This is a genomic window from Gelatiniphilus marinus, assembly GCF_042684345.1.
GTDB classification, from domain to species: Bacteria; Bacteroidota; Bacteroidia; order Flavobacteriales; family Flavobacteriaceae; genus Gelatiniphilus; species Gelatiniphilus marinus.
On sequence record NZ_JBHULK010000002.1, the window covers coordinates 633,977 to 810,031 of the forward strand.

A 176,055-nucleotide genomic window follows, 5' to 3' on the forward strand; every position below is an offset into this window, starting at 1 on the left:
TCAATCCGCAGACTACCATCCAGAAGGTTGCTCCAGGCCCACCAATGGCAATGGCCACGGCAACACCAGCAATATTTCCTAAGCCAACGGTACCGGAAACTGCAGTTGCCAAAGCTTGAAAATGGCTTACTTCGCCTTCTTTACTTTCGTCGCGTATGGTATCTGGCAAATCGCCATCAACAATGTTTACGGCCACTTTTTCTTCTGCATGGTGACCGCCCTCAACATCGTCATACTTGCCGCGAACCGTATTGATGGCCAATGGGAATCTTCTAATATTGGGAAAACCAAAGTATATTGTGAAGAAGGTAGCTCCTAAAACCAATAAAATAACCACAACAGGCACATTGTATTCGCCTATGCTTATTGGTGATAATACAAAGCCTTCCCACCAGTCTGCAACTGGCTGAAAGGCTTTGTCTATGCGTTGCCCAAAGCTTAGTTTGGTGGTTTCTTGTGCGTATGTTATAATGGGTATTAATAATGTGGTAATAGAAAGAAGATATTTCTTCATAATTATTTTTTGTTAGTTAATTTTAGTTAAAAAAATAGCTGCTTTTAAGGTTTTGCTTCTGGAACAATCACAGTAAAATTCACTTTTAAGGTTTAATTTTCAGAAAAAACATACCGAGGACAAGGCTTTGGTTGTTTTTTTGGTATTTATGAAAAACCCATTAATTTATTTTACGGTAATTTCAAACAATAAATGGTGTTAAAGCTAGCAAGATGCTAAAAATATTTGGTTTTTTAAAACAAATGCTTGTTAAAATACCAATGCTTTAGCTTATATTGTATATTGTGTTAAGGGCTTGTATTTGCTCTGGGCGGCCTAAAACAATGATTTTGGAATTTGGTGCCAATTTTAAATCGGCTTCGGGGTTTACCAGATATTCGCCGTTTTCGTCTTTGTAGCCAATAACGTTGCACCCTGTTTTTTTTCTGAGATCCAAATCTTTTATGGTTTTAATTTCTTTGGTAAGTTTGTCTATGGCTATCTCTTCAATATTAATGTTGGATTTGCCAACAATAGAAAGGTTGTCAACAAATTCCATTAGGCCAGGAACCACTACTAAAGACGCCATATGGTCGCCACCAATTTTATCGGGTAATATAACATTGTTGGCACCGGCAAGTTTAAGTTTTTTATAAGAAGTGTCTTGCGATGCACGGCTTATAATGTTAATGTTTTTGTTTATTTGTCTAGCAGAAAGTACGATAAATAAATTATCGGCATCGCTTGGTAATGCCGATATTAGGCAAGATGCTCTTTCTATACCGGCTTTTAGCAGGGTTTCGTCGTCGCTTGCATTGCCTAAAACAAAAGGCATTTGCTCGCTTTCGATTTTATTAACAAGGTCTTGGTTTTTTTCGATAATAACAAAGGGTTTGTTGTAAGCTAATAATTTGTTTGCGGCCTGTCTGCCATTTCTTCCGTAGCCGCAAATAATAATGTGGTTTTTTAGGCTATCGATTTGTTTTTGCATCTTTTTTCGTTTTAATTCTTCAAAATTATTCTTGCTCAAAATATATTCGGTAATTACAGACAGTGCATATCCCAGAATAAAAACACTGGTTAATATTAATGAGATGGTAAAAATTTTAGTGGCATCGTCTAACGGATGCACTTCTTTAAAACCAACCGTGGTAATGGTTATTACGGTCATGTAAAGGGCGTCAATCCAGGTATAGTTAGACATCGATTTAAAACCGACAACACCAATAAACAATAAAAGAACCAGCAGTATAATTGCCGTGTATATTTTGGTTCTAAAGATTTTTATCAAAGAATTCATAAATCGAAAACCGATGAGCGTTTGGTATAAATTAAGTCTTTAATACGCATCCAAAAGGCCAAAAACAAGTAGAGCGCAAAGCCAAAGCCCACAGTTACAAAAGTAAGGTACATAAAGGTGGTGCGCACTATTTTTGCCCTTATACCAAATCTGTCTGCAATGCGTTGGCACACATAATATCCGTGCTTTTGAAAAAACAGTAGTGGTTTGTAGATTTTGTTCATGCTGCAATTTAACACATACTTTTATAGTTTAAAAGTTTATTTTTTTAATAACGTATTGCCTATGGCACATTGCAAGCATTTGTTTTTGTTGCAATATGCGCTTTTTAGTTCTAGTAAACCTTGGGATTGTAAGGCCGAAGTTGTTGTTTGTTTTAGCGTATTGAATTTTTCGATAATGCTGTTTTTTTCTGATGCTATGCACTGCATCAAAGCTACAACATGGTCTTCAATGGGTTTGCCTTGGTACTTGGCGTAAGCGAATTTTATGGGGATTATGGTATTTATCATCAATAAATCCACAAAGGCTTTTGTTAGTTGTTTTTTCGATTTTTTCGAAGCTTTGCCAAAGCTGTAATGTGTTGCCCAATACGGAGATGTTTCTACCGTAAAAAGCTCGTAAAATTCTTCAATGTTATTGGTTTGGTTTAGTTTTGAAAACAAATTATGCTCTTTGCTGTATAGGCTTGCCAACTGTGATAAGCGAATGGTAGGGAAGTTTGGGGGGCGCAATCTAAAGAACAGAACTGGTGTATTGGTATTACTGTTTAGTGCAAATTTTTGTTTTAAAAATTGGTAGGTTTTAACCAAACTTTGGAAATGTGCATCTTGGGTGTCTGAATTCAATAAATTGGCCTGCCCAAAAAATAAAGCCTCTAAATGGGTTTGGTTGTTTTGCAGTTTTCTAACAATTGAAAAATCCATAGAGTTTGCAACGCTTAAAAAAGCATCGCCGTTTACTTTAAGCCCAAAATTTTTAGCTAGCATTTTAAACAAAGCCGCTTCCCAATTGTTTTTTGATGTTTTTAATAGTTGGTTAATGTCTTTGGCTTTACGCTCTAAACGTTCAAAATACAGGCGTTCTAACCAGTTTTGTATTGTAAAATCATCAATAGTTTTAAAATCATGTTCGCAATTAATCCACTTTGTGCTTCTGTAAAATAACTTATGATAGTTTTTTAATGCTGTTTTTTCTACAAAGTGTTTTATTTCTAAAGTGGGTATAGCAGTTTGGTCTTTACGGTAAATGTTGGTGTCGTGTTCCCAGACTACGTGTAGTATAACATTATCGTATGCCATATCTTGTTCGTGATTGTGCAAAAACCAATCTGAAGATTTTATATGAATCTCTACATTTCCCGCCCAAAGTTGGTTGTTAATTTTTAGCTGCGCATTAAAAAAATCGGGACCAGAATTTGTATTGTGTTGCCCTACAGAAACTATTGTAATTGTTTCTCCAGCTGTTGTTTTTAAATTTGCTGTATTGAATTTTTGGTGTTGCCAGATGTAATGTAGAAAATCTTCTTTCATGTTGAAAGATAAAATTACAATGTAAAATAACCAAATTAAGATATGGAATTTATAATTTAGTTTTTTTTAAACCACCCATTATGGAGCAACTTACCTTAACCACGCCTGCACTTTTATTCTCTGCTATTTCGCTTATTATGTTGGCTTATACCAACAGGTTTTTGGCTTATGCAGCTATTATAAGGGATTTGCACGATAAGTACATGCAAAAAAAAGACTCTGTTTTAATCGCCCAAATAAAAAACATTAAACAGCGTTTGTACTTAACGCGCGCTATGCAAATTTTTGGCATTAGCAGCTTGTTGCTTTGTGTTTTAACCATGTTTTTAATTTACATACAGCAGTATAGAATAGCAGTTTGGGTTTTTGGTTTAGCGCTTTTGTTGCTCATTATCTCACTTGGGCTATTAATTGTAGAAATTCAAATTTCTGTAAAAGCTCTAGAACATCATATAAGCGATATCGAGAAAAGCAAATCTTAAAGGGCAGGACTTTTAATAAAATGCCAATACATGAATACCAAAGCATTTTTTTTAACATTTGTAATTTACCAAAGCAGTATGACTATTTTCAATTTTTCCCCTAAAAGCAACCTAAGCAATTGGCGCATTGTAAACGATGTGGTTATGGGTGGCCGCTCAAATGGTGATTTTTCAATCAATAGCAACGGAAATGGCTTGTTTAAAGGTCTTGTTTCTTTAGAAAACAATGGTGGGTTTTCTATGCTGCAATACCGTTTTAAAGCAATAGATGTGTTGCTTTTTTCCAAAGTCCTGATTAAATTGAAAGGCGACCAAAAAACCTATCAGTTTAGAATAAAAACCAATTCCAGCGATTACTATTCTTATGTACAATCTTTTGATGCCAATGGAAAATGGCAAACTATTGAAATTCCATTCAACACCATGCAGCCGGCTTACAGAGGCCAAAAATTAGATGTTGAAAATTACCCAGGGAAACAAGCAGAAATGATTGGTTTTTTAATAGGAAATAAAAAAAATGAAGCCTTTCAATTAGAGATTGATTGCATTTTTTTAAAATGAATAACAATAAGCATTTAAAGATCTATCCCATATAAATTTAATGTGTTAAATAGCTGGTTTTAAGCTGGTTTTTGTGTTTCGGTATTCTTTTTTTTAAAAATAAAAAACCAACTGAAAGAAGTGAAATTTAATAAAAAACCAACGTGTTTTTTTTGCCAAGGCAGATAGACTTATTTACCTTGCAAGATATCGAATAATATAATATTGCTAAGAGATTTTTCGTACTTTAGAGTTGTAAATTATCATTCAAAATGGGTACAACCAATTCAAAAGCAAAAATCATATTCAAAGGGCTTGCTTTTTCTGAGGAAGAAGAAGTGTTAATTAATGCTTTGTTTCATAAAGAAACACATAAAAAAGGTACCATACTGTTAAAAGCCGGAGAAACTGTTGATGCCCAATATTATATTGAAACAGGGTGCCTGCGCTCATTTCATACAGATGCCCAAGGAAAAGAATACACCGTACAGTTTGGTTTTAAAGATTGGTGGATTAGTGATTTTACGGCTTTCTTTTCTAAATCTAAAGCTATACTTACTATTGAAGTGCTTCAAGATGCTACCTTGTACAGGATATCAAAAGATGATAAAGCACTTTTATTTACTAAAATACCTAAGGTTGAAACTTTTTTTAGAATAAAGTTAGAACGTGCGTTTGCAGCTTTTCAAAAACGTATTCTGGCAAGTTTATCGCAGTCTGCAACAGAGCGTTACATTCGCTTTGTTAAGACTTTTCATGATATTCAACAATGTTTAAAAAACTATCATATCGCCTCGTATTTAGGTATTACCACAGAAAGTTTAAGCAGAATTAGAAAAGAAATATCAAACAGCTAGATTAATTACCATACATCAATTTTTTTATTGATTTATCATTATACTTTTGTGTTATAGCTGAGATTAACAAAAATATAATTTGTAAATCCCTTCGGTTAATAGCAAAGTAAAAGCGCATATATTTTATGCGCTTTTTTATTACTTGATAAATTATAGTTTACTTACCTCGAATAATTAGGAGATTCGTTAGTAATCGTTACATCGTGCGGATGGCTTTCGTTAATGCCACTTGCTGTTATTTTTACAAATTGTCCGGTTTCTTTTAGTGTTTCAATATCTTTTGCACCACAATAGCCCATACCTGCTCTTAAGCCTCCAATAAATTGATGAATACTTTCGTATAAATAGCCTTTATAAGGTACACGTCCCACAATGCCCTCGGGCACTAATTTTTTAATATCATCTTCAACATCTTGAAAATAGCGGTCTTTACTACCTTGTTTCATAGCTTCAACAGAGCCCATACCACGATAAGACTTAAATTTCCTTCCTTCGTAAATAATGGTTTCACCAGGAGATTCTTTTGTTCCGGCCAAAAGCGAGCCTAACATTACGGTATCTGCTCCAGCGGCAATAGCTTTAGGAATATCGCCTGTATAGCGAATGCCGCCATCTGCGATTACCGGAACACCGCTACCTTTTATGGCCTGGGCAACCTCTAAAACCGCAGAGAATTGAGGGAAACCAACACCTGCAACTACTCGTGTTGTGCAAATAGAACCTGGTCCTATGCCTACTTTTACAGCATCAGCACCGGCTTCAACCAAATATTTGGCTGCTTCGGCAGTTGCAATGTTGCCCACAATAACTTCAAGCTCTGGAAATTTAGACTTTATTTCTTTTAAAACCGTTACTACGCCTTTGGTGTGCCCGTGTGCGGTATCTATAACCACAGCATCTACACCAGCATTTACCAAGGCTTTTGCTCTAATTGTGGCATCGCTGGTAACGCCTATGGCAGCAGCAACGCGCAAACGCCCGTATTGGTCTTTGTTTGCATTTGGCTTTTGGGTAACTTTTGTAATGTCCCTAAAAGTAATTAAGCCCGATAGCTTAAACATGTCATCAACAATAAGTAGTTTTTCTATTTTATGTTTTTGAAGAATTTTCTCTGCATCCAGTAACGATGTGCCAATAGAGGCCGTAACTAGGTTATCGCTGGTCATAACCTCGCTAATGGGGCGCGTGTTATCGTGTTCGAATCTTAAATCTCGATTAGTTACAATGCCTTTTAGAGTGCGGTCTTCACTAACAATAGGAATGCCCCCAATACCATATTCTGCCATATATTGTTTGGCATCGCTAACCTTTGCGCTAACTGGCAGGGTTACAGGATCGATAATCATACCGCTTTCTGCACGCTTTACTTTTCTTACTTTAGCGGCTTGGGCATCAATGGTCATGTTTTTGTGTAAAACCCCAATGCCACCTTCTTGCGCCATGGCTATGGCCATTTTGCTTTCGGTAACGGTATCCATGGCTGCCGAAATAATAGGTACATTAATGCTAATGTTGCGTGTAAATTTTGTTTTAATGTTTACTTCGCGAGGAAGTACTTCTGAAAATGCTGGAACCAAAAGAACGTCGTCGTATGTTAAACCTTCTCCTAATATTTTGTTTTGTTGTGAAGTCATTTTGCAATTACGTTAAATTGCGTGCAAATATACAATTTATATTGAAGAATTATTGTTAATTATTTGTAACTGTTTATAAAAAAACTGTTTTAAAAAACCAGCTAAGATGGATGCGGATTTTTAAAACAGCTTTTATGTTGTTTAATTTTTTTGTTTGATTATGCAATTTCAACAAACAAGGCTTCATCTGCTTTTTTAACATTTGCAAGCTTGTTTTTGGTTAATTCCTTAATTGCTTTGTCCCATTTTTTATTTGAAAGACCAGACTGTGTTTTTAAGTCGCTTAGTTCTAGTTTTTCGGTTTTTTTTAGTATTGTTAGTACTGCTTTGGCCTCATCGCTTAAAGCTATGGCTTTTTTTTCAGGCCTCATTTGCGGGAAAAACAATACTTCTTGTATGGATTGGTTATTGGTTAAAAACATAATTAACCTATCCATGCCTATGCCCATGCCCGATGTTGGAGGCATACCATATTCTAGGGCACGTAAAAAATCGTGATCTATAAATTCTGTAGCTTCATCGTCGCCTTTGGCGGCTAGTTTAAGTTGGTGCTCAAAACGCTCGCGTTGGTCAATAGGGTCATTCAATTCCGAGTAGGCATTTGCAATTTCCTTGCCGCAAACCATCAGCTCAAAACGCTCTGTTAATTCTGGGTTATCGCGGTGTTCTTTGCACAGTGGGCTCATTTCTTTCGGATAATCCGTTATAAAGGTAGGTTGTATGTAGTTGCCTTCGCATTTTTCGCCAAAAATCTCGTCAATAAGCTTGCCTTTGCCCATGGTTTCGTCAACTTCAATACCTAAATCTTTAGCCGCTTGCCTTATTTCGTCTTCGCTTTTTCCAGTAATATCAAAACCTGTAAAATGCTTTATAGAATCTGCCATAGTTACTCTGGCATAAGGTGCTTTAAAGTCTATTTCGTGGTCGCCAAATTTAGCTTTTGTGTTGCCGTTTACAGCCAATGCACAGTGTTCTAAAAGGCGCTCGCAAAATTCCATCATCCAGTTATAGTCTTTATAGGCAACATAAATTTCCATAGCGGTAAATTCGGGATTGTGGGTTCTGTCCATGCCTTCGTTTCTAAAATTTTTAGAAAACTCGTAAACACCATCAAAGCCTCCAACAATTAAGCGTTTTAGGTATAGTTCGTTGGCAATTCTTAAATATAAAGGTACATCCAGAGCATTATGGTGGGTTATAAACGGTCGTGCTGCTGCGCCTCCGGGAATGGGTTGCAAAACAGGAGTTTCAACTTCAAAATATCCAGCGTTGTTAAAAAAGTTACGCATGGCATTAAATAATTTTGTGCGTTTAATAAAAACTTCTTTTACATGCGGATTTACTACCAAATCTGCGTAACGTTGCCTGTATCGTTGTTCTGGGTCGGTAAAGGCATCGTAAACCTTTCCGTCTTTTTCTTTCGGTAAAGGCAAGGGTTTTAATGCTTTGCTTAAAAGTGTAAAATCTTTAACTTTTACTGTTTTTTCACCAACTTGTGTGGTAAACAATTCGCCTTCAACGCCAATAAAGTCGCCAAAATCCAATAGTTTTTTAAAAACATCGTTGTATTTTGTTTTGTCTTCGCTTGGGCAAATTTCATCACGATTAAAATATACTTGTATGCTGCCTTCTGCATCTTGTAGCTGTGCAAAACTTGCTTTTCCTTGCACTTTTACTTGCATTAACCTACCAGCAATAATTACTTTTTTATCTTCTTCAAACAACTCTTTTATTTGTTTGGATGTGTGGTTTACTGGGTATAAATCTGCCGGATATGGATTAATACCTAATTCACGTAATTTTGTTAACTTTTCTCTGCGTACAAGCTCTTGCTCTGATAATTGCGACATATTATAAATCCTGTATAAAAATTTTGATGCGCAAAGATAGTCATTTGATTTACGTTTTTTGATTATTGATTTACGATTTTTTTTCTGAAACTACTGCCAAGTTAGAGCTTTTATAGGCTGCTAATTATTTTTTTTGTAAAGTTTGTAATGGTTAGCCAAATAAAAGCACCCAAAACACAATGTTTTGGGTGCTTTAGCTATTAACCACCATTAATTTGTATAAATAATACAAACTAGTAATAAGACGATAAAAAGTGATGTTTATTGTGTTTTTTAACAAGTTTAACATAAAAAAACTCGGAAGTAAAATTCCGAGTTTCTAAATCATACGAATCATTGATTGAAGTAATATTATTAAATGAAGGTGACTAACTCTTATAAATAATTATTTTTTCGTGTGATTGTATATTATAATAACGAACAGGTTTGGTTTTTGTTGCATTAAATATTGGTTTTTTAACATTTTTAACGTTTTATTTTAAAAATATTAACATTTGCATAATCAAAAACCCAAAAGACAGGGTCTTTTGGGTTTTTATTTAATAACCTAGAATTGTACTAACCATCAACTATTATGCAGGTTATTAAATGTTAAGGTTTACAGGAAGCCACCGCCGCCGGATTTTGTGTTGTCGTCGCGTTGTTTTCTTGATTTTGCACGGTATTTCCCGCCACCAAAACGGTACGATAAACTGGCTTGTACGGTATGGCTTTCCCAGTTAAACTGACCGTTTTGTACAAATGGTTTGGTGCCTTCAAAAGCAAATTTCATGGTATTTAAAATGTCGTTGAAATTTAAACTGAATGAGCCTTTTCCTTTTGCAAAACTTATACGAGAACCCAGATTTACAAAATACATGGGTTTCATATCAAACTGTAGCGTTTTGTTTTTTCCTCTGTAAAATCCAAAGGCCGTTAAACTTAGTATTTTGCTCACTCTAAAATTATTGAACATTCTAAAGTTCCAAGCAACGTTATCTATTTCATCAATATTAGTTTCAATATCGTTTATAGTTGCAGTTTCTATTGGTGCAGTTAAATTTTCAGCTATTCCTTTTTGGGTCTGGGAGTACAAATCGAAGCTTCCGTTTATGCTCCACCATTTTGTTGGTCGGTAATTGGTTGATAATTCTATGCCAAAAGCCGAAGTATCATCAAAATTATCGTGGGTTAATATTATACGACCAGAATTTACATCGGTTCTATCTATAAATAGTGCTCGGTTAATTTCATCTGAAATAATTCTATAAAAAACACCTCCGGTTACGCTTCCTTTTCTATTGTTTAACGTTCTGGTGTAATTGGCTTCAATCGAGTTTGTAAACTGTGGGCGTAAATCGATATTTCCGAAAGAAGAAATTAATGGTGTGCTCCATTCTTTAATGGGGTTTACTTGTCCTATTCCGGGGCGGTCCACACGTCGGCTATAACTAAATTGATACGAATTTTTTTCACTTGCTGTGTACGTTATAAAAGCCGAAGGATATACCTCGAAATAATCGTTTTTAAACGTTTGGGTGCTTGCCGCTTCAGATGAAAGCGCCAATGCATCTTCTGTTACATTTTCTGCACGCACGCCTATTTGGTAGGTCCATTTTTCAAATTTTTTGCTAAAGGTGGCGTAAGCCGAATAAATGTCTCTGGTGTAATCGAAATTGGTACTTGGGGTTGGCCTTAAAACACCTTGGTCGTTCAAGGTTAAACCTGTTGATGCATAAGCAATATCGGAGTTAAACAAACGCGCCTGCAAGCCCAATTCCAGTTTTGAGGTTTTAGAAACTGGGTTTACGTAATCTAAGTTTACTGTGGTGCTTTTTCTATCGGTATTGTTAAAGTCTTTATAATCATCGTTTGAGCCTAAAAGGAATTTAAAATCTGCCGGTGTGTCGTCTTCAAAAGTATTGTAATCTACTTCTAATTCGATGTTATGGCCATCTTCTGAAAAATCGTGTACATAGTTAAAGTTGTATTGCGATGACATGTTGTCGCTTTCAGCAAAAAAAACTTGATGTTGGTTAAACGACGCATTGCTGTAAAACAAGGCTTCGGTTTCGCCATCGTTACTACTATCGGAGGTGTTTTGTGTGGTGAAAAACGACATGGTGTTCTTGTCGTCTAAATAAAAATCAAGTCCTACTTTATATAAATGCGATTGCCTTTTATCTAAAAATTTAAAGAACTGCTCCGAGTTGTTTTCCGGTCTTACCACATTACCGCGGTTTTTGTTTTTAGAGATATTATTGCTGTAACTGCCGTATAAATTTAGTTTGCCGGTACGGTAATTCATGTTTAGGGCGCTATTAAATTTGGCTTCTTTTTCGTGAGACAAACCCAAGCTTAAACTGCCGTTAAAGCCTTGCATGGTGTTTTTATGAAGCACAATATTTATAATGCCGCTCATGCCTTCGGGATTGTATTTAGCAGACGGGTTGGTAATCAATTCGATTTGTTTTATGGCGGTTGACGGAATTTGTTTAAGCAACTGCGCCGTAGGAATGTTTGATAATTTGCCATCTACCATTACACGAACGTTTTGGTTGCCACGCAAGCTAATATCGCCCGTTTGTGCATCGACACTTACCGATGGGATGCCAACCATAAGCTCTGATGCGCTACCAGTTGCAGCCAGATCTTTGCCAATGGTAATTACTTTTCGGTCAACTTTTTGCTGTATGGTTGAGGTTTCGGCAATAACGGTAACGGCATCTAAACCTTCGGCTTCTTCTTCTAAAAGAATGTTTCCAAGGTTTACTTTGTAGTTGCCCTTGCCAATGGTAATGTTTTTTGTAATGGTTTTGTACCCTATATATTGGATACTTACTTTTATTTTGCCTTCTGCTACTTTATCGATTTCAAAAGAGCCGTCTTCTAAGGTAATGCTGCCGGTTAGGGTTTCGCCCGCAGTATTTTTTATTATAACATTTACATAGGGTAAGGGTTGTTTAAGTTTTGCATCTAAGACCTTGCCCGAGATGGTGCCTGTTTTGTTGTCTTTTTTTTCGGGGTCTGCGGTATCTGCTTGTGCAGTTATTGAGAACAGTAATAAACACACGAAGAATAAGTTTTTCATTTTGGTTGGTTTTTTGATTGATTGATTAAAAGTAATACAGTATTGACGTGTAGATTTAAAATCTGTTACTATATTTAACAAAGCTTAACATCTTTTTAACATTATGAGTAAGAAAACACTAGTAATTGGCGCTTCGGTAAAACCAGATAGGTATTCAAACCATGCTATTCTAAGCCTTGTAAATAAAGGGTATAGCGTTGTGGCTTTTGGGTTGAAAAAAGGTGAAGTTGCTGGCGTAAATATTGATACCCAATTAAAACCATACAAAAATATAGATACCATTACGCTATATTTAAGCCCTAACCGGCAAGAAGCGTATTATGATTATGTGGTGTCTTTACAGCCCGAGCGCGTGATTTTTAATCCGGGAACCGAAAATCATGAGTTTTGTGAGATTTTAAAGAAAAACAATATTGGCTATGAAACAGCTTGCACCTTAGTGCTTCTTTCTACTAATCAATATTAAACCTAAATAGGTAATAATGCCGTTAAGTGGCAATATTTCCCAATGAAATTTATATGCTCCTATAATACTTTCTGGTAAAGATGTAATTATAAGGCTTAATGTTATTGATAACAAAGCAACAATCCACGCATTTTTATCTTTTATTTCACGTTTGGTTAAAATGCCAAAAGCAAATAAACCTAAAAGTGGGCCATAAGTATAGGTGGCAAATTTAAATAAGTTGCTTACCACGTTTCCTTCAAGATTATTAAATATAATAACAACCATTATTAGTAATAATGAAACCCCAATATGCACTTTTTTGCGCAGCGGTTTTTGTTCGGCCTCGGGTCTTTTTTCAATGTTTAAAAAATCTACCGAAAACGATGTGGTTAACGATGTTAATGCACTATCGGCACTACTGTAAGCCGCGGCAATTAAACCGATGAGAAAGGTTATGGATAAGGCACCGCCCAAACCTTGGTTCATGGCAATTTCGGGGAACAGCAAATCGGTTCGGGTTATGTTGTTAACAACTGGTATCTGTAAATTGAATTTATCGGCATAAATAAACAATAAGGCGCCAAGCGAAAGAAAGGCGAAATTTACCACAATAACCAAAGTAGCCATGGTAAACATGTTTTTCTGGGCGTCTTTTTTGTTTTTACAAGTTAGGTTTTTTTGCATCATATCTTGGTCTAAACCCGTCATGGCAATAGCAATAAATATGCCTCCAATAAAATATTTCCAGAAATAGGTGGTCGTATTGGGGTCGTCAAAAAAGAAGATTTGGCTTTTTGCTGAAAACGCTTCCGATTTTAACATGCTAATTACCGTAAAATCCAATTTTTGGTTTATTAAATAAATACCAACGCCTACAGAAACCAGCATCGCCAACGTTTGCAGGGTATCGGTCCAGATAATCGTTTTTATGCCGCCTCTGTTGGTGTACAGCCAAATTAATAAAATAGATATTACAACAGTTAGCCAAAACGGTACTCCAAGTTTTTCAAAAACAATATATTGCATCGATAATGCTACTAGGTAAAGCCTAAACGAAGCCCCGGTTACTCTAGAAAGCAAGAAGAAAAAAGCACCGGTTTTATAACTTACAATACCAAAACGCTGCTCTAGGTATTGGTAAATCGAGGTTACATTGAGTTTGTAATACAGCGGCAGCAAAATAAAAATAATAAACAAATAGCCTACAAAAAAACCAAAAACACCTTGCATGTAAGCAAATTGCTGGCCGCCAATCATTCCAGGGACCGATATAAAGGTTACGCCAGAGAGCGATGCACCTATCATTCCAAAGGCCACCAAGTACCAGGGCGATTGTTTTTTGGCCTTAAAAAAAACGTCGTTACTATCGTCTTTTCCTGTTAAGTACGATATTATAATAAGCAAGCCAAAATAGCCGGAAATAAGTAAAAGGATTTGCGTTGCAGTCATAAAAAATTATTTTCAATCGCCAAATTACGTAAAAGTTGATAAGATTTTGAAACAAGTTCAGAATAAATAGTAAATTCGCAACCTATGGAGTTTTCTTCTAAATTGCTAGAACGCGCTGTTAACGAAATGTCTCAATTACCCGGAGTGGGTAAACGAACCGCATTGCGTTTGGTTTTGCACTTGTTAAGGCAGCCTAAAGAGCAAACTACCGCACTATCACAAGCCTTGCAGAATATGCGCAACACCATAAAGTTTTGCGAGTCTTGCCATAATATTAGCGATGTTAAACTATGCGATATATGCGCCAACCCAAATAGAAACGAAACCATTATTTGCGTTGTAGAAGATGTTAGGGACGTTATGGCCATAGAAAATACCAGTTCGTTTAAAGGTTTGTACCATGTTTTGGGCGGTAAAATATCGCCCATGGATGGCATTGGCCCGCACGATTTGAATATTGAAACTCTGGTTGCAAAAGTTAAAAAAGGAGTTGTAAAAGAGCTTATTTTTGCCCTAAGCTCTACCATGGAGGGCGATACCACAAATTTTTATATTTACAAACAAATTCAAGATTGCGAGGTTTTAACATCAACCATTGCACGCGGTATTTCGGTTGGCGATGAGTTGGAATATGCCGATGAGATCACCCTAGGAAGAAGTATTGTAAATAGAATTCCGTTTGAAACGGCTTTAAAATTATAATTTCATTTGAAACTCTCAGTTGTAATTTTAAACTATAATGTGCGCTATTTTTTAGAGCTCTGCTTAAAAAGCGTGCAAGCTGCTATTGTAAATATTGATGCAGAAATCATTGTGGTCGATAATAATTCTGAAGACGGTAGTTGTAACATGGTAAAGGCATTATTTCCTGATATTAAGCTTATAGAAAATAAAGAGAATTTAGGTTTTTCAAAAGGAAATAACATAGGCGTTTCTCAAGCAAAAGGCGATTTTGTTTGTGTTTTAAACCCAGATACGGTCGTTGCAGAAGATACGTTTGTTAAGATTCTGGGCTTTGCACAAACAAAACAAAAATTAGGCATTGTTGGGTGTAAATTAATAAACGGTGCAGGTCAATTTTTACCAGAAAGCAAACGAAATATTCCGTATGTAAATGCCGCTTTCAAAAAAATGTTGGGCAATTCTAAAGACTATTACGCGAATCGTTTAAATGAAAACCAAAAGGGAAAAGTAGATGTGCTGGTTGGTGCATTTATGTTTTTTAAACGCGAGGTATATCATAAAGTAAACGGTTTTGACGAAGATTATTTTATGTACGGCGAAGACATCGACCTATCCTATAAAATGATAAAGTCCGGCTACCAAAACTACTATTTTGGCGATACAACGGTTATCCATTTTAAAGGTGAAAGCACTTTAAGAGATAAATTTTATGCACGTCGGTTTTATGGTGCCATGCAAATATTCTACAAAAAGCATTTTAAGAAAAACCTACTGTTCGATATGCTCGTCTGGCTTGGTATAAGCTTGGTTTATATATTCAGGAAAACTCCGGTAAAAAAGGTGGTGCCAATTGAAAAATACGTATTAATTTCCAATCAAATCAACGAAAAGCTTAAATTTGCATTGCAGAAAGAAATAACTTTAAAAACAGATTTAAAAAATATCCAAAGATTTACAGAAGTTATTTTTGATGCCAAAACACTGGGTTACAAAACGATTATCAGGATGATTGAAGATGCTGAAAAAAACATACCTATAACCTATAAAATTTTACCCGAAAAATCTAATTTTATATTAGGAAGCAACGACGCTGTAAGTAAAGGTGAAGTGATTGTTTTTGAATAATGATTATATAAATAATTAAAAAAAACTAATCATTTTTTATTAATTTTGCAGCTTTATATTAAAAAACAACGATTATATTATTTATATGGCAAAGTTTGAGCTTAAATTACCGAAAATGGGCGAAAGTGTTGCAGAGGCAACAATAACAGCTTGGTTAAAAGAAGTTGGCGATACCATTGAGTTGGATGAAGCGGTTTTGGAAATCGCGACCGATAAAGTAGATAGCGAAGTGCCAAGTGAAGTAGATGGTATTTTATTAGAAAAGCGTTTTAATGTTGACGATGTAGTACAAGTTGGGCAGGTTTTAGCGGTAATTGAAACCAAAGGCGAAGGTGTAGTAGAGCCCCAAGCAGAAGCCACTGAAACCAATAAACCAAAACCCGAAGCCCTAGAGCAAGTAGCGCAAACAGTAACAGTTGCCAAAGAAACAGTAGCCCCAATTAGTTCGAACGATGAACGTTTTTACTCGCCATTGGTAAAAAATATAGCCAAACAAGAGGGCATTTCTCAAAACGAATTGGATGCGATTGCAGGTTCCGGTAAAGACGGACGCGTAACCAAAAACGATATTTTAAATTATATAGAAAATAGGGGGGCTGCTAAAAAAGAAGAAGCACCAGTAGAAACCCCAAAACCGGTTGCAAAAGCTGAAACACAACAAAAAACAGTTCCAACACCTGTTGTTGCAAGTGGCGAAGATGAAATTATTGAAATGACCAGAATGGGCAAGCTTATTGCACACCACATGGTAGAATCTGTGCAGACTTCGGCACACGTACAAAGTTTTATTGAAGCCGATGTTACCAAAATATGGAATTGGAGAAAAAAAGTTAAAGATGGCTTTATGAAGCGCGAAGGCGAAAACCTAACCTTTACACCAATTTTTATGGAAGCCATTGCCAAAGCATTGCGCGATTATCCGATGATGAATATCTCCCTTCAAGGCGATACCATCATAAAAAAGAAAAATATTAACCTGGGTATGGCAGCGGCTTTACCCGATGGCAATTTAATTGTACCGGTTATAAAAAACGCCGATCAGCTTAATTTGGTTGGCATGACCAAACAAGTTAACGATTTAGCAAACAGAGCGCGCTTAAACCAACTAAAACCAGACGATATTCAAGGCGGTACTTACACCGTTACCAACGTGGGATCATTTGGCAGTATTATGGGTACACCAATTATTAACCAGCCACAAGTGGGTATTTTAGCTTTGGGTGCCATACGTAAAGTACCCGCGGTTATCGAAACCCCAGAAGGCGATTTTATTGGTATTCGTTACAAAATGTTTTTGTCGCACTCCTACGACCACCGTGTGGTAAATGGTGCATTGGGTGGCATGTTTGTAAAAGCTGTAAAAGATTATTTGGAGGCTTGGGATAGTCAAAGGGAGATTTAATTTTATTTTGAGCAAAGCGAACGTCTCATAGAAAAATAAGTGTTTTTTTTCGCTTTCGCGGAAATCAATAAAAACTAAAACCAACCCATAAAACGGTTGGTTGTTTTGTTTTATACACTTTGGTAATTTAGTACCTTTGCACTTGATAAAAAGTAGCCATGCAATTAAACCTAACAAAACCCATCTGTTTTTTCGATTTAGAAACCACAGGAATAAACATTACTAAAGACCGTATCGTAGAAATAGCCATACTTAAAGTACACCCCAACGGCAAAGAAGAAAGCAAAACCTGGTTGGTAAACCCGGAGATGCCCATACCAAAAGAAGTAACCGAAATCCATGGCATTTCTGATGCCGATGTGGCCGATAAGCCCACATTTAAGGAACTGGCAAAAGAAATTTACAACCTTATTAAAGACTCCGATTTGGGAGGCTTTAATTCCAATAGATTCGATATCCCGCTTTTAGCCGAAGAAATGCTTCGTGCCGAGGTTGATTTCGATATGAAAAACCGTTTGTCCGTCGATGTGCAAACCATCTTCCATAAAATGGAACAGCGCACATTAAGCGCCGCCTACAAATTTTATTGCGATAAAAATTTAGATGATGCGCACAGTGCCGAAGCCGATACCAATGCGACTTTTGAAGTGTTAAAAGCGCAAATAGCTAAATACGACGACCTAGAAAACGACACCAAGTTTTTAGCCGAATTTAGCTCCCGAAAAAAGTTTGCAGATTTTGCCGGTTTTATCATTTATAACAAAAAAGGGGAAGAATGTTTTTCTTTCGGAAAGCACAAAGGCAAATTAGTTACCGAAGTTTTAGAAAAAGAACCCGGGTATTTTGGCTGGTTGTTAAATGCCGATTTTCCGCTATATACCAAAAAAGTATTAACAGCTATTAAGTTGAAGAGCTTTAATAATAAACTATAAAATAGAAAAAAGAAAATAGAGGCCAGAAAATAGACTGCTTTAAGTTATTTAAATGAGTAAGAGTCTATTATCTAAAAGCGAAGCGGTCTAATATCTAAATTCTAAAAATAAATGAAACTAATCTGCATCGGTAGAAATTACACCGAACATATTAAAGAACTGGAAAACGAAAAACCGCTAGATCCTGTCGTTTTTCTAAAACCAGACACGGCAATTCTTCTTAAAAAACAACCCTTTTTTATTCCCGATTTTTCGGATGATGTGCACCACGAAGTTGAAGTTTTGGTAAAAATTAATAGAGTAGGGAAGCATATTGATAAAAAGTTTGCCCATAAATATTATAATGAAATCGGACTTGGAATCGACTTTACAGCACGCGATTTACAAAGCCAGTTAAAAGCAAAAGGGCTGCCATGGGAAAAAGCAAAAGCCTTTGATGGTGCTGCGGTTGTTGGCAAATGGCTTTCGGTGGATGGATTTGAAAATTTAAACAACATAAATTTCTCGTTGCAAAAAAACGACACTATTGTACAGCAAGGAAATACGAGCCACATGTTGTGGAAAATTGACGAATTAATAGAATATGTGTCAAAATATTTTACTTTAAAGATAGGAGATATTATATTTACAGGCACGCCAGCGGGAGTTGGCAAAGTCTTTGCCAACGACAAGTTAAAAGGATTTATAGAAAATACCGAAATGTTTTCAATTACAGTAAAATAAATGGAACAGCATTATAAATTATTCAGAGTACGCGAATTAGCCGATAACGACGACGATTTCGTTAAAACCCTGGCCGAAACATTTTTAGAAGAAGTGTCTGAAGATGCAGAACGACTAAAAAAAGCGGTGGCCGAAAATAACTACCAAGAAGCTTATCAGGCGGCTCATAAAATGAAGCCAACTGTAGATTTGTTCGAGCTGGGTATTCTCCAAGATTTAATTGAAGTACAAGATTGGGGCAAATTTGCCAAAACAGATATCGATATTACCGAAAAACTAAATATTGTTATTACGGCGGTAAACAAGGCTTTGGTTGAAATAAAATCAGATTTCAAACTCTAATGCAAGCCGAAATAATTACCATTGGTGACGAGTTGCTTATTGGGCAGGTTATAGATACCAATTCTGCATATATTTCTAAACGGCTTAACGCCATAGGGGTTTCGGTGTATCAAAAAACCGCTGTTCAAGATGATAAAACGCATATTCTTAAAGCCTTAAAAGAGGCCGAAGAAAATGCCGAAATTGTTATTTTAACTGGCGGATTAGGCCCCACAAAAGACGATATTACCAAAAAAACCATTGCCCATTATTTTAAAGATAGATTGGTTAGAGATGCTTCCGTGCTAAAAAATATCCAGCAACTTTGGGAAAAACACATCAAGCAACCTCTAAAACAGGTTAATATAGATCAAGCCTTGGTGCCATCAAAAGCCACGGTTTTAATGAACTTGTATGGTAGCTCACCAGGGATGTGGATTGCAAAAAACAACAAGGTTTTTATATCGCTACCCGGTGTACCTTTTGAAATGAAGGCCATCATGGAGCAAGAGGTTATTCCAAAATTAAAAACCACATTTAGTTGCCCAAGTATAATTCATAAAACCTTATTGGTTTATGGAGTTGGTGAAAGTACGCTTGCCGAACGGATAGAACACTGGGAAGAAGCCCTACCAAAGCACATAAAACTAGCCTACTTACCAAACTTAGGTAAAGTAAGATTGCGCTTATCGGCAAAAGGATTTGATAAAGAACAAATTATAAATGAGGTAGAAGAACAAGTTAAAAAACTGCTACCATTAATTAAAGAAGAATTTGTTGGTTTTGAAGACGAAGAAGCATCCCTCGAAGTGGTATTGGGCAAGCAATTGGTAAAATCTGGAAAAACACTAGCTTTGGCCGAAAGTTGCACCGGCGGCAAAATTGCCCAACAAATAACCGCCAATCCTGGAGCTTCAAAATATTTTAAAGGCGGATTGGTAACCTACGCCACCCAATCTAAAATCGATGTTTTGGGCGTTTCAAAAACCATTATTGATGCGCATTCTGTTGTAAGTGCACAAGTAGCCGAGGCCATGGCGCAAAATGCACTGCAATTATTCAACACAGATTATGCCCTAGCAACCACAGGACATGCAGGCCCCGAAAAAGGCGACTCCAATGCCGAGGTTGGTACCGTTTTTATTGCTCTGGCCACAAAAAACAAGGTGTTTTCAGAAAAGTATAACATGGGCAACCATCGCGAAAAAGTCATTAATAAAGCGGTAAACAAAGCCTTTGAAATGCTTCAAAAAGAAATTTTAAAAAATAGATAAAAATTAAATTGTCATAATATAAAGAATTTGTATATTTGCACCTCGATTTTAAGCAACAAAAAATTTAAAGTTATAAATAATGTCAAGAGTTTGTGAACTTACAGGAAAGAAGGCAATGGTTGGAAACAACGTGTCTCATGCATTAAATAGAACTAAACGCAAATTTAACGCGAATTTAGTAAAAAAACGTTTTTACATTCCAGAAGAAGATAAATGGATAACTTTAAAAGTTTCTACATCTGCTTTAAAAACAATTAACAAAATTGGAATTGCTGCAGCAATTAAGGAAGCAAAATCTAAAGGGTTCTATAAATAATAGCTGTACAATTAGGAAGCGATTTCTTAGCGCAAGCTCCCGAAAACTATAGGCGGGGAATTAGCAGCAATTACAAAAAAATATTATATCATGGCAAAAAAAGGTAACAGAATACAAGTAATATTAGAGTGTACAGAGCATAAAGAGTCTGGGCAACCAGGAACTTCTCGTTACATTACCACAAAAAACAAAAAAAATACGCCAGATAGAATGGAGATTAAAAAATTTAATCCAATTCTGAAGCGTATGACAGTTCATAAGGAAATTAAATAATTAGAAAATTTTCAAAGCGAAAAATTTCAAATAAATTAAATTAGAAGTTTTAAGAAAATTTCAAATAACGCATAAGTCATGGCAAAAAAAGCAGTCGCATCATTACAAACAGGATCAAAACGATTAACAAAAGCTATAAAAATGGTAAAGTCCCCAAAAAGCGGAGCTTACATGTTTGTTGAATCTATTATGGCACCAGAATTAGTAAACGACTTTTTAAACAAAAAGTAAAACTAATCATACAACATATTAAAAACTGCTTTCATTTTCTGGAAGCAGTTTTTTTATGCTTATATTTTAGTAAATTTACTGCCATAATTACACTATAAAAAACGTAGTGCGAAAATTGGCGATAATTATTTGGGCGTTACAACTCCCGATAGCTATCGGGAGGGCGGGCTTTCGGCAGTCGCTTTTTTGTGTTGCATAGGTGCAACAACACAAAAAGAGCTTCAACAATACCTCAATCCCTAACGCAAAAAGGAACTACAACTGATAAACAAATTAACAACAAACGAATAAACAGTATAAATGAGTTTTTTTAAAAAAATATTTTCATCAGAAAAAAAGGAAACCTTAGATAAAGGATTGGAAAAATCTAAGTCCAGTTTTTTAGGTAAACTAACCAAGGCCGTAGCCGGAAAATCTAAAGTTGACGATGAGGTGCTGGATAATCTTGAAGAGGTTTTAGTGTCTTCAGATGTTGGCGTAAACACTACTCTTAAAGTTATCGAGCGTATTGAAGCACGTGTTGCAAAAGACAAATATTTAGGTACCGACGAACTCAACAAAATACTCCGCGAAGAAATAGCAGGTTTGTTAAGCGAAACCAATTCTGGCGAAGACACTGAATTTACAATTCCAGAAAACAAAAAACCTTTTGTAATTATGGTGGTTGGAGTTAATGGCGTTGGCAAAACCACCACCATTGGCAAACTTGCGCATCAATTTAAAAAGCAAGGTTTAAAAGTAGTTTTAGGTGCTGCCGATACCTTTCGGGCCGCGGCCATAGACCAGTTGCAGGTTTGGGCAGACCGTGTAGATGTGCCAATTGTAAAACAATCTATGGGCAGCGACCCCGCATCGGTGGCTTTTGATACTTTGCAAAGTGCCGTAACCCAAGATGCCGATGTAGTTATTATTGATACGGCAGGACGATTGCACAACAAAGTAAATTTAATGAACGAGCTTACCAAAGTAAAACGCGTAATGCAAAAAGTAGTTGATGATACCCCAAACGAGGTCTTGTTGGTTTTAGATGGCTCGACAGGGCAAAATGCCTTCGAGCAAGCCAAACAATTTACTGCGGCAACTGAGGTAACAAGTTTAGCAGTAACCAAATTAGACGGTACTGCAAAAGGCGGTGTTGTTATTGGAATTTCGGACCAATTTAAAATTCCTGTAAAATATATTGGTGTTGGCGAAGGTATTGACGATTTACAGGTTTTTAACAAGTTTGAGTTTGTAGATTCGTTTTTCAAGTAAGGGCTTTTTTATCGTTCCCGCGAATCCCGATAGTTATCGGGAGGGAATCTATTTAATAGACAATTTATAAGTTATTCTATCTTTCATAATTAGTAATTAAAACATCTCCCAAAGAAGTCTTTGATGTTTTATGAAAGCCCAAACACCTCAATAATTGGTGGACTTTAAAATCTTTAGGCAAGCCAGAATTAAATTCAGAATACAACTTAAATTTTACTGCTGATTATAATTGGTTTTTTAAAGTTTCAAAAGTAAAAAGCAATGCATCATTTCATTTAAAAATAACTAAATCTGACGATTATTGGAACCCAACCACTTTCGGTTTCGATTTAAAAACAAATGATGAAGGTGCTTCAGTTAAATTTAGTCATATAAATTGGCAAAAGGACAATCATAATTTTAAGCATTCATAATTTTGTTGGGCAATCCGTTTAAACGGATTAAAGAATTATTTAGAAAAAGGAATCAATATTTCTTTTAAAATAGAAAATAAACAGCAAACAACTGCTTTATTCAGTAATAAACGCATTTAGTTTTGCCCATAATTCATTGTCAAAATCAGAGCGCGCAAAATTTATATCACTAGCTGAATTTCCCATGCGTACAATAACTAATTTTTTACTAGGGGCAATATATATTTTTTGGTCATTTTTACCCAGAGCGGCATACATATCATTAGGTGCATTCGATATTAAATCACCCTGAAATTCAATTTGCGAAGCAGGTAAACGAAAGCTGCTTTTACCATTTAACCACCACATGTAGCCATAGGCTTTATTAATGTCCTGAGACGTATTTGTTGCTTCACTTAAAAAAGCCTCAGGAACTATTTGGGTGTTTTCCCATTTGCCGTTAGCAGAAATCATGAGTCCAAAACGAGCCATACTTCTTGTGTTGCTCCAATACACATTAAAATCATTATTTTTAATCCATGCACCATTCATTCCTATTTTATCTTTCAATTTAGAATTAAAATAAGTGCTCCAAGGTATATTTGTAGCCTGAGAAATTACATCTTGCATTTTCACATAAACGTTATGATATGCCCATCTAGAGCCTGCATCTGCTTTGTATTTAAGATTTTCTTTCGAAACATTATCTCCTAAACTGTCATCTAAACCAGAATCCATTGATAACAAGTTTTTGCAGGTAATTAAATTTTCTTTTTGTAAAGTAGCACTGGTCCATCCGGTTCCTAAATAGTCTGATACTTTGTTGTTTATATTAATAAAGCCTTCATTTTGAGCGATACCAGAAATGGCGGTAGTTAATGTTTTTCCGGCACTTGCCCAATACCATAGTTTTTCAGAGTCGTGTTGGTTCATATAACGCTCTACAACAATCTTTCCGTTATAAAGAATTATAAAACCTTTGGTGTTTTTTTCTTCAAGATAATTTAGTAATGGTTTAAATTCGTTTTCGTTCCAACCTAAACTGGAAATTGATATGGTTTCCCAGGTGTTGGAGTTTAAAGGTGGAAAATAAAGTTTATCGTCTAGTTGAATTTCATCAATTGGGTTATCATTTGATGTGCAATTAAAAAACAAAATAACTATAAATAGAACAGGGTAAAGTAATTTTTTCATTGCAGTAGGTTTTCATTTTAAGACCTGTAAATATAAGAAAGGTTTAATTAGTCTGTAAAATACTTAAACGTAATTAGTTAATCGGATATCTTAAATCGTTAAGTAATGTGTATCTTTGCGCCCAGATTTATAGAACGTATGCGCACAAAAACTCTAAAAAAAAATAAGATAAATGTAGTTACTTTAGGCTGTAGTAAAAATGTTTACGATAGCGAAGTGCTAATGGGGCAACTTAAAGCCAACAATAAAGATGTTGTACACGAAGAAGAAGGCAATATTGTGGTAATTAATACTTGTGGGTTTATTAATAATGCCAAAGAAGAAAGTGTGAATACTATTTTGGAGTTCATGCAGAAAAAAGAAGCGGGCGAGGTCGATAAAGTTTTTGTAACCGGCTGTTTAAGCGAGCGTTATAAACCAGATTTGCAGAAAGAAATCCCTAATGTTGATGCTTATTTTGGCACTACCGAATTACCAAGTTTATTAAAAGCTTTGGGTGCCGATTATAAACACGAACTTATTGGCGAGCGTTTAACAACAACACCTAAAAATTATGCTTATTTAAAAATAGCTGAAGGTTGCGACCGCCCATGCAGTTTTTGTGCAATTCCAATAATGCGCGGAAAACATAAAAGCACACCTATTGAGGAGATAGTTGTTGAAGCCGAAAAACTAGCAGCAAATGGTGTAAAAGAACTCATTTTAATTGCACAAGATTTAACCTATTACGGACTGGATTTATATAAAAAACGAAATTTAGCCGAATTACTCGAAGCTTTAGTAAAAGTTGAAGGTGTTGAATGGATAAGGTTGCATTACGCATTCCCAACAGGATTCCCGATGGATGTTTTGGAAGTGATGAATCGCGAACCAAAAGTTTGTAACTATTTGGATATTCCGTTACAGCATATATCAGATTCCATCTTAAAAAGTATGCGCCGCGGAACAACTAAAGAAAAAACCACGAAATTACTTCAAGAATTTAGGGCAAAAGTGCCTAATATGACGGTTAGAACAACACTTATTGTAGGATATCCTGGAGAAACCGAAGCACATTTCCAAGAGTTAAAACAATGGGTTGCCGCTATGCGTTTTGAGCGTTTGGGATGTTTTACCTATTCGCACGAAGAAAACACACATGCTTATAATTTAGAAGATGATGTGCCCGAAGACGTAAAAATTGACCGCGCCAACCAGATTATGGAAATCCAATCGCAGATTTCTTGGGAATTGAACCAACAAAAAATAGGGCAAGAGTTTAAAGTGGTTATTGATAGAAAAGAAGGTAATTATTTTATTGGGCGTACCGAGTTTGACTCGCCCGATGTTGATAACGAAGTGCTTATTGATGCCACTAAAACCTATTTAAAAACGGGTGAGTTTACTACCGTTAAAATTATTGAAGCTGAGGATTTTGATCTTTATGCAGAGGTTGTTTAGCATTGGGAAAAACCATAAGCGGATTTTAATACCGAGGTTTTTTGGGTTTATTTAAGGTTTGTTTAACGGGTTTTTGTTTTTGAGAAATATCAGTCTAAAATAATTTTAATTCCATTTATCAATCTTGGCTTTTAATTTGTTAGATTCTGTTAGTCGGCCATTAATTGAATCTTCCATATATTTGTCAATACGAGAATTAAATCCCTTAATTGTCATTGGTGTTAAGTCGCCTTGTAAGTTTCCCTTAATTAGAACTGCTTAGTTTTCCAAAATTACATTTTTGTTTTCTTTTTTAAGGATTTTTTCAAGTCGTTAAATTGCATCTTCACTTTGAATCTTTAAAAACTCAAGGATAAGTTTTGGTTTTCTTGTCTGTAAATCCATTTTATCGGATTTTTTATCAAATTAATTTAAGCTATAAGTAAAAACATTTATAATTCTGTTGGTTATCGGAGCCTTGAATAAAACAGCATCGCAGCCTAAACTCAAAAATCACAACCTAAAAACCTCATAACTTTGATGCACTTGTTTTACAGCATTTTCTGTACGTTCGGCATGTGTGTCGCTTATAAATAGTTGCCCAAAGTTTTCATCATCAACTAATTTAATAATTTGTGAGACGCGCTGTTCGTCCAATTTATCAAAAATATCATCCAAGAGCAAAATGGGGTTTACCCCACTTTGTGCTTTTATAAAATCGAACTGCGCCAACTTTAAAGCAATTAAAAAAGATTTTTGCTGGCCTTGGCTCCCAAATTTTTTTATGGGATGCCCATCAATATTAAACAACAAATCGTCTTTATGCACACCAATACTGGTGTATTGCAACGCTTTATCTTTATTTAAGGCGTTTTGTAAAAGCGTGTTTAAATTATTTTTAAACAAATCGCTGTGGTAAACTAAATCTACGGTTTCATTGCCATTGCTTATGGCTTGGTAACGCGCCTTAAAAATGGGGATAAATGTTTTTAAAAAGGCGTTTCGTTTTTCAAAAATCGCAGTGCCGTAATCTGTTAATTGGCCGTTGTAAACCTCAAGGGTATCGGCATTAAAGGTGTGGTTAAGTGCAAAATATTTCAACAATGCATTGCGCTGCGCCAATATCTTGTTGTAGCTAATCACAAGGGCCAAATAACTTTTGTCGCTTTGCGATATTACGCTGTCTATAAATTTTCGGCGTGTTGTACTGCCTTCAATAATTAAATCCCTATCGGCTGGCGATATAATAACCAAGGGCAAAAAACCAATGTGCTCGCTAAATTTTTCGTAAGCTTTACCGTTGCGTTTTATTACTTTTTTTTGGCCACGTTTTAAACTAATAACAACCTTTTCGGTTTTGCCGTCTTTTTCGTAATCGCCATTAATCACAAAAAAGGCTTCGTTGTGTTTAATGTTTTGTGTAGCTACCGGATTAAAGTAGCTTTTTCCGAAAGATAAATGGTAAATAGCATCTAAAACATTGGTTTTTCCTATGCCGTTATTGCCAACAATACAGTTTATTTTAGTGTTGAAAGTGAAAGACTTACTCTCAAAATTTTTGTAATTAAGTAAAGAAAGCGATTTTAAAACCATATAAAAAATAACCTATAACATGTTGAGAAGCTGTGGTGCTTTAAAAGGAAGTGCAAATTATTGAAAAATATCAAATAAATAGGCTTTTAAATATGAAGAATTATTATATTTTTGCGGCGCATTAATATAGAACGAATTCATGGCGACTTACAAAAAAAAATATAAAGCAAACAATAAAGCAGAAAAAGAGCAAAACATAGAAGAAGGCTCAACTACAGCCGAGGTGTTTAACACGCTAGACGAAACGGCATCTAAAACCGAGGCGTTTGTTGCAAAAAACCAAAAATATATATTTATAATCGTTGGGCTTGTGGCCGCAGTGGTTTTAGGTTCATTAGCCTATAAAGAATATGTTGCAAAACCAAAGCAATTAAATGCGATGAACGATATGTTTCAGGCGCAAAAATATTTTGATCAAGCCGTAAATGGCGTAGCTAAAGACTCGTTGTTCAATTTGGCATTAAACGGTGGTGAGGGCAAATATGGCCTGTTGGATATTATTTCAGAATACAGCGGAACACCAGCTGCTAATTTGGCCAGCTATTATGCCGGTACGGCCTACTTAAAATTGAAGGATTACAAAAATGCCGTAGAGCACTTAAGTAATTTTAAAAGCGATGACGAAATTTTAGCGGCTTTGGCCAAAGGAAATATTGGCGATGCCTTTGTGCAGTTAAACCAAAAAGAAGATGCTTTAAGCTATTACGAACAAGCTGCTAAATTGCGAGATAACAACTACACTACACCCATGTATTTGCACAAAGCAGGTATTATTGCTTTAGATTTGGGGCAAGCAGATAAGGCTTTGGCGCATTTTAAAAGCATTAAAGAAAAGTACGCAACATCTACCGAAGCGGCAAATGTTGATGTGTTTATAGGCAAAGCGCAAGTATTGGCCAATAAATAATTATTAGTTTAATAACACTATGGCAACGGAAAACAAAAATCTATCCGATTACGATAAAAGCACAATCCCAAACGCGAGCAAATTTCGGTTTGGGATTGTGGTTTCAGAGTGGAACGATACCATTACCCAAGGCCTTTACAAAGGTGCCCACGATACGCTAATTGAAAATGGCGTATTGCCAAACAATATTGTACGTTGGAATGTTCCCGGAAGTTTCGAGCTTGTTTATGGCGCCAAAAAAATGCAAGAGCAAATGGTAAATGCCGTAATAGCCATAGGTAGTGTTATTAAAGGCGAGACCAAACATTTCGATTTTGTTTGCGAAGCTGTTTCCCAAGGTATAAAAGACTTAAATGTAAGACGCGAAACACCCGTAATTTTTTGTGTTCTAACCGATAATAACATGCAACAAGCCCTAGAACGCTCTGGCGGAAAACACGGTAATAAAGGCACCGAAGCTGCTGTTGCTGCTATTAAAATGGCAGTATTGCGTAAAAATAGTTAGGCTCTTTTTAAAATTCCAATTTCTAAAAACGCAAACTCCAGAGCTTCTCCGCTTAAACTTAATTATTAAATTTTTATTTTTTTTTAGCATTTCAACTTCTGTTTTCTGTCGGTTTTTAAGTATTTTTGATTAATAAGCAACTTTATTTTGTTTAAGCAGCGAAAACATAAAACCTTTAATTATAAACCGCGGTTTTCTGAAGAAAGCAAAGCCGATTCTAAATTAGAGGATAACACTGCAAAAGATTTTGTTTCAAAATGGAAACGAGAGCGAAGTACTAAAACAAAGAGGGGTTTAAGCATTTCTATCCGAACGCTCATCCTAATTTTGGTATTGTTATTGATTTGTATGTATATATTGGATTCTAAATTCATTTGATTTCAAAACTTTGGAAATTATGGGACTTTTAAAATTGAGAAAAAACAAAAAATTCAGTTATACACCTCGGTATTTTGATGATAAGGGAGAAGGTAACCCGTTTGAAATTAAACACAAATTTGATGAGCACAGAAAAACCATCGGCAACAACGGTTTTAAAACAAAGTTAAATAATGCCCTTGAAGATTATAAGAACCCCGATAAAAAAGCCAATAAACGAGTTTTAATTATTGTAGCTATTCTTATTTTGGTATTCCTTTTTATCATCGATTTCGATTTATCTATTTTCTTTTCTTAACATAACTATGTCAGACATCATTCAGCTTTTACCAGACCATGTTGCTAACCAAATAGCTGCTGGAGAAGTTGTGCAACGGCCAGCATCAGTAGTTAAAGAGCTATTGGAAAACGCTATCGACGCAGGCGCAGCAACCATTAAACTTATTGTAAAAGACGCTGGTAAAACCCTTATTCAAGTTATTGATAACGGTAAAGGCATGAGTACTACCGATGCCCGTTTGAGTTTCGAGCGGCACGCTACATCTAAAATAAGAACAGCCGACGATTTGTTTCAGCTGCACACCAAAGGCTTTCGTGGCGAAGCTTTAGCAAGTATTGCCGCCATTGCCCATGTAGAGCTTAAAACCAAACAAGAGCAAGACGATGTGGGCAATGCCATTGTTATTGAAGGTAGCAATGTTGTATCGCAAGAGGTTGTGGTTACGCCAAAAGGCACTTCAATTTCTGTAAAAAATCTGTTTTTTAACATTCCGGCACGACGCAATTTTTTAAAGTCCAATACCGTAGAATTACGCCATATTGTCGATGAGTTCCATCGGGTGGCATTGGCACATCCCAAAATAAGTTTTGCCATGTACAACAACGGCAGCGAAACCTTTAATTTGCCCATTAGTAATTACAGGCAGCGCATTGTAAATATTTTTGGAACTAAAACCAACGAGAAATTAGTGCCCGTTGAAGAAGATACCGAGGTGCTAAAAATTTCGGGATTTGTGGGCAAGCCCGAGTACGCCAAAAAAACCAGGGGCGAACAGTATTTTTTTGTAAACGAACGCTTTATAAAAAGTGCCTATTTAAACCACGCAATTGCCTCAGCCTTTGATGGTTTGCTTAAAAATGGTACTCACCCCAGCTATTTTTTAAACTTAACGGTCGATCCGCAAACTATCGATATTAATATTCATCCCACAAAAACAGAAATAAAGTTTGATGACGAGCACACGCTTTACGCCTTATTGCGGTCGGCGGTAAAACACAGTTTGGGGCAGTTTAACATAGCACCTGTTTTAGATTTTGATAGGGACTCCAACCTCGACACGCCCTATAATTACATCAAAAAAAACACAAGCACTCCAACCATTGAGGTCGATAGAAGCTTTAACCCGTTTCAAGAGGAAACACAATCTAAAGCAAGAACGGTGGCCTATAAAAAAGAACCCGTTGCCAGTTGGGAGAGTTTGTATGTGGGATTAGAATCGAAAGGCACAAAAACACATCAGGATTTTAGTGAGGTTCATTTTGAAAGTGAAGAATCTACGGGCAATATATTTAGTGAAGATAAGCAAGTCGATAAAATTCAAACCACCTATCAGCTTCATAATAAATACATAGTGAGTACCATTAAATCTGGCATGTTGGTTATCGATCAACATCGGGCGCATCAGCGTATTTTATATGAAGATTTCCTAAAAAACATAACAGTAAAAGAAGCTGTAAGCCAGCAATTGTTATTTCCGCTTCAGCTTCATTTTTCGGTTCAAGACATTGCAATTATTAATCAGTTAAAAGAAGATTTAGAACATACAGGTTTTATATTTTCCAACGTTAGTAAAGAATTGGTAGAAATTATTGGTGTGCCCGTTAGTGTGCCCGAAAGCGAGGTGTCTATTATTTTAGAGCAGCTTGTTAGCGATGTGGAAAACGAGGTGCCCGATACCCATTTTAGTGCCACCGATTTACTGGCAAAATCGATGGCGAAAAGTTTAGCCATAAAAACTGGGCAATCATTACAAAAAGACGAGCAGGAACATTTGGTAAACCGCTTGTTTGCCTGTAAAGAACCCAATGTGTCGCCTACCAACAGAACAACATTTGTAACCATGAGTGTTGACGAGTTGGATAAAAAATTTATATAGATTAAGATTGAAGTCTGAAGACTGAAGGCCGAAGTGCAGTAATTATGTAACCTTGAGCATTACTGAAATGGAATTATATTTTCATTGTAAGTAGCTTGTAAAACAAGTCGAAAGGTCTTAATAAGAAAAAGAAAGAATAAAGATATGATGAGAATTTCAAATACCGTTAAGCATTTGCTAATCATTAATGTATTGATGTTTATTGGTACTTTGTTTGTTGGAAAAGGCGTATTGTTTTACGACTTGTTCGCGATGCATTTCCCAGCCAACGAAGCCTTCCAGCCTTGGCAAATTATAACGCACATGTTTATGCACGGTGGAGCTGATTTGAATAATTTAAGCCTTATGCATATTTTGTTCAATATGTTTGCATTGTGGATGTTTGGCACACCGGTAGAGCAGGTTCTGGGAAGTAAAAGGTTTTTATTTATCTATTTCTCTGCTGGCTTAGGTGCTGTGGCTTTGCAAGTTGGCTATTATTATTTCGATTATTACGCGGCGCTAAGTGGTATTGCGGATTTGAATATGAATAGCGATATGATTAGTAAAATAGTTTCTATTGATGCCAGCGAAGGGCAGTACATTAAAGGCGAAATATTGAGCAGGCAAATGATGCCAATTTTGGCCGAATATAATTTTGATCCCAGCTTAATAAAACAAGATGAATTTAAAGCTATGTTCGATATGAATGTTATTGCACGAAACACCATGGTTGGCGCCTCTGGTTGTATTATGGGCATACTCGCCGCATTTGGAATGATGAATCCCAATGCCGAACTCATGCTTATCTTTTTGCCCATCCCAATAAAAGCCAAATACTTTATCCCGGGTATTATTATTCTGGATTTAATTTCTGGTATTACAGGGCAATCGTTTTTTAGCCCCAGCAATACCGCCCATTTCGCCCACGTAGGTGGCGCATTAACAGGCTTTTTAATTATGTGGTATTGGAAAAAAACACAGTTTAACAGAAACCGTTGGTATTAAAATGAACACATTCTCTCAAGACATAAAAAAGAAACTTTCCAATCTTAATGTATTAGAAAAAATAATAGCCATTAATGTTGTTGTTTTTGTTGTCGGTTTAATTTTTAAAAATAGTTTTTCTTGGTTAGAGTTACCAAGCGATTTTTTAGAATTTATTGTAAAACCTTGGGCCATTATTACCTATGCTTTTTTGCATGCCGATTTTTGGCATATCCTATTTAACATGTTTTGGCTCTATTTTATAGGGCGTATGTTTTTAAATATGTTTAGTACAAAAATGGCCATTAATATTTATTTTCTCGGGGTTATTTCGGGCGGCTTATTATTTATGCTTGGTTATGCTTTATTACCCAATTTTTTTGGTACTACTTCCAGTTTAGTTGGTGCATCGGGTGCTGTTAGAGCTTTGTTGATATTTATTTGTGCCTATATGCCCAATCAAGAAGTGCGCTTTTTTACCTTTAATTTAAAGCTATGGTATATTGGTGCTGCTATAGTTGTTTTAGATGTTTTGGGTTTGTTTGGCCTTAACGCAGGCGGTAGTTTAGCGCATTTAGGTGGCGCATTATTAGGCTATTATTACGCTAAGCAATTATTAAAAGGAAAAGATATTGGCAAAGGTTTCGAGAAGTTTATTGCTGCTTTTGTTAAGATGTTTAAACCCTCAAAAAAATCGCCTTTAAAAACGGTTCATAAAAATAAATCTAAAGTTGGTGGTTATACTAAAGGCGAATTTAATAAGTTTAATAATCAAAAAAAAATAGATGTTATTTTAGATAAAATCAGTAAAAGTGGTTACGATAGTTTAACGGCCGAAGAGAAGGAGTTTCTTTTCAAGGCAGGAAAATAGGTTTTTGAGTGATGGCCGATGACCGTTAACGGAAGATTAAAGACGGTAACGACAAAACTATAAAAAATTAAAAATGAGCAAATTTAAGTTTAAAAAACTATTGATATGGGAAAAAGCATTGGACTTGGGTGAAGATGTAAATTTGCTTATTGAAAATTTTACTAAAAAAGAAATATGTAATTTATCATCTCAATTATTAAGAGCTATAGATTCTGTTGCTTTAAATGTTTCTGAAGGTTCTATTGGCCAATCTAATACTGGGCAAAATAAGTTTATTGGATACCCTATTCGCTCATTGGCTGAAGTAGTTACTTGTTTGCATAAAGCAAATAGAAGAAATTATATAACTCAAAATCAGTTTGAAAAGTATTATGACGAATCTTTTTATCTAATGAATATGAAGTTAGCTTTTAGAAAGAATTTAAAATAACATCTGTCATCTCTCACCAACCATAAACTATGAAAAAACTAAGTTTTATAAATAAAATCATTTACTTTATAAATGCGGTTTTTGCTATATTACTTTTGCTGTCGTACCTTTTACCATTTACACCACCCAAAAGCTTTTCGGTGCTATCTGTGCTTAGTTTGGGCGTTGCCTTTCTTATTTTGTGTAATACTTTATTCTTTTTATACTGGCTTATTAAGCTTAAAAAGCAATTTATTCTATCGTTTGTTGTGCTTTTAATAGGCTATTTGTTTTTTGGCTCGTTATATAAGTTTTCGTCTTCAAAGCAAATTGAGAGCCCGAATAATTTTAAGGTAATGAATTATAACGTGAGGTTATTTAATTTATATAAATGGATTCCTGAGGATAGTGTGGAAACTGATATTATAGATTTTATTAAAACCGAATCACCTGAAATTTTAAGTATTCAAGAATATCATCCGCATAAAAACATTGATTGGTCTTTTTTTAAGTACAAGTTTGAAAAGCTTTCGGGAAAAAAAAACAAGTACGGGCAAGCCATTTTTTCGCAGTATCCCATTGTAAATTCTGGTTCCATCGAGTTTCCAGATACGGGCAACAACGCCATATTTGTCGATGTTGTAAAGGGCGTGGATACCATGAGGATTTACAATGTTCACTTAGAATCTTTGCGCATTAATACCAAAGCCGAAAGTCTTAAAAAAGAAAATTCAGAAAAGCTTTTTAAGCGCGTTGGCAACACCTTTAAAATGCAGCAATTTCAAACCGAACTGTTTTTAATGCATAAAAAGCAATGCCAATATAAAATGATTATTTGCGGCGATTTTAACAATACTGCATTTTCGTATGTTTACCGAAAAATTAAAGGAGATTTAAACGATGCCTTTATTGAAGCTGGAAATGGTTTTGGTCGCACTTACCATTTTAAATTTTTTCCCGTTAGAATCGATTTTATTTTAACTGATGATGCTTTTAATGTAAACGGGTTTAAGGCTTATAACGCACATTACTCCGATCATTACCCTATTATGGCGACATTGAGTTTAGAATAGTTATGCCATTGCAAAGGAGGGACGACTGTGGCAATCTGCTTATTGGAAAACTATTACATAAAACTACAATCCACCACATCGGCAAAAATATGGATTACCAAACCCAAAGCCACCAATCTTGATTTTTTAGGAATTAAAAGAAATAGATAAAACAAAATGGCAAAATAGGAGTGCAACGGATGAAACCCAATGCTGCATCTATTCGGGTCGAAAATTGGGGTTGCCAATAAATGGTCCAAATCTATAAGCATACCGGCAATCATAACTAAAAAAGCATATTTCCAGCGGGATTTATAAAATAGCAAAGCCACAAAAAGTGGAATTAAAAAATGACTGCCGTAATGCGCAAAGGTTTGTAACATTATTGTGAAGCTAAAGTTTGGGATTCTAAATAATTTAAGGCATTCGGGCCCTCGTTAAACAGTAAATCCAAAATACTTAAATTAGGAATAAAACCGTGCTTGTTGCTAAACACTTGCGTGTAGGTTTCAAAGGGTTTGGGCTGTTCTTTTTTTGCGTTTACTAAGTGTCTAAAATCTGTTTTATCTTCAACTGTTTTTTGGTAAGTTTCGGTTTTCAAGATGTTTAGTTCCAATTGCAAACAATTGCAAATTACCTCAAAACATGTCAAATTAAAATCTAAAATATAATCTGCTTTTAATTCAAATAAAGGCCGAAGCTCATCTTCGTAATATTCAAAAAAAGGCGACGTTCTGTACGCTGAAAGTAACGATTTCCAATGGAGGCTTTGCCAATTTTCATCATTAAAAATTTTAACATCTCTATATTTCTGACGGTTTTTTTGCGAATGGATTACGGGTATATTCAACGTTAGTTTACCATTGGCGCCATAAATATAAGTACGGTTTCTGTAGGTTTGTTTTACAAAATTATCGTCAACTTCAAATGTAATATCTTCAGCTTTCACCATGGCAACAAAATGCGCAATGTTAGGGAAATATGTGGGGTGGATTAAAATGTTCATTTGTTGCTGTCATTCCTGCGCAGGCAGGAATCCACTTTATAAAATAACGTTTCAATTTATAAGATTCCTGCCTGCGCAGGAATGGCAAAGCATTAAAAAATTAAACAAATTAACTATTTGCTTTCTTGCGTTTCCTCCACTTATTAAAACCAATGTATCCAAAAAGAAGCACTAAAAACGGAATAAAGTAAGAGGTCGCTTTTCCGGTGCCGTGAACGGTTGTAAAAAAGCGTTCCCAACGCGGGTTTTTAAGTCCGTCCCAACTCATCCAAATAAATACGGGTTTGCCCAAAACATGGTCGAATGGCACAAAGCCCCAGCGTCTGGCATCGATGGAGTTATGGCGGTTATCGCCCATCATCCAATAATAGTTTTGTTTAAATGTGTAGCTGTTAGCAACTTCGCCATTAATTAAAATCTGGTTGCCTTTTACTTGCAAGGTGTTGCCTTCGTATTCGGTAATAACCCGTTTGTAAAGCGGTAAAACATCTAAATTAATATCAATGGTTTTTCCCGCTTCGGGGATATAAATTGGGCCAAAAAAATCGATATTCCAATTATAGTTGGGATTGTGCGGAAACACATTGGGGTCTCGTTTACCTTTTTCTGCTTTAATTGGTGTTATGCTCGTTACATTAGGATGGTTTTTAAATTTTGCCAAAGCCTCATTAGAAATTGCAGGGAAATAATAGGTGTTTTGCTGGTTTACAATGCCAAACCTATCGGTAATATCGTAACGCTCTTTTAAAAAATTGGGGTTGAACTGATTGGTTTTTGGCTGCACATAGTAACTAAACTGTAAATGCGCTCTATCTGGTAATTCGTTTTTCTTTCCGTTTATGTAAATGAAGCCATCACGAATTTCTAAAGAATCTCCAGGAATACCAACACAGCGTTTTACCAAATTGGTTTTTTTATCTATGGGTTTGTAGTAGTTTCTGTCTGGTGTGAAATTATTCATATCTTTCAGCGTGTCTGCTGGCTGGTTGAATACAACGATTTCATTTCTATCAATTTTTTCAAATCCGGGTAATCGCAAATACGGTAGTTGTAATTTGTTTATCCACGAAGTTTTTCTTTCTTCAAAACGATCGTTAAACAAATACGATTTTTTGTTTAAAACAGGAATGGTATCGTGTACCATGGGTGCGCCAACCGTGGTCATTGGTATTCTGGCGCCATAATGAAACTTGCTAACAAACAGGAAATCGCCCACTAATAATGATTTTTCTAAAGATGAGGACGGAATGGTAAAGGGTTGGATAAAATAGGTGTGCACAATGGTTGCCGCAACAATGGCAAATAAAATGGAACTGGTCCATTCGCCAGAACCCGATTTTGGTTGTAAACTACGGTCTTTTACATAATCTACATTAGCAACATAATTTAAATAATAGTTGTAAAACCCGAGCGTTACAATGGCCAAAAAGGTATCGAGGTATGTGTTTTTACCAAAGCTTCGTGCCGTTTCTACCCAAACCACCATAAGCATTATAAGGTTTACAATGGGTAAGAATAGCAGAATAATCCACCACCAAGGACGATTGATTATTTTCATTAAAACCACACCGTTGTAAACAGGTACAAAAGCTTCCCAGGCTTGTCTGCCCGCTTTAATGTATAGTTTCCATGTGCCTAAACCATGAATAACTTGAATAATTAAAATGAATATAAACCATTGCATTAGCGTCATAATCGTAATTTTTTAATTGCCACCTCGACCTCGGTCGAGAGGTTATTTGTATTTAGTTTAGTTAGTTGCAAAGTATAATAAGCTGTTACACTTCGGGAAAAGATTAACCTATATTTAACACGTGGTTCATGGTGAAAACACCTGTTTTGCCCACAATCCATTCTGCAGCAATTACCGCACCTAAAGCAAAACCTTGGCGGTTGTGCGCTATGTGTTCTATGGAAATGGTATCAACCTCACTTTGATAGTTTACAGTATGTGTTCCCGGTACGTTTTCAATACGTTTTGCCGTTATGGGAATGGTGTTTTCTCCACCTTCGTCTAACTTCCAATTATTAAATCTATCGTGTTTTTCAATAACACCTTCAGCTAAAGTAATGGCTGTACCACTTGGAGCATCTAGTTTTTGGGTGTGATGAATTTCTTCCATGCTAACATTGTATTGCTTCAAATTGCTCATCATTTTAGCGAGTGTTTTATTCAACTCAAAAAAAATATTAACACCTAAACTGTAGTTTGAAGCGTAAATAAAAGCACCATCTTTTTCTTTGCATAAATTAACGGCATCGTTGTATTTATGTAACCAACCCGTTGTACCGGAAATAACGGGCACATTGTTGTTTATGCAATTGGAAATATTGTTGAAAGCCACAGTGGGGATGCTAAAATCTATAGCCACATCGGCTTTGGTTATATCGTAGTCTTTATCGTCTTTATCAATTTTTAAAACAATATTATGCCCACGTTTAATGGCCAATTGTTCTATGGTTTTTCCCATTTTACCATATCCAAGTAAAGCTATATCCATTTGTTACATGCTGTTTTTTAATGCCCGTTAAGGGGCTAAAATTTAAAATTTAAGGTTAAACCAAGATTGCTTGAGGCATCCCTTTCGTTTATTTTATAATGCGGTGCCAAGCTTAAGTTTTTATCTATATTGTATTGCAGTAAATGCGCATCTACATTGGCATCTATAATGTTTAAAGCGTAAATGCCTACGGTAACCAAAAGCGATATTTCTTTATTGCGTCTAAATAGTTTTTGCGCGCGCCTTAGGCCATCATCGGTAACTCTTGGTGTAGTTAGTTCTACACCATTGGCATCTAAATAAAACTCATCGTTTGTAAAACCTGCCAGCCTGCTTTTGTAGGCATCGCGGTATCGGTTGTATTCGTTGTTGTTGTTTATGTAAAAATAAATTCCGGTTCCTAAAGCCGCATAAACAATGGGTATTTTCCAGTATTTTTTGTTATAGGCTTGCCCTAAACCCGGTAAGATTGCCGAGTAAAATGCTGCTTTTGCAGGCGATAACGGGTTTATGGTTTTTTTTATTTTTATAATGGAATCTACTACGACTTCATCTGGAATCGCTTCGGGTTTTTCCGTATTTTCTTTATTTTGAGCCCATATTGAAAAGCAACTTAAAAATAAAAATATCCCTGTTGTTAGAAGCTTATTTAGCACCTTGAACCAATTTTTTAATGCGATTAAAATCTTCTTCAGAATGAAAAGGAATGGTTATTTTTCCTTTTCCGTTTTTAGAGACTTTAACGTCAATTTTGTGTCCAAAGTATTCAGAAAACGCGGTAATTCCTTTTTTTATGAATTTTGGTACCTCTTCAATATCTTCTTTTTTTGAGGGTTCTTTTTCACTTTCATTGCTATTATAATTACGTACTAAACCTTCAGTTTCTCTTACCGATAATTTATTAGAAAGTATTTTTTCGTAAATATCGAGTTGAATCGATTGGTCTTCAATAGTAATTAAAGCACGCCCGTGTCCCATAGAGATAAAACCATCGCGCATACCGGTTTGGATGATGGGGTCTAGTTTTAACAAACGCAAGTAGTTGGCAATTGTAGAGCGTTTTTTGCCCACGCGCTCGCTCATTTGCTCTTGGGTTAAACTAATCTCGTCGATTAACCGTTGGTAGGATAGTGCGATTTCAATTGGGTCTAGGTCTTGGCGCTGAATGTTTTCAACCAATGCCATTTCTAGCGATTCTTGGTCGTTCGCAATCCTAACGTAAGCAGGAATGGTTTCCAGTCCTAATAATTTTGAAGCTCTAAAACGACGCTCACCAGAAACTAATTGGTATTTGTTTAAGCCTAATTTTCTGACGGTTATAGGTTGAATAATGCCTAATTCTTTAACCGAAGAGGCTAATTCTTGTAAAGATTCTTCGCTAAAATTGGTACGTGGTTGAAACGGATTGACTTCAATAAAATCTAAATCCAGCTCAACAATGTTGCCAATAACCTTGTCGGCATTTTTATCTTGAACAGATTGTATATCGTTGCTCGGGTCGTTTAAAAGTGCCGATAAACCTCTACCTAAAGCCTGTTTTTTAGTTGCCTTAGCCATAATTTAGGAGTTTTTATTGATAATTTCTTTTGCCAAACTTAAATAATTTGTTGCGCCTTTGCTGCTGGCATCGTAATTAATTATGCTTTCGCCATAGCTTGGTGCTTCGCTTAAACGCACGTTGCGCTGTATAATGGTTTGAAACACCATATTGTTAAAGTGTTTCTGTACCTCTTCGACTACTTGGTTTGATAAGCGTAAACGCGAATCGTACATGGTTAGCAACAAGCCTTCAATATCTAATTCGGGGTTGTGTATTTTCTGCACGCTTTTAATGGTGTTTAAAAGTTTGCCCAAGCCCTCTAAAGCAAAATATTCGCACTGAATTGGGATTATTACTGCATCGGCGGCAGTAAGGGCGTTTAATGTTAACAAACCCAAAGAAGGCGCACAATCAATCAATATATAATCGTAATCGTTTTTAATGGTTTCAAGTGCGTTTTTAAGCATGTATTCTCGGGCATCTTTATCTACAAGTTCTATTTCAATAGCCACTAAATCGATATGCGCCGGAATAATATCCAGATTTGGTGTCTCGGTTTTTACAATAGCTTCCTTTGCGCTATTAGAATGCTCTAAAAGTTGGTAGGTTCCAATTTCTACGGTTTCTACATCTATGCCAATTCCAGATGTCGCATTTGCTTGTGGATCGGCATCTATGAGTAGTACTTTTTTTTCAAGTACGCCTAAAGAAGCCGCTAAGTTTATTGAGGTTGTTGTTTTGCCAACACCTCCTTTTTGGTTAGCAATTGCAATGATTTTACCCATTTGTTGATTTGGTTTTATTGAGCGTAAAAATACGATTATTTATGAGTATTGGAAATTCAAGTTGTTAACATTACATAACAGGCACTTTTTTTGTATTGTTTTTTTTAAATATTAGGATTGCAAATATGTGTTTAAAGCAACAATGCTGTTAAAAGTTGTTGTTTCTTGTAGTGAAATATATTACTTTTCCGCTTTTGGGATATATTATTTGCTTGTATTGATTAACGATGTTTTTGGTTGAATTTTAGAGCGTATATTTTAATTTATGAATTTATGGCTACAAACAAAACGCATCGTTATTTTATAATTTATAAGCCTTATGGAGTTTTAAGTCAGTTTATTAGCAATTCTAGCAAACAGCAGTCTAAAAAGTTTTTGGGAAGCCTTTTCGATTTTCCTGAAAATGCCATGGCTATTGGCAGATTGGACGAAAAATCTGAAGGTTTGCTGTTAATAACTACCAATGGTAAAACAAGTGCATCTGTAAATAGCCAAAACGTGGAAAAGGAATATTACGCGCAGGTTGATGGCAACATTTCTGCAGAAGCGGTTAATAAATTAATACAAGGTGTACAAATTGGTTTTGATGGTAAAAAATACCAAACCAAACCTTGTAAGGCTTTTAAATTAAATGAAACTCCAGATTTGCCAAAACGCTCGAAAAAAATTAGGGACGCTAGGCACGGGCCAACTTCTTGGGTATCGATTACCTTGAACGAGGGCAAGTTTAGGCAGGTTAGAAAAATGACTTCGGCGGTTGGTTTTCCCACCTTGCGGTTGGTGCGCGTTCGGGTTGGGGGTATTGAGCTTGGTAAAATGCAGGTTGGCGATGTTGTTGAGGTTGATGGGTTTGAGGTTTTTTAGGTTGTAACAGGCTTTTTAGCCACGAATTGAGAAATATTTTACTTAAGTATGACCTTACTTAATCAGAAATAATGTCGAACTTTGTTTAACGATCGAATATCGATAATTTATAACAATCGATATTCAAATTCAATTGGCTACAATTTAAGAATTAATAACCTATAAAATTTTGGTAGTAAAAAAATTAGAGAACATAGAATTTGATATAATTGCTGCTTGCTTTTTTAAATCTTATGAGAATTATTATCTTAATGTACCCACAGACAAAAATTATTATAAAAATAGATGGGAAATGGCAAAGGTTGATTATGCTCTTTCCTATGGAATGTTTGATGGAGAAAATTTGGTTGGATTTATAATAAATGCAATTGATAATCGAAATGGAAAAAAAATAGCATTTAATACTGGGACAGGTGTACTTCCAGAATATAGAGGAAAAAGAATTGTTAAATCAATCTACGATTTTGCCATACCAGATTTAAAAAATAGTGGGGTTACAAAATGTTCCTTAGAAGTAATCGTTGAAAATATTAAAGCAATAAAATCTTACCAGAGCATTGGGTTTGATATTTGTAAAAAATTTAATTGTTTCAGCGGAGAAATTAAATTAAATTCAAATGAAAAAATTGAGTTGAATAAAGTTGACCATAATACTTTTGATTGGAAAAAAATGCCAAATCAAGATTTATATTCTTGGGATTTTAATTCAGAAGTTCTTAAAAATGGAGATTATAAATACTATCAATTAATAAAAGGCAATTTGGTCGAATCTTATTTTATTGTAAATCCCAAGAATGAATATTTAGCACAATTTGAGATTTTAAAAAAGAGTGATGGATGTTGGAATAGATTATTTAGAGGAATTAAGGAAGTTTCAAACTCTATAAAAATAATAAATGTTGATACAAGATTGAACCAGAAAATAGATTTCATCAATTCAATTGGATTATCGAATACTGTTAATCAATATGAAATGGAAATGAATATATGAACTGTAGCCAACAAACACTATTCGCCATGCCTCCTAAGGCCTGTACGAGCGTATAGTTTCGCCGTTAAACAAACCTCTCCAAAAACAAAACAACTTTTAATTTAAAAACATAAGTTAGCAAATATGCGCGTTAGGGATTGAGCGTCCCGATAGCTATCGGGGTGTTTGAGCTCGCCGATCCCGACGCTTCGGGAGAGGAAGCGAGTAGTGAAAGCCCGACCACTTGCCCTGAGCGAAGTGGAAGGCTTGTGGTAACGCCCAAAAGAATTAAACCTCCAATTTTTTAAGTTCTTTGTAATTGCTGTTTAAGCGTTTTAAAAGTAGCCCGTAAATAAGTTTGTAAAACAGCCATATTAAAACCAAAAACACACCAATAATTACAGTAGATAATATGGCGAAAGTTACTAGTTGCTTATCGCTAAAATGAGAAAAATTGCTGGCTATTTTTGGGTCGTGGTTAATGCTGTAAATTGTACCTGCTACGGCCATTGCAAATACCATAACCAAATTATAGATAACGTAATATTTAATAACCTTGCGTGTTCTTAAAATATTTTCCATTAGTTTTTTTGCACTGTCTGTAACTGATATGGCTTTGTGGGATTTGTAAAGTAAATAGATGAAAAACAAGATAATTACATAGCTAAAAATATTTAGTGCGGTATATATTTGCTCGTTAAATATAGTGCTTAAACGGTCTTTGTATGCTTCGGAAGAAAAATAGGGTAAGTTGTTTATTGCTATCCAAAATACAAGTTCGGCAACGCTAATGTAAAATAGCGTCTTTACTATGGAAGACGATTTTTTGTGCAGCATTGGGTATAGCTCTTTAACCGATAGTTTTTTTTGGGCAGATGGCTTGTTCCAATCTTTTTTTAATAATTCTAGTTCATCCATAGCGTTACGGATTTAGTATGGCTTTAAGTTTTGTTTTAATCCGGTTCATTTTCACACGTGCATTAACTTCACTAATACCTAGGGTTTCACTAATTTCTCTGTAATCCTTGTCTTCTAAGTACAAGAAAACGAGAGCTTTTTCAATGTCGTTTAATTGATGCACCGCTTTGTAAAGTGTTTTTAATTGTTGCTCTTCGGTATCGTCGTAATCTTCTGCTTTTATTTTAAAGGCAACACCTTCAAAATCCTGCGTGCTTATCCTGCGCTTAGATTTTCGGTACAGTGTAATGGCGGTGTTCAATCCCACGCGGTACATCCAGGTGCTAAATTTGGCATCGCCACGAAACTTGGGGTAAGCTTTCCAGAGTTGTATGGTTATCTCTTGAAATAAATCGTTGTGGGCATCATAGTTATTAGTATATAATCGACATACTTTGTGTACAATATTCTGATGCTTTTCCAGCAATTCAACAAAACTATGTTCAAGTTCTTTATTCAATTTGATGGTTTAGTTACAAGATAAGTAGCTTAAATATTTGATTTGTTACAATAAGCATAAAATAATATTTTATTGATGGTAAATGAAAATAATTTTTCGTTTTTAGTTCACTTATTATCAAATCTATTCAATTCATCATTAAAAAATTACAATTCGGTTAGTATTAGTTTTTTCAATTCGGGTTTTGTTTCAAATTTGGCTTATCAACAAAAAACGAACAAATTATTAATCAATCTGAAAAATGAAAAAGCTATTATTAATTTTAAGTGTTATTATTACAAGTCAGTTATCAGCTCAAACCATTATTAACGGAAAAGTTACCGATACCAAAGGCTTGCCCATTGTTGGGGCAAACGTTTATTTGGATGCTACTTACGATGGCAGTACCACCAACGATAACGGTTCGTTCTCCTTTAAAACCGAAGAAACCGGCACGAAAACCTTAATTGTATCTTTTTTGTCTTTTGAAACCTTTACCATGGTTGGCGATGTTTTATACATGAAAGATTTAAGCATTAAACTTCGCGAAGATGTAAACACTTTAGATGCCGTGGTGCTATCTGCTGGCACCTTTGCAGCTGGCGATAACAGTAAAGTTAACGTACTAAAACCTTTAGATGTTGTAACAACAGCGAGCGCTTTAGGCGATTTTGTTGGCGCCTTGCAAACTTTACCCGGAACCACAACGGTAGCCGAAGACGGCCGTTTGTTTGTGCGCGGTGGCGAAGCCGAAGAAACCCAGATTTTTATTGATGGTATTCGTGTGTTTACACCCTATTCGCCAACTACAAACAATACACCAACGCGCGGTCGCTATTCGCCTTTTTTGTTCGATGGCATTACGTTTTCAACGGGTGGTTATTCAGCCGAATTTGGGCAAGCGCTATCCAGTGTATTATTGTTAAATACCATTGACGAACCCGACCAAGAAAAGACCGATATTGGCATTATGAGCGTTGGCGCCACTTTGGGCAATACCCAAAAATGGGATAAAACCTCGCTTAGTGTTAATGCATCGTATATTAATTTAGCACCTTATATCGAGCTGTTTCCCGATAGAAACGATTGGAAAAAACCTTTTGAAACCCTTTCGGGCGAAGCGGTGTTTCGTAAAAAAACAGATTCTGGGTTGTTTAAACTTTACGGTGCTTTTGATACTACAAATTTTGAACTCACCCAAGAAGATATTAATTATAGCGAAGGATTGGATTTTAAATTGAAGAACAAAAATTTGTATTTTAATGGCTCGTATCAAGGGGTTTTAAATGATAATTGGACGCTATTTGGAGGTGTAAGTTATACCCATGGGAACAACAAAATCGATATTATGGATCGTGATATTGAGGATTTTGAAAACTCGATACACGCCAAACTTAAATTTAAAAACCGAATAAGCAACCGCTTTAAACTGTACTTTGGCGCGGAATATTTTGCAACGGATTTTGATGAAACCTATGCTGATGATTCGGTTAGTGCTGTAACTTATGGTTACAACGATAACATAGCGGCAGCCTTTGCCGAAGCCGATATTTTTATATCGAAAAAATTAGCCTTTAAAACGGGTTTGCGTTTAGAATACACCGAGATTTTCAAAGATTTTACAGTGGCGCCAAGGTTGTCGTTGGCCTATAAAACCTCGGGGAAAAGCCAATTGTCTTTGGCTTACGGTAATTTTTATCAAAACCCATCGAGTTATATTTTAAAGTTTAATCAAAATTTAAAACCTCAAAATACATCACATTATATTTTTAACTATCAGTACAATGCCGATAGGCAACTTTTTAGGGCCGAAGCCTATTATAAAAAATATGACGATTTGGTTAAGTTTAATGCTCAGTTTCCAGATTTCAATAGCACCTATAACAGTAAAGGCAACGGTTTTGCAAAAGGTATCGATTTCTTTTGGAGAGATAGTAAAAGCATAAATAATTTCGATTATTGGTTAAGCTATTCGTTTTTAGATACTAAACGCAATTACAGAAATTATACAGTAAAAGCACAGCCAAATTTTGCGAACAAACACAACCTATCGGTAATTGGTAAATACTGGATTAACAATTGGCGCAGTCAAGTTGGGTTTAGCTATGGTTTTGCTTCTGGAAGAACATACACCAACCCTAACGAACCAGGTTTTTTAAACAATAAAACCAAAGCCTACAACAGTTTAAGTATTAATTGGGCCTATTTAATAAGTCCGCAAAAAATACTGTACGCCTCGGTAAACAATGTGTTGGGGTTTAAAAACATTAACGGCTACCAATATGCCAACACGCCAAATGTAAACGGTAATTTTGAACGAAGGGCGTTACAACCTGCGGCCGATCAATTCTTTTTTGTGGGTTTCTTTTGGACGATTAGCGAAGATAAAAAGAGCAACCAGTTGGATAATTTGTAAGAAAGGCTAGTTTAGCGAGTTTTAAGTACTAAAATTAGCAAATAATTACTAAGCTGGAAAATACATGAGTCTCCACACATTGGTATTCGTAAATGTGCTAAAATCTAGCAATTAAGTTTGTAGGTTGTTGGCAGTAGTTTTTTAATTAAAATTTGAATTTTCAATGCTAATGTTAAAGTTTGCAGATTCCGTTGTGTTTGATGCAGGAACTACCACATAATAATTCTCTTTAAGAGAAGTAGATATAACCCTTATAAAATCAATAGACGTATCAGGATTTTTATTGGTATAAAGTGTTCTTGTTACTTCGCCATTGGCAATTTTTAGCTTTAAGTTAACGAATGGAATGTTATTCGGGATGTCATAAATATTTCCGAAAACTTTAGTTTCTTTACCTGCATCTAAAGTGTCATCTTTATTTCAACAATAAAGCAAAAAAGGGATAATTAATAATAAAATATTTTTTTCATATATTATACTTAATACATATAATTTTTCTTAATTTATTTGTGTTAATTGCTGTTAATTTTTTTTCCGAAATATAAATCTGTTCTAAGAACTTGTGTTGAACGTTAAACGACTAGCTGTTTTTTAAAATCTAATAAAATAAAATATAAAACCTACAACTTTACAGCATTGTTATTAACAAAAAAAATGGCATTGGTTAAAAAGAGCTTGCCGTTTTCCCAAAAGCTTCTAAACATTACATTGTCTGCCATGTAAATCATACTGCCTTTTCCAATACGTGCTTCACCAAAAATTAACGAGTTGTTTAATTTTTTTAAAGTATGGCTTCCCACAAAACCAGAAACTTGTGTTGTATTATCGCTTAAATAGGCCACATTAAAATTATTATCGCCTAATAATTTATAAGAGTTGCTGCCTAATTTAAGCGAGTAGTAACTCTTGTTGTAACCAAATGCCAAAGGGTGTGTGTTATCTACTTTGGTTTTAAACACAGCGCCGGAAATAAGGTTTTTTATAGCCTCTCGTTCTCTGTTGGCGTATGGTATTAAATTAATGCTGTCTTTGTCTTTGGGGTTGGTTTGCTTGTTTTTTAGCTTAAAACCTTTTTTGTCTGCAAAAGTTTTTAGGGCATTGCCAATGGCAATTACTTTTCCGCCTTGGGCAACCCAAGATTTTAATTTTTCTAGTCCGCTTTGGTTTAAAATAGAGCCGTAATTACCGCTGGGAATTATTAGCACATTAAATGGATTAAGGTTTAAACCAGCAAAATTTTCTGTGTTTATTGAGGTTACTGGGTAATGCAATTGCTGCTCGAAAAAGTGCCAAAGTGCACCATAATCTAAAGATGATGTGCCTTTGCCAGAGAGAATTGCAATGTTTTGTTTGTTAACCAATTTAATATCTGGCGATCCAAAATCTGGGCCGCTTGCAGAAAATCCGGTTTGTGCTGGGGTTAGTTCTCGGTTAAATTGGTTGGCAGATGTTATAACAATGTTATCAAAATCGCTTACCTTTTTATTATCGCCCTTAACAATAATTAAAGAGCCGCTGTTAAAAGATTTACCCTCGGTTTTAAGTGGTTTTTCGGTAAATCTTACTTTAATGTTTTGCTTTAATAAATCGGTTAAAAACTCGGCATCTTTTAAATGGTTCCATTTTGCAATATATCCTGTAGCGGTTTTGTTAGGGGTATTGTTTTTTGTAATTTTTTTTACAGGATTTGATTGTACCAAGTTTTTACTGGCTATGGCATTTAAGCCGTAGGCATAAGGTAAGCCCCAAGCTGTAATGTCGTAGGTTAGCGAATCGCTTAGTTTGGTGTGGGGCTCAAAAAGCACTTTTACCATTTTGCCTTTGGGTTGGTTGGTGCTTACCACTAAATCTGTTGGCGAAGTGCTTATTTGCTTTTGCGAAGACGAGGCATAATGGTAACCGCTAACTTTTCCGCCTTGAGCGAAACCATATTTAATCTCGTGTTTGTCAAGCAGATTTGTTAGCGACTCAATTTTATCGGTATGGCCCTGAAGTACATAGCTTTTGTATTTTAAGTTAGAATTATTGAAGAATTTTTTAAACTCAGTATTTAGTTTTTCGGCATGTTTTGATGCTATTTCAACAGTCGATAAACCCGCGGTTGTGTGGTGGGCAACCCGGTCTGCAAGGGTTAAAACATTACCTTCATCATTTAAAATACCCAATCCGGCACGCCCGTGGCCTGCTTGCTCGTAGGTCATTCCTATGGCGCCCAAATAAGTTGGGTAGGTATCGCCATAGCTGGGGTATAGTAAATCGAAACGTTCTTTTGTAAAATAAAGCCATCCTTGGGCATCAAAATATTTTGCGTTGTTTTTACCAATTAGTGTTTGGAAATCGCGCTGCCAATTGGTAATTATCTCGTGAAAAGGTTCGGCTGCCGGTGCAAAATAATAGGGTTCGTTAATACCTTGCTCATGAAAATCGACATGAATATGAGGCAGCCATTTGTTGTAAATTTTAAGCCTTGTTGTGGTTTCTGTTTGTGTTGCCCAAGCCCAATCCCGGTTTAAATCGAACAGGTAGTGGTTTGGTCTGCCACTGGGCCAGGGCTCGTGGTGTTCGCTGGCTTGCTGGTTAATGTTATAGGGCGTGCTAGCGGTAGTGTTGTACCAATTAACATAGCGGTCGCGGCCATCTGGATTTAAGCAAGGGTCTATAATAACCACCGTGTTTTGCAACCAGTCTTGTTTTTCGGTTAAAAGTTTGTAAAGTGTTTCCATGGCTGCCTCGGTGCTTGAAGCTTCGTTACCGTGCACGTTATAGCTTAACCATACAATGGCGATATCTGGGTTTGTTGGCTCACCATCAATTACCCCCGTGTTTTTTAGGTTGTTTTTACGAATGGTTTCAAGATTTTGCAGGTTTTCTTCTGAAGAGACATAAGCAACCATAAGAGATCTGCGCTCGTAAGTTTCTCCATAATTTTCGAGTTTTACCTGTTTTGGAAGTTGCTTGGAAACCTGTTTAAAATAATCGACTACTTGGTGGTGTCTTGAAAATTGAGATCCCAAAGGGTATCCTAAAAATTCTGAAGGCGATTGAAGGTCTTGCGCGTTAAATGGTAAGCTACATGCTAATAAGGCAAAAAAGAATAAACGGCTTAAATACTGTTTCATGGAAAAAGGTAAATTAATTCGAGGGCTAATTTACTTAATTTATGCATCTGAGCCTAACATAAAGCCTTTGGCCATTTAAGAATATTATACCGTTAAATAGGCCTGTGCTTTTATTACATTTGGTTTTTTTTGCAATAAAAGATCAATTAAAAAACTGTAATTTAAGCAATTGCTGTTTGGTATAAGATGTTTTTTTATTGAAAATATGCTTGGTTTTTATCGGACAAAGCATGGACATAAGCAGATTTATTTTGTTTTATGTGCATTAGTAAATAGCTTAGCTAATGGACAGCAATGGCCAATATTCAACATGTTCATAAGTATTTTAGATGTGTTTTTTTAAAACTTTCAATTTAAAAGCAATTGTGTTTTTTATGGACAAGCCTGTTTTTAATTGATGAACTTATAATTATAATAGGTGCTTTAAATGATTAAAATATAGATGTTTGTATTATTAAAGCCGAAATAGATTACGTGTCTATGTCAAAAAAAAAAATAATAATTAATATGAAAAAACAATTACTAGCATACCTTGTTTTTTTTACTGGTTTATCTTTATATAGCCAACAGTTGTACATGGAATATGGCTCGACAATTTCTGCTTTCGATTACAAGAATTCTCAAGGACAACCGCTAGATAATTTATTGTCTAAGTCAAAATCTTATTTTGGCATGGGGTATAGACAGGTTGTTAATAAGCAAAAAACCATGTTTATTTCTGCCGGTGTGTCTTACAACAATTATGGAGCCATAGGCAGCGAAAGCAGTGTGGACAATTTTTTTGCGTGGGACGTAAGCTATTTGGGTATTAAAGCAGGTTTGGACATCCGTTTGTTTCAATTGCAGGACTTGTTGTTTTTCGCTAATGCTTCGGTGGCTTCAGAATTTTTAATACGGGGCAATCAAACCATAAACAACGATGTGTTTAATTTGGTAGGCGAAAAGGAGTTTAACAACAGCATTTTGTTTTTGCGAGCCGGTGTTGGGCTGCAATATCCCATTTCAAACAGTACGGCCATTTATGCGGGATATACCTACGGAAAATCCGTATTGATTAGTAGTGGCGAAAATGCCGAAAAATTAAAACTAAGCGCCCATCAATTCGGTATTGGTTTTATTATAAACCTACCAAACTGTTTTTGCGATTTTTAGCACAAGTGTTGCTAGCCAGTCGCTTAAATTGTAACGTTTTAGGGCTAGACAAATGATGGACAGGCTACTTAAAACCTAATTTTTGTTTTAAATTGCTAGTTAAATGTTACCCACAAAATATAATGTATTAAAGATTGAACCAAATGAAATTATATGTTTTATTAGCTATTGTATTAAGTTTTGCTTTTTCTTTGGATGCGCAAAATTCTGCTAAATCGAGTTCTTATAATATTATACGAACTAACTTGGGTGTTAGTGGTTCGTCGCACGCCGTGGTTACTAAAAAGGGAACATATTCAATAAGCCAAAGTGTTGGTCAGGCTAGTGTTATTGGTACATATTCTAACAACGGGTACTCTTTAAGGCAAGGGTATCAGCAACCTTTAAGTAAGATTAAAGTTAGGCTATTAGCTCAAAACAACGATTTAGCGGCAAATGTTTATCCAAACCCATTCGAGCAATCGGTTTCAATCGCATTTGCCAAAAATACTGAAAAAGACATTTTGGTAAACGTTTTTAATCTTAACGGAAAGCTTATTTACTCAAAAACGTTTGCGCCTTCACAAAGAATTGATATACATTTTGATAATTTATCCAGCGGAACTTATTTGCTTAAAGCGCAATCAAACAACAAGTTGTTTCATTCTAAACTCATAAAAAAATAATTAGTAACAAAAAATAACCAACCATGAAAAAGATAATTAGCTTAGTTTTATTTCTTGTTTTGTCCTTTAACAATTTTGCACAGACCGATGGTATTAGTTACCAAGCTATTATAATTGGTCCAGACGCTTTGGAGTTGCCCGGTGTAGATTCGCAAGGCAATTATTTACCAACCACAACGGTAGATATCAGGTTTACCATTTTCGATTCTGGAAACCAAATTGAATTTCAAGAAGTACAAACCACAACAACCGATGAATTTGGAAGGATAAACCTAATAATAGGAGCTGTTAAGCATGACGATTTCGAAAAGATAAGTTGGGACGGCACCCCCAAGGATTTAAAAGTGGACATCGATTTTAAAAACGGAAACAGTTTTGTTGATATGAGCAGGGAAGTGCTCACATTTGTGCCCTACGCATACCACAGAAATATAACCGCAACAGGTACTTTAACGGTTGATCAAGACTCGTTTTTAAACCGAGAGCTTACCGTTAACGGGCCAACAAACTTAAATAGTACCCTTACGGTGCACGATGGTAATGAAACTTATTTATCAGGAAGGCTAGTGGTTGATAGTTTAGCAAATTTTAATAACGGATTAAATGTTAATAATAAGAGTATAACAAATTTATCGGGCGCTTTAATTGTTGGCGATTCTTTAACAGGACCACCTAATTGGGATGTAGATGCACCAACCATACTTAACGGAAGTTTAGAGGTTAAAGGCACATCAACTTTTGGAGCATTAGAATCCAGAACTTTAAAAGTTACCGATAGTACAGAATTAAAAGGCGCTGTACAAATACACTCTGAAAATAATCAAGTTAAAATTACTTCTACTTTAACAGGACCAGATTTAAATATAAATAGTTATCCTTTACTAGTAGAAGGTGGTAACCAAGGTATAGCTATACGAGTCAATGCAAATGGAGCTAGGAATGCTAATAATTTTGTGTCGTTTTGGGATGAAACTTCTGTAGACCAAGACCCATACCAACCAACACTTTTAAATGCAGCGATACGAGAAATGTTTGATTTATTTGGTATAGACGATACGGGAATATTTGATGGATTTAGTAAAAATGCTGAACCTGGTGCAAATACAATATCTGGTGTAAGATTACCAGATACTCAAGGTCCAATGCTTTGGGGAAGAATTGAAGGTGAAACAAATCCAAATGAATTTGTCAATAATGCCGATTATAACTTAGATCAATTAGGCTCTGTTTATGATTTTGCAGATGGAACTTTAGATTTAGCTTGGGAAATAACGGATCTTTCTAAGGCCACTTTTAGAGTAACTGCCGCATCTACTAGTAGTACGTTTTGTGCAGGTATTGGAGGCTGCTTTACGGCTCCAATACCATCATTAATTATTTCAGAGTCATCTTCGTTGGCTTTACAAATATTAAAAGTTACAGCTGCCACACTTAATCAAGTTTTTGCATCTTACACGCTAAATACGTTTTATGATAATAAAAATAGATATCGTGGTGTGTCATATGCTTCAGGAGCTGGAGATTATGCAGAATACTTACTTAGAGAAGATATTAGCGAAAAAATGAGTTATGGTGATATTGTAGGTGTTAGAGGAGGTAAGATATCAAAAAACACTTCTGGTGCAGAACGCATGATGGTAATCTCTTATAAACCAGCAGTTTTAGGGGCTTTGCCTCAAAAAAATCAAGAACAATTTTTTGAAAAAGTAGCCTTTATGGGGCAAGTGCCTGTTAAAATTATAGGTGTTGTAAACGTTGGAGATTATATAGTTCCTTCTGGAGGTAATAATGGAGTAGGCATAGCAATATCACCTAAGAATTTAACTGCAAAAGATGTTAAAAACATTGTTGGTGTAGCTTGGGAAGCATCAGACAACAAATTTGGCTATAACCTAATTAATACTGCCGTTGGTATAAACAATAATGATAATAACCCCATTGTTGAAAAATTGGAAGAACAAGTTACAGAACAACAAAAACAAATAAAAAACCTTAACGATTTATTGCTAAAAACAATTGCAAGAATAGATGCAATTGAAAATGGAGAAACTTTAACAAGTTATGATAACCATACCGCTAAAAATTATGAAAACTCTAAAGGAAATGTAGATTATTATGGGCGTAAGTATGAAATAAAAGAAGGATTTATTTACTATGAATTGTCAGATAATGATGTAGATGAAGCTTTAAAACTTGCAGAAAAAACTCTAAAAAATCTGGGGGCAACTAAAATGCAAAATTATGTCTTAAAAAAAATAAAAGAAGATCCAGAATTTAAGCAAAAGTTTGTTGCTAAGCTAAAAGACGCATTTAAAACACAGATACATTTCCATAAAGAAGTTAACGAAAAAGCAGGACACTAATAGTTCTCTAGAGTTAATTAATAACAGTGTTATGAAGAATAATATTCTAGTATTAATTTTACTGTTTGCGTACTCATTTTTAGAGGCTCAAACAACAGCCGTACCAGACGCTAACTTTGAAGATTACCTTGAAACTCACAATGCCAATGGAGGTTTAGTTAATATAGGTGATGATGATAGTATGGGCGACGGTATAGCTAATAATGGTAGTGTTTTTACTGATAGGATTACTAGTGTTAGATCGCTTATTATAAACGATATGGCTATTAGTGATTTAACTGGTATTGAGGCTTTTAATAGTTTAGAAACATTAATTTGTAGTAATAATAAATTAACTTCTTTAAATGTTTCGAATAATAATAATCTGCAAACATTATTGTGTGGTGCTAATCAATTAACTGCTTTAGATGTATCATCAAATTTAAATTTAGAAGATATAGATTGTTCTAGCAATCAAATTTTAACACTAGAAGTAACTAATAATTCATTGTTAAAAAAATTAAACACTTCTAATAATAGAATAACTGTTATTGATGTGAGTCAAAATGCAAGTTTAACTTCTTTATCAATTTCAAATAATAGGATAAATAGTTTAGATGTAAGTAATAATACCAATTTAGAAAGTCTTTTTTGCGCATCAAACCAACTAACAAATTTAGATTTAGTTTCAAATACCAATTTAAAAATATTAGATGCTTCAAATAATCAAATAACTACTTTGGACTTAACTACAATTAACACAGTTGTTTGTCCAGACCCACAAACCAATCCTGTAACGGTTTGTCAAGGTGCGTCTTCAATAAATGTATCCAACAATCAACTTTCATCTTTAATTGTAGCTAACGGTTTTAATGATTTGGTTGCAACTTTTAAATCAGAAAACAACCCCGATTTATTTTGTGTTCAAGTAGATTCGGGCTTTACCCCAAATGTAAATTGGGCAAAAGATGATTGGACCTATTATGCCGAAACTACATGTGCAGATATTTATACTTATGTACCCGATGACAATTTTGAAACTTACCTTGAAGCCAACGGGTTGGGAGATGGCATTAATAACAATAATTTAGTGCTAACATCGGTAATTAGCAGTGAATTGATACTAAATATTTCAAATCAGAATATAGATAATTTAACAGGAATTGAAGATTTTACCGCATTACAAATCCTTAATTGCAGTACTAATAATTTAGATGAAATCGATCTTTCCAATAACACGGAGTTAATAAATTTAAATGCTTCAAATAATAACTTAACAAGTATCGATTTAAGTAATAATGCTAATATATCTATGCTTGATGTGTCTAATAACACACTGTTTAATTTAGATGTAAACAATAACCTTGCCATCGCCAGTTTAAACTGCTCGAATAACAATATTCAATCATTAAACCTAAGTAATCATTCAGCTTTAACAGATTTTAATTGCGATTTCAATGTCTTAGAGGTTTTAAATTTACGAAACGGCCAAAACGCAAACCTTGCTAATTTTACTGCTATAAACAATGCAAGCCTATCTTGTATCGAAACAGATACCGGTACTGTACCCGCTGGTGTAACTTGGAATGTTGATGCAACAGCGTCTTATGCTGTAAATTGCGGTACTTATGTGCCAGATGATGCTTTTGAGAACTACCTTGAAACCAATGGGTTAGGTGATGGTGTTGCAAATAATAATTATGTCTCTACAGCAAGTGCCACGGCTTTTACAGGTACCCTTAATATTGCTGGTTTAGGAATTACCGATTTAACGGGTATTCAAGACTTTGTGGCTTTTACGGTTTTAAACTGCGCTAATAACAATATTACAACATTAAATCTTAGTTCAAATATGGCATTAACAAGCATTACTTGCAACAATAATGCTCTGGAATTTGTAGATATTAGAAACGGAAATAACACAAATACAACCGTATTTAACGCAACAAATAACCCCAATTTGTATTGTATAAATGCAGATGCTGCTGTAATAGGAAATATTCCTGCGGGTTGGACCATAGACCCCGTGGCCAGTTATAATGCCGATTGTGAAAACAATAGGTTTACACCCATTCCCGATGCTAATTTTGAACAGGCCTTAGTTGATTTGGGCATAGATTCTGGCGCATTGGATGGTCAAGTACTAACAGCAAACATAGAGTACGTAAGAACGTTAAACGTAAGTGGGAAAAATATTGAAAACCTTGAGGGCATTAAAGCATTTTTATCGTTAATAGAGCTGGATTGTAGCAGTAATTACTTAAACGAATTAGATGTAAGCGGTATGCTAAACTTACAAAACCTGTTCTGCGGCTCAAATTATTTTTTAACCAATAATCCCGCCAACACAAATGGCCTGCTAAATACTTCTGGAACTGTTAGTTTAACAAAACTATTTTGTTCAAACAATAATTTAGCTGATTTAAATATTGCATTAAACTCCAATTTGGAAGAACTTGATTGTTCAAACAATGATTTAACGGTTTTAGATATTAGCAATACCAATAATTTGATAGAAGTTAATTGTAACAGTAACCAAATAACTAATTTGATTACCGCTACAGTTAACAACAATTCATTAATTAAAATGAGTTGTTCTAGTAACAATTTGAATTCGCTATTAGTAACAAATTATTTAGCATTAACCACTTTAAATTGCAGATCTAATACCTTAACACAACTTGATATTACTTCAAATGGTGCTTTGGAAGTTTTAGATTTTTCTAATAACGAATTGTCCAATATCAATTTATCTGCCAATACCAATTTAATCGCGCTCTCGGGTTCGCAAAACCAGTTAACAGGCATAAACAATTTGTCTTCGGCCGCTTTGGAAACTTTAATTTTAGACAACAATCAAATCAATCAGCTTTCAACCGTTTTAAGTAATTTGCCAGCCCTTAAGTATGTGTCTGTTGGCAGCAATAAACTTACAGAATTAGACCTAAATACCAACACGGATTTAATCGAAATTAACTTAAGCAACAACCAATTAACGACTGTTCAATTGTCTTCCAATCTAAATCAGCTTAAAACCTTTAATTGCAGCGATAATGAAATTGCGGGCAATATCGATTTAACAACAATGGGCACCGGGGCTTGTCCAGCGCAAAACCAAAATAACCCTTTAGATTTTTGTCCAAATGAAATCACCATTAATGTATCCGGTAATCAATTAGAATTCGTCAACATCCAAAACGGAATAAATAGTGATATTACTAGTTTTAACGCTTCCAACAATCCGCAGCTTACCTGTGTGCAAGTCGATGATGTAAATACTATTGGGGCAAATTGGTTTAAAGATGCAACAACCACTTACAGTATAGATTGCCATTTTGGTGAGACCTACGTGCCCGACGATAATTTTGAGCAGGCTTTAATTGCTTTAGGTTTCGATTCTGGTGCTTTAGACGATTATGTGTTAACAGCAACTATAGAAGTTTTAACCAATTTAAATATTAACGGACAAAATATATCAGATTTAACAGGAATTGAAGATTTTACAGCATTGCAGAATCTGGATTTTTCAAACAATGCAATCAGTTCGGTTGATTTAAGCCAAAACACTAATTTAATTCAAATTAACTGTTCTAATAACTCAATAACTAGTTTAGATTTAACCAATAATACTAATGTTATTGATGTAAATATCGCTAATAATGCTTTTACAGGATTTGATACGAGTTTAATTGCTATGCTTCAAATTTTCAATTGCGATTTCAATCAAATTATAGAATTAAATTTTCAGCAAAATACGGCACTTTCAAGTTTAAGTTGTCGGTCTAATCTTTTGGAAAGTTTAAATCTTAAAAACGGCCAAAACCCAAATCTTGTTAACTTAAATGCTCAAAATAACCCTAATTTAACTTGTATAGAAACAGAGACGGGAGCTGCTCCAAACGGTGTAACTTGGTTAAAAGATACTACCGCAAATTATGCTGTAGATTGCTTTTACGGGCAAACCTTTGTGCCCGACGATAATTTCGAGCAAGCCTTAATCGATCTGGGTTACGACGATGTTTTAAACGATTATGTGTTAACGGCCAATATAGAAAACGTTACTGTTTTAAATGTTGGCAATCAAAATATTTTGGATTTAACAGGAATTGAGGGGTTTACCAATATTACCAACCTAAATTTTGAAGGCAACGCTGTAGCACAGATCGATTTAAGTGCAAACACTTCTTTGCAAAATATAAATGCAGCGGGCAATGCGCTAAGTGCTATAGATGTGTCTATGCTTCCCAATGTAATTGCCTTAAACGTATCAAACAATAGTTTGGCTCAAATTAGTTTGAATGCAAACACAAGCTTGCTTAATTTGGATGTTTCGGCAAATATGCTCACCCAACTAAATGTTGATGCTTTGCTAAATTTAAGAACTTTAAACTGCTCGAATAACCAGTTGGACGCGCTCCAGGTGGTTTTAAACCCCAATTTAGAAAATTTGTTCTGTCAATCCAATCTTTTTGTAAGCGATCAATTAAATATTAAAAACGGAAACAACCAAAACCTTAAACAATTTAACGCTACAAACAATCCGCTTTTAATCTGTATTTTGGTAGATAATCCGGTTGAGGTAATTACAAACGCCAACGGCACGTACAATAACTGGTTTAAAGATAGCACAGCAAATTACCAAACTATTTGCACCGATGCCGACAACGATGGTGTTGCAAATGCAGACGACCAATGCCCAAACACACCCTTTGGCGATGCCGTAGATTTGTTTGGCTGCAGTATTTTAAACCTGCCCAACAACAATTTTACCATACTAATTACCAGCGAAACCTGTTTAAATAATAACGACGGAAAGATTAATATTAAAACCCTGGAGTATTATACTTATACCGCTACCTTAACTAAAGAAGATTTCTCGAAAACCTACAATTTTACCAACGAAATAGATATTTTAAACCTGTTGGCAGGAACTTACACGCTTTGCATTACTATAGAACAATACCCTAATTTCGAAACCTGTTACAACCTTGTAATTAACCAACCCGAACCTTTACAGGTCTCAACAGGAAAAAGTACCGATGGTAAAAAAGTTACAATTAATCTCTCTGGAAGCACCAGTTATAATATTGATTTAAACGGATTGCAGTTTACCACTAATAACCCTAAAGTTTCGTTAGGTTTAAAAAACGGCGTAAATAGTTTAAAGGTTAGCACCGATGAAGATTGCCAAGGTGTTTACCAAGAAAATATTTTGGTGTCCGATGCTGTTTTTGCTCACCCAAATCCATTTCAAAATAAAGTTAACATACATTTAGGAAACCTTGACAAAGCGAATTTATTGTTGAAAATTTACTCTTATTTGGGGCAAAACGTATATTCCAAAACATGGGTCAATCATAAAAATAACACTTTGGATATTGATACAAGCAATTTATCGGTTGGCGTTTACACGGTTTTTGTAAAAGACAAATCATCGGTATCAACATTTAAAATCGTAAAAAAATGAAACATTTTATATACATACTCTGTTTAGGTTTTTTGGTCTTTGGATGCAGTAAATCTACTGTCGATGATGCCAATCCAGACGGTGAAAATCCAGACGGCTCGGGTAATGAAGGAACAAAAGGAAGCGTTGCCCTGTACTTTCCGCAAGAAAATATGCTTTGCAACCAAGGCACTAACTTAACACCAACCGAAAGCACTGTGTATTTTGAATGGCGGGCCAATGCCTCCGATAATTATAAAATAACCATAGAAAACCTATCAACAGGCAATATTATTGAAAGAGAAACCAACAAAGATATTATACCCATTGTAATACAGCGGGCAACCGCTTACAAATGGTTTGTAGAATCTACCAAAGCTGGGGTAACGCTAAAGAGTGAAACTTGGCAATTTTACAATGCCGGACCGGGGGTGCAATCATACGCGCCATTTCCGGCAACCATTGTTGCGCCAAATATGGCAGAATCAATTCCAACTACAAGTTCTGTTACTTTACAATGGGCCGGTAGCGATGTGGATGATGATATTGTTGGCTACGATGTGTATTTTGGCACAAACCCAGAACCTGCATTGTTTTCAAGTGATTTAAGTGTTACCGAATTAAATGTAACCGTGGCTTCGGGCAATTATTATTGGAAAATAATAACAAAAGACGGTCTGGAGAACACCTCAGATTCTGGCGTGCAGCAGTTTAAAGTGCTGTAAAATTCAGTCCAATTCCAAATATATTAACCTGTTATCTACCAAATCATGTAAATAATAAGTATATTTAATGACCGGGTACAATTAAAAATATCTGGAACTAAAATATCGATAAATGGTAAAAATTTGGGCTATAGCAATATCACTTTTTTTAATCATCACTTTTCTTGTTTGGAAGTTTTTTAACGGCTTGTACAAAAACACATATAACAAAAAGATGCGCAGAACCTGGGGAGCAAGAATGTACTATTGGCACTTTATATTTATGATTAGTGGAGCAGTTACAGTGTTATTGATATTCGTTTTAAAATGGGGAAATATTTTAACCTTTTAAAAACCCAAAAGAAAAAACGTTAAGCTACCATTCAATTTTTTTTTTTTTTTGCTTAGTATTTTGCATAAACCAATCTTGAAATGCAAATGCTTTAACGTATTTTTTAGAACGATAAAAATGGAATAGCTGTATATTTACATAATTTTTTTAATTGATTATGCAGCAAAATTATATTCCGTTTCGAGATACTGGTTACTTTTCATCGTTAATTAGTGATTATTTAGATGAAAAAAAAGAATTGAATCCGTTTTACAATCGTTTTCCAAAGCTTGAGAACTTTAAAGCGCAAGTAGAGGAAAAACAACAATCGTTTTCAGCCAATTCTCGAGCTGTTTTGGCGGCACGCTTAGAACATCAATACAAAAATATAGAGGCATCAAAATCCACCTTAAAGAACATAGAATTATTAAAAGCCGATAATACGTTTACGATTACCACAGGGCATCAGCTTAATTTATTTACAGGGCCTTTGTATTTTCTGTATAAAATCATTTCAACCATAAACCTTTCAAATCAATTAAAAAAAGCTTACCCAGAATATAATTTCGTACCCGTGTATTGGATGGCGACGGAGGATCACGATTTTGAAGAAATTAATTACTTTAATTTTAAAGGCAAAAAAATACAGTGGAATACAACATCACAAGGTGCGGTTGGTGAATTATATACCAACGGATTAGATAGGGTTTTAGACTTGTTTTCTAAAGACCTTGGTCATGGTCAAAATGCCGATTGTTTAAAAACAATCTTTGAAAACGCCTATGTAAAACATGATAACTTAAGCGCTGCAACACATTATTTGGCCAACCAATTGTTTAAAGCTTATGGTTTGGTCATTATAGATGCCAATGATGCGCCTTTAAAAGAACAATTTACACCATTTATTGAAAATGAGTTGTTAAATAGTACATCGTATAAAACGGTTGCTGCTACTAATACACAACTTGAAAAAACCTATAATATTCAGGTTAACCCAAGAGAAATTAATCTGTTTTATTTAAAAGAAAATTTACGCGAACGTCTTGTTTTTGAAAACGGACTTTATAAAGTGAATAATACGGCTATTACGTTCACAAAAGACGCTATTTTAGATGAAGTAAAACAGCATCCCGAACGGTTTTCGCCAAATGTGATTATGCGGCCCTTATACCAAGAAGTTATCTTGCCAAACCTGTGTTATATTGGTGGCGGTGGCGAATTGGCGTACTGGTTGCAGTTAAAACCGTTTTTTGATGCGGTTAAAGTGCCGTTTCCTATTTTGTTATTGCGTAACTCGGTTTTAATTCAAACCGAAAAGCAGCAAGAAAAGCTCAAGAAATTAAACATATCGAAAGCAGACTTGTTTTTAAAACCCGATGCCTTTATCAATAAAAAGGTAAGACAGATTTCGGATATTGACATCGATTTTTCGCCTCAAAAAGAACAGCTTAACAAGCAATTTCTGGCATTATACGAATTGGCAGCACAAACCGATAAAAGTTTTTTAGGTGCCGTAAAAGCACAGGAAGTTAAACAATTAAAAGGTTTAGATCACCTTGAAAAACGTTTGCTTAAAGCCCAAAAACGAAAATTGGCAGATCAAGTTTCTAGAATGCGCGACCTCCAAAGGGACTTATTCCCTAATGGCAGTTTGCAAGAACGAAACAGTAATTTCTCGGAGTTTTATTTGGAATATGGAGAGGCTTTAATTCCTAATTTAATTGAAAGTTTAAACCCTTTAAAAAGCGAGTTCTCTATATTGACCATATAAAAAAAACTGTGTTTTTCGCACAGTCTTTTTCTAACCAACTCAAAAATAAACACAAAATTTAATCCCATTGTTTTTGGGTGGTGCTTAGCCCTTGGTATCTTATAACTGCTTTTAATGTTTTTCCTTTAGTATTGAGTTGACTGGCATCAGCAAATTCGTAATAGTAGTTTGTTGGCTCATCAATAATCTCATAATGAAATGAGGACTTAGAGTAAATTGAAAGATAACCTGTGGTAGAAATGGGCGTATTATTGCCTTTTAAAACAAAATAATTATGCCCTGTGTCATGGGTAGGGAGTGTAGAGCCTAAATCTTGATAGCCTGATGTTGCACTGGTAGTTGATACTTTTACTTTTGTAGTAGCCGTATTATCTGCACTCACCCTATATCTAAATGCAAAACAAAAACTGTTTGCCGGTATGGTAGCGCCATTATTGTTTGCCATTGTAATACCTGTACTAGTAGGATCTACATTACCATAAACACCAAAATTATAGTGTCCGTCAGTTGCACCGCTTTTAGTTACTTCATTTAAAGAATTAGCCAACAGAACAAACTCATCTACTGTAACTTTTATCCATTCACCACTTGTTGCAGCATTATAGTCTGCTTTAGAGCTTGTTAAAAAGGCTGCAATGTCATCTACATTGTTTAAAGTAATATTTACTTGAGAATTGGCAGTTTCCGTTGAGTTTGTAACCATTACATTAGCTGTTAAAACTGGGCTTGTTTCATAATCAATTTTAAGATAATCTAAAACAAACACTTCGCCGGTATTGCTGTTAATGCTCAATGCATTTGGCACAGACTGAGTTGTAATGCTAAAGTTTAAGTTTCCTGTTATGTTTGTTGTTACCGTGCCTACGGAAGTGCCATTTTGAGAGTGCTCATCAATGGTATTATTAATATCTGATGCTGTTGGAGTTGGTGCCGTATTATCGTCGTTATTGCTACAAGAAATAAATAACAGAGCTATAATAAATAAGAAAATTGGAGTGTTTTTAATAGTTTTCATAATACATTGCTTTGTGGTTTGTAATACTGTTTTGTGTGATCTTACGCCTTAAAGGTCTGCAGCCCAAATAGCGCAAGAACCACAAAACGGTTGTTGTCAAACTAATGACAGTCTAAATGTAGTATCTACTTGGTCTTTAATGAAATATGCTGTGCGGACAAAAGGGGGACAGGTCGAAAAAATGTATAAACCAAACAGGAGAGCAGCTTTTAGTTAAACCACTTGTTTATATGGATAAAATAAGGTTTTCCAGAGATTCTTTGGCATTGAGCCCTAATTTTTTGCGTATTCGGTATCTGGCTTTTTTAATGCCTTCGTTCGAGATGTTTAAAATTGAAGCGATCTCTTTCGAAGATAAATTCATTTTTAGCAACGACATTAAACGGAGCTCGTTTGGGGTAACTTCAGGAAATTTTTGTTTTACGTTACGGTTAAAATCTTTGTGGACTTGCTGAAAGTATTTACTGAAATTCTCCCAGTTGTTATCGTCTTTCAAATCAAAATCTATGGTCCGAATCAGGTGTTGGTATCCATCTTGGTTTTGTTGTGTTTTTAACTCTTGAGCTTTTTGTTTTAATCCTTCAAGGACTTCATTTTTTCTAGCTAAGTTAAGTGCATAAGTTGTAAGCTCCTTTTTTTTGAAAGCTAACTCATTATCCAATTTCTCTTTTTCAACGCTATGGCGTTTTAGTTTTTGCCTGAAACCATAAGAACCAAAGGCTACCAATGCTAAACTTAGTAGCAGGCCACCGCCAAGTAAAAGATTTTGAAGATTACTCACCTTGGCTTTTTGTTCAAGGAGGTCTATTTCATTTTTTTGAAGTGTGATTTCCTGTTCTTTTTTCTCTGTCTCATAAATGGTTCTTAACTCTTCTATTTGTTGTGCTTTGGCTACATTGAAGAGCGAATCGTTTAAAGTTATGTGCGTTTTGTAATCTTGTACCGCATTTTTATAGTTGCCACTTTTTCCGTAGGCTTCAGCGCGTTCTTTATAGTTATCGGATAAATTATCCATAGAAGCTATAGAATCTGCTAATTTAATGGCTTTTGTATAGTGGGTTATTGCTTTTTGGTATTCTTTTTTTCCTAAATAAGCTGAAGCCACATCGTTTAAGTAAATAATTTTGTTGTTTACGGGTTCTTGTTTGGATGAAATTTTATTGGAATTAAAAAAGTATTGCAAAGCTTTGTCGTACTCTTCGGTGTCCAAATAAATGGCGCCAATGTTCGATAAATAGGGTGAGATAAAATTATCCCATTTTTTCGCTTTGCTTATTTTTAAACCTTTATTGTAGTTTAAAAGGGCTTTATCGTACTGTTTTAAATGGTATTGGGTGTTTCCTAGTTCCATGTACGATATGGCCAACCATTTTTCGTGGTTTAAATCTTCAAATATGGCTACGCCTTCTTCTATATACGGAATGGCAGCTAAGTAATTGTTTCTTAGGGTTTCTGTACGGCCAATACCAACTTTAATAATGGCTTCTTTTAATGGGTTTTTGTTTGTAAGCGTGTCCAATGCCTTAGCAGCCAGTATTAATTGCTCTAATGCACTTTTATAATTACCGCTATCCAAATGGATTGTAGATTGCTGTTGGTGTGCCTCGCTAAGCAGTAAACCGCTTTTAAGTTGTGTTGCAATTGCTATAGATTTGTTGGATAGTTCTAAGGCCGTTTTAAAATGGCCTTCAAGATTTTCAGTCCGGTTTAATAGAATTAGTATTTTAAAAACCGAATTTTTATCGTTTATCGATTCAAACAGATGCTCAGATTTTTTAAAGTAAAACCTCAAGGAATCTAGATTGTAATAGTTAACATAATAATGCCCTAGGTTTTTATAGGCTTTTGCTTCACCTTCAGAGAAATTAATGCGCTTTGCTACAAATAGGCCTTTGTGCAAATAATTAAGAGCTAATTCTGGGTTCGATTGTCTGGTTTCTATAAAAATATTTTCGGCTGTATTAACTTTTTCAATACTACCGGTTTGGTTTTTATATGCATTTAAAAGACTGTCTAATTTGTTTTCATTTTGAGAATAAACCAGAAAGGAGACGCACATTAACACGAAAGCACAAAAAACCTTTATCATAAACAGAGTGGTTGGTTCTTGTTAAAATTAATTAATTAATAATTGTAAATCAAGCAGATAGGATTAAATTTAGATTAAGATATTATTAGATTGATTTATCCTGAAATATAATTTTAACTTTGAATGCTATAAATTAATACTGTAAAATGCACAAAATAGATATAGATTTAGTCGAAATGACTATGGATGTTATGAAATATACCATCGATAGAATTTCTTCAACCCAACATAAAATAGGACAGCCCCAAAAAGCCGAAGAACTTAAAGCGCTAGTAGGTGAAACCATAACAAAAAAGGGAGTTGGCGGCGAATATGCTTTTAACCTTTGGAAAAAACATTTAGCAAAAGCCAATGTGCCAATCGATCACCCTAGGCATTTAGCTTTTGTGCCAGCGGCTCCAACGCGTGCAGCCATTATGTTCGATTTGGTTACCTCGGCCTCCAGTATTCATGGAGCCTATTGGATGGAAGGCGCAGGTGGTATTTTTTGCGAAAACGAAGCCATGAAATGGATGGTGTCGTTAACCGGATTACCTAAAGGTGCATTTGGCGTTTTTACTAGTGGCGGTACAGCTGCAAATCTTTCGGCTATTGTCACTGCTCGAGAGCATTGGAGAGAAAATGAAGCTTTTAAAGGCGAAAAAGGCTTAATCATCACTTCAATTGGTGCCCATTCTTCAATTAAAGCCATGGCAAAAGTGGCCGATGTGGATATTTTGTTAGTCGATACCGAAGATGTTATGCACGGTAAGGACTTACAAGACACCATCGATAATTTAACAACACATCAACGTAGGCGTTTATTTGCAATTGTAGCAACTGGAGGCACTACCAATGCTGGTATTATTGACGATTTAGAGGGTATTGCTACTATTTGCGAAAAAGAAAACCTATGGTTTCATATCGATGCTGCCTATGGTGGTGGCGCATTAATGGCCGATTCTGTAAGGCCTTTGTTTAAAGGTATAGAGCGTGCCGATAGCATTACCATCGACCCACATAAATGGATGTTCTCGCCTTACGATTGTGGTGCGGTAATTTACAAAAACCCAGAATTGGCAAAACAAGCCCATTCGCAACAAGGCTCTTATTTAGATATTTTTAAAGATGAAGGTGCGCACGGTTTCAATCCAACCGATTATCAAATACAGTTAACGCGTCGTGTTCGCGGGTTGCCGTTGTGGTTTTCGTTGGCAACTCACGGCACAGATCGTTATAAAGAAGCGGTTGAGCGCGGAATTGAACTCGCGCAGATAGCTGGTAAAATGATAGCAGAAAACCCAAACGTAGAATTGGTGCGAACACCCAGTTTATCTTGTGTGTTATTTAGAAGAATAGGGTGGAAGCCTGAAGATTATACGCATTGGACTTACCAAAACCACAAAAAAGGATTCGCTTTGGTAACCCCAACAAAATGGAAAACGGGCAATACGTTTGAAACCGTTTCAAGATTCTGTTTTATAAATCCCGATACTACTGAAAATGATATAAAGATGATTTTAGATTCCATGGTTTAAAAAAGTCGAAAAAAATATTGAACCTAAATTCGTCAATATAAAATCAATTCCTATTTTTGCGCATGCAACACGACAAGGTATTAATTTTAGACTTCGGATCGCAATACACACAACTTATTGCGCGTAGAGTTAGAGAGCTTAACATCTATTCCGAAATACATCCATTTAACAAAATTCCATCAAACATTAAAGATTACAAGGCTGTAATCCTTTCAGGTAGCCCGTTTTCGGTACGTGGCGAATCTGCCTTACATCCCGATTTATCTGAGATTCGAGCAAAAAAACCGCTGCTCGCCGTATGTTATGGTGCACAATATCTAGCCCATTTTTCGGGAGGCGAGGTGGCACCGTCCAACACCAGGGAATATGGGCGCGCAAATTTGTCGTTCATTAAAAACAACGAGCCGTTTTTTGCAAGTATTTCTGAAGGCAGTCAAGTTTGGATGAGCCATAGCGATACCATTAAGCAACTGCCAACAAATGCAGTTTTATTGGCAAGTACAAACGATGTTAAAAATGCAGCCTATAAAATTGAAGGTGAGCAAACCTATGCCATTCAATTTCACCCAGAAGTGTATCATTCAACCGATGGCAAACAGCTTTTAGAAAACTTTTTAGTGGGTATTGCTGGCCTTTATCAAGATTGGACACCCGATTCTTTTGTAGAAGAAACCGTTGAAGCCATTCAAGAAAAAGTAGGTAACGATAAGGTGGTTTTAGGACTTTCCGGTGGAGTAGATTCTACCGTAGCAGCAGTTTTGCTTAACAAAGCTATTGGTAAAAACCTGTACTGTATTTTTGTAAACAACGGTTTGCTTAGAAAAAATGAATTCCAAAATGTATTAAAGCAATACGAAGGCATGGGCTTAAACGTAAAAGGCGTTGATGCCTCAAAGCGTTTTTTAGAGGCGCTAAAAGGAATTGAAGACCCTGAGTTAAAACGTAAAGCCATTGGCAACGCGTTTATTGAAGTTTTTGACGACGAAGCCCATAAATTAGAAGACGTAAAATGGTTGGCACAGGGTACTATTTATCCCGATGTTATTGAAAGTGTTTCGGCTACTGGCGGGCCATCGGCAACCATAAAATCGCATCATAACGTTGGTGGTTTACCCGATTTTATGAAACTTAAAATCGTGGAGCCACTTCGTGCTATTTTTAAAGATGAAGTACGGCGCGTTGGGGCGACTTTAGGCATAGATCCAGAATTGTTGGGGCGCCACCCCTTTCCAGGACCAGGACTAGGCATTCGTATTTTAGGCGACATCACAGCCGAAAAAGTACGTATGCTTCAAGAGGTTGATGCTATTTTTATTGAAGGATTAAAATCTTGGGGACTTTACGATAAAGTTTGGCAAGCCGGCGCGATGTTATTGCCCGTAAACAGTGTTGGCGTTATGGGCGACGAGCGTACTTACGAAAAATGCGTGGCGCTTAGAGCGGTTGAAAGTACCGATGGAATGACTGCCGATTGGGTGAATTTACCTTACGAATTCCTTCAAAAAACATCCAACGATATAATAAATAAAGTAAAAGGCGTTAATAGAGTAGTGTACGATATTAGCAGTAAACCACCGGCAACTATTGAGTGGGAGTGATTAAGTAGGCAGTAGCCAGTATTCAGTTTGCAGTAATAAGTATGTGGAAAATAGTATTATGACTGCAAACTGAATACTGGCTACTGCGGACTGTTTTGCGTTAGGGATTGCAGTGGAAAGCCCACAGCGACGCAGGAGCGAGGACTTGTAACGTAAAGCCCGACCATTTGCACTGAGCGCAGTCGAAGTGTTGTGGTAACGCCCAAATAAAAAATTTGAAAACGTAAATAGTTAGTTTTGGCATGTTATATGCTAATAATTTAGAAGAAATGGATGTTACATCCTTAATTTGAAAAAACATCGTATATAATTAAATTACCAGTGTTTTATTATATTTATATCGATTAGACAGCAACAGCATGAATAGATTTTTTTTAGTATTGGTTTTGGTATTCGCATTAGGCTTTACTTCGGTTAATGCCCAAAACTTTAGCACACATCAAGTTAAAAAAGGCGAAACTATTGAAGCGATAGCGAAACGGTATTTTGTAACGCCATCTGAGATTTATGCCTTAAATCCGGATGCCAAAAAAGAATTGAAACCCAATACGGTTTTGATTATTCCGTTGTCGAAAGCCAAAAAGCCTAAAACGGTTGTTGTTAAAGAGTTGCAGGGGTTTAAAAAGCATAAAACGAGACGTAAAGAAACCTTGTACAGTTTGGCTAAAAAGTATGATATTGCTGAAGAGGACATAAAAAAGTACAATAAATTTTTATATGCCGATCCGCTTAGAAAAGGCGATAAACTTCAAATCCCCATATTTAAAATTACAGAAGAAATTGAAGAAGAACCTACAAAAACTTACGTAGTACAACCCAAAGAAGGGAAGTGGCGTATTGCTTATAAATTTGGGATTTCGGTTAAAGAGTTGGAAGAACTTAACCCAGAAATGGGCGAGGTTTTAAAAGACGGACAGGAAATTATTGTGCCCAATATTGAAGATGAAGATGAAAAAGAAGTTGACGAAAAATACAGCTATTACAAAGTATTGCCAAAAGAAGGTTTTTATCGATTAAAACTTAAATTAGGATTGGAAAAAGAAGCCTTGGAAGCTTTAAATCCGGGTTTAGCTGAAAGTGGTTTAAAAGTAGGCATGATTTTAAAAGTGCCATTTAACGAAGCTATTTCAATTGAAACATCAAACAGCATTAATTTAGCCGATAGTATTGTAGATTTTAACTCGAAACGCATTGCTATTATGTTGCCTTTTAGGTTGAACAGAGTGGATTTTCAGTCTAAAGCAGATACTAAAAACAGCATTGTAAAAGATCGTTATTTAGATACTTCGCTCGATTTTTACTCGGGTGTTTTATTGGCCATTGATTCTTTAAAGACATTGGGCGTTTCGCTAAAAGTAGATGTTTACGATACTAAAAATGAAGTTGGAGAAGTTTCAAAAATAATAGATGATAAAGATTTTGAAACGGTTGATGCCGTAATAGGGCCTTTAACCTCAAATACCTTTGATAAAGCGGCTTCTAAGTTAAGGCCATACAATGTGCCCGTGGTTTCGCCAATTGGGTTGAACTTAAAATTATACGACAATGTATTCCAATCCAGAGCGCCAAACGATAAATTGAAAAGCACTTTGGTAAATTATATTAAAGCAGATACTTTAGCGGATAACATTATGGTTATTTCTGATTCTAAGCACACTGCAATTTCAAATAGTTTAAAGCGCGATTTTAATTATGCCAAACAAGTCCATTCCAGAAAAAACAAAGAAAGTGGGGAAGATGAGTTTTTCGTTATTAAAGAAGATATTGAAGGCGCTTTAAAACCCGGTAAAAACATAGTTTTCTTAGAAACTAAAAATGAAGGATTTGTATCTAACGTTACCAGTATTTTAGCTTCGTTAATTAAGGCTGAAGATAAAAGTACCAATACCGAGGCAATAGAAATTACTTTGGCAACTACCAACATGAATAGGGCATTTACCGGCGATGGCGTTTCTAACGAGCATCTGTCAAAATTACAATTTCTTTATGCAACGACTTCTAAATCGTACAAAGAAACCGATAATAATCCTTTTGTAAAACGTTACGAAAAATTATATAACACAACACCAAATAGTGCTGCTGTAAAAGGTTTCGATTTAACCATGGACGTGGTATTGCGTTTGGTAACTTCAGAAGATTTATATATGTCGGTTAACAATGCACCATTAACTGAATATGTAGAAAATAAGTTTGCGTACAAAAAGAAACTTTTTGGGGGCTATTACAACAATACGGTGTATTTGGTTAATTACCAAGACTTAACCATTGTTGAGGTTAAACAATAAGCTTTAAAACAAAACGTTTTAATATCACGTCATTGCGAAGAAGTCTCGATAGTTATCGGGACGACTGTGGCAATCTCATAAAAAGAAATATTACAAGCACCCAAATCCTCTAATTGTTTTTTAATCTTTATTTTCTGTGGCAAAAATACTCCTTGTTTTATGTTGTTTTGTTTATGTTCAAGACGAACCAACACGATCTTGGAACGCATCTTACAAGCTATCTTGGGCAGATTTTAAAGGGCAACCAAACCACAACGTAAGCGCAGTTGCTATTACGGCTTCTGGTATTTCGTTTGGGTTTTCGGTACGCGAAACAGACTCTAAAGTTGTTGGCTTTACAACCGAAGTGTTTTGTTATTTTTACCCAGAACAATCCTGGTATAAACCCAATCTTGCAGACAATCATGTTTTAGGGCACGAGCAATTACATTTTGATATTACCGAATTGCACGTACGTAAATTTAGGCAACGTATAAGTGGGCTTAAAGTATCGAATACTATTAAAAGTGAATTGCGCCAGCTTAACAAAACCATTAATAAAGAATTGGCCGAAATGCAAGATAAATATGATGCCGAAACCAATTATTCAAGACATCTAGAAAATCAAGAAACATGGAAAAATTATATTGCGGACCAACTTAATAAGCTATCAAAATACAAATCGGTAGATTAATATTTCCGTCATTGCGAAGGAGGAACGACTGTGGCAATCTGTTAAATTATTATCAGTCTGCCACGTTTTAAGAAAAAATAAAACTCGCAGTGACGATAATTTTAAAGTAAAATCAATTTATGACTCCAGATAAAGATTTCCTAATAAAACTAGCACATACCAAAATGCCTTTTGGAAAATATAAAGACCGCTATTTAATTGATTTACCAGAATATTATGTGGTTTGGTACAACAATAAAGGCTTCCCAAAAGGAAAATTAGGCGATATGCTTAAACAGGTTTACGAGCTTAAATTAAATGGATTGGAAGATTTAATTAGGAATATTCAAAGGAAGTATCCTAGGTAGTTTTTTGAAAGGGACGTTCGGCGGTATGTGCCCGATAGGGCTAAATGCCGCCGAACGGTCGTGTATATGGCTCGTAGCGTGCAAATTAGTGATATATTTTCGGTCAAGCACGAGCCGAATTTTTTAATTTTCTTATTATCTTTCTTTTCAATAAGCCAAATTAAAAAATTTGGCGGACTTCGCAAATATTCCTGAACTTTGTATTAAGCAACTAACTAGCTATGAGCTATATGCGTTGTTGTAAAACGTACTTTTCGCTACACTTCAATTGATATATTAACTTTTCCGCCAAGTCCTTTTTCCACAATATCAAACAATGTTTTTAAAGTCAGATTACTGCCATTATTTTCCACACGAGAGATATAAGTTCGTTTTTTGTCAATCAGTTCGCCAAGTTGTTCTTGAGTGAGATTTTTTTCTTCACGGGCGTTGCGTAAAAGCAAACCAATTTTAAACGATTCAAAGTCTCTGTCAAGTTCGTCTCTGCGTTCAGTTCCTTTTTTTCCGTAAACTGTGTCCTTTATGTCTTTCCAACTTTTAGTTTCCATTTCCTTTGTTTTTTTCTTCGTAATACTCTTTCATTAATCGGACAGCTTTATCAATTTCCTTTTTCGGTGTTTTCTGCGTCTTTTTTGTAAATCCGTTTAAGAGTATAACTAACTTACCTTTGTCGAAGAAGCAAAAAACTCGCCAAATATTCGAACCTAATTTTATTCGGGCTTCAAAAAGTCCCTTGTGAGTTTTCATTGGCGCCAAATATGTTTTCGGCACGTGCTGATAGGTTTCGATTATTTCAATGACCTTAAATATTTTGTCCTGAACCTTTTTCGGTTGAGCAAGCAAAAACTCCTCGAAATAATTTTTATACTGTATTACTTGCCTAACTTTTTCCATTCAGACAAATGTAACTTAAAAGTTACTATTTTCAAAAAATTCAGATGTTTATTTTTAATTCTGGATGTTTTTTGGGTATGTTTTACAATTGAATTTGGATATCGATTGTTATAAATTATCGATATCCAATCGTTAAACGAAGTTATCGTTTTTTTCTCACAAAGTCAAGTGCTTTGCTTATAACAACTCCTCATAATAAATACCTTTGGATTTAACTTAATCAATATCAATTATATCTTCTTTACTGATGTTTTTCCGGATTTCACTCTAAGTACTTTATCAATATCTTCAAGATCTAAAGACCATTTTATAATACCGGGGTGTGTAATAAAAAAGCAACTTTATTGTATTAACTGCTCGTTTAGTTTCAAGATACTATTACATCTATGTATTTTAAAGGAATTTATAGATTATAATGCTCACGTATTTTAAATGACATTTTTTGTTAATAAGAATAACTAAATAACCAAAAACTAATTCTGAAATAACTATTTTAATTTTGTAAATTTGCCTGCGTTTATAAGCGCAACATGACAACTACAACAAAATACATATTTGTAACCGGTGGTGTTACATCATCTTTAGGAAAAGGCATTATCGCTGCATCTTTGGCTAAACTGTTACAGGCTCAAGGGTACAGGGTAACCATTCAAAAATTAGATCCGTACATTAATGTAGATCCTGGAACCTTAAACCCTTACGAGCACGGAGAATGTTACGTTACCGAAGATGGCGCAGAAACCGATCTAGATTTAGGCCATTACGAGCGTTTTTTAAACGTACCAACCAGTCAAGCCAACAATGTAACAACGGGCAGAATTTACCAAAGTGTTATCCAAAAAGAGCGCAGAGGCGAGTTTTTAGGTAAAACCGTACAAGTTGTGCCTCATATTACAGACGAGATAAAACACCGTGTGCAACTGTTAGGAAAATCTGGCGATTACGATATTGTAATTACCGAAATTGGCGGAACGGTAGGCGATATTGAATCTTTACCATACATTGAAGCGGTACGCCAGTTACGCTGGGATTTGGGCGAGAATAACGGTATTGTAATTCATTTAACCTTAGTGCCTTATTTGTCTGCCGCGGGCGAATTAAAAACCAAACCCACCCAACATAGTGTAAAAACCTTAATGGAAAGTGGTGTGCAAGCCGATATTTTAGTGTGCAGAACAGAGCACGATTTACCCAAAGATTTACGCCGTAAACTAGCATTATTCTGTAACGTTCGCGAAGAAGCCGTTATTCAATCTATTGATGCATCAACCATTTACGACGTGCCTAACTTAATGCTTGAAGAGGGGCTAGATAAAGTTGTGTTAAATAAATTAGCTTTAAAAAGTTCAACTCCAAATATCACAAAATGGAATCAGTTTTTAACACGCCACAAAAACCCCAAATCTGAAATTACAATAGGATTAATAGGTAAATATGTCGAGTTGCAAGACTCGTATAAATCTATTTTAGAGTCCTTTATTCACGCTGGAGCGGAAAATGAAGTGAAAGTAAATATAGAGTCTGTTCATTCAGAATACATAAACAGCGACAATGCCAAGTTAAAACTATCGCATTTAGATGGTATTTTGGTGGCGCCCGGTTTTGGTGAGCGCGCTATTGAAGGTAAAATTAATACGGTTAAATACGTACGCGAAAACAACATACCGTTTTTCGGAATTTGTTTAGGCATGCAAATGGCGGTTATAGAGTTTGCCAGAAATGTTTTAAAATTAACAGATGCCGATTCTACAGAAATGAATGCAAATACCCAGCACCCTGTTATCAATTTAATGGAAGACCAAAAAAACATTACCGATAAAGGTGGAACTATGCGTTTGGGCGCTTGGGACTGTAATTTGAAAATGGGCAGCAAGGTTAAAGATATTTATAAAACCGAAACCATTAGCGAGCGCCACAGGCACCGTTACGAATTTAACAGCAAGTATAAAACACAAATTGAAGCTGCCGGCATGCTTGCAACGGGTACAAATCCAGAAACCGGTTTGGTTGAAATTGTTGAAATTTCAGAACACCCCTGGTTTGTTGGCGTACAATATCACCCAGAATATAAAAGCACCGTGGCAAATCCGCACCCACTTTTTGTGGCATTTGTTAAAGCGGCGCTAGGCCATCATAAAAGAAAAAAAGGTGTCAGTATGGCACAAAAATAAAATTGGATAGTTTATTGAATAGATAAATTTATAAAGACCTGATAGGTATCTAAAACCTGTCAGGTCTAAAATTTAATTACATGGAAGAAAAAAAATTAGACATTAATTCGATTATAGGTTTCGTACTTATTTTTGTAATAATGATGTATTGGCTTTGGCAAAACCAACCAACACCAGAAGAGCTAGAAGCCCAAGAAAAGGCAAAACAAGAGCAAGTTGAAGCCCAAAACAAAGCCAAAGAGCAAGAAGAGCAAACCAAAATAACAACCGCTGAAGATTATGGAGCTGTAACCACTTCAGACTCTTTAAAGTTAATCAATCTAAAAAGCAAACTGGGGGCTTTTGCCTATTCTGCAGTTAAAGCCTCAGATAAAGAAACCCATGTAGAAAGCGATTTGTTAGACTTAAAATTTAGCAACAAAGGCGGTTATCTATCCGAAGTAAAATTAAAAAAGTTTGTCGATTTCGATTCATTGCCCATCTATCTAATAAAAGACAACAATGCGGCATTCAATATAAATTTCGGAACAACAGATAGCAGGATTCTAAACACAAAAGATCTTTATTTTGAGCCATCGGTAACCAAAAATGGTGATGTTACCGTAGTTTCAATGAAACTTAAAGCCTCTGAGTCTAAATTTTTAGAATACCGTTACGAGATAAAAGAAGGTGATTACATGATGGATTTCACCATTCGATCTCAAGGCTTAAGCGATGTTTTTAACAGTTCGCAAGCCGTTAATTTAAACTGGGATTTAAAAGGTTACAGGCACGCCAAAAGTATTTCTTACGAAAACAGATACACCGATATACACTACGAATATGAAGACGGAAAAGATGATTACACAGGTATGGGCGATTCTGAAGAAACCATTAATGATGTAACGTGGATAGGCTATAAGCAACACTTCTTTTCATCGGTATTACTAACAGATACACCTTTTATAACGGCTACCGTTATATCTAAAGACTTGGTTGAAGACGAAGCCATAGATACGGTTTTTACCAAAAGTTTTGCCTCAAAAATGCCTTTAGAGTTTCAAGGCGGCGAGCTTAATACCAACATGAATTGGTATTACGGCCCAAGTGATTTTAAGATATTAAACAGTTACGGTAGAAATCTAGACGAACTCGTGCCACTGGGTTGGGGCATTTTTGGTTGGATTAACCGTTACCTGTTTATGCCACTCTTTAGCTTTTTGGGCAGTTATATGTCTTACGGAATTGCTATTGTGGTAATGACTATTTTAGTGAAACTGTTATTATCGTTCGTACAATATAAGCAGTTCTTGTCGCAGGCCAAACTTAAAGTGTTAAAGCCAGAATTAGATGCCATACGCGAGAAGCACAAAAACAATAAAATGAAAGCGCAACAAGAAACCTTGGCCTTGCAAAACAAAGCAGGAGCAAGCCCTATGGCGGGTTGTTTGCCGGCACTGGTGCAGCTGCCCGTGTTTTATGCCTTGTTTCAGTTTTTTCCATCGGCTTTCGATTTGCGCCAAAAAAGTTTCCTTTGGGCAGACGACTTATCATCGTACGATACCATAGCTAATCTACCTTTCAACATACCCTTTTATGGCGACCATGTTAGCTTGTTCCCCATATTGGCATCTATTGCTATTTTCTTTTACATGCGCTTAACCACAGGGCAACAAATGGCATCGCAACCAACTCAAGAAGGCATGCCGGATATGGCTAAAATGATGAAGTATATGATGTACTTTTCGCCTATTATGATGCTGTTTTTCTTTAACAACTATGCATCGGGTTTAAGTTTGTATTATTTTATTTCTAACTTGATTAGCATCGGAATTATTTTGGTAATTAAGAATTATATTCTTGACGAAGAGAAAATCCATGCGCAGATTCAAGTGAATAAAAAGAAACCCAAAAAAGAAAGCAAGTTCCAAAGAAAAATGAAAGAAATGATGGAGCAGGCCGAAAAACAAAAACAAGCGCAACAAAAGCGAAAGTAACTTAATTAACACCTTCCCGTAAAAAAGGGAAGGTGGATTTCAATTTCACAAAAAATTGAAAGACGGAAGGGTTAAAAAATATAAGCTGTCAAATTTAATTTTGGCAGCTTTTTTGTAAAGTACAATTTGCGATTATTTTTATCGTTTTACTTTTGTCATTCCTGAGAAGGCAGGAATCCACTTTTAAACATATTATATGAAATTTGTATACCTCAACATCATCCTATTTATAACCCCACTAACCTTTGCACAAAACATCAACCAATTTGATGCCAACGGGAAACGCCATGGCATTTGGAAAAAAACTTTTGAAGGCACTAATGTTTTAAGGTACCAAGGCGAGTTTTATCACGGTAAGGAAATTGGGCTATTCAAATTTTATAAAAACATAAGAAAGAAACCAGTTTTAACGGCAACCAAACAATTTAATAAAACCGATAATATAGCCTATGTTACATTTTTATCGTCTAAAGGAAAAATAATTAGCGAAGGTGAAATGAACGGTAAAACCTATATTGGCCTCTGGAAATATTACCAAAACCGTAATGATAATTTGCTCATTTTAGAGCATTATAACAATGCGGGCCAATTGGATGGGGAGCGTTTTGTGTATTATGAAAACGGACAAATAGCCGAAAAACAGGTTTATAAAAATGGTAAGCTACATGGTAAATCTGTTTGGTATTCAGAAAAGCATGTGGTTTTAAAGGAATTTATTTACGAGAACGGAGAACTCCATGGGGCATCAAAATATTATAACCCCAAAGGCGAATTGATTGCTGAGGGGCAATACAAAAACGGAAAGAAAAACGGCATCTGGAGATACTACGAAAACGGTAAATTGATTAACGAAAAAGATTTTACTTACAAACCTAAGTATATTAAAAACACGCCATAAAAAAAAGACTGCCTTTACAGGCAGTCCCTTCTTTTTCATAGACAAGTTTTTTCTTGGCTACAAAAACTATCAATCAAACTAACCAAACAAAATCTGTTTAATTTATGGTGGAATGCAACTTTAAAGATAGTTTTTGGTAATACAATTATTTAATGTTACATCAACAGCGGTAATGTTTAAATTGTATGTATCTGTTAAAGTTGCGTTTAAGCCACCATGTATCGCTGTTACTTTGTACGGTTTATTATAAATTAGGTAGTAAAACTTTGTTTACAACGTGTATTACACCGTTTCCAGCTTGTACATCAACTGCTACAATTCCTATATCAGAATTTCCGGCGCCATCAGTAACATCTGCAATGTTATTACCTGTTCCTGGCAAGGTAACAGTTATATTGTTTCCTTGAAGACTGGCCGCTACCGTATCGCCATCGGTTGTTAAATCTCCAGATCTAACATTGTTATCGCCTATAACGTGGTGTAACAATACTTGTGTTAAAACAGCTTCTTCAGGAATACTTGCAAGATTATCAAAAGCGGCGTTAGTTGGAGCAAATACTGTAAAGTTAGGGTTGTATCCGTCACCGTTCATCCCTTCTGTTCTCGATAAAACAGCTGGGAAATCTGTCGCAGGTGTTAATGTGGTTAAAGCGCTAACCAAAGTTGAAAAACTAGGGTCTGCTACTGCAAAAGTAACCACGGTTGGAATATCTATTACAGCATCAACGGCATGTATAATACCATTGCTTGCAACAACATCGGCTTTCGCAACGGTAGATACACCGTTAAACACAACGCCGCTTTCTGTATTAAAATAAAGGCTTAAGCTGCTGTCTTCTGGCCCTTTGCCATTGGTGTTAGTGTATCCAGCTCCGGCTGTTGTTAAATCTGTTGACATGGTAACACCTGTTAATACATGGTTTAATAATATGTTAGATAATGCGTCTGTTGGTACGTTAGCAAGAGGTGTTCCATTTAAAAAAGTTGTAAAGGCAGCATCGTCTGGAGCTAATACCGTAAACGGTCCGGCTCCGCTTAATACGTTTACTAAATCGCCATCGGCAGCGCCCAATGCAGCAACTAAATTGCTAAAGCTTGGGTTAGCAAGTGCATGATCTACAACTGTTGGTAAACCTATAACTTTATCAACGATATGAACCACTCCATTTGTAGCTTCAACATTTGCGGTTGTTACTGTAGAGATTCCATTAAATTGAACTCCACTGGTAGTATTATAAAAAATACTCATTTTATTGTCGCCAGCACCTGTTGCGTTAGTTGAAGTATAACCAGAACCAGCAGCAATCAAATCTGTTGACATTACGCTACCGTCAATTACGTGGTTTAATAGTACCTGAGCTAGCACATCTGTCGGTACATCTGCTAAAGTTGAAAAATTGTTATCTGTTAAGAATGCAGCAAATGCATCATTGGTAGGTGCCAATACGGTAAAAGGCCCCTCTCCGGATAATATGCTAGGTAAGTCGCCATCCGCGGCTTGTAAGGCATCAAATAAAATACTTAATTCTGGCGTATTATAAGCTTTGCTAACTAAATTTTCGGGCAATTTTGGTAATACTACTTTATCGATTACGTGAATAACACCATTTGCAGCTTGCACATTGGTAACCACAATATTACTTACTCTTCCGTTAGAATCGGTTAAAGTAGCGCCACCTGTAACATTTGCGGTTATATCTCCACCAAGGGTAGTAACGGTCATATCATCGCTTAAAGCAGATGCAAGAACATTTGCTCCAGCTACCGCATGTAAATCAAGTGTGGCTTTTAATGTTGGCTCATCAATATCGCCTAATCCGCTAGCTCCTAACTCCGCAAGTAAATTTGCAAAGGCATCGTTTGTAGGTGCGAATACTGTAAAAGGAGCCGGTGCTGTACCGTTTGGGGTTGATAGTGTGGTAACGTAATCGAAGGTTAAATCGCTTCTTGTTAATGCTGCTACTAATGTAGAGAATGTATTGTCTGCTAAAGCAAAGTCAACCACATTTGGTAAGCCAATTACAGCATCTACTATATGGATAACACCATTAGTGGCATCAATATCTGCTCTTATAACATCAGCCACACCATTTAAGTTAACACCCGATTCGGTATTAATGTAAATACTTAAATTGTTTTGAGAAGATGCTTCTGTGGCTAAAGTTTGTCCGTAACCTGTTGATAAACCAGATGATTTTAAATCTCCAGAGATAACATGGTTTAGTAAAATTTGTTTTAAAACATTGTCTGGAACATCGTCTAAACTAGCGAAACCATTATCCGATAGAAATTTAGAAAAGGCTTCGTTTGTTGGTGCAAAAACAGTATAGTTTTGGTCGCCACTTAATGTTTCAACCAAATTGGCACGTTGTAATGCAGCAACAAGATTACTTAAATCTGGAGTTTCTATTGCTATTCCTACAATATTTTCTTGCTCTTTAATAAGAACAGGATTGTCATCATCGTCGCAAGCGAACGAAAAAACTGCAACTAGAGTGAGCAGTACTACTTTTTTTAATGCTGTTAATGTTTTCATTTTGTTATGATTTTAATTTTGTTTATCAAATATATTAAAAAGTTAAACAAAAATGCAAATTTTGTTCATCTTTTTTTTAAAAAAAATAAACAAATCTTGTTTCAGCGATCAATTGAAAAAGTTTTAAAAGCAGCTGAATTCTATATTAATACTTATCTTTGTAGCCAATTTTTAATTATGAAACGAGTAATAATAGGACTTTCAGGTGGTGTGGACTCTAGTGTTGCAGCCTATTTATTAAAACAGCAAGGTTATGAGGTTATTGGCTTGTTTATGAAAAACTGGCATGATGACTCTGTAACCATATCTAACGAATGCCCATGGTTAGACGATAGTAACGATGCCATGTTGGTTGCTGAAAAATTAGGAATCCCTTTTCAAACGGTAGATCTAAGCGAACAATACAAAGAACGTATAGTAGATTATATGTTTAATGAATACGAAAAGGGGAGAACACCAAACCCCGATGTGCTTTGCAATAGAGAAATTAAGTTTGATGTATTTATGGATATAGCTTTAGAACTTGGAGCAGATTATGTAGCCACAGGACACTATTGCAGAAAAGGAGCTATTGATAAAGGGGGTAAAAAAATATATCAATTACTAGCAGGCGTTGATGCTAACAAAGACCAGTCGTATTTTTTATGTCAATTGTCGCAAGCGCAACTGGCAAAATCCTTATTTCCTATTGGCGAATTAACTAAACCACAAGTTAGGTATATTGCCACTAAATTAGACTTGGTAACCGCCGAAAAGAAAGATTCCCAAGGCTTGTGTTTTATAGGTAAAGTAAAGTTGCCAGATTTTTTGCAACAGCAGTTAAAACCCAAAGAAGGTGTTATTGTTGAGGTTTCTAAAGCCGATAAAATATATAATCAAGCCCTTCCAGAATTTCAATCTGAAGAAGAGAAATTAAAATATTTATCCAGAAAAATTGATTACAATATACATAATGGCAAAATTGTTGGTAAACATCAAGGCGCACATTATTTCACTAAAGGGCAGCGTAAAGGGCTTGCTGTTGGCGGAACGGTTGAGCCTTTATTTGTAATAGATACCGATGTAAACGAAAATGTAATTTATACCGGACAAGGAAAGGATCATCCTGGGTTATTAAAAAAAGCATTGTTTGTTTCTAATGAAGAATTACATTGGATTCGCAAAGATTTGGCTTTAAAAGTTGATGAAACGATGCAAGTAAAAGCTAGAATACGCTATCGCCAACCTTTACAAAAAGCGACTTTATATAAAGTGGATAGCGGTTTATATGTTGATTTTGAAGCATTTCAATCTGCCATTACCGAAGGGCAATTTGTGGCTTGGTATATAAATGATGAGTTGATTGGTTCGGGTGTAATTTCGTAACTTGCCAATAAAACTCTTATTATGGTAAAGAAATTATTCGTTTTTTGTTTCTTAAGTTTTCAGTGCTTTTTATTTTCACAACAAGATGCTTGGGTATATTTAGCAGACAAACAAGATGTTGCCAATCGAATTGACAACCCCACATTAATTCTATCCCAAAAAGCCATTGATAGAAAAGCAAAACATAATGTAAAAATTGATTCTAGGGATGTTCCTGTAAACGAATCTTATATTACAGCACTTAAAAATACCACGGGAATTACGGTTATGGCAAAATCTAAATGGCTTAATGCCGTACACGTTAGAGGTAATCAATCAGATATTCAAGCTTTAACAAACCTATCTTTTATAAGCAGTATTGATTTTGCCAATAAAAGCTTAAACACCACAAAAATTGCTAAAGAAAAAACGGCATTTAAAATTAAGGACAAGTTTGAAGTGGAGAAAACCTTAGTCGATTTTACTTATGGTAATACCCAAAACCAAGTAAAAATGATTAATGCCGATGCTTTACATACCGCCGATTACACAGGTGAAGGCGTTACCATTGCAGTATTGGATGCCGGATTTGTAAACGTAAACAATATGGGTGCTTTTCAGCGCTTAAAAGATGCTGGGAATTTAAAAGACGGCTACGATTTTGTAAACCGAAACTCAGATGTATATGCAAATACCTCAAGTGCACATGGTACTTTGGTTTTAAGTACCATGGCTGGTTATGTTGCCAACGAATATGTTGGTACAGCACCCAATGCCACTTACTATTTATTTATAACTGAAGATGTTGCCGATGAAAACCCGGTTGAAGAAAGCTATTGGGTTGAAGCTGTTGAACGTGCAGATAGTTTGGGTGTAGATTTAATAAACACCTCTTTAGGATACAAAGATTACCCAACTTACCCAAATTATAGTTATACGGCGGCCCAAATGGATGGTAACACCGCTTTTATTACAAAAGGAGCAAATATCGCTTTTCAAAAAGGTTTGGTACTTGTAACTTCTGCTGGTAACGAGGGGAATAATACCTATCCAGGTGTTGGCGCACCTGCCGACTCTCAATATACATTATCTATTGGTGCTGTAAATGCCACAGGAAATCGTGCTCCATTTAGTTCGGTTGGTAGTGATTTTCAGCCTTCGAAAAAACCAGATGTTGTGGCACAAGGGCAGTTGGCAGCTGTAATATACCCAGATAACAGAATTGGTGCAAACAATGGTACCTCATTTAGTTCGCCTATTTTGGCAGGTGGTATTGCCTGTTTAATGCAAGCGTTACCCAATAAAACCAATGCAGAAATTATGCAATTGGTGCGCGAATCGGGTTCTCAATTTACTATGCCAAATTACCAATTGGGCTACGGCATTCCCGATTTATTAAGTGCGCTTAACGCAGCTCTTTCTGTAGATGATGTTGAAAATATTACCAATATTTCAATATACCCTAATCCTGCAAAAGATTATATTTATGTAAAAATACCTTCAACCTATAATACATTAACAATTTCTTTATTCAATATTTTGGGCAAGCGGGTTTTACAACGTTTAATCAGCAATACCAATAACCAAATCGATGTGTCTTCATTGTCAAAAGGCATGTATATTATTCATGCTAAATCTAAAACCGAAACCAAGTCTTTCAAACTAATAAAACATTAGATGACAAATAGAATTACTGAACTATTCAACATTAAACACCCTATTATTCAAGCAGGAATGGTTTGGAATAGTGGTTGGAAACTAGCTTCAGCTTCAAGTAATGCTGGTATTTTAGGGCTTATTGGGGCTGGAAGTATGTATCCTGATGTGCTGCGCGAACATATCCAAAAATGTAAAAAAGCGACCCAAAAACCCTTTGGTGTGAATGTACCCATGTTGTATCCTAACATTAAAGACATCATGGATATTATTGTTGAAGAAGATGTAAAAATTGTATTTACTTCCGCAGGAAACCCAAAAACGTGGACGGCGTGGTTACAAGGCAAAGGCATTAAAGTTGCACATGTAGTAAGCAGTGTAAAGTTCGCTTTAAAGGCCCAAGATGCTGGTGTTGATGCCATTGTTGCCGAAGGTTTTGAAGCTGGCGGACATAACGGCAGAGACGAAACCACAACGTTAACCCTTATCCCAATGGTAAAAGAACAAATAAAAATTCCGTTAATTGCCGCTGGCGGAATTGCCACAGGAAATGCCATGTTAGCAACCATGATTTTAGGGGCCGATGGTGTGCAAATTGGTAGCCGATTTGTTGCAAGCGAAGAAAGTTCGGCACACATTAATTTTAAACAAATGGTTGTTGATGCCAAAGAAGGCGATACCCAATTAACCTTAAAAGAATTGGCTCCTGTAAGGTTGATTAAAAATAAATTTTACAATGATGTGCAAGAGCTATACAAAACCGCTCCAACAGCAGACGAGTTAAAAAAACTTTTAGGTCGAGCTAGAGCAAAACGCGGTATGTTTGAAGGCGATTTAGAAGAAGGCGAACTAGAAATTGGACAAATAGCAGGATTAATTCACGACATTAAACCGGTGGCTCAAATTGTTGAAGATATAATGAATGAATTTGAAATAGCTAAGCGTAATGTTTCAAACTTATAGTTTTAGTATTTAAAATAGTAACAGATGAAAATAAAAATGTTTTTATCAATTATAGCATTATGCATCGTTTCGTGTACTTCAAATGAGAATGATGAACTCCCAATTTATCCTTCATTTGGTTCAGAAATAGAAGTTACTATAAATGGTTTAACGTTTGATGCCATGGAACCATTTATATCCTCAGATGGTAATTATTTGTTTTTCAACAATCTAAACGATGGTATTAACACCAAACTTTATTATGCAACTAAAATTAACGATTCTACATTTAATTATGTTGGAGAATTAACGGGAGCTAATCAAACCACAACGCCTCATTTAGATGCTGTTGCAGATATGGATTCTAATGGTAATTTTTATTGGACATCAACAAGAAACTACCCAACTGAATTGGAAAACCTCTTTCATGGCACTTTTAATGCTGGGAATGTTAATGGAATTGGAAGGGTAAAGGGCGATTTTTAATATGAATATTCCAGGATGGCTTGTTATGGATCATGGCATTAGTTTAGATGGCCAATTTTTATATTTCTGTAATGCCAGATTAGACAAAACAAATTGTACCGGCCCATGCGAAACTGTTTTTGGTGTGGCACAAAAAAGTAATACTTCAACCTTTAATACACTTTCAAATTCTGCATCTATTTTAAAAAACATTAATAATGCCGATTATATTTATTATGCGCCATGTGTAAGTAGCGATAATTTAGAATTGTATTATACGCGATATTTAAAAGGACAAATTACTGCGAATACCGTTTTCGAGATATGTGTAGCCGTTAGAAGCGATGCCACAAGTGAGTTTTCAATTCCTAAAGTTTTGTTTTCAGATACTATCTCAGATTTAATAGAAGCACCAACGTTAAAAACAGATAAAAGCATTATTTACTATTATAGAAAAACTATTAATTCCCATAAACTAGTGATGCGTTATCGTAATATTTTTTAACCTACAGCAAAGACCCGATAATTTATAATATTAGTTGTTCTAAATTTGTTTCAGAATCCCATAATGCTATAATCATTATAAGAATGTGAGACCTAAATTAAATTTAGGAAACGAATTATACAATTTGACTAAAAAACGATATACTTTTCATTTTTTTAACATGTTAAAAATAAAAAAGAGGCTAGCTCAATTTTGAGACAGCCTCTTTTAAAAAATTAGAAACCAAAAGCTTCAATCTTTTTTTAAATCCCTATTAAACTAAAGCTAAATTTGTTTCCAATTTGGAATAGTATAAACGTTTAACTAAGTTGAGGGATTATAAATATACAAATAAATATTTAATAATCAGTTGTTTAGGTTTTATTTTTTTTATAAGAGATTTAATATTTAAAAATCTACCCCTAAAGTTTAAAAAGCAGATACTAAAGTTTACTTTTGCCAAATGCAATTAAAAGATTACACCAAAGAATTTAAATACAATTGGCAATTGGCAGCTCCGGTTATGCTAGGCATGTTAGGGCATACTTTTGTTAGTTTTGTTGATAATATTATGGTAGGGCAATTAGGAACAGCCGAACTTGCAGCAGTGTCTTTGGGTAATAGTTTTATGTTTATTGCTATGTCTTTGGGCATCGGGTTTTCTACGGCTATAACACCGTTAATTGCAGAAGCTGATGCTGAAAAAGATTTTGTAAAAGGAAAATCGTCATTTAAGAATGGCTTGTTTTTATGTACCGTTTTAGGAGTTTTATTGTTTGTATTAGTGTTTTTTGCAAAACCTCTTATGTATTTTATGAAACAACCTACTGAGGTTGTTGAGTTAGCCATTCCGTATCTGGATTTAGTTGCGTTTTCTTTAATTCCATTAATTATTTTTCAGGGGTTTAAACAGTTTAGCGATGGATTGTCTATGACTAAATACCCCATGTATGCTACTGTTTTAGCAAATATTATAAATGTGGTTTTAAACTATATTTTGATTTTTGGAAAATTCGGATTTCCAGAATTAGGTATAGTTGGGGCAGCTTATGGCACATTAATATCGCGTTTTGTTATGGTGGGATATTTATGGTTTTTGTTGAAAGGAAAAGAAAAATCGAAAGCTTTTGTTACCAACATTAAGTTTTTTGTGCTCGATAAATTAATGATTAAAAAAATTATAAACCTTGGCGCACCAAGTGCTATGCAAATGTTTTTCGAAGTCGCCATTTTTACAGCAGCCATTTGGCTAAGTGGCTTGTTGGGCAAAAATCCGCAAGCGGCAAATCAAATTGCGCTAAATCTATCTTCTATGGCCTTTATGGTGGCTATGGGTTTAAGTGTGGCATCCATGATTAGGGTGGGCAACCAGAAAGGGCTTAAAAGTTATTTCGAGCTGCGCCGTATTGCATTCTCACTGTTTTTAATGGGTACTGTTTTAGCCGTTGGTTTTGCTATTGTTTTCTTTGTGTTTCATAACCAGTTACCCAAAATATATGTCGATTTTAACGATGCCAAAAACCTAATTGATAATACCGAAGTGGTTAAAATTGCTTCAAAATTATTAATAGCCGCAGCCATTTTTCAAATAAGCGATAGTATTCAAGTTGTGGTTTTGGGCGCTTTACGTGGATTGCAAGATGTTAAAATACCAACTATTATTACCTTTATTTCGTATTGGTTAATTGGTTTTCCTGTAAGCTGGTTTTTAGGAAAAGAAACGGCTTATGGTAGCTTTGGCATTTGGTTAGGATTACTTGCAGGGTTAACAACCGCAGCTATTTTATTATATATTAGATTTGATTATTTAACTAAAAAATTAATTAAAGTTGAAAGTATTTAAAGTGCGCTTGAGTACTTAAAGTTAAGTGAATAAATGATAACTTTGTCTCGAATAACTTAAGCGCACTTTAGACACTTATAACTTAAAACTTAAGAAATGACACTTCCAAAATTTATACTTGGTGATAATACAGAATTTCCAAATGCTATTTTTGTGATTCATACCGAATTTCCTAGATTTATTATTAATCTTGAAGATGATGAAGTAGAATGGTTTGAAGATTTTGATGCCGAAGACCAAAAAGAATTACAAACCGAAACCGAAACGGCCATTAAATTGGCTACCGAGTTTTATGATAGTGAAGTTGCTAAATACGATGCGTAATTGCGTTAGGGATTGAACGGTTCGACTGCGCTCACCGCAGGCTAAATGTTTGAGATCGCCCATCCCGACGCATCGGGAGAGGAAGCGAGTAGTGATAGCCCGACCTCTTGCCCTGAGCGCAGTCGAAGGGCTGGGTAACGCCAAAATTAATTATAATGATTGATACACTTTTAGAATACGACACCCAACTGTTTTTATACTTAAACAATTTGGGCTCTGAACCTTTGGATAATTTATGGTTGGTAATAACCAATAAGCTTACCTTTATCCCATTATATGCTTTATTGCTATTTTTGTTATACAAGAAATTTGGAGCCAAACCGCTGTTGGTTTTTGTAGTTGTAGTAGCTTTGTTGATAACCTTTACAGACCAAATTACCAATGTTTTTAAACGTGGTTTTCAGCGCCCGCGACCTTGTGGAGAAGCCGATTTAATAGACCAGATGCGTTTTATAGCAGTGCGTTGTGGCAAATACGGTTTCTTTTCCGGACATTCATCAAATTCTATGGCGGCTGCAGTTTTTGCAGGTTTGTTATTAAGGCCTTATTATAAAAACCTGATTTTTATTTTGCTTTTTTGGAGTGCCGTTGTGGCCTACAGCCGTATTTACGTGGGCGTACATTACCCGTTGGATCTTTTATGCGGATTAACTTTTGGAGCTATTTCTGGTTTTTTGTTTTATAAATTAAGCTTATATCTTTTAAAGCGTTTTGGGCTAAGTTGAAATTATTACAGTTTTTTTAGTGAAAATTAATGCCTTGTCTGGAGTGCACTTGCAACCTTTTTATTCCGTGTAAACTTACATTAAAAACTTGTCTTGGTTTAAAATAGTTGCTTTTTAAGCACTTAAAACTTAGTGTTTTGTTGAGTTTTAATGCCTGAGATTTAACAAATAATGCGCAGCAGCAAAGGGTGTGGTTTTGTTTTGTTCTATTAAATGCAATTGTGTTGCCAATTCTTTTTTAATATCGAGCCTGTTAAAAAAATCAGATTTTAACTGTTCTTCTATGGATTGGATCAGCCAAAATTTATTCTGTTCGTTCCTTTTTTTGTCGAAATAATTATTTTGGGTTGTGGTTTCAATATATTCTAAAATAATATTCCAGATATCGCTAATGCCCTCATTTTTTAATGCGCTGCAAAGCATAACTTTGGGCTGCCAATCCGATGCTTTTTTTGGGTATAGCTTCAGGGCACTGTTAAATTCGGCCTTGGCAATTTTGGCTGGGTTTAAATTATCGCCATCGGCTTTGTTAATTGCAATTGCATCAGCCATTTCTATAATGCCGCGCTTAATACCTTGTAGCTCGTCGCCGGCACCAGCTAATTTTAAAAGTAAAAAGAAATCGACCATACTGTGTACAGTGGTTTCGCTTTGCCCAACGCCAACGGTTTCAATAATAATAACATCAAAACCAGCGGCTTCGCACAAAATAATGCTTTCGCGTGTTTTTCTGGCTACCCCTCCAAGCGATTTCCCAGAAGCCGACGGACGGATATAAGCATTCACGTCTTTAACCAATTTTTCCATTCGGGTTTTATCGCCCAAAATACTGCCTTTTGTTAGCGAACTACTGGGGTCTATGGCTAAAACGGCAACGCGTTTGCCCAAAGCGGTTAAGTGTTTGCCAAAGGTTTCAATAAAGGTGCTTTTTCCTACGCCTGGAACTCCGGTAACACCTATTCTTATTGCGTTGTTGGCATGTGGCAAACATTGTTTTATAATATTGTTGGCAAGATGGAAGTGGTCTGTGTTTGTGCTTTCAACCAAAGTAATGGCTCTGCTTAATGCAGTAATATCTTTTTTTAAAATGGATGAAACTAAAGCATTTGGGTTTATTTTGGCGTTGCGTTTCTTTTTTATGTTTTTAATAGACGTGCTGTTGGTGATTTCAGACTCTGAAACACCTTCATTTTCTTTTAAAGCTGATTTTTTTTCTTTTGCCACTAATACACAAATGTTTGACTAATTTACGATATTAATTTTGTTATTTATGACCGATGACTGCCAACTGAAAACTATGACTGTTGACTGCCAACTTATTTAAGCGGCACCGCAACTTTGGTATCATCCCAAGCCATGGTTAAAAACAGTTTATCCGTAGAATTATCGAAAGCAATGGTAAATTGCTCGACGGTTGTGTTTAGTTTTTCAACTGGAATATCAACATTCAGCACATCGAAATTCGGATCCCAATACGGTTTCATTTCATCGGTAACGCCCCAAGGGTATTGCTTAGAATTAAATATTATGGTCCAAACGCTATCTTTTGGTACGGTCCAAAGGGTGTATTTTCCTTTAGGCAAGGGCATGCCGTTTATATCGAGTGTTTTGTTGGTCTCGAAAGTGGTGGCTTCGTTTGCACCAGTTCGCCACACTTGGTTAAAAGGTACTAAAGCGCCAAAAACCTCGCGGTCTTTTTTTGATGGCCTGTTGTAAAACACTTCAAGTTTTAAATCGTTCAGTTTAAATTCTACGGTGTCTTTGGGGCTTAAGCGGCTCGAAAAAATGTTTTCAACAAAATGAGAGTATAAAAATAAACCTAAAGCTACGAATAACAAAAGGAATAAAACGCGTTTTAAAAAGGTGTTCATAAAGAGAAATTTATTTAGTGATAAAGATACTTTAAAAAGTAATAATCAGTAAAACAGAAACGCACATTTATTTGCTTTTGTTGTGCAGAGGTTTATTGGTGTTAAATTGAAATGAACGCTTTGGTTAAATCTTTAAATTCATCTGTAAAGCTGGTCTTCTATTTTGCAATTAATCAATTTTTTAAGTTGTTGGCTGTCTTTGGCTTAAATACTATATGGTTAAGTTTTTTTCCTGTAAAGCCAAATGCATTTATAATTTTAAATCCAGAATAACCAATATAAAGAAATTCTGTACTTTTACAGTATCAATGCCCCGTTTTTTACAGATGAATTATTTAAAATACATTGTTATATTTTTTCCTTTATTTGCTCTTGCCCAAACGCCTGTAGTAGAACAGGATTCCACTGTTGTACAGTTTATAATTGTTGAAGGCGATTCTGTGCCCAGAACGGCTATAGATTTGGACGAGGTAATGCTTCTGCACGATCTGGAATTTGCCAGTAAACAAGACCGCATACGCTATTTGATTTTACGCCGCAAAACCTTAAAAGTGTATCCGTATGCAAAAATGGCCGCCGAACGTTTGGACTCTATGAACAAGCGATTGGAGAGCATAAAAAAAAGACGCCATAAAAAAAAATATGCAAAACGGGTGCAAAAATATATTGAAGGCGAATTTTCAGCAGAATTAAAAAAACTAACCCGTACCGAAGGCCAGATCTTGGTAAAATTAATACACCGGCAAACCGGCGAAACGGCCTTTAATTTGGTTAAGGAACTGCGCAACGGTTGGCGTGCGTTTTGGTACAATACAACGGCAAGCATGTTCGATATTTCGTTAAAGCGCGAGTTCGATCCGGTTAACGAAAAAGAAGATTATTTAATTGAAGATATTTTACAGCGCAACTTTCAAAGCGGGCGTTTAGAACGGCAAAAATCGGCAACCAAATACGATTTTTACGATTTAACCGACAAATGGATAAAGCCAACACCAAAAAAGCAATAAATTATGCGCCTACAAACCCCTTTTGAAGAAAAACTAAATGCTGCTACACATGCCATTGGTGCTTTACTAGGTATTGCTGCATTAGTGTTGCTTATTGTTTTTAATACCGAAAAAACAGCTTGGAGTTTGTTTAGCGTCGTGGTTTACGGCATTTCTATAATCGTTTTATTTATGGCATCCACATTTTATCATGCCGTAAAAGGAGAGAGGCGCAAGCACTATTTTAGAATTATAGACCACATAAGCATTTACATTTTAATTGCAGGAACATACACACCGGTTTGTTTAATTGCTTTAGAGCAAACTTTAGGGTGGCCTCTTTTTTGGGTGGTTTGGGGAATTGCAGCTTTTGGTATGGTTTTAAAACTCTTTTTTACAGGTAGGTTCGAGGTGTTTTCTACGTTGCTTTATTTGGTAATGGGCTGGCTTATTGTGTTCGATTTTGCAAACCTATCCAACGTTATTGGTAGTTATGGTATTTTGTTTCTATTTGCGGGCGGTTTATCTTATACTGTTGGCATTGTTTTTTATGCCATTCAAAAAATACCGTACAATCATGTTATTTGGCACCTCTTTGTTTTGGCCGGTGCCATTTGCCACTTTTTTATGATTTTTCTTTATGTGATTTAAGGGGTGCATTTTAATTGAAAGAAGAAGGGTTTGCCTATATTTTTAATAGATTGCAATTGTTAGGCCTAATTGGGTTAATGAGTTATTGCTTATTTAGTTTGTAGCCTAAATAATAAATAACCAAATAACTGTTTTAGCTAAAATATTGTAAGATTGGTTTTGATTATAAAAATGAAAATAAGTCCAAAAAACTATTCTCTCTTGATCAATTTAAAAGAACGCTCTTTTTCGTTTTGTGTAATCTTTAATATATATATTCCTATTGAAAGTGTATTTCCATGAAGTGGCAACTCATAAGTGTCAATACCTTCTGACATATTAAAAGCATTACTAATAATGTTTCTGCCCAAAATATCGTATAGCGCATAGTTTACCGGTGCGTTTTCATCTAAAGAAACCATTCTTAACGATACATTGTTTACAAAAGGATTAGGAAAAGCCGAAGCATTAAACCCGTCTTCTTCTTCAACCACTAAAAAGGGGTCGGTAATAGAAATTTTCAGCTCGCTAAAGCCGTAACAATCGCCGCCAAAATTTGAGGTTGGTGTAATTAAAACAAAGCGAGCTTTGGTGGCGTTAAAATCGGGTCCTTCGTTACCTTCGTAAGTCGATAGGCCAGAAGCTTGTTCTAAATTGAATGCGCCTAAGTTGGTCCACGTTATGCCATCTAAAGAATAATCGATACTAAAATCGTTAATGCCGTAATTTAGATTTTTAGGTTCGTTGGCATTCCAAAACTTTGTTTCATTCAAAACATAATCATAGCCCAGATCGTACATAATCCAATGCGTTTCGCCGTAAGATGCAATGGGGTTTGGCGATTTTTTGCAAGATACCCAGCCATCAAACCAATTGGTGCTATGGCGGTCTGGGTAGCATTGTGCGCTAATAAATGGCGTGCTAAAAAACGAAATAATCAATATGTATAAGTGGCTTTTTTTCATCATGTCATATTCATAAAACCTAAAGGAGGAACACCGGAATTTGTATCGTAAAAATTTGAAATGTTAGGGAGAATGGTACTCAATTCAGATGCGGGAACACCAAACCAAAGAGCCAATTCTGCCATATATAAATCGGCTGCCGTTGTTGGAATCATTACTCCATCTTGAAAATCGGCATCGCTATTTAAAGCTAAAATGGGATAGTTGCCATAGATTTCCTTGCCGTTTACTGCACCACCCATCATAAAAGCATTGCCGCCCCAAGCGTGGTCGGTACCGTTACCGTTGGATGTTAGTGTTCGTGCAAAATCTGATACGCTAAATGTTGTAACACAATCATTTGTATTCAATTCGGCCATCAAATCGTTAAAATATTTTAGAGCCTCATTCACTTGTGCTAATTTACTAGCTTGGTTAATAAGGAGTTCGTCATGATGATCCCAACCACCAAGTTGCACAAAAAATATCTGTCTGGAAAATCCTAAAGTATCTCTGGAAGCAATGGTTTTAGCTACCATTCTTAATTGTTTTGCCAAATTATTGTATTCGGGAAGCGGGGTACTAAAATCCATAACGGCATCAATGGCCGATTGAAATTGTAAATTGGCTTCGTTTGAAGATTTAATGGTGTTTTTATAGGTGTTCTTGAAAATGTCTTGATAATCCCTTTCCAACATCGAGTTTAAAGCTTGGGTTCGAAGGCTGTTAAAAAGGTTGGTGCCACCATAACCATTAATGCCAACACTACCTTGATTGCTAATGGCATACGGGACAATTTGGTCGCCGCGCTGAAAAATGTTACTTCCTTTAAGGGAAATATTCATTGAGATATTCTGATTGGAATTCATGGATTGCACGAGATCTGCAATTTTTCCGCCCCAGCCAATATTGGTTCTTTCGTGGGGTCTTCCCGTTTGCCATTGCTGTATTTGGTCGGCGTGCGAAAATAATCCAAGTGGTGTTTTTACAACATTATTTTGAATATCGGTTTTTGTTGAAGGCTCAATAAGCGTTCCCACATTTGAAAGAAATGCCAAATTTTCGCTTTCAAAAAGTTGTTGCATATCGGGCATTGATGGATGCAATCCAAAAACCCGACCGTCTGTGGTATTTGGGTTTATCTGTAATATATCGTTTTGCGGAATGGCTAAATTAGAGCGTGTTGTGGCATATTCGTTATACTCATTATTGCCTTTTGGCATCAGCATATTAAACGAATCGTTTCCGCCACCAAGCATTAAACACACCAAGGCTTTGTAATTGCCATTAAAAGTGGTGATTAAAGACGAATTATCCATAGCCGAAGCTGCCATGGCTTTAAGGTTGATTAAAGATGAAAACAGCGTGGTGTACCCAAGTGCAGCACATGAATCGCCAAGGAATTTTCGTCTGGATATATTGTTTTTTTCTTTGCTCATTTGGTTTATTTAAGAATGGCATAGTCTGGACTTATCAAAATAAGATAGAGTGCCATTTTTACCCTAAAATACAGATAATCGAAATCGGCACCTAAATCTGTAATGCCATCAACCGCATCGGTAATGACACGTTTTGTTTCATCGGATAATTGCCCGTGTGTAAATAGTTTATCTAATTGATTGACCATAACCTCGCTGTCTTTTGCAAAATATTTTAAGGCCTCGAAATCTAACGGTGTGTCTTCTAGACCCAAATTCCAGGTGTTTAAAACGGAATAATATTGCGGATAGGTCCACAAATCAACTTCATTAATATAAGAAATACTAGTAGCGGAATTATGTATTTCAAACTCTGGCCCTACAAGGTTTGCAGCTGTAAATTCGGCATTGTGTACATATTCAGGTAAATAAAAATTGAATACATGCGGAGCAGCTAATGGTGATTGACCAGTAGCTTGATAAAAATTATAGCCCACATTCCAATTTACCCCGCTTTTGTTATCCAAATCAATTTGTCTGGTAATGTTAAAATACCGCAGCATCGGTTCAATTAATTTTCCGCTTGACGGATTATTAATCCAACTGCAACTTCTGGCTTCATCATCTAATAAAATGGCTTTTATAACCGCTTTCATATCGCCTCTAACGCCTTTGGTATTGTTAAAGGCCGCACTTACCCGAGATATGTATGCTGGCGAAGGATTGGATTTTACCATTTGCTGAATTAAGCGAATGGCTATAAACGGCCCTGTATTTTGATGGTTAAACAGGTTGTCTATGGCGTCTTCTATGTCTTGCATTCCCGATTGCCCACTTGGGATCACATAACCATTCAATAGCTTTTTTTCTCCAGGTTGGTGCCACTCATCGTACATTGCCATAGGTACATCTTTTTTTACTAAATATTGTCCCACCCCAAATCTTGGTGTTACGCCCCAAGGGTTTTCGTTAACTTCTGCAGCGCCAAGGCCGGTAAATACTTTGGCAAATTCTTTTATGTCGTTATTATTGTATGTTGGTACTCTGTTGCCCTCGCCATCCAAAACATAGCTTCCATCTTGGTTGAGCTCATAAAGACCAATGCTGAACAGTTGCATGACTTCCCTTGCAAAATTTTCGTCGGGGTGTATGTTTTCATCAGGAAAACTTCTTGGATTGTTATAATGGCTTAAATAAATGCCCATCATGGGGTGCAAGGTTATATCTCTTAATAGGTCTCTAAAATTTCCGAAGGCATTATCTTTTAAAACATCATAAAAATCGCCTAAACCAACACCGTAATCTCCAAGGTTAGAATTTGTTGAAATTACCATAATTTCGCTTAATGCTAAAGTTACTTTTTGGCGTAATAAATCTTCATTACCAATATTGCTTTGCCACCAAGCAAACTGAAAATGTGGCCAATAGGGACCAAAATAATCTTCGGCATTACCACCATTGGCTATAAAAATAGAAAGGGCTTCATTGTAAATGGTCTGGGTAAGTTGCCCCATGGATGGTGAGTTAAAATCGAATTGTGCATCAATCCAATCTTCGAAAGAGTTTTCGGCAACGGTTTTTATATAGTTTAGGTCTGTGCCAAAAGTGGCTTGTGCTAAAAATCTGGAGGTTTCTAATAATCGCGCATCCAATCCCGTACCATTTAGGGTGTTTTCTGCGCTGGCGGTCTCGTTCCAGTTTGTTCTGTTTTGTTGGTCGCTAGATGTTACCGTAATGCCATTGCTGTGTCCGGCACCCAAATAATCTCTGTACTCTTGCGAAAAAACGCAAATAGATAGGCTTAAAAAAAAGAATGATATTAGTTTTTTCATAAGGCAATTAATAGCGTTACTTAATAAAAAAAGGAAACAGGATTTGATTATTAAGTCATCAAATATAACTAAAAATCAGACGAATAGCTATATTTTTCGACGAACTGTATTTCTTTAAATTTATTTTATCTTAAATTATTCTTTACACCTGCCTTGTTTTTTCTCTGTTGCTTTTAAGGTTTTTCCAGCTTTTGCAACTGCTAAAGCTTGTCTAAAATCTTTTAATGAAAATCTTGCTGAGGTTTGTAAAATCATTTGCCATTTATAGCCCAAGGCAGAAGAGGTGTCATCCACCATTTTTTTTCTTAGAACTTTAATCTCGACTTCTTTACCTTGGTTAAAAAAATCTATAACTTTTTTATTAATAGGAGGCGGTTTAACCGACCTTAACTTTCCATCTGCATATCGAGTAATGGTCCATTTCCCTTCATGTATTTTAACGCCATCTACATAAATCTGTTGGGCATCATCTTTATAAGGGGCTCCAGAACTAAAATTAAAATTTAACCAATAATTATTACTGGCATCACTAAATCCAATGCTTAAGCTTGTTATCGATAATCCTTTTTTTATGTTATATAGTTTTGGCTTTAAAGAAAAGTAATCACTCTTCCAGAATATGTCCCAGCCATTTAAAGTTTTTTTATCAGAGCAATAAGGTATTCTTTTTGGTTTTACTTTGTTATGATTTTTTGGAGCAGGAGTTCTTAAAAGGCTGTAAAAATTCATACCAATTTCTGCGCAACCAACCACGAAAACATTGCTTTTTTCACGGTCAAAAAACAGGGATTCAGGATAGATTAAACCATTTTTGGCTTTATTCCATGTAATGTCGCAATTCATTTTTACGTTTGCTATCGCATTATCCATCCCTTTTTTTACATCAGGATGTTCTTTATCTAAAATAACTTGCATCCTATTTACCCAATCTCTTATTTCTTGGGCTTTGGCTTTTTGGGAGTTAAAAAGTTTTGTCATGCTGTTTTTTATATATTCCTTTTCAAAGGGGAATTTAAGTGCAAAGTCTGCGCCATAATCAACCAAATTTAAATAGCTTCTAATATTCCTTAAGATTAAAAAACGAACGGCAGGCGTTGAACTTTTTAGCGCAAACTTGTCTTTTTTAGATTGAGCTGTTTTGAGTAAATTATCAATCTGTACTATTTGGGCCGATGTGCCTCCAGCAACAAGGCAGCCTACAAATTTTTCGGCACTACCATATTTTTCCAAAAGTGTTTTTGCTTTTTTTGTTGCGCATGCTTCACATTCTGCTCTGGTGGGAAGTTTTGTTACTGAATTTTGGGCTGCTGCTAATAGTGTAAAGAGAAAAGCAAAGGCTAGCTTTAAAGGGAAGTGTACTCTCATTATTATTGGCGTTGTTTATTCAAAGATACATAAAAAACGTTTGCTTGTGTGGCACATAAAAGTTTATAGACCATAGGTTTAAACTCTATTTTTTTGGTTTATTACGATGTTATAAATTATTTTGTTGATGATTTTTAAGATAGATTGTTTAAACCAAAAGCGATTGATGTGTTACCAGTACTAATTATTCATTAATTATTATTTTATTTGAAAAACGATTTTTACGATGCAATATGATAGACATTAACCAAGCCAACAAAACAGCAGATTATAATTTAATTGAAGACTTAGCCCATGTTATTTGGCGAGAACATTATATTCCCATGGTTGGTAAACCTCAGATAGATTATATGCTTGAAAAGTTTCAATCGGCCAAAGCCATAAAAAACCAAATTGAAAACGAGGGCTTTGAGTATTTTATAATTCATTTTAACAAAACCCCAGCGGGTTATATAGCTATTAAAAAAGAAAAGGAACATTTGTTTTTAAGCAAGATTTATGTGTTGCAAACCCACAGAGGAAAAAAAATAGGAAAAGCAGCCATGTTAAAAGTTGAAGATAAAGCCAAGGCATACCATTTAAAAGCCATTAGGCTTGGTGTGAATGTTAACAATACAAACTCCATAAAAGCCTATGAAAAACTGGGTTTTAAAATAGTAAAACCGTTTGTAACCTATATTGGCAACGGCTTTGTAATGGACGATTTTATTATGGAGAAAAAAGTTTAAATTGTAACCAACATTACGAAGAGCGGAGCGACGTGGTAATCTTTTAAATTGAAAATTAGAACTATAATTAAACAGATTGCCTAACTATGTTCGCAATATCGGTTAATAATCAATAACCTCTTTGTATTCCTCAAAAAAAGCTTCAAACAAAGTCATTTTTTTATTGAAGAATTCCATCACGTCGCTCCACGAGTTTTTGTTATGGATGGATACTTTTTGATTTAACGGTACATAAATTCTTGAGATTTCTTTATGGTTTTCTAAAACATATTCTTCCTCTAAAATAGCATCGGGCAAATAATCATCTAGCAAAATAGCTTTTAAAGCTTCAAGTCTTTCCCAGTATTTAATGCGGTTTTCCGTCCCGATAGCTATCGGGACATCTTCAATATCTAAAGCCACTAAAGCTTTTTTAGTATCAAAATGAAATTTAAACGAGACCCCTTTCAATTTGGTATTGTACAAAATCCATTTCCGTGGAAACGATTTCCCGAAACTGGTCCAAAACTCTTGTCGTAATTTGCGCGATTCTTCTTTTGAAAACATTAAAAATATTAGCTTTTTGTATTCCTTTGAATAAGGGAATCTCTTTATTTGTCATTTCTGTGAAAGTAGGTGTTCATTTTTATTATAACTAAGTTTCAATTGATGGTATTTCCGCCTTCGCGGAAATAAAAAATCAGCTAAATCATATAAGCCACGGCAACACCCAAAATAATGGCAACAAATTTAGATAAGTTAAACTTATGGCCCTCGCCACTTTCAAACAAAATGGTGGTAGAAATATGAAAAAATATACCAATAACAATCGCATTAATTATGTGGGCGTAATTTGCAATAGCTTCCCAAGTATTGGAGATAAATGCCCCTAACGGAGTCATAACCGCAAAAACAACTAAAAACCCGACAACTTGTAATTTATTGAAATTAGACTGAAACAAAAACATGCTAACCAAGGCCGCAATAGGTATTTTGTGAATTAAAACGCCATAAAGCATATCGTTGTGTTCGTGTATGGGGAAACCCTCTAAAAAGCTATGAATGCACAAACTCACAAAAAGCAACCACGGAAAATTACTGTCGTTCTCGCTTATGTGCACATGCCCATGCTCTGCCCCTTTAGAGAAAAGCTCTAAAACAATTTGCAATATAATACCGCACATAATGTACAAACCGGTAAGTTTGCCGCTTAAATGGTGGTACACCTCCGGGAGCAGCTCAAAAAGCGTTAATGCCAATAAAAAAGACCCGCTAAAAGAGAGTAGTAGCTTGGTGTTCCAGGTTTTTTTAAATTTGCTTAAACTGGCAATAAGCACACCTAAAACAACCGCTAAAATGGGTAATAAATATGGATTCATTCTTTGTTTTAATAGTTTTTAATTGGACCCGTTAGGTCTTGTTTTTTTATATTTTTCAAACAATTTTTTTATGTACTTAGGTTACCGCGTTATTCATAATAATTAAAAGTCTGTTATCAATCAGCCTACTTAAAAATCATTATTAATCGCTCCGATGTTTTGGCATCGAATTTATGCAATTTATAATCGCCAAAAACATCCAATAAATACACATGGGCAGCCTTAAACATGGTTTCAAAATCGTTTAAACTAAAAGCTTTAACCCGCTCTTGAAAATAATACGCATTGCCATCTGCCACAAACGAAATATCTTTTTTAATATAATCGCCATCAACATAACGCTTTAAATTAAAGCTAATGCCATCAACCGTTTTAAGCTCTTCGGGCACTAAATTATCAATAACAAATTCGCAATTCATAAAATCTATTACCCCAAAACCAAAGTCGTTTAAATTGCTTTTTATCGCTTTAATGGTGTTTAGGTTATCTTGGTCGTTTTCAAAATACCCAAAACTGGTAAACAAATTAAAAACCGCATCAAACTGTTTGTGGTAAGGTTGGCTTTTGTCGTGCACCTCAAAGCGCAGGCTGTTATTTTCAAACCGCTTCGCATAAGCAATGCTGTTTGCGCTTAAATCTATGCCCGTTACATCGTAGCCCAATGTGTTTAAATACCGCGCGTGCCTGCCCTTGCCACAAGCCAAATCTAAAATACTGCCCTGCTCTGGTATATTTAAATACCCAGTAAGCCTATCCATAAACGCGCGCCCCTCGTTATGGTCCCTGTCTTTGTATAAAATATGGTAAAAAGGCGAATCAAACCACGATTTAAACCATGTTGTACCGTTATTGCTCATCTGTTTTTTATGGGGTTACCCCCGGGAAATGTTCGGGGGTCAGGCTTTCCGCTATATCTTTCTGCGAAGCAGTCCCTAACTTGTTTCGGGATCTAACCAACAATTAACTCTCAGTTTAAAAGAAAGTAAATTGTTTTCAAGCTTCGCAAAAAGGATGCCGCATCAATCCTTAACCCATTATCTGCAATTGCTAGTTAATTTGCGCAAAATTACGTTATTTTTGCAATCTATTCGACGTAAAAAATGGAAGAAAATTTCAACATGGTTGCCAAAACCCTATTTGGCTTTGAAGATTTATTGGCAAAAGAACTCACACAACTTGGTGCACAACACGTAAAAAAAGGCGTGCGCAACGTTGCCTTTACAGGCGATAAAGGCTTTATGTACAAAGCCAATTTGGGGTTGCGAACCGCAGTTAAAATTTTAAAACCCATACATAGTTTTAGCGTAAAAAACGAAAACGATTTATACCATAAAATCTATGCCATGGATTGGTCCAAATACCTTAAGCCAACAGGTACTTTGGCCGTCGATGCTACCATACATTCCAATTTGTTTTCGCACTCGCTGTACATAGCCCAAAAAACAAAAGATGCCATAGTCGATAAATTTAGAGATACCACTGGCCAGCGTCCCAACGTAGATTTAAAATTCCCCGACCTAAAAATAAATGTACACATCGATAGGCAACAATGTACCATTTCGTTAGACTCCTCGGGCGATTCCTTGCACAAGCGCGGTTATAAAACAGCAACCAATATAGCGCCTATTAATGAAGTGTTGGCAGCGGGCATGATTATGCTTTCGGGTTGGGATGGGCAATCCGATTTTATGGATCCCATGTGCGGTTCGGGCACCATGCTAATTGAAGCGGCGATGATTGCTTGTAACATTCCGCCAAACCTCATGCGAAAAGAATTTGCCTTTGAGCGTTGGCAAGATTGGGATGTCGATTTATTTGAAAAAATAGAAGAATCCTTACTCGGAAAAACCCGCGATTTCCACCACAAAATAATAGGTTACGATAAAGCACCAAGTGCCGTGGCCAAAGCCAAAGACAACGTAAAGAACGCCCAACTGGAAGATTTTATAGAAGTTAAACACGAAGACTTTTTTAAAACCCAAAAAGGCGGCGACCAAAAACTGCACATGGTATTTAACCCACCCTACGGCGAGCGTTTAAATATTGATATGCAAGAATTTTATGCCAACATTGGCGACACGCTAAAGCAAAATTATTCGGGTACCGATGCTTGGTTTATTACCAGCAACCTCGATGCGCTTAAGCATGTGGGGTTACGACCTTCGCGGAAAATACAACTTTTTAATGCCAAACTCGAAGCACGTTTGGTTAAATATGTTATGTACCAAGGCAGTAAAAAAGGGAAGTATTTAAAGTAACAAATGCCTGAGAAAGCAGTAATCTTAGAATAGTTTACTTTCTAATAAAATATAAAATACAAAAGTTTTATTGTCTGTTTTGACCTGGGTTGCTGGCACGCGTTGCAAACACGCTGTATTATATTATTTTATATGGATTTAAAGCACGCTTTACAAAGGCGCGCTAGCGTGAGAGTTTAATTCTTGGTTTTTTGTTTTTTAATTCTTGTTTTAAAAACTACAAATATTGAAACTAAAAGCAATAATAATTTACCTACTAGCGCACCATAGCCAAATTCGCTTAAATTAGAGAGCCCTAAAGAAATAATTTGAATAATGTTGATAACAAAAACAACTGCTATTATAATAAAAATGTAGTGTATAATTTTTTTCATAAAAATATAGAAAAGTGGCTGTCTGAGAATGCAAAATAAATGTAGTTTATAAATATAACACTATAAATTACTTTTCAGACAACCTCTTTTTGCAAAATTACCTAGTAACAGTAGTGGTAGTTGGAGAATAAATTCCAAAAGTTAATGCACTTACCAGTCCGTTAATAAATGAATATCTTGTAAATACAGTATAGTTTTCTGCACCATCTGCCATTTGTTTTGAATCTGAAACACCAACTGGAGCTAAGCCATTAATTAGGTAGTGATTCCATTTTGTTACTTGAGTGTTTCCTTGTGCTCCTTTTCCAACAACACTTGTGTAAGAATAACATGAGGTTAAAAGCATTGATGCAACGACAGCTACTGTCATTAATTTCATTGATTTTTTAATCATTTTTTAATTTTTATAGGTTAAATTGTTTAATTATCTCATTTTCAAATATTTATCTTAAAGCTTGATAATGTTAATTTTTTGAAAACGAAATACGAAAATAAATAAAAATAAGTAAGAAAAAAACTTTGTTTAAGTAAGTTTTTGATTTTCATTAAATTAATGACTTAACGTGTTGCTTATTAGCTAAGTATGGTTTTAATAATTTTTGCTCGATAAAATTTATATATTTAAAAAAAATATTTTGTGTGTCCGTAATTAGTAATAATATAGTGTAACGTTATGCAGAACTCGTTTCAGCATCTTAATTATTATAATTTGACAAACAGTTATTTGCTTAATGTGGCCCTAAAACAAGTTAAGGATTACGAAGTAATTTGTTACATTATGGGCAATCATAAAAAAATTCAACATAAAAGAAAGATGCAATAGTCTTTTTAAATCATTAAACAGAGAAAATATTAAACAGATTGCCACACTTCTACCGCGCTCAGTGCAGGCTAAGCAAAATCCCAGCAAAGACGAAACATTATTTGCCATGAATTGTTAAAAAAGCAAGGTTATTTTTTATAATTCCCACCCGCGTACTGCGCCACAATTTTACGGTTTGCCGTTCGGCACGCGTTGGGGAAATCGAAAAAATAAAGGCATTCGGGCAGGCCATTGGTAAAGGTTATTCTTACCGAGCCGTTGCGCCGCCCGCTAAAACCTTGATACACATAGCGTGTTTTTATTTCGGTAAGTTTACCATTGGTGTCTGTTATTTTAGAAACGCTAGAAATGCTACCGCGTTGGTAGCGGTTCATGGCCCAGGTTTTAGAGTGTGCAAACACTAAATCTTCGGCTAATTTTGTAAGGTTTTGGTTATTAAAATCTACTACGGTTGTTTTTTTTCCGTCCAATCTAATGGGTTGTTTGCCCAAAGCAAACAAGCGTAAGTTTTCTTGAAATCGCATTAAACCGGCACTTTTACAAGCGTTTAGTTTTAACAAGGCTTTCATATCGGCATCGGCAGCCTGCGAATTGTTTAACACACTGGTGGCTGTACCAATAGGGTTGTCTTGTTTCATCATTTTATACATGTTTCTTAGGGCATCGCCAGCCTGTAAATTTTCTAGAATTACTTTGGCATTAAACATTTCTGGTGCGGCGTATAAACCGGTGCCAACATCTATCCACTCAATGCAAATTCTGCTAACTTCCCAACCATAGCCATCAGTAGTTACTCGCTCTTTAACGCACTCTGGTCGAGTAAGTTCAATTTTATCTGCGGGCAAACTAGAGGTGCAATGTTTAGCGTAGGTGGTTACATAAGCGTTGTAAAGCAGTACAAAAGTGCTGTGGTCCCTATCAAAAGGAATGTCGATAAAATTACCTTTAAAAATGTTGGTTAAAACGGTTTCAAAATGAAGACCTTTGGCATTAAAAACAAGATTGTTTGTATTGCTATTGGGGTTTGAATTATAATTTTTATTGATTTTTGGACTTGCCGAAATTAATGCAAACGCTACAAAAAATAGAAGTATTAATTTGAATTTAAAAAAGAGTTTTAACGCTGTGGGATTGGTTTTCATTTTTACTTTGGTATTTTGTTAATTGCTGAATTTTTATGTATTACAAACCAAGTTAGTTACCTGTTGGAAACTTATTTAAGCTAGTAAGTAAAGCCTTGTAAAAATGGGATTATCTAAAGTACAACAACTTTTATTGCGATGCAAATAATTAATATTGAATAGGTTACTTTTTTAGTAGGTTAGGGTGGTCTGTAATAATGCCATTAACGCCTATTGAAATTAACTCGTTGGCAAAATGTGCATTATTAACTGTCCAAACGTTAACATCTTTTCCTTTAGATTTTAAAAGTTTAATAAAATCTCGATTGGCAAAAGCATAGTTTATACTGTATGCTTTTATGTACGGTTGTTTATCGATATTTAACGCTTCAATTTCATTTGAAATGATAAAAGGAATAAATTTTAACTTACCTATAAGTAACTTATGCAATGTAATATTCGGGTTTAATTGATGCACGCGTTTTAAAACTTCAGAATCAAACGAATGGATAATTACCCAAGGTTCAGCTTGGTGTTTCGCTATAATTTTTACAATGTTTCTTTCGATATTCGGATAGTATTTATCGCCTTTTTTAATCTCGATAATCAGTTCAGATTTACCATCAATTAACTTAATGATGTCTTCTAAAGTAGGAATTCCTTCATTTATAAAATCATCAGAAAACCAACTGCCTGCATCTAATTTTTTAAGCTCTAAAAAGCTGTTTTCTTTTACTAATCCTTTGCCGTTTGTTGTTCTATCTAAAGTGGTGTCGTGCATTAAAACCACTACCGAGTCTTGGGTTTGCTGCACATCTATTTCTATACTATCGGGATTTAAATTTAAAGCCGCCTTAACCGAAGCCGCCGTATTTTCTGGAGCAATTTTTGAAGCTCCACGATGTGCAATTATTAAAGCATCTGCTTCTTCATTTAAAAAATCTTGAAAGAAAATAGGGGAGAGCGATAGGCACAAATACGCAATAATCAATACCATGAAACTGCCAATAATTTTTGCTGCTTTCTTCACCTTTTAAAAATGAGTTAAACTCTATTTAGCTTTTTTATAAAGCGGAATACGATACGAAATGGTATAGCTATAACCCACGCCAATACGACTGCTATCGTAGGTTTTGTTAAAACCGGGAATGTATATATTTTGAAAATTACTGGGTTCTGTTTCGCTGGCCAAAACTTTAAGTTGGGCGTTTAAACCCATGTACAGATTATTAAAAATTTCGGCTTTTATGCCCAAAATAAGTTCTGCCCAAATGGCGGTTAGTCCATCAAATTTTTCTGGTGATGTAGAAACAAACTGTTCGCCCCAATATTGGTTGGTGTTATAAACGGTAAGGCTATTTAAAGTATGGCTAAATGTGCTGGCGCCAACGCGAAAGCCAAAGTAAATCATGTTGTCCATATTCAGCCAGTTTTGGTAAGAGTTGTAATCTATTCCGCCTTTAAAATAGCTGCCTGTGGTAGTAATATCCAAATAGTCGGTTTTGTTGTTTTTTTCTTCTACACCAATTTCGCCTGCTATGTACAGGTTTTTTTTAATTCGGTAATCGGCAATTAATTCAAAACCAGAGTAATCATCGTCTATAGCTGTTCTTATAAGTTTACCAATATCGCCACCTATGCGCAGCCCGTATTTTTGTTTAATAACCAGCGAGTCGTTTGCCGTATTGGGAATACTATCGTTTTGTGCGTTTACAGGCACACAAAAAAGCAGAAAAACGACGCTGCTAATGAAATAAGTTAAAATGTACTGCTGTTTCATTTTCTACAGATTGCGGGTTATTTAAGGGTTGAATAGATTGTATCCAGTTATCGCCATCGTTTTCAACTACAATTTCAACAGCTTTAAAAATGGTTTTATAACCACAAGCGCGCGATACAAAAACGTTTTCGGTGGTGTAGCTTATGGTAACAATATCTTGGTTACCTCCAATAATATCGTCTGATGTGTCATCGGGTGTATCGTTGTCATCATAGGTGTAATTACTGTGTATTTTGTACTGCGATGTGTTTATATGGGTCTTTAACGGCAATACAATAGAGTCGTTTGTAACCACATTGTAGCCAGTTAAAACCTTATCAATGCCAACACCTTGAATTCTTAAACCAAATATGTTTTTTTTATTGTCTTGCTCATCAACATCAAAAGCCGTAATAATTAAACTGGGCGTTGTTGGAGTGCTTTCGGGACAAATATCGTCGCGCTCGCAACTTGCCGTAATTCCAATTACCAATACCATAATTGGTAAAAAAAGGTATTTAAGATATTTTATTTTCATTTTTTACAAATAAACGAATTAACAACTAAACACATTACCGTTTTTGCAACAACACCACATTTTCAACATGGTGGGTTTGCGGGAACATATCTACAGCTTGGGTTTTTGTAACTTTATACATGGCGTCCATTAAGGCTAAATCTCTGGCTTGTGTGGCACTATTGCAGCTCACGTAAACCACTTTTTTTGGTGCTATGTTTAATATTTGCTGTACCACGTCTTTGTGCATGCCTTCTCTGGGCGGATCGGTAATTATTATATCGGGTTGCCCGTGTGTTTTTATAAATTCGGTTTTAAAAACCTGTTTCATATCGCCCACAAAGAATTCAACGTTATTAATGTTATTTAATTGTGCATTTTCTTTGGCGGCGGTAATAGCATCGGGTACCGCCTCGACACCAACTACTTTACTTGCTTTTTTGGCGACAAATTGTGCGATGGTGCCTGTGCCGGTGTACAAATCGTAAACCAGTTCTTTGCCTGTTAATCCAGCAAAATCGCGTGTTATTTTATATAATTCGTACGCTTGCGCGGAATTGGTTTGATAAAACGATTTGGCATTTATTTTAAAACGTAAACCTTCCATTTCCTCAAATATGTGGTCGCTGCCTTTGTAGCAAATTACGTTTTGGTCGTAAATGGTATCGTTGGCTTTTTCGTTTATAACGTATTGTAAAGAAGTGATTTGCGGAAAGGTTTCAGCAAGAAAATCCAATAACAATTCACGTTTTGTTTTATCGTCTTTAAAAAATTGAATCATTACCATAATATCGCCCGTGCTCGATGTGCGAATCATCATGGTGCGCAACAACCCGGTTTGGTTGCGGGTGTTGAAAAATTCTAATTCATTGGCTACGGCAAACTGCTTTACGGCATTCCGAATGGTGTTTGAAGGATCGGCTTGTAAATGGCATTTTTTTATATCTAAAATCTTGTCCCACATCCCCGGGATATGGAATCCTAAAGCGTTTCGGTCGCCTAAATCTGCATCCGATTGTACTTCCTCAATAGTTAACCAACGCGAATCGCTAAACGAAAATTCCATTTTATTTCTGTAGAAATATTGATTATCTGAACCCAAAATTGGGGTAACCTCGGGCAACTCAATATGCCCAATTCGGGTTAAGTTATTGGTAACTTCTTTTTGCTTGTAAAACAGTTGATGCTGGTAAGCCATATCTTGCCATTTACAGCCGCCACAGGTTCCAAAATGTTCGCAAACGGGTTCGGTTCTTTTATCAGATAATTTGTGGAAAACCGTTGCTTTACCCTCGTAATACGCTTTACGTTTTTTAAAGGTTTGCACATCTACCACATCGCCAGGAACGGCATTGGGTAAAAAAATTACCTTCCCGTCGGGTGCTTTGGCAATGGTTTTTCCTTTTGCTCCGGCATCGATTACCTCTATGTTTTCAAAAATTTGTTTTCTTTGTTTTCTTCTTCTAGACATGCTGCAAAAATACTGAACTCATTTATACTTTTTTTGTTTCAACTTAAAAATAGTAACAATTAATTTTTAGTCTAAAAAATCTTTTAAACCATTTTTTCCCGATAGCGGCTCCACCATAAAATACAATAGCATTTTAAAACGCCATAAATATTTACTAATATTGTAAATCCTAGGGATGATTTCTCTCCCACGCTGCTTTTTCGTCCCGATAACCATTGGGATCCCGAAAGAATAAAGGTATAGAAGGAATGGTTATTTGCTCGCAAAGCGAGATCTAATTATTAATGTTTACGCCCATAATAGGTGTTAAACGGTGCCTTATCTTAAGGCATTTAACCTTTAAATTATTTTAAAATGGCTGTTTTAGACCACATTTCGTCGCAAGAAGCGATGGCCTTAGAAAACAAGTATGGCGCTCAAAATTATCATCCGTTACCCGTAGTATTAAGCAAGGGTAAAGGCGTGCATGTTTGGGACGTAGAAGGGAAGCAATACTACGATTTTTTATCGGCTTACTCCTCTGTAAACCAAGGGCATTGTCACCCAAAAATTGTTGATGCTTTAACAAAACAAGCACAAACTCTTACATTAACATCTCGTGCGTTTTACAACGATATGTTGGGCAAATACGAAAAATATGTAACCCAGTATTTTGGTTTCGATAAAGTATTGCCAATTAACACGGGCGCAGAAGCTGTTGAAACCGCATTAAAGGTATGCCGAAAATGGGCCTACGAGGTTAAAGGGATAGACACCAACAAAGCAAAAATTATTGTTTGTAAAAATAACTTCCATGGGCGAACAACAACTATTATATCGTTTTCCAACGATCCGGTGGCGCGTAAAAACTTTGGCCCTTATACCGAAGGTTTTATTAAAATTGAATACGATAATTTAAAAGCACTCGAAGATACTTTGGAAAGCAGCTCGGATATAGCCGGTTTTTTAGTAGAACCCATTCAAGGCGAAGCTGGTGTTTATGTTCCAAGCGATGGCTATTTGGCAAAAGCTAAGGCTTTATGCGAAAAGTATAATGTGCTATTTATTGCAGACGAAGTACAAACAGGTATTGCCCGAACAGGAAGAATGCTTGCCGTGGACCACGAAAATGTTAAACCCGATATTTTGGTTTTAGGCAAAGCCTTAAGCGGTGGTATTTACCCGGTATCTGCGGTATTGGCCAATAACGAGATTATGAATGTTATAAGACCCGGAAACCACGGTAGTACCTATGGCGGCAATCCTGTGGCAGCAGCTGTTGCCATAGCGGCACTGCAAGTTGTAAAAAACGAACAGCTTACTGAAAATGCAGAATATTTAGGCAAGCTATTTAGAGCCGAAATGAATAAATACATTAAGCAAAGCAAGATTGTAAACTTGGTTAGGGGCAAAGGGCTTTTAAACGCTATTGTAATTAATGATGATGAATATAGCGATACCGCGTGGAATATTTGTTTGGCCTTGCGCGATAACGGATTATTAGCAAAACCAACACACGGAAACATCATCCGTTTCGCACCGCCTCTGGTAATGACCGAAGACCAATTATTGGACTGTGTAGGCATTATTACAAAAACCTTAAAACAGTTTGAAAATTAAATATTATGGAACAAAAATCGGCTTTTGAAAGCTTTGAGTTAGAAGTGAATGATGAGATTAAGGGACTTTTAAAAGAGACGGCGTCGTGGACCTATTTTTTATCTATACTTGGTTTTATTGGCATCGGGATAATGGTAATTTTCGGAATATTTTTTGGCGCTATAATGAGTTCGAGCGCATTGGGAGATGCCAATCCGTATGCGGCAATGGGTTTCTCTATGGGGTATTTCGGACTTATATATGTGGTTATGGCGCTCATTTATTTTTTTCCGGTTTATTATCTGTTCAATTTTTCAAGAAAGATGAAAACCGCTCTAAGCACCACCAATAAAGATGATTTTAAGTTGGCTTTTGCCAATTTAAAGTCGCACTACAAATATGTTGGTATTTTTACTATTGCAATCATAAGTATTTATATTGTATTGATATTTGGCAGTATGATGTTTGCGGCAACTTCATTTTAAATAATATTTGGGTTTTATGGTAATTTCAATCAATACCTGCTAAAAATCAAAAAAAAAAGCGACCAATTGGTATTTGGTCGCTTTGTTGTAAATAATATTTGTTGGTTTAGTTATTCTGCATTTGTTCCATCATTTCTTGAGATTGTTCCAAGAGTTGATCCCATCCAATTGTAGAAATTAAATAGATGTAATAGATAAAATATAAAATATTAATTACAAATATTACCAGTGCCACAATTTTGGCTGTGTTCATGGCTTTTACGCTCGATGGGTCGAAATTTTCCGGATTAAGTTTTGCGGCCTTTAATTTGCTCATTGCAATAAGTAAAGCTATACCCGCAAGTATAAATCCCAGACCGGCAAAACAGCAGCATAAAAGGCCTAAAATAGCTAAAACGTAAACAATAGTTGGGTTGAGTTTTTGTTGTTCCATGTGTGAATTTTAATTGGTAAATTTAATGATAAAACTAATTATGATGGTTAATACTGTAACAATAGCAAGTGTTGCTATTATTTTATTTGAATGTTTAAATTTAAAGAAAATATTTATGACTATAATTATAAAAAGTAAAATAAGGCCGTAAATAGCCGGATACATATAAAAAGCCTCAGCAAATTTACCTTGAAATATTAAAGCTATTGCGCGTTGCATGCCACAGCCCATACAATCTAAACCAAATAGTTTTTTGTTTAAACAGGGTAGCATATACTCATCTAAAGCTTGCATTAAAAATGTTTAAGTTTTGTCAAATTTAGAAAAAAATGCGAGTAAACAATAGCTTTTAAAACTATATTGAAGTCTATTTTTTGTTAGTTACAATTACTTTTTTGGTAAAACCTTGATTGTTTTTTAAACGGATTCTGGCAATATACACCCCGTCGCTTAAAGATTTTGTAGAAAACGTATAAGTGTTTTTTACTTCCGAAATATTTTCATTTAAAACTTGTTTTCCCGAAGCATCAAATACATGTAACGATGTTATATCTAAAGCATTTGGGTTTATAATTTTTAATTCTGAAATATTATTGTTTTGAATAATGTTAAAATCGTTAAAATAGGTTTCAGTTATATTTAGTGTTTTGCTACTAAAGCTAACCTCAAAGCGGTCGCTATAATCTCCAGCCTCAAGATTCATATCAAAATCTTGCACTCTTAAATTCACGTACAAATTGGTTTATTTATCGTGTATGTAAATGGGTTGGTTGCTATCAAAATTCTGAATATCTGCTATCCTAATTCTAACCGGCATGTTTTGGGCCAATTTAATGGTTAACGGTATTTTTAAAGAGGCATCAAAAGGTAAGGCTTGAATAACGTATAAATCGTTGTCTTCATTGTTGGTAAAGTAAGCGTCTGAAGCCAAAATGTTATCAGTATTCATTTTGCCCTCCAAACCTGGATCGTAACCTAAGGTTGCTCTAGCATGAAAATTCTCCAATAATTGCCTCGTGTGAGTATTGTTAAAATCAATGTTTAATCGAAAGCGTTTAAAATCGCTTGGTACTTTATAAAAGCCATTGGCTGTTTTTTCAGTTTTAGTTTTTTCTTTTGTGTTGGGGTTTTTAAAAAATTCGCTGTTCGCACCACTTTCTTTTTGGTACACACGATGTGCGTTTTTAGCTCTCACAACACCATTTGCCACACCTGTAACCATAAAACCCTGCCCAATAGGTATGTAGCGTTGCGGTTCTTTTCCAGAAGGGCTACCGCTGCCTCCGCCAATTAAATTTCCCGCTGCATCATAGGTGCTAAATGTGGCAGGGGTATAAGATCTTACGTGGCTAAACTCATCAATAGTGTAGGTGGCATATCCACCAGAGTAATTAACCAAAATATGCGAATTTACGTTGGGGTCTTGTTCCCAAAATTCTAATTGCGGAAGTATGGTGTTTCTGTTATCGTTATCCCAAATGTAGGCGTGAGCATCAATTGCAGAAGGATAGGGGTTTCCCACTAAACTTAATTCTCTCGTTGCAACAGCAACCTCAATAGTGCCTGTATTTGGCTTGCCCCTAAAGTCGTAATTTTGGTTGTCCCCCGGGTTGTTGGCACTGGTGCCGGCTGTACCTTTCATGGTAAATCCTTCTCCGGGGTTTATTGTGGTAGCGGCTTGAACGTGTATCCAATCAAAATAACCGCTTTGGGCAATAAGTTTCCAAATCCAATAGGGTTCAATATTCAAGGGGCTTGATGTACCATTATAATTGCTGTTATGAACGTAGGTTGTGGCAAGTGTTCCTGTTATATCAAAAGGATCTATATCATGCAAAAGCGTAATACCAAAAGGGTTATTGGTAGTGCTGGCGGTTTTGCTCCCAACAGGCGAGCACCAATAGTTGTATTCGTGCGCCCCTACATTGCCGTCTTGATAAACGCTTAATTCGCCAATGCCAGAGTTTTTAACGGCAGCAGTTTCAGTACCGGAGCCTTGAATAAGTTGTGCTTCGTTGCGTAAGTAAATAGTGCTTGTGGCTTCGTTTAAATTAATGTCGTTTTCAACAAAAACAACTTGGTCGTTTACAAAGATATAAGCGTTGTTCCTTACCGAGAGTTGAGCAAAGGATAAGCCGGTAACAAAGAGTAAAACAAAAGTAAATTTATGGGGCATAAATATAGTTTATATGTTTAATAAACAAAGATAGTTGTTTTAATATAAAAAGGCAAAATAACAATTTGAGGCGTATAATATCAAATTTTATAATATTAATTAAACGGCAAATTATTTACACAAAAAGTATTTTTTAGCGTAATTTGCCTTTTTAATTTCAATTGCATTTTAATGAAATATTTTAATTATATATTAATTGTTTTAGGGGCTATTGTAGCTTTTTACTCCAAGGCCGGAAGCGAACAAAATCAATATATTTTAATTGGCGGTATTATGGTTTTAATGATTGGTGTTTATAGAATTTCCAGAAATATCCCGAGTAAAACTACCAATGATGAAGATACAATGGATGTTAAAAAAGACGAAGAATGATGACTTTTAAATTAGGGGATTCCGTAATGGTTTTAGATGAAGATTTAATGGGTACTATTAAAAAGATAGATGGCGATTTAATTTCAATTGAAACCGAAGATGGTTTTTTATTGGATTTTAAAACCGATGAATTGGTTAAAAACAAATCTGATAAAACGCTAAAAGGTAAATTGTTTTCTAATTCAAATATCAGTACTGTTATTTCTGAAAAAGAGCAACCTAAAAAGAAACCCGTAAAAAAGGTAAAAGCCAAAGACCGTTACGAGCCCACTATGGAAATTGATTTGCACATCCATCAATTGGTAAAATCTTCAAAAGGCATGACTAACCACGAGATGCTAACCTTACAGCTTAACACGGCGCAAAGGCAATTGGATTTTGCCATTAAAAACCGCATTCAAAAAATAGTGTTTATCCACGGTGTGGGCGAGGGCGTTTTAAAAATGGAACTGGATTACCTTTTTGGGCGTTACAGCAATGTAAAATTCTACGATGCCAATTACCAAAAATACGGTTTAGGCGCCACCGAAGTTTATATTTACCAAAACGTAGCTCCTAATTAAAATCTGGGGTTACGGTTCTGCTCCCCGATGTTTTACCATCAGATAACTCACCAAAATCAAGAACATCTTGCGATAAAATATTTATATTAATACCTTTTAACATTAGTGTTACAAAGTAGGTCTTAATTATGGTGTGTTTTCTGTATGCCGTGGCTGGCGTGTCTGTATTGGCAACATCTGGGTTTAAATAATCGGGCCCCACATCGGGGTTGGTAATATCGTCCGTGGGGTTTTGGTTTTCGGTGTTGGTTTCTTCATCTATGGTTTTTACACCATCGCCGTCATCGTCATCATCTAAATAATTTGGGATTAAATCGCCATCTGTATCATCGTTAGTAAAATCGCCGTCTTTATCTAAATCTTCATCTTTGGTTAAAACATTGTCGCCATCATCATCGGCATCTTTATAGTTTGGTATGCCATCGCCATCGGTATCATCGTTTTCTAAATTACCATCTCCATTAATATCTTCTAGAGCGGCAGGAATACCATCGTTGTCATCTTCGGTCAATGTTACCATTATTTCAGCATCGCAAGTACTATCATAGTTGTTTGTAATTATAATATCAGAAGGCGGAATATCATTGCAAAACAAATCGTTGCCGTTTATTTTTTCGTTGCTGTAGGTTCTGTAATTAAAGGCATTGCCAGTTTTTGTTATTAAAGTTTCGCTGCCCTCGAAGGTTAAAATCTCATCTAATGTTAACGATTTAATTACCACAGACAACGATTCAGACGGATCGTTTTTTGTTTTGTAAAATATTAAATCTGAAGTGCCGCAAGGTTTAGCGAAAAAATCATTTTCAAAATCCAGTTCAACATCAATAATTTCGCCATCGTTGCAAGAAAATAGGCAAGCAAAACTAAGGGTTATTAAAGCAAAAAATAATTTACGCATGGGTTTGGGTTTTAAAGCAAAAATAATGGAATTGTTATTTATAACGTATCATATTGCTAATAATTTTATTTCAAGTATTTTTGGTGCTTACAAAGGGCAATAAACTATTTTATGTCGTTTAATTTTAAAAAACAGATGAAACAGATATATTTTGATAACGCTGCAACCACGCAAATTCGCGATGAGGTTATTGATAAAATGACCGAAGTGTTGAAGCATAATTACGGAAATGCCTCATCGTCGCATAGTTTTGGCAGATCGGCAAAAGCCTTAATTGAAAAATCCAGAAAAACCATTGCGGGTTATTTGAATGTATCTGCTGGCGAAATTGTATTTACCTCTGGTGGTACCGAAGCCGATAATTTAGTGCTGCAAAGTGCTGTGAGAGATTTAAAAGTTGAACACATTATTACTTCAAAGATTGAACATCACGCCGTTTTGCACACCATAGAACAGCTTGAAAATGAATATGATTTAACCATTAGTTACCTAAATATTGATGCCAGCGGAACGGTTGATTTCGCACATTTAGAAACCTTGCTTAACACACCAAAAAAAACACTGGTGAGTTTAATGCACATTAATAACGAAATCGGGAATATTTTAGATATTAAAAAAGTAGCCAATTTATGCCAATCGAAAAATGCCTTGTTCCATAGCGATGCCGTACAATCGGTTGGGCATTATAAATTAGATTTACAAGACATTCAACTCGATTTTTTAGCTGCTGCGGCGCATAAATTCCATGGCCCAAAAGGTGTGGGTTTTGCTTTTATTAGAAAAAACTCTGGCTTAAAACCTCTCATTTTTGGTGGCGAGCAAGAGCGCGGTTTTCGTGCCGGAACCGAAAGCGTACACAATATTGTGGGGATTGAGGAAGCTATAAAAAAATCTTACGATAATTTAGAAAAAGAATCAAAATATGTAAAATCTTTAAAGCTATATTTTATTGAACAGCTAAAAGCAAAAGTGCCAACAGTAAAATTTAACGGGTATTCTGGTAATTTGGAAAAAGGCACTTACACTTTGGTAAATGTTTGTTTGCCGGTAGCTCCAGAAAAAGCAGCCATGTTATTATTTCAATTAGATTTAAAAGGTATTGCCTGCTCAAAAGGTAGTGCTTGCCAAAGCGGAAGCACAAAAGGTTCTCATGTTTTGGCTGAAATTTTAAATGATGCCGATATGCAAAAACCATCCATTAGGTTTTCGTTTAGTATCTATAATACCAAAGAAGAAATTGATTATTTAGTGGATGTTTTAAGTGAATTGGTTAACACTTAAACCCTCATTTATTCTTTATATCATTCAATAAATCCCGTATTTCTTCAAGCAGAATATTGGTTTTTTCATTTGAAAAAGCGGTTTGCATATTTTCTTTTGAGTTAGATTGAATTGCTTCGCGTTGCTTTAAAACCTGCTCTTTAAAGTTAGCAGAATCAATAATACCAATAAGTTTCATATCGCTGCCTTTAGGATTGCTTTGTCCTGCAGTTTCAATTTTTAGAATACGTAAATCGAGATATTTTAATAACGGATTTTCAATAAAAGTTAAATCTTGAATGTTTTCTAACGGAATCGTTTTTTCAACTTTAAACAACACCCCTTTTTTAAATTCTAAATGGCGGTTTGTTAATTGGCATTCCAAATTGTTGTAAAACCGTTTGCTAATGTGTTGCCCAAGTCCTAAAAACCAAACAATTAAAATAGGAATGCCAAGAATAGAAATTAGCAAGAAAAAAGAAACCACATAAAGAATATACAATTTAATCTTTGGGTTAAATACTGCTTTTTTTATGATGTTGGATGGCGTATCCATAATTATTGTTTTTTTAAACGTATTTTATTGATTTCGCCTTGGCTATTTTTAAAACTAATATCTAGGGTGTTTATTTCTTTAAAAATAGACTCTTTAGTTATAAAATCGCAAATATTAATAGATTCAAAATTAATTCCATTTACTTCTATAATTTGGTCTCCATAAGCAATTTTATCTTTTAAAGCCTCGTCCCAAACAAAACCAACAATCAGTTTTTTATTATTTAATGTTGGCTTAAAACCAAGTAGTTTTTCATCTAAATTCAATTCAGTTTCAAAAGGGTGGAAGTAGATTTTTTTATTTTTAAAATCGAGGGTTACATCTCCGTAGTCTAATAACTCAGAGCCAACTCTAGAATTATTATCACTTTCGGTAACTGTAATTACATTGTTAAAATGAGTTCCGTTAATACTTAACTTTGGAATTTTAACGCGGTACTGATTTTGTACGCCCTCAACTCCGAATAACCCAATATTTGCAGCACCTTTGGCTTCAGATAAAGTGTTAATTACCTTATGCGGCTTAAATGTTTTGTAGTGTTTTAAACATAAATCGTAAAACCCACTTGCTCCAGTATCAAAAAGCACATACTCTGTTAGGCTTTTTTCACCAATTAGTTTAATTGGAATGTATGGGCTTTTTTGCCCGCCCACTAGTTTTAGTTTTGATGCATTTTGCTTTTTTAGGTTTAGTTTTTTTCGGCTATTAGTAATTATTATGAGGTTTTTTTTTGATGAAATCTGTACGATAGATTTTTTTAAAACATTACTACCTATTATACCATCAATTTTAAGGCAGTTAAAGAGGAAGTTGTCTGCATCATTATAAACTAAGGCTGTTGTGTTTTTAAAAGTAATATTGCCCAGTGTAAAATACGGTAGGGTAGCAATACCCATTTTTTCTTTTGTGCTATTGGCATCAGAAACAGATATTTCGTTGTCTGAGTTGATGTTTAAATCTTTTTTAACCTTAGTGCTAATTAAATTAGGAGCTCCAGTATCAAAAAGAAAGCGGTATGTTTTGTTTTTAATGGTAACCGGAATAATAAGTTTGCCATTAACATCTTCATAAGGTATTTCTGTGTAATAGTTTTTTGTTGTGATTCTCCCTTTGTCTAAACTTGGATTTTGAGCACACGAAAAATTTAAAATTAAAAAGAAAAGAAGGGAATTAAAAATAGTTTTGTGCATTGATAAAATATTAATTTTTAAAATTTCATAGTCGTCCGCACATTAAAAACGCGAGGTGTTAAATAATTAGGAATAGCATATTGGCGTTTGCTGTAAACATCGCGCACCCAAGTGTTTGTTATAGAGTTCTGTACATCGAAAATATTAAAAATTTCAACACCAAAGGTAAGTTCCTTAAACGGTTTTTTCCAACCGCTGTTAAACTGTTTTTTATCGCCAACCAAAACAAACTGAAACCCAACATCGGCGCGTTTGTACGATGGCAATCTGTTTTGGTATTCGTAAGGGTCGGCATAACTTGGCGAGCCACCGGGCAATCCGGTATTAAATACCAAATTTAAGTACATTTTCATACTCGGAATATTGGGTACATAATCTTGAAAAAGTGCAGCAAACTTTAAACGCTGGTCGGTTGGTCGTGCAATAAAACCGCGGTTGTTTGTGTTTTCTTCGGTTTTTAAATAGCCAAAACTAAACCACGATTCGGTGCCCGGTACAAACTCGCCATTTAATCGCATATCCAATCCGTAGGCATACGCTTTCGCGGAATTATTAGCGCGATATCGGATGCGGACGTTCTCTAAAGTATAAGGGTTTACATTACTTAAACTTTTATAATACGCTTCGGTTGTTAGCTTAAAAGGGCGGTCCCACATCTTAAAACTATAATCATTTCCCAATACCAAATGAAACGATTGTTGCGCTTTTACATGGGGCTTAACCACGCCATCGGCATCGCGTAACTCTCTATAAAATGGTGGTTGATAATACATACCTCCAGCAATTCTAAAAAGCATATCTTTTTCCCAATACGGCTTTATAGCGAATTGCGCACGCGGACTAAATACGGTTTGATTTAATTTCCCGACTGTACTCGAAGCATCATCAACAGACCAGTTATGCAGCCGCAATCCCGCATTGTACCATACATCGCTCGTACCAATAACCGAGCGTTTACTCCATTGCGCATAAGCTTGCAATCGGTTTATTTTGGTGTTATTTGTGGCACGAACATTTTGATACGGCTCAATGGGGCCCTCAAAAGGTGCGTAAGGCTGCTCGTTAAAGGCATCGATATGTGGTGGACGAATGGAAAACCCTGCCGAATCGATAACTTCCCATTCCACCAATCGGTCGCGAATATCTTCGTTGGTGTATTTTACAGACCATTCAATACGATTGTCGTCAATTTTTAAATCGCCTTTGTGCTCAACCGTTGTAATTAATGCATCTAAATCGTTTCGCCCGTGGTTTAATTGGCTGCCAATGCCTTCGCTAAATTCAACTTCACCTAAATTTTCATCGCCAATATTGGTGTTTACTTCACCCAATCTGTATTGTGCTAAAATATCAAAATACTCCTCTTCGGTAGTGTGATAGGTTGATGCTATGGCATGAAGCGATAAATCGTCATTCGCAAAATACGTACCTTTAAAAGCACCAAAAACCGTTTGATATTGGTCTTTTTCCTGGCCTTCGTAAAATACCAATAACGCTAACGGATCTGCAAGCGTACCAAAATTGGTTTGCCGCGTTTGCGGCTCGTAACTGTATTTGTTCAACGAAGCATTTCCTAAAAAACTCAACTGAAACTTATCGGTAAATTTATAGGTTAAATACGCTTGAGCATCGGCAAAGGCTGCATCGTAATTGGTTTCGGTTTCTTTGGCATTAACCAACAAACCGTTATCGCGGTATCGAACGCCAACAATACTCGAAAATTTAGAATCTTTACTAATATTTTCAATAGAAAGGCTGCCGCCCAATAAACTTAAATCGGCATTAACATTAAATTGATACGGGTTTTTATAGGTAATATCTAAAACCGAAGATAGCTTATCGCCATATTTGGCTTGAAACCCACCCGAAGAGAAATCGACATTCTGCACCAAATCGGTATTTACAAAACTTAAACCTTCTTGTTGCCCCGAGCGAATTAAAAACGGCCTATACACTTCAATGCCATTTACATACACCAAATTTTCGTCGTAATTGCCCCCACGAACCGAGTATTGCGTGCTCAACTCGTTATTGTTACTCACTCCCGGAAGTGTTAATAATAAATTTTCTACACCGGCATTTGCACCAGGAATTTTTCTGATGGTTTCGGGTTTTAAAGTCGTTATGCCTTCAACATCTTTTCTGCGTTTTCCGGATACGATAACCGTTGAAATTTGCTCAATAGAAGTATTCATTACCGGGTAAAACTCATGGATTTCACCATTTTTTAGGTTGAAAGTGATTATGATTTTTTTATAAACCAGATGAGAGAATTCAACAGTAATATCTTGATTGGCAGGAATTTTTAAGCTGTAAAATCCATTTTCGTTTGTTGTTGTGCCAACACTTCCAGTTTTAATGTTTACTTTATAAATGGGCGTGTTATCATGGTTTAAAATAATACCTTTAAGGGTTGCCGTTTGCGAAAATCCAAAGGAAAAAAGGAATAAAATAAGAACTGCTGAAAGTGAAAATCTTGAATTCAAAAGCGCGAAAATTTATTTTCTGTAAAATACAGTTTCAAAAGTAGAATTATTTCCAACATTATCGGTAACAATTAGCTTTAAATTATTTTTGGTTTCGCTAATCATCCCATCGTTAAAATCGTGGGTTAGCGTTTTGGTTTTGTAATCGTACTCCATTAAAATCCATGTTCCGTTTACGGTTGCTCTGTAATTCGATATGCCCGAAAACTTGTCGTCAATTTTAATTTTCAAGTATCTAAAGTTGCTTAGCCATTGCCCTTTTTTAAAATTTAAAGGTGCAATGGTGGGTTTAATGGTATCGGTTGCCAGTGCGAATTCACCTAATGTTTTAGAGTATGTTGTTAATGTGTTTCCCTGTCTTTTTGTTGATGAATATGCTGGAAATTTTTTGTAGCCCAGCAATTTGGCTATGTATAATTTGCTTTTGTCTTTATTGGAATACGCACTAATATCGTAAGTAATTTTGAAGCTTTTTTTTGTGGGGACAATGTCTTTATGCAACAATAAAGTGTCGTTTTTTACATCGAAATCTAAATAAAAATCTTCGTAAAAAGTGTCTTTGTAAAAATCGACTGAAACTTTTCCTTTTTTTAAATTTGTGGTTTCATTGGCGTTAATAAAATAAGGTGTGGTTTTTTTAGGTGGCGTTTCTTTTACGTTTGTTTTATTGCCTTTAATAGTTACCGTGGCCCAAGTAGTATTGTTTTTAAAATCGGCCACTTTTATTTTGTAAACCGAATAGGTGCTGTCTTGTATCGTTAAAATACCATTGTTTAAAACATCTTTGTATATACTTAGCGGATTGTTTTTTTTGAATAATTTTTGAATCCGTTTTTTTTGGGTTTTATAATAGCCGTAATCAATAAGCTTGTTAATGTGTTTAGTTTCGCTGAAAGCAAAACGCCTAAAATCGAGTTCGAAGTTTTTATTACCATTTACAAAAGTTTGAATATTGTAAACCCCGTTTTTATTGGCCGCTAAATTTTGGCGGTCTATAGTCTCAACACCAAAGCCAATGTTGCCATAAGCTTCAATATTTTCAACGGTATAATCGCCATTTTTTAAAGGGATTAATCGCAGTTTTTTTTTAGTATTCAATTGGTTTATAAACGAGTTTTCATCCATAGGATACGCATAAACAGAAGAAATAATAGGGTTTACCGAATCTTTTATATCAATGCCAAACAGCAAGGGGTTTATGGGTCTTTCAGATTTATCGCGAATCTCGAAATGCAAATGCGGGCCGCTAGAGCCACCGGTATTGCCGCTTAAAGCAACTATTTGGCCTTTTTCAATTTTTAATTCATCGGCACTCGGGAAGAGTTCAATCTGGAAACTTTCTTTGTTGTATTGATGCTTTTTTACATAAGCCTCAATAGCTGGCGAAAACTTATTTAAATGCGCATAAACCGTGGTGTAACCGTTTGGATGGGTAATGTACAGCGCTTTTCCGTAGCCAAAATGCGAGACCTTAATCCGGCTAACAAAACCAGCGGCCGAGGCATATACATTTAAGCCCACACGTTGTTGGGTTTTAATATCTAACCCAGAATGAAAATGGTTAGAGCGCAACTCTGCAAAGGTACCCGAAAGAATTAGGGTAATATCCAATGGGGGCGCAAAATAATCTTGCGGATAATTGTTTTGCGCTCTGGTAACCGTGGCGAGCAATATAAAGGGAATAAGGATTAATCGCATATGTAATGGGTTGCTAAAATAATGAGCAGGCTTGTTAATTTTTGTTGGCAATAGGCTAAAATATTAATTTGGTGCGAATAAGCAAAGCCAAAACAAAAATCGAGCCAATTTTAGTGAAACTCAATTTTAGGAAGTCTGCAAGACGCACCTAAAATTGTTAGTTGAACTAATCCCGAATTTATTTCGGGATCTTTGGCTCAAAAAAAACCTTGAGTTACATGTGAATTAGTGAAATTAGGTTATGGCAAAATGGCTTAATGCTTTGATGAAGCTTTTACTTTAGCAGATTTGCCCGCGTTAGGGATTGCAGTGGAAAGCCCACAGCGAGTCCCGATAGTTATCGGGACGGAGCGAGGACTTGTAACGGAAAGCCCGACCTCCCGAAGTTTTGGGAGTGGTAACGCCCAAATATTTATATATTAAACCCAGATTAATTAAAATTTTATGAAAAAACAATTGTAATTTAAGCTTAGGTAACTTAACTTTGTGAGGTAAGTATTGAAATTTGTAAATGAGTCATCTTGAAGATATTGTAGATTCTTTAGAAAACAAAATTAGCAGGGTATTGCACAAACTAGAGCTTTTAAAGCAGGCTAATTTAAAATTGAAAGAAGAATTAGAAGCTTCAAAACGCGAACGTGAAAACCAAAAGTTGCACATTGCAAGTTGGGAAGAAAAATACGAAGCGCTAAAAATGGCAAACTCAATACTTGGTAGTGACGATAATAAAAGAGAAACAAAGCTTAAAATAAACGCATTAATAAGAGATATAGATCATTGTATTGCTCAACTCTCAGATTAATGTTACATAGATTGCATGTCAGAAAAGCTTAAAATAAAGCTCTCAATAGCCAATAGGGTTTACCCCTTAACCATTGAAGCCAATCAAGAAGAAGGATTGCGTAAAGCCGCTAAAAACATTGAGGTTATGATCAAGCAATTTGAACAAAGCTATTCTGTTAGAGACAAACAAGATGTATTGGCCATGTGTGCCTTACAGTTTGCCTCTCAAGTAGAACAGAAATCTATTGATAAAGCACATGTAAGCGAACATGTAGAAGAAAAGCTAAAAGCTTTAAATGAGTTGTTGAAATCGCATGTAATCTCTTAAACGTTCTTTAAAATAAACTAAAAGTTACTGCCTACATTGGTTATTTTTTTTGATAAACTCAACGTTAATTCTTTAAAAAGGGTGAGTTTAAGTTGTAAAAGCAGGCTGCATGTGCTATTTGTTTAGTACCTAGCAGATCCTTGATCAGCTTGTTAGCCCTAAACTTGTTTTTAAGGAGTTTATACAAAACTTTATACTGGTGTAGGCTTTTTTATATATACTAACCAACAAACATTATGGAAATCAATTCAATATTATTAATGGCAGGAGGCGTGCTATTAGGGCTTATAATAGGGTTCGTTATAGCAAAAATGCTCGAAAAAAACAAAGCTTCTAAGTTAATACGTGATGCAAAACGAGCAGCGTCCAATATATTAAAAGAAGCAAATACAGAGGGAGAATCCATTAAAAAGGATAAGATTCTTCAGGCCAAGGAAAAGTTTTTAGAGCTTAAATCCGAGCACGAAAAGGTCATTTTGTCTCGAGATAAAAAAATGGCAGAGACCGAAAAACGTATCCGTGATAAAGAGTCTCAAATATCCAGTGAGCTTTCAAAAAACAAAAAGCTTAACGCTACGCTTGAAGCTAAACAAAAAGATTACAGCTACAGGATAGAGGTTTTGGAAAAGAAGCAGGAAGCCCTGGACAAACTCCATAAAAGCCAAGTGCAACAGCTAGAGGTTATTTCTAGCTTATCGGCAGAAGAAGCCAAAGAGCAATTGGTAGAATCTTTAAAAGGAGAGGCAAAAAACGATGCTATGGCCTATATCCAGAGCGCATTGGAAGAAGCCAAATTAACTGCCGAACAAGATGCTAAAAAGATTATTATAAACACCATTCAGCGCATTGGAACCGAAGAGGCCGTAGATAATTGCGTATCTGTGTTCAATATAGAATCTGATGACGTAAAAGGGCGCATAATTGGTCGTGAAGGACGAAATATTCGAGCCATTGAAGCTGCCACGGGTGTAGAAATTATTGTTGACGATACACCAGAAGCCATTATTTTATCGTGTTTCGATTCTGTTCGAAGAGAAATAGCCAGATTATCGCTTCATAAATTAGTAACTGATGGTAGAATTCATCCCGCTAGAATTGAAGAGATTGTTAATAAAACCCAAAAACAAATCGAACAGGAAATTATTGAGGTTGGTAAACGAACTGTTATCGATTTAGGAATCCATAATTTACATCCAGAATTAATTAAAATGGTTGGAAGGATGAAGTATCGCTCGTCTTACGGCCAAAACCTTTTACAGCATTCGCGCGAGGTGGCAAAACTATGCGGAGTTATGGCGGCCGAATTAGGATTAAATCCTAAATTAGCAAAACGTGCCGGATTGCTTCACGATATCGGAAAAGTGCCAGATGCCGAAGCAGATATGGAAACACCACATGCTATACTTGGTATGCAATGGGCAGAAAAGTACAACGAAAAGGACGACGTTTGCAATGCCATTGGAGCACACCACGACGAGATAGAAATGAAATCTTTATTGGCACCCATTGTACAGGTATGCGATGCCATTTCCGGCGCACGCCCAGGTGCAAGACGCCAAGTGTTGGATAGCTATATTCAACGATTAAAAGATTTGGAAGATATTGCTTTTGGATTTAACGGCGTTAAAAAAGCCTATGCCATACAAGCGGGTAGAGAACTGCGTGTTATTGTTGAAAGCGAAAAAGTAAACGATGATGTAGCCGCAGATTTATCTTTTAACATTTCCCAAAAAATACAAACCGACATGACGTATCCCGGACAGGTTAAAGTAACCGTTATTAGAGAAACTAGAGCGGTGAATATTGCCAAATAAGTTTGTTAAATAAATACAATACTAAAAAAATCTGGTTTATGCTGGATTTTTTAGTTTAACAAACAGCCAACAGCTATTTTCTAGGATGGTATTTTTCTACAACTGCGGTTAAATGGCTTTTATCCAAGTGCACATAAATTTCGGTAGTGGTAATGCTCTCGTGCCCCAACATGAGTTGAATGGAACGCAAATCGGCATGGTTTTGTAATAAATGTGTCGCAAAAGAATGTCTGAAGGTATGCGGGGAGATGCTTTTTTTAAATCCAGCTTTTTCAGCTAATTGCTTAACTATGGTAAAAATCATGGCTCGTGTTAATTGTTTGCCCCTTCGGTTTAAAAACAGGGTATCTTCAAAACCAGCCTGAATTTTTTGTTTGGGATGAGTTCTAACCTCATTTTTATAAATATTGATGTATTTTTGAGTGATGGGAACAATAGGAACAAATCGTTGTTTATCTCCCTTTCCGGTAACTTTTATAAAGCCTTCATCAAAAAATAAATCCGATATTTTAAGGTTAATTAGCTCGCTAACACGCAAACCACATCCGTACAAGGTTTCTAAAATAGCCCTGTTACGTTCGCCAATGTTAATGCCGTTGGTTTCTTGGGCTAAATCTATTTCGCCTATTAATTGGTTTATTTCTTCCATACTTAATGTATCGGGTAGCTTTCTTCCTATTTTTGGAGACTCAATAAGTTCCAACGGGTTTGATGTCCTGTAATCTTCAAAAACCAAATAATTAAAAAAACTGCGCAATCCCGAAATTATGCGAGATTGCGACCTAGCATTAACTAGTTTTGCGGTTTCGTAAATAAACCCTTGCACAACCTCTGGACTTATGGTTATGGGCGACAGGCCTATGTTGTTTTCTTCTAAAAAGCAAATTAGTTTTTTAATATCGAGCGCATAGCTATCAATGGAGTTTTGCGATAAACCGCGTTCTATTTTTAAATAGAGTTGATAATCCTTAAGTGCGTGTTGCCATTTCATGTGATGTAAAAATAGGATAAATTCCCAATATTTTTTATGCAGATTTTTTGATATATTTGATTTATGAAAAAACTCATCATTATCAATGGTCCCAACCTTAATCTTTTAGGAAAGCGAGAACCTAATATTTACGGCAGTTTGTCTTTTACTGAATTCTTAGAGGAAGTAAAGACAAAATATACCGACGTTGAAATTGATTATTATCAATCGAATATTGAGGGCGAGATTATCGATAAATTGCACGAAGTTGGTTTTAGTTACCATGGTATTATATTAAATGCCGCAGCTTATACCCACACATCGGTAGGCATTGGCGATGCGGTAAAAGCCATTGAAACTCCCGTGGTTGAAGTACACATTTCCAATACCTTTAATAGGGAAGAGTTTAGGCACCAATCGTTTATATCGCCAAACGCCAAGGGTGTTGTTCTGGGTTTTGGTTTGCAGAGTTACGAGCTGGCGATACAAAGCTTTTAAAAAAAACACCTAGCCTACCCGAAGGGGAGGCTAGGTGGTGCTTTCTACAAATGAATCACTTCATCATAAGCATCGGCAACCGCTTCCATAACGGCTTCGCTCATGGTTGGGTGCGGATGCACCGCTTTTAAAACTTCGTGTCCTGTGGTTTCCAGTTTTCTGCCCAACACAGCTTCGGCAATCATATCGGTAACGCCAGCACCAATCATGTGGCAGCCTAACCATTCACCATATTTAGCATCAAAAATCACTTTTACAAAACCATCTTTTGCACCAGAAGCACTGGCTTTACCAGATGCCGAAAACGGGAATTTTCCAACTTTAATATCTAACCCTTTGTCTTTGGCTTGTTTTTCGGTTAAGCCAACACTTGCAATTTCTGGCGAGCAATAAGTGCACCCCGGAATGTTTCCGTAGTCTAAAGCTTCAACATGTTGTCCTGCAAGTTTTTCTACACACAGTATCCCTTCCGCGGAAGCGACATGCGCTAAAGCTTGCCCAGGGGTTACATCGCCAATGGCATAATAGCCTGGAATGTTGGTTTGGTAGAAATCGTTTACTAGAATTTTATCTTTATCAACCACAATACCAACATCTTCTAACCCGATATTTTCTATATTCGATTTAATGCCTACGGCAGAAAGAATAATATCGGCTTCTAAAATTTCTTCGCCTTTTTTGGTTTTTACGCTGGCTTTAACGCCACTGCCGGAAGTGTCAACTTTGGTAACTTCTGAGGAAGTCATTATCTTAATGCCACTTTTTTTGAAGGAGCGCTCTAATTGTTTCGAAACTTCTTCGTCTTCAACGGGAACGATATTAGGTAAGTATTCTACAATAGTAACCTCGGTACCCATGGCATTGTAGAAATAAGCAAACTCTACACCAATGGCGCCAGATCCTACCACGATCATTTTTTTAGGTTGTTTTTTTAAAGTCATGGCTTCGCGGTAGCCAATTACTTTTTTACCGTCTTGGGGCAAACTTGGTAATTCGCGAGAGCGTGCTCCTGTAGCAATAATAATGTTATCGGCGCTGTATTCTTTTCCGTCAACATCAACTTTTTTGCCTGGTTTTAGTTTGCCAAAACCTTCAATAACATCAATTTTATTCTTTTTCATTAAAAACTGTACGCCTTTGCTCATGCCATCGGCAACGTTTCTACTTCGTTTTACAACTGCATCAAAATCTTTATCGAAATCTTTTACAGATAAACCGTAATCGCCGGCATGTTTTAGATATTCAAAGACCTGTGCGGATTTTAGTAAGGCTTTAGTGGGGATACAGCCCCAGTTTAAGCACACGCCACCCAGATTTTCTTTTTCAACAATAGCCGTTTTAAAACCCAATTGAGAGGCTCTAATGGCTGTAACATAGCCACCGGGACCACTTCCAAGAACTATAATATCGTATTTCATCTGTAAAATTTTAAGTCGTTTTTAAAGCTACGAATTTACGAAATCGAATTTTAATAAAGCATTAAGACTGCCTTAAATTTATGGCTTAAAAGCAACTCATTAAGGCCGTTGCTTTATTTTAATGGTTTGGGTAATTGGACTTAAAAATTGGGTGCAGGCTATTGGCTGTGGCGTATTGCAATAGGCACAAAGTCTTGTTTGTAATTATGTAATTGGCTAATCTAGAGTGTACGGTAATCTGTAATGCATAAAGTTAAGTGAAAGTTTTTTTTGGATTTATTGTAATATTAGTTTGGAACAAACTTTAAAGCCACACCATTAATACAATGCCTTTTGCCAGTGGTTTTTTTAGGGCCATCGTTAAAAACGTGTCCTAAATGTCCGCCACAAGTCGCACAATGTTCTTCGGTTCGTGTGTAGCCTAAATTATTATCGGTTGAAAATCCAACATTACCTTTTATTTCCCTGTCAAAACTGGGCCAACCGCTACCAGAATCGAACTTATGCTCGCTTTTAAATAAAGGTGTATTGCAGCCTGCACAATGGTAAGTGCCTTTAGCGTATTGTAAGTTAAGCGGACTTGAAAATGCGCGTTCGGTGCCTGCTTTTCGCAATACATAAAATTCCATTTCGGTTAATTGAGCCTTCCATTCGCTTTCGGTTTTTGTAACTTTAAATGTTTTAGATGCTTTTGTATTTGTTTTTTGGGCAGAACCATTGCAACTTAGCAATATTGCTGCAAAGCATAAAACGATAGACTTTTTCATGTTTTTAGTTTATTTGTATAAGTCGGTATAGATCAAGTAACTTTACATGGTTTTAATAGAATAACGCAAAAGAGTGTGACCAATAAAATTATCATGTGTCAAAAAAAAATAAAGGTACAATTTTTGTATTTTTATCGAATATAAAATCCTATGGAAAAATGAAATTTAAACAAACACTTATACTATTTGGGTTGGCATTATTTTTTATTTGTTGTGCCGAAAATCCTTTTACCGGAAAAAAAACTATGGCTTTAGTGCCAAACTCTCAATTATTTCCAACCGCATTTGCTCAATACGACCAGTTTTTAAATGAAAATAAAGTGGTAAAAGGAACAAAAGATGCAGCGATGATTAAGCGTGTTGGGCAACGCATAGCAGTTGCAGCAGAACGCTGGTTAAATGCCAACGGACACCAAGGCTATTTAAATGACTACAAATGGGAATATACTTTAGTTGAAGATAAAACTGTTAATGCTTGGTGTATGCCTGGTGGTAAAATTGTGTTTTATACAGGTATATTGCCAATTGCAAAGAGCGAAACAGGTGTTGCCGCTATAATGGGGCACGAGGTAGCCCATGCTCTAGCTAACCATGGGCAACAGCGTATGAGTGCCGCATATTTACAACAAGGTATAGCAGTTGCAGGAAATGTAGCCATTAAAGATGAAAAATCTAGAAATGCATTTAACCAATATTATGGTATAGGATCTCAAGTAGGCGTTATGCTACCTTTTAGTAGAGCTCATGAAGAAGAGGCCGATAAAATAGGCTTATATTTGATGGCCATAGCAGGTTATAACCCCGATGAAGCTGCCGAATTATGGAAACGCATGAAAGCCAATAGCGGCGGAAAAGCACCGCCCGAGATTTTAAGTACACACCCATCAAACGATTCGCGTATTGCAAACCTAAGAGCATTGGCACCACAAGCAAAAGCCGAAGCTAAAAAGTTTGGTGTAACGTCATTTAGAGAATAAATGGATCTTTTTTAAAATATTTGATTACTTTAGAAGCTGCTCTTAAAAGAGTGGCTTTTTTTATTAAAATAAGAAACGATAATGTATTATTTTAATAGAGGCTGTCTAAAAAGTCTAGTTTTATGTCATATTGAGCTTGTTGGAATATTTTAACTTATTGATAATCAAGATTGTTTTCGGCAAGCTTAACCTGATAAATTAAATTCAAAAGTCTTTTTAGGCAGCCTCCTCATAAATTATGTGATAAAAGTTTATTTACTAAAGCGAAACACTTTTTATGAATCAACTAAAAAAAGGAAGTAAAAAACTTCTTAATGCTTGGGCGTTTTACGATTGGGCAAACTCGGTTTACACACTTACCATTGCATCATCAATATTTCCTATATTTTACTCATCGCTATTCATTTCAGAAATAAAAAATGTGCAAGCTTTCGGGATGGAGTTTAAAAGTACGGCACTAATCACTTTTGTAACGGCATTTACTTTTTTAGTAGTAGCTTTTACGTCGCCCATATTATCTGGTATTGCAGATTATGTAGGGAACAAGAAAAACTTTTTGAAGTTCTTTTGTTATTTAGGTAGCGCAGGATGTATTGGTTTATATTGGTTTGATATTTCACCCGATGGCATCCATTTAAGTTTGTTATTCTATTTTATGGGACTTATTGGGTATTGGGGAAGCTTAGTGTTTTACAATTCGTATTTACCAGATATTGCTTTTGAAGAGCAGCAAGATGCTATTAGTGCCAAAGGGTTTTCAATGGGCTATATTGGTAGTGTGCTATTGCTAATTGTTAATTTAATTATGGTAATGAGTCAAGATGATGGTGCGGCTAAAATGCAAATGATGCGTTATTCATTTGTAACGGTTGGAATTTGGTGGGCTTTATTTAGTCAATATTCATTTTATTGGTTACCTAAAGGAACATCATCTGGTCATAAAGTAACGCGAGCTGTTGTTTTTAACGGATTAAAAGAATTGAAACTTGTTTGGAAACAGCTTAAGAAGGATTTAAGGTTAAAACGGTATTTGTATGCTTTTTTTGTATTTAGCATGGCAGTACAAACTATTATGCTAGTAGCTGTTTATTTTGGCGAAGAAGAAATAGCTTGGGGTGGCGATAGCGAAAAAACAATGGGTTTAATTATAAGTATTTTGGTGATACAAATTGTCGCAGTATTTGGAGCGTTATTAACCTCAAGAGCTTCCAATAAATACGGCAATATTAAAACGCTTATTGCTGTAAATATTGTTTGGATGTGCTTATGTTTTTATGCTTATTTTATGGAAACACCCATGCAGTTTTATATTGCAGCATCAATAGTTGGTTTGGTAATGGGCGGTATTCAAGCTTTAGCAAGATCGACCTATTCTAAATTTTTACCAGAAACTGATGATACCACTTCGTATTTTAGTTTTTATGATGTTGCCGAAAAAATAGGCATAGTATTCGGCATGGTTATTTTTGCAACCATTGATCAAATTACAGGTAGCATGCGTAATGCCATTTTGTTTTTATTTGTTTTCTTTTTATTCGGGATTGTTTTATTGCTTAGAGTGCCAAAAAACCGAATTTGAATTTTGTACAACAGAAAAAAAGCCGCTTTTGGGCGACTTTTATTATGCTTTAATATTTGGTTGGCAATTAACCAGAAATGCTTCCAGATCCAGCCACCTTAGTGTCTTTTTTTTCTGGATTGCCTTTGTATTCAATGTCGCCAGATCCAGCCACTCTTGCTTTTAAATTTTGGATGCTTACCACTTCGGCATCGCCCGAACCAGCCACCGAAACCTCTGTGTTGTTGGCTTGCAAATCGAATCCGTGAAAATCGCCCGAGCCAGCAACTTTAGCCTTTAAATTATTAGTGCTTCCTTTTATGGTAAGGTCTCCAGAGCCTGCGACAGAGCCCGTAATTGATGTGGTTTTTACATTTAAATCTATATCGCCCGAACCCGCCAAAGCAACATCGAGATTAGTTACGTTTATTACATTTTCATTCCATAAGTCGCCCGAACCGGCAAGCGATACTTTGTTAATGTCTTCAAAAGGAATGGTGATTTTTATGGTTTTGTTTCTACTGGTTTTTAGGGTTTTACCGTTTTTAACCTTTACTTTTAAAACGTTATCTTTTACTTCGGTAGCAATATATTGAAGTAAATTTTCTTCACCTTCAATGGTTATGCTTCCTTCGGTGCCACTTACTAAAATAAAATCCATAGAGCCAGCACATTTTATGGCGTTATAACTATCTGTAGTTCTTTTTACGGTAGTCATATTACCATTGCCTTTAATAGATTTCCATTGGCCGTAAGACGTTGTTGCAACCAGTAAGCTTGCAAAAACTAATAGGGTTTGTTTTTTAATTAATGTTTTCATCTGTTCGTTTTTTTTTATTAATGATTGTTAATTTTTTGATAATGATACGCTACCGTAATCCGATTCAATTTTAATAGTGTTGCCAGAATTGGCATTTCCGTAATACCCGTTGTAATATTTACTTGTTCCTTTTTCTTTTCTTATTGAAAATTCTAAACCATCACTGCTTTTTAAAGATGCATAGTCTAAATCTATATCAAAATTAAAATTATAAGAAGGAGCAAAGCCAATTTTTATACCAACATAATCTGAATCAATGGTTACATTACCAGCATTTTGGGTTAAGTTGTTTATTTTAATAGCTCCGTAATCTGCTTTAAGCACTATGTTTTTATAAACATCGCCAATTATGGTAGTTAAATAGTCGCCGTTTCCTGTAATATTATTGGCTTTTTCAATTTTAATGTTGCCGTAATCGCAATTATAAGATACATTTTCTGCTATTTCTATTGTTGAGCTGGTATAATCTGCTTTTATGCTTATGGAGTTTGTTTTAGATATGGTAAAGCTGCTGTAATCTGCATTAATCTTGCCACTTTTTATATATTCGAAATAGCAGCCTTTGCTGTAATCAAAGTTAATGGAATTATTATCGGCCAGTAGTTCTTTTGTGGTTATTTTGCCGTAATCGCAGTTTATTTCGGCCCTACCTTTAAGTTTGTCAACATTTATGTTTCCGTAGTCATTATTTAATGATACACTGTTGGTGATTGGGATTTTAACAATGTAATTTATTTTCATTTTCACATTATTTTTTCCTTTCCAATTCCACCACGATTTTGATTTGCTTTTGTCGAATTTGGTTTTCGCTGAAACATTTGAAGGAGATGCTTGAAATTCTACAGTAATATCATCAAGTTTTTCTTTTACTTTTTCTTCGTCGTTTCCTGTTGTGGTAATGGTTATTTCAAATACGATTCTGTTTTCGTTCCAAGTAACAATGTCTATGTTTCCATAGCTGTTATCTACACTCAGGAGTGCGTTTGATGCGACTGAATATTTTTTTTTGATGGTTTTTTTCTTGGTGTATTTACCGCTTTTATCTGTTGTGGCCGTAACAAAAAGTGGCAACATAAATATCAATATTAGTGTTTTAAATAGTGGTGCTGGTTTCATTATTTATGTTTTTAAGTTGTTTAATTGTATTGATTTGTTGTAATGTGTTTTGTAGTAAATCTATTCTATTTTGAAAGTTGGAAATCATGGCGTAAATAACGCGATTGTCGTCGCCACTTTCAGCCAAATCATCTTTTAACGATTCGTATTCGGTTTCTAAAGCTTTCATTCTTTGCAAGGCATCATCAATTAAAATTTTGGTTTCTGGCGAGGCTTCTTTTTCAATTTTATTCAATTCTTCTGCAATGGTTAAAGTAAAAAAGCTTTGGGTTTCTGCCATTTTAGGCGATACGCTTGCTAAATCGTTAGACGCTTCATTTTTATTTAATCCAATAAAAAGTGCCATTAATAATGCCAAAGAGGCGGCTACACCAATTAAAGGTTTTAATAAACGACGCCTTTGTTTATATGCCTTAGCTTGTTGTAGCGCGCCATTTTTATTCAATTTATCTAAAAACCGTTGCTCGTGATTTGCCGATGGGGTTTCAGTATCAAAATCTTTTTCCAGTCTTTTAAATAATTGGTCTAAAGTATTTTCACTCATCTTTTTTTATCTATTTAAACTGCTGCTTGCAATTTTTGTCTTAAACTTGCTTTTGCTCTCGATATGGTAGTCCGACAGTTTGCATTTGAGATTCTCATAATCTCGCTTATTTCTTCATAATCATAACCTTCAATAAGGTTTAGGGTTAAGGCAATTCTGTAATTGTCTTTTAAGGTTTTTATGGTGTTTAGAACATCTTGGGCTTTTAGTGTTGTAAACTCGTTATTGCTGTTGATGCCATCGTTACTATTTTCAACTTTATGCAAAATATCATCCAAAGGAACTTCGTGTATTTTGTTATTCTTTTTATAATGATAAATGCTATTGTTAATAACAATTCGTTTTAGCCAGGCGCCAAATATTTTTATGTCTTTAAGGCTCTCTAATTTTGTAAAGGCCAACAAAAAAGAGTCTTGCATAACATCTTCTGCTTCAAAATTGTTTTTTACAATTCGCAGTGCGGTATTGTACATAGCTTTGTAGTAGCGGTTGTAAATTTCCAATTGTGCAGATTGGTTTTTAGCTATACATAGCTTTACAAGCTCTTCGGTATTTAATTTAGTTGGCGTCAAAAAAAAACAAATTCTTATAGTAAAGATTACATGGTTTTAGGTTTGTTACAGTTTTACCAAAAAAATAAAGACCCAACGGTGGCAGCTTTATTTTACAGGCCCATTATCTCGTTATGTTTTTTATAGAAAATTTGGGAGCAAATTTATTTATGAAGGGCTTTTTTACAAGCCACGATAATTCTAAGGATAATAAAAGTAATGAAATACGGGCAGTTTTTAACTGTTTTTAACTGCATTGATAAAGTGAATGTGTTTTAAGCACCTTGAAAACAAAAAAAGGAATGTAATTTTTATGGCTTAAGAATGGATTGCGCCCAATCTATAGCTTCATCAAGATTGCTAAATAACCCGACAGGTTTTTTTAAGAATATTTTTTCAATCTCGGCATTGCTTAAGGCAACATAGTTTTTTGATACTACTGCAAAACCAGCGAGGTTTTTTATTTGTGAAGTTCGGGTATAGGTTAGGGGATCTACCGCATACGAATTTATACGATGTGTTATATATACAAATTTTTTTGAACCGAAATATTTCTGGGCTATATCCTCCAATAACTCATTGGATTCTATGGTTACGGTTTCTCCACGGTTTATTTCGGCAACTAAATAATTGCTGTATATGTAAAAAGTACCTAAAGATAGGGTCAAGGTTTTTTTCATAAATCTAATTTAGTGATTATTTAAATTAAAAAAGCCCAAAAAAAACAACTTTTTTTTGGGCTTTTCTTTATTGTATTAACAATTAAGCACTAAGACTCTGTTGGTTTTTCGGCTTTTTCAATGGTTATTTTAAGTTTTTGTTCTTTTTTGTCTAGATCTATATTTATTTTGTCGCCTTCTTGAACTTGAGACGAAATGATTTCTTCGGCCAAAGCGTCTTCAATATATTTTTGAATGGCTCGCTTTAGTGGTCTTGCACCATATTGCTTATCGAAACCTTTGTCTGCTATATAATCTTTCGCGCTTTTGCTAAGTTTTAAAATGTAACCTAAATCCTTAATTCTCAACAAAAGTTTATCTAATTCGATATCGATTATTTTGTTGATGTCATCTTTTTCCAACGGATTGAAAACTACCACATCGTCTATTCTGTTTAAAAACTCTGGAGCGAACGATTTTTTTAGGGCGTTCTCAATAATCTTAACCGCGTTGGCATCTTCCTGAGCTTTTTGAGATGCGGTACCAAAGCCGATACCGGTTCCGAAATCCTTGAGTTTTCGTGCGCCGATATTTGAAGTCATTATAATTATGGTGTTCCTAAAATCTATTTTCCTGCCTAAGCTATCGGTTAAATAGCCATCGTCGAGTACTTGCAATAACATGTTGAACACATCTGGGTGTGCTTTTTCAATTTCATCTAAAAGAATAACGGCGTAGGGTTTGCGTCTTACTTTTTCGGTTAATTGGCCGCCTTCTTCGTAACCAACATATCCTGGAGGGGCACCTATTAATCTGGAAATGGCGAATTTTTCCATGTATTCGCTCATATCTATTCTAACCAGCGACTCTTCACTATCAAATAACTCGCGCGATAATACTTTGGCCAACTGCGTTTTGCCAACTCCGGTTTGGCCTAAAAATATAAACGACCCAATGGGCTTGTTAGGGTCTTTAAGACCCGCACGGTTACGCTGGATGGCTTTTACTACTTTGGCAACTGCTTCGTCTTGCCCAATAACTTTGCCTTTTATTAAATTGGGCAATTCGGCAAGTTTGTTGATTTCGGTTTGGGCAATTCTGTTTACCGGAATGCCCGTCATCATAGATACCACATCGGCAACATTGTCTTCGGTAACAATTTCACGATTTAGTTTGGTGTCCTCTTCCCATTTTTCTTGGGCCATGGCGAGTTCTTTTTCTATGCGTTTTTCGTCATCTCTAAGTTTTGCGGCTTCCTCGTATTTTTGTTTTTTAACAACCGAGTTTTTAGTTTCTTTTACGGTTTCAAGTTGTTTTTCCAATTCGATGATTTGTTTGGGTACATCGATATTGGTAATGTGCACACGCGATCCAGCTTCGTCTAAAGCATCGATGGCCTTGTCTGGTAAAAAGCGTTCGGTCATGTAGCGGTTGGTTAATTTTACACAAGCTTCAATGGCTTCGGGTGTGTAATCCACATTGTGGTGCTCTTCGTATTTGCTTTTTATGTTGTTAAGTATTTCTATGGTTTCTTCAACTGTTGTTGGTTCAACAATTACCTTTTGGAAACGGCGTTCTAAAGCACCGTCTTTTTCAATATATTGTCTGTATTCATCAAGTGTTGTGGCACCAATACATTGAATTTCACCTCTTGCTAAAGCGGGTTTAAACATGTTGGAAGCATCTAAGCTTCCGGTAGCGCCGCCAGCACCAACAATGGTATGTATTTCGTCAATAAATAGAATAACATCGTCGTTTTTCTCAAGCTCGTTCATTACGGCTTTCATACGTTCTTCAAACTGCCCGCGGTATTTTGTGCCTGCAACTAAACTTGCTAAGTCTAATGTAACTACACGTTTATTAAACAGAATTCGCGATACTTTTCGTTTTACAATACGCAGTGCCAGACCTTCGGCAATGGCAGATTTGCCAACTCCAGGTTCGCCAATTAAAAGCGGGTTGTTTTTCTTTCGCCTGCTTAATATTTGCGAGACGCGTTGAATTTCTTTTTCCCGACCAACAACCGGGTCTAGTTTGCCTTCGTCTGCCAAGGCTGTTAAATCGCGCCCAAAATTATCTAAAACAGGGGTTTTAGATTTTTTGTTGGCCTTTCCGGTTGGGGCGTTAAAAATATTGTCTTTTGAGGCATCGCCTGGGGCACCAGAATCGTCATCTTGAAACGACTCAGATTTTGGCTCACCCAAGGCTTCTGGATATTCGTTATCGTTGGTAATCATAAGTTTAAATTGTTCTTTTACATTGTCATAATCAACTTTAAGCTTATTTAAAAGCTTGGTAGTGGGGTCGTTTTCGTTTCTCAATATGCACAAAAGTAAATGAGCCGTGTTTATTGAGTTGCTTTGAAATAATTTAGCCTCTAAAAACGTTGTTTTTAAAGCGCGTTCTGCTTGCCTTGTGAGGTGCAGGTTCTTTTTTTGGTTAGAGACCACGGCAATATTGGGGTTTGCAGGGCTTAATATTTCTACTTTGCGCCTCAAGTGGTTCAAATCAACATCTAGGGCGTTTAAAATATTGATGGCCTTACCGTTACCGTCACGCAAAAGCCCAAGCATTAAATGTTCGGTACCAATAAAATCGTGCCCCAACCTAAGTGCTTCTTCTTTGCTAAATGCGATTACGTCTTTTACTCTTGGTGAAAAATTATCATCCATAACTTGTTCCTTTCTGCATTAAAAATAATAATAATACTTTATTTAAGGCAAAAACTATTCCTTAAAATGCTAATTGACGAAAAAAACTTCATAAAATCAAAATTTTAGCCCCCTTACTTATCAACTAAAAACCGATGCGGAATTGTTAATAAATAACAAGAAAAAATACCAGATAAACACCTGCTATGACTAATGAAATAATTATATTAGCACGTTTTGAAAAACTCATAAAAACTTAATTAAAATATTTATGGCAGAAGGAGAAAAATTGATCCCTATTAATATTGAAGATGAGATGAAATCGGCATACATTGATTATTCAATGTCGGTCATTGTGTCACGTGCCTTACCCGATGTAAGAGATGGCTTAAAGCCCGTACACCGGCGCGTGCTTTACGGCATGCACGAATTAGGAGTTAGGGCAAACTCAGCACATAAAAAATCTGCAAGAATAGTAGGTGAGGTTTTGGGTAAGTATCATCCACACGGCGATACTTCGGTTTACGACGCTATGGTGCGTATGGCTCAAGAGTGGAGCCTGCGCTACATGTTGGTTGATGGCCAAGGTAACTTTGGCTCTATTGATGGCGATAGTCCGGCAGCAATGCGTTATACCGAAGCCCGCATGCGTAAAATATCTGAAGATATGTTGGCAGATATTGAAAAGGAAACCGTAGATCATAAATTGAATTTTGATGATACCTTGCAAGAACCAACGGTACTGCCAACCCGTATCCCCGGGCTTTTGGTTAACGGGGCCTCGGGCATTGCCGTGGGTATGGCTACCAACATGCCCCCGCACAATTTAACCGAGGTGGTAAACGGTACCATAGCTTATATTGAAAACAACGCCATTGAAATTGACGAATTAATACAGCACATCAAAGCGCCCGATTTCCCAACCGGAGGAATTATTTACGGTTACGATGGGGTAAAGGAAGCCTTTCGTACAGGTCGGGGCCGTATAGTTATGCGAGCCAAAGCCAACATAGAAGAGGTAAACGGGCGAGAGTGTATTATAGTTACAGAAATCCCTTATCAGATCAATAAGGCAGACATGATTAAAAAAACTGCCGATTTGGTTAACGAAAAGAAAATGGATGGCATTGCATCCATTCGAGATGAATCAGACAGGAACGGTATGCGCATCGTTTACGTATTAAAGCGCGATGCCATTCCAAACATCGTTTTAAATAAACTCTACAAATACACCGCGTTGCAATCATCTTTTAGCGTAAACAACATTGCGCTGGTTAATGGGCGTCCGCAATTATTGAATTTAAAGGAACTCATTCATTATTTCGTTGAGCACAGGCACGATGTGGTGGTACGCCGTACAACTTACGAGTTGCGCAAAGCGGAAGAACGTGCCCATATACTAGAAGGGCTAATTATAGCTTCAGATAATATTGATGAGGTTATCGCGCTTATACGTGCCTCATCCAATGCAGATGAAGCTCGCGAAAAACTAATTGAACGTTTTAAACTCTCTGAAATTCAAGCCAAGGCCATAGTAGAAATGCGCTTGCGCCAGCTTACAGGTCTAGAACAGGACAAACTGCGTTCGGAGTACGAAGATTTAATGGTTACCATAGAAGATTTAAAAGATATTCTAGATAAAAAAGAACGTCGTATGGACATCATTAAAGCCGAATTGGAAGTTGTAAGAGACAAATATGGAGACGAGCGCCGCTCAACCATTGAATATGCTGGTGGCGATTTAAGTATTGAAGACATGATTCCGGACGAAAAAGTTGTTATTACCATTTCGCACGCAGGCTATATTAAACGTACCTCTTTAACCGAATACAAAACACAACACAGAGGCGGCGTTGGCCAAAAAGCATCAACAACACGAAACGAAGATTTCTTAGAACATCTGTTTGTGGGCACCAACCACCAATACATGTTGTTTTTTACGCAAAAAGGAAAATGTTTCTGGATGCGTGTTTACGAAATCCCCGAGGGCAGCAAAACCTCAAAAGGAAGAGCCATTCAAAACCTAATAAATATAGAGCAAGACGATAAGGTAATGGCATTCATCTGTACCCAAGATTTAAAAGATGAAGATTATATCAATAGCCATTACGTAATTATGGCCACAAAAAAAGGGCAAGTTAAAAAGACATCTTTAGAGCAATATTCGCGTCCGCGTACAAACGGAATTAATGCCATAACCATTAAAGAAGACGATGTGTTATTAGAAGCGAAGCTTACTACGGGCGAGAGCCAAGTGATGCTGGCTTTAAAATCTGGTAAAGCCATCCGTTTCGAAGAAGCCAAAACCAGGCCCATGGGTCGTGGCGCTTCTGGTGTTCGTGGTATTCGTTTACAAGACGAGCAAACCGATGAGGTAGTAGGTATGGTAGCGGTCGATGATATGGAAAGCGATATCCTGGTAGTTTCAGAGAACGGCTACGGAAAACGCTCCAGTTTAGAAGACTACAGAATTACCAACAGAGGCGGAAAAGGCGTAAAAACCATTTCAATTACAGAAAAAACAGGTAACTTAGTGTCTATAAAAAATGTAACCGACGATGATGATTTAATGATTATCAACAAATCTGGAATAGCCATTCGTATGGCAGTTAAAGATCTAAGGGTTATGGGAAGAGCCACCCAAGGCGTAAAATTAATTAACCTTAAAGGAAACGATTCCATCGCCGCGGTTGCCAAAGTAATGCACGACGAGGATGAGGTTGAATTAGATGAAAATGGTAATATTGCAAATCCAGAAACCATTGAAAAAACTAGTGATTCTGATGATGGCACAACTCTTGATAACAATGAAAACGAAAACAATACAGACAAATAACTAAATATTATTAATACAATGAAAAAACAATTAATTATAGCTTTGGCTTTTTCAATAAGTGCATTCTCTTTTGCCCAAAAAAAGGAATTGAGAGCTGCAGAGAAAGCTATAAAAGGAACAAATTTCGCTGAAGCTAAAGCGGCACTAAATCAAGCCAAAGCTTTAATGGCTTCTATGGACGAAAAAAACAAAGCCAAGTATTACTACCTGTTAGGGCAAGCATTATATGCCGGAGGCGCTGGCTCTGGCGAAGATATCGATAAGGCTTTAGAGAGCTTAAACCAAGTTGAAGGATCTTTTACTGCTGAAATCGCTGAGCTTAAAGAAAACATGACCAACAACATATTAACCAAAGGCAACAAAGCCTACGAAGACAAAGATTTTTCGGCAGCATCAAAACACTTTGAGCACGCTTACAGAACCTCGGTTAAAGACACTTTGTTTCTTTATTACGCTGCTGCAACGGCAGTAAACGTTCAAGAATATGATAGAGCATTAAAATTATACGAAGAACTTAAGCAATTAGGCTACACAGGTATCCAAAAAGAATATTTTGCCACAAATGTTGAAACAGGCGAAGAAGAGGTTTTAGACAAGACCAACCGCGATCTTTTTGTAAAAGCGAAAAGCCATATAAAACCAGGTGAGCGCTTAACAGAATCTAAAAAAGCCGAAATCGTAAAAAACGTGGCCCTAATTTATGTAAGCAAAGGCGACAACGAAAAGGCGCTAGAAGCGATGAAGGACGCCAGAGCCGAAAGTCCAGATGATATTAACCTATTGTTATCTGAGGCTAACGTACATTATAAAATGGGCAATAAAGAGGAGTTTAAAAAATTATTGGAACTTGCCACGCAAAAAGACCCTGAAAACGCAGAACTACAATACAATTTAGGTGTAATTGCTGCCGAGTCTGAAGATAATGAAGCTGCAAAAAAATATTACGATAAAGCTATAGAGCTAGACCCCAGTTACATAAATGCCTACATAAACATGGCGGCTTTAATTTTAAATGGCGAAAAAGCAATTATAGATGAAATGAACGGCCTTGGAACATCTGCTGCTGATGACAAGCGCTATGATGAATTAAGGGAAGAGCGCCAAAATATATACAAAAGCGCCATTCCTTATCTAGACAAGGCTTTAGGTATCGATGCCAAAAACCTTAACGCTGCCAAAACACTAATGAATATTTACAGTGTTATAGGGGAAACCGCTAAGTATAAAGCAATAAAAGATAAGATTGAGTCTATTGAAGCTGGAAACTAATTTAAGTTTCGTTATCACTACATAAAAAAGCCGCAATTTTGCGGCTTTTTTTATATTATTTTTTTAATAACCCTAAGTTTGTGTGTGTGCATTTTTTTATCTACGTTAAAAATACCGGAATGGTCTAACCTATCAATTCTCACTTTGCCATAGGCATGAATTATGTAATTATCTTTCATTATAATACCAACGTGAGTAATTATGCCTTCGTTGTCATCAAAAAAAGCCAAATCCCCGGGTTCGCTTTCTTCAATAAAACTAAGTGCTTCACCTTGTGTTGCTTGTTGGGAAGCTTCTCTTAATAATTTGTAACCATTTAATTTGTAAACCATTTGCGTAAAGCCAGAGCAATCTATACCAAATGGTGTTTTTCCGCCCCAAAGATAAGGCGCGTTTAAATATAAAAAAGCTGTGTTTATTAAGTTGTTTTTTAATGCTGTGCCCGACATGGAATGGCCATCGAAACCATGATTTAAAATAGCTAGCCCGTTAAGCGATGCACCTAAAGGAATGGCATATAATTGCTCGTTTTTATCGTGGATAAACTCCACTAAATCGGCCGATAACTTTGGGGGTTCTTTGCTTAAGGCATAGTATTGTTCTTCTGTGATTTCTAGGTATTGTTTGTTGTCTATCCAACCTTCGTAATCATCAAAATCAAGTCTAATTTTGCTCCAATATTTACGTTGTTCCAAAACTTTAAAAAAATCTCCGTACAAAACCTGCGAGGTAAGTTCGCTTTTATCATACGGTTCAACCCTAAGTGAAACGATGCCTAAATTACAAATTCCGTACTGCATAAAAGTTATTGTCTATTTGTATTTCTATTAATTATCGATGCCTTAAAATTGGTAAAAAAACAATAAGGTTTTTAGTTGAAGCTTAAAAATATGTTTCATAATCAATAAATAATAACAATAAAAAATATCAAATATTAGTGTCGTTCAATAACCATTGCCGATGCGCCACCGCCACCGTTACAAATAGCTGCTGCGCCAATTTTAGCCTTGTTTTGCTCTAAAATATTTAATAAAGTAATAAGAATCCTAACACCAGAGCAGCCTAACGGGTGGCCAAGGGAAACCGCGCCACCATTTACGTTTACGTTGCTATCATTGAGCCCGAGAATTTTCATGTTGGCTAATCCCACCACAGAAAAAGCTTCGTTAAATTCAAAATAATCGACATCGTTAATTGTTAAGCCCGCTTTATTTAAGGCTTTTGGCAATGCTTTAGCAGGAGCCGTTGTAAACCATTCGGGTTCTTGGGCCGCATCTGCATATCCTGTAATGGTTGCTAGCGGTTTTAAGCCTAATTCCTCTGCTTTTTCCTTACTCATTAAAACCATGGCTCCAGCGCCATCGTTTATGGTTGAGGCATTGGCTGCGGTTACTGTACCATCTTTGGTAAATGCAGGGCGTAATTGTGGTATTTTTTCAATTTTTACATTGGTAAATTCTTCGTCTTTGGTAACAATAATAGGTTCGCCACGGCGCAGGGGCACTTCAACCGGAACCACTTCGTTATCAAATTTTCCAACATTCCAAGCAGCAGCAGCGCGTGTATATGATTGTAATGCAAAAGCGTCTTGATCTGCTCTAGAAAACTCATATTTATTGGCGCAAGCATCGGCGCAAACACCCATAGCATTTTGGTCGTAAGCATCAACTAAACCATCTTTTTGCATACCATCAATCAAATGGTTTGGTCCAAACTTAGTACCTGTTCTTGCATAAAGGTAATGTGGAATTAAACTCATATTTTCCATACCGCCGGCAACAATAATGTCGGCATCGCCCAGTGCTATGCTTTGAGCGGCTTGCATAACCGATTTCATGCCAGAAGCACAAACTTTATTAACTGTAGTACAAGGCACAGTATTGGGTATGCCGGCGTAAATGGCGGCTTGTCTTGCAGGGGCTTGACCGGTTCCTGCTTGAATAACATGGCCCATAAAAACCTCTTCGACCATTTCTGGGTTAAGATTGATTTTTTCTAACGCGCCCTTAATGGCAATGGCTCCCAGCTTAGTAGCTGGAACTGTTGATAACGCGCCCATAAAGCTGCCTATTGGCGTTCTTGCGGCAGATACTATAACAACGGTTCTACTCATTTTTTTTGTACTTAGGTTTTCTGCAACGAAAATAATCAATTTTTAATAGAATTTAGCAACGATTAGCATATTATAAAAAACAGAAAAGGCCTAGAAATTTATTACATTTGAAAATGCTAAAAATATAAAATGAAAGATTTTGTAAACAAACTTTACCGAAACCATGCCTTAATTTACAAAGCATTGCTTTTTATATGCGCAACGGTTTTAATCGTGTATCTTTTTCCGAAAAGCGGGAAGTTTAAATACAATTTTGAAAGAGGAAAACCTTGGCAGTCTGAAAATTTATATGCGCCCTTTAATTTTGCCGTAAAAAAAACCGATGAAGAAATTAAACAAGAAAAACAAACCCTAACCCAAAATTCGATACTGTATTTTAAGGTAGATAAGGCTGTTGAAACCAGTGTGAAAAATGCGTTTAAAACCCAATTTAAAAATGCATTTCCAGATTCTATTCCTGCTTTAGATTTGGATAACTTGTACACATCCGGGAAAATTATTATTGAAGAATTGTACCAATTTGGCATTTTAAATGAAGATTACAATTTTCCGGATAACAAAATAGTAGCTTTGTTAGAGAATCGTGTGGAGAAAGACAAGGTGCTGTTCTCCAACTTAGTAAAACAAGACCAAGTTGTATCGGTTATAGAAAATGTGCTTTCAAACCAACAATTGCTGCAGTATAAAAAAAACTTTGTGTCTTTGTTTTTTGATTTGATAGAACCCAATCTGGTTTTCGATAAATCTACAACAGACAAGGTTTTGCAGGAAGAATTCAGCAAAATCGCCTATGCAAGAGGCCGTGTGGAAAAAGAAACTTTGATTATTTCCAAAGGCGAAGTTATCGGGGGCAATAAATATCAAATTCTAAAGTCCTTGCAATCTGAGTACGAATCGCAGGTTTGGGCCAAATCAAGTTATTACTGGATATTGTTTGCCTATACATTGCTTGTAGCTTTGGCCTTGTTAATGCTGTTGTTGTTTTTACGGAAGTACAGGCCAGATGTATTTGAAAACAACACCAAGGTTACCTTTATTTTCTTTAATATTCTATTAATGGTTTTTATTACAACTTTGGTTGTAAATTACAATTTAAAATATATTTATGTTGTGCCCATTTGTATTTTGCCATTGGTTCTAAAGGCTTTTTTCGATGCGCGATTGGGCTTGTTCGTGCACGTAATTACAGTGTTGTTATTGGGTTTTGTTGTATCGAATAGTTACGAGTATATGTTTCTTCAGATAATTGCTGGAATCGTAACAATATTAACGGTTTCTGAGCTTTACAAAAGGGTAAACCTGTTTATTTCGGTGGGTCAAATTACGCTCATCTACATTGTGGCCTATTTTGCTTTTTTTGTAATACACGAAGGCACCATTGAAACCCTTAAATGGGAAACTTTTATTTGGTTTATTCTTTGCGGTTTAGCTACTTTGTTCGTTCAGCCCTTAATTTATGTTTACGAAAAACTTTTTGGATTGGTTTCAGATGTATCGCTGTTGGAACTGTCTGATACCAATTCAAAATTACTAAAAGCCCTTTCCAATAAAGTGCCCGGGACATTTCATCACTCGTTAAACGTAGCTAATTTAGCAGAAGCATCGGCAAACGAAATTGGTGCAAATGCTATGTTGGTTAGAGTAGGAGCCTTGTACCACGATATTGGGAAAATGAAAAATCCGGCTTATTTTACCGAGAACCAATCTACCGGAATTAATCCACACGACGAGTTGTCGGCAACCGAAAGTGCAAAAATAATAACCAATCATGTTATTGATGGTATTGAAATAGCACGTAAAAATAATCTGCCAGACCGCGTTATAGATTTTATACGCACACACCACGGAACCAGCTTGGTCTATTATTTTTACAAGAAGGAAAAAGAACAAAGCAAAGAAGTAGAAACATCAGATTTTAGTTATCCTGGGCCAAAACCCTTTAGCAAGGAAACAGCAATTTTAATGATGTGCGATAGTGTAGAAGCGGCATCAAAAAGCTTAAAAGAGCCCAGTTCTAGCAAAATTGAAGCTTTTGTAGAAAACATAATAAACAAGCAAATTGAAGAAGGGCAGTTTTTAAATGCCAATATTACTTTTAAAGAAATTCAGTCCATTAAAAAAGTGCTAAAGCACAAGTTAGCAAACATTTACCATTTGCGTATAGAATATCCAGAATAAATTTTACAAAAAAGTAAATAAAATAGTTGCGTTCTTACGGATGATATATTACATTTGCATCCGCAATTTTGTTGCAAAGTTCTTAAAAACTGGAGAGGTGCCTGAGTGGCCGAAAGGAGCGGTTTGCTAAATCGTCGTACCCCAAAAGGGTACCCGGGGTTCGAATCCCCGTCTCTCCGCATTAGTTTAGATAACCAACTTGCTGTGTAGCTTATCGGTTTTACTCGATATAAATTACGCAACGAGTTTACACTTTCGGGGTGTAGCGTAGCCCGGTTATCGCGCCGCGTTTGGGACGCGGAGGTCGCAGGTTCGAATCCTGCCACCCCGACAAAAATTAATACCAATAGAAACTAAAACCTTGTAAATCGTATGATTTACAAGGTTTTATGGTTTTTAGACTATCATAAGAATTGAATTAATATAGTTTAATTCGGTTAACAATTCGGTTAACAGTTGGCAAAGTAAAAAAGTGTTAACCGAATAGATGTTTAAAACACTGTAATTGAAATAGTTGATTTGACTTTCGTCTTGAATGAATGTTTAACAAAAAGACGACAACTATGCAATCACAAACCACCTTTAGCTTATCATTTTGGGTAAGCGCTTCACGTAAAATTAATAACCAAGTTTCTGTTTATGCTCGGATAACAGTAAATGGTAAGCGAGCAAATATCAGTTTGCAACGCAAAGTAACTGTATCTGAATGGGATTCCAATAAAGGAAGAGCCAGAGGCAACAAGCAAGAATCTCGATTACTTAACAGATATTTAGACCAGGTTAAAAATAGAATTTACGAAGCTCATGATGAGCTTGTAAAAGAAAAAGCGTTTATCTGTGCTCAATCCATTAAAGCAAGGTTTCTGGGAGAAGATAATGAAGAGTATTCTTTATTAACATTGGTTGATTACCACAACACCCAAATGAGCGAATCTTTAAGCTATGGTACTTTAAAAAATTACTTCACAACTCAAAAGTATATTAAGCTATTTCTAACCAAAAAGAAAATCCAAGACATTTACTTATCTCAATTAACATTTCGTTTTCTAGTTGACTTTGAAAAGTTCTTGCGTTCCTATGTTCCAGAGGACCACCAAAAGCAAATGGAAAACAATACAGTTATGAAGCATATCCAACGACTTCGTAAAATGGTCACATTAGCCTATAAAATGGAATGGATAGATAAAGATCCCTTTATAAAATTTAAGCCAACCTATATCAAAAATGAGCGTGAGTTTTTAAGTGAAGATGAATTGCAAACTATCATTGAAAAAGAATTTGTAATTGAAAGATTGGAGTTTGTTAAAGATTTATTTGTTTTCAGTTGCTATACAGGCTTATCATACATTGATGTAATGAAACTTAACGAAGATAATATCACCTTCGGTATAGATGGCGGCAAATGGATTATTACTAATAGGCAAAAAACTCATATTAAATTGAAAATACCATTATTGCCAATGGCTGAAGAATTAATTCAGAAATACAAAGGCCATATTAAAACCAGAAAAACTAAAACCTTATTCCCTAATATTTCTAATCAAAAGCTCAACTCATATTTAAAAGAAATTGCGGATTTATGCAAAATCAAAAAGAACCTTACTTTTCATATAGCACGCCATACTTTTGCAACCACGATAACTCTTTCAAATGGAGTTCCGATAGAAACTGTATCAAAGTTGCTTGGTCATTCAAAAATTGCCACTACTCAAATTTATGCAAGGGTTATTGAAAGAAAAGTGAGTGATGATATCAATACTTTAAAACTAAAATTATCAAAGAATTATTCAGAAACTTCAGATTGCAAACGTCAAAAAATCAATTGACCGTTTATCAATTTCAATTAGCCTTTTGTAAATATACTTTATACAAGAATAGATTAATTGTATAAATTTGATGAAATGACTAAAAGCCTAAAAATATTATTACACCTAATTATATGGATTCTTATAATTGTTATTTGCAATGCTTCTAATTGGGTTTGGCAAGGTTTTAAAGTTGAAGAGGGAACCATGTTAATACCATCAATCTATGGTAGCTTTTTTAATGCAATTATAGTTTACTTTAATGCTTTATATCTATATCCTAAAAAAAGAAAAAGTATTGGTCTTTATGGGGTATTGGCTATAATTACTATTCTAATAATTAGTTTTTCTGAAAGTTTTATCGATTACTATTATTCGCAGAGTATTGGTCTTCTAGATTTTCATTTTGAAGAAATAAGAAAAGATTTGTCTAATGAGGATTTAAATTTTAATCTGGAGATAGGTTTACCTTTTTTAACCATTATGAATTTTGCGTTTAACAACGTTTTAGTTCATGTTCTTTTTTGGATATTGTCTTTCGCATACATATTACCTATTCAAAACTCAAAAAATAGATTTTTTAGGGAACAACTAGAAAGAGAAAAACTACAAGCAGAAGTTAACTTTTTAAAAGCACAAATCAATCCACACTCTTTATTTAATGGAATAAATAGTATCTATCATTTAATTGATAAGGATAAAGAGAAAGCAAAAGATGTATTAGTAAGATTCTCTGAACTATTACGGTATCAAGTTTACGAATGCTCAAGTGAAAGAATATCATTAACAAGAGAACTTCTTTTTTTAGAAAATTATTTTAACCTTGAAAAAATAAGAAAAGAAGATAATGTAATCATTGAATTTAATTATAATTTACATGAAGCTGAAGGTTTAGAAATAGCACCTATACTTTTTATTCCGTTTATTGAAAATGCATTTAAATATGTTAGCAATTTTCAGCACAAAAAAGATAATTATATAAAATGTGACATAAATGTTGTTGATAGTATTCTTAAATTTACTATTGCAAATTCTATTGACAATCTTCCCGAAGAATACATTAATTTAAAAAATAGTGGTATAGGTTTGAAAAACACGAAAGAACGATTAAAACTAATATACCCAGAACATCATAAACTTGAAATAAAGAAAGAAAAAAATGTCTTTTCAATTCAACTAACCATAGACCTAAATGAATAAGATTAATTGTTTAATAGTAGAAGATGAGGCTTTAGCTAGAGAAGGGCTCGAAAAATATATTAATCAAATAGATTTTTTGAACTTAAAAGGCAGCTGTAAAAATGCAGTAGAGGCTCAAAATTTTTTAAATGAGCACAAAATAGATTTATTTTTTTTAGACATAGAAATGCCAAAGTTAAAAGGTACAGATTTTTTAAGAACATTAAAGCACTCACCAAATGTAATTTTTACAACAGCCTATTCTCAATATGCGCTTGAAAGCTTTGAATTTGATGTTATTGACTATTTGGTAAAGCCAATAACATTTGAGCGTTTTCTACAGGCTACAAACAAAGCCTTTAGGGTTTTCAATAAATCATCAGAAACAAATAATCCATCTTATTTCTTTGTTAAGGATGGCACCAAACTAGTCAAGATTTTTACAAAAGATATCATACTGGTGGAATCAGCTCAAAACTATGTAAATATAGTAACAGATAGTAGCAAGCATTTAGTGTTAATGCCTTTAAAGTCCTTTTTAGAACAAATTCCAGAAGATGAATTATTGCTAATAAGTAGAGGTTGCGCTGTAAAAGTTTCAAAAATTGATTCAATTGAAGGGAATCAGCTAACATTAGGTGAACATAAAGCACAAATAAGCAGACGTATGAAAGAAGACGTTATGGAAATTATAGTTAATAATAATCTTTTTAAGAAGTAATTTTTCTAAATATTTACTACCAGAATACCATTCATCAACTTCATTTTACCACTAATCAATAATACTATTAATTAATTTAAGCATTGTATTGCTTTGTCTTGAATTAATTAAAAAACGTAAAATGAAAAATTTAAAAACAAAATTAATGTTAGCTTGCTTTGTTGGAATTTCCATAGTAAGCTGTAGTAGAGATGATGACGGAATTCAAACTGCCCAAGTTGCAACTGATAACCCACTGACAACAGAAGTAGATAATTCAATTCATCAGAATTTCTTGTCATACATTGAAAACACAAAAAGAATAGGATTAAGTATAGCTGTATTAGATGGTAACAATACTACATATTACAACTATGGAGAAACCCATAAAGGCAGTAACTCACTACCAACTCAAAACAGTCTATATGAAGTAGGTTCCATTACAAAAACATTAACCGCTGCTGTAATTACAAGGTTAATGTTGGATAATAATATACCTGAAGACATGCCAATAAGTAATTTATTGCCGCCAGAAATTGAAGAATTATCATATCAAGGCGAAGTGGTAACTTTAAAGCACTTATTAAACCATACATCTGGTCTGCCTTCAGTTCCTGGAGACATATTGAGTTATGGAGATTTATCAAATCCCTATGCAAATTACGATTTTTCAAGGTTAACCAATTATCTAAATAATTTTCAGTTAGATAGGGTTCCTGGTTCGCAATATGAGTATTCGAACATTGGTTTTGCACTATTAGGAATCATTGTGGCATATCAAACAGATACAAATATTATAGAATTTATGAGTTCTATAACCGAAGGAGTAATAGGCATGCAAAATACAGAAATGGAGCTTCATGGTATTGTTAATACTAACGAAAATGTTGTAGGCGCATATAAATCTAATGGTAATGAAGGTTATTATTGGACATGGAATATTTGGGAGTCAGCAGGAGGTCTATATTCAGATTTGATAGATATGACAAAATATGCACGAGTTCATTTTAATAGTTACAACGATAATCTTGATTTAAAAGAAGTATTAGATACTAATAAGATTGAAACATATTCGGATGAAAGTGTCACAGTAGGAAGAAGTTGGCATATTAAGAGAAGTAATGGTAATGAAGTTTTTTGGCATACTGGTGGTACAGGAGGTTTTACTACTATTGTTTTTATTGAACCTCAACAAGAAAAAGCTATAATTGTTTTAGCTAATAATTCAGATGTAGAACAAGAATTATTACCGGTTTGCGCATCTTTTTTTGGACAATTTTTAGATTAGTTATAATAGTTAGTATTTGATGATAAAGTCCTGATTTTAGTATAAAAAAAACTAAATCAGGACTTTTAATATCTTGTGTTTCCACTAATCAATTTTTTATTACCGCTAATCAATTCCTTGCATTACTTTTATAAATAAATTATACAATTGTTTTTTAAAAATTAAAATATAGTTTATGAAACTTCCGAGTATAATTATTTTTTTCATTTTAGGCCTTTTTAAAATATCTGCTCAAAATGACACATTAGCGTTTACTAATGCAAATGTTATTACAATGAAAAATGAAACTGTCTTAAAGGGTAAAACTGTTTTAGTGTCCAATGGCAAATTTGTGGATATTCTTGATGCTAACAACCAATTATCAAACGCCTACAATATTATTGACTGCAAAGGAAAATATTTAATTCCGGGACTTGTTGATGGGCATGTTCATTTATATAAAGATGAAGACAAGGTGTTTAGAAATGCGCCTTTATATCTTTCAAAAGGGATCACTACTGTATTTAACATGAGAGGAGACAGTGTGTTGTACTCTTGGAAGGACAGAATAAAAAATGAAGGTTTAATCGTTCCAAATATATACACTTCTGGAGAGTTTATAAATGAACCATTTGTTAATACACCTATAGAAGCTAAAAATCAAGTTTTGAAAGAAAAAGCATTAGGAGTCGATTTTATCAAGTTCCATGAATATTTCAGTGATGAAGAACGTAGGTACTTGACAACAGAAGGAGTTTCAGTAGAAACTTTTGATGCTCTGGTTATGGCTGCTAAAGAAAATAATATGCCTATTACTGGCCATGGTATGTTTAGCCCACATTTCGAAAACATTTTAGATCAGAATATGTCATTGGCACATTTGAGTGCTTATTTGGAGTATCATTTAATTCCTGATGGCACTGATGCTTTTCAAAAATTTAGTAAATGGACCAAATGGGCTTTACTTTTAATATCGATATTCAGTATAATACTGTTTTTTAAAAGCAAAAGGAATAGGCTACTATCTTCAATTTTATTTTGCTCTAATATATTTCTATTTGCAATTTGGTTCAATACGGTCTGGGTGGGTAATAGTGTGTTAATTTATAGTATGCTTTTGTTAACTGTTGTAATAGTCTCTGTTTTATTGGGATTTCTTTTTAAGAATCAGCATTTTAATTCTAAAATAAAAAACGTCCTTTCTAAAACTGTTTTAATAGTAATACTCTCAATTTTCACATATTCAATAAGTTATTGGATTCCTTTGTTTTTTAGGAATACTAATAGTGCAATAGAAAAATTAGCAGATAAATCTTCAAATATTTCAGTATTTACAACCATGTTGTTGGAAGGTCCAAACTGGTTTGGTTTAGATCATAGTAATGAGCTAAAATATTTAAACAAGCCAATTGCAGATCGTTGGTCAACTATGGAACCTTGGACTACCACTTTCTTATCAAGGTGGAAAGAGTCCAATCTTAAAATAACAGATTGGTCACTTTCAGAAAAAACTATCTTACAAAAACTTCGCGGTAAAGCCAATATTATTATGGGTACAGATGCAATGGGCTTTCCTTTAATAATTCCAGGTTCAAGTGCTCATTATGAATTAAAACTTATAAATAAATTTGGTTTAACACCTTTTGAAACGTTACAAACAGCTACAACCAATGCAGCAAAGTTTCTCAACAAAGAAAATGAATTTGGTACTATAGAAATAGGAAAGCGAGCGGATATGGTCTTATTAGACAAAAACCCATTACAAAACCTTGATGCATTAGATAATATCAATGGCGTTTTGGTTAACGGTAATTGGCTTAATGATAAAAAGATACAGTTGCTGTTAAAGGAAATCGAATCAAAATAAATTATTCTTCCTTTTATCAATTTAATTCTACCACCTATCAACATAATTTTACTGATAAATACATGGCAGTTTTCTTTACAGAAAATTTAAAAATTATGCGATTATTAACAACACTATGTTTATTATTCTTAATCACTTCATGCTCTACAACAACAAATATCATTGAAGGGAAAAACAAACCTGAAGATTATTTTTATGTGCAAAAGTCAATAAATAGTAATGGCAAATGGGTGGTGTTCTTACCTGGCACAAGTGGCTTAAAAATATTCGAAGATGAGGAACATTACTTTAATGTTGCTAAAAAATTAAATAAACAAGGATATACTGTTGTACTTGTTGATTATAAACCAGCTTACAAGGTTTCAGGTAGAAAAGTAGACGAATCAACGGGTGATAAGATTTTATGGGTTACAGAACAAGCTATTCAATGGGCTTTAAAAAATAATCATATTAGTAAAGCTCAAAAAGGAAGCATCATTGGGTGGTCGCTTGCTGGAGAAGGAATGGTTTTATTAGCAAATAATCCATCAAAAATTGAAAGTCTAAACATTAAATCTTTAGCGTTATATTATCCTTCAAATCAAGAAGAAATAAAGCTCATTAGTAATCTTCCTATACTTATACAAAGTGGTGAGCTGGATAAAATCACTTCCAAAAATTCAATACAAGAATACTTTGGTAACAATACCAATACATCTATTATTTTTTACGAAAATGCACATCACGGTTTTGATGTAGAAAGTCTTGATGAAGGGAAAAAAATGCGATTTCCACCTGTTGTGGGTGAAAAATATACGTTTCAATACAATGAGGTTGCAGCTGCACAAGCAATGATTAAGCTGTTATCTTTTTTGAAATAAAGTGATAGTTGGTAGTATGGTAAGATTTTTTTATTTGGTAATAATTTCATTATTATTTTTTTGTACTTCTAAAGCGCAAACACTTTCTGAAAAGATTGATAATTATATAAGTATTGAATTAAAAAAATTTAATATACCAAGTGTATCGGTTGCTGTTGTAAATGTAGATAATTTATTATTCAATAAAACGTACGGTAAGGATGTAATTATAGATAGGCAATATTATATAGGTTCAGTATCTAAATCACTCACAGCTCTTGGAGTTTTAAAATTAATTGAAAAAGACAAACTTGATTTTGATTCAAAGTTAGTTGATATCATTCCAAACCTAAATATAGCCCCTTATAATGACATTACTATAAGGCATTTGTTAAATCAAACCAGTGGAATAAAAAAAGCAGATGGTTTTATAACATTACCAGAATTAAAGGATATAGCCAATAAAGGGTATACTATAAACAATGTAACTGTTCCGGGAACATCCTACCAATATTCAAATTTAAACTATACGCTTCTTGGCTTGGTAATCGAAAAGGTAAGCGGTACGTCTTATCAAGCATATATGCAAGACAAGATTTTTTTTGACTTGAATATGCCCAAGAGTACTGCAGAAATCCCAAACAATGTAGACGCACATTATCAATATTTGGGTGTACCAATCGAAACTCAACAATTAGAGTACTCAAGAACAACAATTCCAGCAGGATTTATTATCAGTACAACTAAAGATCTTGCAAATTATGTAATGATGAATCTTAATAACGGGCGCATCTACAATCGTCAAGTTTTGGGCATTCCTTTGTTAAAACAAATGCATAAAGTTTGGAATGATGGGGATTTTGGCTATGCTATGGGCTGGAAACAAGGTAAGTTCAATAACCAGAGAATGTTGCAACACCTTGGAACCACAGCTACTTCAAATTCAGGAATATTTATTTTTCCCGATGACAAAATTGGTTTAGTCGTATTAACAAATTCAAATTCAATGTGGTTTACCGAAGAATTGATGGAAGGATTACTGCATATTATAACTAATAATGAACCAAAATCGACATCAAACTTTGAATATTATTTTAGATTTGCAGTTGTTGTTATCATAGCGTTTTTAATAGCATTCTTTACTTTTAAAACGGTAAGAATAGTTAAATCAAAACAAGTGTACAATACAAAGAAGGAAACTAAAAAAGTAATTATACATATTGTTTTAATAATACTATTGTTTATTGGATTTCCCATAATAACAAAAATTCCTTTTACAGCTTTCTTAAGTTTTCAACCGGATATTGGTTTTTTGATATTAGCAATATCTATTGTTCCTATTGTGCTCTCATTGCTAAAAATTTATAATACTTTTAATCAACAACAATAATGAAAAGCACCAAGGTAGATATTGTAAAAAATTATCTGAAATACTTACAGGATGGTAACATTGAAAAAATACTCACACTTTTTGCGGTAAACGCAATCGTTACCTCACCAATATATGGCAAAATAAGAGCAAAGGAATTCTATACGAAACTTATTAATGATACTAAAACTTCCAAAATTCAATTAAGAAAGGTCTTTAAAGAAATAGATTCTGGTACAATAGCTGTTTACTTCAACTATTTATGGATAACTGTTCAAAATCAGCGAATTGAATTTGATGTAATAGATATTATTGAGTTTAATAATACAAATGAAATTGTAAATCTAAAAATCATTTATGATGCAGAAAAATCAAGAAAAAAACTTAATGTCTATTCTGTTAACAATAAGTAATTTTTAAAATACAATATTGAAAGTTTTTGAAAAAATTGTTGAAGGTCTCGATAGCCATTTGGAGTTCTTGGAAACAGAGACCGAAGACATATTAATTAAAGCAGAAGAAGGAATAAAAATTGCTAAAAAAGCACTACTGCAATTAAGAAAAGTTGTTATAAATAAGGAACTAAAATCAAAAGATAATGAGATATACATATTCAAAACAATCAAACCAAAGGTATATAGTAAACTCATTTACTATGTAAAATTATTTAATATAGAAAGTAAACGCCCCAGAGGTAGTTCTAAATCTCAAAAGAAATACCTTGACTATGAAATCAAGAAATTACAAGACTACTTTAATGATAATCTTGAGTTTTATCAATATTACAGAAGAAGTGAGACGTCATTAGACTGTCAATACTTTATTAGAGGGAAAGAAGATATCAGATTGCACCCAGATAATTTTCACTTTTTTATTGACGATAAATTCTCAACGAGTCATGATTCAACAGTAGCTACAATTATAGCTTATGATATGCTTATAGTCTACTTGCAGAAGGAAATAGAATTAATTGAAAATAGAAACGGGATGGAAACTAACTTTAACGCTTTTCAAAAACAATCAAAACTTTTTTGGACAGGCAATAAAACAGATTTAATTGAGCTAATTTATGCCTTGCAAAGTAGTGGCGTAATCAATAGTGGTACTGCTGATATTAAAGAAGTCGCATCAATCTGCGAACAGATGTTCAATATAAGTTTAGGTGATTATTATAGAACCTTTTTAGAAATTAGGTCAAGAAAAATTAATCAAACAAAATTTATTGACAAATTAAAAGATTCTCTTGCAAACAAGATGCTAGAATCAGACGAATAAACACCCAACTTGGGTGTTTTTAGTTTTTGGTTTTTTTCATAAAGTTTATCTCGTTTTGGTTTGTGTATCTTTTATTCTAAAAATCAAACTAACCCAATATAAGTCATTAAAAATGAGTGAATAAAATCACCCAAGTTGGGTTTAACTTGTGAATAAACCTCACTAATTCACTTCATATTTGCCAAACGAAAGTCAAATCGACAGATTCACGAACACATATTTATTAAAATATAAAAGTTCGTGAGCTAAATCAATTTAATAGCTACCATTGAGAGCGAGAGTTCAAGGTGGTAGCTTTTTAACCTAAAATCATTGCGTATGGCAGCAACAATTATTACTACGGAAGATCTTCGAGAATTTAAAGAAGAATTACTTGAAGACATTAAAGCAATCATTAACCACCAGTCAGGTTACGCACCTAAAAAATGGCTCAAATCACCAGAGGTTCGCGACCTATTAAGTATCTCACCTGGAACATTACAAAATCTTCGTATCAATGGTACACTACCTTACACCAAAGTCGGTGGCGTAATCTATTACGACTATGAAGAAATACTAAAGGTAATGGAAGAAAACCGCATCCATAATAAGTTTTGACACTTGTGTTATACTGAACTTGTTTCAGTATCTCATCTTAATTAAAAGCAATGTCACTTCGAGTGATTTTGTATCACAAAATTATATCGAGAAGTAAACTTATGCAAGAAGTAAACTATAGGATCAAGTGTGAAGAAACAGTCCAGTGGACTGTTTTAACGAAGAGGCCAGCTGGCGCATTGGCATTAAATGGTATAATACACAATGCAAGAGGTTAATTATATTAAACATTTGAACAGTGTCTTTGTCCAATTCTCAAAAGATAGTCGCTTAAACCCAACTCACATAAGCTTATACATAGCCTTATTTCAGTTATGGAATTTAAATCGATTTTTGGAAGAGTTTTATATAAACCGTGATGAGGTGATGCAATTATCTAAAATAGGCTCTAAATCTACCTATCACAGATGCATCAAGGAATTAAACTATTGGAAATATATTGTGTATTTCCCGTCTCACAATCCGTATAGAGGGAGCAAAATTAAAATGTTCAAATTTGGGACAAGTTCTAGACAAGTAGTGGGACACAACAATACTCAAATCGAGACAAGTAGTGGACAAGCACTGGTACCTATATATAAACATATACAAACTATAAAAAACAAAAATAGTAATAAACAGGAAAATTTTAAAAATTCAGATTTTAATGATTCTGAAAATAATGGCAAACCTAATAGCAGTATCCCAAATATGGACAACCTAAAGACTACTAAAAATAAAAACTATAATGAGCCTTTATGAAAAATGAGCAACCACATATCATTATCGAAAAAGGAGCGCAATACAAACTTGGCGAATTCAAAAACAATTGTATTCAATATGATTTCAAAAGCATACTCATTTACCTCGATGCAAAAGGGAAATTGATGTTTGGCAAAAACTTTAAAATTTATGAAGAAGATGAGTTTGTACTTTATAAACTATGCATTTATTTCATTCGTGATTTTGAAGCTTGCGAAAAACTAAATATAGATCCCAACAAAGGTATTTTACTATCTGGTCCTGTAGGTTGTGGTAAAACCAGTTTAATGAAACTTTTGAGGCACATTGTACCACATCAAAAACCTTATGAATTAATTCCAGCAAGAAACATCACATTTGCTTTCAATAACATTGGCTACAAAACTATTCAAGAATATGGTAACAGCAGCTTCTATTGTTTTGACGATTTGGGAGTAGAAACAACCGGAAGACATTTTGGAAAGGACTGTAATGTCATGGGTGAAATCCTCTTATCACGTTACGATTTATTTCTTCAACGAAAAATTAGAACTCATGCCACCACAAACCTAAACGCCCAGGAATTGGAAGAGCGTTACGGCAATAGAGTACGTTCTAGAATGCGTCAGATTTTCAATTTGATAGCTTTTAATGAGCAAAGTATTGACAAGAGAAAATAATGCACAACACCGACTCAACACCGGTCCAAGCGTTAAAAAACATCCACTGGATGTTTTTTAGCGAAGGGGTCAGCTGGCGAGGTGGCCAATAAATACTAGTTAAAACACCAAATTAAACTTTGGCAAAAAAACTCAAAATTTGCCAAAACTTAATCGTCGCTGTCATTGCGAACCCGATAGGGTGAAGCAATCTATTTTAAAAACACAAAATAATAAAATGATTGTTATTTCAATCAAAATTGCTATATTTGTGTGAAATAACAATCATATAGTAATGAGTAAGAAAAAGCAAATCCTGTTCCCAAAACACAAAGAAGTACTTAAACAAATGGGAGAGAATATAAAATTGGCAAGAAAAAGAAGGAAGCTAACACAAGAGCAAGTTGCTGAAAGAGCAGATATTGTAAGAAGTACATTATATCTTATTGAGTCTGGAAACCCAAGTGTAACTATGGGTGCATATTTCAATGTATTACGTGTGCTTGGGCTGCAAGATGATTTTCTCAAATTAGCAGCGGATGATGAATTTGGTAGAAAGCTTCAAGATTTAGATCTAATTTAAAATGGCAACTGGCAAACAAGACATATACATATATGCACATTGGAAAGGTTTGGAAGAACCGCAATTAATGGGAGTCCTTTCTGCATTGTATGCAAAAGGGAAGAAAGCATTCAGTTTTGAATATGATAAAGATTGGTTGAAATCTAAAGAACAAATGCTATTAGATCCAGACATTCAATTCTATAGTGGCCCACAATACCCAAACAATAAAGAAAATTTTGGTGTGTTCTTGGATAGTATGCCTGATACTTGGGGGCGCACACTTATGAAACGTAGGGCGTCACAAGAAGCAGCTGCAAATAATGAAAAGGCAAAAACATTATATGAAATAGATTATTTGTTAGGGGTTTATGACGAAAGCCGAATGGGTGCTTTGCGTTTTAAACTTGACCCAGAAGGGCCATTTTTAGATGATAATGAACTAAATCCAACACCACCGTGGTCATCCATTAGAGAGCTGCAAGAAGCAGCAAAGAATTTTGAAAATGACGATGATAATGATGAGGTAAAAAAATGGCTGGCTGTTTTAATGGCACCAGGATCCTCTTTAGGCGGTGCAAGACCGAAGGCTAATATATTAGATGAAAATAAGGAGTTATGGATTGCAAAGTTTCCTTCAAAAAACGATACAGTAGACAAAGCTGCGTGGGAATACCTGGCTTATCAGTTGGCAATAAAGGCAGGAATCCATATGGCCCCATCAAAAATTGAAAAGATTACTGGTAGTTTCAATACATTTTTTACCAAAAGGTTTGATCGTGAAGAAGGATGTAGACTTCATTTTGCATCTGCTATGACTATGACAGGAAATAATGAAGATACTATAAGAGATAATCCAGCAAGCTATTTGGAATTAGCAGAATTCATTCAAAACCATGGAGCTATGGTTAACGATAATTTAGAGCAGTTGTGGCGTAGAATAGTCTTTAATATTGCTATTTCAAATACCGATGACCATTTAAGAAACCATGGATTTATTTTAACCAATCAAGGTTGGATATTATCGCCAGCTTATGATTTAAATCCATCTATAGATAAAGATGGTTTAGCACTCAATATTGATATGGATAATAATGCTCTTGATTATGATTTAGTAAAAAGTATAGGTGAATTTTTTCGTCTAGATGATAAACAAATGGATAAAATTATTCAAGAAGTATTAGGTATTGTAGCAACTTGGAAAGGGGTGGCGAAAGAAATAGGTATTTCTAATAAAGAACAAACCTTGATGGCTAAAGCGTTTAATTGTTAGTGTTAAGCCTAATAGTTAAAGACGCGTTATGACAATACTGCACAGTCCAGAATGCGTCAACTCTTTAATTTGATTGCTTTTGATAGGAAAAGTAAGGGTAAGAGAATATAACTATTAAACAAATTTTAACAAAATGAGGTAAACCGTAATAAATCAACTACATAATTTGTATATTTAGGGTGCTATAGTCCAAATTATTTTACAATTCAGGAGCTAATGATATATCATTGGCTTTTTTATTTAATTATCATTATAAATTGAACAACAATAATAAAATAGAGTTTAACTTCTTTAATGAGATTAGAGAAAAAGAAACGTATAATCAACTATTTCCACAACGAGAGATAGGTTTAGCTATTATATACTTATACGAAAAATTGATTGAGTTCAATTCTATAGATAAGGAATTTTCTGAAAAAGATATACATAATGCTTTCATAAAGGTTTTTGGGCATCAAGTAAGACAACAAACAGAAGATTACGGTAAATATATATACTCTTTACAAGAGTATTTTTTGGATTACAATCAAGAAACTCAAAAATATGTTTTTAAAGATTATGCCTATAAATTTTGTGAACATGCTAAAACAATACTAAAAGGAGCGTATAATCCAACCAAAATAAAAGTACTATGCACTGATATAACTTCTTTGTTAGAGAACATAAAAGAAGAGGAAATTGAAAAATTAAAAGACTGGTTAGAGTTACATTATAAAAGTTTTGAGCCAAAGTTAAGAGAGCAGATAGATTTCCTTGAAAAGCATATAGCTAATTCAGTTGAACAACTAAAAAAGGACACTAATTTTTCCGACCAAAAGTTTATAGATGTTTTAAGAGGTGTTGAGTCAAGCTTGGACAATGCAAAAGAGCAGAACAAAGAGTTAAGATCTGCTTATGAGCAAACAAAAATTATTAGAACACTTTTAGAGGAAAAAAACATTGATGATTCACATATAAATGACTTGATATCAGATGTAAATTCATTTATAAGCTACACAAATAGGCGTTTAACTTCTATTGACAAAAAGTTAGAAAGGATACAACCGAGAATAAGACAGCTGTTTTCAGCATTAAATAGACCTCGCTTTAATTCAAAAGTCCAGAGTTTTATAAGATATATATTAGATGAAAGTACTATCGAAAATATTAATGGCAACAAAGAAATTATTTTTCCGAATGAACTTAAAACGCCTTTAGTTCATATTGACACACCAAGCTTTACCATTTTGAGGAAAGATGTTGAGCTCTTTCCTTCAAAACCAAGATACATCCAAACATATAAACAGAATAAAAGTTTAATAAAAAAGAATCAAGATAAAATAGATAAAAGAATATCTCAACAAAGAAAAATTGTTGATTGGGAAAAGCTTATTCTAACTCGAATTGATTTAAACCAAAAAGTTAACTTAAGCCAATTATTTTTTAAAATATTATATGAGGAAAATGATGCTCAAGTAGCAATAACTGCTTTGTTTAATGTTATAAAAACAATAAGAAATAAAGAAAAAATAAATCTATCAGTAAAAGATGAATTAGAAGTAAATAACAACTTTAAAGACATTACTTTATGGAGAATGGAAGTGTTAAAATCAGTTTAGACAGTTTTTTGCAAAGCAATGACACTAAAGAATTGTTTGCTAAAATTGATTACAAATTAAAAGATGGTGTTCATATTCAGCAAGAGGGTAAGCAAACAGTGTTGTATAATTATATAGTTGAAAATGAAGAGAGTTTAAAACTCTATTATAAAGAATTATTCAAAGTGGACTTATCATCAGGTGGAGAATTCCCTGATAAATATTATTACCTTGATTTTAATAATCCAAATAGTAGAGGAAATATCGTTAGTGACCATAGGCATTATCTAAAAAATGAACACATCATTATTGGTTTCATAATTTATGAGATAATGACTATTCAAAAAGAAGTTGATTTAAATTCAATAACAGAGTTAAAGAGAAAAATACGGATTGATTATGAAGATATTAAACCAGGACTTTATCGTTTAATAGCTAAATCCCAAAATAAAAACCCAGGGAAGTTGAATGATGAATCTATTGATAGAGAAGTTAAATCTGCGCTGATAGAGTTTAAGAAAATTGGGTGGGTTAAAATAAATGATGATGACTTTGAGCTATTACCGGCTTTTGACAGATTGATAAAGTTTTATGAAAACGAAATCCAAAATATTGATGAAATACTTAAAGAGCTAAAATGATAAAGTACCCCAAAATAAAAAGATTGTCTACTCTAAATATTATACATCATCAAGGGTTCGATTATGAATTTAATTCATTTAGAACAGATTTTGTAGGTGAAGGTGGTTCTGGGAAAAGTTTGATTTCGGATTTATTACAGTTAATCTTTGTTGGAACAGGAGCTTTTCACTCACCAACCCAAAGTGCTGATGAACGGTTACCTAAAACAATGGTGTTGAAAACAGAAGGTAGAGGTACGGACTTTGGGTATGCCTTCTTAAATATTGAAGTTGAAGAAAATCAATTTGTTGTCATTGGTATTTATTTAGAAAGCACTGGAGCATCACAAATGTTTATCATACAAAACGGGAATGATTTTTCTGAAGAAACTAAACTAATTCCTTTTAACAAATTAATTGGAGTAAATGATTTTATTGATAAAAATAAAACCCTACCTATTGATCAATTAAAAGAGCATATCTTTAATACATTAGAATATACTTGCGCATCTTGGTCAACTACAGGTAAGTATCACAAAATATTATGTAACAATGAAAACAATATTATTCCTGTAGATGTATCAAAAAATGAAAAAGTATTAAAGAACTATTCAAAAATTATTCAGGCTTTTTCAAGAGAGTCTTTAGATATTTCCAAAAGTGATAAATTAAAGAATTTCTTGTTTGGTGATGAGGCAGAAAAGCAATTTGAAAAGCAATTTCAAGAGGCTATTACTGACTTAAGTTCTGATGTTGCAGAATTTAAAGATAATTCAGATGAAATTGAAAAGCTTAAAAATAAGCATACAGATTTAGTGGATTTACTAAAAAAGAAAGATGAAAAAGAAGAATTAAATAAAGAGTTTTTACTTTCAAATTTTACCTACCTAAACAATCTATTAGTTTCAACAAAAAAAGAGATTATAAATACACTTAATAATTTCTACACGAGTGAATCTAACCTTTCATTTTTAAAAACCATTGCAGAAAGCAAAGTTGAAAAGCTTACAAATGCCTTAACTTCCATAGAAACTGATTTTCAAGATGCTTATAGAAAAAAAGAAGAGTTGTATAAAGAAGAAACCAAGACCAAAAAGTTTATGGAATGGCTACAGCTATTAAACTGTGGCAAAGATGAAATATTAAACAAGTACACAAACTATCATAAATCTAAAGAGCAAATTGACAAAATCAATTTATTGAAAAAGGAGTTAAAGTCTAAAGACTTGTTACATTTTTTTGAGAGTAGAACTTGGGATAATGATATTGTTTTTAAGTTGCAAAAAGATTATGAAGCAATAATTCAAGATATTGAAGATAAAGAAAGATTAAATAGCATTAATGATATTGAAAACAAAAAATCTTTAGCTTATTGGGCTTTAAACTTGGAAAGGAAGCTGTCAATCGAAGAAGAGAGTGTTCTAACTAAATATCAAGATATTCTTATTGTAGATAAACCAGAAAATATTGATAATAAATATATCCCTGAACCTAAAGAGTTATTTGATAATCTCTCAATCCATAAGAATTTAGAAAATGGTTTTTGGATTAATCTTAATGGAATCATAGAATTTATACCTTCAGTAAATCCACCAATATTTAATACTCTAAAGAAAGACGAAATCAAAGAGTTCTTCAAAAATCAAAGCATAACTTTAAGTGATGAAATTAAAAAACTAAAAGCACGAAGTGAGAAATTAAAAGGGCTTGTAGCAATATTTAACAACTTTGAAAATCCAAAGGAATATATCATTGCTTGGAACTCGAAAAATACATTTAATGATACTGAAGATTATGAGTTTTATAGAATTGACTTAAAAGAACTCAATGAATATGTTTCATTATTCGAGAAGTCAACTATCATATCCAACAACTATGCAATTGCAAAGAAAAAATTTAATGATGTTGATAGTAAAAGAAGTATACTACAAACATTAAAAACTAATCTTGAGGGACAATTGGAAGACTTTCCAAAAGTTGATTATCCACAAAATTTAGATGAATTAGAAAAGAAATTTGAATACGAAAAAGGTGTTTTAAATGACAGTGATCAGTTATTGCATAAATTGTCAAATTCTGAAAACTACTTTAAGATATTTCAAGATTTACTTAAATCACAAACAAAGCATAGTTCACCAAATAACCTACTTATCGAATTAGTTAATAAAATAAATGATTTTGAAGGAGAACTGAAGGAAGTTTCTGATAATTATTTGGCTGAATTTGAAAAAGACATCAATAACGAAATAAACCTTGTAAGAGAGTTAAATGAATCAAAGATAAAAGAATTACAGGAAGAACTCACAAAAAAAAGAAATGCATATATAATCTTTTATAATACAGTAGCCGGTAGATATATGGAAAATAATTATTCTCGATATGAAGGTTCAGGTGATTTTTTTGGATTATGTGAAGAGATACTGCCACCAGAAATATTCAAAGATGGTGAAACTTTAGACAGAAGTATTATTGAAAAAATTGATAAACGATTAAAAGACATAAATTTAAAAAATCAGGAACTAAATGGGAGAAAGCTTCAAAGACTAAATACTATTATTGATGAGGTAAATGCAGAAGTGAGTAGGCAATTAGATTATGTTAGAAGAATTAGGAATTTTTTAAATGATGACGACAAACTTATTACTGGAAATCATAAAGCCTATTTAAAGGATGAAACAAATAAATCTTATCCAAGAATGTGGATGCAGGATTTTGTTGATAAAATAAATCAAGAATCATCTTTAGGTATTGGGAGTAATCTTTTAGACGACTTAAAACCATTTAGCAAAGGGCTGGAAAAGTACGCTGCATTAGAAGAAAAAATGGTTCAAGCTTTTCATAGATGTGGTGGTCCAAAATATTCAAGGCCTTCCTACAAACAGTTATTAAACCCAAAATCTTACTATGACTTAAGTTTTACCATTGAGTCCAATAGAGGAAAAAATGCAGGGAGTACAAGTCAAACATACTCGGCAATAGCTTTATTGTGTATAGCAAGATTGTCATTAATAGAAAATGACAGATCTAGCTTAAAGAAAATTAAACCTGGCATTCGTTTTATGCCAATTGATGAGGCAGAAGGATTGGGAAGTAATTTTGATATGTTATATGAAATAGCGAAAAACAATGATTATCAGTTACTATCCCTTTCAATATTACCAAATAAGGTAAATAAAGAAAATCAAAATATATATTTACTTCAAAATAATTTGGAAGAAGAAAAAAAAGTAAATTATCCACCAATACCAGTTTTCATAAGCTCTAATTAAAATAATAATTTTGAAAAGCATTGAATGGAGATATCTTAAGGGATTAAATCAACTATACGAGAATAAAAAGACTCGTTTAAAAATATTGAATGATAATTTTATCAATCAGGTTTTATATAAACAAAAGAAATTAATAAGACCACAATCAGGTAATCATAATTTCACAGTCCCAACACCAAAATTTAATTCTTTTTATCAAGAACATTTTAAAGATCTATATGAGTACTATAACAACTTCTTTGAAAAATCTGGATTAGATAATAATGCTCTAAAGAGATATGATAAATCTGATTTAGAATCACTAATATTTATATTTAATAATAAAGAAAAGCTTAAAGAAACTCTAACGACTGAATACACATTTTCAAGTAGGGTTTTTAAAAGAAAAGGAGCGAAATACTTATCGTGTAAACCAGGATTAAAAAAAGATGTTTTAAAACTTTTAGATATCGATGAATTTCCGGAAAAAGACCCTAAAAATAATTTTTGGCGTATCGTAGTAGATTGTATAAATCCACAAGTCATTGTTATTTGTGAAAATATTGCTTGTTTGAAAGTACCTACTGAATATAAAAAGCGTGGTGTAGAGTTATGGTATGTTGGAGGTAATAATACGAGACCTTTGTTAGATTTATCGCTTGAAAAAATCACACATCCAATATTTTATTTTTGTGATTGGGATTATCACGGTTTAACTATCTTTTCAAGAATAAAGGAAATCTTTAATTTAAAAGGAGTTAATGTGAATTTATTAGAACCGAAAGACTTATCTCAAGCACTTCCTGTTAATTCACCTAACCATAACAGTAAATGGAAAAGGGAAGATTTTTCTAAACTGAAAAAAGATGATTTTACAAGGTCCCAAACAAATATAATTAGACAACTTATCTCAAGTGATGAATGGGTAGAAGAAGAATCTATGGATTTGATAGAGTTGTTAGAATTAAAAAGTGAATTATAAGAATAAAGGTGTTATGAGTGGCAAAAGCATTTCAGATAGAAGGTAGAGGTAGTTTCAATTTGATTGATTTTATAAGAAAATAAAGATTAAAGGAGATGAAAATGTAAATTATGGTAAACCGTAATAAATCAACTACATAATTTGTATCTTTAGGGTGTTAAATAGTCCAAATTATTTTTTACAATTCAGGAGCTAATGATTTTTCATTGGCTTTTTGTATTTAACAACTAATTAAAATGCAAAAGAAAATAGAACGGTTTTTCGATAAGATTTTTGAAAATAGAATGTTTAAGGTTTCATCTGTTTATGTATTAGGAATCTTAATGTTCTATTTAGCATCATCTACAGTTAATAGAATAATTTCTAAATATTTTACTATCGATGAAAAGCTAATATTACAAATTCCTAAATTTATTTTTGTTGTTTTATTTACTGTAGCTGTATTGTATATTTTATACAAAATAGCTTTAAAAAAGTATCAGCCTTCAATATTTTTGATTCATTCATTAGTTGTGTCGAGCTTGATTTATGTAGTATTGAAGTGGGGAATTGATAAAGATGGATGGGACTTCATATTATTTTCTTCAAAATTATTCTACGTTGACTTTTTAGGAGTATTGTTAGTTCTTGCGGTTATACTGACTGTTATAAATTTATTAAGTAAAAAAGAGTTTGAAAGAAAGCCAAATCCGTTTATCTCTGATGATCCTGTTTTATTAAAAGGCGATGACAAGTTAAACTACCACAAAAGAGCGGCAAAAATTGTCGAATATTTAGAAAGATCAAACTTTAAAAATTCATTTACAATTGGAATTGTTGGTCCTTGGGGCAATGGTAAATCAAGCTTGATTAGCTTAATTGAGGAGAAGTTAGAAGAGAAAAATAATGAACATACAATTCATTTAAAGTTTTTACCATATCTAAATCATAGCGAAACTGATATTATTTCAGAGTTTTTCAAACAGTTAAGTACCGAAATAAATAAGTATAGCGGAAGATTATCAAATCAATTTTTAAGTTATTCTGATAAGCTTTTAAAACTGTACAAGAATAAAAGTATTTCGGAATTCTTTAAACCTAATTCGAGCATATTTTCTGATTCTTCTTCTTACGATACTTATAAAAAAATTAATGATACTTTAAATCTATTAGACAAGAAATATATAGTATTTATAGATGATCTTGATAGACTTTCAAATAGTGAAGTTTTACAAGTCTTAAAGTTAGTTAGAAATACTGCTAATTTTAAAAACTTCATTTTTCTAATAGCTTTAGATAAAGATTATGTACTTGAGTCTTTATTAATGAAAAATGATATTGCTGACCATACATTTGTAGATAAATTTTTTCAATTAGAAGTTTATTTACCAGAAATTGAAAAATCCCAGTTAAAAGCAGATTTCATAGATTTATTGAAACAAACAGATTTAGGTTTTGAAGCAGAATTTGTTAGAAATGTTGAAACTTGTATCTATAGAGAAGATAATTTATTTGATGATTATATTTCAAACTATAGAGGTGTAAAACGCTTGGTGAATCAGTTGGTCTTTGATTTTAAGTCCTTACCAGATGAGCTTGATACGAATGATTTTTTAAATTTTACTTATTTAAAAATGACCTTTCCTTATGCAATAAAATTTTTAAATAATAATTGGTCAACCATAATTCCTTATAATCCAGAAACAAATCTTTGTGAATTGGTAGAAACCGAAAATGATTCTGATAAAGGTGATACTTTTAAAGCAATGAGAAGATATAGAGTTTTTCATTTAAATCAAAAGCTTAATATAGATTTTAGCAAGTATGAAATCTCTAAAGACATTGATAAAGAAACAAAGATTAACGAAACCAATAATTTAACTAAACAGCAAAATATTTTATTAATAAAGACATTAATTGTGCTTTTTGGTAAAGAAAATATTGCTGACAGTCATACCTCAATAAAGTTTGAGAATAATCTTCGAAAACTACTTCAACAGAAAATACAAGAAAAAGATTTAAGCGAAGTCAAATTTAAAAGCATATTTAATTTTCATAATGACTTTGAGAACTTAAATAAGTTATTAAATGAGAATCATACTAATGATGTTTTAAATAGATTAGCATATTTTAATACAATAGATAAAGATGAAGTATTAAAAACAATAATAATATTGCTCTATATTTTTAATGATGCAGAATCTTATGCTACACATTCAACATCAGTATGGAATATATTATCTGAATTTATTGGACGTCAATTAAAACTTAAAATAGGAAATGAAGATTTTTGGACAAATAATGATAAACCAGATATTTGGAAATATATAATTCAAGAGTTTATCGATAAGGATAATTTTAAACTTGAAAGTAAAATTAAATTTTTAGCACTTATAAGTGAGTCTAGAATTAGACTTGATTTTTCTGATTGGGGAACCACAGAAGATGATCTTAAAGAACTATCACTTTCTTTATATAAAAAGTTATTAGCCGATAAGCAAAACAATTTATGGAGTATTTATGATTATTCTTTTTATCATGCCTATCATGATGTTAGAAAATTTCATACTGCTGATACGATTAACCCAATTACGATAGAGTTCTGGTCTCAAAACGATATCACTTTATTGTGTGCCCAAATGATCCAAAATGATGCTTGGACAACCAAAATGCTTAAAACGTCAGATTACACAGCACAATTGTTTGAATCCAAGCATAAATACAAGGAATTTATAAATAATAATTTACCAAATCCTATAACATCAGAATTGATAGAATATGTTCAATTTTTGGAACTAGAAAGCTATACAGATTTTAGTAGATATATTAGATTTGAATTCTTAAGTTTTAACTTTATTAAACAAAAACTTCAAAGAGTAATAGATTTTAATAACCTTGCCCAAGATGAAGCAGAAACTATTGTCGAAATAGTATTAAAATCAGATAATAAAGACCTTTGGGACATTACACATACAAATATGAGTACTTATGTTATTTCTGGGTTTATTGAGTTAAGGAGATACAATGTAAATGATACGTTTTTTACCTTTATTAGATTACAATCAGGTAATTATCACAAATCCATCCCCGAGATGTTTCAACATTTCAAAAAAATGCTTGATGGTAAAGACATTAAATCTAAAATAGATTTAGATAAAAAATCGATAACAGTTGAGGATACTGATGAATCCATAAAAATTATTTCGATTCAACCAATCAGTTATGATTCGAAAATATAGATAAGCAGATTACTATGAACAAAGTTTTAAAAGATCATAAGCAAGTTGGAAAAAAACTACAACCACCTTTTCTTAATTATTTTGATGATTGGCAAACTCAATTCATAGAAGTATCATTCATGGACAACATTGTTCCAGAGATAATTTGGTTAGCATTTTTGAATGACAAACTTGGTGTGTCACAATCGGCTGAACTTTCATTGAATTTTCTCAAGATAATAAGGGATATTAGACAAGAAAAAACCACAAAATGCTTTTCGTTTATTAGCGATTTTGAGGTTTTAACTAAATCAGAAAAAGAACAAATTTTAAAAGCTTCAAACCATTTATTAGATAGGATAAAACCTAATATCTTTCCATTGATTAAAGTATTTCCTAAATCACCTCTTAATTTTTTATTTTCTGATATTCCGGAATACAATCAGGAAGATGTTTCCGAGGTTAAGAGGATTCTTAAGTCTATTGATGGAAAAAGGAATAAAGAAAGTGTTTGGGCACTAGGGAACATTATTTATCATTTATTTCTATTGGATATTTTACGAGTAACTAAAGAAAGTTCTTTAATTCATTTACCAGAAATAGAAAAATATCCTGCTACTGAATTATCTAGAAAAGTTGCTTCAGCTATTAGAGCATCAATATACCCAATAATAAAAAGCAAAAAGAGGGATATTGAAATTAGTGATTGGCAAAAATACTTTTGGAATAGAGCTTTTGAAATAGAGCCATACGTAATTAATAATTTCTATTTTGATTAAATGAAAAACATTAATGAAAAGATACAACATATACTTAATTTATATGTAGAGGACATTCAATTTGAATTAAAGGAAAGATGGAATTCTTGGGAAAAAGATCTTAATACACCTGAAATTTATGAAGTGGTTGGAGGTATATTGGCTAGACAAATAACAATTACTGAACATCTTTTAAGTTGTAGTTCTTTATGGAATGGTCATATGGCCCCTATGGTTTTAAGGAGTTTAGCGGATAATTATATAAACCTAGCTTGGATTTTGGAAGATCCACTTGAAAGGTCTCGAAAATTTATTTTTTTTGGGCTAGGTCAAGAAAAACTACAAATTGCACATCAAAAAAAAGAATTAAAATCTTCTGGAAATCTTGAAGAGAATAAAGTATATATTGAAGCAATGGAAAATTGGATTAATTCCCAACGGTATGTCTTTCTAACAGAAGTTAATCTATCAAAGTGGTCAGAAATTAGTGTAAGAAAAATGGCAGAAGAAGCTGGGTGCATAGATTTTTATAATTATGTTTACCAACCATTTAGCGTAAACGCACACAACATGTGGAATCATATAGCTAAATATAACTTGATAGAGTCTAGTAATCCGCTTCATAAGAACTTTAGAAGACCTGGTAAATTTAGCACTGATGCTGATTTTCATTATGTTGATTTAGCATGCAAGTATGTAAATAAGATGTTTTCACTTTATGATTTAAAAATTGGATTTTCTTCAAATCGCTTATATCCATATAAAAAATTGCATAATGCAATTAATAAATTAAGTAAAGAATTTTCAAATGACGAAGAAGAATAGTTTTGTCTAGTATCTTAAATTAATGATCTAGAAAAATTGGCAGGCTTAAGTCGTTAATATTGATAAAAAGAATAGAAAACTTTTTTATATAAAACCTTTATGTCTGTAAAGAAGTAATTCCCCACAAACCAAAACCCAGTTTGTTGCGAAAGCAAAAATCCTCTGTGTTTTGGTTTGTTCCGCTTGCCAATGCGCTTGTAGTTTTTGGCTGCCAACCCTCATACAGCACATTGCTTGTTTCGTTTAGAGGAATTATTTATAGAAAATAGGTAAAACAAAAAAGACAAATGCGTAGCATTCACGAATACCTTAATTCAAAATAGAAATGAGGTGAGTAAAGAGCTGTTTTCAAAGCTCACACCAAAAACTACCCAAAGCTATGTTTACATAATGCGCAGTTATAGTAGCATTCATTTAGTTTCTGTACTATAACGCCATTATGTAAAATATCCGCTTACCAGCCGCCAAATTCCGTACTGGCATTGAAATTTAGAACACACAACTTTGCCACTTTTCCCCACCACCCATTTCAACGGTGTAGGTTACAGCAAGTATTAATGTTTGCCAAGTGTCTGCGGTAGGATGCATTACATTCGCTCAATCCCTGTTCAGGGTATCGCTCTTTCCATTTACCCACCTCAACACCGCGCATAAAAAAAGAGCATTTTTTAGAAAATGCCCTTTATTTATCTTTCCAACCGCTTAACATCAATAATCACTTCCACCTACGACACTTTGCCCCGAGAAAAGCGGTAATCAATGTATATTTAAACTTCTTCGACTGGTGCGCTTGGAGCGTTTGTTTTAACGGATTCAATACCATTTTCCATTCCGGAAGATCCCTCGTACATTTCACTTGTGCCAATTACTTGGCCATTACTTGCTTTTAGATTAAAATAATGTTTGCCGTTACTGGAAACCTTTCGGTCAAATTTACTATCATCTTGTGAGTTGGTTCTAACGGATTCTATACCGTTCATACAACCTGCTTTTGCAGAATATCCTTCACTTGCTAATATTTTTTGACCATTACTTGCCTTTAACCTAAAACGGTATTCAGATTTTGCGTCTTGATAAACTTCGAATTTTCCCATAATAATATTTGATATAATTTGTATCTAAATATACTAAAAAAGTGCTTCAAATGAAGCACTTTAGATTATGGTTTTCCTCTTTTCCGTATTCTTTGATGAATCCACTTAATTAAAATGGAAACTATGTAACTAACGACAGCACCAACAATAGCCAAAACAGTGGTAGTAATCAAATCGGCAACACCAATATTAACGATTGATGAAAAGAAAGTACCACCAATAATGGCAGATTTGGTGTTATAATCCATCGTCATTCTCATCAGTTTCAGTGTTTTCATCATCAGTAACAACTGCTTGACTTACTGCGGTGGCCACAGTTCCGGCAACTGTCATATAGGTAGCAATGGTTACCACAATGGCAGGCATACTAATTGGTGCTGCAATGATAGCGCCACCTGCAGTAGCTAAAGCAATACCAATATTTCGCAAAGTCTTGAAAAATTTGGGAGTTGGTTTTTTATAACGTTCTACAATGTTCATAATTCTGTGATTTAATAGTTAATAAAATGGTTTCTTTTCGGTCTTTAGCTTGATACACCAAAGACAACAGTTTTTGCATAGCATTTTTAGAGTAAACGCCCTTTCCTATACCACTCAAATACGTTACTGGAGCAATACACCCTTGGAGCTCTTTTAAGGCATCATTCGCAGGGTGAAACAGGATAAAGCTTCTACCTTTTACATCCCTCAAAATCAAATGATGCTTAAACCGTTTAGAAAAACGCGGTTCAATTTCATAAACACCTTCAGGAATACAGGAAATATTTCGCTTGTTATCGTTCCAGGGCAATTCGATGGTATAGCAAAGGAATTTGTTAGAATTAAAGAGAGCACCATTGGTGCCCTCTTCAAAATAGGCTCTATGCAGCACTAATTCCATACTTACGGAGTATCTACAATAACAATTGCCAAAGCGTTGTAAGCACCGTTCTTAAGCTCGTACATCTGTCCGTTTACCTCTTGGTAAAACTCAATACCAAGCACCTGTACAACAGGAAGCGTTGAGTTAGCAACCAAAGAAGCTGTTAAGGCAATAGCAGCTGTATCAGCAGCAGTATAAGGAAGAATGGCAGTTTCATCATTTTCAAATGTTGAGGTTTCATTCTCAAAATCCAATTCAGAAGCACCCATTACCACCTTAAAATGAGTTGTTCCTGTTGGAGCTGCAATTCTGACCGTTGGAGAAAACGCATCTAGGTTAACCGTAGCATCACCAGAAACACGGTCAAAGGCATTCGTAAAAGGTGCAAAAAGTGTTGTGCCTAACTTTCCACCCAAGTTGAATTCAAAGCTATTTAACAAGCTTAAATCACCATCTTGCAAGGTTCTTAAACCTCTTTCGTTTGTGGTGTCGGTTTTAGTAACCGCAACCAAAGTTTTAGTTAAACGAGAAACCACACGTTTATCCTTTGCATTCTGCAAAAGAATACGAATAGCATTTCTCAACAGTTTGCCGCCTTTACCAGCTCGTCCAAATTCAGACCCATTTTCACGCGTTCTCTGAAACGCTGGGTCATTTGCAATACGATTGGCATCAACACCGCCTTTTTCGCGTGCTAAATGTCCGTCAGTCGTTTTGTAAAAGGAAATACCACCGATAGTTCCTTTCAGTTTAATAATTCCAGTTTGTTTTGCCATAATAATTCGTTTTTTGATTAATGAAACCAAATCACGTAATTTTATAGCACGTTGTTAAAAATCAAATGCCGTTTTCGGTCATCCATTCCGATACAACCAAAAACGTCATTAAAATATTGAAAACCCTATCGGGATTTTCAACATTTTAACAACGCATCATCATCACCATAATCATAAAACAATAAAGTATAGATGATGTATGGATAAAGCATAGATAAAGTATTATGACCCCAAAAAGAGCTTGCATATACCCAAAAGATATTCAGCGTATCACAGGACGTAGTGAACGTTATGGGCGTAAGCTTTTAAACGATATTAGAAACTACTTTGGAAAGGAATCTTACCAATTTGTCACAATTAAAGAATTCGTTGAATATAGCGGAATAGAAGAAGAAATTGTCAACAAATATTTAATAGATTAATCATAATATTTGATGCAAAATGACTGGTTTAAATGGAGCTAAAATTGTAAATTTGTAGTAAGACGTTCAGATAAATAATACTATTTCAAACTAACAGATAGGTCTACAATTCGGTTCACACTGTTTTAGTCTATTTCTGGAAGTATTGATTTTACTGCATAGTGGCGGTTTGGGTATCATCCTGCCACCCCGACTAACCTAGAAATAGGAAAAACTAAAACACTGTTAATTGTATGATTATCAGTGTTTTTTTGTTTTTTATGAGGTTATTTGATATCATAATATATCAAATAAAAGGTGTGAAATTAGGTGTACACTTTCTTCACAAAATTGTCGTAATTTTAAAGAGCTGTTAAAAGCAATTTGACTTTTGTCTTTATAAAATTATTGTTTAACTAAAGACATTAAAAATGCAGACAAACAAAACCTTTTCAATCATTTTCTTTACTAGAAAATCACGAAGCGTTGCGAACAAATTATCAATTTATGTTCGTATTACTGTAAACGGAAAACGTTCAGAAATCAGCCTTAAAAGAACCATTTTACTTAATGAATGGGATTCTTCGAAAAATAGAGGGCGCGGTAACTCATACAAAATTAGAATTTTAAATACCTATTTAGATGTAAGCTTCCCCAAAAACCGAACTGTTTAAAAGTAGAATAATAATCTTAATTTTGAACAGTATTATGAGAAAAAGTAAATTTACACCGCAACAGATTGCAAAGATTTTAAAAGAGTTCGACAACGGAAAGAGCGTTGACCAAATAAGCCGTGAGCACGGTGTTAGTGTCGCTGCTTTTTACAAATGGCGTTCCAAGTATGCAGGAATGAACTCGAAAGAGCTAAAAAGACTTAAAGAGCTGGAGCAAGAGAACACGCGATTAAAGCAGATGTATGCAAGTTTAGCACTAGATCACCAGATGGCTAAAGAGATTATTGAAAAAAAGCTCTAAAGCCCTGTCGTAAACGAAGTATTACCAAAGAACTTATTCATTACGGCATCAACAGGGCGTGCCGTGTTTAAATATGAGCAAGAGTGTTTACTACTATAAGCCATTACTTAAAGATGATACAGTTATAGAGGACGCTTTACAACAAAAAGCAAAGGATCATTCTGAAGAAGGCTTCTGGAAAGCTTATGATCGCTTACGCGAAGAAGGTAAACCTTGGAACCATAAGCGTGTACATCGCGTTTATGTCGCCTTAGGACTTCCCTTAAGAAGAAAGGTAAAGAAACGCTTACCAACAAGAGTTAAAGAGCCTCTAGAGGTTCCAAACGAATTAAACGATACTTGGAGTATGGATTTTGTAACCGACGTTTTAGAGAACGAAAGACGCTTTAGAGCATTTAATATAATTGATGATTTTAATAGAGAAGCACTTCATATTGAAGTGGATTATTCATTAACAAGCAATCGGATTGTTTGGGTACTTAATCATTTAATTAACAAAAAAGGAAAACCCAAGAAGATACGCATGGACAACGGTCCAGAATTTATAGCACATATTACCTATGAATGGAGTCAGATGCACGAAATTGAATTTAAATATATAGAACCCGGAAAACCAACCCAAAATGCCTTTATAGAACGTTTTAATGGTTCTTACAGACGTGGAGTTCTCAATAAATATATTTTTGAAAACTTAAATCAAGTCCGAGAGCAAACTCAAATATGGATGGATGATTATAACCATAAAAGACCACACGATAGCTTAGGGGAAATCCCACCAGTAAAATATGCAAAGCTTAATTCCTCTTGGGCTAGCCCAAGAGGAATTAAAAAACAAAAAAAATATGTAATTTTGGAAAACTAAGCAGTTCTAATTAAGGGAAGCCTACAAGTTGAGTTTCTTCCACATTTCTTAAAATTGAAATCAAAGCATCCAAACGTTTGTTAAAAACATTCTGAAGAGAAGTTCTATTCATTCCCAAAGTATCATAAGGAGATAGATTATTATCTTCAAAAAAAGCAATCATATAATCTAAAGTTTCAGAATAACTTGGACTGATTTTTTTTGAATACTTTTTAAATTTGTTTAATGTTTTCTTCTTTAACCGAACTGTATTAAAATCATCCATAATTTATTGAATTGTTACAATGAAACATTGGTTTTACTGGTAGTAAAATCAAATTTACTCCAAAAATTTAAATAAATAAGGATAAATTAATTTTTAATGACCTATAAATCAATGAATTAAATAAGTGTAACATCGCACAGCGTGTTACCCTCTTGCTATTCCTCCTTAGCTATTCACCTTAGTTTTGTATTAACGCTTTGCTTAGACCTATTTTATATGATAACTTTTGCTTAGTTACCATTACTTAATTAACTGGCTGGGTAAATTACCCTAAATTTTTTTTGAAAGCAACCGTAAAATGTTGAGGATTTTTATAACCTACTTCATATGAAGCTTGAGCAATTGTATAATCGTATTTTGTAATTAACTGTATTGCTTTTTCGATCCTTAAAGATGTTATGTATTTAAATACCGTTATCCCATAAACTTGTTTAAAAACACTTTTAAATTTTGATGTATTAAGACCAGCTATTACTGACAATTTTTCTATGCTTAATTCTTCTTTTAAATGGGTTCGAATGTACGTTTCTGTTTTTACTAAATTCTCTTTATCGCATTTTCTTAAACTATCGGTTTTAGTTGTTGAATCGTTAGAAGTTAAGGCTATTAACAGTAGTTCTGTTAATTTTGATTCTAAATAAGATTGCTTTGTAATCCCATCAAAAGAACAATTAAGAAATTCATTTACAATAGAGATTAATTGTCTATTTATTATCAAACCACTATTGAAGAAAGAGTAAATCTGATTTTCTTTTTTTGCTTGCTGGTATTTTTTAGAATTTATTATAAAACATGCTCCCATTTTTCTCACTAAAAAAGACTCTGTAAAATAAATATTTAATATTCTTTTTTTTATAGTTAAGATGCTTGTATAAATATTTTGAAGCGGGAATAGAAAACAAATTATACATATTCTTATCTAAACGATATGTAGTACTCTTTTTTTCATCTAATGAAAAAGTAATATCTCCATCAAAAACAAATTGAAGCAAAAGAACAGGATGATTTTGATCTACTTGTAATGTGTAATTTTCTGGCTTTTCAGTGCTATGATCTTGAAATAATATATACGCATTATTTAAATGTATCTCTTTTACGCTACCTGTAACTCCATCTTTAAACTCAGTATACTGTTTCTCAGCTAAAATAGAAGTTTCAAAGTCTTTATTAAAGCTTTTTACAATTTCACCTAAACTGTACTCAGAGTTTTTAAATCGAATTTCCATTAATTCCTTTTACGTTATAATAACTTCTTTTTGCGTTATTAAGAAACATTCTAAACAAGCTACATTTGCACGTGCAAATGTAATTATTTTTATTAAGTCTAAATAAATGAATGCTAGAATATTTCTATTAACGTTTTTTATTGCAGTATCTGCATATTCTCAAGGCAACCAACACACCATTTTAGGAAAGGTTACAGATAGCTCTAAGCAACCGTTATTTGGGGCTACAGTAGTTGTTGGTAATAACATTCGTGCAGCAATTACAGATGAAAATGGTAATTACATTCTTAATAATATCCCTAAAGGGAAACATTTAGTTAAAACTTTTTTGTATATCCGTTTAATGTCCATTAGCTGTAATGCTAGCAATAACGAGCCTATCAAAGATTCGTTCGCCAAAATATCTTCGATTAAGCTTATAAACAAACTCATTGAGGTAAAGTTGCAGGTACT

The 176,055-nt window shown here is 34.8% G+C and carries 158 protein-coding genes, 2 tRNA genes, 1 other RNA gene and 3 pseudogenes (1 of these 164 running past the window's edge); 95 read left to right on the forward strand and 69 right to left on the reverse strand.

Annotated elements, in window-relative coordinates:
• From ACFSQS_RS07950 to ACFSQS_RS07965, 4 genes are all read right to left on the reverse strand, one after another.
• Positions 1-514, reverse strand: the start of a protein-coding gene (locus ACFSQS_RS07950) for an alanine/glycine:cation symporter family protein (RefSeq protein ID WP_388016728.1). 1,127 nt of this gene lie to the left of the window's left edge; 514 of the gene's 1,641 nt are visible here — the first part of the coding sequence; it begins with the start codon at positions 512-514; the stop codon falls past the left edge of the window.
• A 265-nt stretch (positions 515-779) separates the two neighbouring features.
• On the reverse strand, positions 780-1,793 hold the full coding sequence (locus tag ACFSQS_RS07955) for a potassium channel family protein (RefSeq protein ID WP_388016731.1): 1,014 nt from the start codon (positions 1,791-1,793) through the stop codon (positions 780-782).
• Positions 1,790-2,017: a PspC domain-containing protein gene (locus ACFSQS_RS07960; RefSeq protein ID WP_388016734.1), complete on the reverse strand. Its 228-nt coding sequence runs from the start codon at positions 2,015-2,017 to the stop codon at positions 1,790-1,792. Before ACFSQS_RS07960 ends, ACFSQS_RS07955 begins: the two co-directional genes overlap by 4 nt.
• A 36-nt stretch (positions 2,018-2,053) precedes the next feature.
• Complete coding sequence (locus ACFSQS_RS07965) at positions 2,054-3,325, reverse strand: DUF2851 family protein (RefSeq protein WP_388016737.1); 1,272 nt, start codon at positions 3,323-3,325, stop codon at positions 2,054-2,056.
• Between the two features lie 80 nt (positions 3,326-3,405).
• Between ACFSQS_RS07965 and ACFSQS_RS07970 the strand changes: the two genes are divergently transcribed.
• From ACFSQS_RS07970 to ACFSQS_RS07980, 3 genes are all read left to right on the forward strand, one after another.
• Positions 3,406-3,807 carry a DUF2721 domain-containing protein gene (locus ACFSQS_RS07970; RefSeq protein WP_388016740.1) on the forward strand — a complete coding sequence of 134 codons (402 nt, stop codon included), beginning with the start codon at positions 3,406-3,408 and terminating at the stop codon, positions 3,805-3,807.
• A gap of 30 nt (positions 3,808-3,837) precedes the next feature.
• The gene (locus ACFSQS_RS07975; protein ID WP_388016743.1) at positions 3,838-4,368 is read left to right on the forward strand and encodes a CIA30 family protein; all 531 of its coding nucleotides are present in this window, start codon (positions 3,838-3,840) and stop codon (positions 4,366-4,368) included.
• A 251-nt stretch (positions 4,369-4,619) separates the two neighbouring features.
• Positions 4,620-5,204, forward strand: a complete 585-nt coding sequence (locus ACFSQS_RS07980; protein WP_388016746.1) for a Crp/Fnr family transcriptional regulator — start codon at positions 4,620-4,622, stop codon at positions 5,202-5,204.
• A 161-nt stretch (positions 5,205-5,365) separates the two neighbouring features.
• On the opposite strand, the gene guaB is transcribed toward ACFSQS_RS07980, so the two are convergent.
• The 3 genes from guaB to ACFSQS_RS07995 form a co-directional block, all read right to left on the reverse strand.
• A complete protein-coding gene (guaB, locus tag ACFSQS_RS07985; RefSeq protein WP_388016749.1) occupies positions 5,366-6,838 on the reverse strand; it encodes an IMP dehydrogenase in 1,473 nt (490 codons plus the stop codon).
• Positions 6,839-6,996: 158 nt separating this feature from the next.
• A complete protein-coding gene (gene lysS / locus ACFSQS_RS07990) occupies positions 6,997-8,688 on the reverse strand; it encodes a lysine--tRNA ligase (protein ID WP_388016752.1) in 1,692 nt (563 codons plus the stop codon).
• 598 nt (positions 8,689-9,286) lie between these two features.
• Positions 9,287-11,758 (reverse strand): TonB-dependent receptor domain-containing protein, encoded by a 2,472-nt coding sequence (locus tag ACFSQS_RS07995; protein WP_388016755.1) that lies wholly within the window; start codon positions 11,756-11,758, stop codon positions 9,287-9,289.
• A 103-nt stretch (positions 11,759-11,861) separates the two neighbouring features.
• On the opposite strand from ACFSQS_RS07995, the gene ACFSQS_RS08000 reads away from it, so the two are divergent.
• Positions 11,862-12,224, forward strand: a complete 363-nt coding sequence (locus tag ACFSQS_RS08000) for a CoA-binding protein (protein WP_388016758.1) — start codon at positions 11,862-11,864, stop codon at positions 12,222-12,224.
• Here the strand turns inward: ACFSQS_RS08000 and ACFSQS_RS08005 are convergent.
• On the reverse strand, positions 12,195-13,655 hold the full coding sequence (locus ACFSQS_RS08005) for a sodium:solute symporter (RefSeq protein WP_388016761.1): 1,461 nt from the start codon (positions 13,653-13,655) through the stop codon (positions 12,195-12,197). The two genes, ACFSQS_RS08000 and ACFSQS_RS08005, sit on opposite strands and share 30 nt — an antisense overlap.
• A gap of 84 nt (positions 13,656-13,739) precedes the next feature.
• Between ACFSQS_RS08005 and recR the strand changes: the two genes are divergently transcribed.
• The 11 genes from recR to ftsY all read left to right on the forward strand — a co-directional run bounded on the left by recR (position 13,740) and on the right by ftsY (position 22,190).
• A complete protein-coding gene (gene recR, locus ACFSQS_RS08010) occupies positions 13,740-14,357 on the forward strand; it encodes a recombination mediator RecR (RefSeq protein ID WP_388016764.1) in 618 nt (205 codons plus the stop codon).
• A 6-nt stretch (positions 14,358-14,363) separates the two neighbouring features.
• A complete protein-coding gene (locus ACFSQS_RS08015) occupies positions 14,364-15,464 on the forward strand; it encodes a glycosyltransferase family 2 protein (RefSeq protein ID WP_388016767.1) in 1,101 nt (366 codons plus the stop codon).
• Between the two features lie 85 nt (positions 15,465-15,549).
• Positions 15,550-16,866 (forward strand): dihydrolipoamide acetyltransferase family protein, encoded by a 1,317-nt coding sequence (locus tag ACFSQS_RS08020; protein WP_388016770.1) that lies wholly within the window; start codon positions 15,550-15,552, stop codon positions 16,864-16,866.
• Positions 16,867-17,024: 158 nt separating this feature from the next.
• Positions 17,025-17,798 carry an exonuclease domain-containing protein gene (locus tag ACFSQS_RS08025; RefSeq protein ID WP_388016773.1) on the forward strand — a complete coding sequence of 258 codons (774 nt, stop codon included), beginning with the start codon at positions 17,025-17,027 and terminating at the stop codon, positions 17,796-17,798.
• A 111-nt stretch (positions 17,799-17,909) separates the two neighbouring features.
• Positions 17,910-18,521, forward strand: a complete 612-nt coding sequence (locus tag ACFSQS_RS08030) for a fumarylacetoacetate hydrolase family protein (protein ID WP_388016776.1) — start codon at positions 17,910-17,912, stop codon at positions 18,519-18,521.
• Entirely contained in the window at positions 18,522-18,863 is a 342-nt protein-coding gene (locus tag ACFSQS_RS08035) for an Hpt domain-containing protein (RefSeq protein WP_388016779.1), read from the forward strand. It begins immediately after the preceding gene.
• Entirely contained in the window at positions 18,863-20,116 is a 1,254-nt protein-coding gene (locus ACFSQS_RS08040) for a competence/damage-inducible protein A (RefSeq protein WP_388016782.1), read from the forward strand. Before ACFSQS_RS08035 ends, ACFSQS_RS08040 begins: the two co-directional genes overlap by 1 nt.
• Positions 20,117-20,195: 79 nt before the next feature.
• Positions 20,196-20,432 carry a 50S ribosomal protein L28 gene (gene rpmB, locus ACFSQS_RS08045; RefSeq protein ID WP_388016785.1) on the forward strand — a complete coding sequence of 79 codons (237 nt, stop codon included), beginning with the start codon at positions 20,196-20,198 and terminating at the stop codon, positions 20,430-20,432.
• 90 nt (positions 20,433-20,522) lie between these two features.
• Positions 20,523-20,705, forward strand: coding sequence for a 50S ribosomal protein L33 (gene rpmG / locus ACFSQS_RS08050; protein ID WP_007648529.1), 183 nt, complete (start codon positions 20,523-20,525; stop codon positions 20,703-20,705).
• A gap of 78 nt (positions 20,706-20,783) precedes the next feature.
• Positions 20,784-20,936, forward strand: a complete 153-nt coding sequence (locus ACFSQS_RS08055; RefSeq protein WP_388016788.1) for a DUF4295 domain-containing protein — start codon at positions 20,784-20,786, stop codon at positions 20,934-20,936.
• 300 nt (positions 20,937-21,236) lie between these two features.
• Positions 21,237-22,190 (forward strand): signal recognition particle-docking protein FtsY, encoded by a 954-nt coding sequence (gene ftsY / locus ACFSQS_RS08060; RefSeq protein ID WP_388016791.1) that lies wholly within the window; start codon positions 21,237-21,239, stop codon positions 22,188-22,190.
• 509 nt (positions 22,191-22,699) lie between these two features.
• Here the strand turns inward: ftsY and ACFSQS_RS08065 are convergent.
• Positions 22,700-23,776 (reverse strand): serine hydrolase domain-containing protein, encoded by a 1,077-nt coding sequence (locus ACFSQS_RS08065; protein ID WP_388016794.1) that lies wholly within the window; start codon positions 23,774-23,776, stop codon positions 22,700-22,702.
• A gap of 138 nt (positions 23,777-23,914) precedes the next feature.
• Between ACFSQS_RS08065 and rimO the strand changes: the two genes are divergently transcribed.
• Positions 23,915-25,216 (forward strand): 30S ribosomal protein S12 methylthiotransferase RimO, encoded by a 1,302-nt coding sequence (rimO, locus tag ACFSQS_RS08070; RefSeq protein WP_388017227.1) that lies wholly within the window; start codon positions 23,915-23,917, stop codon positions 25,214-25,216.
• A gap of 492 nt (positions 25,217-25,708) precedes the next feature.
• Here the strand turns inward: rimO and recF are convergent, their stop codons facing one another.
• Positions 25,709-26,788, reverse strand: coding sequence for a DNA replication/repair protein RecF (gene recF, locus ACFSQS_RS08075; RefSeq protein WP_388016797.1), 1,080 nt, complete (start codon positions 26,786-26,788; stop codon positions 25,709-25,711).
• A 139-nt stretch (positions 26,789-26,927) separates the two neighbouring features.
• Between recF and ACFSQS_RS08080 the strand changes: the two genes are divergently transcribed.
• From ACFSQS_RS08080 to ACFSQS_RS08115, 8 genes are all read left to right on the forward strand, one after another.
• Positions 26,928-27,695, forward strand: coding sequence for a tetratricopeptide repeat protein (locus ACFSQS_RS08080; RefSeq protein ID WP_388016800.1), 768 nt, complete (start codon positions 26,928-26,930; stop codon positions 27,693-27,695).
• Positions 27,696-27,714: 19 nt separating this feature from the next.
• Positions 27,715-28,200 carry a 6,7-dimethyl-8-ribityllumazine synthase gene (gene ribH / locus ACFSQS_RS08085; protein ID WP_388016803.1) on the forward strand — a complete coding sequence of 162 codons (486 nt, stop codon included), beginning with the start codon at positions 27,715-27,717 and terminating at the stop codon, positions 28,198-28,200.
• A 397-nt stretch (positions 28,201-28,597) separates the two neighbouring features.
• Positions 28,598-28,876: a riboflavin synthase subunit beta gene (locus ACFSQS_RS08090; protein WP_388016806.1), complete on the forward strand. Its 279-nt coding sequence runs from the start codon at positions 28,598-28,600 to the stop codon at positions 28,874-28,876.
• Between the two features lie 7 nt (positions 28,877-28,883).
• A complete protein-coding gene (gene mutL, locus ACFSQS_RS08095; RefSeq protein WP_388016809.1) occupies positions 28,884-30,734 on the forward strand; it encodes a DNA mismatch repair endonuclease MutL in 1,851 nt (616 codons plus the stop codon).
• Between the two features lie 144 nt (positions 30,735-30,878).
• On the forward strand, positions 30,879-31,721 hold the full coding sequence (locus ACFSQS_RS08100; protein ID WP_388016812.1) for a rhomboid family intramembrane serine protease: 843 nt from the start codon (positions 30,879-30,881) through the stop codon (positions 31,719-31,721).
• 1 nt (position 31,722) lies between these two features.
• A complete protein-coding gene (locus tag ACFSQS_RS08105) occupies positions 31,723-32,571 on the forward strand; it encodes a rhomboid family intramembrane serine protease (protein ID WP_388016815.1) in 849 nt (282 codons plus the stop codon).
• 73 nt (positions 32,572-32,644) lie between these two features.
• On the forward strand, positions 32,645-33,001 hold the full coding sequence (locus tag ACFSQS_RS08110) for a four helix bundle protein (protein ID WP_388016818.1): 357 nt from the start codon (positions 32,645-32,647) through the stop codon (positions 32,999-33,001).
• Positions 33,002-33,030: 29 nt separating this feature from the next.
• Positions 33,031-34,053 carry an endonuclease/exonuclease/phosphatase family protein gene (locus ACFSQS_RS08115; RefSeq protein WP_388016821.1) on the forward strand — a complete coding sequence of 341 codons (1,023 nt, stop codon included), beginning with the start codon at positions 33,031-33,033 and terminating at the stop codon, positions 34,051-34,053.
• A 53-nt stretch (positions 34,054-34,106) separates the two neighbouring features.
• On the opposite strand, the gene ACFSQS_RS08120 is transcribed toward ACFSQS_RS08115, so the two are convergent.
• The 7 genes from ACFSQS_RS08120 to ACFSQS_RS08150 all read right to left on the reverse strand — a co-directional run bounded on the left by ACFSQS_RS08120 (position 34,107) and on the right by ACFSQS_RS08150 (position 39,864).
• Entirely contained in the window at positions 34,107-34,415 is a 309-nt protein-coding gene (locus tag ACFSQS_RS08120; protein WP_388016824.1) for a DUF6122 family protein, read from the reverse strand.
• Positions 34,415-35,038: a WbqC family protein gene (locus tag ACFSQS_RS08125; protein ID WP_388016827.1), complete on the reverse strand. Its 624-nt coding sequence runs from the start codon at positions 35,036-35,038 to the stop codon at positions 34,415-34,417. The genes ACFSQS_RS08120 and ACFSQS_RS08125 overlap by 1 nt, the downstream gene beginning before the upstream one ends.
• A 109-nt stretch (positions 35,039-35,147) precedes the next feature.
• Entirely contained in the window at positions 35,148-36,731 is a 1,584-nt protein-coding gene (gene lepB / locus ACFSQS_RS08130) for a signal peptidase I (protein WP_388016830.1), read from the reverse strand.
• Between the two features lie 103 nt (positions 36,732-36,834).
• A complete protein-coding gene (dapB, locus tag ACFSQS_RS08135; RefSeq protein WP_388016833.1) occupies positions 36,835-37,539 on the reverse strand; it encodes a 4-hydroxy-tetrahydrodipicolinate reductase in 705 nt (234 codons plus the stop codon).
• Positions 37,540-37,574: 35 nt separating this feature from the next.
• Positions 37,575-38,195 carry a DUF5683 domain-containing protein gene (locus ACFSQS_RS08140; protein ID WP_388016836.1) on the reverse strand — a complete coding sequence of 207 codons (621 nt, stop codon included), beginning with the start codon at positions 38,193-38,195 and terminating at the stop codon, positions 37,575-37,577.
• Positions 38,185-39,096 carry a ParB/RepB/Spo0J family partition protein gene (locus ACFSQS_RS08145; RefSeq protein WP_388016839.1) on the reverse strand — a complete coding sequence of 304 codons (912 nt, stop codon included), beginning with the start codon at positions 39,094-39,096 and terminating at the stop codon, positions 38,185-38,187. The genes ACFSQS_RS08140 and ACFSQS_RS08145 overlap by 11 nt, the downstream gene beginning before the upstream one ends.
• A 3-nt stretch (positions 39,097-39,099) precedes the next feature.
• On the reverse strand, positions 39,100-39,864 hold the full coding sequence (locus tag ACFSQS_RS08150) for a ParA family protein (protein ID WP_388016842.1): 765 nt from the start codon (positions 39,862-39,864) through the stop codon (positions 39,100-39,102).
• Positions 39,865-40,137: 273 nt separating this feature from the next.
• Between ACFSQS_RS08150 and ACFSQS_RS08155 the strand changes: the two genes are divergently transcribed.
• Both ACFSQS_RS08155 and ACFSQS_RS08160 read left to right on the forward strand, forming a co-directional pair.
• Complete coding sequence (locus tag ACFSQS_RS08155) at positions 40,138-40,728, forward strand: pseudouridine synthase (protein WP_388016845.1); 591 nt, start codon at positions 40,138-40,140, stop codon at positions 40,726-40,728.
• A gap of 169 nt (positions 40,729-40,897) precedes the next feature.
• Positions 40,898-41,719, forward strand: coding sequence for a GNAT family N-acetyltransferase (locus tag ACFSQS_RS08160; protein WP_388016848.1), 822 nt, complete (start codon positions 40,898-40,900; stop codon positions 41,717-41,719).
• 267 nt (positions 41,720-41,986) lie between these two features.
• Here ACFSQS_RS08160 and ACFSQS_RS08165 read toward each other — a convergent pair whose 3' ends face one another.
• Positions 41,987-42,616, reverse strand: a complete 630-nt coding sequence (locus tag ACFSQS_RS08165) for a hypothetical protein (protein WP_388016851.1) — start codon at positions 42,614-42,616, stop codon at positions 41,987-41,989.
• A gap of 4 nt (positions 42,617-42,620) precedes the next feature.
• Positions 42,621-43,115 (reverse strand): RNA polymerase sigma factor, encoded by a 495-nt coding sequence (locus ACFSQS_RS08170; RefSeq protein WP_388016854.1) that lies wholly within the window; start codon positions 43,113-43,115, stop codon positions 42,621-42,623.
• A gap of 241 nt (positions 43,116-43,356) precedes the next feature.
• On the opposite strand from ACFSQS_RS08170, the gene ACFSQS_RS08175 reads away from it, so the two are divergent.
• Positions 43,357-45,510, forward strand: coding sequence for a TonB-dependent receptor (locus ACFSQS_RS08175; RefSeq protein ID WP_388016857.1), 2,154 nt, complete (start codon positions 43,357-43,359; stop codon positions 45,508-45,510).
• A 620-nt stretch (positions 45,511-46,130) separates the two neighbouring features.
• Here the strand turns inward: ACFSQS_RS08175 and ACFSQS_RS08180 are convergent.
• Positions 46,131-48,629 (reverse strand): M14 metallopeptidase family protein, encoded by a 2,499-nt coding sequence (locus tag ACFSQS_RS08180; protein WP_388016860.1) that lies wholly within the window; start codon positions 48,627-48,629, stop codon positions 46,131-46,133.
• A 507-nt stretch (positions 48,630-49,136) separates the two neighbouring features.
• Between ACFSQS_RS08180 and ACFSQS_RS08185 the strand changes: the two genes are divergently transcribed.
• The 6 genes from ACFSQS_RS08185 to bshC all read left to right on the forward strand — a co-directional run bounded on the left by ACFSQS_RS08185 (position 49,137) and on the right by bshC (position 61,040).
• A complete protein-coding gene (locus ACFSQS_RS08185) occupies positions 49,137-49,781 on the forward strand; it encodes a hypothetical protein (RefSeq protein ID WP_388016863.1) in 645 nt (214 codons plus the stop codon).
• 143 nt (positions 49,782-49,924) lie between these two features.
• Positions 49,925-50,446, forward strand: a complete 522-nt coding sequence (locus ACFSQS_RS08190; RefSeq protein WP_388016866.1) for a T9SS type A sorting domain-containing protein — start codon at positions 49,925-49,927, stop codon at positions 50,444-50,446.
• Between the two features lie 23 nt (positions 50,447-50,469).
• Positions 50,470-52,809: a hypothetical protein gene (locus tag ACFSQS_RS08195; RefSeq protein ID WP_388016869.1), complete on the forward strand. Its 2,340-nt coding sequence runs from the start codon at positions 50,470-50,472 to the stop codon at positions 52,807-52,809.
• Positions 52,810-52,840: 31 nt separating this feature from the next.
• Complete coding sequence (locus tag ACFSQS_RS08200; protein ID WP_388016872.1) at positions 52,841-58,255, forward strand: T9SS type A sorting domain-containing protein; 5,415 nt, start codon at positions 52,841-52,843, stop codon at positions 58,253-58,255.
• Positions 58,252-58,959: a hypothetical protein gene (locus ACFSQS_RS08205; protein WP_388016875.1), complete on the forward strand. Its 708-nt coding sequence runs from the start codon at positions 58,252-58,254 to the stop codon at positions 58,957-58,959. Before ACFSQS_RS08200 ends, ACFSQS_RS08205 begins: the two co-directional genes overlap by 4 nt.
• Positions 58,960-59,447: 488 nt before the next feature.
• On the forward strand, positions 59,448-61,040 hold the full coding sequence (bshC, locus tag ACFSQS_RS08210) for a bacillithiol biosynthesis cysteine-adding enzyme BshC (protein ID WP_388016878.1): 1,593 nt from the start codon (positions 59,448-59,450) through the stop codon (positions 61,038-61,040).
• A 58-nt stretch (positions 61,041-61,098) separates the two neighbouring features.
• On the opposite strand, the gene ACFSQS_RS08215 is transcribed toward bshC, so the two are convergent.
• Together ACFSQS_RS08215 and ACFSQS_RS08220 are read right to left on the reverse strand one after the other, a co-directional pair.
• Positions 61,099-62,055 carry a cadherin repeat domain-containing protein gene (locus tag ACFSQS_RS08215; RefSeq protein ID WP_388016881.1) on the reverse strand — a complete coding sequence of 319 codons (957 nt, stop codon included), beginning with the start codon at positions 62,053-62,055 and terminating at the stop codon, positions 61,099-61,101.
• 226 nt (positions 62,056-62,281) lie between these two features.
• On the reverse strand, positions 62,282-64,144 hold the full coding sequence (locus ACFSQS_RS08220) for a tetratricopeptide repeat protein (RefSeq protein ID WP_388016884.1): 1,863 nt from the start codon (positions 64,142-64,144) through the stop codon (positions 62,282-62,284).
• 146 nt (positions 64,145-64,290) lie between these two features.
• Between ACFSQS_RS08220 and ACFSQS_RS08225 the strand changes: the two genes are divergently transcribed.
• From ACFSQS_RS08225 to ACFSQS_RS08245, 5 genes are all read left to right on the forward strand, one after another.
• A complete protein-coding gene (locus ACFSQS_RS08225; protein WP_388016887.1) occupies positions 64,291-65,661 on the forward strand; it encodes a pyridoxal phosphate-dependent decarboxylase family protein in 1,371 nt (456 codons plus the stop codon).
• Positions 65,662-65,723: 62 nt separating this feature from the next.
• On the forward strand, positions 65,724-67,259 hold the full coding sequence (gene guaA, locus ACFSQS_RS08230) for a glutamine-hydrolyzing GMP synthase (protein ID WP_388016890.1): 1,536 nt from the start codon (positions 65,724-65,726) through the stop codon (positions 67,257-67,259).
• Positions 67,260-67,618: 359 nt separating this feature from the next.
• A complete protein-coding gene (locus ACFSQS_RS08235; RefSeq protein WP_388016893.1) occupies positions 67,619-69,544 on the forward strand; it encodes a PBP1 and LysM peptidoglycan-binding domain-containing protein in 1,926 nt (641 codons plus the stop codon).
• Positions 69,545-69,680: 136 nt separating this feature from the next.
• Complete coding sequence (locus ACFSQS_RS08240) at positions 69,681-70,217, forward strand: DUF922 domain-containing protein (protein WP_388016896.1); 537 nt, start codon at positions 69,681-69,683, stop codon at positions 70,215-70,217.
• A gap of 119 nt (positions 70,218-70,336) precedes the next feature.
• Positions 70,337-70,564, forward strand: a complete 228-nt coding sequence (locus tag ACFSQS_RS08245; RefSeq protein ID WP_388016899.1) for a DUF3820 family protein — start codon at positions 70,337-70,339, stop codon at positions 70,562-70,564.
• Between the two features lie 257 nt (positions 70,565-70,821).
• Here ACFSQS_RS08245 and ACFSQS_RS08250 read toward each other — a convergent pair whose 3' ends face one another.
• Entirely contained in the window at positions 70,822-71,112 is a 291-nt protein-coding gene (locus tag ACFSQS_RS08250; RefSeq protein WP_042247315.1) for a helix-turn-helix domain-containing protein, read from the reverse strand.
• A complete protein-coding gene (locus tag ACFSQS_RS08255) occupies positions 71,102-71,458 on the reverse strand; it encodes a type II toxin-antitoxin system RelE/ParE family toxin (protein WP_042247318.1) in 357 nt (118 codons plus the stop codon). The genes ACFSQS_RS08250 and ACFSQS_RS08255 overlap by 11 nt, the downstream gene beginning before the upstream one ends.
• Positions 71,459-71,988: 530 nt before the next feature.
• Between ACFSQS_RS08255 and ACFSQS_RS08260 the strand changes: the two genes are divergently transcribed.
• The 3 genes from ACFSQS_RS08260 (at position 71,989) to ACFSQS_RS08270 (ending at position 76,503) form a co-directional block, all read left to right on the forward strand.
• Positions 71,989-73,629, forward strand: a complete 1,641-nt coding sequence (locus tag ACFSQS_RS08260; RefSeq protein ID WP_388016904.1) for a CTP synthase — start codon at positions 71,989-71,991, stop codon at positions 73,627-73,629.
• Positions 73,630-73,709: 80 nt separating this feature from the next.
• A complete protein-coding gene (gene yidC / locus ACFSQS_RS08265; RefSeq protein ID WP_388016907.1) occupies positions 73,710-75,605 on the forward strand; it encodes a membrane protein insertase YidC in 1,896 nt (631 codons plus the stop codon).
• Between the two features lie 196 nt (positions 75,606-75,801).
• Positions 75,802-76,503 (forward strand): toxin-antitoxin system YwqK family antitoxin, encoded by a 702-nt coding sequence (locus tag ACFSQS_RS08270; RefSeq protein WP_388016910.1) that lies wholly within the window; start codon positions 75,802-75,804, stop codon positions 76,501-76,503.
• Between the two features lie 244 nt (positions 76,504-76,747).
• Here ACFSQS_RS08270 and ACFSQS_RS08275 read toward each other — a convergent pair whose 3' ends face one another.
• Positions 76,748-79,039 (reverse strand): fasciclin domain-containing protein, encoded by a 2,292-nt coding sequence (locus tag ACFSQS_RS08275; protein ID WP_388016913.1) that lies wholly within the window; start codon positions 79,037-79,039, stop codon positions 76,748-76,750.
• A 177-nt stretch (positions 79,040-79,216) separates the two neighbouring features.
• Here ACFSQS_RS08275 and mnmA point away from each other — a divergent pair, with 177 nt between their 5' ends.
• The 8 genes from mnmA to ACFSQS_RS08315 all read left to right on the forward strand — a co-directional run bounded on the left by mnmA (position 79,217) and on the right by ACFSQS_RS08315 (position 86,822).
• Positions 79,217-80,404: a tRNA 2-thiouridine(34) synthase MnmA gene (mnmA, locus tag ACFSQS_RS08280; protein ID WP_388016916.1), complete on the forward strand. Its 1,188-nt coding sequence runs from the start codon at positions 79,217-79,219 to the stop codon at positions 80,402-80,404.
• 21 nt (positions 80,405-80,425) lie between these two features.
• Positions 80,426-82,060, forward strand: a complete 1,635-nt coding sequence (locus tag ACFSQS_RS08285) for a S8 family serine peptidase (RefSeq protein ID WP_388016919.1) — start codon at positions 80,426-80,428, stop codon at positions 82,058-82,060.
• On the forward strand, positions 82,061-83,002 hold the full coding sequence (locus ACFSQS_RS08290; RefSeq protein WP_388016922.1) for an NAD(P)H-dependent flavin oxidoreductase: 942 nt from the start codon (positions 82,061-82,063) through the stop codon (positions 83,000-83,002).
• 24 nt (positions 83,003-83,026) lie between these two features.
• Positions 83,027-83,467: a hypothetical protein gene (locus ACFSQS_RS08295; protein WP_388016925.1), complete on the forward strand. Its 441-nt coding sequence runs from the start codon at positions 83,027-83,029 to the stop codon at positions 83,465-83,467.
• 1 nt (position 83,468) lies between these two features.
• Positions 83,469-83,951, forward strand: coding sequence for a hypothetical protein (locus ACFSQS_RS08300; RefSeq protein WP_388016928.1), 483 nt, complete (start codon positions 83,469-83,471; stop codon positions 83,949-83,951).
• A gap of 442 nt (positions 83,952-84,393) precedes the next feature.
• Positions 84,394-85,773, forward strand: coding sequence for an MATE family efflux transporter (locus tag ACFSQS_RS08305; RefSeq protein WP_388016931.1), 1,380 nt, complete (start codon positions 84,394-84,396; stop codon positions 85,771-85,773).
• 96 nt (positions 85,774-85,869) lie between these two features.
• Positions 85,870-86,097 carry a hypothetical protein gene (locus ACFSQS_RS08310; RefSeq protein ID WP_388016934.1) on the forward strand — a complete coding sequence of 76 codons (228 nt, stop codon included), beginning with the start codon at positions 85,870-85,872 and terminating at the stop codon, positions 86,095-86,097.
• A 155-nt stretch (positions 86,098-86,252) separates the two neighbouring features.
• Positions 86,253-86,822, forward strand: coding sequence for a phosphatase PAP2 family protein (locus ACFSQS_RS08315; RefSeq protein ID WP_388016937.1), 570 nt, complete (start codon positions 86,253-86,255; stop codon positions 86,820-86,822).
• A 147-nt stretch (positions 86,823-86,969) separates the two neighbouring features.
• Here ACFSQS_RS08315 and meaB read toward each other — a convergent pair whose 3' ends face one another.
• Together meaB and ACFSQS_RS08325 are read right to left on the reverse strand one after the other, a co-directional pair.
• Positions 86,970-88,046 carry a methylmalonyl Co-A mutase-associated GTPase MeaB gene (gene meaB, locus ACFSQS_RS08320; protein ID WP_388016940.1) on the reverse strand — a complete coding sequence of 359 codons (1,077 nt, stop codon included), beginning with the start codon at positions 88,044-88,046 and terminating at the stop codon, positions 86,970-86,972.
• Positions 88,047-88,138: 92 nt separating this feature from the next.
• Positions 88,139-88,693, reverse strand: a complete 555-nt coding sequence (locus ACFSQS_RS08325) for a DUF2911 domain-containing protein (protein ID WP_388016943.1) — start codon at positions 88,691-88,693, stop codon at positions 88,139-88,141.
• 326 nt (positions 88,694-89,019) lie between these two features.
• Here ACFSQS_RS08325 and ACFSQS_RS08330 point away from each other — a divergent pair, with 326 nt between their 5' ends.
• Both ACFSQS_RS08330 and trhA read left to right on the forward strand, forming a co-directional pair.
• Positions 89,020-89,700 (forward strand): DUF4294 domain-containing protein, encoded by a 681-nt coding sequence (locus tag ACFSQS_RS08330; protein WP_388016946.1) that lies wholly within the window; start codon positions 89,020-89,022, stop codon positions 89,698-89,700.
• A gap of 3 nt (positions 89,701-89,703) precedes the next feature.
• Entirely contained in the window at positions 89,704-90,330 is a 627-nt protein-coding gene (trhA, locus tag ACFSQS_RS08335) for a PAQR family membrane homeostasis protein TrhA (RefSeq protein ID WP_388016949.1), read from the forward strand.
• 191 nt (positions 90,331-90,521) lie between these two features.
• Here the strand turns inward: trhA and ACFSQS_RS08340 are convergent, their stop codons facing one another.
• The 4 genes from ACFSQS_RS08340 to ACFSQS_RS08355 form a co-directional block, all read right to left on the reverse strand.
• A complete protein-coding gene (locus tag ACFSQS_RS08340; protein ID WP_388016952.1) occupies positions 90,522-91,277 on the reverse strand; it encodes a T9SS type A sorting domain-containing protein in 756 nt (251 codons plus the stop codon).
• A complete protein-coding gene (locus tag ACFSQS_RS08345) occupies positions 91,274-92,692 on the reverse strand; it encodes a DUF1501 domain-containing protein (RefSeq protein ID WP_388016955.1) in 1,419 nt (472 codons plus the stop codon). Before ACFSQS_RS08345 ends, ACFSQS_RS08340 begins: the two co-directional genes overlap by 4 nt.
• Positions 92,693-92,697: 5 nt before the next feature.
• The gene (locus tag ACFSQS_RS08350) at positions 92,698-94,503 is read right to left on the reverse strand and encodes a DUF1800 domain-containing protein (RefSeq protein ID WP_388016958.1); all 1,806 of its coding nucleotides are present in this window, start codon (positions 94,501-94,503) and stop codon (positions 92,698-92,700) included.
• Between the two features lie 135 nt (positions 94,504-94,638).
• Positions 94,639-95,868: a hypothetical protein gene (locus ACFSQS_RS08355; RefSeq protein WP_388016961.1), complete on the reverse strand. Its 1,230-nt coding sequence runs from the start codon at positions 95,866-95,868 to the stop codon at positions 94,639-94,641.
• Between the two features lie 233 nt (positions 95,869-96,101).
• On the opposite strand from ACFSQS_RS08355, the gene ACFSQS_RS08360 reads away from it, so the two are divergent.
• Positions 96,102-96,596 carry a GNAT family N-acetyltransferase gene (locus tag ACFSQS_RS08360; RefSeq protein WP_388016964.1) on the forward strand — a complete coding sequence of 165 codons (495 nt, stop codon included), beginning with the start codon at positions 96,102-96,104 and terminating at the stop codon, positions 96,594-96,596.
• A 102-nt stretch (positions 96,597-96,698) separates the two neighbouring features.
• Here the strand turns inward: ACFSQS_RS08360 and ACFSQS_RS08365 are convergent, their stop codons facing one another.
• From ACFSQS_RS08365 to ACFSQS_RS08375, 3 genes are all read right to left on the reverse strand, one after another.
• Positions 96,699-97,142 (reverse strand): DUF4268 domain-containing protein, encoded by a 444-nt coding sequence (locus ACFSQS_RS08365; RefSeq protein WP_388016967.1) that lies wholly within the window; start codon positions 97,140-97,142, stop codon positions 96,699-96,701.
• A gap of 137 nt (positions 97,143-97,279) precedes the next feature.
• Entirely contained in the window at positions 97,280-97,954 is a 675-nt protein-coding gene (locus tag ACFSQS_RS08370; RefSeq protein WP_388016970.1) for a ZIP family metal transporter, read from the reverse strand.
• 125 nt (positions 97,955-98,079) lie between these two features.
• On the reverse strand, positions 98,080-98,811 hold the full coding sequence (locus tag ACFSQS_RS08375; RefSeq protein ID WP_388016973.1) for a class I SAM-dependent methyltransferase: 732 nt from the start codon (positions 98,809-98,811) through the stop codon (positions 98,080-98,082).
• Positions 98,812-99,054: 243 nt separating this feature from the next.
• On the opposite strand from ACFSQS_RS08375, the gene ACFSQS_RS08380 reads away from it, so the two are divergent.
• On the forward strand, positions 99,055-100,212 hold the full coding sequence (locus ACFSQS_RS08380; RefSeq protein ID WP_388016976.1) for a THUMP domain-containing class I SAM-dependent RNA methyltransferase: 1,158 nt from the start codon (positions 99,055-99,057) through the stop codon (positions 100,210-100,212).
• 471 nt (positions 100,213-100,683) lie between these two features.
• Here ACFSQS_RS08380 and ACFSQS_RS08385 read toward each other — a convergent pair whose 3' ends face one another.
• The 6 genes from ACFSQS_RS08385 to rlmD form a co-directional block, all read right to left on the reverse strand.
• Positions 100,684-100,980 (reverse strand): Bor family protein, encoded by a 297-nt coding sequence (locus ACFSQS_RS08385; RefSeq protein ID WP_388016979.1) that lies wholly within the window; start codon positions 100,978-100,980, stop codon positions 100,684-100,686.
• 557 nt (positions 100,981-101,537) lie between these two features.
• Entirely contained in the window at positions 101,538-102,551 is a 1,014-nt protein-coding gene (locus tag ACFSQS_RS08390) for a hypothetical protein (RefSeq protein ID WP_388016982.1), read from the reverse strand.
• A gap of 163 nt (positions 102,552-102,714) precedes the next feature.
• Positions 102,715-103,560: a glycerophosphodiester phosphodiesterase gene (locus tag ACFSQS_RS08395; protein ID WP_388016985.1), complete on the reverse strand. Its 846-nt coding sequence runs from the start codon at positions 103,558-103,560 to the stop codon at positions 102,715-102,717.
• A 21-nt stretch (positions 103,561-103,581) separates the two neighbouring features.
• Entirely contained in the window at positions 103,582-104,310 is a 729-nt protein-coding gene (locus tag ACFSQS_RS08400; protein ID WP_388016988.1) for a DUF6048 family protein, read from the reverse strand.
• A complete protein-coding gene (locus tag ACFSQS_RS08405; RefSeq protein ID WP_388016991.1) occupies positions 104,276-104,827 on the reverse strand; it encodes a DUF6452 family protein in 552 nt (183 codons plus the stop codon). Before ACFSQS_RS08405 ends, ACFSQS_RS08400 begins: the two co-directional genes overlap by 35 nt.
• Positions 104,828-104,861: 34 nt before the next feature.
• Positions 104,862-106,277: a 23S rRNA (uracil(1939)-C(5))-methyltransferase RlmD gene (gene rlmD, locus ACFSQS_RS08410; RefSeq protein ID WP_388016994.1), complete on the reverse strand. Its 1,416-nt coding sequence runs from the start codon at positions 106,275-106,277 to the stop codon at positions 104,862-104,864.
• Positions 106,278-106,631: 354 nt separating this feature from the next.
• On the opposite strand from rlmD, the gene rocD reads away from it, so the two are divergent.
• Positions 106,632-107,876 carry an ornithine--oxo-acid transaminase gene (gene rocD, locus ACFSQS_RS08415; protein WP_388016997.1) on the forward strand — a complete coding sequence of 415 codons (1,245 nt, stop codon included), beginning with the start codon at positions 106,632-106,634 and terminating at the stop codon, positions 107,874-107,876.
• A 5-nt stretch (positions 107,877-107,881) separates the two neighbouring features.
• Positions 107,882-108,340: a hypothetical protein gene (locus ACFSQS_RS08420; RefSeq protein ID WP_388017000.1), complete on the forward strand. Its 459-nt coding sequence runs from the start codon at positions 107,882-107,884 to the stop codon at positions 108,338-108,340.
• Positions 108,341-108,446: 106 nt separating this feature from the next.
• On the opposite strand, the gene ACFSQS_RS08425 is transcribed toward ACFSQS_RS08420, so the two are convergent.
• The 4 genes from ACFSQS_RS08425 to ACFSQS_RS08440 all read right to left on the reverse strand — a co-directional run bounded on the left by ACFSQS_RS08425 (position 108,447) and on the right by ACFSQS_RS08440 (position 110,949).
• Positions 108,447-108,773, reverse strand: a complete 327-nt coding sequence (locus ACFSQS_RS08425; RefSeq protein WP_388017003.1) for a CCC motif membrane protein — start codon at positions 108,771-108,773, stop codon at positions 108,447-108,449.
• Between the two features lie 9 nt (positions 108,774-108,782).
• On the reverse strand, positions 108,783-109,067 hold the full coding sequence (locus ACFSQS_RS08430; protein ID WP_388017006.1) for a DUF2752 domain-containing protein: 285 nt from the start codon (positions 109,065-109,067) through the stop codon (positions 108,783-108,785).
• 73 nt (positions 109,068-109,140) lie between these two features.
• Entirely contained in the window at positions 109,141-109,503 is a 363-nt protein-coding gene (locus ACFSQS_RS08435; RefSeq protein ID WP_388017009.1) for a T9SS type A sorting domain-containing protein, read from the reverse strand.
• A 12-nt stretch (positions 109,504-109,515) separates the two neighbouring features.
• Positions 109,516-110,949 (reverse strand): secretion protein, encoded by a 1,434-nt coding sequence (locus tag ACFSQS_RS08440; RefSeq protein ID WP_388017012.1) that lies wholly within the window; start codon positions 110,947-110,949, stop codon positions 109,516-109,518.
• A gap of 171 nt (positions 110,950-111,120) precedes the next feature.
• Here ACFSQS_RS08440 and ACFSQS_RS08445 point away from each other — a divergent pair, with 171 nt between their 5' ends.
• Together ACFSQS_RS08445 and ACFSQS_RS08450 are read left to right on the forward strand one after the other, a co-directional pair.
• Positions 111,121-111,321: a hypothetical protein gene (locus ACFSQS_RS08445; protein ID WP_388017015.1), complete on the forward strand. Its 201-nt coding sequence runs from the start codon at positions 111,121-111,123 to the stop codon at positions 111,319-111,321.
• Complete coding sequence (locus tag ACFSQS_RS08450; protein ID WP_388017230.1) at positions 111,321-111,884, forward strand: Smr/MutS family protein; 564 nt, start codon at positions 111,321-111,323, stop codon at positions 111,882-111,884. Before ACFSQS_RS08445 ends, ACFSQS_RS08450 begins: the two co-directional genes overlap by 1 nt.
• Here the strand turns inward: ACFSQS_RS08450 and ACFSQS_RS08455 are convergent.
• Complete coding sequence (locus ACFSQS_RS08455; RefSeq protein ID WP_388017018.1) at positions 111,877-112,782, reverse strand: hypothetical protein; 906 nt, start codon at positions 112,780-112,782, stop codon at positions 111,877-111,879. The two genes, ACFSQS_RS08450 and ACFSQS_RS08455, sit on opposite strands and share 8 nt — an antisense overlap.
• A gap of 135 nt (positions 112,783-112,917) precedes the next feature.
• Between ACFSQS_RS08455 and ACFSQS_RS08460 the strand changes: the two genes are divergently transcribed.
• The gene (locus ACFSQS_RS08460; protein ID WP_388017021.1) at positions 112,918-114,063 is read left to right on the forward strand and encodes a cysteine desulfurase family protein; all 1,146 of its coding nucleotides are present in this window, start codon (positions 112,918-112,920) and stop codon (positions 114,061-114,063) included.
• 4 nt (positions 114,064-114,067) lie between these two features.
• Here ACFSQS_RS08460 and ACFSQS_RS08465 read toward each other — a convergent pair whose 3' ends face one another.
• From ACFSQS_RS08465 to ACFSQS_RS08480, 4 genes are read right to left on the reverse strand one after another with little or no spacing between them, the layout of a single operon-like run.
• The gene (locus tag ACFSQS_RS08465; protein ID WP_388017024.1) at positions 114,068-114,598 is read right to left on the reverse strand and encodes a PH domain-containing protein; all 531 of its coding nucleotides are present in this window, start codon (positions 114,596-114,598) and stop codon (positions 114,068-114,070) included.
• Positions 114,599-114,600: 2 nt separating this feature from the next.
• Positions 114,601-115,788, reverse strand: a complete 1,188-nt coding sequence (locus ACFSQS_RS08470; protein WP_388017027.1) for a retropepsin-like aspartic protease — start codon at positions 115,786-115,788, stop codon at positions 114,601-114,603.
• A 17-nt stretch (positions 115,789-115,805) separates the two neighbouring features.
• A complete protein-coding gene (locus ACFSQS_RS08475) occupies positions 115,806-118,274 on the reverse strand; it encodes a TonB-dependent receptor (RefSeq protein WP_388017030.1) in 2,469 nt (822 codons plus the stop codon).
• 12 nt (positions 118,275-118,286) lie between these two features.
• Positions 118,287-119,972: a M23 family metallopeptidase gene (locus tag ACFSQS_RS08480; RefSeq protein WP_388017033.1), complete on the reverse strand. Its 1,686-nt coding sequence runs from the start codon at positions 119,970-119,972 to the stop codon at positions 118,287-118,289.
• A 511-nt stretch (positions 119,973-120,483) separates the two neighbouring features.
• Between ACFSQS_RS08480 and ACFSQS_RS08485 the strand changes: the two genes are divergently transcribed.
• The 4 genes from ACFSQS_RS08485 to rny all read left to right on the forward strand — a co-directional run bounded on the left by ACFSQS_RS08485 (position 120,484) and on the right by rny (position 122,897).
• Positions 120,484-120,774 carry a hypothetical protein gene (locus tag ACFSQS_RS08485; protein ID WP_388017036.1) on the forward strand — a complete coding sequence of 97 codons (291 nt, stop codon included), beginning with the start codon at positions 120,484-120,486 and terminating at the stop codon, positions 120,772-120,774.
• Between the two features lie 15 nt (positions 120,775-120,789).
• On the forward strand, positions 120,790-121,083 hold the full coding sequence (locus ACFSQS_RS08490; RefSeq protein WP_388017039.1) for a cell division protein ZapA: 294 nt from the start codon (positions 120,790-120,792) through the stop codon (positions 121,081-121,083).
• 56 nt (positions 121,084-121,139) lie between these two features.
• Positions 121,140-121,264, forward strand: a non-coding RNA gene (gene ssrS, locus ACFSQS_RS08495) — 6S RNA.
• Between the two features lie 55 nt (positions 121,265-121,319).
• On the forward strand, positions 121,320-122,897 hold the full coding sequence (gene rny, locus ACFSQS_RS08500) for a ribonuclease Y (protein WP_388017042.1): 1,578 nt from the start codon (positions 121,320-121,322) through the stop codon (positions 122,895-122,897).
• Between the two features lie 73 nt (positions 122,898-122,970).
• Here the strand turns inward: rny and ACFSQS_RS08505 are convergent, their stop codons facing one another.
• Positions 122,971-123,888: a site-specific tyrosine recombinase gene (locus tag ACFSQS_RS08505; protein ID WP_388017045.1), complete on the reverse strand. Its 918-nt coding sequence runs from the start codon at positions 123,886-123,888 to the stop codon at positions 122,971-122,973.
• A 63-nt stretch (positions 123,889-123,951) separates the two neighbouring features.
• Here ACFSQS_RS08505 and aroQ point away from each other — a divergent pair, with 63 nt between their 5' ends.
• On the forward strand, positions 123,952-124,365 hold the full coding sequence (aroQ, locus tag ACFSQS_RS08510) for a type II 3-dehydroquinate dehydratase (protein WP_388017048.1): 414 nt from the start codon (positions 123,952-123,954) through the stop codon (positions 124,363-124,365).
• A 44-nt stretch (positions 124,366-124,409) separates the two neighbouring features.
• Here aroQ and lpdA read toward each other — a convergent pair whose 3' ends face one another.
• Positions 124,410-125,783 carry a dihydrolipoyl dehydrogenase gene (lpdA, locus tag ACFSQS_RS08515; RefSeq protein WP_388017051.1) on the reverse strand — a complete coding sequence of 458 codons (1,374 nt, stop codon included), beginning with the start codon at positions 125,781-125,783 and terminating at the stop codon, positions 124,410-124,412.
• A gap of 287 nt (positions 125,784-126,070) precedes the next feature.
• On the reverse strand, positions 126,071-126,550 hold the full coding sequence (gene msrB / locus ACFSQS_RS08520; protein WP_388017054.1) for a peptide-methionine (R)-S-oxide reductase MsrB: 480 nt from the start codon (positions 126,548-126,550) through the stop codon (positions 126,071-126,073).
• 158 nt (positions 126,551-126,708) lie between these two features.
• Between msrB and ACFSQS_RS08525 the strand changes: the two genes are divergently transcribed.
• Both ACFSQS_RS08525 and ACFSQS_RS08530 read left to right on the forward strand, forming a co-directional pair.
• The gene (locus tag ACFSQS_RS08525; RefSeq protein WP_388017057.1) at positions 126,709-127,527 is read left to right on the forward strand and encodes a M48 family metallopeptidase; all 819 of its coding nucleotides are present in this window, start codon (positions 126,709-126,711) and stop codon (positions 127,525-127,527) included.
• 277 nt (positions 127,528-127,804) lie between these two features.
• Positions 127,805-129,106 (forward strand): MFS transporter, encoded by a 1,302-nt coding sequence (locus ACFSQS_RS08530; RefSeq protein WP_388017060.1) that lies wholly within the window; start codon positions 127,805-127,807, stop codon positions 129,104-129,106.
• A gap of 67 nt (positions 129,107-129,173) precedes the next feature.
• On the opposite strand, the gene ACFSQS_RS08535 is transcribed toward ACFSQS_RS08530, so the two are convergent.
• From ACFSQS_RS08535 to ACFSQS_RS08560, 6 genes are all read right to left on the reverse strand, one after another.
• Positions 129,174-129,905, reverse strand: coding sequence for a head GIN domain-containing protein (locus ACFSQS_RS08535; RefSeq protein WP_388017063.1), 732 nt, complete (start codon positions 129,903-129,905; stop codon positions 129,174-129,176).
• A gap of 27 nt (positions 129,906-129,932) precedes the next feature.
• Positions 129,933-131,021 (reverse strand): hypothetical protein, encoded by a 1,089-nt coding sequence (locus ACFSQS_RS08540; protein WP_388017066.1) that lies wholly within the window; start codon positions 131,019-131,021, stop codon positions 129,933-129,935.
• Positions 130,999-131,565: a hypothetical protein gene (locus tag ACFSQS_RS08545; RefSeq protein WP_388017069.1), complete on the reverse strand. Its 567-nt coding sequence runs from the start codon at positions 131,563-131,565 to the stop codon at positions 130,999-131,001. Before ACFSQS_RS08545 ends, ACFSQS_RS08540 begins: the two co-directional genes overlap by 23 nt.
• 14 nt (positions 131,566-131,579) lie before the next feature.
• Positions 131,580-132,137: an RNA polymerase sigma factor gene (locus ACFSQS_RS08550; RefSeq protein ID WP_388017072.1), complete on the reverse strand. Its 558-nt coding sequence runs from the start codon at positions 132,135-132,137 to the stop codon at positions 131,580-131,582.
• Positions 132,138-132,427: 290 nt separating this feature from the next.
• A complete protein-coding gene (locus ACFSQS_RS08555) occupies positions 132,428-132,796 on the reverse strand; it encodes a hypothetical protein (RefSeq protein ID WP_388017075.1) in 369 nt (122 codons plus the stop codon).
• An 89-nt stretch (positions 132,797-132,885) separates the two neighbouring features.
• Positions 132,886-135,447, reverse strand: coding sequence for an ATP-dependent Clp protease ATP-binding subunit (locus tag ACFSQS_RS08560; RefSeq protein WP_388017078.1), 2,562 nt, complete (start codon positions 135,445-135,447; stop codon positions 132,886-132,888).
• Between the two features lie 250 nt (positions 135,448-135,697).
• On the opposite strand from ACFSQS_RS08560, the gene gyrA reads away from it, so the two are divergent.
• Together gyrA and ACFSQS_RS08570 are read left to right on the forward strand one after the other, a co-directional pair.
• Positions 135,698-138,262 carry a DNA gyrase subunit A gene (gene gyrA / locus ACFSQS_RS08565; protein ID WP_388017081.1) on the forward strand — a complete coding sequence of 855 codons (2,565 nt, stop codon included), beginning with the start codon at positions 135,698-135,700 and terminating at the stop codon, positions 138,260-138,262.
• Positions 138,263-138,280: 18 nt separating this feature from the next.
• Complete coding sequence (locus ACFSQS_RS08570; RefSeq protein ID WP_388017084.1) at positions 138,281-139,531, forward strand: tetratricopeptide repeat protein; 1,251 nt, start codon at positions 138,281-138,283, stop codon at positions 139,529-139,531.
• Between the two features lie 50 nt (positions 139,532-139,581).
• On the opposite strand, the gene ACFSQS_RS08575 is transcribed toward ACFSQS_RS08570, so the two are convergent.
• Together ACFSQS_RS08575 and ACFSQS_RS08580 are read right to left on the reverse strand one after the other, a co-directional pair.
• On the reverse strand, positions 139,582-140,331 hold the full coding sequence (locus ACFSQS_RS08575) for a C40 family peptidase (RefSeq protein WP_388017087.1): 750 nt from the start codon (positions 140,329-140,331) through the stop codon (positions 139,582-139,584).
• Positions 140,332-140,465: 134 nt separating this feature from the next.
• Positions 140,466-141,644 carry an acetyl-CoA C-acyltransferase gene (locus ACFSQS_RS08580; protein ID WP_388017090.1) on the reverse strand — a complete coding sequence of 393 codons (1,179 nt, stop codon included), beginning with the start codon at positions 141,642-141,644 and terminating at the stop codon, positions 140,466-140,468.
• Positions 141,645-141,773: 129 nt separating this feature from the next.
• On the opposite strand from ACFSQS_RS08580, the gene ACFSQS_RS08585 reads away from it, so the two are divergent.
• The 24 genes from ACFSQS_RS08585 to ACFSQS_RS08700 all read left to right on the forward strand — a co-directional run bounded on the left by ACFSQS_RS08585 (position 141,774) and on the right by ACFSQS_RS08700 (position 169,141).
• Positions 141,774-143,822, forward strand: coding sequence for an HD family phosphohydrolase (locus tag ACFSQS_RS08585; RefSeq protein ID WP_388017093.1), 2,049 nt, complete (start codon positions 141,774-141,776; stop codon positions 143,820-143,822).
• 91 nt (positions 143,823-143,913) lie between these two features.
• Positions 143,914-144,001: transfer RNA gene (locus tag ACFSQS_RS08590), tRNA-Ser, on the forward strand.
• A gap of 77 nt (positions 144,002-144,078) precedes the next feature.
• A tRNA-Pro gene (locus tag ACFSQS_RS08595) sits at positions 144,079-144,153 on the forward strand.
• 232 nt (positions 144,154-144,385) lie between these two features.
• Complete coding sequence (locus ACFSQS_RS08600; protein ID WP_388017096.1) at positions 144,386-145,648, forward strand: site-specific integrase; 1,263 nt, start codon at positions 144,386-144,388, stop codon at positions 145,646-145,648.
• A gap of 75 nt (positions 145,649-145,723) precedes the next feature.
• On the forward strand, positions 145,724-146,827 hold the full coding sequence (locus tag ACFSQS_RS08605) for a sensor histidine kinase (protein ID WP_388017099.1): 1,104 nt from the start codon (positions 145,724-145,726) through the stop codon (positions 146,825-146,827).
• Complete coding sequence (locus ACFSQS_RS08610; protein ID WP_388017102.1) at positions 146,820-147,527, forward strand: LytR/AlgR family response regulator transcription factor; 708 nt, start codon at positions 146,820-146,822, stop codon at positions 147,525-147,527. The genes ACFSQS_RS08605 and ACFSQS_RS08610 overlap by 8 nt, the downstream gene beginning before the upstream one ends.
• Positions 147,528-147,648: 121 nt before the next feature.
• Positions 147,649-148,794: a serine hydrolase domain-containing protein gene (locus tag ACFSQS_RS08615; RefSeq protein WP_388017105.1), complete on the forward strand. Its 1,146-nt coding sequence runs from the start codon at positions 147,649-147,651 to the stop codon at positions 148,792-148,794.
• A 175-nt stretch (positions 148,795-148,969) separates the two neighbouring features.
• Entirely contained in the window at positions 148,970-150,640 is a 1,671-nt protein-coding gene (locus ACFSQS_RS08620; protein ID WP_388017108.1) for an amidohydrolase family protein, read from the forward strand.
• Positions 150,641-150,702: 62 nt separating this feature from the next.
• On the forward strand, positions 150,703-151,500 hold the full coding sequence (locus tag ACFSQS_RS08625; RefSeq protein ID WP_388017111.1) for a dienelactone hydrolase family protein: 798 nt from the start codon (positions 150,703-150,705) through the stop codon (positions 151,498-151,500).
• A 16-nt stretch (positions 151,501-151,516) separates the two neighbouring features.
• Entirely contained in the window at positions 151,517-152,869 is a 1,353-nt protein-coding gene (locus ACFSQS_RS08630) for a serine hydrolase domain-containing protein (protein WP_388017114.1), read from the forward strand.
• The gene (locus tag ACFSQS_RS08635; RefSeq protein ID WP_388017117.1) at positions 152,869-153,261 is read left to right on the forward strand and encodes a nuclear transport factor 2 family protein; all 393 of its coding nucleotides are present in this window, start codon (positions 152,869-152,871) and stop codon (positions 153,259-153,261) included. The genes ACFSQS_RS08630 and ACFSQS_RS08635 overlap by 1 nt, the downstream gene beginning before the upstream one ends.
• A gap of 16 nt (positions 153,262-153,277) precedes the next feature.
• A complete protein-coding gene (locus tag ACFSQS_RS08640; RefSeq protein WP_388017120.1) occupies positions 153,278-154,123 on the forward strand; it encodes an RteC domain-containing protein in 846 nt (281 codons plus the stop codon).
• Between the two features lie 318 nt (positions 154,124-154,441).
• Positions 154,442-154,720 carry a helix-turn-helix domain-containing protein gene (locus ACFSQS_RS08645; protein ID WP_388017123.1) on the forward strand — a complete coding sequence of 93 codons (279 nt, stop codon included), beginning with the start codon at positions 154,442-154,444 and terminating at the stop codon, positions 154,718-154,720.
• Between the two features lie 204 nt (positions 154,721-154,924).
• Positions 154,925-155,461, forward strand: a complete 537-nt coding sequence (locus tag ACFSQS_RS08650; RefSeq protein ID WP_388017126.1) for a hypothetical protein — start codon at positions 154,925-154,927, stop codon at positions 155,459-155,461.
• Positions 155,458-156,120, forward strand: coding sequence for an ATPase (locus ACFSQS_RS08655; protein ID WP_388017129.1), 663 nt, complete (start codon positions 155,458-155,460; stop codon positions 156,118-156,120). The genes ACFSQS_RS08650 and ACFSQS_RS08655 overlap by 4 nt, the downstream gene beginning before the upstream one ends.
• A gap of 274 nt (positions 156,121-156,394) precedes the next feature.
• A complete protein-coding gene (locus ACFSQS_RS08660) occupies positions 156,395-156,682 on the forward strand; it encodes a helix-turn-helix domain-containing protein (protein ID WP_388017132.1) in 288 nt (95 codons plus the stop codon).
• Position 156,683: 1 nt separating this feature from the next.
• The gene (locus ACFSQS_RS08665; RefSeq protein ID WP_388017135.1) at positions 156,684-157,934 is read left to right on the forward strand and encodes a type II toxin-antitoxin system HipA family toxin; all 1,251 of its coding nucleotides are present in this window, start codon (positions 156,684-156,686) and stop codon (positions 157,932-157,934) included.
• A 257-nt stretch (positions 157,935-158,191) separates the two neighbouring features.
• Positions 158,192-159,532 carry a hypothetical protein gene (locus ACFSQS_RS08670; protein WP_388017138.1) on the forward strand — a complete coding sequence of 447 codons (1,341 nt, stop codon included), beginning with the start codon at positions 158,192-158,194 and terminating at the stop codon, positions 159,530-159,532.
• A complete protein-coding gene (locus ACFSQS_RS08675) occupies positions 159,502-160,152 on the forward strand; it encodes a condensin complex protein MksE (RefSeq protein ID WP_388017141.1) in 651 nt (216 codons plus the stop codon). Before ACFSQS_RS08670 ends, ACFSQS_RS08675 begins: the two co-directional genes overlap by 31 nt.
• A complete protein-coding gene (locus ACFSQS_RS08680) occupies positions 160,149-163,400 on the forward strand; it encodes a DNA repair protein Rad50 (protein WP_388017144.1) in 3,252 nt (1,083 codons plus the stop codon). The genes ACFSQS_RS08675 and ACFSQS_RS08680 overlap by 4 nt, the downstream gene beginning before the upstream one ends.
• Positions 163,401-163,410: 10 nt before the next feature.
• Positions 163,411-164,361, forward strand: coding sequence for a hypothetical protein (locus tag ACFSQS_RS08685; RefSeq protein ID WP_388017147.1), 951 nt, complete (start codon positions 163,411-163,413; stop codon positions 164,359-164,361).
• A gap of 236 nt (positions 164,362-164,597) precedes the next feature.
• Positions 164,598-167,579, forward strand: a complete 2,982-nt coding sequence (locus ACFSQS_RS08690) for a KAP family P-loop NTPase fold protein (RefSeq protein WP_388017150.1) — start codon at positions 164,598-164,600, stop codon at positions 167,577-167,579.
• A gap of 14 nt (positions 167,580-167,593) precedes the next feature.
• Positions 167,594-168,337, forward strand: coding sequence for a hypothetical protein (locus tag ACFSQS_RS08695; RefSeq protein WP_388017153.1), 744 nt, complete (start codon positions 167,594-167,596; stop codon positions 168,335-168,337).
• Positions 168,338-169,141, forward strand: a complete 804-nt coding sequence (locus ACFSQS_RS08700) for a DUF5677 domain-containing protein (protein ID WP_388017160.1) — start codon at positions 168,338-168,340, stop codon at positions 169,139-169,141.
• A 767-nt stretch (positions 169,142-169,908) separates the two neighbouring features.
• On the opposite strand, the gene ACFSQS_RS08705 is transcribed toward ACFSQS_RS08700, so the two are convergent.
• The 5 genes from ACFSQS_RS08705 to ACFSQS_RS08725 all read right to left on the reverse strand — a co-directional run bounded on the left by ACFSQS_RS08705 (position 169,909) and on the right by ACFSQS_RS08725 (position 171,873).
• The gene (locus ACFSQS_RS08705; protein WP_388017165.1) at positions 169,909-170,235 is read right to left on the reverse strand and encodes a YegP family protein; all 327 of its coding nucleotides are present in this window, start codon (positions 170,233-170,235) and stop codon (positions 169,909-169,911) included.
• A 65-nt stretch (positions 170,236-170,300) separates the two neighbouring features.
• Positions 170,301-170,483, reverse strand: a complete 183-nt coding sequence (locus ACFSQS_RS08710; protein WP_388017168.1) for a hypothetical protein — start codon at positions 170,481-170,483, stop codon at positions 170,301-170,303.
• Positions 170,473-170,664 carry a hypothetical protein gene (locus ACFSQS_RS08715; RefSeq protein WP_388017171.1) on the reverse strand — a complete coding sequence of 64 codons (192 nt, stop codon included), beginning with the start codon at positions 170,662-170,664 and terminating at the stop codon, positions 170,473-170,475. The genes ACFSQS_RS08710 and ACFSQS_RS08715 overlap by 11 nt, the downstream gene beginning before the upstream one ends.
• Positions 170,665-170,692: 28 nt before the next feature.
• Positions 170,693-171,115 carry a DUF5675 family protein gene (locus ACFSQS_RS08720; protein WP_388017174.1) on the reverse strand — a complete coding sequence of 141 codons (423 nt, stop codon included), beginning with the start codon at positions 171,113-171,115 and terminating at the stop codon, positions 170,693-170,695.
• Between the two features lie 2 nt (positions 171,116-171,117).
• Entirely contained in the window at positions 171,118-171,873 is a 756-nt protein-coding gene (locus ACFSQS_RS08725) for a hypothetical protein (RefSeq protein ID WP_388017177.1), read from the reverse strand.
• A 224-nt stretch (positions 171,874-172,097) separates the two neighbouring features.
• On the opposite strand from ACFSQS_RS08725, the gene ACFSQS_RS08730 reads away from it, so the two are divergent.
• The 3 genes and pseudogenes from ACFSQS_RS08730 (at position 172,098) to ACFSQS_RS08740 (ending at position 174,111) form a co-directional block, all read left to right on the forward strand.
• Positions 172,098-172,295 carry a hypothetical protein gene (locus ACFSQS_RS08730; protein WP_084176766.1) on the forward strand — a complete coding sequence of 66 codons (198 nt, stop codon included), beginning with the start codon at positions 172,098-172,100 and terminating at the stop codon, positions 172,293-172,295.
• 410 nt (positions 172,296-172,705) lie between these two features.
• Positions 172,706-172,948: an Arm DNA-binding domain-containing protein gene (locus ACFSQS_RS08735; RefSeq protein ID WP_388017180.1), complete on the forward strand. Its 243-nt coding sequence runs from the start codon at positions 172,706-172,708 to the stop codon at positions 172,946-172,948.
• A 34-nt stretch (positions 172,949-172,982) separates the two neighbouring features.
• A pseudogene (locus ACFSQS_RS08740) lies at positions 172,983-174,111 on the forward strand (IS3 family transposase).
• A gap of 10 nt (positions 174,112-174,121) precedes the next feature.
• Here ACFSQS_RS08740 and ACFSQS_RS08745 read toward each other — a convergent pair.
• The 3 genes from ACFSQS_RS08745 to ACFSQS_RS08755 form a co-directional block, all read right to left on the reverse strand.
• Entirely contained in the window at positions 174,122-174,376 is a 255-nt protein-coding gene (locus tag ACFSQS_RS08745) for a BfmA/BtgA family mobilization protein (RefSeq protein WP_388017183.1), read from the reverse strand.
• Positions 174,377-174,641: 265 nt separating this feature from the next.
• Positions 174,642-175,178, reverse strand: a complete 537-nt coding sequence (locus ACFSQS_RS08750) for a helix-turn-helix domain-containing protein (RefSeq protein WP_388017186.1) — start codon at positions 175,176-175,178, stop codon at positions 174,642-174,644.
• Positions 175,150-175,602: a hypothetical protein gene (locus ACFSQS_RS08755; RefSeq protein WP_388017189.1), complete on the reverse strand. Its 453-nt coding sequence runs from the start codon at positions 175,600-175,602 to the stop codon at positions 175,150-175,152. Before ACFSQS_RS08755 ends, ACFSQS_RS08750 begins: the two co-directional genes overlap by 29 nt.
• A gap of 106 nt (positions 175,603-175,708) precedes the next feature.
• Here ACFSQS_RS08755 and ACFSQS_RS08760 point away from each other — a divergent pair.
• Positions 175,709-175,930, forward strand: a pseudogene (locus tag ACFSQS_RS08760) (carboxypeptidase-like regulatory domain-containing protein); the annotation flags it as partial.
• A 12-nt stretch (positions 175,931-175,942) separates the two neighbouring features.
• Here ACFSQS_RS08760 and ACFSQS_RS08765 read toward each other — a convergent pair.
• Positions 175,943-176,055: pseudogene (locus ACFSQS_RS08765) on the reverse strand (IS1595 family transposase); the annotation flags it as partial.

What these genes read in the sequence shown, in the direction of transcription:
- ACFSQS_RS07955 (WP_388016731.1), bottom strand. Translation starts at nt 1,793, where the DNA reads ATGAATTCTTTGATAAAAATCTTTAGAACCAAAATATACACGGCAATT.
- ACFSQS_RS07960 (WP_388016734.1), bottom strand. Translation starts at nt 2,017, where the DNA reads ATGAACAAAATCTACAAACCACTACTGTTTTTTCAAAAGCACGGATAT.
- ACFSQS_RS07965 (WP_388016737.1), bottom strand. Translation starts at nt 3,325, where the DNA reads ATGAAAGAAGATTTTCTACATTACATCTGGCAACACCAAAAATTCAAT.
- ACFSQS_RS07970 (WP_388016740.1), top strand. Translation starts at nt 3,406, where the DNA reads ATGGAGCAACTTACCTTAACCACGCCTGCACTTTTATTCTCTGCTATT.
- ACFSQS_RS07975 (WP_388016743.1), top strand. Translation starts at nt 3,838, where the DNA reads ATGAATACCAAAGCATTTTTTTTAACATTTGTAATTTACCAAAGCAGT.
- ACFSQS_RS07980 (WP_388016746.1), top strand. Translation starts at nt 4,620, where the DNA reads ATGGGTACAACCAATTCAAAAGCAAAAATCATATTCAAAGGGCTTGCT.
- guaB (WP_388016749.1), bottom strand. Translation starts at nt 6,838, where the DNA reads ATGACTTCACAACAAAACAAAATATTAGGAGAAGGTTTAACATACGAC.
- lysS (WP_388016752.1), bottom strand. Translation starts at nt 8,688, where the DNA reads ATGTCGCAATTATCAGAGCAAGAGCTTGTACGCAGAGAAAAGTTAACA.
- ACFSQS_RS07995 (WP_388016755.1), bottom strand. Translation starts at nt 11,758, where the DNA reads ATGAAAAACTTATTCTTCGTGTGTTTATTACTGTTCTCAATAACTGCA.
- ACFSQS_RS08000 (WP_388016758.1), top strand. Translation starts at nt 11,862, where the DNA reads ATGAGTAAGAAAACACTAGTAATTGGCGCTTCGGTAAAACCAGATAGG.
- ACFSQS_RS08005 (WP_388016761.1), bottom strand. Translation starts at nt 13,655, where the DNA reads ATGACTGCAACGCAAATCCTTTTACTTATTTCCGGCTATTTTGGCTTG.
- recR (WP_388016764.1), top strand. Translation starts at nt 13,740, where the DNA reads ATGGAGTTTTCTTCTAAATTGCTAGAACGCGCTGTTAACGAAATGTCT.
- ACFSQS_RS08020 (WP_388016770.1), top strand. Translation starts at nt 15,550, where the DNA reads ATGGCAAAGTTTGAGCTTAAATTACCGAAAATGGGCGAAAGTGTTGCA.
- ACFSQS_RS08025 (WP_388016773.1), top strand. Translation starts at nt 17,025, where the DNA reads ATGCAATTAAACCTAACAAAACCCATCTGTTTTTTCGATTTAGAAACC.
- ACFSQS_RS08030 (WP_388016776.1), top strand. Translation starts at nt 17,910, where the DNA reads ATGAAACTAATCTGCATCGGTAGAAATTACACCGAACATATTAAAGAA.
- ACFSQS_RS08035 (WP_388016779.1), top strand. Translation starts at nt 18,522, where the DNA reads ATGGAACAGCATTATAAATTATTCAGAGTACGCGAATTAGCCGATAAC.
- ACFSQS_RS08040 (WP_388016782.1), top strand. Translation starts at nt 18,863, where the DNA reads ATGCAAGCCGAAATAATTACCATTGGTGACGAGTTGCTTATTGGGCAG.
- rpmB (WP_388016785.1), top strand. Translation starts at nt 20,196, where the DNA reads ATGTCAAGAGTTTGTGAACTTACAGGAAAGAAGGCAATGGTTGGAAAC.
- rpmG (WP_007648529.1), top strand. Translation starts at nt 20,523, where the DNA reads ATGGCAAAAAAAGGTAACAGAATACAAGTAATATTAGAGTGTACAGAG.
- ACFSQS_RS08055 (WP_388016788.1), top strand. Translation starts at nt 20,784, where the DNA reads ATGGCAAAAAAAGCAGTCGCATCATTACAAACAGGATCAAAACGATTA.
- ftsY (WP_388016791.1), top strand. Translation starts at nt 21,237, where the DNA reads ATGAGTTTTTTTAAAAAAATATTTTCATCAGAAAAAAAGGAAACCTTA.
- ACFSQS_RS08065 (WP_388016794.1), bottom strand. Translation starts at nt 23,776, where the DNA reads ATGAAAAAATTACTTTACCCTGTTCTATTTATAGTTATTTTGTTTTTT.
- rimO (WP_388017227.1), top strand. Translation starts at nt 23,915, where the DNA reads ATGCGCACAAAAACTCTAAAAAAAAATAAGATAAATGTAGTTACTTTA.
- recF (WP_388016797.1), bottom strand. Translation starts at nt 26,788, where the DNA reads ATGGTTTTAAAATCGCTTTCTTTACTTAATTACAAAAATTTTGAGAGT.
- ACFSQS_RS08080 (WP_388016800.1), top strand. Translation starts at nt 26,928, where the DNA reads ATGGCGACTTACAAAAAAAAATATAAAGCAAACAATAAAGCAGAAAAA.
- ribH (WP_388016803.1), top strand. Translation starts at nt 27,715, where the DNA reads ATGGCAACGGAAAACAAAAATCTATCCGATTACGATAAAAGCACAATC.
- ACFSQS_RS08090 (WP_388016806.1), top strand. Translation starts at nt 28,598, where the DNA reads ATGGGACTTTTAAAATTGAGAAAAAACAAAAAATTCAGTTATACACCT.
- mutL (WP_388016809.1), top strand. Translation starts at nt 28,884, where the DNA reads ATGTCAGACATCATTCAGCTTTTACCAGACCATGTTGCTAACCAAATA.
- ACFSQS_RS08100 (WP_388016812.1), top strand. Translation starts at nt 30,879, where the DNA reads ATGATGAGAATTTCAAATACCGTTAAGCATTTGCTAATCATTAATGTA.
- ACFSQS_RS08105 (WP_388016815.1), top strand. Translation starts at nt 31,723, where the DNA reads ATGAACACATTCTCTCAAGACATAAAAAAGAAACTTTCCAATCTTAAT.
- ACFSQS_RS08110 (WP_388016818.1), top strand. Translation starts at nt 32,645, where the DNA reads ATGAGCAAATTTAAGTTTAAAAAACTATTGATATGGGAAAAAGCATTG.
- ACFSQS_RS08115 (WP_388016821.1), top strand. Translation starts at nt 33,031, where the DNA reads ATGAAAAAACTAAGTTTTATAAATAAAATCATTTACTTTATAAATGCG.
- ACFSQS_RS08120 (WP_388016824.1), bottom strand. Translation starts at nt 34,415, where the DNA reads ATGTTACAAACCTTTGCGCATTACGGCAGTCATTTTTTAATTCCACTT.
- ACFSQS_RS08125 (WP_388016827.1), bottom strand. Translation starts at nt 35,038, where the DNA reads ATGAACATTTTAATCCACCCCACATATTTCCCTAACATTGCGCATTTT.
- lepB (WP_388016830.1), bottom strand. Translation starts at nt 36,731, where the DNA reads ATGACGCTAATGCAATGGTTTATATTCATTTTAATTATTCAAGTTATT.
- dapB (WP_388016833.1), bottom strand. Translation starts at nt 37,539, where the DNA reads ATGGATATAGCTTTACTTGGATATGGTAAAATGGGAAAAACCATAGAA.
- ACFSQS_RS08145 (WP_388016839.1), bottom strand. Translation starts at nt 39,096, where the DNA reads ATGGCTAAGGCAACTAAAAAACAGGCTTTAGGTAGAGGTTTATCGGCA.
- ACFSQS_RS08150 (WP_388016842.1), bottom strand. Translation starts at nt 39,864, where the DNA reads ATGGGTAAAATCATTGCAATTGCTAACCAAAAAGGAGGTGTTGGCAAA.
- ACFSQS_RS08155 (WP_388016845.1), top strand. Translation starts at nt 40,138, where the DNA reads ATGGCTACAAACAAAACGCATCGTTATTTTATAATTTATAAGCCTTAT.
- ACFSQS_RS08165 (WP_388016851.1), bottom strand. Translation starts at nt 42,616, where the DNA reads ATGGATGAACTAGAATTATTAAAAAAAGATTGGAACAAGCCATCTGCC.
- ACFSQS_RS08175 (WP_388016857.1), top strand. Translation starts at nt 43,357, where the DNA reads ATGAAAAAGCTATTATTAATTTTAAGTGTTATTATTACAAGTCAGTTA.
- ACFSQS_RS08180 (WP_388016860.1), bottom strand. Translation starts at nt 48,629, where the DNA reads ATGAAACAGTATTTAAGCCGTTTATTCTTTTTTGCCTTATTAGCATGT.
- ACFSQS_RS08185 (WP_388016863.1), top strand. Translation starts at nt 49,137, where the DNA reads ATGAAAAAACAATTACTAGCATACCTTGTTTTTTTTACTGGTTTATCT.
- ACFSQS_RS08190 (WP_388016866.1), top strand. Translation starts at nt 49,925, where the DNA reads ATGAAATTATATGTTTTATTAGCTATTGTATTAAGTTTTGCTTTTTCT.
- ACFSQS_RS08195 (WP_388016869.1), top strand. Translation starts at nt 50,470, where the DNA reads ATGAAAAAGATAATTAGCTTAGTTTTATTTCTTGTTTTGTCCTTTAAC.
- ACFSQS_RS08200 (WP_388016872.1), top strand. Translation starts at nt 52,841, where the DNA reads ATGAAGAATAATATTCTAGTATTAATTTTACTGTTTGCGTACTCATTT.
- ACFSQS_RS08205 (WP_388016875.1), top strand. Translation starts at nt 58,252, where the DNA reads ATGAAACATTTTATATACATACTCTGTTTAGGTTTTTTGGTCTTTGGA.
- bshC (WP_388016878.1), top strand. Translation starts at nt 59,448, where the DNA reads ATGCAGCAAAATTATATTCCGTTTCGAGATACTGGTTACTTTTCATCG.
- ACFSQS_RS08215 (WP_388016881.1), bottom strand. Translation starts at nt 62,055, where the DNA reads ATGAAAACTATTAAAAACACTCCAATTTTCTTATTTATTATAGCTCTG.
- ACFSQS_RS08220 (WP_388016884.1), bottom strand. Translation starts at nt 64,144, where the DNA reads ATGATAAAGGTTTTTTGTGCTTTCGTGTTAATGTGCGTCTCCTTTCTG.
- ACFSQS_RS08225 (WP_388016887.1), top strand. Translation starts at nt 64,291, where the DNA reads ATGCACAAAATAGATATAGATTTAGTCGAAATGACTATGGATGTTATG.
- guaA (WP_388016890.1), top strand. Translation starts at nt 65,724, where the DNA reads ATGCAACACGACAAGGTATTAATTTTAGACTTCGGATCGCAATACACA.
- ACFSQS_RS08235 (WP_388016893.1), top strand. Translation starts at nt 67,619, where the DNA reads ATGAATAGATTTTTTTTAGTATTGGTTTTGGTATTCGCATTAGGCTTT.
- ACFSQS_RS08245 (WP_388016899.1), top strand. Translation starts at nt 70,337, where the DNA reads ATGACTCCAGATAAAGATTTCCTAATAAAACTAGCACATACCAAAATG.
- ACFSQS_RS08250 (WP_042247315.1), bottom strand. Translation starts at nt 71,112, where the DNA reads ATGGAAACTAAAAGTTGGAAAGACATAAAGGACACAGTTTACGGAAAA.
- ACFSQS_RS08255 (WP_042247318.1), bottom strand. Translation starts at nt 71,458, where the DNA reads ATGGAAAAAGTTAGGCAAGTAATACAGTATAAAAATTATTTCGAGGAG.
- ACFSQS_RS08260 (WP_388016904.1), top strand. Translation starts at nt 71,989, where the DNA reads ATGACAACTACAACAAAATACATATTTGTAACCGGTGGTGTTACATCA.
- yidC (WP_388016907.1), top strand. Translation starts at nt 73,710, where the DNA reads ATGGAAGAAAAAAAATTAGACATTAATTCGATTATAGGTTTCGTACTT.
- ACFSQS_RS08270 (WP_388016910.1), top strand. Translation starts at nt 75,802, where the DNA reads ATGAAATTTGTATACCTCAACATCATCCTATTTATAACCCCACTAACC.
- ACFSQS_RS08275 (WP_388016913.1), bottom strand. Translation starts at nt 79,039, where the DNA reads ATGAAAACATTAACAGCATTAAAAAAAGTAGTACTGCTCACTCTAGTT.
- mnmA (WP_388016916.1), top strand. Translation starts at nt 79,217, where the DNA reads ATGAAACGAGTAATAATAGGACTTTCAGGTGGTGTGGACTCTAGTGTT.
- ACFSQS_RS08285 (WP_388016919.1), top strand. Translation starts at nt 80,426, where the DNA reads ATGGTAAAGAAATTATTCGTTTTTTGTTTCTTAAGTTTTCAGTGCTTT.
- ACFSQS_RS08290 (WP_388016922.1), top strand. Translation starts at nt 82,061, where the DNA reads ATGACAAATAGAATTACTGAACTATTCAACATTAAACACCCTATTATT.
- ACFSQS_RS08295 (WP_388016925.1), top strand. Translation starts at nt 83,027, where the DNA reads ATGAAAATAAAAATGTTTTTATCAATTATAGCATTATGCATCGTTTCG.
- ACFSQS_RS08300 (WP_388016928.1), top strand. Translation starts at nt 83,469, where the DNA reads ATGAATATTCCAGGATGGCTTGTTATGGATCATGGCATTAGTTTAGAT.
- ACFSQS_RS08305 (WP_388016931.1), top strand. Translation starts at nt 84,394, where the DNA reads ATGCAATTAAAAGATTACACCAAAGAATTTAAATACAATTGGCAATTG.
- ACFSQS_RS08310 (WP_388016934.1), top strand. Translation starts at nt 85,870, where the DNA reads ATGACACTTCCAAAATTTATACTTGGTGATAATACAGAATTTCCAAAT.
- ACFSQS_RS08315 (WP_388016937.1), top strand. Translation starts at nt 86,253, where the DNA reads ATGATTGATACACTTTTAGAATACGACACCCAACTGTTTTTATACTTA.
- ACFSQS_RS08325 (WP_388016943.1), bottom strand. Translation starts at nt 88,693, where the DNA reads ATGAACACCTTTTTAAAACGCGTTTTATTCCTTTTGTTATTCGTAGCT.
- ACFSQS_RS08330 (WP_388016946.1), top strand. Translation starts at nt 89,020, where the DNA reads ATGAATTATTTAAAATACATTGTTATATTTTTTCCTTTATTTGCTCTT.
- trhA (WP_388016949.1), top strand. Translation starts at nt 89,704, where the DNA reads ATGCGCCTACAAACCCCTTTTGAAGAAAAACTAAATGCTGCTACACAT.
- ACFSQS_RS08340 (WP_388016952.1), bottom strand. Translation starts at nt 91,277, where the DNA reads ATGATGAAAAAAAGCCACTTATACATATTGATTATTTCGTTTTTTAGC.
- ACFSQS_RS08345 (WP_388016955.1), bottom strand. Translation starts at nt 92,692, where the DNA reads ATGAGCAAAGAAAAAAACAATATATCCAGACGAAAATTCCTTGGCGAT.
- ACFSQS_RS08350 (WP_388016958.1), bottom strand. Translation starts at nt 94,503, where the DNA reads ATGAAAAAACTAATATCATTCTTTTTTTTAAGCCTATCTATTTGCGTT.
- ACFSQS_RS08355 (WP_388016961.1), bottom strand. Translation starts at nt 95,868, where the DNA reads ATGAGAGTACACTTCCCTTTAAAGCTAGCCTTTGCTTTTCTCTTTACA.
- ACFSQS_RS08360 (WP_388016964.1), top strand. Translation starts at nt 96,102, where the DNA reads ATGATAGACATTAACCAAGCCAACAAAACAGCAGATTATAATTTAATT.
- ACFSQS_RS08365 (WP_388016967.1), bottom strand. Translation starts at nt 97,142, where the DNA reads ATGTTTTCAAAAGAAGAATCGCGCAAATTACGACAAGAGTTTTGGACC.
- ACFSQS_RS08370 (WP_388016970.1), bottom strand. Translation starts at nt 97,954, where the DNA reads ATGAATCCATATTTATTACCCATTTTAGCGGTTGTTTTAGGTGTGCTT.
- ACFSQS_RS08375 (WP_388016973.1), bottom strand. Translation starts at nt 98,811, where the DNA reads ATGAGCAATAACGGTACAACATGGTTTAAATCGTGGTTTGATTCGCCT.
- ACFSQS_RS08380 (WP_388016976.1), top strand. Translation starts at nt 99,055, where the DNA reads ATGGAAGAAAATTTCAACATGGTTGCCAAAACCCTATTTGGCTTTGAA.
- ACFSQS_RS08385 (WP_388016979.1), bottom strand. Translation starts at nt 100,980, where the DNA reads ATGATTAAAAAATCAATGAAATTAATGACAGTAGCTGTCGTTGCATCA.
- ACFSQS_RS08390 (WP_388016982.1), bottom strand. Translation starts at nt 102,551, where the DNA reads ATGAAAACCAATCCCACAGCGTTAAAACTCTTTTTTAAATTCAAATTA.
- ACFSQS_RS08400 (WP_388016988.1), bottom strand. Translation starts at nt 104,310, where the DNA reads ATGAAACAGCAGTACATTTTAACTTATTTCATTAGCAGCGTCGTTTTT.
- ACFSQS_RS08405 (WP_388016991.1), bottom strand. Translation starts at nt 104,827, where the DNA reads ATGAAAATAAAATATCTTAAATACCTTTTTTTACCAATTATGGTATTG.
- rlmD (WP_388016994.1), bottom strand. Translation starts at nt 106,277, where the DNA reads ATGTCTAGAAGAAGAAAACAAAGAAAACAAATTTTTGAAAACATAGAG.
- rocD (WP_388016997.1), top strand. Translation starts at nt 106,632, where the DNA reads ATGGCTGTTTTAGACCACATTTCGTCGCAAGAAGCGATGGCCTTAGAA.
- ACFSQS_RS08420 (WP_388017000.1), top strand. Translation starts at nt 107,882, where the DNA reads ATGGAACAAAAATCGGCTTTTGAAAGCTTTGAGTTAGAAGTGAATGAT.
- ACFSQS_RS08425 (WP_388017003.1), bottom strand. Translation starts at nt 108,773, where the DNA reads ATGGAACAACAAAAACTCAACCCAACTATTGTTTACGTTTTAGCTATT.
- ACFSQS_RS08430 (WP_388017006.1), bottom strand. Translation starts at nt 109,067, where the DNA reads ATGCAAGCTTTAGATGAGTATATGCTACCCTGTTTAAACAAAAAACTA.
- ACFSQS_RS08440 (WP_388017012.1), bottom strand. Translation starts at nt 110,949, where the DNA reads ATGCCCCATAAATTTACTTTTGTTTTACTCTTTGTTACCGGCTTATCC.
- ACFSQS_RS08445 (WP_388017015.1), top strand. Translation starts at nt 111,121, where the DNA reads ATGAAATATTTTAATTATATATTAATTGTTTTAGGGGCTATTGTAGCT.
- ACFSQS_RS08450 (WP_388017230.1), top strand. Translation starts at nt 111,321, where the DNA reads ATGACTTTTAAATTAGGGGATTCCGTAATGGTTTTAGATGAAGATTTA.
- ACFSQS_RS08455 (WP_388017018.1), bottom strand. Translation starts at nt 112,782, where the DNA reads ATGCGTAAATTATTTTTTGCTTTAATAACCCTTAGTTTTGCTTGCCTA.
- ACFSQS_RS08460 (WP_388017021.1), top strand. Translation starts at nt 112,918, where the DNA reads ATGAAACAGATATATTTTGATAACGCTGCAACCACGCAAATTCGCGAT.
- ACFSQS_RS08465 (WP_388017024.1), bottom strand. Translation starts at nt 114,598, where the DNA reads ATGGATACGCCATCCAACATCATAAAAAAAGCAGTATTTAACCCAAAG.
- ACFSQS_RS08470 (WP_388017027.1), bottom strand. Translation starts at nt 115,788, where the DNA reads ATGCACAAAACTATTTTTAATTCCCTTCTTTTCTTTTTAATTTTAAAT.
- ACFSQS_RS08480 (WP_388017033.1), bottom strand. Translation starts at nt 119,972, where the DNA reads ATGCGATTAATCCTTATTCCCTTTATATTGCTCGCCACGGTTACCAGA.
- ACFSQS_RS08485 (WP_388017036.1), top strand. Translation starts at nt 120,484, where the DNA reads ATGAGTCATCTTGAAGATATTGTAGATTCTTTAGAAAACAAAATTAGC.
- ACFSQS_RS08490 (WP_388017039.1), top strand. Translation starts at nt 120,790, where the DNA reads ATGTCAGAAAAGCTTAAAATAAAGCTCTCAATAGCCAATAGGGTTTAC.
- rny (WP_388017042.1), top strand. Translation starts at nt 121,320, where the DNA reads ATGGAAATCAATTCAATATTATTAATGGCAGGAGGCGTGCTATTAGGG.
- ACFSQS_RS08505 (WP_388017045.1), bottom strand. Translation starts at nt 123,888, where the DNA reads ATGAAATGGCAACACGCACTTAAGGATTATCAACTCTATTTAAAAATA.
- aroQ (WP_388017048.1), top strand. Translation starts at nt 123,952, where the DNA reads ATGAAAAAACTCATCATTATCAATGGTCCCAACCTTAATCTTTTAGGA.
- lpdA (WP_388017051.1), bottom strand. Translation starts at nt 125,783, where the DNA reads ATGAAATACGATATTATAGTTCTTGGAAGTGGTCCCGGTGGCTATGTT.
- msrB (WP_388017054.1), bottom strand. Translation starts at nt 126,550, where the DNA reads ATGAAAAAGTCTATCGTTTTATGCTTTGCAGCAATATTGCTAAGTTGC.
- ACFSQS_RS08525 (WP_388017057.1), top strand. Translation starts at nt 126,709, where the DNA reads ATGAAATTTAAACAAACACTTATACTATTTGGGTTGGCATTATTTTTT.
- ACFSQS_RS08530 (WP_388017060.1), top strand. Translation starts at nt 127,805, where the DNA reads ATGAATCAACTAAAAAAAGGAAGTAAAAAACTTCTTAATGCTTGGGCG.
- ACFSQS_RS08535 (WP_388017063.1), bottom strand. Translation starts at nt 129,905, where the DNA reads ATGAAAACATTAATTAAAAAACAAACCCTATTAGTTTTTGCAAGCTTA.
- ACFSQS_RS08540 (WP_388017066.1), bottom strand. Translation starts at nt 131,021, where the DNA reads ATGAAACCAGCACCACTATTTAAAACACTAATATTGATATTTATGTTG.
- ACFSQS_RS08545 (WP_388017069.1), bottom strand. Translation starts at nt 131,565, where the DNA reads ATGAGTGAAAATACTTTAGACCAATTATTTAAAAGACTGGAAAAAGAT.
- ACFSQS_RS08555 (WP_388017075.1), bottom strand. Translation starts at nt 132,796, where the DNA reads ATGAAAAAAACCTTGACCCTATCTTTAGGTACTTTTTACATATACAGC.
- ACFSQS_RS08560 (WP_388017078.1), bottom strand. Translation starts at nt 135,447, where the DNA reads ATGGATGATAATTTTTCACCAAGAGTAAAAGACGTAATCGCATTTAGC.
- gyrA (WP_388017081.1), top strand. Translation starts at nt 135,698, where the DNA reads ATGGCAGAAGGAGAAAAATTGATCCCTATTAATATTGAAGATGAGATG.
- ACFSQS_RS08570 (WP_388017084.1), top strand. Translation starts at nt 138,281, where the DNA reads ATGAAAAAACAATTAATTATAGCTTTGGCTTTTTCAATAAGTGCATTC.
- ACFSQS_RS08575 (WP_388017087.1), bottom strand. Translation starts at nt 140,331, where the DNA reads ATGCAGTACGGAATTTGTAATTTAGGCATCGTTTCACTTAGGGTTGAA.
- ACFSQS_RS08580 (WP_388017090.1), bottom strand. Translation starts at nt 141,644, where the DNA reads ATGAGTAGAACCGTTGTTATAGTATCTGCCGCAAGAACGCCAATAGGC.
- ACFSQS_RS08585 (WP_388017093.1), top strand. Translation starts at nt 141,774, where the DNA reads ATGAAAGATTTTGTAAACAAACTTTACCGAAACCATGCCTTAATTTAC.
- ACFSQS_RS08600 (WP_388017096.1), top strand. Translation starts at nt 144,386, where the DNA reads ATGCAATCACAAACCACCTTTAGCTTATCATTTTGGGTAAGCGCTTCA.
- ACFSQS_RS08605 (WP_388017099.1), top strand. Translation starts at nt 145,724, where the DNA reads ATGACTAAAAGCCTAAAAATATTATTACACCTAATTATATGGATTCTT.
- ACFSQS_RS08610 (WP_388017102.1), top strand. Translation starts at nt 146,820, where the DNA reads ATGAATAAGATTAATTGTTTAATAGTAGAAGATGAGGCTTTAGCTAGA.
- ACFSQS_RS08615 (WP_388017105.1), top strand. Translation starts at nt 147,649, where the DNA reads ATGAAAAATTTAAAAACAAAATTAATGTTAGCTTGCTTTGTTGGAATT.
- ACFSQS_RS08620 (WP_388017108.1), top strand. Translation starts at nt 148,970, where the DNA reads ATGAAACTTCCGAGTATAATTATTTTTTTCATTTTAGGCCTTTTTAAA.
- ACFSQS_RS08625 (WP_388017111.1), top strand. Translation starts at nt 150,703, where the DNA reads ATGGCAGTTTTCTTTACAGAAAATTTAAAAATTATGCGATTATTAACA.
- ACFSQS_RS08630 (WP_388017114.1), top strand. Translation starts at nt 151,517, where the DNA reads ATGGTAAGATTTTTTTATTTGGTAATAATTTCATTATTATTTTTTTGT.
- ACFSQS_RS08635 (WP_388017117.1), top strand. Translation starts at nt 152,869, where the DNA reads ATGAAAAGCACCAAGGTAGATATTGTAAAAAATTATCTGAAATACTTA.
- ACFSQS_RS08645 (WP_388017123.1), top strand. Translation starts at nt 154,442, where the DNA reads ATGGCAGCAACAATTATTACTACGGAAGATCTTCGAGAATTTAAAGAA.
- ACFSQS_RS08650 (WP_388017126.1), top strand. Translation starts at nt 154,925, where the DNA reads ATGCAAGAGGTTAATTATATTAAACATTTGAACAGTGTCTTTGTCCAA.
- ACFSQS_RS08655 (WP_388017129.1), top strand. Translation starts at nt 155,458, where the DNA reads ATGAAAAATGAGCAACCACATATCATTATCGAAAAAGGAGCGCAATAC.
- ACFSQS_RS08660 (WP_388017132.1), top strand. Translation starts at nt 156,395, where the DNA reads ATGAGTAAGAAAAAGCAAATCCTGTTCCCAAAACACAAAGAAGTACTT.
- ACFSQS_RS08665 (WP_388017135.1), top strand. Translation starts at nt 156,684, where the DNA reads ATGGCAACTGGCAAACAAGACATATACATATATGCACATTGGAAAGGT.
- ACFSQS_RS08675 (WP_388017141.1), top strand. Translation starts at nt 159,502, where the DNA reads ATGGAGAATGGAAGTGTTAAAATCAGTTTAGACAGTTTTTTGCAAAGC.
- ACFSQS_RS08680 (WP_388017144.1), top strand. Translation starts at nt 160,149, where the DNA reads ATGATAAAGTACCCCAAAATAAAAAGATTGTCTACTCTAAATATTATA.
- ACFSQS_RS08690 (WP_388017150.1), top strand. Translation starts at nt 164,598, where the DNA reads ATGCAAAAGAAAATAGAACGGTTTTTCGATAAGATTTTTGAAAATAGA.
- ACFSQS_RS08695 (WP_388017153.1), top strand. Translation starts at nt 167,594, where the DNA reads ATGAACAAAGTTTTAAAAGATCATAAGCAAGTTGGAAAAAAACTACAA.
- ACFSQS_RS08700 (WP_388017160.1), top strand. Translation starts at nt 168,338, where the DNA reads ATGAAAAACATTAATGAAAAGATACAACATATACTTAATTTATATGTA.
- ACFSQS_RS08705 (WP_388017165.1), bottom strand. Translation starts at nt 170,235, where the DNA reads ATGGGAAAATTCGAAGTTTATCAAGACGCAAAATCTGAATACCGTTTT.
- ACFSQS_RS08710 (WP_388017168.1), bottom strand. Translation starts at nt 170,483, where the DNA reads ATGGATTATAACACCAAATCTGCCATTATTGGTGGTACTTTCTTTTCA.
- ACFSQS_RS08720 (WP_388017174.1), bottom strand. Translation starts at nt 171,115, where the DNA reads ATGGAATTAGTGCTGCATAGAGCCTATTTTGAAGAGGGCACCAATGGT.
- ACFSQS_RS08725 (WP_388017177.1), bottom strand. Translation starts at nt 171,873, where the DNA reads ATGGCAAAACAAACTGGAATTATTAAACTGAAAGGAACTATCGGTGGT.
- ACFSQS_RS08730 (WP_084176766.1), top strand. Translation starts at nt 172,098, where the DNA reads ATGACCCCAAAAAGAGCTTGCATATACCCAAAAGATATTCAGCGTATC.
- ACFSQS_RS08735 (WP_388017180.1), top strand. Translation starts at nt 172,706, where the DNA reads ATGCAGACAAACAAAACCTTTTCAATCATTTTCTTTACTAGAAAATCA.
- ACFSQS_RS08745 (WP_388017183.1), bottom strand. Translation starts at nt 174,376, where the DNA reads ATGGATGATTTTAATACAGTTCGGTTAAAGAAGAAAACATTAAACAAA.
- ACFSQS_RS08750 (WP_388017186.1), bottom strand. Translation starts at nt 175,178, where the DNA reads ATGGGAGCATGTTTTATAATAAATTCTAAAAAATACCAGCAAGCAAAA.
- ACFSQS_RS08755 (WP_388017189.1), bottom strand. Translation starts at nt 175,602, where the DNA reads ATGGAAATTCGATTTAAAAACTCTGAGTACAGTTTAGGTGAAATTGTA.